This is a genomic window from Geopseudomonas sagittaria (assembly GCF_900115715.1).
Classification (GTDB): Bacteria; Pseudomonadota; Gammaproteobacteria; order Pseudomonadales; family Pseudomonadaceae; genus Geopseudomonas; species Geopseudomonas sagittaria.
This window is the reverse complement of sequence record NZ_FOXM01000007.1, coordinates 1-208,187: the sequence shown is the minus strand read 5'-3', so window position 1 is coordinate 208,187 and position 208,187 is coordinate 1. Positions and strand designations below refer to the sequence as shown.

Genomic DNA, 208,187 nt, shown 5'->3' with positions numbered 1-208,187 from the left:
GCCCAGCACTACGGCATCGGCATCAAGGAGCTGTGGGAAATCGATCCGGCCAAGCACGAGCAGGGCCTGGTGGTGCACACCGCCGGCTGGCCGCTGGATAACGACAACCCGGGCGGCTCGTTCCTCTATCACCTGGAGAACAACCAGGTGTCGGTCGGCCTGATCGTCGACCTGTCCTACAGCAACCCGCACCTGTCGCCGTTCGACGAATTCCAGCGCTACAAGCACCATCCGGTGGTCAAGCAGTACCTGGAGGGCGGCAAGCGCATCGCCTACGGCGCGCGCGCCATCTGCAAGGGCGGCCTCAACTCGCTGCCGAAGATGGTCTTCCCCGGCGGCGCGCTGATCGGCTGCGATCTGGGCACCCTCAACTTCGCCAAGATCAAGGGCAGCCACACCGCGATGAAGTCCGGCATGCTGGCTGCCGAGGCGATCGTCGAGGCGCTGGGCGCCGGCCGCGAGGGCGGCGACGAGCTGAACAACTACGTGAAGGCCTTCGAGGACAGCTGGCTGTACGACGAGCTGTTCCGCAGCCGCAACTTCGGTCCGGCCATCCACAAGTTCGGCGCCATCCTTGGCGGCGCGTTCAACTTCGTCGACCAGAACCTGTTCGGCGGCAAGATCCCGCTGACCCTGCACGACAACACGCCGGACCATGCCACGCTGAAGCCGGCCGCCGCGTGCGCGAAGATCGACTACCCGAAACCGGACGGCAAGCTGAGCTTCGACAAGCTGTCCTCGGTATTCCTCTCCAACACCAACCACGAGGAAGACCAGCCCTGCCACCTGCAGCTGGCCGATGCGAGCATTCCGCTGGCGAAGAACCTGCCGCTGTACGACGAGCCGGCGCAGCGCTACTGCCCGGCCGGGGTGTACGAGGTGGTCAGCCTGGAAAGCGGCGAGAAGAAGTTCCAGATCAACGCGCAGAACTGCGTGCACTGCAAGACCTGCGACATCAAGGACCCGGCGCAGAACATCAACTGGGTGGCCCCGGAAGGCACCGGTGGACCGAACTACCCCAACATGTAAGCACTGACGAAAAGGCCCTGCGGGGCCTTTTCCGTTTCTGCCGCCCTACTCCGGCTGCGGGGCGATGGGGAAGAACTCGCCGCCGCTCCACACCCCGAGCCATGCCTGCCCGTCGATCTCGCGCGGCACGGCCAGTTCGACCAGCTGATAGAACACGTTGCGATGGATCAGTGCCTCGAGATTGGCCCGCACGTGCACGTAGGGCGCAGGCTCGCCCGTCTGTGCGTCCAGCTCGACACGCAGGGGATGCTCCGCCCCGGCCATCAGCTGATCCTCGACATTGGTGCGAAAGCGCAACTGCTGCGCCTCACCCGCGCCTTCCACCTCCAGCTCCACCGCCACGAAGGGCGCATCGTCGACGCGAATGCCCACCTTCTCCACCGGGGTCACCAGGAAGTAGGCGTCGCCGTCGCGACGCAGGATGGTTGAGAACAGCCGCACCATCGGCTTGCGCCCGATCGGCGTGCCCATGTAGAACCAGCTGCCATCGCGAGCAATGCGCATGTCGATATCGCCACAGAAGGGCGGATTCCACAGATGCACCGGGGGCAGGCCTTTGCCGGCCGCCTGCGGAATCTGTTGCAACAGGTCGCCCGCCTTGTCCGAATCGCTCATAGTCATCTCCTGTAAGTCTGTGCTGGCGCACTTGCGCTTATTATTGGCCCGACAATCGCACCCGACATCGTGGCTGCGCCAACGGCCATGCCGCCTGACCGCCACCTGCATGCCGCCCCGCCATCTTGCCCTACACGGAGCCCGACATGACTGCATGGCACGACGAATTCCCCCAGGAGCCCGGCCTGCGCTACCTCAATCACGCCGCCGTAGCGCCGTGGCCACGCCGCGCCAGCCAGGCGGTGAGCGCCTTCGCCGAGCAGAACCTGCGTGTCGGCGCCCGCGACTACCCGCAATGGCTGCAGGTTGAGCAGCGTCTGCGCGCGCGCCTGACCCGCCTGCTCAACGCGCCGTCCACCGCCGACGTGGCGCTGGTCAAGAATACCTCGGAAGCACTGTCCTTCGTGGCCTTCGGCCTCGACTGGCGGGCCGGCGACCAGGTGGTGATCAGCGACCAGGAATTCCCCTCCAATCGAGTGGTGTGGGAGGCCCTGTGCCCGCAGGGGGTCGAGGTGATCGAGGTGAACCTCGCCGGCGACGATCCGGAGGCCGCTCTCCTCGCCGCGTGCACGCCACGCACCCGCCTGCTGGCGATCAGCGCCGTGCAGTACGCCAGCGGCCTGCGCCTGGACCTGGTGCGCCTCGGCGCCGGCTGCATGCAGCGTGGCGTGCTGCTATGCGTCGACGCCATCCAGCAGCTCGGCGCCCAGCCGTTCGACGTGCAGGCCAGCCAGTGCGCCTTCGCCATGGCCGACGGCCACAAGTGGATGCTCGGCCCGGAAGGCCTCGGGGTGTTCTATTGTCGCCGCGACCTGCGCGAACAGCTCAGGCTGCACGAATACGGCTGGCACATGCTGGAAGACGCCGGCAACTACGACCGCCGCGACTGGCAGCCGGCGAAGACCGCGCGCCGTTTCGAGTGCGGCAGTCCGAACATGCTCGGCGCCATGGCCCTGGAGGCCAGCCTGGCGCTGCTCGAGGAAGTCGGTCTGCCCCAGGTGGAAACACTGATCGAGCAACGCATCGCGCAGCTGCACACGGGCATCGCCGCCCTGCCCGGCGCCCGCCTGCTCAGCCCGCAGGAGTCGGCGCGCCGCGCCGGAATCCTCACCTTCAGCCTGGCCGGACGGGACAACGGCCAACTGTTCGAGAGCCTGAAGCAGCAGCAGGTGATCTGCGCCCAGCGCGGCGGCGGCATTCGCCTGTCACCGCACTTCTATACGCCGGAAGGTGTGATCGAGGAGACGCTGGGACTGTTGCGGCAACTGGCCTGAGGAGGATTTGGCCGCCTGCCGCGGGGCCGCAGTGGGGAGAATCGGCCCAATCTGGCATCCGTGATGCATGGACGCGCTCAGCAACGGCCGATCTATTTCAAATCTGTTTTAAAACCGGGGGATTCCTGCCGGCAAAACGCAGGATGCTGGTCAATACTCGTTATTACTGATTGTGGCACCTCCCCCCAAGTGCCCGTCAGTCGGAGTGGCGTGGGAACGCTTCCTCCGGTTTCACTCCTAATGGTCTTGGCCCGGATTCCCCCCCAGAACCCGGGTTTTTTTTGCCTGTCAGCTGCCGAGCGCCGAGGTCAGGGGAAACAGACGATGGAAGTTGGCCGTGGTCTGCGCCGCCAGTGTTTCGAAGCTCACGCCGCGCACCTCGGCGAGAAACTCCGCCACATCGCGCACGTACTCCGGCAAATTGGGCTTGCCGCGATGAGGCACCGGCGCCAGATAGGGCGCATCGGTTTCCACCAGCAGACGATCGGCCGGCACGCGGCGCGCCACCTCGCGCAACGCCTCGGCATTGCGGAAGGTGACGATGCCGGACAGGGAAATGTAGTAGCCCATGTCCAGCGCCGCCCTGGCCATGTCCCAGTCCTCGGTGAAGCAGTGCAGCACGCCGGCCTGGGGCAGATCGGCCTCGCCGAGCATGGCCAGGGTATCGGCGCGCGCCTCGCGGGTATGCACGATCACCGGCTTGCCGGTCTGTCGTGCCGCCTCGAGATGCAGGCGGAAACCGGCCTGCTGCACGGCGGCGGCTTCGGGCTGGTAGTGGTAGTCCAGCCCGGTCTCGCCGATGGCCACCACCCGCGGGTGATCCAGCTCGCGCAGCAGCCAGTCGAGCGCCGGCTCGCTGCCCGGTTCGAGATCCAGCGGGTGCACGCCGATCGAGCAGTACACGTCGTCGTAGGTCTCCGCCAGACGGCGCACCGCCGCGGCGTTGTCGGCACTCACGCCGATGCACAGGAAGCGGCCGACGCCGCGCGAACGCGCCGCCGCCAGGGCGGCGTCCAGGGAGCCGCCGTGGGCCGCGAGGTCGAGGCGATCGAGATGGCAGTGGGAGTCTACGAGAGTCATCACATCGTCAGGGTCGGGCGCTCGGACTTGAGCGCACCGGCCAGGTAGGTTTCGATCTTGTTGCGGGTGTTGCGGTCGCTGTCGTTGAGCTGTATTCCAACGCCGGCGGTACGATTGCCCTGGGCGCCCTTGGGGGTAACCCACACCACCTTGCCGGCGACCGGGATCTTTTCCGGCTCATCCATCAGGCTGAGCAGCATGAACACCTCGTCGCCCAGACGGTAGGTCTTGTTGGTGGAGATGAACAGGCCACCATTGCGCACGAAGGGCATGTAGGCCGCGTACAGCTGGGCCTTGTCCTTGAGGGTAAGAGTCAGGATGGCGTTTCGTCCACCCAGGTTCGGGGGCATGCTCATGGGGATGTTCCGAGACTGATCCGGGAGGCGATTCTAGCTTGCCCGCGGCAGGCTTGCCCACCGCACCAGCAGTGCTTCGAGAAGCAGTGCGCGATTGAGGTTGGCCTTGCCGAGCACCTTCTGCCGCTGCGCCAGCAGCCAGTCCTGCAGCTCCAGCACCGCCGGCAGGGGTGTGCGTCCGGCGAGATAGCCGATCACCTTGCCCATCTGCGGCGCGCCAAGCCCGGCCTCGTCGCCGCTCATCTGGAAGCGCAGTACCAGCAACAGCCATTCGCAGAACCAGTCCAGCAACAACGGCAGGGGGACATTCTTCCAGCTTTCCGCCAGTTCGGAGGGCGTGACCTGCTGCTTGAGCAGCTTCTTCACCCCCTCCTCCACCAGGGTGCGCTGCTCGAGCACGCCGTCGCGAAAGAGCTGCAGCGCGCGCAGCGGCGAACCGGCCGCCAGCTCGAGCAGGCGCTGATGCACAGCCGCGTCCAGCTCCGGCAACTGGCCGGCCAGCCAGGTCTGCGCCGCTGCCGGCCCCGGGAGCGGGCAGGCCTGCTGCTGACAACGGCTCCTGATGGTTGGCAGCAGACGACTGGGCTGGTGGCTGACCAGCAGCAGCACGGTATCCCCGGAGGGCTCCTCCAGGCTTTTCAGCAGGGCGTTGGCGGCATTCAGATTCATCGCCTCGGCAGGCTCCAGCAAGACCAGCTTGCGCCCACCGAGCTGCGCGGTCTGACCGACGAAATCGACCAGCTCGCGGACCTGGTCCACCTTGATCGGCTTGTCGGCCTCCTCTGGCTGCAACTCGAAGAGGTCGGGGTGGCTGCCGGCGCGCAGCAGCAGGCAGGCCTTGCACTGACCGCAGGCATCATTGGCGGCGGGAGCACGACACAGCAGCAGACCAGCCAAGCGCTCGGCGAGCGCCCGCTTGCCGATCCCCGCCGGCCCGTGCAGCAGATAGGCATGGGCATGCCGCTCGCGCCGACTGAGCTGCTGCCACAACGCCGCCTGCCACGGATAGGCTTCAGCCACGGGCGCGTTCCAACAACTCGGGCAACAGCTCGTCGAGCTGCGCCTGCACCGCGGGCAGCGGCTGCGCGGCATCCAGCAGCCGATAGCGTTCGGGGGCCTGGCGGGCGCGGACCAGGTAGGCCTGGCGCACCGCCTCGAAGAAGCCCTGCGCTTCCTGCTCGAAGCGATCCAGGCGGCCGCGGGCGGCGGCGCGCGCCAGACCGATTTCCACCGGCAGGTCGAACACCAGGGTCAGGTCCGGACGCAGGCTGCCCTGCACGAAGTTCTCGAGCAGCGCGATGCGCTCCAGCGACAGACCACGACCACCGCCCTGGTAGGCGTAGGTGGCGTCGGTGAAGCGGTCGCAGAGCACCACCTTGCCGGCCGCCAAGGCCGGGCGGATGACCTGGGCCAGGTGCTGGGCGCGCGCCGCGAACACCAGCAGCAGCTCGGTATCGGCGGCCATCGGTTCGGCGCTGGGTTCGAGCAGCAACTCGCGGATGCGCTCGGCCAGCGGCGTGCCGCCCGGCTCGCGGGTCAGCAGCACCTCGCAGCCGGCGCTCACGAGGCGCTCGGCCAGATAGTCGCGATTGGTACTCTTGCCGGCGCCTTCGGGGCCTTCGAGGGTGATGAACAGACCACTCACGGGGTATTTCCTTGTGGCGCCGCGGCCGGGCTGGATCGATAGTCGGCACGCCGCTTGAGCTGGTATTCGCGCACCGCGCGGTTGTGCTCGTCGAGCGAGCGCGAGAAGACGTGGGTACCGTCGCCGCGGGCGACGAAGTACAGGCTGTCGCCGTCGGCCGGATTGAGCGCGGCGCGGATCGCCTCGCGACCGACCATGGCGATCGGCGTCGGTGGCAGGCCGGAATTGGTGTAGGTGTTGTAGGGCGTCGGCTCGCGCAAATGGGCACGGGTCAGGTTGCCGGTGTAGCGCTCGCCCAGACCATAGATCACCGTCGGATCGGTCTGCAGCAGCATGCCCAGGCGCAGACGGCGGATGAACACGCCGGCGATCTCCTCGCGCTCGTGGGCCGCACCCGTCTCCTTCTCCACCAGCGAGGCCATGACCAGCGCCTGGTAGGGCTCGCGATACGGCAAGCCCTCGGCACGTCGCTGCCACTCCTCGTCGAGCACGCGGGTCAGCTTTTCATGGGCCTGACGCAACAGGTCGATATCGCTCATGCCGCGCACGTAGCGATAGGTATCGGGGAAGAAGCGCCCTTCCGGGTGCTGACCGTCAAGACCGAGCCGCTGCATCACCGCCGCATCGTCCAGAGCGGCGAGGGTCTGCCCCAGACGCTCCTGGGCGGCCAGCGCGGCGCGCAACTGGCGGAAGGTCCAGCCCTCGACCAGCGTCAGGCTGTACTGCACCACGTCGCCGCGCTGCCACTGGGCCAGCAGGTCACCGGCGGTCTGTCCCGGGGTCAGGCGGTATTCGCCGCTGTGCAGGCCCTTGCCGTCGAGATTGAAGCGCCAGTACAGACGCAGCCACAGCGAGCCCTCCAGCACCCCCTCGTCCTCGAGACGACTCAGCAGGCCAGTGGGCGTGGCTCCGGCAGGCACCTCGAGCAGGCGCTCCTCGGCGAGCACCAGGGGCTGCTTGAGCGCCACATGCTGCTGCCAGCCGGCGAAGACCAGCAGCAGGCCGGCCAGCATCAGGCCGCCCTCCAGCAGGTAGAGCAGAAAACGTTTCACGATCAGGCATCCACCAGGTCGACAAGCAGACCTTGCAGTTTACGGGTCAGCTCACCTACCGGCCAGCGGTGGCAATCGAGCGCGACCACCGGCCAGATGCCGTACTGACTGTTGCACAGGAAGACTTCATCGGCCGCAAGCAGTTCGGCGCAGTCGAGATCGCCGATCCGCGTCGCCACGCCGGCAGCGGCTGCACGGACGAGGATCTCAGCGCGCATCACCCCGGCCACGCCGCAGCGCGCCAGCGAAGGGGTCAGCAGTTCACCGCCACGCACCATGAACAGGTTGCTGAACACGCCTTCGATCACCCGCCCGCTGCTGTCGCACATCAGGCCTTCGGCACAGGCCGGATCCTGCCATTCGGCGCGGGCCAGAACCTGTTCGAGGCGATTGAGGTGCTTGAGCCCGGCCAACAGCGGCTGCTCGGCCAGCCGGGTGGCGCAGGGATGCAGGCGAATGCCGTCCAGGCGATGGCCGACGGGATAGGCCGGCGGCGGGTTGCCGCTGAGGATGCGCCGACAGTGCGCGTCGGCCGGCGGCGCGTAGCCGCGCTGGCCATCGCCGCGGGTGACGATCAGCTTGGCCACGCCATGGCCGAGTTCGCCGGCGAAAGCAAGCAGCTCGCTGCGCACCAGGGCGAGATCAAGCGGCAGGGCCAGGCGCCGGGCGCCCTCGCCCAGGCGCTGCAGATGGCGCTCGAGCAGGGCGATATGCCCCTGCCGTACGGCGATGGTCTCGAACAGACCATCGCCGTAGGCCAGACCGCGGTCGGTCACCGGCAGCAGCGCTGCCGGGCGACCGTCGATCCACACTGGCATCAGTCCGCCAGACGGCGGAACACCAGCGTACCGTTGGTGCCGCCAAAGCCGAAGGAGTTGGACACCGCCACATCGATCGGCATGGCCTGCGCCTCATGGGCGACGAAGTTGAGGTCGCAGCCCTCGTCCGGTTCGTCGAGGTTGATGGTCGGCGGTGCCACCTGGTCGCGCAGGGCGAGGATGCTGAAAATCGCCTCGACCGCGCCGGCGGCGCCGAGCAGGTGGCCGGTCATCGATTTGGTCGAGCTGACGGCCAGACGGTAGGCATGCTCGCCGAACACCCGCTTGACCGCGGCGACTTCGGCGAGATCGCCGGCCGGGGTGGAGGTGCCATGGGCGTTGATGTACTGCACCTGCTCCGGCTTCAGCCCGGCATCGCGCAGGGCATTCTCCATGCAACGTGCGGCGCCTTCACCGGTCTCCGGCGGCGCGGTCATGTGGTAGGCATCGCCACTCATACCGAAGCCGACCAGCTCGGCATAGATGCGCGCGCCACGGGCGCGGGCATGCTCGAGCTCTTCCAGCACCAGGGCGCCGGCACCGTCGGCCAGCACGAAACCATCGCGATTACGGTCCCACGGACGGCTGGCCCGCGCGGGATCGTCGTTGCGGGTGGACAGCGCACGCGCCGCACCGAAACCACCGAGACCGAGGCCGCAGCTGGCCATCTCCGCACCACCGGCGATCATCACGTCGGCGTCGCCATAGGCGATGTTGCGTGCCGCCATGCCGATGCAGTGGGTACCCGTGGTACAGGCGGTGGTGATCGCGTAGTTGGGACCCTGTGTGCCCAGATGGATCGACAGGAATCCGGAAATCATGTTGATGATCGAGCCCGGCACGAAGAACGGCGAGATCCGCCGCGGCCCCTGCTCGTGCAACGACTTGGCGTTGTTCTCGATATTGGTCAGGCCGCCAATGCCCGAACCCATGGCCACACCGATGCGCTGGCGATTGGCATCGGTGACTTCCAGACCGGCATCACGCACCGCCTGGAAACTGGCTGCCAGGCCGTACTGGATGAAGAGGTCCATCTTGCGAGCTTCTTTGGCCGGCAGGTAGTCCTCGACATTGAAGCCTTTGACCGCACCACCAAAGCGGGTGGCGAAAGCCGAGACGTCCATATGCCCAATGGGACCGATACCACTCTGACCCGCCAACACACCCTGCCAACTGCTGGCCACATCCGGGCCGAGGGGTGACAGCATGCCGAGACCGGTGACCACGACGCGTCTACGCGACACAGCGCTCTCCTCTTGTTGATCCACTACAGCGGTGAAGCGTAGCCAGTTTGCCGCTACGTCTTCCTTTTACACAAAGAAAAACCGCACGCCTTTGTAGGGACGTGCGGCTTTTTCCGGTCGGAACCGACGATTACTTACTGCTGACCATGAGCATTGATGTAATCGATGGCTTCCTGAACGGTGGTGATCTTCTCGGCCTGATCGTCCGGGATTTCGGTCTCGAATTCTTCCTCGAGAGCCATTACCAGCTCGACGGTGTCCAGGGAGTCAGCACCCAGGTCTTCAACGAAGGAAGCGCTGTTGGTCACTTCGTCTTCTTTTACGCCAAGCTGCTCGGCAACGATTTTCTTGACGCGTTCTTCAATAGTGCTCATATCTAGTTCTCACTCCTATGGAGAGTTCCATGTAGCTGGTGGCGGCTAGTGTATAGAAAGGGTTTTCAGCTTTTCAAGCAAAACCCTTGCCGACCTGTCGAACTGATTCACACGGCGACCGCCGCAAGCACCAGTAAAAACAGCCACCTACCGCTACAGAGGTGGGACAGCAGCGGTGGCAGACCCATGCCGGCCACCGTTTTCTTACATGTACATGCCGCCGTTGACCGGAATGGTCGCGCCGGTCACATAGGCTCCAGCATCGCCGGCCAGGAAGGCAACCACGCTGGCGATTTCCTCGGCCTGACCCAGGCGCCCCAGCGGAATCTGGGTCAGCAGGGCCTGGCGCTGGGCCTCCGGCAGCTCGCGGGTCATGTCGGTATCGATGAAGCCCGGCGCCACCGCGTTGACGGTGATGCCGCGCGAACCCACCTCACGCGCCAATGCGCGCGAGAAGCCCTCGACGCCGGCCTTGGCTGCAGCGTAGTTGGCCTGCCCGGCGTTGCCCATGGAGCCGACCACCGAACTGATGTTGATGATGCGACCCCAGCGCGCCTTGGTCATGCCGCGCAACACGGCCTTGGACAGGCGGTAGATGCTGGTGAGGTTGGTGTTGATGACGTCGTGCCACTCGTCATCCTTCATGCGCAGCATCAGGTTGTCGCGGGTGATGCCGGCATTGTTGACCAGGATGGCCGGCTGACCGAGATGCTGCTGGATGTGCTCCAAGGTCTGGGCCACCGACTCGTCGCTGGACACATCGAGGACCAGGCCGGCGCCCTCGATGCCGTTGGCCTTGAGGAATTCGGCGATGCGCTCGGCACCGGCCGCACTGGTGGCGGTACCGATGACGATGGCGCCCTGACGCCCCAGCTCCAGGGCGATGGCCTGACCGATGCCGCGGGTGGCGCCGGTGACCAGAGCCACCTTACCTTGCAGACTCATGGGTGATTCTCCTGATGTTCAGACCAGCGCCGCACGGGCAGCGGCAAAGGCCTCGGGGGTATCCAGATTGTAGGTATTCACGCCCTTGGCGCAGCGCTTGTTGAGACCGGACAGCACCTTGCCCGGACCGCACTCGACCAACTCGGTCACGCCGCGCTCGGCCAGCAGCACCACCGACTCGACCCAGCGTACCGGGCTGTACAGCTGCGCCAGCAGGTCGCGCTTGAGCACCTCGAGATCGACGGGGACCTGGGCGCTGGTGTTCTGCACGATGGCGATCTGCGGCAGCTTCCAGTCGATGGCCTCCACCGCGGCGGCGAACTTTTCCGCCGCCGGACGCATCAGCGCGCAGTGCGACGGCACGCTCACCGGCAGCGCCATGGCGCGCTTGGCACCACGCGCCTTGCACGCCTCGATGGCCCGCTCGACGGCGGCGGCCGAACCGGCAATCACCACCTGACCCGGCGCATTGAAGTTGACCGCACTGACCACCTCACCCTGCGCTGCCTCGGCGCAGGCGGCCCGCACGGCATCGTCGTCCAGACCGAGGATCGCCGCCATGCCGCCCTGCCCGGCCGGCACCGCCTGCTGCATCAGTTGGCCACGCAGCTCGACCAGCTTGACCGCATCGGCGAACGCCAGGCTGCCGGCCGCCACCAGCGCCGAGTACTCACCCAGGCTGTGACCGGCAACGAAGGCCGGCTGCGCACCACCCTCGGCTAGCCACAGCCGCCACAGGGCCACGGAGGCCGCCAGGATGGCCGGCTGGGTCTTGTCGGTCTGGTTGAGCAGCTCGACCGGACCTTCCTGGGTCAGCGCCCAGAGGTCGTAGCCCAAGGCCGCCGAGGCTTCGGCAAAGGTCTCGCGGATCACGGCATGTTGCGCACCCAGCTCGGCGAGCATGCCGACCGCCTGGGAGCCCTGACCGGGGAAAACGAAAGCGAGGGAAGAAGACATGGAGCAAGTCCCTTGTGTACTTGTTCGTCAGGAGGGCTGCGTCACCCACGGCAACACAGCAAACTGACCATTGGATGACAGGCATTGGCCACGGGTCACACCCGGGCAATTAAAGCAGCAGATGCTCAAGGCGTCCGTGCAGACGCTGCGGCAGGTTCTCACCGACTTCCGCCAGCGCCCGCCGGATGGCCATGCGGAAACCTTCCGGCCCCGCGCTGCCGTGACTTTTTACCACGATCCCCTGCAGACCGAGAAAGCTTGCGCCATTGTGCCGGGCAGGACGCAGCTCGTTCTGCAGGCGGCGCAGCAGCGGCAACGCCAGCCAGCCAACCAGCCGGGCAGCCGGACCGGAGCGGAACAGCGTCTCGACGCGCGCCACGATCATCGCCGCCAGACCCTCACTGGCCTTGAGCACGATGTTGCCGACAAAGCCGTCGCACACCACCACATCCGCCTCACCGCGATACAGGCCATCGCCCTCGACGAAGCCGATGTAGTTCAGCACACGCGCCTGACGCAGCAGACTGGCCGCTAGCTTGACCTGCTGATTGCCCTTGATCTCCTCGGTACCGACGTTAAGCAACGCCACGCGCGGATTCGGCGTACCCAGCGCCTCGGCGGCGACCGCACCCATCACCGCAAACTGGTAGAGATGCTCGGCACTGCAATCGATGTTGGCACCCAGATCGAGCAGGTGACAGCTGCCACCCAGGGTCGGAATGGCCGTGACCATCGCCGGCCGATCGACACCCGGCAGGGTCTTCAGCACATGACGCGACAGCGCCATCAGCGCACCGGTATTGCCGGCACTCACGCAGGCCTGAGCCGTGCCGCAGCGCACCAGTTCCAGAGCCTGGCGCATGGAGGAATCGAGTTTGCCACGCAGCACCTGCGCCGGACGGTCGTCCATCGCAATCACTTCGCTGGCGGGATGCACAAGCAGACGCGACCGATCCACAGAGGGATGCTCTGCAATCAGCGGTTCGATAACGGAGGGCAGGCCGACGAGGATCAGCCGCAGGGAGGGATGTTCGGCCAGACTGGCAATGCAGGCCGGAACAATGCAGTGGGGACCGAAGTCCCCACCCATTGCATCAATCGCGATGACCGGAGCGGACAAGGATTACTCGTCAGCGCCCTTGTCGATCACCTTGCGACCACGGTAAACGCCTTCCGGGCTTACGTGGTGGCGCAGGTGAACTTCACCGGTGCTCTTCTCGACGGACAGCGCGCTAGCCACGAGGCCATCGTGCGAACGGCGCATGTCGCGGGCGGAACGAGACTTTTTGTTCTGCTGAACAGCCATACTGATTAACTCCTAAACGTTTGGGTCACGTTTCAACTGCGCCAGTACATCGAACGGGTTGGACCGCGAAACCTCGTTGACGCTCGGTTCTGGTGCTGCCGCAAACCCTGCCGGGTGTTGGCATTTATCGGGGTCGTGGGCCGGGACGATGGGTAACGCAAGCAGCAGCTCATCCTCGACCACAGCAATCAGGTCGAGCGGCTCCTCACCCACTTCCAGCGCATCGTAGCCTTTCGGCAAACCGTCCAGCGAAGCGCCCTCCTTGAGCACGGCGTAGATGAACTCGCTGTGCACAGGAAGAGTCGCCGGCTCCAGACAACGCTGGCAAACCATCTGCACCTCGACATCGAGTTCACCGCGCATGACGATCATCCGCTGCTCGTCACGCCCAAACTCGAAACGAGCATGGACATTTCCGGCATCGCTGACCAACTGCTCGCAGAGCCGTTCAAACTGCTTGAGCGGCCAATCACCCTCGAGGGTGTTGCCGCGATCGGCGAGTTTGCGCGGATCGATGTGAGATGGAATCGGCCCTTTCAACATAAGCGCGCCATTCTAGGGATACCCCTTTTAACTGTCAAAGAAATTTCCGCACGTGCAGCAGGCCAGCGGGACACCTAAAATCGCCGACAAATTCCAAGGAGATCAACATGCTGCCCCTGATTCTCGCCTCCAGCTCACCCTACCGTCGCGCCCTGCTCGAGCGCTTGCGCCTGCCGTTCGACTGCCAGGCGCCGGAGATCGACGAAAGCCCGCTGCCGGGGGAAAGCGCCGAACAGCTGGTCTGCCGCCTGGCCGAACAGAAAAGCCGCGCCCTCGCCAGCCGTCACCAGCAACACCTGATCATCGGCTCCGACCAGGTCGCCGCCCTCGACAGGCAGATTCTCGGCAAGCCGCACACCTTCGAGCGCGCCCGCGAGCAGCTGCGTGCGGCCAGCGGCGCCAGCGTGACCTTCTATACCGGCCTGTGCTTGCACAACTCGCAGAGCGGCCACACACAAACCGCCTGCGTACCCTTTACCGTACATTTCCGCCCGCTCGACGACGCAAGCATCGAGCGCTACCTGCGCCTGGAGCAGCCCTACGACTGCGCCGGCAGCTTTAAATCTGAAGGCCTCGGTATCAGCCTGTTTCGTAGCACCAGCGGCGAGGACGCCACCAGCCTGATCGGCCTACCGCTGATCCGCCTGGTCGACATGCTGCTCGCCGAAGGCGTGCAGATCCCCTGACCGCTCAGCGCAGCACCGGGCCGCGCAACTCCGTCCACAGCGAAATCTGCTCGGCCACGCCAGCCCCCAGCTTCTTGGCAAAGCGATCGATCGGCGACTCCTTGCGGGTGAAGTCGACCAGATTCTTTTCGCCGACCACCTCGCGCGCCACGTAGCTGGCGCTGCCCAGCCCGTCGATCAGCCCCAGCCCGAGCGCCTGCTCGCCGGACCAGACCAACCCGGAGAACAACTCGGGATGCTCCTTGTCCTTGAGGCGCTCGCCACGCCCCTGCTTGACACTGGCAATGAACTGCTTGTGGGTGGTGTCGAGCACCTCACCCCAGAAGCGAGTTTCCTCGGCCTTCTGCGGCATGAACGGATCGAGGAAGGTCTTGTGCTCGCCGGAGGTATACACGCGGCGCTCGACCCCGACCTTCTGCATGACATCGACAAAACCAAAACCCGACGCGGTCACGCCGATGGAGCCCACCAGACTGGCCTTGTCGGCGTAGATGGCATCGGCCGCACTGGCGATGTAGTAGGCACCCGAAGCGCCCAGATCGGTGATCACCGCGTACAGCTTGATATCCGGATACTCGCCACGCAGGCGGCGGATCTCGTCATAGATGTAGCCCGACTGCACCGGACTCCCGCCCGGACTGTTGATCCGCAGCACAACCGCACGGGTATTCTTGTCCTCGAAGGCCGCCCGCAGGCTGCCGACGATATTGTCGGCACTGGCCCGCTCCTCGTCGGCGATCACCCCTTTCACCTCGATCAACGCGGTATGCGACTTCAGCGCAGCCGCCTTCTCCAGGCTCGACCAGGGCGAAAACAGGAACAGCACCACGAACACATAGAGAAAGCCGAGACTCTTGAAGAAGATCCCCCAGCGCCGCGAACGACGTTGCTCGACCACACCGGCCAGCACTGCCTTTTCCAGCAGTTTCCAGGTCTTGTCATCCGACGGCGCCGACGCCGCCTTCCATTCATCCGACTGCATGCCCAGCCCCCTCATCCATAGAGCGATTACCTTGCGTCAGCCAGCACCCGAGCTCAGCAAAGCGCTGAATGGCCAGGTGCGGACGATACCCCTGTAGCACTTCGAGCGACTGCGCACCGTACCCCACCGCCACCGCCATCATGCCGGCGTTGTGCGCCATCTGCAGATCGAAGGGCGAGTCACCCACCATCAGCGCCTGCTCGGGCGCCAGCCCACAATGCGCAAGGATCTCGTGCAGCATGCGCGGGTCCGGCTTGCTGGCCGTTTCATCGGCGCAGCGCGTGACATCGAAGAAGTCCTGCCAGCCATGCCCGGCCAGCACCCGCTCCAGACCGCGGCGACTCTTGCCGGTGGCCACCGCCAGCCGGTAGCCCTGCTCGCGAAAGTCCAGCAGCGACTCGCGCACCCCCTCGAACAATGGCGAGGGCGTGCTTTCCAGCTGGAGGTAATGATCACTGTAGACCTGGCGGAAGCGCGCCACCCGCTGCGGATCCTCCAGATCGGGATAGAGACTGCGGATCGCCTCGGGCAGACCGAGACCGATGATCCCGCGAATGGTCATCTCGCCCAACTGCGGCAACGCGCACTCGTCCGCCGCCACGCACATCGACTCGACGATCCGGGAGATCGAGTCGACCAGGGTGCCATCCCAGTCGAACACCAGCAGTTGACGATCAAGCACCCAGACGCTCCAGGGTTTTCGCCCACATCTCGTCCACCGGCGCCTGCAGCTCGAGCACGCCGCCATCGGGCAGCGTCACGCGCAAGGCATGCGCATGCAGGAACAGGCGCTTGCCGCCCAGCTCGCGGATCTCGCGGGTGAACTCTTCGTCGCCGTACTTGCTGTCGCCGGCAATCGAGTGCCCGGCATGCTTGGCGTGGACGCGGATCTGGTGGGTCCGCCCGGTGATCGGACTGGCCTCGACCAGCGTGGCGAAGTCGCCGAAGCGGCGCACCACGCGAAACTCGGTCAGCGCATCCTTGCCTTCCGGATTGACCTCGACCATGCGCTCGCCGGAACGCAGATTGTTCTTCAGCAGGGGAGCACTGATGCGCTTCTTCGCGGTCGGCCAGCTGCCGCGTACCAGCGCCAGGTAACGCTTGTCCACCCCGTCGCCACGCAGCGCCTCATGAAGATGACGCAGCATGCTGCGCTTCTTGGCGATCATCAGCAGGCCCGAAGTGTCGCGATCGAGACGATGCACCAGCTCGATATCCTTGGCATCCGGGCGCAACTGCCGGAAGGCCTCGATCACCCCGTAGCTCAGGCCACTGCCGCCATGCACGGCGATGCCGGCCGGCTTGTTGAGCACGATCAGCGCCTTGTCCTCGTAGACGATGGCCGCCTCGAGGCGCTGCAGCAGGCCCTGAGCCAGCGGTTCGGGCTCGTCGCGCTCGGCCACGCGCAGCGGCGGCACACGCACCACATCGCCCGCCTGCAGCTTGTACTCGGGTTTGATGCGCCCCTTGTTCACACGCACTTCGCCCTTGCGAAGAATGCGATATATCAATGTCTTGGGAACACCTTTCAACTGGGTACGGAGAAAGTTGTCGATGCGCTGCCCGGCGATCTCCGGCTGCACTTCGAGCAGCTGGACGCCAGTGGAGATTTGAGAGGGAGTTGTCATGCGCGAATCATAGCAATTTTTCCCCGAATTGAAGCACTTAATGATTGCTGCTATAGTCCCGACGCCGCCAAAAGCGGCATTCATCCCGTGCCAGACAAGACAATCCGGCACCGGAGATACGATTACTGGACGTCAGGCCGTCCGACGGGACATCCGCCAGTGCTAGTGGATGACCCGGAAACCCAGCCTCGAGACATGACGTACGGATCGCCAGGCGCTCCGTGCAAATGCTAACCCGCTGCGGATTCTGCGCGCGGCACCCGATTCTCACGGATATGTGCAGGGTGGAGACGCACAAACGACCGACTGCGTAGCACTCGACTTCCCAGACGCCAAGAGCGTCCGCAGTGTCGTTTGATTCCTCCTCCTGAATGAGTGCTTCTGTGCCTGACAGTTAGCAGGAGACGCCAGTCGCGCCAGGCCAGTGCCTGCGGCGCTTGACAAGGGCAACGGCCAGACCGTTCCCGGCGCACCTGACACCGCCCACGAGAGTCGTGTGTGCCAACCGCCGTTTCCGGCAGCCCGGAAACCATTGGTACTACATGAAAAGAATGCTGATCAACGCGACTCAACCCGAAGAGTTGCGTGTTGCCCTGGTCGACGGCCAACGTCTGTTCGACCTCGACATCGAATCGGGCGCTCGCCAGCAGAAGAAGGCCAACATCTACAAGGGCCGCATCACCCGCGTCGAGCCCAGCCTCGAGGCTGCCTTCGTCGACTTCGGCGCCGATCGTCACGGCTTCCTGCCGCTCAAGGAAATCTCCCGCGAATACTTCAGCAAGGCCCCCGAGGGTCGCGTCAACATCAAGGACGTGCTCCGCGAAGGCCAGGAAGTCATCGTTCAGGTCGAGAAGGAGGAGCGTGGCAACAAGGGTGCCGCGCTGACCACCTTCATCAGCCTGGCTGGCCGCTACCTGGTGCTGATGCCCAACAACCCGCGCGCCGGCGGCATCTCGCGGCGCATCGAGGGCGAGGAGCGCAACGAACTGCGCGAAGCCCTCAACGGCCTCAACGCCCCGGGCGACATGGGCCTGATCGTGCGCACCGCCGGCCTCGGCCGCTCCAGCGAAGAACTGCAGTGGGACCTCGACTACCTGGTGCAGCTGTGGACCGCGATCAAGGAAGCCTCCCTGGACCGCGCCGCGCCCTTCCTGATCTACCAGGAAAGCAACGTCATCATCCGCGCCATCCGCGACTACCTGCGCCAGGACATCGGCGAGGTGCTGGTCGACAGCGTCGAAGCCCAGGAGGAAGCCCTGAGCTTCATCCAGCAGGTGATGCCGCAGTACGCCAGCAAGATCAAGCTGTACCAGGACAGCGTGCCGCTGTTCAACCGCTTCCAGATCGAGAGCCAGATCGAGACCGCCTTCCAGCGCGAAGTGAAGCTGCCCTCCGGCGGCTCCATCGTCATCGACCCGACCGAGGCTCTGGTTTCCATCGACATCAACTCGGCGCGCGCCACCAAGGGCAGCGACATCGAGGAAACCGCGCTGCAGACCAACCTGGAAGCGGCCGAGGAAATCGCCCGCCAGCTGCGCCTGCGCGACATCGGCGGCCTGATCGTCATCGACTTCATCGACATGACCCCGGCGAAGAACCAGCGCGCCGTGGAAGACAAGGTCCGCGAATGCCTGGAGGCCGATCGCGCCCGCGTCCAGGTCGGCCGCATCTCGCGCTTCGGCCTGCTGGAAATGTCCCGCCAGCGCCTGCGTCCGTCGCTCGGCGAAACCAGTGGCATCGTCTGCCCGCGCTGCAACGGCCAGGGCATCATCCGTGACGTCGAATCGCTGTCGCTGGCGATCCTGCGCCTGATCGAGGAAGAGGCCCTCAAGGACCGCACCGCCGAAGTGCGCGCCCAGGTGCCAATCCCGGTAGCCGCCTTCCTGCTCAACGAGAAGCGCAACGCCATCACCAAGATCGAGCTGCGCACCCGTGCGCGCATCGTCATCCTGCCGAACGATCATCTGGAGACGCCGAACTTCGAAGTGCAGCGTCTGCGCGACGACAGCACCGACGCCCTGGTCGGCCAGTCCAGCTACGAGATGACCCCGACCGAGGTCGAGGAAGTCCAGCCGGTAGCGGCCACCCGCACCCTGGTGCGTCAGGAAGCGGTCGTCAAGACCGTGACCCACGAGCGCCCGGCGCCGCAGGTCGTCGAAGCACCGGCTGCGGCGGCCGCACCCGCCCCGCTGGCCCACCCGACACCCGAGCCGAGCCTGTTCAAGGGCCTGATCCGCTCGCTGGTTGGCCTGTTTGCCGGCAAGGAAGAGGCCAAGCCGACCGCCGCCAGCGAGCAGCCGAGCACCGGCGAGCGCCCGCAACGCAGCGAAGAGCGCCGCAACGGCCGCCAGCAGAACCGTCGTCGCGACGGCGAGCGCAGCGAGCGTGGTGAACGCGGCGAGCGCAAATCGCGCGAGGAACGCAAACCGCGCGAAGAGCGCAAGCCCCGCGAAGAGCGCCCGGTGAGCGAGGAGCGCAAGCCGCGTGAGGAACGCCAACCGCGTGAAGAGCGTCAACCGCGCGAGGAGCGTCAGCCGCGCGAGGAACGCCAACCACGCGAGGAGCGTCAGCCCCGCGAAGAGCGTCAACCGCGTGAGGAGCGTCAGCCCCGCGAAGAGCGTCAACCGCGTGAGGAGCGTCAGCCCCGCGAAGAACGCCAACCGCGCGAGGAGCGACAGCCCCGTGAGGAACGCCAGCCCCGCGAAGAGCGTCAACCGCGCGAGGAACGCCAGCCCCGTGAGGAGCGTCAGCCCCGCGAAGAGCTTCCGGTGACCGAAGAGACCGCCAGCACCGAGGAATCTCGTCCGGTAGAAGCCGCCGAGCAGACCGAAGGTCGCCGCGAGGAGCGCGCCGAGCGCAAGCCGCGCAGCGAGCGAGCGCCGCGTGTCGCGCGCAGCGAAGAGACTGCCGAGCAGGCCAGCGCCGAAGAAGAGACCCTCGAGGAAGAGCTGAACCAGGAAGAGCAGGCAGAAGGTGCCGAAGGCGAGCGTCCGCGCCGTCGTTCGCGTGGCCAGCGCCGCCGCAGCAACCGCCGCGAGCGCCAGCGCGAAGCCGGTCCGGATGAACTGCCGAGCGAGGAAGACAGCCTGGCGCGTCAGGCTACCGCCGACGCCATCGCACTCGCTGCCGCCGGCACCGCCGTTGCAGCCGTAACCGCGACTGAAATCGCCAGCGCCGCCGCCCCCGAGGAAGCAGCAGCCAGCGCCGAACCGGCAGCCGCTGCAGTCGAAACCGAAGTCGTTGTCAGCCGTGAAAGCGGCGAGCCGACCGAGGTGCCGGCAGTGAGCGTCGCAGCTCCGGAAGTGACCGCCGTCGCCCAAGAGGCAGTGGTCGAGACCGAGGCCACTGGCGTAACCACCAGCAGCGAAGCCAGCGAAGAAGCCGCCGCAGCGGCCGGCTCCCGCGCGCCGAACGATCCGCGTGAGCGTCGTCGTCGCCGCGAGGCCGAGCGCCTGGCCCGCGAAGCCGCGGCTGCCGAGCAAGCCGCACGCCAGGCCAGCGAAGCAGCTGCAGCAAGCGAAACCAGCGCTCCCGCCGTTGCCGAGGAAGCCCCCGCGGCAGCCGAGGTCAGCGCAACTGCGGCCGAGGCGAGCAGCGCAACTGCGGCAACCGAGCAGACGCAGGGCGAAGCCGAACAACCTGCCAGCACCAGCGAGCAGGCTGCCGCAGCCGAGGCGGAAGCTGTGCCCCAGGAGCAGGCCCAGCCTGAAGAGGAGCGCAAGCCTCAGGCCTGACAGCCCGGCTAGCGCCCAACAAAAAGGGGGAATGCTTCGGCATTCCCCCTTTTTGTTTGTGGCGACCAACACGCCAGCGGCGCTGCCAAGCGACCTGTCACACCCTCAGCAGACCACCGGCTCGATCTCCAGTTCGACAGCGAAGCGTCTGCGGATATCCACCTGGATCCGCTCAGCCAGCGCCAGCAGCTGTGCGCCAGTGGCCGCGCCGTAATTGACCAGCACCAGTGCCTGCAGCGCATGCACGCCGGCATCGCCGTCGCGATAGCCCTTCCAGCCGGCCTGCTCGATCAGCCAGCCGGCCGCCAGCTTGACCTGCCCGGCGCCGGCCGGATAGCCGACCAGCCCCGGCCACTGGGCGCGCAGCTGGGCGGCCTGAGCCTCGCTGACCAGCGGATTCTTGAAGAAGCTACCGGCATTGCCCAGCACCTGCGGATCGGGCAGCTTTTCCGCGCGAATCGCACAGATCGCCCGACTGACGTCCAGCGCCGTCGGCGTGGTGATGCCCTGCTCCTGCAGGCGCTGACGCACCGGACCGTAATCCAGATGCAGCGCGCCGTCGCGACTCAGGGCGAAGCGCACCCTGAGGATCAACCAGCGCCCGCTCTCGCGCTTGAAGCGACTGTAGCGATAGGCAAACTCGCACTCGTCGACCCCGAACTCGCGCAGCTCGCCGGTCGAGCGATCCAGCGCCACCAGACTGTGCAGCACGTCCTTGAGTTCGACGCCGTAGGCACCGATGTTCTGCATCGGCGCCGCACCGACTGTGCCGGGAATCAGGCTGAGGTTCTCCAGCCCGGCCAGCCCCTGCTCCAGGGTCCACTGCACGAAAGGATGCCAGGGCTCGCCGGCCTCGGCCTCGACCAGCACCTGAACGCCCTGCTCGCCCAGCAGGCTCCGGCCGCGGCTGACCATGCGCAGGACAAAGGCGTCCAGGTCGGCGGTCAGCAGCAGGTTGCTGCCGCCACCGAGCACCAACAGCTCGCTACCGCGCTGCCGGGCCGCCTCCAGGGCCTCGCGCACCTCTCCATCGCTGGCTGCCTCGGCATACCAGCGCGCCGCCACCGCCACGCCGAAGGTGTTGTAACGTTGCAGCGACTGCCGCTCATGCACACTCAGGCTCACAGGACCTCCCGGATCGCTTCGATCGCGGCTGCGCGACAGAGACTGCCGGGACCAATCAACGACAGGCGCATGCTCAGGCTCCCAACAGCTGACGCACACGCTGCAGGTCTTCCGGCGTGTCGACCCCGGCCGGCGGCGCCTCGAGAGCGTCGGCGACATGGATGCGCACGCCATGCCAGAGCGCGCGCAGCTGCTCGAGGCACTCGGTGTCTTCCAGCCAGCACGGGCCCCAGGCGACGAAGTCGTGGAGGAAACCGGCGCGGTAGGCGTAGATGCCGATATGGCGGCGAAACGGCACGCCTTGCGGCAGCTGCTCGCGGCCGGCGGCGAAGGCGTCGCGCGCCCAGGGCAGCGGCGCACGACTGAAGGTCAGCGCCAGACCGCGGGCATCGGCGACCAGCTTGACCACGTTGGGATTGAACAGCTGGGCCGCGTCATGCAACGGCTCGCCCAGGGTGGCGATGCCCGCCTCGGGATGGGCCGCCAGGTTGGCGGCCACCTGGTCGATGATCGCCGGCGGAATCAGCGGCTCATCGCCCTGGACGTTAACCACGATGGCGTCGCTGGCCAGGCCCAGCTGGCTGGCCACCTCGGCCAGCCGGTCGGTGCCGGAATTGTGGTCGGCGCGGGTCAGCAGCACCTCGGCACCGAAAGCCTGGCAGGCCTCGACGATGCGCGCATCGTCGGTGGCCACCACCACGCGACTGGCCGCACTCTTGCTGGCCTGCTCCCAGACGTGCTGGATCATCGGCTTGCCGGCGATGTCCTGCAGCGGCTTGCCGGGCAGACGGGTGGAGGCGTAACGGGCGGGAATGACGACGACGAAGTCCATGCTCATTTGTCGAGACGCTCGTCGACGGTGAGGGTGCGCGCCTCGCCTTCCAGCATCACCGGGATGCCGTCGCGCACCGGAAAGGCCAGGGCGTCGGCCTTGCAGATCAGCTCAGACTTGTCGTCGCTGAGCTTGAGGGGGCCCTTGCACAGCGGGCAGGCGAGAATATCGAGAAGTTTCGGGTCCATGGTCCAGTCCTGGGGTGACACATCAGGGGGACCGCCGGCGTCAGCGTGGCAGCAGGCGCTCGAGCTGGGCGTCGAACCAGGCCACGAAGGCCGGTGACGGCAGACCATCGACCGCCAGATACCACCAGTCATCGGCGGCAAATGCCCGGCATTTCACCGCATCCTTCTCGGTCATCAGCAACGGCAGGGCCGGACTGAAGCGCAGATCCTCGCGGCTGTAGCTCGCGTGGTCGGCAAAGGCATGCGGAACCGGGCGCCAGTGTAGCGCCTCGAGGGTCGTGAAGAAACGCTGCGGATTGCCGATACCGGCCACCGCGTGCACCGCCTGGCCCGCAGGCAGACTGTCGAGCGGGCGGCGCTCGCCGCTGGCCAGGTTGACCAGGGCGCTGGGGCGCAGGTTGAAGGCAAAGCCGGCCTCGCCGTCGCCGGCAGCCCCATTGAGCAGGCAGGCGTCCACTTCGCCCAGGCGCTCCAGCGGCTCGCGCAGCGGACCGGCCGGCAGGCAGCGGCGATTGCCGAGGCCGCGGGCGGCATCGATCAGCACCAGCTCGAGATCGCGGGCCAGCCGATAGTGCTGCAGGCCGTCGTCGCTGAGGATCAGGTCCAGCGGCTCCTGCTCGAGCAGCGCCTGCACCGCGCGTGGGCGATCGGGGTCGATCATCAGCGCCACCCCGCTGCGCTCGACGATCATCAGCGGCTCGTCGCCGGCCTCGCCGGCCGCCTGCCCGGCGCGCACCCGCCAGGGCAGACAGGGCGGCGTGGCGCCGTAGCCGCGACTGACCACGCCGACGCGCAGCCCGCGGGCGCGGCAGTGTTCGATCAGCCAGAGAATCATCGGCGTCTTGCCGGTACCGCCGACGGTGATGTTGCCGACCACGATCACCGGCACCGGCGCACGCCAGGCCGGCTTGCGGCCACTGAGGAAGTCGGCGCGCCGGCGGCGCTGCACCCGCCGGTACAGCGCCTCCAGCGGACGCAGCAGGACCAGGGCCGGATGGCCTTGATACCAGGCCACCGTCAGACGCTCGGCGATACTCATCAGGGCTGGGCCGGCTGCGCTTCGACCGTGGTGATGCGCAGACGGGAAAAGCCCAACTTGCCGGCCGCGTCCATCGCCGTGATCACCGCCTGGTGCGGAGTACGCGCATCGGCGCTGATCACCAGAGGTAGGCTGCTGTCGCCCGCCGACTCCTTCTGCAGCGCACTGCTCAGGGTCGCCAGGTCGCTCTTGACCAGGCTCTGGCCGTTGAGCGAATAGCTGCCGTCGGCAGCGATCATGACTTCCAGCTGCTTGAGCTGGGCTTCCTCCACCGGCGTCGCGCTGTCGGCTTCCGGCAGGTCGATCTTCAGCTGGGTCTCGCGGGTGAAGGTGGTGGTCACCACGAAGAACAGCAGCAGGATGAACACCACGTCGATCAGCGGCGCCAGGCCGATCTCGACGTTCTCCCGTGGTTTGCGCCGCAATTTCACCGCTTGCCGCCCTCGCCCAGATCGACGTCACGGTCGCCCTGCACCACTTCCACCAGGCGGATGGCCTCCTGTTCCATGCCCACCACCAGCTCGTCGACGCGACGCTGCAGGTAGCGATGGAAGAACAGGGCCGGAATGCCGACGAACAGGCCGGCCGCGGTGGTGATCAGGGCCTTGGAAATGCCGCCGGCGAGCACCGGCGCATTGGCCATGCCGCTGCCCATGAAGCCGCTGAAGATCTCGATCATGCCCAGCACGGTACCGAGCAGGCCGAGCAGCGGTGCGATGGCGGCGATAGTGCCCAGGGCGTTGAGGTAGCGTTCCAGCTCATGGATGACCCGGGCGGCCGCCTCCTCGATGCATTCCTTCATCACCTCGCGACCATGCTTGGAGTTGGCCAGGCCGGCGGCCAGCACCTCGCCCAGCGGCGATGAGGCGCGCAGCTCCTTGAGCTTCTGGCCGTCCAGCTGCTTGTCCTGAATCCAGCGCCAGACCTGGCCGAGCAGATTGGCCGGCGTGATCCGTGCCGGACGCAGAGTCCACAGGCGCTCGGCACTGATGCCGATAGCGGCGATAGAACAGAGAATGATCGGCAGCATCATCCAGCCGCCGGCTTTGACCAGTTCCCACACAGTTGCCAACCCCCTCGAAAAAGTGGCGCCACTCTAGCACAGCGTCGCCACCCTGCCGCCCGCCGCCGTTCTCATTTTTCCCGCCAGAAGCGCGATTCACCGCGCTCGCCGGCAAGCGCTCCATGACGTCCGAGCCGAATGCGCAGCGCGCCCTCGCCAGCGGTGTCGTGCAGACGGGCACCCGCCGCCCGATAACGCGCTACCACCGACGGATGGGGGTGGCCGAACGAATTGAGCCAACCACGGGAAAACAGCACGGCCCTTGGCGCCACCGCGGCAACGAAGGCGGCCGAGGAGGAGCTGCGACTGCCGTGATGAGCCGCCAGCAGCCAGTCGGCGTGCAGATCCCGCCCACTGTCCAGCAGATGTCGCTCACCGGCGACGCCGATGTCGCCGGTCAGCAGCAGGCGCTCGCCCTGTGCCTCGACCAACAGCACGCAGGAGGCATCGTTGGCATTGGTCGCCGTACTCCAGACCCAGGTGGTGAATTGCACGCCATCCCATTGCCAGCGCTCGCCATCGCGGCAGGCCTCGGCGGGCCGGGACAGCTGCAGAGCCGGCGCCTCGCCACTGAGCAAGCGTGTCACCGGCAATCCGGCCAGCAGCGCCGCCGCTCCGCCGGCGTGATCCTGATCGGCGTGGCTGAGCAGCAGCAGATCCAGCTGTCGCACGCCGAGACCGCGCAGGGTCGGCAGCACCACCTTTTCGCCACTGTCGAAACTGCGACTGGCCGGCCCCGCGTCGTACAACGCCTCATGCCTGCGCGTGCGCACCAGCACCGCCAGACCCTGGCCGACATCCAGCAGGTGCACCTCGGCCTGCCCGTCAGGCACCGCCACCACTGGCGGCCACAGCAGCGGCAGTAGCATCAGTGCGCCGAACAGGCGCACCGGCACGCCCACCGGCGACAGCGCCAGCAACACCCCCAGCATGCCGAGCAATACCGCCCACCCCGGGGCTGCCGTCAACTGCAGGGCCGGCGCCAGCTCGGCCAGCCAGGCCAGCAGGGCAAACAGCAGCTCCAGCTGTATGCCGGCGAGCCACAACAGACTGCCGCCCACCCCGGGCAGCGACAGCAGCAGGGTGCCGAGCAACGCCAGCGGCACCACCGCAATACCGACCCAGGGCACGGCCAGCAGGTTGGCCAGCGGGCCACTGGTGCTGACCGGCAATCCCAATGCCAACAACAGCGGCAACAACCCCAGCGCCATCGCCCACTGCGCGCGCAGCAACACCTGCCAGGCGGCCGGAGGTCCCAGCCTTCCGCTGAAACACCAGGCCAGCAGCGCCACCGCGGCGAACGACAGCCAGAAGCCCGGCTGCAGGCTGGCCAGCGGCTCGGCCAGCAGCAGCAGAGTCAACGCCACCAGCAGCGGCAACCACACGCCCAGATGGCGAAAGCGCCAGCGCCACAACAGCAACACGGCGAGCATGGCGCAGGCCCGCTGCACCGGCACCTCGAAACCGGCCAGCAGCCCGTAGCCCAGCGCGCCGAGCATGGCCAGCCCGCAGGCGAACGACAGCCAGGGCCACTGGCGCGGCCACCAGCCGAGACGGAACAGTCCGAGCACCAGCGCATAGAGCAGTCCGCCGAGCAGCGCCACATGCTGCCCGGAGATCACCAGCAGATGGACGGTGCCGGTGGCCTGCAGGATCTGCCAGTCGGCGTCGCTCAGCCCCGAGCCGTCACCCAGCACCAGCGCCGCCAGGGTGCCCTCGCGGCCGCGCGCCTCCACCGCCAGCAGGCGGCGGCGCAGACTGTCGCGCCAGCCCGACGGTCCGTCGACGGCGTGCAGCCGCTCGCCGGCCTTGACCGTACCGGTGGCGCCGATACGCCGCGCGGTGAGCCAGGCCTCGTAATCGAAGGCATGCGGATTGACCAGGCCACGCGGACGCTTGAGGCGCACGGCCAGGCGCCAGACCTCGCCGGCGGCCAGTGGTGGCGCGCCGTACCAGGACAGCCGCAGGCGCTGCGGCAACGCCGTGCGACGCGACTCGGCCGCCTCCAGATAGAAGCGCACGACCCCCGCATCCGCCTCCGGCAGGCCCGTGACCCGGCCCTGGAGCCATAGGGTCTGGCCGTCCAGCTCGCTCGGCAGCCGGTCGTCCAGCGCCCACTGCGCCGAGGTGCAGGCCCAGGCCAGACCGAGCAGGAACAATCCGAACGGATGGAAGCGCGACACCAGCAGGGCCGCGCCCAACACCGTCAGCATGAGCAGAGCGCCACTGCCCGGCAACACCGGCAGGAAACGCAGGCACAGCAGCCCGCTACAGAGAGCGATCATTCCCAATCGCATGATGTTCATCCTTGAACAGGCCGGCAGGCGGCGCTGGTGAAACCCTGTTACAGAATGACCGACAAGCCGTCCGGAAATTTGTTCCGGCAGATCCATCGGCAACCGATTCTGTGCATAATACGGGCGCTTAATCTCCGCCGAGTACCCCAATGCCGCGCCGTATTTTCAAGCGATACATGCCTGACCCGGAGCGCATCAGGGGCAACAAGTCCCTGCGCTTTCTCGGCCACCTGATCCATGACGCCAACCTCTGGCACCTCAATCGCCACTCGGTGGCCCGGGCCATGGCCATCGGCCTGTTCTGGGCGATGATCCCGATGCCGATGCAGATGCTCGCCGCCGCTTCTCTGGCGATCCCCCTGCGCGCCAATCTGCCGATCTCCATCGGCCTGGTCTGGCTGACCAATCCGATCACCATGCCTCCGGTGTTCTACTGCACCTACAAGCTGGGCGCGTGGCTGATGCAGCTGCCGCCGATCACCCTGCCCGAGCACCTGAGCATGGAGTGGATCACCGCCGAACTCGGTGCACTCTGGCAACCGCTGCTGCTCGGCTCGTTCGTGTGCGCCGTGGTCTTCGCCATCCTCGGCTACAGCCTGACCATGCTCTACTGGCGCTGGTGGGTGCGGCGCAGCTGGCAGAAGCGCCAGCTTCTGCGCCGCCAGCAATAGCCCCTGGAGCCGCCCCGCGCCCGGCGAACAGGGTGCGCCGCACGAAGGCGGCGCATCCTTTACTCTTCCGCGACCACCAGCCGTCCGCCTTCCAGGCGCAGGATGCGATCCATCTGCCGCGCCAGGGCAATGTCGTGGGTCACCACCAGGAAGGCGGTGTGCAGCGAGGTGCTCAGCTCCTGCATCAGCTCCTGGATGCCCTTCGCGGTGTGCTGATCGAGGTTGCCGGTCGGCTCGTCGAGCAGCACCAGCGCCGGTCGATTGACCAGCGCACGGGCAATCGCCACCCGCTGGCGTTCACCGCCGGACAGCTCCGCCGGCTTGTGGCCCAGGCGATGACCGAGGCCGACCCGCTCCAGCAACGCACGCGCCTTCTCGCGCGCCTCACCGATCGGCATCCGCCCGATCAGCAGCGGCATGCACACGTTTTCCAGGGCACTGAACTCCGGCAGCAGGTGGTGGAACTGGTAGACGAAGCCCATCGCACGGTTGCGCAACAGGCCGCGGGCCTTCTCGTTGAGCGCCGACAGTTCTTCGCCGGCCAGCCAGACGCTGCCCTCGCTGGGCGTATCCAGGCCGCCGAGCAGGTTGAGCAGCGTGGTCTTGCCCGAGCCCGAGCTGCCGACGATGGCCACCCGCTCGCCGGGCTGCAGGACCAGCTCGACTCCGGCGAGCACCTCCACCGACTGCGGGCCCTCCTCGTAACGCTTGCCGAGGTTGCGGCACTGCAGTACCGCCTTGTCATTACTCATAACGCAGAGCCTCCGCAGGCTGGGTACGCGCCGCGCGCCAGGCCGGGTACAGGGTGGCGAAGAAGCTCATCAGCAGCGCCGCCGAGCAGATCAGCACCACATCCTCGACGCGCAGCTGCGAGGGCAGGTAGTTGATGAAGTACACGTCCGAACTGAGGAACTTCTGCCCGAGCAGATTCTCCAGCGCGGCGACCCAGGCGGTGACGTTGAGTGCGGAAATCACCCCGAGCACGCCACCGATCAGGGTGCCGACCACGCCGATCACCGTGCCCTGGACCATGAACACCAGCATGATCTGCCGAGGCGTCATGCCCAGGGTGCGCAGGATGGCGATATCGGCCTTCTTGTCGGTCACCACCATGACCAGGGTGGAGATGATGTTGAACGCGGCCACCGCGACGATCAGCAGCAGCAACAGGCCGATCATGGTCTTCTCCATCTGGATCGCCTGGAACAGGCTGCCGTGGCTGCGCGTCCAGTCGCGGGCGACGTAATCCTCGCTGCCGAAGCTGCCGGCAATCTCCCAGGCCACCTGCGGCGCCTTGAACAGGTCCTTGAGCTTGAGACGCACGCCCTCCACCTGGTTCTCCTGCCAGCGCGACAGGCGCGCGGCATCGCCGATGTGGATCAGCGCCAGCGAGCTGTCCAGTTCGGCGCCGACCTTGAACACGCCGACCACGGTGAAGCGCTTGAGGCGCGGGAACACTCCTGCCGGGGTCACCGAGGCCTCGGGGAGGATGAAGGTCAGCTTGTCGCCGACATTGACCCGGAAGCGCCGCGCGGTGATCTCGCCGACGACGATGCCGAACTCGCCGCTCTGCAGGTCATCCAGGCGACCCTGAACCATGTGCTGATCGATGATCGAGACGCTCTTCTCCGCCTCCGGCAGCACCGCGTTGACCAGCACCGGCTGCACGCCGCCGCTGTGGGTGAGCATGCCCTGCAGCTGGCTGAACGGCGCCACCGCCACCACCTCGGGATGCTTGGCCACCTGACCGGCCAGCGCCCGCCAGTCGTCGAGCGGCTGGTAGCTGCTGATGGTCGCGTGCGGCACCATGCCGAGGATGCGCGTGCGCAGCTCGCGGTCGAAACCGTTCATCACCGACAGCACCAGGATCATCACCAGCACGCCGAGGGCGAGACCGACCATCGAAGTCAGGGAAATGAACGAAATGAAATGATTGCGACGCTTGGCACGCGTGTAGCGCATGCCGATAAAGACGGATAAGGGTCTGAACATGCTTGGGCTGCTTTGCAGGCGAAAGGAAGACGTCCGTTTGTCACTGCGTGGGCTGCGACTGCTTACAGACCACTGCACTGGCCGGCAGTTCGCCGGACCGGCGGCAGTCTACCGCAACACCGGGCGGCGCGCACCGCCAGCCAGGGCCAGGGCCACGCGGCGGGCTCTCCCCAAAGCCCCTGCGCCGTGATAGAAGACAACCTCAACCCCACGTTCAAGGAGCCGTCGTGCCCCTCATCTACGGCCATCGCGGCGCCCGGGGCGAGTGCCCGGAAAATACCCTCGCCAGCTTCCAGCGCTGTCTCGAGCAGGGCGTGACGCGCTGCGAGCTGGATCTGCACCTGTCCGCCGACGACGAGCTGATGGTGATCCACGACCCCACCCTCAAGCGCACCACCGGCCAGCGCGGCAAGGTCGCCCGCTACAGTGCCGCCGAGCTCGAGCAGCTCGATGCCCGCGCCGCCGGCCCGGCCTGGCCGCAGCCCTGCCCGATTCCGCGCCTGCGCACGCTGTTCGCCCACTGCCCCTTCGAGCACTGGCAACTCGAAGTGAAAAGCGCCTCGCCGTTCCGTGCCGAGCGCATCGTCCAGGCGATTGCCGCGCTGACCGGCGAGTTCGGGCTGGATGGCAAGGTGACCGTCACCAGCAGCTCGCGCAGCGTGCTACGCGCCCTGCAGGAGCTGGCGCCGCAGCTGGCGCGCGGCCTGGTGGCCGAGTACGCCTGGCTCGATCCGCTGAAGGTGGCGCAGCGCTATGAATGCAGCCTGCTGGCGCTGAACTGGACGCTGTGCAGCCCGGAGCGCCTGCGCCGGGCGCAGCAGCAGGGACTGCACGTGTCGGTATGGACGGTCAACGAACCGGCGCTGATGCGCCGGCTCGCCGACCTGGGCGTGGACAGCCTGATCACAGACTTTCCCGGTTTGGCCATCGCCACCCTCGGGAATCGCTGAGCGGCCAGTCTCCGACCGGTTCAGGCCACCGGTCGGAGCCGCTCAAAAAAGCCGGTTGAGGCCGTCGAACGCCGCCACCCGATAGGCTTCGGCCATGGTCGGGTAGTTGAAGGTGGTGTTGATGAAATACTTGATGGTATTCGCCTCACCCTTCTGGTTCATGATCGCCTGGCCGATGTGGACGATCTCCGAAGCCTGGTAGCCGAAGCAGTGCACGCCGAGGATCTGCAGGGTCTCGCGATGGAAGAGGATCTTCAGCATGCCGACCCGCTCGTTGGAGATCTGCGCCCGGGCCATCGATTTGAAGAACGCCTTGCCGACCTCGTAGGGGATCTTCTCCTTGGTCAGCTCCTGCTCGTTCTTGCCGATCGAGCTGATCTCCGGAATGGTGTAGATGCCGGTCGGCACGTCATTGATGAAGTGCCAGCTGTCGTCTTCAACGATGCTGCCGGCGGCCGAGCGGCCCTGGTCGTAGGCGGCGCTGGCCAGGCTCGGCCAGCCGATCACGTCACCGGCGGCGTAGATGTTCGCCACGCTGGTGCGGTAGTGCTGGTCGACGGCGATCTGCCCGCGGCCGTTGGCCTCGATGCCGACGTTCTCCAGGGCCAGCTTGTCGGTGTTGCCGGTGCGGCCGTTGCACCACAGCAGGGCGTCGGCCTTGATCTTCTTGCCCGACTTCAGGTGCAGGACCACGCCGTGATCCTGACCCTCGATGCGCTCGTACTCCTCGTTGTGACGGATCAGCACGTTGTTGTTGCGCAGGTGGTAGCTCAACGCATCGGAAATTTCGTCGTCGAGAAAGCTGAGCAGCTGGTCGCGGTTGTCGATCAGGTCGACCAGCACACCCAGACCACTGAAGATCGACGCATACTCGCAACCGATCACCCCGGCTCCGTAGATGATCATCCGCCGCGGGGTGTGGCTGAGATTGAGGATGGTGTCGCTGTCGTAGATGCGCGGATGGCTGAAGTCCACATCGGCCGGACGGTAGGGGCGCGAGCCGGTGGCCACCACCACCTGCTTGGTCACCAGCTTTTCCACCACGCCGTTGTGGGTCACCACCTCGATGGTGTGCTCGTCGGCGAAACTGGCGGTACCGAAGAACACGTCGACGCGGTTGCGCGCGTAGTAGCCGGTGCGCGAGGCGACCTGCTTGTCGATCACCAGTTCGGCGCTCTTCAGCACATCGGGAAAGGAGAACCAGCGCGGCTCGCCGATCTGGCGGAACATCGGATTGGTGTTGAACTGCAGAATCTGGCGGACCGAATGACGCAGGGCCTTCGAGGGGATGGTGCCCAGGTGCGTGCAGTTGCCACCGACCAGCTTGCGGCTATCCACCACCGCCACCTTGCGCCCGCTCTTGGCGGCGCTCATCGCCGCCCCCTCACCTGCCGGGCCCGAGCCCAGCACCACCACGTCATAGTTGTAGACGGCCATCTGTCACTCCTTAGGGACAAACTGCAACCCGCATCAGGCGGGCCTCACATCCGGCGCCGCATTCATGCCGCGAGCCCCATGGCTCGCGGTCGGCGACCGTAAATAAAAACGGGGCAGTGATGCTCACTGCCCCGTCGGGGTTCAGCTGCGACGGGTCGCGTCGTAGGCCTGCACCGGGGACGGCTTGCCGTCACCCTCGCTGTTGGCTTCCTCGCACTTCTGGGTGTCACCGCCACAGATCGGACACTCGTCCTTCTCGATGCCCAGATTGGCGATGCCACCACAGGAGCCGGCGATCGGCTTGCGCCCCATGATCACCCCGATAGCCATGCCGAATACCACCAGCAACATGAGCGCAAAAGCCAGTAACCAGGTCATGGTCGTTCTCCTTGCGCTGCCATCAGCGCGTCAAAAGCCTTGGTTGCGTGGGTGACGTAGCCTTCACCCGCGCGGGTGACGAAGAACGCCGCGATCCCCTGTCGCTCCGCCCAGATTACGCCCTCCTCCGGCCCCAGCACCATCAGCAGGGTGGACAGGCCGTCGGCCAGCAAGGCCTTGGGATGCAGCACGGTCACCGCTGCCAGGCGGTGGGTAATCGGTGCGCCGCTGCGCGGATCGAGGGTATGCGAGTAGCGCCGACCATTTTCCTCGAAGTAGTTGCGGTAGTCACCCGAGGTCGATACGCCGTAGCCGTCCAGTTCAAGCACCTTCTGTGCCACGCGCTGATCGGTGCGCGGCTCCTCGACGGCGATGCGCCAGGGCGAGCCGTCCGGCTTGCGTCCGCGCCCCTTGAGCTCGCCGGTGGCCTCCACTAGGTAGCTGGCCACGCCCTGCTGCTCCAGCCAGGCGGCGATGCGATCGACCGCGTGGCCGGCGGCGATGCTGTTGAAGTCCACCTGCAGCTTGACGTCCTTGCACAGCTGCTCGCCGTCGATGCGCAGGTGGCGATGACCGACGCGCTCGCGGGCGGCGGCAATCGCCTCGGCACTCGGTACCTGCTCGCCGCGCGACTTGGGTCCGAAGCCCCACAGGTTGAGCAGCGGCTCGATGGTCAGGTCGAAGGCGCCATCGCTCTGCAGCGACAAGCCCTCGCCCAGGCGCACCAGCTCCAGCACATCGCGCGGCATCGCCATGCAGGTACCGGCCGGCGCGCGATTGAACCGCTCGATCAGCGAGTCGTCGCGGTAGGTGGACATCTGGCTGTCGACCTCGGCGAGGATCGCCTCGACGCCGGCCTGCAGGGTGGCGACATCCGCCACCCCGTCGGCACGCACGTACTTCACCGCGTAGGTGCTGCCCATGGTCGGACCGCCGAAGGACTCCAGCGGATCGGAAAACAAACAGCCCGTCAGGGCTGTCGCACAGGCGACAGCGATGACGGGCCGCAGCAGTGCTGCCAGGGACATCGGGGCTAGCCGCCGAAGTCGTCGAGCAGGATGTTTTCGCGCTCCACACCGAGATCCAGCAGCATCTTGATCACCGCAGCGTTCATCATCGGCGGGCCGCACATGTAGAACTCGCAGTCCTCCGGCGCCGGATGGTCCTTCAGGTAGTTCTCGAACAGCACGTTGTGGATGAAGCCCTTGAGGCCGGTCCAGTTGTCCTCGGGCTGCGGATCGGACAGCGCCAGGTGCCACTTGAAGTTCGGGTTCTCCGCCTGCAACTGGTCGTATTCCTCGACGTAGAACGCCTCGCGCATGGAGCGCGCACCGTACCAGAAGCTGATCTTGCGGGTAGACTTCAGGCGCTTGAGCTGGTCGAAGATGTGCGAGCGCATCGGCGCCATGCCGGCACCGCCGCCGATGAACACCATCTCGTTGTCGGTGTCCTTGGCGAAGAACTCGCCGAAGGGTCCGTATACGGTGATCTTGTCGCCCGGCTTGAGGTTGAACACGAACGAGGACATCTTGCCCGGCGGGATCTCGTCCTTGCCCGGCGGCGGCGAGGCGATGCGGATGTTGAACTTCACCAGCCCGCGCTCTTCCGGGTAGTTGGCCATGGAATAGGCGCGAATGGTCGGCTCGTCCACCTTGGACACGTAGCGCCACATGTTGAACTTGTCCCAGTCGCCGCGGTACTCGGGCTGGATGTCGAAGTCCTTGTAGTTGACCACGTGCGGCGGGCACTCCAGCTGCACGTAACCGCCAGCGCGGAAGTCGACGTTCTCGCCTTCCGGCAGCTTGAGGGTCAGCTCCTTGATGAAGGTGGCGACGTTGGGGTTGGACTGCACAGTGCATTCCCACTTCTTCACGCCGAACACTTCTTCGGGGACTTCGATCTTCATGTCCTGCTTGACCGGAGTCTGGCAGGACAGGCGCCAGCCGGCCTTGGCCTCGCGCTTGGTGAAGTGCGACTCCTCGGTCGGCAGCATCTCGCCGCCACCCGACTCGACGACGCACTTGCACTGCGCGCAGGTGCCGCCGCCGCCACAGGCGGAGGACAGGAAGATGTTGTTGTTGGCCAGGGTCTGCAGCAGCTTGCCGCCGGCCGGCACGGTAATGGTCTTCTCGCCGTTGATCTCGATGGTCACGTCGCCGCTGGACACCAGCTTGGCGCGTGCCGCGAGGATGATCACCACCAGTGCGAGCACGATGGCGGTGAACATCCCGATGGCGAGGAAAATCTCGAAATTGATCATCTGTTCATCCCTTCCTTAGAGCTGCACACCGGAGAAGGACATGAAGCCCAGCGACATCAGTCCGATGGTGATGAAGGTGATACCCAGCCCCTGCAGACCGGCGGGAACGTCGCTGTACTTGAGCTTCTCGCGCACACCGGCGAGCACGGCAATCGCCAGCGCCCAGGAGAAGCCCGAGCCCAGACCGTAGACCACGCTCTCGGAGAGGTTGTAGTCGCGCTCGACCATGAACAGGGTGCCGCCCATGATGGCGCAGTTCACCGTGATCAGCGGCAGGAACACGCCCAGCGCGTTGTAGAGCGAGGGCACGTACTTGTCGAGGAGCATCTCGAGGATCTGCACGATGGCGGCGATCACACCGATGTAGCTGAGCAGGCCGAGGAAGCTGAGGTCCACCTCCGGCAGGCCGGCCCAGGCCAGCGCGCCGTCCTTGAGCAGGTAGGTGTAGATCAGGTTGTTGGCCGGCACGGTGATGGCCTGCACCACGGTAACCGCGATACCCAGACCGATCGCCGTTTCCACTTTCTTGGAAATGGCGATGAAGGTGCACATGCCGAGGAAGAAGGCCAGCGCCATGTTCTCCACGAACACGGCCTTCACGAACAGGCTGATGTAGTGTTCCATCAGTAGGCCTCCTTGCTCTGGACTTGCGAAGCCATCTTGAAGCTCGGCGCCTCGACCTGGACGGTCTTCCAGGTACGCAGCCCCCAGATGATCAGGCCGATCAGGAAGAACGCCGAGGGCGGCAGCAGCAGCATGCCGTTGGGCAGGTACCAGCCACCGTCATTGACCACCGGGAGGATCTCGAAGCCCAGCAGCTTGCCGGCGCCGAACAGCTCGCGAACGATGCCGAGCACGATCAGCATGGCGCTGTAGCCCAGACCGTTGCCAATGCCGTCGAAGAACGACAGCACCGGCGGGTTCTGCATGGCGAAGGCCTCGGCGCGGCCCATCACGATGCAGTTGGTGATGATCAGGCCGACGAATACCGACAGCTGCTTGGACAGACTGTAGGCGAACGCCTTGAGCACCTGGTCAACCAGGATCACCAGGGACGCGATGATCACCATCTGCACGATCATGCGGATCGAGCTGGGGATCTGGCTGCGGATCAGCGAGATGAACAGGTTGGAGAAGCCGGTCACCAGGGTCAGGGCGATCGACATCACCAGCGCGGTCTTCAGGTTAGAGGTCACCGCCAGCGCCGAGCAGATGCCGAGGATCTGCAGGCCGATGGGGTTGTTGTTGAAGACCGGATTAAGCAGGACTTCCTTGATTGTCGGTTGGGACATGATCAAGCCTCCCCAGCGCGCAGATTAGCAATGAAGGAGCCGAAGCCGCCCTGGCCCAGCCAGAACTTCAGCAGGTTGTCGACGCCCTTGCTGGTCAGGGTCGCACCGGCCAGGCCGTCGACCTGATGAGTTGCCTGCGCACTCTGCGGATCGACACTGCCCTTGATGATCGCGATGACCGGCTCGCCCTGCTCGTTGAACAGGGTCTTGCCCGGCCACAGCGCCTTCCACTTCGGGTTGTCCACCTCGCCGCCCAGACCGGGAGTCTCGGCGTGCTGGTAGAAGCCGAAGCCGGCCACGGTATTGAGGTCGCCCTTGACCGCCATGAAGCCGTGCAGGGTCGACCACAGGCCGTAGCCGCGCACCGGCAGGATCAGGGTTTCCATCTGGCCGTCGGCGCTTTCCACCAGATAGACGGTGGTGAAGCGCTCGCGACGCTTGATCGAGGCGATGTCGTCGGCGCCCGGCAGGGCGTCGGACAGCTTGGGATCCTTGGACGCCTTGAGCGGATCGAAGGTCGCGGCATTCAGCTCGTCGGTGAACTTGCCGGTCTGCAGATCGACCACGCGCGCACGGATGCGGCTGGCGAACAGCTCCTTGATCTGCTTGGCGGACATCTCGGCCTCACCGAGGCCGGCGATGGCCAGGATGCTGCGCTGCTTGTCCAGCTGACGATTCTCGACCTGGGTCGGCTTCAGCGCCACGGCGGCGCCGGCGACGAACACCGAGCACACCAGGCAGACCACCAGCGCCACCATCAGGGTGCGGGCAGTCGACTCTTTTTGACTAGACATTGCGTGCCAGCCTCCGCTTGATATTGGCCTGAACGACGAAGTGGTCGATCAGCGGTGCAAACAGGTTGGCGAACAGGATCGCCAGCATCATGCCTTCCGGGAATGCCGGGTTGACCACACGGATCAGCACCACCATCAGGCCGATGAGGGCGCCGAACAGCCACTTGCCGGTATTGGTCATCGACGCCGAAACCGGGTCGGTGGCCATGAACAGCATGGCGAAGGCGAAACCGCCGACCACCAGATGCCAGTGCCAGGGCATGGCGAACATCGGATTGGTATCCGAGCCGATGACGTTGAACAGCGTGCTGGTGGCCACCATGCCGATCATCACGCCGGCGACGATGCGCCAGGAGGCGATCTTGGTCAGCAGCAGCACGGCGCCACCGATGAAGATGGCCAGGGTGCTGGTTTCGCCGACCGAGCCGTGAATGGTGCCGATGAAGGCGTCCATCCAGGTGATGCCCTGGCCGACGATGGCTTCCACCCCGCCGGCGGCGCCCAGGCTCAGGCTGGTGGCGCCGACATAGCCGTCCACCGCGGTCCACACGCCGTCACCCGACAGTTGCGCCGGGTAGGCGAAGAACAGAAAGGCCCGACCGGCCAGCGCCGGGTTGAGGAAGTTCTTGCCGGTACCGCCGAACACTTCCTTGGCGATCACCACGCCGAAGCTGATGCCCAGGGCGACCTGCCACAGCGGGATGCTCGGCGGCAGGATCAGGGCGAACAGCACGGAGGTGACGAAGAAGCCTTCGTTGACCTCGTGACGACGGATGGAAGCGAACAGCACCTCCCAGAAACCGCCGACGATGAAGGTCACCAGGTAGATCGGCAGGAAGTACGCCGCGCCCTGGATGAAGCAGTCCCACAGGCTGTTCGGATCGAAACCGGCCAGCGCGCCGATCAGGCTGAAGCGCCAGCCATCCTGCGCCGCCAGCAGCTCGGGGCTCTGGGCGAAGATCAGGTTGGCCTGGTAGCCGACGTTCCACATGCCGAAGAACATCGCCGGGAAGGTGCACAGCCACACGGTGATCATCATGCGCTTGAGGTCGATGCCGTCACGCACGTGGGCCGTGGTCTTGGTCACGCTGCCGGGGCGATAGAAGAAGGTGTCCACTGCTTCATACAGGGCGTACCACTTCTCGTATTTGCCGCCTTTTTCGAAGTTGTGCTCGATCTTGTCGAGATATTCGCGCACGCCCATGTTCAGCCCTCCTTTTCGATGCGGGTGAGGTTGTCCCGCAGGATCGGGCCGTACTCATACTTGCCGGCGCAGACATAGCTGCACAGCGCCAGGTCTTCCTCGTCCAGCTCGAGACAGCCAAGCTTCTGCGCCATCTCGGTATCGCCGACGATCAGCGAACGCAGCAGCTGGGTGGCCAGGATATCCAGCGGCATCACCTCTTCGTAGTTGCCCACCGGCACCATGGCGCGCGGACTGCCGTTGGTGGTGGTGGTGAAGGGGAACAGCTTGCCGCCCATCAGCTTGGAGACGAACACGTTGAGCACCGAGTGCTTGTTCACCCCGGCACGCAGGTAGTGCAGCATCTCGCGGTCGTTGCCTTCGCGCAGGCAGGACACCTGCAGGTGGTAGCGACCGAGATAGGCACAGGCACCGCGCGCGCTACGCCCGCCGAACACCGAGCCAGAAATCAGGCGGTTGTGACCGGTCGCGAGCTCGCCGGCGGTCAGTTCCTGCAGGCTGGCGCCCAGACGGGTACGCAGCAGGCGCGGCTTGTCGACCACCGGACCGGCCAGGGCGACCACACGCTCGGTCCACAGCTGACCGCTGGTGAACAGCTTGCCGACGGCGATGACGTCCTGATAGTTGATGGTCCACACGCTCTTGGTCGCGCTGACCGGATCGAGGTGATGGATGTGGGTGCCGACCAGACCTGCCGGATGCGGGCCGGCGAAGGCTTCGCTGGTCACTCCGGCCAGGTTCTCGCCGGGCAGGCTGACGCCCTCGGCCTTGCACAGGAACACCTTGGCCAGACGACCGAGCACCTTGAGGCCGTTCTCGAAGTCAGCCGCATGTTCGGCGATGATCACCGCCGGATCGGCGGCCAGCGGATGGGTGTCGATGGCGCTGACGAAGATCGAGCTGGGCGTGGCGTCGACCGCGGGCACCTTGCTGAACGGCCGGGTGCGCAATGCCGTCCACAGACCGGAGTTCAGCAGGTTCTCGCGCACCTGAGCGCTTTCCAGCGCGGCCAGCTGGCCAGCCGAATAGCTCGCGAAGGTGAACTGCTCGTCGCCTTCGAGGTCAATGACCACGGACTGCAGGACACGCTGCTCGCCACGATGAATGGCGCTCACCACGCCGGCAGCCGGCGCCGTGTAGTTCACCCCTGGGGTCTTCTTGTCGGAAAACAGGACCTGGCCGAGCTTCACTCGATCACCGACCTGCACCTGCATCGTGGGCTTCATCCCGTGATAATCGAAGCCAACGAGCGCTACGCTGCGCACGGGCCGGGCGGCCTCGATGCGCTGCGCGGGTGCGCCGGTGATAGGCAGATCCAGACCACGTTTGACTTTAATCATACGTATCGCCTAATCACTGTTACGAAAAGGTTCAGGCTCGCCTCACCTGCCTGGCCGGAAAGTGCGGCAATATGCCCCATCCTTTGGCAACTCCAGACGATTGCGAACCCGCGAAAAATTATCCGGACGATTATAAGGAGCTGCTTTCACACTGGCCACCTAACCGTTTGATTATTTCGGCCTTTGCAACACTTGGCGACACTTGCGCCCTTGACCCGCCCTGCTCTGGAAAAATCCATCACCACCACGCGCAAGCAGCGCAGACGACTGCGCAGCGCACTCCCCCGCTGCCGGGATTGACACCCCGGAAATGCAAAACGGGAGCCGAAGCTCCCGTTTTGTTCTCTCACAGCCCTGCGCGAATCAGCGCGGGAAGGCCGGCGGGTTGACCCCGGCCACGTCTTCCAGCACACGCACCACCTGGCAGCTGTAGCCGAACTCGTTGTCGTACCACACGTACAGCACGACGCGGTTGTCGTTGCAGATGGTGGCTTCGGCATCCACCACACCGGCGTGACGGGAACCGACGAAGTCGGTGGACACCACTTCCGGCGAGTTGGTGAAGTCGATCTGCTTGTGCAGCTCGGAGTGCAGCGCCATGTGGCGCAGATACTCGTTGATCTCGTCGCGGCTGGTGGCCTTTTCCAGACTCAGGTTGAGAATGGCCATGGACACGTTCGGCGTCGGTACGCGAATGGCGTTGCCGGTCAGCTTGCCCTTCAGCACCGGCAGGGCCTTGGCGGCTGCGGTGGCGGCACCGGTCTCGGTGATCACCATGTTCAGCGCAGCGCTGCGACCACGACGGTTGCCCTTGTGGAAGTTGTCGATCAGGTTCTGGTCGTTGGTGTAGGAGTGCACGGTCTCCACGTGGCCGTGGACGATGCCGAACTTGTCGTAGACCGCCTTGAGCACCGGCACGATGGCGTTGGTGGTGCAGGACGCCGCGGAGAGGATCTTGTCCTCGTCGGTGATCAGGCCGTGGTTGATGCCGTGAACGATGTTCTTGATCTCGCCCTTGCCCGGCGCGGTCAGCAGCACGCGGGCCACGCCCGGGCACTTGAGGTGCTGTCCGAGGCCTTCTGCATCGCGCCACTTGCCGGTGTTGTCAACAACGATGGCGTCCTTGATGCCGTAGGCGGTGTAGTCCACGGTGGTCGGATCGTTGGAGTAGATCACCTGAATCAGGTTGCCGTTGGCGAGGATGGTGTTGTTCTCCTCGTCAATGGTGATGGTGCCGTTGAAGGAGCCGTGCACAGAGTCGCGGCGCAGCAGGCTGGCACGCTTGACCAGATCGTTCTCGGCGCCCTTGCGCACGACGATGGCGCGCAGGCGCAGGCCGTCGCCGCCACCGGTCTTCTCGATCATGATGCGCGCCAGCAGGCGGCCGATGCGACCGAAACCGTACAGCACCACGTCGGTGCCCTGATGACCGTTGCTGCCCTGCTTGCCAACCACCGCGGCCAGCTCTTCACGGACGAACTGCTCGGCGCTGCGCCCGTTGCCTTCGTGCTTGAACTTGACGGCCATACGACCGAGATCGACGGAAGCAGCACCCAGCTCCAGCTGGCTCATCGCCTGCAGGATCGGGAAGGTGTCGTGGACCGACAGCTCGGCATCGTCGATCTGGCGGGCGAAGCGATGCGCCTTGAGGATGCCGATTACCGAACGATTGATCAGGCCGCGACCGTAGATCGAGGTCACCACTTTATTGTTGCGATAAAGCTGGCCGATCAGCGGAATCATGGCCTCAGCGAGGGCCTCGCGGTCAATCCACTCACCAAGGCACTGGTCGGTCTTCTGGTTCACGGGCGCTACCTTCCACATGTAGGAGATGACAAAAAGGGCTACATTATGACGGCCCCGGCGCTTTCGGGCAACGTGCCCCGGCGAGCGCTGACAGCTGGCGCACCCGCCCGCTACAATCGGGCCTTTGTCGCCATCCAGAGTCGCCCGTGACCGTACTGCGTCTTCCGAGCCTGCCGGCCGCTTCCGGCAAACAACACTGGGGCAATCTGTCCGGCGCCGCCCAGGGCCTGGCGATCGCCGAGGCCGCCGGCGCCGCGCAGCGCTTCACCCTGCTGTTGACCGCCGACAGCCAGAGCGCCGAGCGCCTGCAGGAGGAGCTGCGCTTCTTCGCCCCCGACCTGCCGGTGCTGCACTTCCCCGACTGGGAAACCCTGCCCTACGACGTGTTCTCGCCGCACCAGGACATCATCTCCCAGCGCATCGCCAGCCTCTACCGCTTGCCCGAACTCAAGCACGGCGTGCTGGTGGTGCCGATCGCCACCGCCCTGCACCGCCTGCCGCCGCCGACCTTCCTGCTCGGCTCCAGCCTGGTGCTGGATGTCGGCCAGCGCCTCAACGTCGATACCACCCGCGCACGCCTGGAGGCCGCCGGCTACCGCTGCGTGGACACCGTCTACGAGCACGGCGAGTTCGCCGTGCGCGGCGCGCTGCTCGACCTCTACCCGATGGGCAGCCCGCTGCCGTATCGCATCGACCTGTTCGACGACGAGATCGAGACCCTGCGCACCTTCGACCCCGAGACCCAGCGCTCGGTCGACAAGGTCGACTCGGTACGCCTGCTGCCGGCCCGCGAATTCCCGATGCAGAAGGAGGCGGTGGCCAGCTTCCGCGCGCGCTTTCGCGAGCGTTTCGACGTCGACTACCGGCGCTGCCCGCTGTACCAGGACCTGTCCAGCGGCCTGGCGCCGGCCGGCATCGAGTACTACCTGCCGCTGTTCTTCGAGCAGACCGCCACCCTGTTCGACTACCTGCCCGGCGACACCCAGGTATTCTCCCTGCCCGGCATCGAGCAGGCCGCCGAGCAGTTCTGGGGCGACGTGCGCAACCGCTACGAGGAGCGCCGCGTCGACCCCGAGCGCCCGCTGCTGCCGCCCGCCGAGCTGTTCCTGCCGGTGGAGGACTGCTTCGCCCGCCTGAAAAGCTGGCCGCGGGTGATCGCCGACCAGCAGGAGGTGTCGACCGGCGTCGGCCGCGAGCGCTTCGCCGCCCGCGTCCTGCCCGACCTGGCGATCCAGGCCAAGGCCGGCGAGCCGCTGGCCGCACTGCGCCGCTTCCTCGAGGAATACCCGGGGCGCGTGCTGTTCTGCGCCGAGTCCGCCGGCCGCCGCGAAGCGCTGCTGGAACTGCTCGCCCGCCTCAAGCTCAAGCCGCGCGAAGTCGACGGCTGGCCCGGCTTCGTCGCCGCCAGCGAGCGCCTGGCGATCACCATCGCGCCGCTCGACGAGGGCCTGCTGCTCGACGAACTGGCACTGATCCCAGAAAGCCCGCTGTTCGGCCACCGGGTCATGCAGCGCCGCCGCCGCGACAAGGGCCGCGACGCCGGCGACAACGTGATCAAGAACCTCACCGAGCTGCGCGAAGGCGCGCCGGTGGTGCACATCGACCACGGCGTCGGCCGCTACCACGGCCTGGTTACCCTGGAGGTCGAGGGCCAGGCCGCCGAATTCCTCATGCTCGAATACGCCGAGGAAGCCAAGCTCTACGTGCCGGTGGCCAGCCTGCACCTGATCGCCCGCTACACCGGTGCCGACGACGCCCAGGCGCCGCTGCACCGCCTGGGTTCGGAAACCTGGCAGAAGGCCAAGCGCAAGGCCGCCGAGCAGGTGCGCGACGTCGCCGCCGAATTGCTCGACGTCTACGCCCGCCGCGCCGCCCGCGAGGGTTACGCCTTCAGCGACCCGCAGCTCGACTACGAAACCTTCAGCGCCGGTTTCCCCTTCGAGGAGACCCCCGACCAGCAGGCGGCCATCGACGCGGTGCGCGCCGACATGCTCGCCGCCAAGCCGATGGACCGCCTAGTGTGCGGCGACGTCGGCTTCGGCAAGACCGAGGTGGCCATGCGCGCCGCCTTCATCGCCGTGCACAGCGGCAAGCAGGTGGCGGTGCTGGTGCCCACCACCCTGCTCGCCCAGCAGCACTACAACAGCTTCCGCGACCGCTTCGCCGACTGGCCGGTCAAGGTCGAGGTGATGAGCCGCTTCAAGTCGGCCAAGGAAGTGCGCGAGGCCGAGCTGCTGCTCGCCGAAGGCAAGGTCGACATCGTCATCGGCACCCACAAGCTGCTGCAGGAGGACGTGAAGTTCCGCGATCTGGGCCTGGTGATCATCGACGAGGAGCACCGCTTCGGCGTGCGCCAGAAGGAGCAGCTCAAGGCCCTGCGCAGCGAGGTGGACATCCTCACCCTGACCGCCACGCCAATCCCGCGCACCCTGAACATGGCGGTGTCGGGCATGCGCGACCTGTCGATCATCGCCACCCCGCCGGCGCGCCGGCTGTCGGTGCGCACCTTCGTCATGGAACAGCAGAACACCGTGATCAAGGAGGCCCTGCTGCGCGAGCTGCTGCGCGGCGGCCAGGTCTACTACCTGCACAACGACGTGAAGACCATCGAGAAGTGCGCCGCCGAGCTGGCCGAACTGGTGCCCGAGGCACGCATCGGCATCGGCCACGGGCAGATGCGCGAGCGCGAGCTGGAACAGGTGATGGGCGACTTCTACCACAAGCGCTTCAACGTGCTGGTGGCCTCGACCATCATCGAGACCGGCATCGACGTGCCCAGTGCCAACACCATCATCATCGAGCGCGCCGACAAGTTCGGTCTGGCCCAGCTGCACCAGCTGCGCGGCCGGGTCGGCCGCAGCCACCACCAGGCCTACGCCTACCTGCTCACCCCGGCGCGCAAGCAGATGACCGACGACGCGCAGAAGCGCCTGGAGGCCATCGCCAATGCCCAGGACCTGGGCGCCGGCTTCGTGCTGGCCACCCACGACCTGGAGATCCGCGGCGCCGGCGAGCTGCTCGGCGAAGGCCAGAGCGGGCAGATCCAGGCGGTCGGCTTCACCCTCTACATGGAAATGCTCGAGCGCGCGGTCAAGGCGATCCGCAAGGGCGAACAGCCCAACCTCGAGCAGCCGCTGGGCGGCGGCCCGGAGATCAACCTGCGCCTACCGGCGCTGATCCCCGAGGACTACCTGCCGGATGTGCATGCCCGCCTGATCCTCTACAAGCGCATCGCCTCAGCCGAGGACGAGCGCGCGCTCAACGAGCTGCAGGTGGAGATGATCGACCGCTTCGGCCTGCTGCCGGAGCCGGCGAAGAACCTGATGCGCCTGACCCTGCTCAAGCTGCAGGCCGAGCAGCTGGGGATCAAGAAGGTCGACGCCGGCCCGCAGGGTGGGCGCATCGAATTCACCGCGCACACCCCGGTCGAGCCGCTGACCCTGATCAAGCTGATCCAGAGCCAGCCCAGTCGCTACAAGTTCGAAGGCGCCACCGTGTTCAAGTTCCAGGTACCGATGGAACGCCCGGAACAGCGCTTCAATACCCTGGAGGCGCTGTTCGAGCGCCTGACCCCGCCCTCCGCCTGAAGGAAAACCCCATGCTCCGACTGCTTCGCCCCCTGCTGGTCTCGCTGCTGCTGATCGCCCCCGCGGCCTTCGCCGAAGCGCTGTACCAGGTCGAACTGATCGTCTTCCGCCAGGCGGAAAAGGCCGTGCACGCCAGCCAGCCGGCGCCGGAAGACTGGGCCGGCCAAGCCGGCGCGATCCCTGCGCAAAGCGAGCGCACCCCGGTGCTGACCGACACCGTGGCCAAGCTGGAAGGCGGCCAGGGTTATCAGGTGCTGCTGCACAAGTCCTGGCTGCAGGGTGCCGGCAGCAGCCCGGCGCCGCTGCGCTTCGTCACCGGCAAGGAAAGCGACGGCCATTTCCCGGTCGAAGGCGTACTCGACCTGACCCAGGGCCGCCAGCTCGAACTGAGCCTGCAGGCCTGGGTCAACCAGTTCAACGGCGACGGCTTCCTGGCCTCCAGCGAACGCCTGCAGATCAAGCGCCGCCTGATCCCCGGCCAGCTGACCTACCTCGACCACCCGAGTCTGGGCGCCCTGATCCGCGTCAATCCGCTCTAAGCGCAGGCGCAACAACAAAAAGGGGCGGCAGATGCAGATCTGCCGCCCCTTTTGCGTTGCCCAGGCGGTGATCAGGCCTGCGCGAGGACCCGCTGCAGCACGGCCTTGACCTTGCCCATGCCGTCGGCCAGGGCCTGCTCGATCTCGGCCATGGTGATCACCCCGGTGGACTTGCCGGCCGCCGGATTCACCACCAGCGCCAGGCAGGCGTAGGGCAGCGCCAGCTCGCGGGCCAGCACGGTTTCCGGCATGCCGGTCATGCCGACGATATCGGCGCCGTCACGCTCCATGCGGGCGATTTCCGCCACGGTTTCCAGACGCGGCCCCTGGCTGCAGGCATACACGCCATGCCCGCTGTACGGATAGCCTTCAGCCTGCAGCGCACCGATCAGCTTGGCGCGCAGGTTTTCGGCGTAGGGATGGGTGAAGTCGACGTGGGTGACATGGTCCAGCTCGCCCTCATAGAAGGTGTGCTCGCGCCCCCAGGTGTAGTCGATCAGCTGGTGCGGCACGCAGAAGTGCCCGGTGCCCATGGCGGCATGGATGCCGCCCACCGCATTGACCGCGATGATCGCCTCGGCACCGGCCTGCTTCAGCGCCCACAGGTTGGCGCGATAGTTGACCTGGTGCGGCGGGATGCGGTGCGGGTGACCGTGGCGGGCAAGGAACAACACCTCGCGACCGCCGAACTCGCCGCGCAGGATGTCCGCCGAAGGCGCGCCATAGGGGGTCTCCAGCGAAACGGCTTCGCGGATGCTGAGTCCTTCGAGCTGGGTCAGCCCGGTTCCGCCAATAATTGCTACCACTGCCATTGTGTTCTCCTTATTCAACCAGTTCGGCCGAGCGCAATGCGCCCAGCGCTTCGAGCCAGCGCGGCTGGGCCCGATAATCCTGTCCCGGCCAGCGGCGCGCGCGCATGCCCGCCAACTGCGGCGCGGGGCTGACGCCACGGCGCTGCAGGTAGTCCAGGGCCAGCTCGGCGGCGCCACGGTCGTTGCACACCAGCGCCATGTCGCAGCCGGCATCCAGCGCCGCGGCCACCCGCGCATCGGCGGTGCCGGCCACATGGGCGCCGGCCATGCTCAGATCATCGCTGAAAATCACCCCGCGGTAACCCAGTTCGCCGCGCAGGATGTCCTGCAGCCAGCGCCGCGAGAAGCCGGCCGGCTGCGCGTCGACCTGCGGGTAGATCACGTGCGCCGGCATGATGCCGTCGAGCAGCGGCGCCAGGCGCGCGAAGGGTTGCATGTCGCAGGCGCGGATCTCATCCAGCGAGCGCTCGTCGCGCGGGATCGCCACATGCGAATCCGCCTCGGGCCAGCCGTGGCCGGGGAAGTGCTTGCCGGTGGCGGCCATGCCGGCTTCGCGCATGCCGGCGATGAAGGCCGTCGCCAGCTCGCCGACCCGCGCCGGATCGGCACCGAACGAGCGCGAGCCGATCACCGTGCTGCGCCCGTGGTCCAGATCGAGCACCGGCGCGAAGCTGAAGTCGACTCCGACCGCCAGCACTTCGCTGGCCATCAGCCAGCCGCAATGTCCAGCCAGTTGCCGCGCATTGGCTGCCGTCGCCAGCGCCTGCATCGACGGCAGGCGCACGAAGCCCTGGCGCAGGCGCTGCACCCGGCCACCCTCCTGGTCGACCGCCAGCAGCAGATCGGGGCGCTCGGCGCGGATCGCCGCACACAGTTCGCGCACCTGCTGCGGGTGCTCGATGTTGCGGGCGAACAGGATCAGCCCGCCCACCTCGGGCTGGCGCAGCAGCTGGCGATCCTCGGCCGTCAGCCAGGTGCCGGCGATATCCAGCATCAGCGAACCAGACATTCGAACTCCTCAGTCAAGCGCCGCCAGCCGCCACTGCGGCTGCGGTGCTTCGTCAATGATCACGGAACAGTGCAGCGGCACCTGCTCGAACAGCGCGAGCAGGTCGGCATTGCGCAGGCGGATGCAGCCGTGCGAGCGCGCCTCGCCCATCGGCTCGCTGTCCGGGGTTCCGTGCAGGTAGATGTAGCGGCGGAAGGTATCGACCGCGCCGAGACGGTTGCGCCCCGGCTCGCAGCCGCTCAGCCAGAGAATCCGCGAGAGGATCCAGTCGCGCTGCGGATGCTGCGCGGCCAGCGCGGGCGACCAGATCTCGCCGGTCCAGCGCCGCCCCACCAGCACCGCCGCCTCGGGCAGGCCGCCACCGATCTTCGCCCGTACCTGATGGCGGCCCCGCGGCGTGCAGCCCGACCCCTGCTGCTCCCCCGGCCCGTTGAGGGCGGTGGAGACCGGCAGGCGCAGGCGCAGTTCGCCGGCGGCGAAGCCGTACAGGCACTGGTCGGCGATGGAAATATGCAGCAGATCGAGCATGGGCATGGCTTTTGGCAGGAATGCGCTAGCTTAGCCGATCCGCACGGCCGGACGCACCCGTCAGCAGCGCGCCCTACTCTGCAGCACCGACCCTGTCCTGCAAACGCCGGCGTGCGGACAGCATCTCCTCGCTCAACGCACTGTCGGCACGCATGCCCGCCGCCATGAACGGCACCATCAGACGCATCACCTGCTCGACGGAAGTCTGCACGCCGAAATCGGCTTCGGCCATGCCACGCAGCGCCCTGATCCCGGACATGCTGAAAGCCACGGCGCCGAGCATGAAGTGCATGCGCCAGAACAGCTCCAGCGGTGGAAGCCGCGGCACCGCCTGATCCAGCAGGGCCGTGTAGCGGCGGAACACCTTGCCGTACATGTCCTCCAGATAGCTGCGCAGATGCCCCTGGCCCTGACTGAAGGCCAGGCCCAGCAGGCGCATGAAGATCGACAGGTCGTTGCCGATCCGCGGCTTGAGGCTGAGCATCTGCTCCACCAGCAGTTCCAGCAGCTCCTCGAGCGTGGCCGCCGCCGCATCGACCGTGCGCTGCCGACGCTCCAGCTCGCGCTCGAGGCCCTGACAGAACGGACCGAGGAAACGGGCGAACACCGCCTGGATCAGCGCCTCCTTGGAGCCGAAGTGATAGTTCACCGCGGCCAGGTTCACCCCGGCCTTGCTGGTAATCAGCCGCAGCGACGTTTCGGCAAAGCCTTTCTCGGCAAACAGCTGCTCCGCAGCATCGAGAATCCGCTCGACGGTTTCCGACTGGACCATGATCCCCCCACCTGACGAACATGCATTTGAAACCAGAGTTTCAATTGCTTGACTCAGTGAGTATGTACGCCCCGTCGCCACCTAGCCAGCCAGCCGCTCGCGGGCCCGACAGGCAAAGTGGTTGCCAGAGCCACCACCCTGTATATACTTCCAGCAACTGGATAAAAAGACAGAGCCCGGTCCATGCAGAAACTGACACCACGCCAAGGCGAGATCCTGGCCTTCATCAAGAGCTGGCTGGACGTGCACGGCTACCCGCCCACCCGCGCCGAAATCGCCCAACAACTGGGCTTCCGCTCCCCCAACGCGGCCGAGGAGCATCTGCGCGCGCTGGCCCGCAAGGGCGCCATCGAGATGATTCCCGGTGCCTCCCGCGGCATCCGCATCCCCGACAGCGAGTCGGCGCTGCGCGAGGGCGAACTGCCGATCATCGGTCGGGTCGCCGCCGGCGCGCCCATCCTGGCCGAGCAGCACATCGAGGACAGCTGCCGGATCAGCCCGGAATTCTTCCATCCGCGCGCCGACTTCCTGCTGCGCGTGCACGGCATGAGCATGAAGGACGTAGGCATTCTGGATGGCGATCTGCTCGCCGTGCATGCCTGCCGCGAGGCCAGCAACGGGCAGATCGTGGTCGCGCGAATCGGCGAAGAAGTGACGGTCAAACGCTTCCAGCGCCGCGGCAAGCGTGTGCAGCTGCTGGCGGAAAATCCGGAGTTCGCGCCGATCGTGATCGACCTGGACAAGCCCGATCAGGAATTCGTCATCGAAGGCCTGAGCGTCGGCGTGATCCGCCGCTGAGCCCGGCCGGGGGGCACCCGCAGCGCAGGCTGCGGGTGTCAGAAGAGTCCACGAAGCGCCGCGCGCGTCAGTGCAGTACGCGCGACTCTTCGTTGTAATCCTGCTCGTAATCGCCATCGGCCATGCTGCCGGCCATCTGTACGCCCAGATTGAACATGGCCTTGGCCACCTCGATGTGCTGGCCCTGCAGGAAAGCCTTGGCATCCGCGGAAAACTCGAGAGTCACCAGCGCCTCCTCGTCGTCGCCGCGACGCAGGACGATACGGCCATCGGGCAATTCCACGATTTCCAGGAAGGATGTCGGCATGGGGAGGGTGCTCCGCGGAAAAAGGCCGGCATTGTAACAGCGCCGTGCGTCACACCCTAGCGCAGCGATAGCATCGTACCGCCATGCGTCGGACAGGCCGCCCTGCTCCGCGGCGACGATGGCCCGCAGCGATCAGCCCAGCAGCGCGTGGACAGGGCCACCCGCGCGAGCCTTCACCACTCGCTCATGCCTTCGCGAAAGCGTGCCGCCAGCTGCCTGATCTGCTGCTGCCAGTCGGCAAGCGCCTGCAGCCCCAGCTCGACCGGCTCCGGCTCGCCCACGCTGACCGCGGCAATCAACGCCAGGGACGGATCGACCTTGGCCTGCTTCGCCTCGCGCGGCGGCTCGAACAGCCCGCGATAGGCACTCAGCAGCTGCCCCAGCCAGCTCTGCCGGTCCTGCGCCAGCTCGACCAGTTCGGCCAGCTCCGGACTGGGCGCAGCCTCCAGCACCTCGGCCGTCAGCAGCTGCTCGACCTGCGGCGCAGCGGCCTGGGGCAGGCGGTAGTAACCGGCGATCTCGTGGCACAGACCCAGCGCGGCGCCGTACAGATGGAACAGCGCGCCTTCGCGGGCCGCCTGGATCTGCGTCTGCGCATTCAGCGCCTGCGCCGCCTCGGCGGCGCGCCAGGCCTCCAGCGCCAGACCGGCAAAGTAGAGTTTCTGGTTGGTACGGGTGTACAGCTCGTTGGCCATGGCGGACTCCTCGACAGAGCCCCGAGTATACGCCGCCGGGCGCCTCCTTCGCAGCGCACCGCCAAAGCACAACCGGCCGGGCGTCTGCACGCACCGGCCGGTTCCGTTCGCGCTTGTCGAGACCGCGTTAGCGCTTGTCTTCCACCGTCCACTTGCCGTCGGCGTAGAAGGCGCGCCAGCCGCTGGGCTTGCCGTCCACCTCGCTCTGCACGTACTGCTCCTTGGTCTTGCGACTGAAGCGGATCACCGCCGGACGGCCGTCCGGATCCTGCTGCGGCGCCTCCAGCAGGAAGTGGTACTTCGGATCGATCTCGTCGCGATGCGGCAGCAGTTCGAGCACCAGCGGCGCGCGGGTTTCGCGGTTCTTGGGGAACTGGCTGGCGGCGAGGAACAGGCCCGAGGCGCCATCGCGCAGCACGTAGACGTCGTCGACCTTGGCGCAGCGCAGCTCGGGCATCTTCACCGCGTCCATCTTCGGCGGTGCCGGCTCGCCGCTCTTCAGCAGCTTGCGGGTGTTCTTGCACTCGCTGTTGGTACAACCGAAGAACTTGCCGAAGCGGCCGGTCTTCAGTTGCATCTCGCTGCCGCACTTGTCGCATTCGAGGCTCGGGCCTTCGTAGCCCTTGATGCGGTACTGGCCTTCCTCGATCTCGTAACCCGAGCAGTCCGGGTTGTTGCCGCAGATGTGCAGCTTGTGCTTCTCGTCGAGCAGATAGGCATCCATCGCCGTGCCGCACTTGGCACAGCGATGCTTGCCGCGCAGCACGCGCGACTCGGACTCGCCCTCGTCGTCGGCGGCGATCTCGTCGCCGGGGATCAGGTTGACGGTGGCCTTGCAGCGCTCCTTGGGCGGCAGCGCGTAGCCCGAGCAGCCGAGGAACACGCCGGTGGAGGCGGTGCGGATCATCATCGGCCGGCCGCAGTCCTTGCACGGAATGTCGGTCAGGGTCGGCAGGTTGGCACGCATGCCGCCGTCGCTGACCTCGGCGGCTTCGAGCTTCTGCTTGAAGTCGGCGTAGAACTCGTCGAGCAGGTGCTTCCACTCGCGCTCGCCCTGGGCCACGTCATCCAGACGCTCCTCCATGCGCGCGGTGAAGCCGTAGTCCATCAGGTTGGCGAAGCTTTCCGACAGACGATCGGTGACGATATCGCCCATCTTCTCGGCGTAGAAGCGGCGGTTGTGCAGGGTCACGTAGCCGCGATCCTGGATGGTCGAGATGATCGCCGCATAGGTCGACGGGCGGCCGATGCCGCGCTTTTCCATCTCCTTGACCAGGCTGGCTTCCGAGTAGCGCGCCGGCGGCTTGGTGAAGTGCTGGGCCGGATCGAGCTTGAGCAGCTTGAGCTGGTCGCCCTGGGCCATGTCCGGCAGCACGTCGTCCTCGCCGGGCTTGCTCTGCGGCGGCAGCACGCGGGTGAAACCGTCGAACTTGAGGATGCGGCCCTTGGCCCGCAGATCGAACTCGCCGGCCTTGACCGTGACACTGGTCGACAGGTATTCGGCCGGCAGCATCTGGCAGGCCACGAACTGGCGCCAGATCAGCTCGTACAGGCGTTCGGCGTCGCGCTCCATGCCGCTCAGCTGGGTCGGCTTGAGGTTGACGTCGGACGGACGGATCGCCTCGTGCGCCTCCTGGGCGCCTTCCTTGCTGCTGTAGACGTTCGCCTGGGCCGGCAGGTACTGCTTGCCGAACTCGCCTTCGATGAAGCCGCGCGCCATGTCGATGGCGTCGGCGGAGAGGTTGGTCGAGTCGGTACGCATGTAGGTGATGTAGCCGGCCTCGTAGAGGCGCTGGGCCATCATCATGGTCTTCTTCACCCCGAAGCCCAGGCGGTTGCTCGCCGCCTGCTGCAGGGTGGAAGTAATGAACGGTGCGGACGGCTTGCTCGAGGTCGGCTTGTCCTCGCGCTTGGCCACCTGGTAGGCGGCAGCCTTCAGCGCGTCGACCGCGGCCATGGCCTGCGCTTCGGTGACCGGCTTGAAGGCTTCACCAGCCTGGCGGGTGACCTCGAAACGCACCTGGGCACCGCTGTCGGTGGCCAGATCGGCATGCACGTCCCAGTACTCTTCCGGGATAAAGGCACGGATCTCGCGTTCGCGATCCACCACCAGCTTCGCTGCCACCGACTGCACGCGACCGGCGGACAGGCCGCGGGCGATCTTGGCCCACAGCAGCGGCGAAACCATGTAGCCGACCACGCGATCGAGGAAGCGGCGCGCCTGCTGGGCGTTGACCCGATCGATGTCCAGCTCGCCGGGCTGGGAGAAGGCCTCCTGGATGGCCTTCTTGGTGATCTCGTTGAACACCACGCGTTTGTAGCGGCTGTCGTCGCCGCCAATGGCTTCGCGCAGGTGCCAGGCGATCGCCTCCCCCTCTCTATCCAAGTCGGTTGCCAGATAGATGGTGTCGGCATCCTTGGCCAGACGGCGCAGCTCCTCGATCACCTTTTCCTTGCCGGGCAGGATCTCGTACTTGGCCTTCCAGCCGTGCTCGGGGTCGATGCCCATGCGCGCGAACAGCTGACGCTTGGCCTTCTCCTTCGGCGACAGTGCCGGCGCTTCGGCCGCGGCGGCCTTGCCGCGCTTGACCGGCTCCTTGCTGGCCGAGCCACTGGTGGGCAGGTCGCGGATGTGGCCGATGCTCGACTTCACCACGTACTGGTTGCCCAGATACTTGTTGATCGTCTTGGCCTTGGCCGGGGATTCCACGATGACCAGAGATTTGCCCATGAATCGGAAAGTTCCTGAAAAGATGTCGAGATGAACGGTTGGCACCGTCGGCGCAGAATATGCAATTAAATGTAACTGCGCCCTGATAAGGCCACGCTATATATAGTGGCCGGCGTAACCAGGTCAAGCACGCGGCTGCGACGGATTGCCCTCAGCGTAGCGAAATTCCACGCTTTCGCTGCGCACCAGGGCAAAGCGCGGCAGGGTTTCGCCATCCACCTCCACGGTTTCGAGAAACATGGCCAGCGGTCGCACCCACAGGCCGTAGTCGCCATACAGGGCCTGATAGACCACCATCTGTTCTTCGGTCTCGGAATGCCGAGCCAGCCCGAACACGCGGTACTCGCGCCCCTTGTAGTGCCGGTAGAGTCCGGTTTGCAGCGTCATGTTCATCTCCCAGCCGTTACCCCGCCGAAACGAAAACCGGGGCGCTGAGTCCCCGGCTTGCGTCGTGCAAAAAGGTCAGACGCGCTCAAACACCGTGGAGATACCCTGACCGAGGCCGATGCACATGGTCGCCAGGCCGAGGGTGCCACCGCGCTGCTTCATCACGTTGAGCAGGGTGCCGGAAATTCGCGCCCCGGAGCAGCCGAACGGGTGGCCGAGGGCGATGGCACCGCCATGCAGGTTGACCTTGTCGTCCATCCGCTCCAGCAGCTTGAGGTCCTTGAGCACCGCCAGGGCCTGGGCGGCGAAGGCCTCGTTGAGTTCGACATGATCGATGTCGTCCAGACTCAACCCGGCACGCTTGAGTGCCTTGCGGGTCGCCGGCACCGGTCCGTAGCCCATGATCGACGGATCCACCCCGGCCACAGCCATGGCGCGCACCACCGCCAGCGGCTGGATGCCCAGATCCATGGCGCGCTGCCCGCTCATCACGATCATGCACGAGGCGCCATCGGTGATCTGCGAGGAGCTGCCGGCGGTCACCGTGCCGCCCTTGGGATTGAACACCGGCTTGAGTTCGGCCAGCCCGGCCAGGGTGGTTTCCGGGCGGATGGTCTCGTCGTGGGCGAAGACCTTGAGGAAGCCGTGCTCGTCATGCCCCTGCAGCGGGATCAGCTCGTCCCTGAAGCCGCCGCCCAGCGTGGCCTGCTGCGCCAGCTGGTGCGAGCGGTAGGCGAACGCGTCCTGCGCCTCGCGGCTGATGCCGTGCATCTTGCCGAGCATCTCGGCGGTCAACCCCATCATGCCGGCCGCCTTGGCCACATGCAGCGACAGCTGCGGGTTGGCATCGACGCCGTGGGTCATCGGCAGGTGGCCCATGTGCTCGACGCCGCCGACCACGAACACGTCGCCGTTGCCGCTCTGGATCGCCTGGGCGGCGCTGTGCAGTGCGCTCATCGACGAGCCACACAGGCGGCTGACGGTCTGCGCGCCGCTGGTATGCGGGATCGGCGTCATCAGCGCGGCCATCCGCGCGATGTTCCAGCCCTGCTCGAGGGTCTGGTTGACGCAACCCCAGATCACGTCCTCCACCTCGGCCGGGTCGACCTTGGGGTTGCGCGCCAGCAGGCGGGTAATCAGTTCGGCCGACAGGTTTTCGGCACGGGTGTGGCGGTGCATGCCGCCCTTGGAACGGCCCATGGGGGTGCGACCGAAGTCGACGATCACCACGTCTCGCGGATTCAGGCTCATAACTTTCTCTCGCTCCAGTCGTTGCGCGCTCAGGCGAAGAACTTGCGGCCGGCTTTCGCCATCTCGCGCAGCTGTTCGGTCGGCTGGTACAGCGGACCGAACCCGGCGTGCCGATCGGCCAGGGCGACGAACTCGGCCACGCCGAGGCTGTCGATGTAGCGCAGCGCACCGCCGCGGAACGGCGGGAAGCCGATGCCGTAGATCAGGCCCATGTCCGCCTCGGCCGCACTGGAAACGATGCCGTCCTCCAGGCAGCGCACGGCTTCCAGGCACAGCGGCAGCATCATCACGGCAACGATCTCCTCATCGGAGAACTCGCGCGGCTCGCCGAGCACCGGCGCCAGCACCCCGAGCACGTCCGGATCGGCCAGCTTCTTCGGCTTGCCGCTCTTGTCGGAGTGGTAGGCGTAGAAGCCCTTGCCGTTCTTCTGCCCCAGCCGCCCCGCCTCGTACAGCGCGTCGATGGCGCTGCGCCCATCATCCTTCATGCGCTCGGGGAAACCGGCCGCCATCACCTCACGGGCATGGTGCGCGGTGTCGATGCCGACCACGTCGAGCAGGTAGGCCGGCCCCATCGGCCAGCCGAACGCCTCCATCACCCTGTCGATGCGCTGGAAGTCGACCCCCGCGGCGACCAGGCGGGCAAAGCCGCCGAAGTACGGGAACAGCACGCGATTGACCAGGAAGCCCGGACAGTCGTTGACCACGATGGGCGTCTTGCCCATCGCGCGCGCATAGGCCACGGTGGTGGCGATGGCGGCTTCGCTGCTCTTCGCGCCGCGAATCACCTCGACCAGCGGCATCATGTGCACCGGATTGAAGAAGTGCATGCCGCAGAAGTTTTCCGGGCGTTGCAGCCCTGCCGCCAGCAGATCGATCGAGATGGTCGAGGTGTTGGTGGCCAGGATGGTGTCCGCGCCGACCTGCCCCTCCACCTCGGCCAACACGGCCTGCTTGACCCTGGGGTTCTCGACGACCGCCTCGACCACCATGTCGACCTGGGCGAAATCGCCGTAGGACAGGGTCGGACGGATCGCGTTGAGCGCCTCGGCCATCTGCGCCGGGGTCAGACGGCCCTTCTCGACCCGATTACCGAGCAGCTTGGCGGCCTCGTCGAGACCGAGCTGGATGGCTTCCTCACGGATGTCCTTGAGCAGGATCGGCGTGCCCTTGACCGCCGACTGGTAGGCGATGCCGCCGCCCATGATGCCGGCGCCGAGCACCGCGGCCAGCTTCACCGGGCGGGCGGCCTTGTCGTAGGCGCGGGCCTGACGCTTGAGCGCCTGGTCGTTGAGGAACAAGCCGACCAGGCTGCGCGCCACTTCGGTCTTGGCCAGCTTGACCAGCCCCAGCGCCTCGATCTCCAAGGCCTTGTCGCGGCCGTGGCTGGCCGCCTTCTGGATGGTCTTGACCGCCTCCAACGGCGCCGGATAGTGCGGCCCGGCCTGGCCGGCCACATAGCCCTTGGCACTCTCGAAGGCCATCATCTGCTCCAGCTGGTTGAGCTTGAGCTTCTCCAGCTTGGCCTGCCGGCGCGCGCGGTGATCGAGCTCGCCGGCCATCGCCCGGCGACAAAGGTCCAGCGCCGCCTCGCGCAGCCGGGCGGGCGCGACCACCGCGTCGACCACGCCGACCTTCAGCGCGGTCTGCGCATCGTTTTCCTTGCCGCTGGCGATCCACTCGATGGCGTTGTCGGCGCCGATCAGCCGCGGCAGGCGCACGGTGCCGCCCCAGCCGGGATTGATGCCCAGCTTCACCTCCGGCAGGCCGATCCTGGCACTGTCGGCCATGACGCGATAATCCGCCGCCAGGCACAGCTCCAGACCGCCGCCCAGGGCCAGGCCGTTGATCGCTACCACGCTGGGCAGCGGTAGGTCCTCGAAGGCATTGAAGATGCGATTGGTGGCGAGGTTGCCGGCCAGCAGCTCGTCCTCCGGCAGGCCGAACAGCGCGAGGAACTCGCCGATGTCGGCACCGACGATGAAGGCCTCCTTGCCGCTGGTGACGATCACTCCCCGGGCCGCAGCATCGGCCACGATCGCGGCGATCGCCTCGCGCAGCTCGCTCAGGGTCAGACGGTCGAACTTGTTGACGGACTCGCCCTCGCGATCGAACTTCAATTCGACGATGCCGTCCTCGAGCGCCGCAACGGTGATGGCTTTACCCTGGTAAATCATCGACTGATCTCCATCTATGGAAGCGTGAACCTGCACATCCGCCCCGGCTTGCGCAGCCGACACGCCATCTTGCAAGGATAGCCGCCGGCCGCCGGGACCGTTCTGGACAGGTGGCGCGTATGCACCCGGCACGACCAGCAGCGGTTCATACGGGTGTTTGATCCGATTGGCACACCCTCGGGGAATTCCATAGGCTTGTCAATCGAACGTCCCGGACAGCGGCGCGGCCGAGACACGTCGACAGCTGACCAATGTCATGACGTTCGCGCACCGCTGCTGCATCATGAAACGAACAGGCCGGCCACAAGCTGGGCCATACTGGATTCCATTCCCTGCCACGGAGAAGCACAATGAACTACCAACACCTGCTGGTCGCGGTCGACATGACCGACGACTGCCACACCGTGATCCAGCGCGCGGTCGAGCTGGCCCATAGCTGCCAGGCGCGCCTGTCACTGGTGCACGTGGTCGAACCGATGTCCATGGCCTTTGGCGGCGACGTACCGATGGATCTGTCGGCGCTGCAGCAGCAACAGATCGATCAGGCACGCGCGCAGCTGGATGGCTTCACCGCCGACCACGCGGAACTGACCAAGGACAACACCCACCTGGCCTTCGGCCAGCCACGCCAGGAGATCCACCGCCTGGCCAGCGAACAGGGCTGCGACCTGATCGTGGTCGGCAGCCACGGCCGTCACGGCCTGGCCCTGCTGCTCGGCTCGACCTCCAACGACGTGCTGCACGGCGCCCCCTGCGACGTGCTGGCGGTGCATCTGAAGAAAGCGTAATCGGTAGACACCCTGTGCGTCGCGCCGGGCCTTGCGCCCGGCGCGACGCAAAGAGTCAGAAAACGCCCAGTTCGGTGCCGCTGCTCATCACCAGCGGACGGATCTTGCTGAGCTGGGCTTCCAGCGAATAGGACACGCTGGAGGCCATGGAGAAGAAGCTGAGGAAGGCCTTGAGGTTGGAGTCGTTCTCGCAGGTGTCGTGGATGCGCTGCCAGAAGGCCTGGTTCACCAGCTGCAGCTGCTGGTAGTTGCGGACCAGCCCCTTGAGTTCCCAGTCGGCATGCCGGCCTTCGCGCATGTTGTAGTACTGGCGCATCAGGTACAGCGAGACGGTGCGCAGGATGAACTCCTGGTTGCTGGCGAACGGCAGGTGCTGCTGGGCCATCGGCTTGAGCCGGCACAGCATCGGGCAGGCGCTGGTGGCCATCAGCACGCCGAGCAGGGCACGCAGTCCGGCCTCCAGACTGACCTCCTTGTAGTACTCGCGCTCGGCGGTGATCACCCGCACCTTGGCCTTCTTGAAGGCCGGCAGGCCACGGAAGTCCTCGATCACCCGGTGCAGGTCGACCGCCGCCGGGCAATGCGTGTTGATGTCCTTGTTCAGCGGGCAGTTGCTGCACTGCTCGTGGTCCAGGCGGGTCCAGCGCGGCGCATCGGCGGCTGCGACCGGATCGTAGCTGCGATCCAGCTCGACCCGATAGTTGAACTCATGGTTATCATCCAGCGTGATCCTGTACTCGATGGTCATTCCCTACTCCGTGTCCATATCCGTGTCAGTGCATCAACCTTCCAATTCGGCCCAGCGCTCCAGCAACCGGTCCAGTTCCTGCTGAAGGAACTCCAGGCGCGCCAGTGCGGCATGGGTCTGTTCCTGAGGCTGCAGATAGAAATCGGGATTGGCGATCTCTTCCTGCAGAGCAGCCTGCTCGCTTTCCAGCGCCTCCATCCGTGCCGGCAACCCATCCAGCTCGCGCTGCTCCTTGTAACTCAGCTTCTTGCGCGCGACTGCGACAGGGGCAGCAACCGCCGCCACGGCCGCCACCGGCTTGCTGTCCTGGGCCGGTTTCTCGCCCGGCTCCTTGCCCACCCCCAGCAGGCGCGGCGAGCCCCCCTGGCGCAGCCAGTCCTGGTAGCCGCCGACGTATTCGCGCACCACGCCATTGCCCTCGAACACCAGGGTGCTGGTCACCACGTTGTCGAGGAAAGCGCGGTCGTGGCTGACCATCAGCACGGTGCCGGGGAAGCCGAGCAGAACTTCCTCGAGCAGCTCGAGGGTTTCCACGTCCAGGTCGTTGGTCGGTTCGTCCAGCACCAGCAGGTTGGCCGGCTTGCTGAACAGCTTGGCGAGCAAAAGGCGTGCCCGCTCGCCACCGGACAGCGCCTTGACCGGCGAGCGGGCGCGCTGCGGGCTGAACAGGAAGTCGCCGAGGTAGCTGAGAATGTGCCGATTCTGGCCATCGATGGTGATGAATTCGCGCCCTTCGGAGATGTTGTCGATCACCGTCTTTTCGGTATCGAGCTGCAGGCGCAACTGGTCGAAATAGGCCACTTCCAGCTTGGTGCCGATCTTGATGCTGCCGCTGGTCGGCTGCAGCTCGCCGAGCAGCAGCTTGAGCAGGGTGGACTTGCCGGTGCCGTTGGCGCCGAGCAGGCCGATGCGGTCGCCGCGCTGCAGGACCATGGAGAAATCGCGGATCAGCGGCTCGCCACCGGGATGAGCGAAGCCGACGTGCTCGGCGACGATCACCTGCTTGCCGGACTTGTCCGCCACATCCAGCTGGATACTGGCGTTGCCCTGGCGCTCGCGACGCTCGCGACGCTCGCTGCGCATCTCCTTGAGCGCGCGCACGCGGCCCTCGTTGCGGGTGCGACGGGCCTTGATGCCCTGGCGGATCCACACCTCCTCCTGGGCCAGGCGCTTGTCGAACAGCGCATTGGCCGCCTCTTCCGCCGCCAGCTGCTGCTCCTTGTGCACCAGGAAGCTGGCGTAGTCGCCGTTCCAGTCGATCAGGTTGCCACGGTCCAGTTCGAGGATGCGCGTGGCCAGGCTCTGCAGGAAGGCCCGGTCGTGGGTGATGAACAGCACCGCGCCGTTGAAGCCGAGCAGCGCCTCCTCCAGCCAGGCGATGGCGCCGATGTCGAGATGGTTGGTCGGCTCGTCGAGCAGCAGCAGATCCGGCTCGGCCACCAGCGCCTGAGCCAGCAGCACGCGGCGGCGCCAGCCACCGGACAGCTCGGCCAGGGTCTTCTCCGCCGGCAGCTGCAGGCGGCTCAGGGTGTTCTCCACCAGTTGCTGCAGGCGCCAGCCGTCGCGCGCTTCCAGCGCCTGCTGGACGCGGGACAGCTCGTTGAGATCCTCGTCACTGTGGATGTGCTGGGACAGGTGGTGGTACTGGGCGATCAGCAGGCCGACCTCGGCCAGGCCCTCGGCCACCACGTCGTACACCGTGCGCTCGTCGGCCGGCGGCAGCTCCTGGGGCAACTCGCCGATCTTCAGCGACGGCGCGCGCCAGACCTGACCGTCGTCCGGGCGCTGATCACCCTTGACCAGCTTGAGCAGGCTGGACTTGCCGGTGCCGTTGCGGCCGATGATGCACACCCGCTCGCCCCTGGCGATCTGCCACGACACCTTGTCCAGCAACGGCGTGGCGCCGTAGGCGAGGGACACATCGGTGAACTTGAGCAGGGTCATGGGCAAAGCCTCCACAGGAATGGCCGCGCATTCTACTCGCTGTTAGCCCACACGGGGCATAGTGCTTTTCCTACAGACAGGGCTAATTTCGGTCAACCGCCACTTTTCCCTCTGGCTGGCGCTATGAGCGCCGCCGGGGGCGCGCTAAGCTTTCGCCCATAGCCGTCCCTCCCCACGCCAGAAGTTCCGGATTCCCATGCGCGCCCGCCCGTTTGTCCTGCTTGCCCTCCTGCTGACCAGCCTCGGCCTCTTCCAGTCCGCCAGCGCCGCCTCGCTGGCGCAACAGCGGATCCTCTACGACGAGGCCAAGCGCGCCCTGGGCAAGAACGATCCCGCGCCCTACCTGCGCAACCGCCAGGCCCTGCAGGGCTACCCGCTGGAGCCGCACCTGGCCTACGACGAGCTGACCCTGCGTCTGAAGAGTGCCAGCAACCGCGAGATCGAGACCTTCCTCGCCGAGCACGGCGACCTGCCGCAGATCGGCTGGATGAAGCTGCGCTGGCTGCGCTGGCTGGCCGAGCGCGGCGACTGGCAGACCTTCATCAAGCACTATTCGCCGGCGCTGGAATTCACCGAACTGGACTGCCTGCTCGGCGAGTACCAGTTCCGTCACGGCAAGGCCGCCGACGGCGCCATCACCGCCCAGCGCCTGTGGCTGACTGGCAAGTCGCAACCCAACACCTGCGACCGCCTGTTCGACCTGTGGCGCGCCCGGGGTGGGCTGACCGAGGACATGCGCTGGCAGCGCCTCAAGCTCGCTGCCCAGGAACGCAACTATGGCCTGGCCAGCTACCTGCAGAAGACCCTGGGCAGCCTCGCCGGCCAGGGCCAGCTGCTGATCGAGGTGGCGCAGAAGCCCGAGCTGCTACTGCAGCGCCAGCGCTTCGCCGCCACTGACCGCCACACCGCCGACGCCGTCGGCCTCGGCCTGCGCCGCCTGGCGCGGCAGAACCCCGAGCAGGCCCTCGGTTTGCTCGAGGAATACAGCCGCCACCTGCCGTTCTCCAGCGAGGAGAAGGTGGCCATCGCCCGCGAGATCGGCCTGACCCTGGCGCGCCGCTTCGACGCCCGCGCGCTCAAGGTGATGAGCCAGTACGACCCCGAACTGCGCGACAACACCGTCAGCGAGTGGCGCGCCCGCCTGCTGCTGCGCCTCGGTCGCTGGGCCGACGCCCACCAGCTGACCCGGCAGATGCCCGGCGACCTGGCGGCCAGCAGCCGCTGGCGCTACTGGCAGGCGCGCAGCCTGCAACTGGCCCAGCCCGGCAGCAAGGACCCGATCCGCCTGTACATGCCGGTGGCCGGCGAGCGCGACTTCTACGGCTTCCTCTCCGCCGACCGGATCAACGCGCCCTACCAGCTCAACCACAAGCCGATGGCCATCGACCCCAAGGTGATGCAGAAGGTGCGCAACACCGCCGGCATCCGCCGCGCCCTGGAGTTCCATGCCCGCGGGCAGGTCGGCGACGGCCGCCGCGAGTGGTACCACGTCAGCCGCCTGTTCAGCCGCGAGGAACTGGTCGCCCAGGCGCGCCTGGGCTACGAGATGGAGTGGTACTTCCCGGCCATCCGCGCCATCAGCCAGGCCCAGTACTGGGACGACCTCGACGTGCGCTTCCCGATGGCCCACCAGCACACCCTGACCCGCGAGGCGCGCAGCCGCGGCCTGCACTCGAGCTGGGTGTTCGCCATTACCCGCCAGGAGAGCGGTTTCATGGCCGACGCCCGCTCCCACGTCGGCGCCATGGGCCTGATGCAGCTGATGCCGGCCACCGCCAAGGAAACCGCGCGGCGCTACGGCATCCCGCTGCGCTCGCCGCAGCAGGCCTACTCGCCCGAGGTCAACATCCAGCTCGGCGCCGCCTACCTGAGCCAGGTCTACGGCCAGTTCGGCGGCAACCGCATCCTCGCTTCCGCCGCCTACAACGCGGGTCCCGGCCGCGTGCGCCAGTGGCTGCGCGGCAACGAGCAGATGCCCTTCGACATCTGGATCGAGACCATTCCCTTCGACGAAACCCGCCAGTACGTGCAGAACGTGCTGTCCTACTCGGTGATCTATGGGGAAAAACTCGGTGCGCCGCAGAAGCTGGTGGAGTGGCACGAGCGCGAACTGGGGCAGCAGTAGGGCGAACTCGACGCAAATGTAGGGTGGGTTAGGCCGCAGGCCGTAACCCACCGAGCGGTCGCCAGGCTGCGCTGGGATGCCTGTCGGCATCCTTGGCGGGTTACGCCGCGACGCGGCTAACCCACCCTACGGATCGCTTCAGTCAAGCAGGGTCACCGGCATGCCCACCTCCAGCACACCCTGGCCGCGCTGGATCAGGTTCTGGCCGAAGTACACGCCGTCGGCATCGCGCCGGTAGGTCGCCAGCGTCTTCAGCGGCTCGCCGTCGTTCGAGCGCTCGCCGCTGTGCGGGTCGAGGGTCGGAATCGCGCAGCGCGAACAGGGCTTGACCCGTTCGAACTCGATCGCGCCGATGCGCAGGCGCCCCCAGCCATCCTCGGCGTAGGGATCGGCGCCCTCGATCACCAGGTTGGGGCGAAAGCGCAGCATCTCCAGCGGCCGGCCGACCCGCGCCGCCAGGTCGTCGAGCGAGGCCTGGCCGATCAGCAGCAACGGAAAGCCGTCGGCGAAACCCACCTGGTCGCCGACCTGCGCATAGCCGGTGTCCACCTGGCGGGCGCGGCTCGGCGGCACGTGCACCAGCCGGCAGTCGCGACCGAGAAACGCACTCAGCCACTGTGCCGCCGCCTCGCCGGCATCCGGAACCTGCAGGCTGTCGCCCCACACCGTCACCCCGCGCAGCGCCTCGTCGGCCGGCGGCACCGCCACCGCCAGCGGCACCCGACCGGAAACGCTCAGCTCGAGGGTCTCGTCGTCCCGCCAGCGCGCAGCGATCTGCGCCATCTGGCCGAGCTGGCGCTGGGTGAGGAAGCGCCCGCTGGCCGCATCGACCACCATCCAGCGCCGATCGCCGGCCAGCCCGAGGGCGTCGACCTCCGCACGTTGCAGCGACTCGCCGCCGAGGGACTTGACCGGAAAACGGTAGAGCGCGGAGAGACGCAGCATGGGGTCGCCATCCATTCGGGGAAAAGCGCTTTATAAAGCCCCGCTGCCGGGCCCACAAGGCGCCGCCTGGCTGTGCCGGTAGTGGATCAGGTTGTGGAACAGCACCGGCGCGCTGCCGCCGTTGCGATAGGCATGCGGCCGGTCGGCGGCGAAACGCAGGCCCTCGCCGCGGGCGACCGCCTGCCAGCGCCCGTCGACGCACACCTCGAGACTGCCGCTGACCGGGATCACATGCTCGGTGACACCGGCCGCGTGCGGCACCGACTGGTGACAGGCTCCGGGCTGCAGCTCGATGACGAAGAACTCGATACCCAGCGCCGGATCGTAGGGAAACAGCGAGCGCACCTGGATGCTGCCATCGTCGGTCGGCCAGTCGCCGCCGGCACTGCTGCGCAGCAGCATTCCTTCGCCCTGCGGTGCATCCTCCAGCAGCGCGGAAAACGAGGTCTCGAAGCCCGCGGCGATCTTCCACAGGGTCGCCACCGTCGGGCTCGATTCGCCACGCTCGATCTGGCCGAGCATGGCCTTGCTCACCCCGGTCGCCTGCGCCGCGCGATCCAGGCTCCAGCCTCGACCCTGGCGCAGGGCGCGCAACCGCCCGGCAATCCGCCCGCTGATATCCGTCATCACCCGCCCTCTTTCCGCCCTTGTGCGCTATAGCGCACAAGGGTAACGTGACCACCACGTGCGCAATAACGCACAAGGTACTCGACCACTCAAGCCCGAGGAATACCCATGCGCCACTTCCCGGCAGCCAGCCATCTCAGCGCCGGCCTGATCGCCGTGCTGGTCGGTTTCACCAGCTCGGCGGTGATCATCTTCCAGGCCGCCGCCGCGGCCGGCGCCAGCCCGGCCCAGGTCAGTTCCTGGCTGTGGGCGCTGTGCCTGGGCTGCGGGCTGACCAGCATCGGCCTGTCGCTGTATTACCGGGCGCCGCTGCTCACCGCCTGGTCGACCCCCGGCGCCGCCCTGCTCGCCGGCAGCCTGGGCGGCCTGGGCATGGCCGAGGCGGTCGGCGCCTTCCTGTTCAGCGCCGCGCTGATCACCTTCAGCGGCGTCAGCGGCCTGTTCGCCCGCCTCATGCAGCGCATCCCCCAGGCGCTGGCCGCCGCCATGCTCGCCGGCGTGCTGCTGCGCTTCGGCCTCGAGCTGTTCGGCGCCTTCGAGCAGCAGGCGCTGCTGGTCGGCAGCCTGTTCCTCGCCTACCTGCTGGGCAAGCGCCTGCTGCCGCGCTACGCGATCCTCCTCGTGCTGCTGCTCGGCATCGGCCTGGCCTGGCAGCTCGATCTGCTGCACGGGCAACGGGTGGAGCTGGCGCTGGCCACGCCGCAGTTCACCGCCCCGGTATTCTCCTGGCAGGCGCTGATCGGCGTCGGCATTCCGCTGTTCGTGGTCACCATGGCCTCGCAGAACCTGCCCGGCGTGGCGGTGCTGCGCACCTCCGGCTACCAGCAGGTGCCGGTGTCGCCGCTGATCGCCTGGACCGGCCTGGCCAGCCTGCTGCTCGCCCCGTTCGGCGGCTTCGCGATCAACCTGGCGGCGATCACCGCGGCGATCTGCGCCGGCCCGGAAGCCGGCCACGAGCCGCAGCGCCGCTACTGGGCGGCGGTGTGCGCCGGGGTCTGCTACCTGCTGATCGGCCTGTTCGGCGCCAGCGTGACCAGCCTGTTCGCCGCCTTGCCGCAGGCGCTGATCCTCGCCATCGCCGGGCTGGCGCTGCTGGTCACCCTGAGCAACAGCCTGGCCGGCGCCCTGCAGGACGTGCGCCAGCGCGAGCCGGCGCTGATCACCTTCCTGGTCACCGCCTCCGGCCTCAGCCTGCTCGGCGTCGGCGCGGCGTTCTGGGGGCTGGTGGCCGGCGGACTGGCCAGCGCGGTGCTGAATGGCAACCTGAGCCGTAGGGTGGGTTAGCCGCGCAGCGGCGTAACCCGCCAAGGATGCCGACGGGCATCCCCCGTTACCGGCCGCCCTGCCCTCACAGCGCCAGCAACCGCTCGCGCAGCTTCTGGATCTCGTCGCGCAGCTGCGCCGCAGCCTCGAACTCCAGGTCGCGGGCCAGCTGGTACATCTTTTCCTCCATCTGGCGGATGCGCTTGGTGATCTCGCTCGGCGAGCGCAGCTCGGCCTCGTATCGGGCGCTCTCCTCGGCCGCCTTGGCCGCCGCGCCGCGCTTGCGGCTGCGCGAGCCGGGCACGCTGGCGCCCTCGAGGATGTCCTGGACGTCCTTCTTGACGCCCTTGGGCACGATGCCGTGCTTGTCGTTGAAGGCAATCTGCTTGGCGCGGCGCCGTTCGGTCTCGTCGATGGCGCGCTGCATCGAGCCGGTCATGCGGTCGGCGTAGAGGATCGCCCGGCCGTCGAGGTTGCGCGCGGCGCGGCCGATGGTCTGGATCAGCGAACGCTCGCTGCGCAGGAAGCCTTCCTTGTCGGCATCGAGGATCGCCACCAGCGCCACCTCGGGCATGTCCAGGCCTTCGCGCAGCAGGTTGATGCCGACCAGCACGTCGAAGGCGCCGATGCGCAGGTCGCGGATGATCTCCACCCGCTCCACGGTGTCGATGTCCGAGTGCAGGTAGCGCACCCGCACGTCGTGGTCGGAGAGGTAGTCGGTGAGGTCCTCGGCCATGCGCTTGGTCAGGGTGGTGACCAGCACGCGCTCCTCGGCGACCACGCACTTGCGGATCTCCGAGAGCAGGTCGTCGACCTGGGTGGTCGCCGGACGCACCTCGATCTGCGGGTCGACCAGGCCGGTCGGGCGCACCAGTTGCTCGATCACCCGCCCGGCGTGCTCGGCCTCGTAGGGGCCGGGGGTGGCGGAGACGAAGATGGTCTGCGGACTGGCCGCCTCCCATTCCTCGAACTTCATCGGCCGGTTGTCCAGCGCCGAGGGCAGGCGGAAGCCGTACTCCACCAGGGTTTCCTTGCGCGAGCGGTCGCCCTTGTACATGGCGCCGACCTGCGGCACGGTGACGTGCGACTCGTCGATCACCAGCAGGGCATCGTCCGGCAGGTAGTCGTAGAGGGTCGGCGGCGGCGCGCCGGGCTCGCGGCCGGACAGGTAGCGCGAGTAGTTTTCGATGCCGTTGCAGTAGCCCAGCTCGAGGATCATCTCCAGGTCGAAGCGGGTGCGCTGCTCCAGGCGCTGCGCCTCCACCAGCTTGTCGTGGGCGCGCAGGTACTCCAGGCGCTGCTTGAGTTCGACCTTGATCTGCTCCACCGCCTCCAGCAGCGTCTCGCGCGGGGTGACGTAGTGGCTCTTGGGGTAGAAGGTGAAACGCGGCAGCTTGCGGATCACCTCGCCGGTCAGCGGGTCGAAGGCGGCCAGGCTCTCCACCTCGTCGTCGAACAGCTCGATGCGGATCGCCTCCAGCTCGGATTCGGCCGGATAGATGTCGATCACGTCGCCGCGCACGCGAAAGGTGGCGCGCGCGAAGTCCATGTCGTTGCGGGTGTACTGCAACTCGGCCAGCCGGCGCAGCAGCTCGCGCTGGTCAAGTTTGTCGCCGCGGTCGACGTGCAGGACCATCTTCAGGTACGACTCGGGATCGCCCAGGCCGTAGATCGACGACACCGTGGCGACGATGATCACGTCCGGCCGCTCCAGCAGCGCCTTGGTCGCCGACAGGCGCATCTGCTCGATGTGGTCGTTGATCGAGGCGTCCTTCTCGATGTAGGTATCCGACGACGGCACGTAGGCTTCCGGCTGGTAGTAGTCGTAGTAGGAGACGAAGTACTCCACCGCGTTGTCCGGGAAGAAGCTCCTGAACTCGCCGTACAGCTGCGCCGCCAGGGTCTTGTTCGGCGCCAGCACCAGGGTCGGCCGCTGCACCTTGGCGATCACGTTGGCGACGCTGAAGGTCTTGCCCGAGCCGGTCACGCCGAGCAGGGTCTGGTGCGACAGCCCCGCCTCGAGGCCCTCGACCATCTGGCGGATCGCCTGTGGCTGGTCGCCGGCCGGCTTGAAGCGGGTGACGAGATGAAACTTGGACATATGCGTACCCTGAGAAGACAAACTCCTGCGCCAACGAGTACGCCGGGCAGGCGCCCGACCCCGCGCGCGACATTATGTCGCACCAATGGCCGTTTTCGCCGCACCTGCGTATCGCCGCACCGGGATGGTGCTGTCTATAATATCGCCCCGTTTGCGCAACCCCCTAGCCGCAATGACGGCAGGTGTTGCATCGCCTCCCACCCTCATTCTCCGAGCTGCCGCACATGAGTCTGTTCTCCGCCGTCGAAATGGCTCCCCGCGACCCCATCCTGGGCCTCAACGAAGCCTTCAATGCCGACACCCGTCCGGGCAAGGTCAATCTGGGCGTGGGCGTCTACTACAACGAAGAAGGCCGCATTCCGCTGCTGCGCGCCGTGATCGAAGCCGAGAAGGCCCGCCTGGCCGCCCAGTCGCCGCGCGGCTATCTGCCGATCGAAGGCATCGCCGCCTACGACAGCGCCGTGCAGAAGCTGCTGTTCGGTGCCGACTCCGCCCTGCTGGCCGAAGGCCGCGTGGTCACCACCCAGTCCCTCGGCGGCACCGGCGCGCTGAAGACCGGCGCCGACTTCCTCAAGCGCCTGCTGCCCGACGCCGTGGTGGCGATCAGCAACCCGAGCTGGGAAAACCACCGCGCGCTGTTCGAGTCCGCCGGCTTCCCGGTGCAGAACTACAGCTACTACGACGCCGCCAGCCAGGGCGTCAACCTGACCGGCATGCTCGCCGACCTGCGCGCCCTGCCGGCCCGCTCGATCATCGTGCTGCACGCCTGCTGCCACAACCCGACCGGCGTCGACCTGTCCTCCAGCGACTGGCAGCAGGTGCTGGAAGTGGTGCGCGAGCGCAACCACGTGCCGTTCCTCGACATCGCCTACCAGGGCTTCGGCGACGGCATCGCCGAAGACGCCGAGGCGGTGCGCCTGTTCGCCGATTCCGGCCTGCAGTTCTTCGTCTCCAGCTCCTTCTCCAAGTCGTTCTCGCTGTACGGCGAGCGCGTCGGTGCACTGTCGATCGTCACCGCCTCCAAGGAAGAAGCCGGCCGCGTGCTGTCGCAGGTCAAGCGGGTGATCCGCACCAACTACTCCAACCCGCCGACCCACGGCGCCAGCGTGGTCGCCGCGGTGCTCAACAGCCCCGAGCTGCGCGCCCTGTGGGAAGAGGAACTGGGCGAGATGCGCCAGCGCATCCGCGCCCTGCGCAACGGCATGGTCGAGCAACTGGCCGCCCACGGCGCCAAGCGCGACTTCGGCTTCGTCGCCCGCCAGCGCGGCATGTTCTCCTACTCGGGCCTGACCAGCGAGCAGGTCGAGCGCCTGAAGAACGAGTTCGGCATCTACGCCGTCGGCACCGGGCGCATCTGCGTTGCCGCGCTGAACAGCAAGAACCTCGAGGTGGTCACCCGCGCCATCGTCGAAGTGCTCTGACAGCGGATCGGGAAGTCAGCCCCAAGGGGTTGACTTCTCCTTCCTAATCAGTAACATACGCATCGTTGTTCCGCGATAGCTCAGTCGGTAGAGCAAATGACTGTTAATCATTGGGTCCCTGGTTCGAGTCCAGGTCGCGGAGCCAGATTTCAAAGCCTCGGGTGAAAGCCCGGGGCTTTTTTATTGCCTGAGAATCGTCCCCTTCCGAGCCTCGAGCCTGCGCCGCCGAGAATCTCACCTATGGTTGTAGCTACCGACCGCCATGCGGCGAGCCGTCATCCGGAGGGGGAACCATGACCATTCGCACACTGAAGAAATCCCAGGGCTACACCGGCGAAGCACAGGACGAGTGGGAACAGATCACCGATGGCTACATCGTGGTCAGCTACAACACCGTCCGCGCCAACGCCGATGTCAGCTGGCGCCGCCATGATCAGGAGGACGACTGGCACGACCTGCCCTACGTGTCCGCCGACCTGCCCGGCAGCGACGAGAAGATCCTCGAATTCGTGCGCGACTACCTCGACCTGAACGAGGAGGACTAGCCTCACCCCTTCAGCGCCAGAATCCTGCGTGCGCCATTGAGCACCAGCAGGCCGACCACGCCGCCGATCAACAGATCCGGATACGGCGAGCCGCTCCAGGCCACCAGCGCACCGGCGACGATCACCCCGAGGTTGGCGAGCACGTCGTTGGCCGAGAAGATCCAGCTGGCGCGCATGTGCGCGCCGCCGTCGCGATGCCCGGAAATCAGCCACAGGCAGGCGACATTGGCGACCAGCGCCAGCAGGCCGACGCCCATCATCGGCAGCGACTGCGGCTCGCTGCCGTAGACGAAGCGGCGACCGACCTCGACCAGCGCCGCCAGGGCGAGGATCAGCTGCAGCACGCCGGCAAAATGCGCCGCCCGCACCTGCCAGTCCAGCGCACGCCCCACCGCGAACAGTGCCACACCGTACACTGCGGCGTCGGCGAACATGTCCAGCGAGTCGGCGATCAGTCCGGTGGACTGGGCGAGCAGGCCACTGCCCAGTTCGACCAGGAACATCACGGCGTTGATCGCCAGCAACCACTTGAGCACGCCGGCCTGTTGCCGGCTCTGCTCCGCGTCGCTGCGCTGCTGGCGAGCGGCCGTCTCGCGAGCCACCGCCTCGGTGGACTCCAGGCGGGCGCCCAGCCCCAGACTGACCAGCCGGTCGGCAATCGGCTCGCAGGCACCGTCGTGAAACACCCGCAAGCGCCGCCCGGGCAGGTCGAAGGCCAGCGCCACCACGCCCGGCAGGGGCTCGAGGGCCAGGCGGATCATCCGCTCCTCGGCGGCGCAGTCCATCTTGGGGATCACGAAATGGCTGACCCGACTGGCCTCGCCCTGCGCGCCAGTCACGCGCTCCGTGTTGTCCGCCGCGGCGCATCCGCAGCCACTCTTGCATCCCGTCATTGCTCTTGCTCTCCCTCGATTGCCGTTGCGCCCATCCCCACCACGTCACCGGCGAAGGCCTGGGCGAGCAATTGTGGCAGCACCAGCCCTGCCGCACCGCCCAGCCAGTATTCGCGCGCCCCCTCGGCGGCGGCCGCCTGCGGATTGACATGCACCAGCAGCGCGCCGCTTTCCAGGGCGAGCTGCGGTATCCGCGCCGCCGGATAGACCACGCCCGAGGTGCCCACCGAGAGCAGCAGGTCGCACTCGCCGGCGGCGGCGAAGGCCTGCTGCAGCGCCTGCGCCGGCAGCTCCTCGCCGAACCACACCACACCGGGACGCACCCGGCCGCCGCAGTGCGGACAGCGCGGCGGCTCCAGGCGGCGGCCCGCGGCCGGTTCCTGCGGATCGGCCGCGAGTCCGGCGAACGGCCGCGCGCAGGCGAAGCAGCGCGGCGCATGCAGGCTGCCGTGCAGGTGGATGACCTCAGAGCTGCCGGCGCGCTCGTGCAGGTCGTCGACGTTCTGGGTGACCAGGGTCAGCTTCGGTACCTGCCGGGCTAGAGCGGCGATGGCTTGGTGCGCCGGATTGGGCCGGGCCTTGAGCACCTGGGCGCGGCGCCATTCGTACCAGCCCCAGACCAGTGCCGGATCGCGGCGGAAGGCCTCCGCCGTGGCCAGATCGCCCGGATCGAAGCGCTGCCACAGGCCGCTCAGCGCATCGCGAAAGGTCGGGATGCCGCTTTCCGCCGACACCCCGGCGCCGGTGAACACCACCACGTGCCGGGCGCGGCGCAGGGCGGCGGCTACTACCTGCAAGTCACTCATCGATACCCTCTCCTTCCGACCATGCGCACGCAACTCACCCTGTGGGAGGCGCGACCTCGCGGCGATGCGGGCCGCAGGCCCGCCCAAAGCGCCAGAGCATCGCCCCGAGGTCGGGCCTCCCACAACCACAGTGCGATCAGGCAAGGCTGCCAGCGTCCCCTCAGCGCTCGCCCTGCAAGTCCTCCAGCAACCCGCTGCGCCGCTCCACCTTGCGCCGCACCGCCTCGTCGAACACCCCGCTGTGGCTCTCGATCAGGCTGAACCAGTGCCGCGCACGGGTGATGCCGGTATAGACCAGCTCCTTGGTCAGCACCGGGTTGAGGCTGTCGGGCAGGATCAGCGCGGTGTGGGCGAACTCCGAGCCCTGCGACTTGTGCACGGTCATGGCGAACACCGTCTCCACCGCACTCAGCCGGCTGGGCAGGATGAAGCGCAGAGCGCCCGAGCCATCGTTGCGCGGGAAAACCACGCGCAGCACCTGCCGCGGCGGCTGACCCGGCTCGTCGGCCGGCTCGGGCAGGCGCAGGGCGATGCCGATGTCGCCGTTCATCAGGCCCAGGCTGTAGTCGTTGCGGGTCACCAGCACCGGGCGACCTTCGTACCAGCCTTGGTCGCCTTCCAGCAAGCCGCGCCGGTGCAGGGCGGCGGCGATGCGCGGGTTGAGGCCTTCCACGCCCCACGGCCCCTTGCGCACGGCGCAGAGCAGCTGGAAGGCGTCGAAGGCCTTGAGCACACCGCCGGCCCAGTCCTGCCACTGCTCGGAATCAGGCGAGCACTCGGCGGCCGGACGCACCGAGCGCAGCACGTTCAGGTAATGGGCATAGCCCTGCGGCTGGCCGGCTTCCGTGGCGGGCAGGCCGTCGAGCAGCAGGCGCTCCAGCGCGGCATCCTGCTCGCCGCGCAGGCGCAGCACCTGCAGGTCCGCGCTGCCGGCGGCGAGAATCGCCCGCGCCTCGGCGGCAGCGCCGGCGTTCACCGCGCGGGCCAGACGGCCGATGCCCGAGCCGCTGCCGAAGCGCCGCGAGTGGCGCAGCATCACCGTCTGCTGGGCCAGCGGCTGGCGCCCCGCCTCGCCGGCGCGCAAGGCCGGGTCGGCGAGAGCCTCGCCGCTGACCTGCTCCAGCCAGGCGCGGGTCTCGGCGCTGTAGAAACCACCCTCGGCGTCGCGGCACAGGTCGCCGAGCAGCGCGCCGGCCTCCACCGAGGCCAGCTGGTCCTTGTCGCCGAGCAGGATCAGCCGGGCATGGCGCGGCAGGGCGCCGAGCAGGCAGGCCATCATTTCCAGGTCGATCATCGACGCCTCGTCGACCACCAGCACGTCGAGCGGCAGCAGGTTGCCGGCGTGATGGCGGAAGTGGCGGCTGTCCGGCAGGCTGCCGAGCAGGCGGTGCAGGGTGGTTACCTCGCTGGGAATCGCCTGCTTCACCCCGTCGGCCACGTCCAGCGAGGCCACCTGGGCGCCGATCGACTCGGTCAGCCGCGCGGCGGCCTTGCCGGTCGGCGCGGCCAGACGGATGCGCAACGGCTGGCCAGCAGCCAGCGCCGGCTCCTGCAGCAGCGCCAGCAGGCGCACCACGGTGGTGGTCTTGCCGGTGCCGGGGCCGCCGGTGATCAGGCTGAAGCTGCCGCGCGCGGCCAGCGCGCAGGCGACCTTCTGCCAGTCGGTCTGGCGCGCACCGTCCACCGTCAGTGCCTCGGGGAACAGCTTGGCCAACCGCTCGGTCAGCTGCGCCGGCACCGCCGACGGGTCGCTAAGGCGCGCGGCGATGGCCGCGGCCACCGCCCGCTCGTAGCTCCAGTAGCGGCGCAGGTACAGGCGCCCGCCGCACAGCACCAGCGGCGCCTCGCCCTGGCCGTCCTCGCCGGCCACCAGGCGACTGGCCTGCAGCGCTGCCAGCCACGCCGCCAGTTCCAGGCCGACCAGCACCTCGGAGGGCAGCAGGGTGGCGCGCGCCGCGTCCTCGCCTTCCGGCGGCAGCGACAGGGCGAAGTCCGGGTTGGCCAGGGTCGCCGCCAGATCGAGGCAGACATGGCCGTGGCCGAGCTGGTGGCTGGCCAGCGCGGCGGCCAGCAGGGTCAGCGGCGGGCTGGCCTCGTCCAGTTCGAGCAGGAAGCCGGCCAGTGCGCGGTCCAGCGCGCGCAGCCAGCCGCGCTCGACCCAGGCATCCAGCAGCGCCAGCAGGCGGCTGCAGTCGTGCAGTTCGGCCGACGGCGCCGGAGCCGCCGTCAGCAGGGACAGTTGTTCGCTCATGCCACGACCTCCGCAGTGTTTTCATCCAGGGAACGCCCACCCGGGGACGGTTCGCCCCTGAACAGCGCATCCAGCGCCTCGATCAGCTCGCGCGGCGGACGGGCATGGTGGATGCCCTGCCCCGCCGCGCGGCTGCCGCGCAGGAACAGGTAGAGCGCGCCGCCGACGTGGCGGTCGTAGTCGTAGTCCGCCAGGCGCAGCTTGAGCTGGCGGTGCAGCGCCAGCAGGTAGAGCACGTACTGCAGGTCGTAGCGGTGGCTGGCGACGGTCGCCTCCATCGCCTCCGCGGTGTAGGCGCTGTCGTCGGCGCCCAGCCAGTTGGACTTGTAGTCGACCACGTAGTAGCGCCCACCATGCTCGAACACCAGGTCGATGAAGCCCTTGAACATGCCGTTGAGCGTGTCCTTGAGCAACGCCGGACGCGCAAGGCCGGGCAGCACCTGGCGCTGCACCAGGGCGTCGATGCGCCGCACGTCGACGTCGCGCGCCTCGAACCAGAACTCCAGCTCCGGCTGGTAGCTGGCAAGCTCGGCCAGCGCGACACTGGCGCCCTCGCCCAGCGCCAGTGGCGTGCTCAGCAGCTCCAGCAGCCAGTCGCCCAGGGTTGCGATCCACTCGGTCATGCCGCGCAGCTGGCAGCGCCGGGCGATCTGGTCGCGCAGCCGCGCGGGCTGGCCGGCCAGCGCGGCGAAGCCTTCGCGGCCGGCCAGCTCGAGCAGGCCGTGGAGGAAGGTGCCGGGATTAGGCCCGCGCGGGAAGCGGTGCAGGCTCGGCACATCGCCGGGGCGCAGCGGCACGAACACGCTCTCGCGCTCGTCGTCGGCCGCCTTCTGCGCCGCCGGGCTGTCCGGCGCGGCGTCGTCGAAGCGGCTCGGCGCCGCCACCTCGCCCGTCTCGCCGCTGCGCAGGGCGCTGTAGGAGGCGATCCACCAATGCTCGGCGGCCTTGCGCTTCGGGGTGCGCCAGTGCAGCTCGGCCTGCTCGGGCGGCGGCGCCTGGAACTGCCGCTCGCTCGGCTCGGGCGCGGCCAGTACCGCGCTCTGCCCGGCCACCGCCAGCGGCGCCAGCCACTCGGCCAGCGCGGGACTGGCCTCCAGCGCCGCGCCGCCGCCGAGCAGATAGCCCAGCGCCGACTCGTGCAGGCGCGACTTCTTGCCGTTGCCGATCTTCAGGTCGGCGATGCCCAGCCAGCAGGCATGCCGCGCGCGGGTCAGCGCCACGTAGAGCAGGCGCAGCTCCTCGCCGAGGCGCTCGCGGTCGGCACGCTGCAGGGTGTCGGCGTCGGCAGCCAGCACCAGCCGGCGCCGCTCGCCGTCGTGCACATGCACCGGCTTGCCGCCGTCCACCGGGCGGAAGGCGCAGATGAACGGCAAGAACACCAGTGGATACTCGAGGCCCTTGGACTTGTGGATGGTCACCACCCGCACCAGCGCCTCGTCGCTCTCCAGGCGCAGCACCTGCTCCTCGGCGGCCTGGATCTCGCCGGCCAGCAGCTCGGCCAGGTGGCGCAGCAGCGCCTGCTCGCCGTCCAGCTCGGCGGCGGCCTGCTGCAGCAGTTCGGCCAGGTGCAGCAGGTTGGTCAGCGCCCGCTCGCCGTCGGGGCGGCTCATCAGCGTCTGCGGCAGCTGGAAGTCGTGGAGCAGCTGGCGCAGCATCGGCAGCACGCCCTGGCGCTGCCAGCGCTGCCGATAGCCGCGGAACTGCATGACCCGCCGCTCCCAGATGCGCTCGTCCTGGTTGAGCTGCTCCAGCTCGGCCAGCGCGAGGCCGAGGGTGCGGCTGGCCAGCGCGGCGCGCAGCGGGCGGTCGACGTCCGGCTCGGCGCAGGCGCGCAGCCACAGCAGCAGGTCGCGCGCCTCCTGGCTGGCGAACACCGAATCCTTGTCCGACAGGTAGACGCTGCGCACCCCGCGCGCGGCCAGCTGGCTGCGGATCGCCTCGGCTTCCTTGAAGTCGCGCACCAGCACGGCGATGTCGCCGGGGCGCAGCGCCAGGAATTGCTCTGGCCCGGCAAAGCCGGCGCGGCCCTGCTGGCCGAGATCGAGCAGGCGGGCGATCTCGCCGGCCGCGCGTTCGGCCAGCTGCTGGCGGTAGCTGCCGCCGGCCAGCGGCTCCTCGCTGGCCAGGTGCCAGAGATTGAGCGCCGGCTGGGCGCTGCCCTCGACCTGCCAGACCTCCCGGCGCCCCTGCGCCTCGACCGCGTGGAACGGCAACGGGTTGTCGGCGCCCTCGCGGAACAGGAAGGCGCCGCGCCCGGCCGGACGCTGCTCGGCCAGCTGGAACACCCGGTTGACCGCCGCGACCATCGCCGTGCTGGAGCGGAAGTTGGTGTCCAGGTCGTAGTGCCGGCCGTCGGTGGCGCGCCGCGCGCGCAGGTAGGTATGGATGTCGGCGCCGCGGAAGGCGTAGATCGCCTGCTTGGGGTCGCCGATCATGAACAGCCCGCAGTCGGCGCGATTGGCCGCCACGTCGTAGATGCGGTCGAAGATGCGGTACTGCTGCGGGTCGGTGTCCTGGAACTCGTCGATCAGCGCCACCGGGAACTGCTGGCGGATCACCTCGGCCAGGCGCTCGCCGTTGTCGCCCTGCAGGGCGGCATCCAGGCGGCTGAGCATGTCGTCGAAGCCCATCTCGGCGCGCCGGCGCTTCTCCGCCTCGAAGCGCTCGCGCACCCAGGCGGCGGCATGGCGCTGGGCCGGCTCGTCGGGACCGGCCAGCCGCTGGAGGGCGGCCTGCAGACTGCCCATGGCCTCCAGCGCCGGGTGCCATGGCGGCTCGCCCTTCTTCCAGGCCTCGCACAGGCCGTCCGGGGTCAGGCGGGTGAAGCCAGTGCCGAGGTCCAGCGCCGCCTCGTCGCCGCTCGCCCATTCGCGAAGCTTGGCGAACCACGGCTGGTAGTAGCGCGCCTGGATCTTGCGCCCGTCCACCTGTTTGGCGGCCACCGCGGCGTCGAGCAGCAGCTCCAGCTCGTCGGCCCAGGCCGCCCACGGCGTCTTCAGCTCGGCCAGTCCGCGCGCCTGCTCGGCCAGCGCCTGCTCGAGCAGCGCACCCAGCGCCTCGCTCGGCGCCGCGCCCGGCTCGCCGAGCAGCGGGCGCACCTTGTGCTTGAGCAACTGGTCCGGGTGCTGCCAGTTGTCGATGACCCATTGCAGCGCCGCACCACTCAGCGGGTAGCACTGCTGGCGCCAGTAGTCGCGCACCACCTCGGCCATCAGCTCGCCGTGGTCGGTTTCCAGGCTCTGGGTGAACAGGCTGCCGCTGTCGAAGGCGTGCTCGCGCAGCATGCGCTGGCACCAGCCGTGGATGGTGGAGACCGCCGCCTCGTCCATCCACTGCGCGGCGATGTCCAGGCGCCGCGCGCAGGCCGGCCACTGCTCGGGAACAAAGTCGTCGCGCAGCTGCCGGAGCAGATCGTCACCCGGCTCCTCCTCGCGGAACACCCTGGCCGCCTGCACCAGCCGCCCACGGATGCGGTCGCGCAGCTCGCGGGTGGCGGCGTCGGTGAAGGTCACCACGAGGATTTCCGGCGGCAGCAATTCGCGCGCGAAGCCGTCCGCGCCGCCGTGGCCGAGCACCAGGCGCAGGTACAGGGCGGAGATGGTGAAGGTCTTGCCGGTGCCGGCGCTGGCCTCGATCAGCCGGCTGCCGTGCAGCGGGAAGCGCAGCGCCAGCGGGCGCCCGTTGCTGGTCGACTGGCTCATGCGGCGTCCTCCTGGTGATCCTTCAATACTTCGATACCGCTGGCCAGCAGCGACTGGTAGAGGTCGTGGCTCCAGGCGTAGAACTCGCCGTCGGCGACCAGCGCGGCGAAGTCCGGGTACTGGCGCGCCAGGCTGGCGCTGCCCTGCACTTCGCCGCGATGGTTGTAGTCGCCCTCGTAGGTCTTGCGCGCGGCCTCCTCGGCCTTCGCTTCGTCCTCCGCGCCATCGCCGCCCGAACTCAGCCAGGCGACGGCGGTCTTCAGCGCCACCGGCAGCGGCGCCTCCAGCCCGGCCTGCCAGCCTTCCAGCCACTGGCGCAGGGTCCGTTGCGCGGCCTCTCGCTCGAGCGGGTCGAAGCGCAGGCTGACGTCCTCGCCGACCAGCAGGGTGGTCAGCGGCAGACCGCAGGCGCCGGCCGCCACATGGCTGACCCAGGGCCGTAGCAGGCGATGCCACTTCCAGCTCTTGCCCTGCTCCAGCGCGCCGGGCAGCAGCTCGATGCGCGCCAGCGCCTGGCCATCGCGGCTGCGCAGGCCGCCGAGCCAGCCCTGCAGCTCGATGCCGGCATGCGCGAACTGCAAAGGCTTCGGCGATTCCAGCCGCTCGGGCCACAGTTCGCAGAGCGCCTGGTAGCGCTGCAGCTGCGCCGGCAGCTTGTCGACGACCTGCGCGCGCAGCCGCTCGCCGAAGCCGGCCAGCGGCAGGCGGCCACTGCGTTGCAGACGCAGCGCGGCGGCCTGCAGGGCCGGCTCGACCTGCGCCGGATCGACGTCGAGAGCGCGACTGCCGGCGGCCAGCAGCTCGTGCTGCAGCTGGAAGCGCTGCAGGCCGTCGAGGCCGAAGGGCTCCTCGTCGAGCTGGGCCTGGACGTCCTCGTCGAGGTGGACCTTGAGGCGCTGGGTGAAGAAGTGCTTGACCGGGTCGCGCAGAAAACTCTGCAGGCTCTCCGGGGTCAGCTCGGCGTCCGCCTGGAAGGGCGGCAAGGCCACCACTGCCGCCCTGGCCGGCGTCTGCCGGTGCAGCGCCGCCCACTCGCGGGCGTAGCTGAACAGCCCAGCCTCGCCGGCGAAGTAGCGGCGGCTGAACGGCTGCAGCGGATGTTCGGTGGTCAGCGTCGCGAGCAGGTCGCCGCCGCTGGCCAGCCGCCAGCCGCTGGCGACATGGTCGCGCAGCTGGCCGAGCAGCACCGACGGCGGGCGCTCGCTGTTGTCGCGGATGCTGCGCCCCACCCAGCTGACGTACAGCTGTTCGCGCGCGGCGAGCAGCGCTTCGAGCAGCAGGTAGCGGTCGTCCTCGCGGCGCGAGCGGTCGCCGGGGCGGTAGTCGCCGGCCATCAGGTCGAAGTCCAGCGGCGTGGTGCTGCGCGGGTAGTCGCCGTCGTTCATGCCGAGCAGGCAGACCACGCGGAACGGGATGGCGCGCATCGGCATCAGGGTGCAGAAGTTCACCGCGCCGGCGAGGAAGCGCTGGCTGAGGCGACCCTGATCCAGGGTGCCGAGCCAGGCCTCGCGGACCACGGTGAGCGGCAGCGGCTCGACGAGCGCGACGCCGGCGCACAGCTCCAGCCAGTCCTCCAGCGCCTCGACCAGCTGACCGAGCAGGGTTTCGTCGCGCTCGTTCTGCGCCACGAAGAAGTCGCCGAGCAGGGCGTGCAGGGTCGCGCCCCACGCGGCCGGCGTCGCCGGCTGCGCCAGGCGCCGATGCAGGACGTCCAGCGCATCCAGCAGCTGCACCAGCGGGCCGATCAGCGCGGCGTCCAGGCCGCCGATCTCGTCGTAGGGCTCGATGCCGGCGCAGGCCGCGCCGCTGCCCACCGCGTAGCCGAGCAGCATGCGGCGCAGGCCGAAGCGCCAGGTGTTCTGCTCCAGGCCGTCCGGCAGGCCGAGCGCGGCGCGGCGCTCGGCGTCCAGACCCCAGCGGATGCCGGCGCCCTCGATCCAGCGGTGCAGGGTCGGCAGCTCGCTCTCGTCGATCCGGAAGCGCGCGCGCAGCGCCGGCACGTCGAGCAGGTCGAGCACCTCGCTGACGGTCAGGCGGCCTTCCGGCAGCTTCAGCAGGTGTTCGACGGCGATCAGCAGCGGCTCGCAGCCGCGCTGGCCCTGGTCGGCCAGGGTGAAGGGAATCCAGCGGGCGTCGTCCTGGCCGTACTGGCCGAACACCGCCTGGATATGCGGGGCGTAGGCGTTGACGTCCGGCACCATGACGATCACGTCGCGCGGGCGCAGGCTCGGGTCGGCGGAAAAGCGCGCCAGCAGTTGATCGTGGAGGATCTCCACCTCGCGCTGGGCGCTGTGGGCGATGTGGAAGCGCAGCGACTGGTCGGCGCCCGGATCGAGCGGCGGCCACTGCTCGCGGGTTTCCGCCAGCGGGCGCAGGTCGAGGATGTCGTCCTGCAGCTGGCCGAGCAGGTGCGTGGTGTCGCCCGCATCGAACAGGTCGATGCGCTGGCCGAAGGCGGCGAAGCGCTCGCGGTACACGGCGGGGTCGTCGTGCATGTCGAGCAGGTTGATGTAGTCGCGGCCCTGCTTGCCCCAGGCGGCCAGCAGCGGATGGGCGTGCTGGTGCAGCTCGTCGTCGTGGATGCCGGCCGGCAGGCCGTGCTTGCGCTGCTGGCGGCGGTATTCGTGGCGCAGCAGGTCCTTGTCGGCGACGATGTCGCCCCAGTGGTGCTGGCAGGGGTTGTGCACGCAAAGCAGCACCTGGCTGAAGCGCGCCAGGGCGGCCAGCGCCTCGAGGGTCTGCGCCGGCAGCGAGGAGATGCCGAAGACGATCACCCGCCGCGGCAGGCCATGGGGCTTTTCCTCCACGCCGCGCAGGTGCTCGACGAAGCGCGGATGCACGCCGGCACGGCTCTCGGCCAGCTGCTCACGGCCGACGTCCTCGAGCAGCGCGCGCCACAGCGCCGGCTGCCAGAGCTCCGCGGCGTCCAGCGGCTGCACCGCGCCGCGCGCGTTGCGCAGCTGGTCCAGCCCGGCGGCCCAGTCGGCCAGCCAGTCGGCGCGGTAAACCTGGTACTGGTCGAACAGGTCGGCGAGGCGCTCGGCCAGCTGGTGGCGCTTGCGCAAGTCGGCGTCGCCTTCGAGGAAACGGCGCAGCGGCGCGAACGCCTCGCCGACCAGCAGATTCGGCAGCAGACGCATCAGCCGCCAGGTCAGCGGCGCCTTGTCCAGCGGCGATTCGAGGGGAATGCTGTCGCTGCCGAGCACCGCACGGTAGGTCTGCCAGAGGAAGCGCGCCGGCAGCTCGACCTGGATCGCCGCAGCGATGCCGCAGCTGTCCTGTCCGGCCAGCGCCAGCTTCAGCCACTGGGCGATGCCGTTGCTCTGCACCAGCACCAGCTCGTTCTCCAGCGGCGCCAGCGGATGGCTGTGCATCCACGCCACCGCCAGCTCGCGCAGCTCCTCCAGGCGGTTGCCGTGCACCACCATGAATCCAGGCGTCAGCTCGTTGTCCTGCATGTCACGCTCCATTCACCGACAGAGCGCGCATTGTGCCAGCTGGGTGCGACATTGGGTGTCGCGACGGACCGGCTCCCTCGGGAAGCCCGCCCGCCAACCGCTCAGCTCTCCGAATCCTTGCGCGCGGCGAGGATCGACGCCACCCGCTGCGGCTTGCAGTTGAGGTAGGCGGAGGAGCGCACCCACTGCTGGTCGGGGTACCAGGAGAACATGAACTGGCCGCCCTTGAGGCTGTCTACCACCATACGAGCGACTTCCGGGCGCACCGCCGGGCAACCGTGGCTGCGGCCGATGCGGCCGTGGCGCTTGATCCAGGCCGGATTCACGTAATCGGCCGGATGGATGACGATGGCGCGCTCGCGGGCGCGGTCGTTGATGCCGGGCTCCAGGCCATCCATGCGCAGCGAGTAGCCGTGCTGGCCGAAGTAGCTTTCCGAGGTGCGGAACAGACCGATGCTCGACTGGTGGCTGCCCTCGGTGTTGGAGAAGCTGGTGGCGAAGTTCTCGCCGGAGCCTTGGCCGTGGGCAACCAGCTCCTGCAGCAGCAGCGTCTGGCTGCTCAGGTCGAAGATCCACAGGCGGCGCTGGGTCGAAGGCAGTGAGAAGTCGATGACCGCCAGGCGCTCGGCCGGCTCGGCGCCGTTGTTGAGGGCGCACTGCATGGCCGCCAGGGCGTGACGCAGGACCTTCTGGTTGAGGGTCGGCGCCGCCTTAGCCAGGCTTTGCGCCAGCGTGGGGTGGCTGGCGGTGTTGGCCATGAGTGGAGAAGAGACAGCCGCAAGAGCTGCGGCCAGCCAGAGCGAACGAATCAGCCTGGTCATGAAGTAGGTGCCCTCAGTTGTACCGACGGATCGCAAAAACGCTGCACGCACCATGACGCGCACCCTGTTCTCACGCTCTGCCTGTCCGCGACACCCTGTCGTTGATTCTGCCATCCTGCATACGATCGGGCACGCACAACCAGCTTTCTGCCATGCCTGTGCCCACAAAGTCGGGCATTCTAGCAAGCAAACGGTGTACTGGAGTTGAGCGCTTGTCTAAAAAACATACACCCTGGTTGGCGATTCTGCTGTTGGCCAGCCCATTTTCTTTTTCTTTCGCGGCGGATCAGCCGGCAGGAGAGCCCGTGCGCCTGCAACTGGAGCAGCCGCAGCTGACCTGCGCCACACCGCCGCTGCAGCTTGCCACGGCCGCGCAGGAAGCCCTGCGAAGCTTCTACCAGCAACAGGATTTCGCCCTGGTATGGAACCGGCACGGGCGCCTGGAACGGCTGCTGGAACAGCTCGAGCAGCTGGCCGACGATGGCCTGAACCCCGCCAGCTACCAGTTGGACAACCTGCGCCGGATCGGTGGCAAGCGTGCGGCCGATCCGGCGCAGGCCGCCTGCGACGACGTCCTCGCCAGCCATGTCTATCTGCAGGCACTGCAGCACCTGAGCTGGGGACGCCTCGAGCGCGCGGCGATCGAGCCGCTCTGGCACGCGCCGAACACCTCCGCCCCTGCTCGCCCGGTCGAGGCGCCGAGCTTCACCGTCAAGGGGCTGGACGATCTGGCCGCGACCTTCGAGCAGGCCCGCCCGCAACTCAAGGCCTACCGCGAGCTGCGGCGCGCCTGGGCCGAGCTGCGCCGACAGCCGCTGCCGAGCTGGCCGCGCATTCCCGCCGGTCCCCTGCTGCGCCCGGGCAAGAGCGACTCCCGTGTGCTGCTGCTCGAACAGCGTCTGGCCAGCGAAGGCTACCTGAGCGAGGCCGCCGTCGCGGCCCGGGCAAGGATCGCGGATATCAACCTGTACGACCCGCTGCTGGTCGATGCCGTCGAAGCCTTCCAGCGTAGCCACCAGTTGCAACCGGATGGCATCGTCGGCCCGGCCACCCTGGCCGAGCTGAACATCAGCCCGACGGCGCGCCGCGATCAGGTACGGGTCAATCTCGAGCGCCTGCGCTGGCAGGCCCGCGAGCTCGAGCCGCGCATGGTGGTGGTCGATGTGGCCGGCGCGGAGATTGTCTATTACCGCAACCAGGAGCCGGTGTGGCAGGCCCGCACCCAGGTGGGGCGGCCGGAGCGGACGACCCCGCTGCTCAAGTCGCGGATCAGCCACCTGACCCTCAACCCGACCTGGACGGTACCGCCGACCATCCTGCGCGAGGACAAGCTGCCGGAAATCCAGCGCGACATCGGCTTCCTGGAAAAGAATCGGCTGCGCGTACTGGACTACTCCGGCAACCTGCTGGACCCGTACCAGATCGACTGGAGCAATCCGCGCGGCATCCTGCTGCGCCAGGATGCCGGCCCGACAAACCCGCTGGGCCAGGTGGCCATCCGCTTCGCCAACCCCTTTTCGGTCTACCTGCACGACACGCCCAGCCAGCATCTGTTCGACAAGTTGCCGCGGGTGTTCAGCTCGGGCTGCGTGAGGGTCGAACAGGTCATGCAGCTGCTCGACCACCTGCTCGCCGACGCCACTCCCGCCGAGCGCCAGCGCATCGACGACATCCTGGCCAGCGGGCGCACCCGCGACGTCAGCCTGCCCAGGCCGGTGCCCATCCTGCTCGGCTACTGGACCGCCGAGGTCGACGCCGAGGGCCGACTGCGCTTCCGCCCGGACATGTACCAGCTCGACACCCGTCTCCTCGCTGCCCTGGACAGTGCGCGCCTGTGATTGGCAGGCCGGGCGCGGGCGCACTATCGTCGATACAACGACCATCCACAGGGAGTTTCCATGGATCTTGAACAGTACCTGCGCGCCCTGCCCAAGACCGAGCTGCACCTGCACATCGAGGGCACCCTGGAGCCGGAGCTGATGTTCGCCCTGGCCGCACGCAACCGGGTTGCCCTGCCCTGGCGCAGCGTCGAGGAAACCCGTGCGGCCTACGCCTTCGACGACCTGCAGAGCTTTCTCGACCTGTACTACGCCGGTGCCGCCGCGCTGCTCCACGAGCAGGACTTCTTCGACCTGGCGATGGCCTACTTCGTCCGCGCCCACGCCGACGGCGTGGTGCATGCCGAGCTGTTCTTCGACCCGCAGACCCACACCGCGCGCGGCGTGGCCTTCGCCACCGTGCTCGACGGCCTGGAGCGCGCCTGCCGCGAGGCGCACGCACGCTACGGCATCAGCTCGCGGCTGATCCTCTGCTTCCTGCGCCACCTCAGCGAGGAGGATGGCTTCGCCACCCTGGAGCAGGCCCTGCCGCACCTCGCGCGTATCCACGGCGTCGGCCTGGACTCCTCGGAGCGTGGCCATCCGCCGAGCAAGTTCGTTCGCCTGTTCGCCCGCTGCCGCGAGCTGGGTCTGCACTGCGTCGCCCATGCCGGCGAGGAAGGCCCGCCGGCGTACATCGTCGAGGCGCTGGACCTGCTCAAGGTCGAGCGCATCGACCACGGCGTGCGCGCCGCCGAGGATCCGGCGCTGCTCGAGCGCCTGGCCCGCGAGCAGGTGCCGCTGACCGTCTGCCCGCTGTCCAACGTCAAGCTGCGCGTGTTCCCGGCGCTGCAGCAGCACAACCTCAAGATCCTGCTGGACGCCGGACTCAAGGTGACGATCAACTCCGACGATCCGGCGTATTTCGGCGGCTATGTGCTGGAGAACTACCGGCAGACCGCCGAGGCGCTGCAGCTCAGCCGCGCCGAGCTCAGACGCCTCGCCCGCAACAGCCTGGAGGCCGCCTTTGTCGGCGACGCCGAGCGGGCGCCCTGGCTGCAGCGGCTGGATGCGCTGAGAGACTGAGGCAGGAACGTCCGTGCGGATCTAGGCTGTAAGGCGTCATCCGTTTTGCGAGCGAGAGAGACCATGAACAGCCAACCGGCCGGCGAACGCTTCCGCCTGTACTCGGCACGCCAGCTCGAGGTGGTGATCGAGCAGATGGCGCGCCAGGCAGCGGCGCTGTTCGACGGCCGCCGCGAGGTCGCGCTGGTCGGCATCCTGCGACGTGGCGAGCCGCTGGCGCAGCGCCTGCAGAGTGCCCTGGTGGAGCACTGCGGGCTGCCGCGCTGGCCACTGTATCCGCTGCATCTCAAACGCTATGCCGACGACCTCAGCCTGCTGCACGCCGACACGGCGCTGATCGAGAACCCCGAACTGGCCGCACTGGACCTGGCGCGCACCAGCCTGCTGGTGGTCGATGACGTGCTCTACGAGGGCCATTCGCTGTTGCGCGCCAGCGCCTGGCTGGCGCAGCTGGGCGCGATGGAGACGCGCACCGCGGTGCTGGTGGACCGCTGCGTGAACCGCCAGCCGGTGCGTGCCGACATCACCGGGCTGCGTCTACAGGTGGCGCCCACCGACGTCATCGAGTGCAACGTGCCGCCCTACGAGGAGGAGTTCTGCATCGAGGTGCTGCGCCGGGCCCTGAACTGAGGCGGCGGCCCGAGCCATGCCCCACTTCCGACCATCGGCCGGGCTGGCAAGTTGCCGGCTCGACCGTATAATGCAGCGATTCGCAGGAGAGTGAGCGTTACGGCCACCCCGAACGCTCCGCCGAAGGCGCAACCTCCCATAATCGCTCAGGCTCAGGAACTGCGGACACCCATTTACGCCATCTGGAGAGCGGTTGCTGCGGGCAACCCACCGAAGGGGCAAGCAGCCGACGGCTGCGTAAACTCTCAGGTACACAGGACAGAGGGAGAGGCGACCGGACCAAGGAGTCCTCTCTTGCTGCTCTACATCTACCTCATCGCCATCACCGCCGAGGCCATGTCCGGCGCGCTGGCGGCTGGTCGGCGCAACATGGACATGTTCGGCGTCAGCCTGATCGCCTTCATCACCGCCCTCGGTGGCGGCACCGTGCGCGACATGCTGCTGGGCAACTATCCGGTCGGCTGGACCCAGCACCCGCCCTACATCTACCTGACCATCGGCGCCGGCCTGTTCACCATGCTGGTCGCCCGCTTCATGCATCACCTGCACAAGATCTTCCTGGTGCTCGACGCCATGGGCCTGATCGCCTTCACCGTGATCGGCTGCAACGTGGCGCTGGAGCTCAAGTACTCGACCCCGGTGGTGATCATGGCCGGCATGATCACCGGCATCTTCGGCGGCATCCTGCGCGACATCCTCTGCCAGCGCGTGCCGGTGGTGCTGCGCCATGAACTGTACGCCAGCGTGTCGATGCTGGTGGCCATGCTCTACCTGCTGCTGGAGCGCCTGGGCGTCAACCACGACCTCACCCTGCTGGCCTCCTTCAGCTTCGGCCTGGCCCTGCGCCTGGCGGCGATCCGCTGGTCGTGGTCGCTGCCGGTGTTCTCCTACCAGCCGGGGCGCTGGGAGTAGCCCCCGGTCTGCGGTGCGCAGGCCTAGCGGCTCCAGGCCTCGCGCAGCAGCTCCTGCACCTCCTCGTCGCTGGTCTGACCGAAGTGGCGATACCACTCGCCGATGGACGACAGCCAGTCCGGCACCAACGGGCAGACCACCTCGTCGACCAGCGGGCGCAGGCTGGCGATGGCCTCGGTGGAGGCGACCGGGGCGATCAGCACGATGCGCGCCGGCGCCTGCTGGCGCACCGCCTGTACCGCCGCGCGCATGGTCGAGCCGGTGGCCAGGCCGTCGTCGACCAGCAGCACCTGACGATCGCGCAGCTCCGGCTGCGGACGCTCGCCGCGATAGAGACGGTCGCGACGCTCGAGCTCGCGCCTTTCCCGCGCCGTCACGGCCTCGAGGGTGCTCTCGCTGACGCGCCCGAAACCCAGCGCTTCCTGGTTGAGCACCCGCACGCCGCCGCTGGCAATCGCGCCCATGGCGTATTCCTCGTGCCCGGGCATGCCGAGCTTGCGCACCAGCATCAGATCCAGCGGCAGCCCCAGCTCGCGGGCAATCTCCCAGGCCACCGGCACCCCGCCACGCGGCAAGGCCAGCACAATGGCGTCCGGCTGATTGCGGTAGGCCTCGAGCAACCCGGCCAGCGTCTTGCCCGCCGCCACCCGGTCGGGAATCGGTACCTCGATCTGCGCCTTGCGCATCATGGCAACCTCCTGCCGGCGGCATGCCGGGCAACCCCATCCTGCAAGCCTATACCGCAGCGCCCAAGCTGCAAGACAGGCTCGTCTGATGACCAGTCGCGATCTGAAATCCCCCGCAAACAGCAAAAGCGACTAAGGCTGCCCAACCCAGCTTGACCATAATCAATCTGTCCCCCCGGTGCACATTACGAAACTGGCAAGGACATGTGACCGCCACAGGCAGACTGTGGCCGGCAGACGAATTCTTTCAGCGGGAGTCGGTTATGGACAAACATCAACAGGGCCACAAAGACACGCTGCTCCAGCCCCAACACCACGATCGGGACATGGAGACCCGCCACTTCGCCGGAGCCGCCCACTGCCCCGACTGCGGCGCCAACTTCCATGCCGGACGCTGGTCGTGGCAGGCGCTGGATGCCGGTACCAAGGCGGAGGAAGCCACCTGCCCGGCCTGCAAGCGCATCGCCGAAAAAGCCGCGGCCGGCACCGTCACCCTGTCGGGCGCCTTCGTCCAGGCGCACCGCGAGGAGATCCTCAATCTGATCCGCCATACCGAGGCGATGGAAAACAAGGAGCATGCGCTGGAGCGGCTGATCGGCATCGCCGACGAGGGGGATGCCGTGGTGGTGACCACCACCGGCATGCATCTGGCCAATCGTATCGGCCATGCGCTGGACTCCGCCTACGACGGCAGCACCCGCTACACCTACAGCGACGACAAGACCCATCTGGATGTCGACTGGGAGCGCGATTGAGCCAGCCGGCACGGCAGGCGGCTCTGGGAACGCAACTCAGGGATTGTGCGCCAGGCGCGCCTCGCCGAGTACGCGGCGACCGTCGAGGTAGCGCGTCTGCCAGTAGCCGCTGCTCAGGCTATCGAGACGCACGGTGCCGCCGCTGCTCGGCGCGTGGACAAAACGGCCCTCGCCGACATAGATGCCGGCATGACTGACCTGGCCGTCACCGTTGGTGGCGAAGAACACCAGATCGCCGGAGCGCAGCTGCTGGCGCGGTACCTGCGGTGCGCGCAGGGTGCTCATTTCGCGGGTGGTGCGCGGCAGTTGCAGGCCGGCGGCATCGCGGTAGACGTAACCGATCAGGCCGCTGCAGTCGAAACCACTGTCCGGCGTGTTGCCACCCCAGCGATAAGGAGTGCCGACCAGGCCGATGGCGCGCAACAGTACCTCGTCGGCGTGCGGGGACGACGCTGGCAGGGATGCGGCAGGAGGAAGCGGCGCCTGCGAGGAGCAGGCCGCCAAGAGAAGGGCAAAGGCAATACAGGCGAGACGGGCCGGCATGGTCATCGGGAGCAAATCCTTGCTGAAACACTCTGACCCTAGCCGTGCCCGTCCTGACTAAGCAAGTCGGGGGCCGATTTATTCGTCGATAACGCGCTTGGCCATCAGATAGCGGCTGTTCCAGTAACCGCTGGACAGCTTGTCTACTCGTACCCCGCCGCTGCGACGGCTGGCGGAGTGGATGAACTCGTCGTCGCCGATATAGATGCCGGCGTGATCGACGCGACCGCGCCCGCTGGTGGCGAAGAAGATCAGATCGCCGGGCTGCAGGTCGTGACGAGCCACTTTCGGCGCCGGCAAGTTGATCATCTCGCGGGTCGAGCGCGGCAGCTTGATGCCCGCCTCTTCGCGGAACAGGTAGCCGATGAAACCGCTGCAGTCGAAGCCGGTCTTGGTCGAGGAGCCGCCGTAACGATACGGCGTGCCGATCAGCGAGAAGCCACGCACCAGCAGGGAGTCGAGGCTCGGCAGTTCGTAGGGTTTGCCATCGAGCAGCTGCTGCTCGACGCTGCTCTCTTCCGCCTTGGCGGCGCTGGCGGCATCCAGTTCGAAGGACAGGCTCTGATGGGGACTGCTGTAGCTTTGCTGCTGCTGCGAGGTGCTGGCGCAGGCAGTCAGCAGGAGGGCCAGGGTAATTGGCACGAGGGGTGCTAAGCGCTTGAGCATGGGCACAACCGTGTCTGAGAAAATTGATGAGGCGCGACTATGCCGCCTATCAAGCCCATATGCAAATTTTATCGAGCAGAATGTGACTTCATCTGCTATTGCCGCCGTCTCCCCGCCACCGACTCCAGGCAACCAGAAAAAACACAATATATTTCAATGATTTACAGTGCAGGCCAGCATCGTCGACAGCTGACACAGCGGCCGCCCGCTTTGCTCCTGCCACTGGTTGAAGGCCGCCTGCACCGCCGCGAGGTCACGCTGGCTGGTCGGCGCCTTGTCGACGATGCCCTGGGCCTTGAGCGCGGCGACCACGTCGTCGGTGGGGATGAAGGTGTCCTTGCCGGCCATGCGCAGGAAGCGCGGCGCGGACAGGCCACCGAGCTGGCAGCCGTGCTTGGCCAAGTAGCGCCACAGGCCGGTGATGTCGCTCGCCGGCCAGTCAGCCAGCCACGCGCCGAAGCTGCCGTGTTCGCGTGCCACGTCGAGGACGAACTGGGCGTTGCGCGGCACGCTCTTGAGCTTGGCGAGGTGGCGGATCAGGCGCTCGTCCTGCATCAGCCGCTCGAGATGCTCGGCGCCCATCAGCACCACCTTGTGCGGATCGAAGGCGAAGAACGCCTCCTCGAATGCCGGCCACTTGGCGTCCACCAGACTGTGCTTGAGGCCGGCACGGAACACCCGCAGGCTGAGCAGCGACAGGTAGCGGTCGTCGCCGACCGCGCGCAGCTCGGCTGGCGACTTCGCCTGCGGCAAGCGGGCGTCGAGCGCCGCCGCCGAGCCGAAGCGGTTCAGGCAGTATTCGTGCAGCCAGCGGTAGTCATGCATGTCGGCGTCCCTGGACGGGCCGGAGCGGAGATCCGCGCCGGCCTCATGGGCGAATCAGAGGCTCATCACGTCGATGAAGCGCGGGGTGGCGGCGTCGTCGATCTTCAGGCTCTGGAAATCGAACAGGTTGCGGTCGGCCAGCTGCGAGGGCACCACGTTCTGCAGCGCGCGGAACATGATCTCGGTGCGCCCCGGCGACTTGCGCTCCCACTCGTGGAGCATCTCCTTGACCACCTGGCGCTGCAGGTTCTCCTGCGAGCCGCACAGGTTACACGGGATGATCGGGAATTCCTTGAGCTGGGCGTAGGCCTCGATGTCCTTCTCGCTGCAGTAAGCCAGCGGACGGATCACCACGTTGCGGCCGTCGTCGGAGAGCAGCTTGGGCGGCATGGCCTTGAGGGTGCCGCCGTAGAACATGTTGAGGAAGAAGGTCTCGAGGATGTCGTCGCGATGGTGGCCGAGGGCCATCTTGGTCGCACCGATCTCGTCGGCATAGGTGTACAAGGTGCCGCGGCGCAGGCGTGAGCACAGCGAGCAGGTGGTCTTGCCTTCCGGGATCTTCTCCTTGACCACCGAGTAGGTGTCCTTCTCGATGATGTGGTAGTCAACGCCGATGGACTTCAGGTACTCGGGCAGCACGTGCTCGGGGAAGCCCGGCTGCTTCTGGTCCATGTTCACCGCCACGATCTCGAACTTGATCGGCGCGACCTTCTGCAGATAGAGCAGCACGTCGAGCATGGTGTAGCTGTCCTTGCCGCCGGACAGGCAGACCATGACCTTGTCGCCGTCCTCGATCATGTTGAAGTCGGTGACGGCTTCGCCGGCCTGGCGACGCAGGCGTTTCTGCAGCTTGTTCTGGTTGACCGAAAGGGTGCCCATGGTGGTGTGGAATCCGGGGATCTGCGAAAAGGGAGTTGCGAAAAAGGCGCTCATTTTACGCGCAAACGGGCGATCACCCCAGCCCAATCGAATGGGCGGCCCGACGCCCCGTCCTGCGAGGCGGATCACGTTGCGCGGGTACGCAGAAAGTCGCCGCCCAGCGGCATGCTAGGCTGCCCGGTATGGACACCTCCTTCGATCCCGCCCTCGACCTGGCCGAGCACCTGCTGGTGCTGCTGCGCCAGACGCCGGCCGGCCTCAGCGAGCACCAGATCATCCGTCAGCTCAAGGATGGGCACTGCTCGCATATTCCCCAGCTGCCGCTGAGCGACAAGCTGGTGCTGTTTCGCACCCACTTCATGCTGTTCAACGCCCTCTACCGCCTGCGCGACCGCCTGTGGGCCGAGCGTAGCGCGCACCTGGACATCAGCCCGCTGCGGGTACGCCTGCTACCCTACCAGGACGGCCAGCAGGGCCTGACCGGGCATGACCCGCTGCGCGCCTACTACCTCGACGAGACCCACCTGCGCGACACCCGCGAAGAGGATGTCGCGCACCTGCTGCGGAGCTTCTGGACCCGCATGCACGGCGGCGAGGAGCAGCAGGCGGCGCTGGAACTGTTCGGCCTGGAGGCGCGGACCGACTACCCGGCCATCCGCCTGCGCTATCGCCAGCTGGTCAGCCAGCACCACCCGGATCGCGGTGGCAGCACCTCACGCCTGCAGTCGATCAACAAGGCGATGGAAATTCTCGAACGCTATTACAAGCGTGGCTGAGAGGCTAAATCGCTCTATCCGCTGGTACGGCAGCCCACCGGGAGACGCCTATACTGCGACATAAGGTCGCAGAGGACGACCCGGCACCGGATGGCACTGGTCACGTGCCTCCGGCGCCTTGTCAGCGGCGATCCGCCTATAACGAAGAGGTGTCTGATCATGATCCACCACGTCTGGGGGCTCTTCACCCATCCTGATCAAGAATGGCAAGAGATTCGTGGCGACAAAGAAACCATCAGCCATATGTATTTGAGTCACGTCCTGATCCTGGCCGCCATCCCGGCGGTCTCCGCCTATATCGGTACGACCCAGGTCGGCTGGTCGTTCGGCAGCGGCGACGCGGTACGCCTGACCGAGTCCAGCGCACTGCAGATGACCGTACTGTCCTACCTGGCCATGCTGGCCGGAGTGGCCGCCATGGGGGCGTTCATCCACTGGATGGCGCGCACCTACGACGCCAGACCCAGCCTGACCGACGCGGTGGTGTTTGCCGCCTACTGCGCCACGCCCCTGTTCATCGGCGGCCTGGCTGCGCTGTACCCGAACCTGTGGCTGGCCATGGGCGTCGGAACCCTGGCGGTGTGCTACACGGCCTACCTGCTGTACGTCGGCATCCCGGCCTTCATGAACATCCCCAAGGACGAGGGCTTCATGTTCTCCAGCTCGGTGCTGGCGGTGGGACTGGTAGTGCTGGTGGCGATGATGGCCATCTCGGTGGTGCTGTGGGGCTTCGGGGTGGGCCCGGTGTACACCAGCTGAAACAAGACAACTTGGCGTAGGTCCGGTCGATACCCCAACAACAATCACGGACCATCACCTCTGAGGCCGCCTGCGGGCGGCCTTGCTGTTTGTAGCGCACGCGGCTGGCATAATCGGCACACGCCCCCTGCCCCGGCTCGCCCATGCCCGAACAGTTGCTTGCCCGCGTCGAAGCCTGCTACCAGCAGGCCGAGGCCTTCTTCGCCTGCCGCTTTCCCCGCCCGCAGATCAGCCTGCGCCTGCGCGGCCTCAAGGCCGGGGTCGCCCACCTCACGGAGAACCGTCTGCGCTTCAACGCCCAGCTGTACCGGGAGAATCGCGAGCACTTCCTGCGCCAGACCGTGGCCCACGAGGTGGCCCACCTGGTCGCCCACCAGCGCTTCGGCGCCGGCATCCGTCCGCACGGCAGCGAATGGCAGCAGATCATGCTCAAGGTCTACGGCCTGCCCGCCGAGCGCTGCCATAGCTACGAAGTGAAGCGCCGGCAGCGGCCCTACCTGTACCGCTGCCAGTGTCCGGACGGCGAATTTCCCTTCACCGCGCAGCGCCATGCCCTGGTGCTGCGCGGACGCAGCTACCTGTGTCGGCGCTGCCGGGCGACCCTGGTATTCAGCGGCGAACAGCGCCCGTGAGCGCAACTCCACAGGTGCAGGCTCCCTCTTGCGTGCGCAGCGGCTGACGCCCCGCCGGCCGGCGCCGCTCAGCCCTGCGACGGCGTGCCATCCAGGCGCGGCTGGAGCTGCAGAAACTCCTGGGCGGAAACCTGCCACGACTGCCGCTGTGCCTCGGCGGCACAGGCGCGCCGATCCAGATTCAGCGCCTGCAGGCAGGCGCGCTGCAGATCCTCGTCCATCACCCCGCTGACGCCCTGGCGCAGCACGTCCAGTGGCCCGGCCACCGGAAAAGCCGCCACCGGCGTGCCACAGGCCAGCGCTTCGAGCATCACCAGGCCGAGGGTGTCGGTGCGCGAGGGGAACACCAGCACGCTGGCGCCGCGATAGGCCTCGGCCAGTTCATCCGGACTCAGGTAGCCGCAGAAGTGCGCCTGCGGATAGCGCCGCTCGAGTTCGGCACGCAGCGGGCCATCGCCGACCACCCGCTTCTCGCCCGGCAGATCGAGGTCGAGGAACGCCTCGAGGTTCTTTTCCGGTGCCAGGCGCCCGGCATACAGAAACCGCGGTGCGCTCTCCCCCGCGTCCAGACGCGGCTGGAACTGGCGCAGATCCACGCCCTTGCGCCACAGCGCCAGGCGCTTGAAGCCATGCCCGGCGAACTCGTCCTGCAGGCGTTCGGTGCTGACCAGCACCGCGCTGCTCGGCCGGTGGAAGACGCGCAGCCAGGCATAGCCCCAGTCCAGCGGTATCCATGGCCAGCGCCCGTTCACATACTCGGGAAAGCGCGTGTGGATCGCCGTGGAAAACGCCTGCTTCTGGCGCTTCAGCCAGTGTCGCGCGGCCCAGCCCAGCGGCCCCTCGGTGGCCAGGTGCACGGCGTCCGGAGCGAAGGCGCGGATCTTCGCCGCCAGCGTCCACACATCCCAGGCCAGCGGGATAGACGCATAGCCCGGACAGGGCAACGTGCGAAAGTCCTGCGGCGACAGCACGCCGACCTCGTGCCCCAGCTGCTCCAACTCGGCCACCAGCGCGCGCAGGCTGGTAACCACGCCGTTGACCTGCGGCGCCCAGGCGTCGCTGACGATCAGCAGCCTCATGACAGTGGCTCCGCCAGGGGCTCGGCGACGTCGTCCTCCACCACCACGCCGGCCTGCGCATCGGCCGCCAGGCGGTAGAGTTCGATCCGACCATCGGCATGCTCGATCAACGCGCTGCAGGACTCCACCCAGTCGCCGCAGTTGAGGTACTCGATGGCGCCCACGCGACGGATCTCGGCGTGGTGGATATGCCCGCAGACCACGCCGTGGAAACCGCGCTTGGTGCACTCGTGGGCCAGCGCCTCCTCGAACTCGCTGATGTAGCTGACCGCGCCCTTGACCTTGTGCTTGAGCCAGGCCGACAGCGACCAGTAGCCGTAGCCCCAGCGCTGGCGCCAGTGGTTGAGCCAGCGGTTGAGCGTGAGGGTGAACTCGTAGGCCGAGTCGCCGAGAAAGGCCAGCCACTTGTGATAGCGGGTGATCACGTCGAACTGGTCGCCGTGCAGCACCAGCAGGCGGCGACCGTCGGCGGTGAAGTGCTCGGCCTCGTCGACCAGGCGGATGTTGCCCAGCACCAGATCCGCGTAGCGGCGCAGGCACTCGTCGTGGTTGCCGGTGACGTAGATCACCTCGGTGCCGCGCCGGCTCATGTTGATCAGCCGGCGGATGACGTTGGTGTGGCTCTGCGGCCAGTACACGCCGCTGCGCAGCTTCCAGCCGTCGATGATGTCGCCGACCAGATAGACCCGCTCGGGCGCGTAGCGCTTGAGGAAGGCATCCAGGCGTTCGGCCTGGCAGTCGCGGGTCCCCAGATGCACGTCGGAGATCCACAGGGTGCGCACGGACTGCTTGCGCTTGGACGGGAGCGGCTGGGCTAGGGTCATCGACGGCCTCCGGCGGATTTCCCCGAGGGTGCGGCAGCGTCGTGTAAGCGGGATGACAGGCCGACTGCAGGGTGATGACAGGCGATGGCCGTGCACCGATCGATCCGGCCGGATCGATCGGTGCACGGCTGGGGCATCAGGGGGCTGGACCCTGCCGAGCCTCAGCCCCGCTCGGCGGCGGCGCTCCAGCCGCCGCCGAGGGCCTTGTACAGCGCCACCTCGCTGCTCAGCTGGCGCAGGCGGTCGCTGAGCAGCTGCTGCTGGGCGGCGAACAGCTCGCGCTGGGCGTCGAGCACCGCCAGGTAGTTGTCGACGCCCTCGTCGTAGCGCTGGCGGGCCAACTGGTAGTACTCGCGGTTGTTGTCGACCAGATCGCGCTGCGCCTGCAGCTGTTCGCCGTAGGTACCGCGCGCGGCCAGACCGTCGGCGACTTCGCGGAAGGCGCCCTGGATGCTCCGCTCGTACTGCGCGACATTGATGTCCTTCTGCACCTTCGCGTAGTCGAGGTTGGCCTTGAGCCGGCCAGCGGTGAAGATCGGCACGTTGATCTGCGGGACGAAGCTCCAGATCCCCGAGCCACCGTCGAACAAGCCGTCCAGCTCGCGGCTGGCGGTGCCCGCCGCGGCGGTCAGGCGAACGCTCGGGAAGAACGCCGCGCGTGCCGCGCCGATATCGGCGTTGGCCGCGCGCAGGCGATGCTCGGCGGCGCGGATATCCGGACGCTGCAGCAGCAGATCCGCCGGCACGCCGGCGGGCAGCTCGGCCAGCAGCTGATCGTCAAGCCCGCTGCCCTGCGCCAGGTCGCCCGGGACGGCGCTGCCAAGCAGCAGCTGCAGGGCATTGACGTCCTGCGCCACCTGGCGGGTATACAGCGCCTGCTGCACCCGCGCCTGCTCCACCAGGCTGCGCGCCTGGCGCACGTCGAGCGCCGAGGCGGTGCCGACTTCCTGGCTGGCCTCGATCAGGCGCAGGCTCTTGGTGTAGCTGTCCAGGGTCGAGCGAGTCAGCGCCAGCTGGGCCTGGTCGGTACGCCAGGTCAGGTAGGCGGTGGCCACGTCGCCGACCAGGGCGATCTGCACGCTGCGCTGCGCCTCCGCGGTGGCCAGGTACTCCTCCAGGGCCGAGCGTTCGAGGCTGCGCAGGCGGCCGAACAGATCCAGCTCGTAGGCGACGCCCAGCGACACGTCGTACTGGCTGTGGATGCCCGACTCGCCGCTCGGCGACAGTTCGTCAGGCAGGCGCTGGCGTGTGCCGGCGGCGCCGGCGTCGACCGAGGGGAACAGCTCGGCGCGCTGGATGCGATGCAGGGCGCGATAGGCCTCGACGTTCAGCGCCGCCTGGCGCAGGTCGCGGTTGTTGTCGAGCGCCACGCCGATCAACCGCTGCAGCGCCGGATCGCGGAAGAACGCCTGCCAGCCCGGTGCGGCAGCGCTCACCCCGCCCTCCGCCGCCGGCGGGTAGGCCTCGCCCTGCGGCCAGTCGACCTGGACTGGCGCGGCCGGGCGTTGATAGTCGGGGATCAGGCTGCAACCGCCGAGCGCCACGGCCAGCGCCAGGGTCAGATACTTGAACTTCATGCCGACTCTCCTTCCGCCTGGGGCGCTTTCTTGTTGCGCTCGAACAGCTTGACCACCACCACGTAGAACAGCGGCACGAAGAACACCGCGAGCACGGTGGCGGTGATCATCCCGCCCACCACGCCGGTGGCGAGCGAGTGCTGGCTGCCGGCGCCGGCGCCGGAGGCGATGGCCATCGGCAGCACGCCGAAGGTGAAGGCCAGCGAGGTCATGATGATCGGCCGCAGGCGCAGCTTGGCGGCCTCAGTGGCGGCCTTGACCAGCGGCATGCCTTCCTTCTCGTAGAGCTCCTTGGCGAACTCGACGATCAGGATGGCGTTCTTCGCCGACAGGCCGACGGTGGTCATCAGGCCGATCTGGAAGTACACGTCGGCACTCAGGTCACGCCACAGGGTGGCGAGCACCGCGCCGAGGATGCCCAGCGGCACCACCAGCATCACCGATACCGGCACCGACCAGCTCTCGTAGAGGGCGGCCAGACAGAGGAACACGATCAGCACGGTCAGCGCGTAGAGCATGGGCGCCTGGTCGCCGGTCTGGATTTCCTCGTAGGACAGGCCGGTGTAGCTCAGGCCGATGCCCGGTGGCAGCTGCTGCATGATCTCGGCGATGGCGAGCATGGCGTCGCCGGTGCTGTAACCCGGTGCCGGCTCGCCGAGGATCTCCACCGAGGAGATGCCGCCGTAGCGCTCCAGCTTGGGCGAGCCGTAGACCCACTCGCCGGTGGCGAAGGCCGAGAACGGCACCATCTCGCCCAGCGCGTTGCGCACGTACCACTTGTCGAAGTCCTCGGGCGAGATCCGCGAGCTGTCCTCGCCCTGCAGGTAGACGCGCTTGACCCGACCGCGGTCGATGAAGTCGTTGACGTACATCGAGCCCCAGGCCGCCGACATGGTGTCGTTGATCGAGGCGATGCTGACCTGCAGGGCGCGGGCCTTCTCGTCGTCGATGTTGACCTTGAACTGCGGCTCGTCGTCCTTGCCGTTGGGGCGCACCATGCGCAGTACCGGGTTCTGGTTGGCCAGCTGCAGGAACTGGTTGCGCGCCTCCATCAGCGCCTCGTGGCCCATCCCCGAGTTGTCCTGCAGGTACAGGTTGAAGCCCATGGCGTTGCCCATCTCGAGGATCGCCGGCGGCACGAAGGCCATCACCGTGGCGTCCTTGATCTGCGCGAAACGGGCGTTGGCGCGCTGGGCCAGGCTGAACACGTCCTGGCCTTCCTCCGCGCGCACGCTCCAGTCCTTGAGCACGACCAGCGACAGGCCCGAGTTCTGCCCGCGGCCGGCGAAGTTGAAGCCGTTGACGGTCAGCGCCGAGCTCACCACCTCGCCCTCTTCTTCCAGCAGGTAAGCCCTGACCTCCTCGAGCACCGCTTCGGTGCGCTCGGCCGTGGCGTTCAACGGCATGCGCACTTCGACCGCCATCAACCCCTGGTCCTCGTTGGGCAGGAAGGCCTTGGGGATCTGGGTGAACAGCCAGCCGGTGCCGCCGACAATCAGCACGAAGGCCAGCAGGTAACGGCCGCGGTGCTTGAGCATGCCGCCGACGCCGCGCTCGAAGCGCGTCGCGCCGCGGTCGAAGGTGCGGTTGAACCAGCCGAAAAAGCCCTTCTTCTCGTGGTGGGCATCGCCCTTGGGCACCTTGAGGAGGGTGGCGCACAGCGCCGGGGTGAAGATCAGCGCGACCAGCACCGACAGCCCCATGCACACCACAATGGTCACGGCGAACTGCTTGTAGATGATCCCGGCGGAGCCGCCGAAGAAGGCCATCGGCACGAACACCGCCGAGAGCACCATGCCGATGCCGATCAGCGCGCCGGAGATCTGCCCCATGGACTTGCGCGTGGCTTCCAGCGGCGACAGGCCTTCCTCGTGCATCAGGCGCTCGACGTTCTCCACCACCACGATGGCGTCGTCCACCAGCAGGCCGATGGCCAGCACCATGGCGTACATGGTCAGCACGTTGATGCTGATGCCGAAGAACGGCAGCACGGCGAAGGCGCCGAGCAGGACGATGGGCACCGCCAGGGTGGGAATCAGCGTGGCGCGCAGGCTCTGCAGGAACAGGAACATCACCAGGAAGACCAGCACCACGGCCTCGATGATGGTGTGGATCACCGAGCTGATCGAGGCTTCGACGACCGGGGTGGTGTCATAGGGATAGATCACCTCGACGCCGTCCGGCAGGTAGGCCTTCTGCTTCTCCATGACGGCTTTCACCGCCGTCACCGTTTCCAGCAGGTTGCCGCCACTGGCCAGACGCAGGGCCAGACCCGCCGAAGGCCGGCCGTCGTGCTTGCTGGAGATGGAGAAGTTGTCGGCGCCCAGCTCGACCCTGGCCAGATCCTTGACGCGGATCTGCGCGCCATCGGCCTTGACCTTGACGAGGATTTCCTCGAACTCGGCCGCGCTGGTCATGCGGGTCTTGCCGAGCACGGTGGCGTTGAGCTGCACGCCCGAACGGGTCGGCAGACCTCCTAGTTGGCCGGAGGATACCTGCACGTTCTGCTGGCGGATGGCGTCGGCCACGTCGGCCGGGGTCAGCTGGTAGCTGTTGAGCTTGGCCGGATCGAGCCAGATGCGCATGGCGTTCGGCGAGCCGAACAGCTGGAAGTCACCGACGCCGTTGATCCGCGAGATCGGGTCCTGCAGCTGCGAGGCGATCAGGTTGCCGAGATCGAAGTTGCTCAGCTTGCCGGTGCTGTCCACCAGGCCGACGATCAGGAAGAAGTTCTTCTGATACTTGACCACGCGCAGGCCCTGGCGCTGCACCTCCTCCGGCAGCCTGGGGGTGGCCAGCTGCAGCTTGTTCTGCACCTGGACCTGAGCGATGTCCGGGTCGGTGCCCTGCTCGAAGGTCACGATGATGGTCATGCTGCCGTCGGAGCTGCTTTCGGCGGACATGTAGCGGAAACCGTCGAGGCCGCTGAGCTGCTGCTCGATGACCTGCACCACGGTGTCCTGCACCGTCCGCGCCGAGGCACCCGGGTAGACGACCTGGACCGCTACCGCCGGGGCAGCGATGTTGGGGTACTGGCTGATCGGCATCTTCAGCAGCGACAGCGTGCCGGCGAGCATGGCGACGATCGCCAGTACCCAGGCGAAGATCGGCCGGTCAATGAAGAAACGTGACATCGGGGGCGAGCTCCTCAGTTGGCCGCTTGGTCGGTCGGCTTGCCGAATTCGGCGACCAGTTCGACGTTGCCGGCCGCGACCGGCTTGACCGTGATGCCGCTGCGCACCCGCTGGATGCCTTCGGTCACCACCTGCTCACCGCTCTGGATACCCTTGCCGATCAGCCAGGCGTTGCCCACGGTACGCAGGGTCTCGACCTCGCGCAGTTCGACGCTGGCGTCGGCCTTGACCACCCAGACACCGGCCTGGCCGCGGCTGTCGCGGATCACCGCCTGCTGCGGCACCAGCAGGGCGTCCTGCTGGGTGCCCTCCTTGAGCAGCGCGTGGACGAACATGCCGGGCAGCAGCTTGCGCTCCGGGTTGGGGAACTCGGCGCGCAGGGTCACCGAGCCGGTGGTCTCGTCGACGCTGACCTCGGAGAACTTCAGGGTGCCGGGCAGCGGATAGGCGCTGCCGTCGTCGAGGGTCAGGCTGACCTCGGCCTGGTCGTTGCCGGAGCGCTGCAGACGCCCGGACTCCAGCGCGCGGCGCAGGCCGAGCAGCTTGGTGATCGGCTGGTTGACGTCGACGTAGATCGGATCGAGCTGGGTCACGGTGGCCAGTTCCTGGGCCTGGCTGTTGGTCACCAGCGCCCCCTCGGTCACCGCCGAGCGGCCGATACGTCCGGAGATCGGCGCCAGCACCTTGGTGTACTGCACATCGATGCGCGCCACCTGCACCTCGGCCTGCGCCTGCTTCCAGGCGGCCTGGGCGTCGTCGTACTGCTGCCGGCTGACCGCGTTGGTCTTGAGCAGGCGCTCATAGCGGCGGGCCAGGTTCTCGGCGGTGGTCAGGTTGGCCTCGGCGCGGGACAGGCGCGCCTCGTAGGTGCGCGGGTCGATCTGGTACAGCGGCTGACCCTTCTTGACCTCGCTGCCCTCGGTGAACAAACGCTGCTGGAGGATGCCGCTGACCTGTGGGCGGACCTCGGCGACCCGGTAGGCGGAGGTGCGCCCAGGCAGGTCGGTGGTCAGCGTCAGCGGCTGGGCCTGCACGGTGTAGACGCCGACCTCCGGCGCCGGCGGTGCGCTGGCCGCCTGTTCCTGTTCGCCGCAACCGACCAGCAGCACCAGGGCCGCCAGAGGGAATATCCGCATCGCACGCAAGGGCCGTTTGTGCTTCACCGGCTCGTCTCCTTTGAATCGCATGGAAGTTGAGGCTTTCGCCCGCATGTACCACATAGCGATTCAGTGTATCATTATGTGGTTTTGGCGAGGCAAGCCCGAATGTAACGGAATCCGTGTCGGGTCCGCTGGCGGCCGAGCGCGCAGGGCCGGCCGGGCGCAAGGAGGCGCTGGTCTGGGCAGCGGCTGGCCACTACAGTAGCCACCTGTCTGACATGGGGCGTGCGGCGACTGAGCGCCGATGCGAAGAGAAGTCGATGAGTCAACACGAAGAAATCAGCGAAGGCGGCAAGCATTCGGGCATCCAGGTGATCGCCCGGGCCGCCGCCATCATGCGCGCCCTGGGCAGCAATCCGCAGGGACTGAGCCTGGCGGCCATCGCCCAGGTCGTCGAGCTGCCGCGCTCGACGGTGCAGCGCATCATCAATGCGCTCGAGGAGGAGTTCCTGGTCGAAGCCCGCGGCCCCAGCGGCGGCTTTCGCCTCGGGCCGGCCCTGGGCCAGCTGATCAACCAGACGCAGACCGACATCATCACGCTGGTCAAGCCCCATCTGACCGCACTCGCCGAGCAACTCCAGGAGTCGGTCTGCCTGTCCTCGCTGGTCGGCGACAAGACCTACGTCGTCGATCGCATCGTCGCCGAGCGTGAATTGCGCGTGGTGTTCCCCATCGGCATCAACGCCCCGGCCTACGCCACCGCCAGCGGCAAGGCGCTGCTGGCCGAGCTGCCGACGGAAACGCTGAGCAATCTGCTACCCGAGCCCTTGCCGGCGTTCACGCCGAAGACCCTCGCCCGCGGGACGCTGCTGGCGCAATTGACGCAGATCGACAGCCGCGGCGTGGCCAGCGAGCACGACGAATACATCGAGGGGCTGAGCTCCTATGCGGTCGTGCTGGATACCTACCTGGGCCGCTACTCCATCGCCATAGTCGCGCCCAGCTCGCGCGCCATGCCACGAGCCGACGCATTCCGCCAGGCGCTGCTGGCCTGCAAGCAGGACATCGAGCGGGCGATCGGTCGCGCCCCGCGCAAATCCTGAGGACGCCACTCATGGCCAGAAAGACCCCCGAGGAGGCCGCGCTGACGCGCCAGCGCATTCTCGACGCGGCTGTGGAAGTGTTCGTCCACGACGGCATCGCCAGCGCCACGCTCGAACAGGTCGCCCGGCAGGCCGGTGTCAGCCGCGGTGCCATCTACTGGCACTTCAAGGGCAAGCAGGATCTGCTGCAGAGCATCCTCGACGAGCAGGCGCACCCGCTCGAATGCGCCGTGCCAGCCGACATCGGTTTCCAGGCCGGCTGGCAGCGCTTGCGCGAGGATCTGGGCGAAAGCGTCAGCGCAGATGCGCCGCGCAGACTGACCGAGATCATCCTGCACAAGAGCGAACGCAGGGCCGCCAGCGAGCCCATTCCCTTGCGCCTGGAACAGCTCCGGGAGTGCTTCATGCGCCGTCTGCAACGCCTGCTGACCGATGCCGTCGCCAACGGCGAGTTGGCGGCAGAGCTGGATATTCCAGCCATCGGCGAGGTTTTCCAGGGCTGCGTCGGCGGCCTGCTGTTCGAGTGCCTGCAACGCCCCGGCGCTGCGGCCCGCAAGATAGCCGCGACCCTGGACACCCTGCTCTACCTGCTGGAAAACCCGCCGGCCCATTTGCTGCTGGCCGGGCGGGGGCAATAGCTGCCTGCAGGGACAGACGCCGGCGCGCAAGCCGTCTAGACTGCGCCGACTTTTTCCGGAAGCCTGCGCAATGCCCTTCGCCCTCCCGACTGCACGCCGCCCCGTACGACCGCACTCCGCCAGCCACCGCGGCTGGATGCGCCAGCCATGACTCCGCGCAACGCCCTGCTCGCCGTGCATCTCGGCGCGCTGCTGTTCGGCCTGACCGGGGTGTTCGGCAAGCTGTCCGAGGCTGCGCCGCTGGCGATCACCGCCGGCCGCGCGCTGTTCGCGGTGCTGGCCCTCGGCCTGTTCCTCGTCCTCACCCGCAACGCCAGCGGCGGGCGGCCCGGCCTGCGCCAGCTGGGCCTGCTGGCCCTCGGCGGGCTGCTGCTGGGCAGCCACTGGCTGACCTTCTTCCATGCGGTGAAGGTGTCCGGCGTGGCCATCGCCACCCTCGGCTTCGCCAGCTTCCCGGCCTTCACCCTGCTGCTCGAGGGCCTGCTGTTCCGCGAACGACTACGGGCGGCGGAGTTCGCCGTGGTCGGCCTGGTGTGCCTCGGTCTGCTGCTGGTGACGCCGCAGTTCGAGCTGGCCAGCCAGGTCAGTCAGGGGCTGCTGTGGGCGGTGCTGTCCGGGCTGCTGTTCGCCCTGCTGTCGCTGGTCAACCGGGTCTGCGCCAGCGGCATCAGCTCGGTACAGGCGGCGCTGTGGCAGAACCTGACCATCGCCCTGTGCCTGCTGCCGCTGGCTGCGCCGCAACTGCCCGACCTGGCGGTGCTGGACTGGCTGTGGCTGGCCCTGCTCGGCGTGTTCTGCACCGGCCTGGCCCACAGCCTGTTCGTCGCCAGCCTGCGCGTGCTCAAGGCGCGCACGGCGGCGGTGGTGTTCGCCATGGAGCCGGTCTACGGGATCTTCTTCGCCTGGCTGCTGTTCAGCGAAATACCCAGCCTGAGCATCCTCGGCGGCGGCGCGCTGATCGTGCTGGCCACCCTCGTCAGCGCGCGCCTGCGGCGCTGAACACTCATGGCGCGGCGCGCTCGGCCCTCAGCTGTTCGGCCGACACGCAGGGCCGGCCGTCCAGGCGCGGCTGGCGGGCCAGGAACTCCAGCGCCGAAGCCTGCCATGACTGGCGCTGCGCCTCGGCCACGCACTGGCTGCGGTCCAGGCTCAAGGCCTGCAGGCAGGCACGCTGCAGATCCTCGTCCATTACGCCGCTGACGCCCTGGCGCAGCACATCCAGCGGCCCGCTCACCGGAAACGCCGCCACCGGCGTGCCGCAGGCCAGCGCCTCGAGCATGACCATCCCCAGGGTGTCGGTGCGCGAGGGAAACACCAGCACGCTGGCGCTGCGATAGGCCTGCGCCAGCGCCTCGCCACGCAGGTAACCGAGAAACTGCACGTGGGGGTAACGTCGCTCGAGCTCGGCCCGCAGCGGGCCGTCGCCCACCACCCGCAGCTCCCCGGGCAGGTCAAGCTCGAAGAACGCCTCGAGATTCTTCTCCGGCGCCAGGCGCCCGACATAGAGAAACACCCGACCGTGCTCTGCCTGCGGCTCGATGCGCGGCTTGAACTGGCCGATGTCCACGCCCTTGCGCCACAGCACCAGCCGGGAGAAGCCCAGCTGGGCGAACTCGACCTGCAGCCGCACGGTGCTGACCAGCACCGCACCGCTGGGCCGATGAAAGGCACGCAGCCAGGCATAACCCCAGCTCAGGGGGATCACCGGCCAGCGCGCATGCACGAACTCGGGAAACCGTGTGTGCATGGCGGTCGAAAACGCCAGCCCGTGGCGCTGCAGCCAGCGCCGCGCCGCCCAGCCGAGCGGACCTTCGGTGGCCAGATGCACGGCATCCGGGGCGAACTCGCGGATCTTCTCGGCCACGCGCCAGAGATCCCAGACCAGCAGAATTTCCGGGTAGCCCGGACAGGGCACGGCGCGAAAGTCCAGCGGCGACAGCACGCGCACCTCATGCCCGAGCGCCTCCAGTTGGTCTGCCAGCGCCCGCAGGCAGGTGGTTACCCCGCTCACCCGCGGCTCCCAGGTATCGCTGACGATCAACAGCCGCATAGGGACAATCCGTCAGCCCCATCGATTGGCGCGCAAGGCACTGCAGCCATCCGCGGGCGGATCGGGCGCGGCCCGCTCGTCGACGGGCAAAGCTGGGCACAGTCCATCTGCCACCTCCGGCTGGGATTGAGCGATCTGCACGGGCATTGCGCGGCCGCACGCTCGCGTAATGCGAATGACGCAAAACCTCGTTACCGCAGCATAGTCCAGTCGCGCGCCACTGCCGGTCGTCGCCGCGCGTGGAGGATTTGACGCCCGCTCAGCTGCTGCGCGAGCGGTCGCTGTGACCCAGATCGCGCTGCGGGTCGATGCGATCGCGCACCCGCTGCTTGAGCACCTTGGCCTCGGGAAAGCCACCGTCGGCCTTGCGCTCCCAGATCTCGACGCCGTCGCAAGTGATGCGGAACACCCCGCCGGTCCCAGGCTCCAGCGCCACCCGGGCAAGGTCGTCGCTGAAGGTGGAGAGCAGCTCCTGGGCCAGCCAGGCCGCGCGCAGCAGCCATTGGCACTGGGTGCAGTAGGTGATCACGACTTCGGGTTTGCCAGTGCTCATGGCGCAGTTCCTGCGAGAAAGACGGACGGGGCGCCATCATAGCGCCCCGCCCTTGCTGTCGTTCAGCGCTTGCTGCGCAGCAGCCAGGCCGGCCAGAGGGCCAGGGCAAACAGCGCGGTCAGCAGCCAGAAGCTCTGCACAAAGGCCTGGGCATCACCCGCGGCACTCGCCCCTTCGGCCACATGGCGCCACTCGATGAAGAAGGTCAGCAGGTTGATGCCCAGCGCCCCGCCGAGCTGACGCATGAAGCTGATTGTGCCGGTGGCCGGCGCCAGCTCCTCGGCGGGCAGGTCCTGCACCGCGGCGGTACTCACCCCAGGCATGATGCCGCCGATGCCCAGGCGCCCCAGCGAGGCCCAGGCGCAGATCGCCCAGAAGCTCGCGCCGGTGCCCATCAGCGCCTGACCGGCGGTGGACAGCGTGAGCAGGCCGAGGCCGCCGACCAGCAGCCAGCGCGCGGCCAGCTTGTCGCTCAGCCAGCCGCCGGCGAACACCGCGACGCCCAGCACCAGGCCGGTGGGCAGCAGCAGCAGACCGGCGTCGCTGGCGCTGTAGCCCTCCACCGTCTGCACGTACAGCGGCACCAGATAGGTCACGCCGAACAGACTGACGCCGAGCACCATGGATACCCAGCTGGTATGGCGGAAGCTGGCGTTGCGCCACAGGCGCAGCGGCAGCAACGGCGCGGAGTGGTGGGTGCAGCGCCAGAGGAAGGCGGCCAGGCCCAGCAGGCCGACCGCGCCGGTCAGCAGGGTCGCGTCGTGCAGCCAGCCGAAGCGCTGCGCCTCGGCCAGCGCGGCGAGGATGCCGAACAGCGCCAGGTTGAGCAGGATGAAGCCGGGCACGTCGAGGCGCGGCGGCGTCAGCGAGCGCAGGGTCGGCAGCAGCAGCGCGCCGCCGACCAGGCTGAGAATGCACACCGGCGCCGGCAGCCAGAACACCGCGCGCCAGCCGAAATGGTCGACCAGGAAGCCGGCCAGGGTCGGCCCCAGCGCCGGCGCCATCATCGCCCCCAGGCCGAACAGGCCCAGGGCCATGCCGCGCCCCTCGCCCGGATAGGTGCGGAAGATCAGCACCATGGACAGCGGCTGGGCGATGCCGGCGCACAGGCCCTGGACGATGCGGATGGCGATCAGCGCCCAGATCGAGGTGACGAAGGGCGCCACCAGCGAGGTGACCAGGAACAGGCCGAAGCTGGTCAGCAGGGTCGCCCGCGGACCGAAGCGCGCCTGCGCCCAGGACGACAGCAGCAGGCCGGAGGTCATCGCGGCGAGCACGCCGGTGACCAGCCACTGGGCCAGCGGCCGGCCGATGGCGAAGTCCTGCATGATCGCCGGCAGGGCCACGTTGATGCTGGTCGACGACAGCACCATGGTCATGGTGGAAATGATCAGCAGCGCCAGCAGCCAGCGTGGGTAATGCCTGCCGAAACGCGCGGCAAGGACGTCGAGATCGTGGCCCATGTCAGCGCCGCTCCAGGTTGGCCTGCATCTGGCCCAACACGCGCTGGCACACCTCCAGATCCTGCTGGTCGATATTGGCGAGGATCTCGCCGCGCAGCTCGCTGGCGATGGCCTCGATCTGTGCGATCAGCGTCTCGGTGCCCGGCAACAGCTCGATGCGCTTGGCCCGGCGGTCCTCGGCCACCGTCACCCGCCGCACCAGCTGCTGCGCCTCGAGGCCATCGAGCAGACGCGCCAGGGTTGCGCACTCGACGCCGACCTTGGCCGCCAGCTCGCTCTGCGTCGGCGCCTGCGCATAGCGCGCCAGATGCAGCAGCACCAGCCAGCGGGCCTGCGACAGGCCGAGATGGCTGAGGCGGCGATCCAGTTCGGCGCGCCAGGTACGCGCCAGCAGGGCGATGTCGGCACCGAAACGATGATCGGAATGGGCCATGGTTTAGCTCCAGATACTCAATGAGCTAATTATTAGCTTACTAAGTATTCATCTGCAACCACCGCCTGCCGCGCACGACGCAAGGCTGGGCGGCGCCGGAGACGGCGCCCGCAACTCAGGGGAATGGCGAACTCAGGCGTCCAGCTCGGACTCCAGCGCCGCCCGCACGCAGTACAGCACGCCGGGCGGCACGCGGCCGTCGAACAGCTCGGCAATCGCCGCCACCGGCGGCAGCTCGGCGTCGCCGTCGAGGAAGGCGTCGTGGATCTCGCCGAGCAGTTCCTCGGGCAGATCCAGCGCCTCCTCGAGGCTCAGCTGCTGGCGGCCGATGGCCTCGGCCAGCAGGCTGTAGACGTTCTTCTCCGTGCAGTCGAGCTGGCGGGCGATCTGCGCCGGGGTCATCCCGGAGCGCGCCAGGCTGACCAGCTCATGGCGCAGGTCGGTGACCTTCGGCGGCTCAGCGGGCGCGGCCGGACTGTCGGTGAGCACGTCGAGGAAGGCCTGGCCGTAGCGCTCCAGCTTGCGCGCGCCGACGCCGCTGACCCCGGCCATATCGCTCAGCGACTGCGGCTGGCTGCGCAGCATCTCCAGCAGGGTGGCGTCGGGGAAGATCACGTAGGGCGGCACGCTGTGCTCCTCGGCCAGCTTGCGGCGCAGGGTGCGCAAGGCCTCCCACAGCGGCCGCTCGTCGCCGCGCACCAGCTGGCTGGCCTGGCTCGGCCCGCTCGAACCGCGCGCGGCGCGCTGCGGCTTGAGGTCGCGGCGCAGCTGCAGATTGACCTCGCCGCGCAGCAGCGGCCGGCAGCTGTCGGTCAGGCGCAGGCCGCCGTAGCCGTCGAGGTCGACGTCGGCCAGACCGCGCGCCACCAGCTGGCGGAACAGGGTGCGCCAGTCGGCCTCGGCCAGCTCCTTGCCCTTGCCGAACACCGACAGGTGCTGGTGGCCGAGGGTGCGGATCTTGTCGGTCTCGCGGCCGAGCAGCAGGTCGATCAGGTGACCGACCCCGTAGCGCTGGCCGCTGCGGTAGATCGCCGACAGCGCCAGGCGCGCCGGCTCGGTGGCGTCCCAGGTTTCCACGCCGTCGACGCAGTTGTCGCAGTGCCCGCACGGCTTGGGCAGCTCCTCGTCGAAGTAGGCCAGCAGCGCCTGGCGGCGACAGCGGGTCTCCTCGCAGAGGGCGAGCATGGCTTCCAGCTTGTGGCGTTCGACGCGTTTGTGGCGCTCGTCGCCTTCGGAGTTCTGCAGCATCTGGCGCAGGAACAGCACGTCCTGCAGGCCGTAGGCCATCCACACTTCCGAGGGCAGGCCATCACGGCCGGCGCGGCCGGTTTCCTGGTAGTAGGCTTCCAGCGACTTGGGCAGGTCGAGGTGGGCGACGAAGCGCACGTTGGGCTTGTCGATGCCCATGCCGAAGGCGATGGTCGCCACCATGATCAGCCCTTCTTCATTGATGAAGCGCTTCTGGTTGTGCGCACGCAGCTCGCTGGGCAGGCCGGCGTGGTACGGCAGCGCCGGGTAGCCCTGCTCGCTGAGGAAGGTGGCGACCTCCTCGACCTTCTTGCGCGACATGCAGTAGACGATGCCGGCGTCGCCCTTGCGGTCGGCCAGGAAGCCGAGCAGCTGCTTGCGCGGCTGATCCTTGGGCACGATGCGGTAGAAGATGTTCGGGCGGTCGAAGCTGGAGAGGAACAGCTCGGCCTTCTCCAGATGCAGGCGCTGGGCGATCTCCTCGCGGGTGCGCATGTCCGCGGTGGCGGTCAGGGCGATGCGCGGCACCTGCGGGAACAGCTCGGCGAGCTGGCCGAGCTGCAGGTATTCGGGACGGAAGTCGTGGCCCCACTGCGACACGCAGTGCGCCTCGTCGATGGCGAACAGGGCGATCGGCAGGCTCTGCAGGAAGGCCAGCATGCGCGGCTGCACCAGGCGCTCGGGGGCCAGATAGAGCAGCTTGATCTCGCCGCGGCGCAGGCGCTCGGCGATCTCGCGCTGCTCCTCCGCCGTCTGCGTCGAGTTCAGCGCCACCGCTGCCACGCCCAGCTCGTCGAGGGTGGCGACCTGGTCGTCCATCAGTGCGATCAACGGCGACACCACCACCGCCACACCGTCGCGCAGCAGCGCCGGCACCTGGAAGCACAGCGACTTGCCGCCGCCGGTAGGCATCAGCACCAGGGCGTCACCGCCCTCGCTCAAGCGCTGGATGATGCGCGCCTGATTGCCGCGGAAAGCGTCGTAACCGAATACGTCTTTGAGGGTGCGCAGGGCTGAGTCGAGCATGGTGCCTCCAGGTGAAGCCGCGCATTATACGTCAGCCACGCGGCTCTACCGTGCGCCACTTGCCTAGCCGCCGCAGTGCGGCTCGTCTACAATCGACGCGCATCCGTCTTGAGGTAGTGTCCCGATGTCCTTCGCCGAGCAACTCTCCCGCCTGCAAGCCTTTCTCGATGCCGATGATCTGCATGAGGAAGCGCTGGACTACGTGGCCGCCCACGGTTACCTGACCGCCCTGTCCATCTGCCCCGAGCAGGTGCCCGAGCGCGAGTGGATCGACGCCCTGTTCGCCGAGCCACCGCACTACCGCAGCGATGCCGAGAAGGCCGAGATCGAAGAGACCCTGATCCAGCTGAAGACCCACATCGGTCGCCAGCTGGCCAGCGACGAGGACATGGAGCTGCCCTGCGACCTCGATCTGGGCGACGAGCCGGACGAGTCCGACCTGCGTGGCTGGTGCATCGGCTTCATGGAAGGCGTGTTCCTGCGCGAAGGCGTGTGGTTCGAGGATGCCGAGGACGAGGTCAGCGAGCTGCTGCTGCCGATCATGGTCGGTTCCGGCCTGTTCGATGAGCAACCGGAGTTCGACGAGATCGCCCGCGACCGCGACCTGGTCGACGACATGATCGACCAGATCCCCGAACTGCTGACCGCGCTGTTCCTGCTCTGCCAGGCCCCCGACGAGAAGCCCGCGCTGCTCAAGCCGCGCCAGCACTGAGTCGCGCCGCATGGCGCCACGCGAATATCCTGAGGTTCGTCATGCCTGGCTGCGCTGGTTGCTGCTGGGCATCGGCTGGATCAGCGTGGTGCTCGGCGTCATCGGCATCTTCCTGCCGGTCCTGCCCACCACCCCCTTCCTGCTGCTGGCCGCCGCCTGCTTCGTGCGCAGCTCGCGCCGCGTGTACATCTGGCTGGTCACCCACCCGCGCCTCGGCCCGTGGATCCGCGACTATCTCGACGGCGAGGGCATTCCGCTCAAGGCCAAGGCCTGGGCCATCGGCCTGATGTGGGCGAGCATCCTGCTGTCCTGCTATCTGGTCCCGCTGCTGCCGGCGCGCCTGTTCATGCTGACCAGCGCCGTGCTGGTCACCGTCTACATCCTGCGCCAGAAAACCCTCGGCCGCCCCTGAAAGCCTCGCCCGCTGACCAGCAGGCAGCGCCGATTGCGCCTATTCTCACTTGGGAACGGCAAGACAAGGGCAGTCGATGGAGCCGCAAGGGATGATCCCGCTACAGCTGGAGGGCAGGCGCGTACTGACGACCCTGTGCCTGCTCGCCGGCCTGCTGCTAGGCTTCCGAGCACACGCCTGGGGGGATTTTGCGCGGATCATCCAGCTGGCCGAACAACAGCATGGCGCCCTCGGCCCCGGCCGGGAGCGTCTGCAGGAGTGGGCCGACCTGCTCAGCACCGGCACCAAGCTGGACGAACAGGCACAGCTGCACGCGGTGAACGCCTTCTTCAACCGCAGCCTGCTGTTCATCGACGACGCGCGCACCTGGCAGCAGATCGACTACTGGGCAACCCCGGTCGAGGCGTTGGTCAAGGGCGCCGGCGACTGCGAGGACTATGCGATCGCCAAGTACCTGACACTGCGCCGCCTTGGCGTGCCCAGCGACAAGCTGCGCATCACCTACGTCAAGGCGCTGGAACTGAACCAGGCGCACATGGTGCTGACCTGGTACGCCACACCGACCAGCGACCCATTGGTGCTGGACAACCTGACCAGCGAGATCCGCCCTGCTTCGCAACGCCGCGACCTGCTGCCCGTGTATGCCTTCAACGCCGAAGGCCTCTGGCTGCCCGGCCCCGGCGGTGGCAGGCAGGGTGGCGACAGCAAGAATCTGTCGCGCTGGCAGGACCTGCTGAAGAAGATGCACGCCGAAGGCTTTGCCTCGAACTGAGGCTAGGAGGCTCCATGTCCCTGTTGAAGCAACTGTTCATCGCCATCTGCCTGTTCCTGCTGGTGGCCTTCACCGGCAGTTTCGTTACCAGCCTGGAAAGCTCGCGTGAACAGATGATCAGCCAGCTGCGCTCGCACGCCCAGGACGCGGCCACGGCGCTGGGCCTGTCGCTGACCCCGCACATCGACGATCCGGCGATGGTCGAGCTGATGGTCAACTCGATCTTCGACAGCGGCTACTACGCCAGCATCCGCGTGCAGCGTGCCGACGACGACAGCCTCATCGTCGAGCGACAGATGACTCCCGGTAGCGACGCCGTGCCGAACTGGTTCGGCAGCCTGGTCGATCTGCAGCCGGCAAGCGGCGAAGCCCTGATCATGCGCGGCTGGGAGCAGGCGGCCCGGGTCGAGGTGGTCAGCCATCCGCAGTTCGCCGTCGCCCGCCTGTGGGACAGCGCCATGGGCAGCCTGTCCTGGCTGCTGCTCTGCGGCCTGCTCAGCGCCGCCCTCGGCGGCTGGCTGCTGCGCCAGCAGTTGCGCCCGCTCGACGGCATGGTGCAGCAGGCCCAGGCCATCAGCCGGCGCGAATTCATCAGTCTGCCGCAGCTGCCGCGCACGCCCGAACTGCGCCGCGTGGTGCTGGCGATGAACCAGATGGTGGAAAAGCTGCGCAGCCTGTTCGCCGAGGCCGCGCAGCACAGCGAGGACCTGGCCCGCGAAGCCTATCAGGACAGCCTCACCGGCCTGGCCAACCGGCGCCGCTTCGACATGCGTCTGAGCAGCCAGCTGGTCGCCGGCGAACAGACCGCGGCCGGCTATCTGCTGCTCCTGCGGGTCAATGATCTGGCCGGCCTCAACCAGCGCCTGGGAGGCGCACGCAGCGATGCGCTGCTGTGCGCCATCGGCGAACTGCTGCAGCGCCTGAGCACCCAGCACGGCCATCCCGACTGGCTTGCCGCACGCACCCGCGGCGGCGAGTTCGCCTTGCTCATGCCCGGCCAGAGCAGCAGCGAAGCCGATCAACTGGCCAGCGAGCTCGACGCCGCCCTGGACAGCCTGCGCAGCACCGAGGCCAGCGACGGCGCGCCGCTGGCCCATGTCGGCCTGTGCGTGTTCCATCCCGGCGAAACCGAGCAACGGGTCCTCGCGCGTGCCGACCAGGCACTGGCCCAGGCCCAGAACAGCCCGGACAAACCCTGGGAGCGCCTGGACAACTACGAAGGCGGCGCAGGCCTCGACCAGCACGAATGGCGCGCCTGGCTGGATGATGCCCTCGGCCAGGGCAAGTTGCAGCTGTTCTTCCAGCCCGTCGTGCGCTGCGACGACCATGCGGCGATCCTGCACCACAAGGTGCTGGCCCGTCTGCTCGATGCCCAGGGTCAGGCCATTCCCGCCGGCATCTTCCTGCCCTGGGTCGCCCGCCTCGGCTGGATGCCGCGGCTCGATCAGCTGATGCTCGAACACGCCCTGGCGCATCTCGACCAGCACCCGCGACCACTGGCGCTGAGCCTGTCCAGCGCCACCCTGCACGACCAGATCAGCATGGCGCTGATTCTCCACACCCTGCGCGAGCACCCCCAGGCGGCCCATCTGCTGACCCTGGAACTGGACGAGCGCAGCCTGCCGATCGCGGAGCAGCTGCTACCGCTCTGCCAGTCGCTCCGTGAAACCGGCTACCAGATCGGCCTGCAGCATTTCGGCGGACGCTTCAGCTTGATCGGCAACCTGACCCATCTCGCCCTGGCCTACCTGAAGATCGACGGCAGCTTCATCCACGGACTGGACCGGGAGGCGGACAAGCGGGTGTTCATCGACGCCATCCGCCGCGCCACCCACAACATCGACCTGCCGCTGATCGCGGAAATGGTCGAGCGCGAGGGCGAAGCACGCGCCCTGCAGGAACTCGGCATCCACGGGGTGATGGGCCGCCTGATCGGCGCGCCGGCGCCCTGGCCGGGGCACCGTGCAGCCTCACCACACCAAGGCTGCCTGCCGTCCGATGCGCCGGAAGAGCTCGGATGAGACGCGGATGAGAAGAGTTCGGCGATAAGCACTCAGATGAGATGCTGCTCGTCCTCGTCGCCGAGCAGACCGCTCAGGCCACCAAGCCCGGCGCGCACCTCGGCACGCGCCTGCAGCTTGCGCTGCGCCGCCTCGGGCAGGTCGGTGTAGCGGATCACCCCACGCTCGACCAGTACCGCCACCAGATCCTCCAGCACGCGAATCAGCTCGAGGTCGGAGTCCTTGAGGCGGCTCAGGCGCGTGCGCAGCTCCTCGCGGGTGAGCCAGGCCTGCACCTGCTCATCCATCACCGGCAGGGCTCTGGTCATGCCGGCAAAGGGCTCCATCTCGACCCGCAGCAACTGCCCCTGCTCATCATGTTGCACGTAGATCATCCCTTCCCCTCCCCTGATCCGGATCTGACCGGAGCGCCCGCGGCCAATTCTGGCGTCGAGCTTATCCCCGGAGCGTTCGCCACCACCACTGCCTGTCGCGCGCATTGCCGAAACTGCCACACAAGAAACCGCCCCTTCCACACAGGCAAGGGGCGGCAGCGGTCGCAAGACTCACACGACTTTCAGCGAGCCGTCGTCGAGCATGCCCTGGATGATGGTGGCCTCATCGCTGGAGCCGTAGACCTGGGACAGGTCGATGCCTTCCAGCACGATCGACTGGTTCGCCGGCAGCGGCCCGGCCGCATCCGGGTTGACGGTGATGGTGGTGCTGGCACCGAAGGCCATGTTGAGATAACCGGTCAGCGAGCTGGCCAGTTCCGGTGAATCGAGCGCGCCGTCGACTCCCACCAGCAGGTCGGACAGGTCCAGGTGATCCTCGCCTGGAGTGAAGTCGGTGATGCGGTCGATCCCGGTGTCGCCGGAGCTCCAGACAAAGGTATCCGCGCCGGCACCACCCGACAGCAGGTCATTGCCCTGCCCGCCATTGAGGATGTCGTCACCGGCACCGCCGGACAGCGCATCGTCGCCGAGCAGCCCGCTCAGGCTATCGTTGCCGTCATGACCGAAAATCCAGTCCGCACCGGCGGTGCCCGACAGGCTGTTGCTGCCGGCATCGCCCTCCAGGGTATCGGTCCGAGGGTAGAGCGTAGCCTGCAGACTGCTGAAGACCGCATCGCCATCGCCATCGCTGGCATGGATCTGGTAGGACAGCTCGATGGGCTGATCGGGAATCACCTGCGAGTAGCTGAACGGACCGAGGGCAAAGGACGAACCGCCAGCAGCCCCCGTCACCTGCAGTGCGCTGAACTGGGTAGCCGAACTGACTTCGTAGCTCCAGTCGTCGTACATCCCCCGGATGGTGATCGAGTCGCCGTTGTCGACCAGCGTGACCGAACCGGTCACGTCATTGCCCAGCGCATCGTAGACGCGGATATCGCTGACCGAGAGCGGCACGTAGCTCTCGCCGGGATCCCCCGAGCCGAACACGTTGTCGTTGTCGGCGATGATCGCCAGGATCGTCAGGTTGACGATGCCATTGCTGCTCTGCACCTGGGCGATGCTCTGGCGGAAGCTGGAGATCAGGTTGTGGCTGCTGTAGCTGAAGCCGGTGCTGCTCTGCGCGTTGACCGCCAGGTCGTTGAGGAAGTCGAAGCGGATGTTTTCTGCAGTGCTGATCCACTGGTTGCCGACGGCAACATCGGTCGGTGTGCTGTTGATGCTGCCGGAGGTGGACGACATCAGCACATCCTGCAGGGTGCCGCCGATATCGATCAGTCCCTTGAAGTTGACGTTCCCCGCGCTGCCCACCCCCGAAAGGTTGCTGAGGATGGTACTGGTGTCGTTGGACAGCACGCCGAAGGTGGTGAGGGTGTAACTGTCGGTGGCCGCATCGATGTCGATGGTGAAACCCACGTCCCCATTCGGCCCGGTCTTGGCCACCAGCTGGGTGTTGTCGGCGCCGTAGTACAGGTACAGCTGCTGATCGTCCAGGGTGATCCGGTTGCCGTTGGCATCCAGCGCCAAGGCCCCTTCGGTGAAGGTAAACGCCACATCCCCCACACCATCGGCACCGGCCGCCTCGGCGAAGCGCAGGTCGCCGCTGATGCTGCGGGTCTCGCTCACCTGGTCGACCTGCATCACGTGCTCGGGGAGGAAGGCCCTGGGCACGTCATCGACGATGTCGATATGGATGGTTCCGGTCTGGGTGTTGCCGTAGCCGTCAGTCACCTGGTAGGTGAAGCTGTCGGCACCGGCCTCGACGTTGGCGCCATCGTTGGCATCCGGGCTGCTGGTATACGGTTTGGTCAGGGTGTAGGTATAGCTGCCGTCGGCATTGATCTTGATGGTGCCGTAGGCGCCTGCGGCTTCGCCCACCAGGGCATAAGTCAGGGTGCCCATGCCGATCGCGTTCAACTGGTTGTTCGCATCCGTCTCGCCGTTGCTGCCCGGCAGGCTGCCGGTCACGGTGCCGGGCGCCAGGTCCTGTCCATCCTTGACCAGGTCCAGGGCATGCTCGTAAACCCGCACATCGTGATCATCCGGTGCGTACAGACCACTGTCTATCAGGTAGATGGTCAGGGTGGTGGTCGACAGGTCGCCGTCGCCATCCTTGATGGTGTAGACGAACACGTCGCTGGCGCCCGCCAGCGGCACCGCGTTGGGCGTGCTGGTGTAGGTGTAGGAGCCATCCGCCGCCAGGGTCAGGGTGCCGTACAGGCCGCTGATGGTCGTGCCGACGCCGCTGGTCACCGCCGTGGTGGTATCGCTGCCGGCGGCGCGCACGCCAACCACGCCGCCACCGGCCGCCGGGCCGTCGGCACCAAACACGTCACCCACGCCGTCGGTCAGCACGTTGCCACTTACCACGTCTCCCTCGATCACTGCATCGATATTGGCATGGGCTGTGGGAACGTCATCGACGATGTCGATATGGATGGTTCCGGTCTGGGTGTTGCCGTAGCCGTCAGTCACCTGGTAGGTGAAGCTGTCGGCACCGGCCTCGACGTTGGCGCCATCGTTGGCATCCGGGCTGCTGGTATACGGTTTGGTCAGGGTGTAGGTATAGCTGCCGTCAGCATCGATCTGGATGGTGCCGTAGGCGCCTGCGGCTTCGCCCACCAGGGCGTAAGTCAGGGTGCCCACGCCGGTCGCGTTCAACTGGTTGTCGGCATCCGTCTCGCCGCTGCTGCCCGGCAGACTGCCGGTCACGGTGCCGGGCGCCAGGTCGAGGCCATCCTTCACTAGATCCAGGGCATTCTCGTAGACCCGCACGTCCTGGTCAGCCGGCGCCGTCAGGCCGCCGTCGCTCAGGTTGATGGTCAGGGTGGTGGTCGACAGGTCACCGTCGCCATCCTTGATGGTGTAGACGAACACGTCGCTGGCACCCGCCGGCGGCACCGCGTTGGGCGTGCTGGTATAGGTGTAGGAGCCGTTGGCCGCCAGGGTCAGGGTGCCGTACAGGCCGCTGATGGTCGTGCCCACGCCGCCGGTCACCGCCGTGGAGGTGTCGCTGCCGGCAGCGCGTACGCCGACCACGCCACCGCCGGCCGCCGGGCCGTCGGCGCCGAACACGTCAGCGCTGCCGTCGCTGAGCACGTTGCCGCTCACCGCGGCGCCTTCCACCACGCTGTTGAGGTCGGCATGGGCGGTCGGCACGTCGTCGACGATGTCGATGCGGATGGTGCCGGTCAGGGTGTTGCCGTTGCCATCGGTCACCTGGTAGGTGAAGGTGTCGACGCCAGCCTCGACGTTGGCACCGTCGTTGGCATCGCCTGCGCTGGTGTACGGGCTGGTCAGGGTGTAGGTGTAGCTGCCGTTCGGGTTGATCTCGATGGTGCCGTAGGTGCCTGCGGCCTCGCCCACCAGCACGTAGCTCAGCGGAACCACGCCAACAGCGTCCAGCTGGTTGTCCGCATCCGTCTCGCCGGTGCTGCCTGACAAGCTGCCGGTCACGGTGCCGGGCGCCAGGTCGGCGCCATCCTGCAGCAGGTCCAGGGCGTTCTCGTAGACCAACACGTCCTGGTCGACCGGCGCGCTCAGGCCGCTGTCGCTCAGGCTGATGGTCAGGGTGGTGGTCGCCAGGTCGCCGTCGCCGTCCTTGATGGTGTAGACGAACACGTCGCTGGCGCCGGCCAGTGGCACCTTGTCCGGCGTGCTGGTGTAGGTGTAGCTACCATCCGCCGCCAGGGTCAGGGTGCCGTACAGGCCGCTGATGGTCGTGCCCACGCCACTGGTCACCGCCGTGGCGGTATCGCTGCCGGCAGCGCGGACGCCGACCACGCCACCGCCCGCCGCCGGGCCGTCGGCGCCGAACACGTCAGCGGTGCCGTCAGTCAGCACGTTACCACTCACCGCAGCGCCTTCCACCACGCTGTTGAGGTCGGCCTGGGCCGTCGGCACATCGTCGACGATGTCGATGCGGATCGTGCCGGTCAGGATGTTGCCGTGGCCGTCGGTCACCTGGTAGGTGAAGCTGTCGACGCCGAGTTCGATGTTGGCGCCGTCATTGGCCCCGCCACTGATGTACGGGCTGGTCAGGGTGTAGGTGTAGCTGCCGTCCAGATTGATCTGAATGGTGCCGTAGGTGCCTGCTGCGTCGCTCACCAGCACATAGCTCAGCGGAACCACGCCAACAGCGTCCAGCTGGTTGTCCGCATCCGTCTCGCCGGTGCTACCCGGCAGACTGCCGGTCACGGTGCCGGGCGCCAGGTCGAGGCCATCCTTCACTAGATCCAGGGCGTTCTCGTAGACCCGCACGTCCTGATCGGCCGGCGCGCTCAGGCCGCCGTCGCTCAGGTTGATGGTCAGGGTCGTGGTCGACAGGTCGCCGTCGCCATCCTTGATGGTGTAGACGAACACGTCACTGGCGCCCGCCGGCGGCACCGCGTTGGGCGTGCTGGAATAGGTGTAGGAGCCGTTGGCCGCCAAGGTCAGGGTGCCGTACAGGCCGCTGATGGTCGTGCCCACGCCGCTGGTCACCGCCGTGCTGGTATCGCTGCCGGCAGCGCGTACGCCGACCACGCCACCGCCGGCCGCCGGACCATCGGCACCGAACACGTCAGCGGTGCCATCGCTGAGCACGTTGCCGCTCACCGCAGCGCCTTCCACCACGCTGTTGAGGTCGGCCTGGGCCGTCGGCACATCGTCGACGATGTCGATGGTGATGGTGCCGGTCTGGGTGTTGCCGTTGGCGTCGGTCACCACGAAAGTGAAGGTTTCGGCGTTGTTCTCCGTGTGAGCGCTGTTGTTAGCGTCCGGCGATGTGTCGTACGGCTGGGTCAGCGTGTAGCTGTAGCTGCCATCGGCGTTGAAGGTCAGCGTGCCGTAGCTGCCCGTCCCGCTGCCCTGTAGCGCGTAGGTATACGGGCCGGTGCCGCCCTGGACGTTGTCGGCCACGGTGCCCGCAATCGTCTCGGCAGTGCTGAGCGGGTTGCTGCCGCTGGCCAACGCGGCCTCATTGACGCTCAGGTCGCCCTCGTCATTAACCCGCAGACCGCCGTCGCTCAGGTTGATGGTCAGGGTCGTGGTCGACAGGTCACCGTCGCCATCCTTGATGGTGTAGACGAACACGTCGCTGGCGCCCGCCAGCGGCACCGTGTTGGGCGTGCTGGTGTAGGTGTAGGAGCCATCCGCCGCCAGGGTCAGGGTGCCGTACAGGCCGCCGATGCTCATGCCCACGCCGCCGGTCACCGCCGTGCTGGTGTCAGCACCGGCAGCGCGCACGCCGACCACGCCGCCGCCGGCCGCCGGGCCGTCGGCGCCGAACTTGTCAGCGGCGCCATCGCTCAGCACGTTGCCGCTCACCGCGTCGCCTTCCACCACACTGTTGAGGTCGGCCTGGGCCGTCGGCACATCGTCGACGATGTCGATGGTGATGGTGCCGGTCTGGGTGTTGCCGTTGGCGTCGGTCACCACGAAAGTGAAGGTTTCGGCGTTGTTCTCCGTGTGAGCGCTGTTGTTGGCGTCCGGCGATGTGTCGTACGGCTGGGTCAGCGTGTAGCTGTAGCTGCCATCGGCGTTGAAGGTCAGCGTGCCGTAGCTGCCCGTCCCGCTGCCCTGTAGCGCGTAGGTATACGGGCCGGTGCCGCCCTGGACGTTGTCGGCCACGGTGCCCGCAATCGTCTCGGCAGTGCTGAGCGGGTTGCTGCCGCTGGCCAACGCGGCCTCATTCACGCTCAGGTCGTCCTCGCCATTAACCCGCAAAGCGCTGTCGCTCAGGCTGATGGTCAGGGTGGTGGTCGACAGATCGCCGTCGCCGTCCCGAATCGTGTACACGAATACCTCGGTAGCCCCAGTCTCGGGCACCACGTTCGGGTTGCCGTCGTAGCTGTAGGAGCCGTTGGCCTGCAGGGTCAGGGTGCCGTACAGACCGCTGATGCTCATGCCCACGCCCACGCCGCCGGTCACCGCCGTGGTGGTGTCAGCACCGGCAACGCGCACGCCGACCACGCCGCCACCTGCGCTCGGGCCGTCGGCGCCGAACTCATCGTCCGCGCCGTCGGTCAGCACGTTGCCGGTCACCACGTCACCCTCGAGCACCGCATTGCTATCGGCAAACGCCGTCGGGCCATCATCGGCGATATCGATCACCAGGGTCGCCGGCGGAGACACGTCACCATCGTTGTCGATGACTCGCACCTGAAAACTCTGCTGGAACTGGTCGTCCGTTCCGGTGAGCGTCGCGCCGGGATGCGGCGCACTGCTGTCGAGGGTGAACACCCAGCTACCATTCGGCGCGACCACCAGTGTGCCGTACTGCCCCTGGACGGTGCCGCCGTCCATGACATCCACCCAGTTGCCGTTCTTGTCCAGAACCTGCACCGCGGCAATCCCGTCCGGCGAGCTGATGCTTATCCGGCCGTAACTCGTTTCGGCGTTGCTCTGCGCCTGGCTGCCGCCTGGCAGCGCCGCTTCGTCGACGAAACCACGCTGTACCAGCACTTGGCCGGTCGCGTCGGCGAAGTATTCGATGATCAGGGCTGGGAATGACTCAGGCGATTCATCCGCGCCGGCTGGAAACACTTCCGGAAACAGCGGTGCAAAAGCTAGCGGCCCGGTCGGGTAACCGATGTTCGGATCCACGCGCTCGGCCGTCTCGTCCAGCAGCACAAAGGAGATACCGCCTCCGCCACTACCGGCGCCGCCGCCACCGGGTCCCGCTGCCGTGGCAGGCAGGCTGAGGGTCGGGTCGACACCCGCGGCGATGGCCTGCTGGGCCTCCGCGACCTCGGCCAGCTCGAGGGCGCTGGGCGCATGTTCGGGAGTGGCGGATTGAATCGCGGCGCGAGCGTCCTCGCCAGCCAGCAACTGGTTATCCAGCCGCAGAGAGCTATCGCGTCCCACGGTGAGTTCGCCGCCGTTCACCAGGCGGATGGCTACGGCGCCTCCGCCACCGGTGAGCAGTTGCTCGCCGACATAGACTCGATCGCCCTCACCCAGTTGGCGCTTGCCCCCATCCGCGGCGACGGCAAAAACCTCTCCGACCACCAGCCTGACAATACCGATCAACGTAGCCATCACCCCACCCTCCATACAGTCGCAACTGGCGACTGTCATGCGTCGCTGAATGCCCGATCAGGGCCGAACAGCTGCTACAGGGTGACTACTGCAGAAGTGGTGTAGAGATACAGTTCTTGGTCGTGCGTCCCGACTAGCGCAGCAAAAATGACGTAAAACCGTCATTCCCGTGACCGTTTTCTCCACGCTGCAGCTTTCCCCCTGATTGCGCTCTCCCTGCATCCGACCGCTCTTCTGAAATCGGCACAATCGATGCTGACTGCGCTTAACCGGATTTCCATTGATTGTTCCCTTAAACAATGTGGTGCTTTTTTCAGGACTCATCAGATCGTTTGGAGATATCTCTTATGAGAAATCACTCTAAGCAAATCGTGACGGATGTTCTTACATACTTAACTAGGAACAAAAAATAGCGCCGGCCCGCAGTGGAAGTCATTTTTTTGGCGCACGACCATTACGCAAGTGGACACCAATGGAAAAGGAGATACCCATGCGCCTCTCATCTATTTGGGTGGGACTGCTGCTGGCAGCAGGTTTCAACCAAGCCTCGGCCATGACCCTCACGGAAGCGATCCAGAGCACCATCGACAACCACCCAGAGGTCCATGCCGGCAGCAACAGCCGCCTGGTGGCCGACGAAGAACTGCAGATCGCCAAGGGCGGTTATCTGCCCACGGTCGACATGCTGGCCAGCTACGGCCGGGAACACACCGACAGCCCCAGCACCCGCATCTTCGGCGATCACAACACGGAAACCCTGAATGCCCGCACTGCAGAGCTGCGCTTGCGGCAGATGCTCTTCGACGGGTTCAACACTCCCAATGAAGTGGCGCGCAACGAAGCGGTGGTCAACTCACGGGCCTACCGTCTGCTGGGCGCCACGGAAAGCCTGGCATTGCGCACCGTCGAGGTGTACCTGGATGTGCTCAAGCGCCGCGAGATGGTGGCCCTGGCGGAAAACAACCTGCAGGCGCACCGGCGCATTCACGACCAGATCAGCCTGCGTGCCGAGCGGGGCGTGGGCAGCAGTGCCGACCGCGACCAGTCGCAAGCCCGCCTGGCCCTGGCCGAGAACAACCTCTACACCGAGCAGGTCAACCTGGCCGATGCCGAGGCCAACTTCTTCAGTGCCGTCGGCCGCATGCCCGACCAACTGGATACCCCGCTTTCGATCCGCAGCCGGATGCCGGAAAGCGTGGCGAGCGCTCGCGATCAGGTCATGGCCAACAACCCACTGCTCAAGTCGGCCCAGGCCGATGTGCATGCCGCCGAAAAACAGTACGAGGCGGCCAAGTCCAGGTTCTATCCGCGCTTCGATATCGAACTCTCGGGTAACGCCGACGACAACATCAGCGGCGACGAAGGGCACTACAACCGCTGGTATGCCGGCGTGGTGATGAACTACAACCTGTTCAACGGCATGCGCGACAAGGCTCTGCTGCAGTCCGGCGCCCACCAGATCAACGAATCGATGGACATTCGCAACAATGCCCTGCGCGTGCTCAACGAAAACCTGATGCTGTCGTGGAACGCGATGGAAAACGCCCGCCTGCAAACACCGAAGGCGCGGGACTATGCCGACTACTCGGCCAGGGTGCGCGAGGCCTATCAACAACAATTTTCCCTGGGACAACGCACCCTGCTCGACTTGCTCGACAGCGAGAACGAACTGTTCACCGCCAATCGTCGCTACACCGAGGTGCGCTATACCGAGGAGTTCTCGATGTACCGGGTAGAGGCCGCCATCGGCAGCCTGCTGCGTCAACATAATGTCGTACCGCCGAGCGAGGCGCTGGCCCTGACCGAGGTGAGAAGCGAAGCACGCCTGCCGAACATGAAATAGACAATAAGAACCATGCCTCACTTGCTGGACGGGGGAAGTTGCCGTGACGACCATGGAACAGGTGGGCCTGGCCAATGAGCAGCGACACAGCTGCGATGACCCGTTGCTCGATGGGCTGCTGATACTCAGCAAACTGCATGGTCGAACGGTCAACCGGGCCAGCCTCAGCGCTGGCCTGCCCTTGTCGGACCAACGCCTCTGCGCCGACCTTCTGCCACGAGCGGCCGCCCGCGCGGGGCTGCAGGCCCGCCTGCTGCGCCGGCCGCTGGCGGCCATCTCGGCGCTGAACCTGCCGGTTCTGTTGCTGCTCAAGGACGGGCGCAGTGCGGTGCTGTGCCGGCGGGACGAACTGGGCCGGGCGCTGATCCTGCCCTGCGAGAACGCTGGTGGCGAACAATGGGTCACGGGCGAGCAACTGGCCGACGAATACGCCGGACTGGCCCTGTTCGCCAGCCCGCGCCATGAGCTGGAGGACCTGCGCTCGCCTCTGGTGCCACGGGTCAAGTCGTGGTTTCGCGACACCCTCAAGCTGTCGCGCTGGCTGTACACCGACGCCCTGCTCGCCAGCCTGCTGATCAACCTGCTGGGCCTGATGGTGCCGCTGTTCGTCATGCAGACCTACGACCGCGTGGTGCCCAACCAGGCGCTCTCCACCCTGTGGGTGCTGACCATCGGCCTGCTGGTCGGCACCCTGTTCGAGCTGCTGCTGCGCGTGCTGCGCTTTCGCCTGCTCGACACCGCCGGCAAGAAGACCGACGTGGTGCTCTCCGCCACCCTGTTCGAGCGCATCACCGGGATGATGATGAAGGCCCGCCCAGCCAGTATCGGCGGCTTCGCGCAGAGCATCCACGACTTCCAGGGCCTGCGCGAGTTCCTCACCGCGGTGACCCTGACCAGCCTGATCGACCTGCCCTTCGCCCTGCTGATGACCGTGGTGATCGGCCTGCTCGGCGGCTGGCTGGTGGTCATTCCGCTGCTGGCCTTCCCGCTCACCGCGTTGTTCGCCTTCGTCATCCAGCGGCGCCTGCGCGACACCGTGCAGCGCAGCCTGGCGCTGGGCGCCGCGCGCCAGGCCCTGCTGATCGAGACCCTCGGCGGCCTGGAAACCCTGAAGAGTTGCGGTGCCGAGAGCGAGCGTCAGCACCAGTGGGAAAGCACCCACGGCGCCCTGACCCGGCTCGATGCCCACGCCCGCCTGCTCTCCGCCATCGCCCTCAATGGCACCCTGTTCCTGCAGCAGATGGCCGGGGTGGCCCTGATCGTCGGCGGCGTGTACAGCATCATCGCCGGCTACCTCAGCGTCGGCGCGCTGATCGCCTGCTACATGCTCAACGGCCGGATCATGGCGCCGCTGGGGCAGATCGCCAGCCTGATCACCCGCCATCAGCAGGCCCAGCTGACCATGAAGAGCACCGATGCGCTGATGTCCCTGCCGCAGGAGCGTGACAGCCAGCAGCGCCCGCTGGAGCACACGCGCCTGAAGGGCGCGCTGGAACTGCGCCAGGTCAGCTTCAGCTACGCGGAACAGACCACCCCGGCGCTGCAGGGCGTCAATCTGCGCATCGCCCCCGGCGAGAAGGTCGGCATCATCGGCCGCAGCGGCTCGGGCAAGAGCACCCTGGCCCGCCTGTTGATGGGTTTCTACAGTCCGAGCGAGGGACAGATCCTGTTCGACGGCCTCGACCAGCGGCAAATCGACATCGCCGACCTGCGCCACCAGACCGGCTACGTCGCCCACGACCTGCCGCTGCTTGCCGGCACCTTGCGCAGCAACATGACCTTGGGCGCACGCTACATCAGCGACGAGCGCCTGCTCGAGGTCGCCGAACTGACCGGCGTCAGCGAGCTGGCCCGCCAGCACCCTCAGGGTTTCGAGCGCCCGGTCGGCGAGCGCGGCCAGCTGCTCTCCGGCGGCCAGCGTCAGGCCGTACTGCTGGCCCGCGCCCTGCTCCTCGACCCGCCACTGCTGCTGCTCGACGAGCCGACCAGCTCGATGGACAACAGCAGCGAGGAGGTGCTGCGCAGCCGCCTGCGCGACTGGAGTCGCAACAAGACCCTGCTGCTGATCACCCACCGCACCGCCATGCTCAGTCTGGTCGACCGCCTGATCGTGCTGGATGGCGGCAAGATCGTCGCCGACGGACCGAAGGAAACGGTCATCGAAGCCCTGCGCAAGGGCCGCGTCGGCCCGGTATCGGTCTAGGAGACGGTCATGGGAAACCTCAATGCACTCAGCGACTACCTGAAGCCGCTGCGCCAGGTACGCGACACCGAGTTCATGCCGGAAGTCCAGGGTGTACTGGCGGAAGACTCCAGCGCACTGCCCCGGATCACCGTCTGGCTGATCGCCCTGTTCCTGTTCGCTGCGCTGCTGTGGGCCTACTTCGCCGTGCTCGATGAAGTCACCACCGGCGAAGGCAAGGCGATTCCCTCCAGCAAGGTGCAGACCATCCAGAACCTGGAGGGCGGCATCGTCGCGGAGATCTTCGTCCGCGAAGGACAGATCGTCGACAAGGGCGACCGCCTGCTGCGCCTCGACGACACGCGCTTCGTCTCCAACATGGGCGAAAGCGAAGCCGACCGCCTCGCCCTGCTGGCCCGGGTCGAGCGCCTGAGCGCCGAAGGCGAAGGCCGCCCGCTGCAGTTGCCGGAGGAGATAGCCCAGGCCGCTCCGGGCCTGGCCGCCGACGAGGAGGCCCTGTACCGCTCGCGCCAGCAGGGGCTGGCCAGCGAGGTCGGCATCCTCCAGCAGCAGCTGCAGCAGAAGATCCAGGAGCTGGCGGAGTTTCGCTCCAAGGTGCAGCAATACCGCTCCAGCCTCGGCCTGATCCAGAGCGAGCTGAACATGTCCGAGCCGCTGGTGGCCAGCGGGGCCATCTCCCAGGTCGAGGTGCTGCGCCTGCGGCGCAGCGCGGTGGAGACCCGCGGTTCGCTGAATGCCACCACCCTGGCCATCCCGCGGGCGGAGGCCGGAGTCAAGGAGGTCGAGCGCAAGATCGAGGAAGCCCAGCTGCGCTTTCGCACCGAAGCCCTGAGGGAACTCAACGAGGTGCGTACCGAGTTGAGCAAGATCACCGCCTCCAGTCGCGCCATCGAGGACCGGGTCAGCCGCACCGGGGTGGTTTCCCCGGTGCGCGGCATCGTCAAGCAGCTCAAGGTCAACACCATCGGCGGTGTGGTGCAGCCAGGCAGCGACCTGCTGGAGATCGTGCCGCTGGAAGACAACCTGCTGATCGAGGCACGCATCCGTCCGCAGGATGTCGCCTTCCTGCACCCCGGCCAGGAAGCGATGGTCAAGTTCACCGCCTACGACTACACCATCTACGGCGGCCTCAAGGCCAAGCTGGAGATGATCGGCGCCGACACCATCACCGACGAGGACGGCAACAGCTTCTACCTGATCCAGCTGCGCACCGACAAGAGCCACCTGGGCAGCACGGACAAGCCGCTGCTGATCATCCCCGGCATGGTCGCCAACGTCGACATCATCACCGGCCAGAAGAGCGTGCTCGACTACCTGCTCAAGCCGGTGCTCAAGGCCCGCGCCGAGGCGCTGCGCGAGCGCTGAGGCTCAGTCCGCGGGCGTCTCGCCCAGATGGTTGCGCCGGTAGGTTGCCTCGCCCATAGCGGCGATCTGCGCGTCGATCAGCGCCTCGAACGAGAGCAGCAGCGCATCGAAACGCCCGGCGCCCTCCAGCGTGTTCAGGCAGTGCACGATGGCCTCGACGGTCGACAGCGCCCCCGGTCCGGGCGCCTTGCGCAGCCGGTAGCGGCTGACCAGCCCTTCGCCCAGACTCAGGCGCGGCAGACTGGCCAGCCACGGATTGCAGTGCAGGATGCGCCGCGCCTTGCGCCAGGTGCCGTCCGGCACGATCAGCAGCCGCTCGGCCGGCGCGCCACTCCCCCCTGCAGCCAGCGCCTCGACCGTCAGCGCCTGCTCGCCGGGAAACAGCAGCCAGGCCTCGCGGCCGGCCAGCTCGCTCTCCAGCTCGGGGAAATGTTCGCCGACGCGCAGCTCGGCATTGGCCAAGCCGAGCGCCGCCAGGCGCGCGGTATTCAGCGCATGGGCGGTCTCGTCCGGGTGCTGCAGGATCAGCACCCGGGTATGGCTGGATAGATGAGGGATCAGCGGACACAGGCAGTGTGTCAGCGGGCGCGCGCAGCGCGGGCATCGGGCTCGGGACATGCGCGCATTTTCGCATGCCCGCCGCACGGCCGCCCAGCGCGCCGCTCAGCCGAGCTGCCGGCGCCACCAGCCATCGGCACTGACCAGGCTGATGCCCAGTAGCACCAGCAGCCCGCCGCCGATGAAGAAGGCGTCGATGCGCTCGTCCAGCAACAGCACGCCAAACAGCACGCCGAACAGCGGGGTCATGAAGGAGAACACCCCCAGCCCCGAAGCCAGATAACGGCGCAGCAGCCAGAACCAGATCAGATAGCTGGCGAAGGCCACCCCCACGCTCTGGAACAGCAAGTTGCCCCATACCAGCGGGGTGAAGCGGATCTCGGCCGTCTGCCCAGCGAGCCAGGCGGCCAGCAGCAGCCACACGCAGCCACAGACCAGCTGGTACAGCAGGGTCTTGGCCGCCGGTGCCTCGGACAGCCGGCTGCAGCGCACCGTCACGGTCAGCGCGCCCCAGGCCATCCCCGCCAGCAGACCGAACAGGTCGCCCAGCAGCATGGCCGACGAAACCTGCGGCCCCAGCAGCCCGCCGGCGAAGGCGATCACGATGCCGACAAACGCCAGCACGATGCCCAGCCACTGCAGCGGGCGCAGGCGCTCGCTGGGCAGACGCAGGTGCAGCCCCAGGGCGGCAAAGATCGGCGCGGTATACAGCAGCACCACAATGTGCGCGGCACTGCTGTGGCGCAGGCCTTCGGCGACGAAGAAGAACTCCAGGGCGAACAGCGTGCCGACCAGCAGGCCGGCGCGCAGGGTGCCGTCGCCCAGCGTCAGCGGCTGCCGCCGCCAGAGCATGAACAGCGCCACCAGCACGGCGGCGATACCCGAGCGCAGGCCCACCTGCACCAGCGGCGCCATGTCCGGCGCGGCCAGCTTGATGGCCACCTGCTGCAGCCCCCAGATCACGCACAGCAGCAGCATCCATTGCAGCGCGTGCGCATCCACGCCCTGGCGTGTCGCAGACATCGAAGACTCCTCAAAAAAACGGCGGCCCGCAGGCAAGCTGCTGCGGGCGTGAAAAGGATGAGTGGGGATAGCGAGCGTTCGCTCAGTTGGCGGCCAGAAAGCGCATGCCCTCCTCCAGCCCCGCCGGCGTCAGCGGATACATGCGCTCGTGCACCAGCTCGCGCACCAGATTGGTGGACGTGCTGTATTTCCACGCGTCCTGCGGATAGGGGTTGATCCAGATGAGCTTCTTGTAGGTATCCATGAAGCGCTGCATCCAGACGTAGCCCGGCTCCTCGTTCCAGTGCTCGACGCTGCCGCCGGCATGGGTGATCTCGTAGGGCCCCATGGCGGCGTCGCCGACGAACACCACCTTGTAGTCCGAGCCGTACTTGTGCAGCAGGTCGACGGTGGCGAGGCGCTCGCTCATGCGCCGCTGGTTGTCCCGCCACACCCCCTCGTAGATGAAGTTGTGGAAGTAGAAGTACTCGAGATGCTTGAACTCGGTCCGGCAGGCGGAGAACAGCTCCTCGCAGACCTTGACGTGGCTGTCCATCGAGCCGCCGATGTCGAACAGCAACAGCAGCTTCACCGCATTGCGCCGCTCCGGGCGCATGCGGATGTTGAGCAGGCCGGCGTCGCGCGCGGTGTGCTCGATGGTGCCGTCGAGGTCGAACTCCTCGGCCGCGCCTTCGCGGGCGAACTTGCGCAGGCGGCGCAGGGCCAGCTGGATGTTGCGCGAGCCAAGCTCCATCTGGTCGTCGAGGTTGCGGTATTCGCGCTGCTCCCAGACCTTGGCCGCCCGCCCCTGGCGCTGGCCGGCATCGCCGACGCGGATGCCCTCGGGATGGTAGCCACCGGAGCCGAACGGGCTGGTGCCGCCGGTACCGATCCACTTGTTGCCGCCGGCGTGGCGCTCCTTCTGCTCGGCCAGGCGTTGCTTGAAAGCTTCGAGCAGCTGGTCCAGGCCGCCGAGGCTGTTCAGCTGGGCCTTGTCCTCCGCGCTGAGCAGGCGCTCGAACTCCTTGCGCAGCCAGTCCTCGGGGATCAGCGCCTCGAGGGCCGCATCGAGGCTCTGCAGGCCGTTGAAGTAGCTGGCGAAGGCGCGGTCGAACTTGTCGAAATGCCGCTCGTCCTTCACCAGCACGGTGCGCGCCAGGTAATAGAAGGCATCCATGTCAGCGAACACCACCTGGCGCTCGAGCGCCTCGAGCAGATCGAGCAGCTCGCGCAGCGACACCGGCACCTTGGCCGCGCGCAATTCGTTGAACAGATTGAGCAGCATCGACGGACTCCGCTCTGTCTCAGGCCGGCTGAGACTGTTTGCTGGCGGCGGCCAGGCCAGACGGCTCGGGGGAGCGGCCGAGCGGAGCCGCCGGGCTATCCTCGAGTGCACCGTGATGATCGGCGAACTGTTCACGAATATTCAGCATCTGCGGCAGCGCGCGTCGGAATGGTCCGATCAGGCCCGGATCGAAATGAATGCCGACCTGAGCCTCGATATGGCCCAGTGTTTCTTCCAGCGGCCAGGCCTTCTTGTAGGGCCTGGCGCTGGTCAGGGCATCGAAGACATCGGCCAGCGCGACGATACGCGCCATCAAGGGAATCTCCTTGCCTTTCAGGCCCTGGGGATAGCCACTGCCATCCCACTTCTCGTGGTGGCACAGCGCGATGGTGCGCGCGGCCTGCAGCAGTTCGTCACTGTGCTGGCCAATGATTTCCGCACCGATCTCCGGGTGGCGCTTGATCTGTGCCCACTCGGAGGCATCCAGCGACCCCGGCTTGAGCAGGATGTGGTCGGGAATGCCGATCTTGCCGACATCGTGCATGGGCGCGGCGTTGTAGAGAATATCCAGACTCTTCTCGCCGAGACCGAACTCCTCGCCGATCAGGCGGCAGAAGTGGCTCATGCGGATGATGTGATTGCCCGTCTCGTTGTCGCGAAATTCCGCCGCGCGCCCCAGACGCCGAATGATCTGCTGACGGGTATTGAGCAGCTCGGCGGTGCGCTCGCTGACCTGGCGCGCCAGCTCGCGGTTCTGGTCGTACAGCGCGAGGTGGGTGCGCACCCGGGCCAGCACGATGGCCGGGCTGATCGGCTTGGTGATGTAGTCCACCGCGCCGAGTTCCAGACCACGGCGCTCATCGTCCACTTCACTCATGGCGCTGACGAAGATCACCGGGATGTCGCGGGTGTCCGGGTTGTTCTTGAGCTGCTCGCACACCTGATAGCCATCCAGGCCGGGCATCATGATGTCGAGCAGGATCAGGTCCGGCGGGGTGGCGGAAAAGGCGATCTTCAGCGCCTTCTCGCCATTGAGGGCGACCCGGGTGCGGTAGTGCGGCGACAGCACCTCGTTGAGGATGTCGATATTCTCGGCAACGTCATCCACCAGCAGGATGGTGCTCTGGGTCTGTTCCTGGTTCATCTCGCTTCCTTAAGAGTTCGTCCTGCTGACAGAGACTACGCGCCTGCTCCGGCACCAGCCAGCGCCGGCTCGTTCTGCAGCAACTCCAGCGCCTCGTCGAACTCGTAGCGCCCGATCAGCCGCTGCAGCTGTGCCGCCAGATCCTGCAGCCCCAGGCTGGCCAGGGGCTCGAGCAGCCCGGCCAGACAGGCGCCGGCCTCGCCATCGTCGTCGCGCAGCAGTTCGGCCAGGCGCTGCAAGCCGTCGTCAAGGGCGGCCCGATCGATCGCCCCGGCCACCGCCTCCCTGGCAGCCGCAGCGGGCTTGGCCAGCAACGGGGCGATGCGCCCGAGCAGTGCCTGCAACTCCAGCTCGAGGTTCGCCAGCAGCGGCTCGGCTGGCGCCTCGCGTTGCTGGCGCAACTGCGCTTCCAGCTCGCCGGCACTGCGCTGCACGGCCTGGGCACCGATATTGCCCGCCAGCCCCTTGAGGGTATGCGCGATGCGTACCGCGTTTTCCTGTTCGCCGGCCTGCAACGCCTGGCCGATCCGCGCCACGGCGTCAGCCTGGGTTTCGCAGAAGCGCGCGAGCAGCTTGCGCAACAGCGAGGTATTACCGCCCAGGCGCTGCAAGGCAGCGTCCAGCTGCAGACCGGCAATCGCCGGCAGGGCAGCCTCTTCGTCGACCACCCGCGGTACAGCGTCCGCCGCCGCATGTTCGACCTTGACCCAGCGGTGCAGGGTGATGAACAGCTGGGTCACGTCGATGGGCTTGGCGATGTGGTCGTTCATGCCGGCAGCCAGGCATTTCTCCTTGTCTCCGGCCATCGCGTTGGCGGTCATCGCCAGCACCGGCAGCGCGGCATGGGCCGCCTGCCGGCGAATCCGCCGGGTCGCCTCGAAGCCGTCCATCACCGGCATCTGGCAATCCATCAGCACGCCGTCGTAGGTGTGCTCGGCGAGCCTCGCCAGGGCTTCGAGCCCATTGTTGGCGACCTGCACGCGAATGCCGGCACGGCCGAGAATCTCCATGGCCATTTCCTGGTTGACCAGGTTGTCCTCGACCAGCAGCAGGCTGGCTCCGCGCAGCGCCTTCTGCGCCTCGAGGTACTCGGTCTGCAGCTCCACCTTGCGCGGCCGGGTGACCACGGCCTTGCCAAAGGTATTGAGGATGCTGTCGAGCAGGGTCGAGGGGGTGACCGGCTTGACCAGCACCGCCTCGACGCGGGTATTGCCGAGGCGCTCCAGCAGTTCGTCGCGACTGTAGGCGGTGACCATGGCGAAGAATGGCGTTTCGCCGATCCGCCGGTCACTGCGGATGAGGCGAATGGCCTCGACACCATCCATGCCCGGCATCATCCAGTCCATGATCACCAGGCGGTACGGCCGCCCGGCGAGATAGGCCTGCTCCAGCTGGCCAATGGCATCGGCCGCGTCGCGGGCGGTGGCCACCTCGAACTTCAGCGAGCTGAGCATGCTGTGGAAGATTTCCCGGGCACTGGCATTGTCATCGACCACCAGGATCGGCATGCCGAGGATGTCGTCGCCGTCGATCAGCAGTTCACGCTGCTCCGCCTGCAGGCGAAACGGCATGCGGAAATAGAAGGTGCTGCCGCTACCCGGCCGGGAATCCACGCCGATCTCGCCACCGCACAGATCGACCAGACGCTTGCAGATGGTCAGGCCCAGCCCGGTACCGCCGTAGCGGCGCGAGGTGGAGGAGTCGGCCTGCATGAAGGCCTGGAACAGCTTGCCGCGCTGTTCCTCGCTGAGGCCGATCCCCGTGTCCCTGACTTCGAAACGCAGCCAGCTGCCGGCCTCGCTCTCCTGCTCCTTGCGCACGACGATGGTGATCTCGCCCCGCTCGGTGAACTTGATCGCATTGCTCAGCAGATTGCTCAGCACCTGCCCGAGGCGCAGCGGATCGCCGAGCAATCCGGTGGGCACATCGGTCTCGATGTCGAACAGCAACTCCAGGCCCTTTTCCTGGACCTTGACCATGGCCTGGTCGGCCAGGCTGCCGAGCACGTCCTCGAGGAAGAACTCGATCTCCTCGAAATGCATCTTGCCGGCCTCGATCTTGGAGAAGTCGAGGATGTCGTTGATGATGCCGAGCAGATTCTGCGCGGCCGCGTGGATCTTCTCCAGGTAATTGCGCTGACGCTTGTCCGGGTCATGTTCCAGGGCCAGGTGCGCCATGCCCATGATCACGTTCATCGGCGTGCGGATTTCGTGGCTCATGTTGGCCAGGAAGTCCGACTTGAGGCGCGTCGCCTCCTCGGCCAGGGCCTTGGCCTCGGCCTGCGCCTGCTCGGCCGCCTTCTGCGCCGAGATGTCGATCAGAGAGCCAACCAGCCCCGCCACCCGACCATCGCTGCTGTTGTAGCTGGACAGGTTGTAGATGACCGGGTGCATGCCGCCAGTGGCGAGGGGGATGCACATTTCCGCAGAGAAGCTCCCGCCCTCGCGGAGGATGCGCTCGTTGGCCTGCTGGTAGCGGGGGCGATCCTCGGCCGGCAGCTGGATGAACTGCTGCACGGTCTTGCCGATCAGTTCCTCGTTGCTGACCTGGAAGGCATCCCGGAAGGCCTGATTGAAGCCCAGGTAGTGCCCCTCGGCATCCTTGAAGAACACCGGGTACGGCAGGGTATCGAGCAGCACGCGCTGGAACTCCAGCTGATCGGCGATGGCCTGCTCGAACTGCTTGCGTTCACTGAGATCGCGCAGCGTCGCGCAGGCACAGGGGGTACGTCCGGCCAGCGGTGGCAGACGGGTCAGGCCGAGTTCGACCGGGAACACGCGCCCGTGGCGGTCCACCCCGCGGAAGTCACCACGCATGCTGCCCATGGGCCTGCTGCCGTCCTCGCCCATGAAGCGGGCGCGCATCTGCGCATGACGCGGGCGGATATCCGGCGGCACCAGCTCGTCGACGCTAGTGCCGATCAGCTCGCCCGGCGCATAACCAAACAGCTCGTGGGCCTTGGGGTTGGCGATCAGGATCCGACCGGCCGGGTCGACGATCAGCATGCCGTCCGGCGAGAACTCGATGATCTGCCGGTACCAGGCCTCGGCCTGGAGGCTCTGTTCGCGCTGGGCATCCAGCTCGCACAGGGTGTCCTGGTAGCTGCGCAGGGTGCGGCTGAGATCGCCGATTTCCGACTGCTCCTCGGCATGCGGATAATGCAGATCACGCCGGCCGGCCAGCAGCTTGCGGGTCTTGTCGGTCAGCGCGATCAGGGGCAGCAGGACGCGGCGATGGTAGAACCGGCGCAGCACTACCACCACCAGCAGCAGGCTGACCAGCATCAATACCTGCGCGGAAATCATGGCCTGGTTGACCTGGCGATCGAGCACCTCGATGCGCGCCTGGTAGTGCTGGTGAACCCGCGCATCCAGCTGCTGCAGGGGCTCGCTGACCGCCGCCCTGACCGGCTCGTACTCGGCGCCGAACAGCAACTCGATGGCCTGCTGGCGATCGCCAGTGTTGGCAAAGGCGAGTGCTCCCAGCTGCAGGGCGAGCAGGTCATCGGCACGCCGCATGGCCTCCCGCATCAGCGCGTTGTACCGCTCGCCCAGCCCCAGGGCGAGGAATTGTTCGACGGCCATCTCCCGCGAACGGACCTGGTCCCGCTCGGCAATGAACTCGCGCTGGAAGCGCGGATCCCCGCCGACCACGAAGTTGCCCGCGGCCAGGGTCAGCACCTGGGCACCCAGCTGCAGGTGATGGAGCGCGTCGCTGGCTTGATGCCGGGCTCTCACCGTGTCGCGGCGCTCGATGGCCAGCTGAGCGGTCAGCAGTACGCTGATGCAGGCCAGACAGAGCAGCCCCACCACCAGGTAGGTGATCCTGTTGCTGAAATTGCCAAGTTTCACGAATGTAGACTCCCGATCCTGGGAAAATGGCTGGCAGACTCGCCAGTCAAGCGGGCTCGGCTGACGTTCAGCGCCCGGCGCGCCGGCTCATGAACGCCAGACGCTCGAGCAACTGCACGTCCTGCTCGTTCTTCACCAGCGCGCCGGCCAGCGGCGGAATGGCCTTGGTCGGATCGCGTTCGCGCAGCAGCGCCTCGCCGATCTGGTCGGCCATCAGCAGCTTGAGCCAGTCGACCAGCTCGGAGGTGGACGGCTTCTTCTTCAGCCCCGGCAGCTTGCGGATGTCGAAGAAGATCTCCAGCGCCTCCTGCACCAGCTCCTGGCGGATGCTCGGGAAGTGCACGTCGACGATCCGCTGCAGGGTGGCGCGGTCGGGGAAGGCGATGTAGTGGAAGAAGCAGCGGCGCAGGAAAGCGTCCGGCAGCTCCTTCTCGTTGTTGGAGGTGATCAGGATGATCGGGCGCTGCACCGCCTTGATGGTCTCGCCGGTCTCGTAGACGAAGAACTCCATGCGGTCGAGTTCCTGCAGCAGGTCGTTGGGGAACTCGATGTCGGCCTTGTCGATCTCGTCGATCAGCAGCACCACCCGCTCGCCGGCCTCGAAGGCCTCCCACAGCTTGCCCTTGCGGATGTAGTTGCGCACGTCGTGGACCTTGTCGACGCCCAGCTGCGAGTCGCGCAGGCGGCTCACCGCGTCGTACTCGTAGAGCCCCTGATGGGCCTTGGTGGTCGACTTGATGTGCCAGGTGATCAGCCGGGTACCCAGCGCCTCGGCCAGTTGCTCGGCGAGCAGGGTCTTGCCGGTGCCCGGCTCGCCCTTGACCAGCAGCGGACGCTGCAGGCTGATGGCGGCGTTGACCGCCAGCTTGAGGTCGTCGGTGGCGACGTAGGAGGCGGTGCCTTCGAACTTCATCGGAGTCAATCCTTGCGCAGACATGCATGGCCGGCCGTTCCGGCGGCGAATGGCCGACTATAGCGTGCCGGCCCGCGGGCTGGGAACGCCGGCGCTGGACGCTCCGGCGCCGACGGCATAGGCTGATGCGGTTTCGCTTTTCATCGGAGGAGAAAGCCCGACATGAGCCGCATCTACGCAGACAACGCGCAAGCCATCGGCAATACGCCGCTGATCCGTATCAACCGCCTGGGCCCGCCGGGCGTGACCATCCTGGCCAAGAACGAGGGGCGCAACCCGGCCTACTCGGTCAAGTGCCGGATCGGCGCCAGCATGATCTGGGACGCCGAGGAAAGCGGCCGCCTCAAGCCGGGCATGACCATCGTCGAGCCGACCTCCGGCAACACCGGCATCGGCCTGGCCTTCGTCGCCGCCGCCAAGGGCTACAAGCTGATCCTGACCATGCCCGCCTCGATGAGCCTGGAGCGCCGCAAGGTGCTCAAGGCGCTCGGCGCCGAACTGGTGCTGACCGAGCCGGCCAAGGGCATGAAGGGCGCCATCGACAAGGCCAGCGAACTGGCCGCCGCCAATCCGGACCAGTACCTGCTGCTGCAGCAGTTCGAGAACCCGGCCAACCCGGCGATCCACGAGCAGACCACTGGCCCTGAGATCTGGACCGACACCGACGGCGCCATCGACGTGCTGGTCGCCGGCGTCGGCACCGGCGGCACCATCACCGGCGTGTCGCGCTACATCAAGAAGACCATGGGCAAGCCGATCCTCTCGGTGGCGGTGGAGCCGGTCGGCTCGCCGGTGATCAGCCAGACCCTGGCCGGCGCCGAGGTCAAGCCCAGCCCGCACAAGATCCAGGGCATCGGCGCCGGCTTCGTGCCGAAGAACCTCGACCTGTCGATCGTCGATCGCGTCGAGACGGTCAGCGACGACGAGGCGAAAGAGATGGCCCTGCGCCTGATGCGCGAGGAAGGCATCCTCTGCGGCATCTCCTGCGGCGCCGCCATGGCCGCCGCGGTGCGCATCGCCAACGAGCCGGCGATGCAGGGCAAGACCATCGTGGTGATCCTCCCCGACTCCGGCGAGCGCTACCTGTCCTCCATGCTGTTCGACGGCCTGTTCGGCGAGCAGGAGCTGCAGCAGTAAGCCCCCGTCGAGCTGCCGGCCAACGCCGGCGGCTCGACGCCCGCCAGGCACGCCCGCTACTCCGACGTTTTGCCTGCCGAGCAGTACCATTGCAGGCTGTTCCTCCCCCCGGCCGCTGGCTAAGCTCGCAGACCTGACCGTCCGCCGAGAGACTCCGCCATGCCCCAGCAATGGCTTGCTGCCGAAATCGCCCAGAGCATCCTGCAAGGCTTCGACGACTACCGCGACGGCTTTCGCCGCATCACCGATGGCGCCCGTGCGCGCTTCGAACAGGCGCAGTGGCAGGAGGCCCAGCAGGCCTCGGCACAGCGGATCAATCTCTACGAGGAAAAGGTCAACGAGGTGGTCGAGCGCCTGCGCCTGCGCTTTGCCGGCGAGCAGCTGCTCGACGTGCAGAACTGGCCGCTGATCAAGAGCGCCTACATCAGCCTGATCGACCCGCGCTTCGACGACGAGCTGGCGGAGACCTGGTACAACTCGATCTTCTGCAGCCTGTTCAGCCACGACTGCATCAACGACGGCAACATGTTCGTCCACACCACCCGACCGGCACTGCGCTCGCAGCCGCTGCTGCCGCAGGTGCGCAGCTACGCGCCGCAGGGCAAGCTGCGCGGCACGCTGGAGCAGATCTTCCGCGACTACTCCTTCGACGTTGCCTACGACGATCTCGAACGCGACCTCGACAAGCTCGCGCAGGTGCTGCGCAACAGCCTGCCCGACTGGGTGTGCAAGGACCCGCAACTGACTCTCGAACTCGTCAACCCGGTGCTGTATCGCAACAAGGGCGCTTACCTGGTCGGCCGCCTGCATACCCGCGACGAGCGCTGGCCGCTGGTGATCCCGCTGATCAACGTGGAGGGCAAGGGCATCCAGATCGACACCATCATCACCGACGAGGCCGAGGTGTCGATCATCTTCTCCTTCACCCGCTCGTACTTCATGGCCGACATCGCGATTCCGGCCGAGTTCGTCGCCTTCCTGCGGCGCATCATGCCGGGCAAGCACATCGCCGAGCTGTACACCTCGATCGGCTTCTACAAGCACGGCAAGTCGGAGTTCTTCCGCGCCCTGCTCAACCACCTGGCCGGCAGCGACGACCGCTTCGTCATGGCCCCCGGGGTGCGCGGCATGGTGATGAGCGTATTCACCCTGCCCGGCTTCAACACCGTGTTCAAAATCATCAAGGACCGCTTCTCGCCATCGAAGACCGTCGACCGCAACACGGTGATCGACCGCTACCGGCTGGTGAAGAGTGTCGACCGCGTCGGACGCATGGCCGACACCCAAGAGTTCGCCGACTTCCGCTTCCCGCGCAGCAAGTTCGACCCCGAATGCCTGGCGGAGCTGCTGGAAGTGGCCCCCTCCACCGTGGTGGTGGAAGGTGACATGGTACGCATCCGCCACTGCTGGACCGAGCGGCGCATGATCCCGCTGAACATCTACCTGGAAACCGCCAGCGAGGCGCAGACCCGCGAGGTGCTGTACGACTACGGCATGGCAATCAAGCAGCTGGCCGCCGCCAACATCTTCCCCGGCGACATGCTGTTGAAGAACTTCGGCGTCACCCGTCATGGGCGCGTGGTGTTCTACGACTATGACGAGATCAGCTATCTGACTGAGGTGAACTTCCGGCGTATTCCGCCGCCACGTTATCCCGAAGACGAGATGTCGCTGGAGCCCTGGTATTCGGTGGCACCCAACGACGTGTTTCCCGAGGAATTCCCCACCTTCCTGTTTGCCGACAAGGCGCAGCGCCGACTGTTCGCCGAGTTGCACGGCGACCTCTACCAGGCCGCCTACTGGCAGGGACTGCAGGCGGCAATCCGCGCCGGCAAGGTGATCGATGTATTCCCCTATCGCCGCCCGGAGAGCCCGCCAAACAGCCCCTGAACCGCGCCCCGTCTGGGCTGGAAGGGATTTTTCATGGCACGGCAAAAAATTGTTTGCCATGCCGGAGCGGAACGGGCAAAGTGAGGGCGTTGGTCAAGGCGGAATACGTTAGCTGTGAACGCACTGATTCAGTACGTCAGTTCGTCATTCTCGATATCTTGATTCCACACCCATGAACTCCGGTTCAGCTCCAAATCAACACCTAGGAATTACACGAAATGGCAACTGGCACTGTTAAGTGGTTCAACGACACCAAAGGCTTCGGTTTCATCAAGCCGGACGACGGTGGTGACGACCTGTTCGCCCACTTCTCTGAAATTCGCGCTCAGGGCTTCAAGACCCTGGCCGAAAACCAGAAAGTGTCCTTCGAAGTGACCACCGGTCCGAAGGGCAAGCAAGCTTCCAACATTCAGATCATCGGCTAATCGCTGCTGACCTGACTGTTAGAAAAAACCCGGCTCTCGAGCCGGGTTTTTTTATGCCTGCAATTTGCCGAATCGTCACGACCACCCTGCCGCGACCGCGGCCGACTCAGTCGTCGACCCGCCCCTCGGCGACCCTCTCGCCACGCCGCCACAGCACCCACTGCCCCGGCTGATACAGCGCCCAGGCCTCGTTGGCGGTCAGCGGATCGGTGGCGATCACCGTCACCACGTCGTTCGGCGTGGTTTCGGCGTGGAAGTCCACCGCCAGATCGGCATCCTTAAGCTGCGCCGGCCCGAAGGGGGCACGACGGGTGATATGCGCCAGCCTGGTCGAGCAGAAGCTGAACAGCCAGTCGCCGTCGCTGAGCAGGGCATTGAACACGCCGAGACGACGATAGCCGGCGCAGGCCTCCACCAGGGTCGGCAGCAGTTGCTCGACCGCCACCGGCTCGGGGAAGGCGCGGCGCACACGGTTGAGCAGATCGCAGAAGGCCGCCTCGCTATCGGTATCGCCCACCGGCCGATAGAAGTTCGCCAGCGGCTGCAGACCCGCCAGCTGGCCGTTGTGGGCGAAGCACCAGTTGCGCCCCCACAATTCGCGCACGAAGGGATGGGTATTGGCCAGGCCGACCCGGCCGACGTTGGCCTGACGGATATGGCCGATCACCACTTCGCTCTTGATCGGATAGCGCTGCACCAGACGCGCCACCTCCGACTCGCTGCTCGCCTGCGGGTCCTGGAACAGGCGCAGTCCGCGCCCCTCGTAGAAGCCGATGCCCCAGCCGTCGCGGTGCGGCCCGGTACGCCCGCCGCGCTGCATCAGCCCGGTGAAGCTGAAGACGATGTCGGTCGGCACGTTGGCGCTCATGCCCAGCAATTCGCACATACGACAGCTCCTTGCGACGCCCACCTGCGCGGCGGCGCAGGCATGGGAATTACAGACGCGGCTCGGCGCGCCCGCCGGCAGGCTGCTCGAGCAGCTCGCTCATGGTCGGCTCGCGCGCGGCTTCGGCCGCTGCGCGACGCGCCCGGCTGCGCCGCTGCAGCGGCCAGCGGATGGCGACGAAGAGGAAATACAGGGCAAAGGCCGCCATGCCGAAGGTGGCCAGGTCGGTGACCGCCCGCCACAGGTTGCCGCCGGTCTTGAACAGCAGATCGAGCGCGGTGATGGCGATCGCCGGCGCATGCAGGTCGCGCACCGGGTCGACCAGGGTCGGGGTGAACAGCAGCACGGCCATCACCACCCGCAGGGGTTCGCGCAGGCCGCGCCACATCCAGCCGGTGATCCGGAAACCGACCAGCAGGCAGGCCAGCGCAGCAACGGCATAGACGACCCAGGCGAGGAGATAATCTTGTTCAGTCATCGGTGCATGGCAGCAGCGGAATAAGGGCGCTTATGATAGCGGCTTTTCCCTGGAGCCGCGCGTCAGCTGCGGCTGGAGTCAGTCGATGCCCCTCACCCCGCCCCTCGCCCGCCGCCAGGCTGGCGCCGATCCCTATGCCTGGCTGGAGCAGCGCGACAGCGCCGAGGTCCTCGAGTACCTGCAGGCCGAGAACGCCTGGTTGGAACAGCAACTCGCCGACCAGGGGGAACTGCGCGAGCAGCTGTTCAAGGAAATCCGCGCGCGCATCCGCGAAACCGACCTGTCGCTGCCGAGCCCCTGGGGTCCATGGCTGTACTACCAGCGCACCACGGCGGGCGAGGAATACCCACGCCATTACCGCTGCCCGCGTCCGGCCGACGGTTCGCTAGGCATCGACCCGGCCGGCGAGGAGTTGCTGCTCGACCCCAACGTGCTGGCCGGCGACGGCTATCTGGACCTCGGCGCCTTCAGCATCAGCCCCGACCACAGCCGCCTGGCCTACAGCCTGGATAGCGAAGGCGACGAGATCTACACCCTGTACGTCAAGGAGCTGGGCAGCGGCGCCGTCACCGCCCTGCCCTTCGCCGACTGCGACGGCAGCATGACCTGGGCCAACGACAGCCGCACGCTGTTCTTCGGCGAGCTGGACGATACCCATCGCCCGCACAAGCTGTATCGCCATCGCCTGGGCGAGGCGGATGCCGAACTGGTGTTCGAGGAACAGGACGGCCGCTTCTTCCTCAACTGCCACCGCTCCAGCTCCGAGCGCCAGCTGATCCTGCTGCTGGCCAGCAAGACCACCAGCGAGGCCTGGGTGCTGGACGCCGAGCAGCCGCAGGGCGAGTTCCGCTGCCTGGCGCCCCGCGAGGAAGGCCACGAGTACTACCCCGACCACGGCCAGGTCGACGGCCAGTGGGGCTGGCTGATCCGCAGCAACCAGGTCGGTATCAACTTCGCCCTCTACCAGACCGACGAGGCCACGCCGACCCGCAGCCACTGGCGGGAACGGGTGGCACACCGCGCCGAGCTGATGCTCGAGGGCGTCACCCTCAACAGCGGCGCCATCACCCTCGAACTGCGCGACAACGGGCTGCCGGTGATCGAGGTGCTACCCCTGGGCGCAGCGCCCTACCGCGTCCAGCTGCCGGATGCCACCTACAGCCTGGACGTCTACGACGACCTGGAATTCGACAGCCCGGTGATCCGCCTGCGCTACGAGGCGCTCAACCGCCCGGCGCAGATCCGCCAGCTGGAACTGGCCAGCGGCGCGCAGACCATCCTCAAGCAGACCCCGGTGGAAGGTCCGTTCGACGCGGACGCCTACGAGAGCCGCCGCGTCTGGGCCAGCGCGGCGGACGGCACCCAGGTGCCGATCAGCCTGGTCGGCCGCCGCGATAGCTTCGCCCAACCCGCCCCGCTGTATCTGTACGGCTACGGCGCCTACGGCGAAAGCCTCGACCCCTGGTTCTCCCACGCGCGCCTGAGCCTGTTGGAGCGCGGCTTCCTGTTCGCCATCGCCCATGTGCGCGGCGGCGGCGAGCTGGGCGAAGCCTGGTACCGGGCCGGCAAGCTGGAGCACAAGCCGAACACCTTCGGCGACTTCATCGCCTGCGCGGAAAAGCTGATCGCCGACGGCTACACCACGCCGGCACAGCTGGCGATCAGCGGCGGCAGCGCCGGCGGCCTGCTGATCGGTGCGGTGCTCAACCAGCGCCCCGAACTGTTCGCCGCGGCGATCGCCGAGGTGCCCTTCGTCGACATCCTCAACACCATGCAGAACCCCGAGCTGCCGCTGACGGTGACCGAGTACGATGAGTGGGGCGACCCGAACGAGCCTGAAGCGTACGAGCGGATCAAGGCCTATGCGCCCTACGAGAACGTCGCCGCCCAGGCCTATCCGGCGATCCTCGCCGTGGCCGGCTACAACGACAGCCGCGTGCAGTACTGGGAGGCGGCCAAGTGGGTGGCCAAGCTGCGCGCCAGCAAGACCGACGACCACCTGCTGCTGCTCAAGACCGAGCTGGGCGCCGGCCACGGTGGGATGAGCGGGCGCTACCAGGCGCTCAAGGATGCGGCGCTGGAATACGCCTTCCTGCTCAAGGTGCTGGGCCTGGTCTGAAAACCCAAAAGGGGCGCCCGCGGGCGCCCCTTCTCGATCGACACGCGCCCGCTCAGGACAGCTCGCGCGCCATCACCTGCTGGCTGTGCGCCACGCCGTAGCGGCGCCGCGAGTAGGCATACAGGCCCAGGCCGATGACCATCCAGGCGACGAACAGCGCCCATTCCACCGGCACCAGCGCCGACGGACTGAACGGCATGTACATGGCCGCCATGGCCAGACTCAACAGCACCGACACCACGCCGACCAGCATGCCGGCACGTACCTTGAACGGACGCGGCATGCCCGGCTCGCGCACACGCAGCACCACGAACGACAGGGCGACGAACAGGTAGGCGATGACGATGGCCAGGCTGCCGGCATCGACGAACCACACCAGCGCCTTGCGCCCCAGCAGCGGTGCGGCGGTGCTGAGCATGCCGATCAGCAGGATGGCGTTGGTCGGGGTCTTGTAGCGCGGGTGCAGCTTGGCCAGGAAGGCCGGCAGCATGCCGGCGTGCGCGAGCGCATAGATCGCCCGGCTGCCACCGATGTAGAAGGCGTTCCAGCTGGTGACGATACCGGCGACACCGGCCATGATCATCAGCTTGGCGGCCCAGGGCGCACCATAAATGGTCCCCATCGCCTGCGGCACGGTCAGCACGTCGGCGCTGATGGCACCGGCCGGGATCGCCAGGCTGACGCCGAGGATGATCAGCGCGTAGAAGGCCACGGCCATCAGCACGGAGAAGATCAGCATCTTGCCGATCTCGCGCGGCGGCAGGTTGACCTCCTCGGCCGCCTGGGGGATCACGTCGAAGCCGACGAACATGAACGGCACCATCATCAGCACCGTGAGCACCCCGGCGCTGCCGCCGACCAGCAGCGGGTCCATGTTGCCGGTCTCGCCCTCGAACAGCGCGCCGGTGATGAACATCACGCCGACCGCGAGGATCAGCACCGTCACCACCTTCTGGATCAGCGAGGCGGTCTGCACGCCGAAGTAGTTGACCGCCGTCATCATGATCGAGCCGAGCATGCCGACCGCCACCCAGGAGGCCATCACGTCCCAGCCGGCTACCGTCCACAGGTAGCCGACCTGATAGCCCGGAATCAGGTTGTCGATCACGGTAGGCAGGGCCACCGCCTCGAAGGCCACCACCGATACGTAACCCAGCACGATGGCCCAGGTACACACGAAGGAGGCGAAGTGGCCGAGAGCCCGGTAGCTGTAGACGTGCTCCCCCCCGGACTGCGGCATGGCGGCCGCCAGTTCGGCGTAGGTCAGGCCGATCAGCACGATGGCGAGACCGCCAACGAGGAAGGCGAGGATCGAGCCCAGACTGCCGGCGGACTGGATCCAGCTGCCGGTCAGGACGATCCAGCCCCAGCCGATCATCGCGCCGAACGACAGGGCCAGGACCTCCTTGCGCCCGAGGACACGGGCAAAACTGGTAGCGGAAGATTGATTGCTCATCGGGTTAACGATCTCCATCGGAAGGCGTTGTTTTTTTTGATCATCCAACCAAAAGCACAAAGCGTTCCACATTCAGCACAGAGCCGTTAAATAAAACGATACAGCACCTCAACCCCGTCAAGACCGGCGCGCCCGCAGGAGCCCAGCCAGAAAACCTGTAAAAACAGCCACTTCAAGAAGCCAGCGACGTCAAATCGACTGTTACCGACAGTGACGCCCTGTGCAATATCCGAGTGCACTTGGAGAATATTTTGCACAACAACGGATCACCCAACTGCAACCCTGTGCGACAAAACAGACAGCAGGCCCCGCAAAAGCCAAAAGGCCCCGCGCTTTCGCGCGGAGCCTGTTTGGAATCGGCAACAGATACAGTGAAAGGCGACGCGACTCAGCGCAGCAGACGGGTATCCAGCACCTGCGACTTGCCGCCGAGCACGTTCTCGCTGATCTGCACGAAGTCCCCGGTGCTGGCCTTGCTCAGGCGCATCAGGCCGCGGGTCACGTCATCCAGCGAGCGTTGGCCCGCGCTGGCCTTGCGGATTTCGGCATCGAGATCCTGCAGCAGCAGCACCGCCCGTGCGGTGATCGGCCCGGTGGACTGCTCGCCACGCAGCGAGGTGACCTTGCGGCTCCAGCGGGTCAACTGCGCGCGGACCTTCTGGTAACGGTCGTCGCTCATGCCACCGGCGCGGCGCATCAGCTCGATGGCGTAGAACTCGGCCAGGCCCTCGGTGATCCAGTCGCTGCGGTCGGTGTCGCTGATCCGGCTGAACACATGGACCAGCTCATGCACCAGCGAGCTGGTGCCATTCTCGCTGACCAGCGGACGGTCGCGATGCATGTACAGCGAGTTGGGCGCAGACAGACCGCCGCGCCACATCGGATCGCCGGCGCCGACGATCAGCAGCTTGCCCGGCTCGCGAGGGAATACCGCCTGGGCGTGCGGCCAGACGAAGGTCAGCAGGGTAAGGATATCCATGCGTCGCACGCCCTCGCCCACCGGCGCAGCCACGGTCACCTCGGTCTTGCCCAGGGTGGCGCGGCGCGTGCCGAGCTTGCCGGCCAGGATCCAGCCGGTCGGACGGTCGAAGTGGCGCTCGGGATTGTCGATGCGGAAGCGGTGCTTGCCGATCCGTGGCCAGCCCGTCTCGACCCCCTGCCAGCCCTCCGGCAGCTCGAACTGCAGACGGCTGACCAGCTCGACGCCCGACTCCATGTTGATCTTCGCCGCCGGCACCAGATCATCGCCGCGCAGCAACGCCCAGTCCGGCGTCATGCGCGCATCGAAGCGGCCGTTGGCGCGCGGATGACTGATCTTCACCCGGTAGCTCAGCTGCGCCTTGCCATCCTGCGGGCGCCAGACGCCACGCTCCGGGCTGGTCTGCTGCCACTCGCCCTGGGCCTGGAAATCGCTGTAGTAGCCCTTGTCGCCAAGACTGAAGTCCAGAGACTTCAGCACCTGGCCGCGCTCCAGGGTGAGGGTGACTTCGGCCTGATCGCTTTCGGGCAGGAAGCGCACCTGATAGTCGAGATCGACCCGCTGCGCCGCCGCGAGCGGCGCAGACAATCCCAGCAACAACACGGCCAACGGCCGCCTGAAGCGTTCAAACATGGCAAGTTCTCCTTTGCTGCGGGGTTGGATCCATCCAGCCCCGACAGGTTCAGCCGGCGCGGAAAATCAGATGGTCTTCCCAATTTTCCTCGGCGACGCTGGCTTCGGCCAGCATGCGCCCGGCTTGGGAGATGCGCGCGTGGTGGACCGCCTGCGTGTCGCCGCAGACCAGGTGATGCCAGGGCAGCAGGTCCTTGCCCTCGGCCACCAGGCGATAGGCGCAGGTCGGCGGCAGCCAGCGGAACTCGCCGGCATCGGCCGGGGTGAGCTGGATGCAGTCGGGCACATGCTGCTTGCGTTCGGCGTAGTCGCTGCAGCGGCAGGTCTGCAGGTCGAGCAACTTGCAAGCGATGCGCGTGTAGTAGACGCCGCCATCATCCTCATCCTCGAGCTTCTGCAGGCAGCACAGCCCGCAGCCGTCGCACAGCGACTCCCATTCGTCCGGGTCGAGTTGCTCGAGGGGCTTGCGCTTCCAGAAGGGTTCGGTCTTGGCGGCCATGGCGGGTCTCGGTACAGGGGTGCGGCAGTCTAGCGATCCGCCCCCGCACGGCCAAGTGCAGGAGCGACCGGTGACCGCTCTGCCCAGCTGTCCGGGAGGCAGCTCAACAGTTCACACCGGATCGTTGCGGCGCAGCAGCTCGTCCGGCAGGTGCTCGATGTAGTCGTCCTCCGGCGGCGGCATCTGCAGGTGGTAGCCCTGCCTGTCGATGTTCTCGAGCACCTTGACCGCGTCTTCGCGGGCCAGCTTGCGCTCGGGGGTGAGCAGCATGTCGAACACGTGCTGCGGCGCACCGAAGGCACCGAGCAGGCCTTCCGGCACACGCTTGAGGGCCTCGCGCTTGTCGACATACAGGTACATCTCGCGCTTGCGCGGGCTTCTGTAGACGGAGCAGATCAGTTTCATCATCAACCTCAAGCCAGGGTGTCGAGCAGTGCCTGGCCCATCAGCGCGCGGCGCCAGCCGCGCAGGGAGTCCGGCAGGGTGTAGGGACCGGAGGGATAGCCGGTTTTCAGCAGGGCTTCGAGCACCTTCTTGCGCAGCATCAGCTCGGGCACGATCTGCAGTCGCTCGCCCTCGCGCTGACCGACGACACGCAGCTTCTTCAACAGCGCCGAGGCCTCCAGCGGCAGCGGCTCGGGCAACGGCTGCGGCCACTGCTCGGCCGGCAGGGCCGCGGCCTCGGCGATCAGCCGCAGCAGCGTCTCGCCATCCTGGCGCACGGTGCGCGGATGCATGTCCTCGATGCGCGCCAGGCTGACGCTATCACGCGGCTGGGTGCGCGCCAGCGGCCACAGAGAGCGCTCGCGCAGGATGCGGTTGCGTGGCTGATCGCGCTGGCGGGCCTGCTCCTCGCGCCAGGTACAGAGTGCGCGCAGCACGGCCAGCTGCTGACCATTGAGGCGCCAGGCCTGCTTGACCTCGCGCCAGGCGTCCTGCGGGTCGTGCACCTCGTACTGGGCGGCAACCAGCTCGGCACCATCCTCCAGCAGCCAGGCGCGCTTGTCGGCGGACAGACGCCGATCCAGCTCGTGATAGACCTCGCACAGGTGCTGCACATCCTCGGCGGCGTAGCGCACCTGCATCTCGCTCAGCGGGCGCTGCAGCCAGTCGGAACGGGTTTCGTCCTTCGGCAACTCGATGCCCAGCAACTCCTTGACCAATCGCGAGTAGCCCATGGAGAAGCCGATGTTCAGGTAACCGGCGGCGATCTGGGTGTCGAACAGCGGTTGCGGCAGGCTGCCGGTCAGGCGCCGGAACACTTCCAGATCCTCGCTGCAGGAGTGCAGCACCTTGACCACGGCCGGATCGTCCAGCAGTGCGGCGAAGGGAGACCAGTCGCCAATCTGCAACGGATCGATCAGCCACACCGCCTCGCCGTCGCCGACCTGCAGCAGCGCCGCGATCGGATAGAAGGTGTCGACCCGCATGAACTCGGTATCCAGGGCAACGAAAGGCCGCTCGCGCCAGGCGCTGCAGCAGGCGGCAAGGGTCGCGTCGTCCAGGATCCAGCGGATATCGATAGCGGGCACGGGGCTCTCCTGCAAAAAGTCGCAGTATAGCCTGAACACCCTGCCAACCGGGTCTGCGCAGCGCTCTCGGCGCGCGTTAAGCTGTGTCATCCGCGGGCCTTGCCGCGCCCGCCAGTTCCCGCACGGAGGTACTCCGGATGTCGCTCGCCCGCCTGATCAGCCCGCAAGACCTGGCACAGCGCCTGGGTCAGCCCGGCCTGACGATTCTCGATTGTCGCTTTGCCCTGGAAGACCCGCGCTATGGCCAGCGTGCCCATGCCGCCGGCCATCTGCCCGGCGCCTGCTTTGCCGACCTGGAGCGCGATCTGTCCGCCCCGGTGCAGCCGGGCAGAACCGGCCGCCACCCGTTGCCGGACCCGCAGCAGCTGTGCCAGCGCCTGCGCGACTGGGGCGTGAGCAACGACAGCGAAATCGTGCTGTATGACGACGGTGCGGGCGCCTTTGCCGCCCGTGCCTGGTGGCTGCTGCTGTGGCTGGGCAAGCGCGAAGGCATCTACCTGCTGGATGGCGGCCTGACGGCCTGGCAGGCGGCCGGACTGCCGCTGGATGTGCAGACGCCGCAACCGGCCCCGGGCAGTTTCGCGGGGACGCCGGACAGCAGCCTGGTGCTCGAGGCCGGCGCCCTGCTGCAGCGTCTGGCCGAACCGGACCTGACCCTGCTGGATGCCCGCGGGTTGCCGCGCTTTCGTGGCGAAGTCGAGCCGATCGACCCGGTGGCCGGACACATTCCCGGCGCGCAGTGCGCGGCCTTCATCGACAACCTGGGCAACGACGGCCGTTTCCTGCCCGCCGCGGTCTTGCGCCAGCGCTTTGCCGAACTGCTCGGCGCACGCCCGCAGGAGCAGCTGGTCGCCTACTGCGGTTCAGGGGTGACGGCCTGCCACAACCTGTTCGCCCTGTGCCTGGCGGGCTACCCGCTGGGCCGCCTGTACGCCGGCTCGTGGAGCGAATGGATTACCGATCCGCAGCGCCCGGTGGTGTGCGAGAAAAGCTGAGGCGCAAGTCAATCGGAGCGCCCCGGCGAGATACCGCCCCGTCACGCCGGGCGGTACAAAAAACGCAGACAAAAAAAAGGGCGGGTTGCCCCGCCGCTCTTTTTTTCCCTATCCACCATCCTGGTGTGCCGCCTCCGGCGACGTCCTGACCGGCTTCCTGCCGGCTGCGTTATTCCCTGAACGCATTGAGATAATAGCCTCCACAGCAGCTTGCGCAAACCGCGGCTCCAGCTCCGCCCGCGCCGGGAAACATCCACCCGTTAAAAATAAACACATTAAAAACAATCACTTAAAAAGCCCTTCAAGCTGAAAGGATATAAACCGGCAACCCCTGCAGCCACTCTCCTACACGCCTTGTAAGCAATGACTTACACATCCTTGCGCCAATCGCCCGGAACTTACGGCAACAGCCAGGCGGAAGAACCGCGGCGACCGCCCAGAAGCACGAAACCCGGCGGGCGCCGGGTTCACGTGCAAGACAAGAAGCTTGTTATTGGCTGGAGCCGGGATGTCCTACTGGAACAGCGACTCGCTGGACAGGCCGTTGCTTTCCAGGATCTCGCGCAGGCGCTTGAGCGCCTCGACCTGGATCTGCCGCACCCGCTCACGGGTCAGACCGATCTCCCGGCCGACCTCTTCCAGCGTACTGCTCTCGTGCCCGCGCAAGCCAAAGCGGCGAATCACCACTTCGCGCTGCTTCTCGGTCAACTCGGACAGCCACTGATCAATGCTCTGCCCCAGGTCCTCGTCCTGCAGCAGCTCGCACGGATCGGTCGGATGATCGTCGGTCAGGGTATCCAGCAGGGTCTTGTCGGAGTCGGGACCGAGAGCGACATCCACCGAACTCACCCGCTCGTTCAGGCCGAGCATGCGCTTGACCTCCGCCACCGGCTTGTCCAGCAGCGTGGCGATTTCCTCGGCGGTGGGTTCGTGATCGAGCTTCTGGGTCAGCTCGCGCGCGGCGCGCAGGTAGACATTCAACTCCTTGACCACATGAATCGGCAGACGGATGGTGCGCGTCTGGTTCATGATCGCCCGCTCGATGGTCTGGCGGATCCACCAGGTGGCGTAGGTGGAGAAGCGGAAGCCGCGCTCGGGGTCGAACTTCTCGACGGCGCGAATCAGGCCGAGATTGCCTTCCTCGATCAGATCGAGCAGGGTCAGCCCGCGATTGACGTAGCGCCGGGCGATCTTCACCACCAGACGCAGGTTGCTTTCGATCATGCGCTTGCGTCCGGCCGCTTCGCCGCGGCGGGCCATGCGCGCGAAATGGACTTCTTCTTCCGGGCTCAGCAAGGGAGAGAAGCCGATTTCATTGAGATAGAGCTGGGTCGCATCCAGCGCCCGGGTGTAGTCGACGAACTTGTGCTGCCTGGTCCCCACCACCTTGGCCGAACTGACTACCGCCTCGCCGCAGTCCTCTTCGCCGTCGGGCGAAAGCATTTCCGGGACGATACCTGCTTCCAGCAGGAGTACTTCATCGTCACTGTCAAACTCCGGCGTTTTTGGCGTTTTTCTTGTAATTGCCATCGTGCTGCTCCCTTTGCTGAGTTCAACAACAGGCCCGCTGCGCCTCGAGGCCTGTTTACCTCACGCTATCGGCAAAGGATGACAGTTCAGCGACGCGGCAGATATTGCAATGGATCGACTGGCTGTCCCTGGCGACGAATCTCGAAATGCAACTTCACCCGATCCGCCCCGCTCGACCCCATCTCGGCAATTTTCTGTCCCGCCTTGACCTGCTGCCCCTCCCGAACCAGCAACCTGCGGTTGTGGCCGTAGGCACTGACGTAAGTGTCACTATGCTTGATGATGACTAGCTCACCATATCCCCTGAGCCCACTGCCGGCATATACCACACTCCCTGTAGATGCCGCCAGAACAGGCTGGCCTAATTCGCCGGCTATATCAATGCCTTTGTTCAAACTGCTGTTTGAAGAGAATAGACCGATCAACTGGCCGCTGGCCGGCCAGGCCCATCCCTTGGCGGAGATGGCCGGCGCGCCCGCCTGCCCCGCCGCTGCCGGGGCTGCCGCTGCCTGGGTTGCCTGTGGCGCAGGAGCCGTCACACCTTTCGCAGAGGACAATGGCGCGCGGCCAGGACTGACCGGCGCGGGCGACGGGGCCCCACTGGCGACCTGCGCCCTGCCGTCGCCGAAGCGGATCAGCTGCCCGACGCGAATGGTGTAGGGCGGGGCGATGCCGTTGCGCACCGCCAGGGCCTTCCACTCCCAGCCATACCGGCTGGCGATCGAGTAGAGGGTATCGCCACGCTGCACCCGATATTGCCCCTGGGTCACCGGCTGGCGCGTCGGCACACTCGCCGGCCGGCTGCCGATCGACTCACTGGTGCCGCTCGATGTCGCGCAGCCGCCCAGCAGCCCCAACAGCAAACTCGCTCCCAGGCACACCGCAAGCCGCAAACTGCCTCTCAACATAACCGCCCCACATCGCCGTCCTTCCTGCTCGCGCAGATTACCTTGTTCATCGCCTCGACTCAGGCCTCTTGCCCGGGCAGGCGCTGCTGCCGCTTGGCCACCCACTCCAGCCCCAGCACCAGCGCCACGCCACCCAGCGCCAGCAATACCGCCAGCAGCAACTGCGGATCCTGGCCGCTGATGTCGGCATAACTGCCCGGCAGCAGGTTGCTTTGCAGTAGCGGCTGCAGCTGGCCATGGCTATCGGTCCGCCAGCTCAGGGTTTCCTTCCATGGCCAGACCTTGTTCAGCGAGCCGAGCATCAGACCGGCCAGGAAGGTCAGGGTCAGGTTACGCAGATGGTTGAGCATCCAGCTCAGCAGGCGAGCGAAGCTGAGCAGCCCGCAGACACAACCGGCGGCGAATACCAGCAGCACCGCCAGATCCAGGCTTTTCACGGCATCGAGGACGAAGCTGTACAGCCCCATCAGCACCAGCAGGAAACTGCCGGAAATGCCCGGCAGGATCATCGCGCAGATGGCGATGGCACCGGCGAAGAACAGGCTCAGCGGGTCGTGCCCCCACTGCATCGGCGCGGCGACGGTGATCCACCAGGCAAACAGGGCGCCGAGGGCGAAACTCAGCCAGCTCGGCCAGTTCCAGCGGCTGATCTCACGACCGACCAGCCAGGTCGACACCACGATCAGGCCGAAGAAGAACGACCAGATGGCGATCGGCTGATGCTCCAGCAGCCAGGTGATGCCTCGCGCCAGGCTGAACACGCTGCCGAGGATGCCGGCGAACAGCACCAGCAGGAAATTGGCGTTGGCGGTCTGCCAGGCCTGGCGCAGGTTGCCGCGCACGAGCTCGCGCAAGGCGCCGGGCACCGCGGCAATCGAGCGCAGCAGCTCATCGTAGATGCCGCTGATGAAGGCGATGGTGCCTCCGGACACGCCCGGCACCACGTCGGCTGCGCCCATGGCTACGCCCTTGGCAAACAGCAGGAAATAATTTCGCATCAGTCTTTTCCGTAAAACAGACGAGGGACTCAGAATACCGAGCCATTCAGCAAGGGAACGAAACGCACCGGGTCCAGCACCTGGCGGGAAAACCCGCCGCCCTCGCGCACGATGAGCATCAGCTGCTGCTCGTCGCCACTGCCGACCGGAATCACCATCCGCCCCCCCGGGGCCAGCTGGTCGAGCAGCGCCTGCGGCACCTGGGCCGCGGCGGCGGTGACGATGATGCCGTTGTAGGGTGCCAGGGCCGGCCAACCCTCCCAGCCGTCGCCCCAACGAAAGACCACATTGCGCAGGTTCAGTTCGAGCAGACGCTCCTTGGCGCGATCCTGCAGCGACTGGATGCGCTCGACCGAGAACACCCGTTCGACCAGTTGGGCCAGCACCGCGGTCTGGTAGCCGGAGCCGGTACCGATCTCCATCACCTTGTCCAGCGGACCGCCGGCCAGCAGCAGCTCGGTCATCCGCGCGACCATGAACGGCTGGGAGATGGTCTGGTTGTGACCGATCGGCAGCGCGGTATCCTCGTAGGCCCGGTGCGCCAGCGCCTCGTCGACGAACAGGTGGCGCGGCGTGCGGCGGATCACCTCGAGGACCTGGACGTTGCTCAGCCCCTCGTCGTGCAGGCGCTGGATCAGCCGCTCGCGGGTGCGCTGCGAGGTCATGCCGATCCCGCGGCGCTGCAGATCGTCCCTTGTCACAGCAGATTCTCCAGAATGCTCAGACCACGGAAGGCCTCGTGGAAGGTCCGGTCCAGCTGCAGCGGGGTGATCGACACATAACCCTGCATCACCGCATGGAAGTCGGTACCCGGACCGCCGTCCTCGGCATCCCCGGCCACCGCAATCCAGTAGCCCTCCTTGCCGCGCGGGTTGACCGACTTGACCGGCGCCGCCGCCCGCGCCCGGTGGCCGAGGCGGGTCAGCTGCACACCACGGATGCGCTCCAGCGGCAGGTTGGGGATGTTGACGTTGAGCACGGTGCGCGGCGGCAGCTCGAGCTGGTCGTGCATCTCCACCAGACGCCGGGCGATGTGCGCGGCCGCCGGCAGGTTGTCGGTCAATCGCGACAGCAGCGAGAAGGCGAACGCCGGCTTGTCGAGGAAACGGCCTTCTAGGGCGGCCGCCACGGTGCCGGAATACAGCACGTCGTCACCCAGATTGGCGCCCAGGTTGATGCCCGACACCACCATGTCCGGGGTATGCTCGAGCAGGCCGTTGAGGCCCAGGTGCACGCAGTCGGTGGGCGTGCCGTTGATGCTGATGAAGCCGTTGTCCAGCCGCTGCGGATGCAGCGGACGGTCGAGGGTCAGTGAACTGCTGGCCCCGCTGCGGTCGGCATCGGGAGCGATCACCACGCACTCGGCGTAATCCGCCAGCACCTGGTGCAGCGCAACTATCCCTGGCGCGTACACGCCGTCATCGTTGGCGATCAATATTCGCATGGGGTGTCCACAGGTCCTGTCGGCAGCAGGCGCACGAGTTCGCGCACCACCACAGTGGCGAAGCAGCCGGCCGGCAGGACGAATTCCAGTTGCAGGATGTCAGTGGCGGGATAATGCCACGTCAGCCCGCCGATGGGGAGGCGCAGGATACGCCGCGCCTGCTCCAGTCCGGCCTGCTCCAGCCAGCCCACCAGGGCGGCCTCGTCGGCCTGCAGCTGCTGCTCGAGCGCGCGCACCGCAGCGCCGGTTTCCAGTTCGCCGCCGCCGAACAGCGGCCCGGTGGGATGTAGATCCAGCGCGGCCAGACGCGGATCGCTGCATTCGGCCTCGCCGGCGGGGAAAAAGCTGCGACTGTCGGTGAAGGCCAGCAGGTCGCCGGGCTGCGCGCGGTTCCAGCTGCCGTCGGCCACGCGTGCGGCCAGCACACGGTTGAACAGGTAGCTGCGCGCCGCCGAGAGCACCCGAGAGCGACGGTTGCGCTGTTCCGGCAGGGTCTTGCGCTCGGCCCAGTGACGCGCCTCGTGCAGGTTGCCGCCATCGAAGCCGAAGCGCTGCAGGCCGAAGTAGTTGGGCACGCCGCCCGCGGCGATCCGCTGCAGACGCTGCTCCAGCGCCTCGCGCTCGGCCTGCAGGGCAGTCAGACGGATGATGAAGCCGTTGGCCGCATGGGCGCCGCGCTGCAGCTTGCGCGAGTGGCGCGCGCGCTCGAGGATGCGCAGGTCGTCACCCTCGGCGGCAGCCAGATCCGGATCGGCCTTGCCCGCCAGGTGCAGGCTGAACCACTGACGGGTCAGCGCCTGGCGATCCTTGAGGCCCGCGTAGCTGATTGCCTTGAGCGGCACCCCGGCCGCACGGGCGATGCGCTTCGCCGCATCCTCGGTGTTCAGGCCACGCTTTTCCACCCACAGCCACAGGTGCTCGCCGGCACCGGACAGCGGAATGTCCAGCACCTCGTTGACCTGGAAATCCTCGGCTGTGTGCTTGAGCACGGCATGGCCGCAGGGCTCGCCCCAGGCGGTGGGGCCGAGCAGGTCGAGTTCGCCGAGCACGCCACTCATGCCGCGACCAACAGGGCAACCGCATGCACGGCGATGCCCTCCTCGCGACCGGTGAAACCGAGTTTCTCGGTAGTGGTGGCCTTGACGTTGACCTGATCCAGCGCGATGCCGAGATCGGCGGCGATATGGGCGCGCATCGCCTCGACATGGGGGGCCATCTTCGGCGCCTGGGCGACGATGGTGGCGTCGACGTTGCCGACCCGCCAGCCCTTGGCCTGCACCAGGGCAAGGACGCGACGCAGCAGGGCACGGCTGTCGGCGCCCTTGAACTGCGCATCGGTGTCCGGGAAGTGCCGGCCGATATCACCCAGTGCCGCCGCACCGAGCAGCGCGTCGCTCAGCGCATGCAGCAGCACGTCGCCATCGGAATGGGCGATGAGCCCGAACGTGTGGGGAATGCGCACGCCGCCGAGGGTGATGAAGTCACCCTCGCCGAAGCGGTGCACGTCGTAGCCGTGGCCGATACGCATAAGGAAAACGCCCTGGAAAAGTCAGGGCGCGATTCTACAGGACTCGCGCCCGGTAGGAGTCCCATCAGCGGCGCCGGGATGGAAAACCGTACGGCGCTTGCCATGTCAGGCGTTCAGCGCCAGGGCGTGATGGCGCAGATGGTCGTCGATGAAGCTGGCGATGAAGTAGTAGCTGTGGTCGTAGCCAGGCTGCAGACGCAGCGTCAACGGGTGACCGGCAGCGGCGGCGGTAGCGCGCAGCATTTCCGGCTTCAGCTGGATGGCCAGAAAGCTGTCGGCATCGCCTTGGTCGACCAGGATCGGCAAGCGCTTGCTGGCGGTGGCCAGCAGCGCACAGGCATCCCATTGCCGCCAGCTGTCGCGATCCGCGCCGAGATAGCGGGAAAACGCCTTCTCGCCCCACGGGCAGTTGCTCGGATTGGCGATCGGTGCGAAGGCCGACAGCGAGCGGTAGCGCCCGGGATTGCGCAACGCACAGACCAGCGCGCCGTGACCACCCATCGAGTGACCACTGATGCCGCGCCTGTCGCTGACCGGGAAGCTGGCCTCGACCAGCGCCGGCAGCTCGTGCACCACGTAGTCGTGCATGCGGTAGTGCTGCGCCCACGGCTCCTCGGTGGCATTCAGGTAGAAGCCGGCACCGTGACCGAAATCCCAGGCGCCGTCCGGATCGCCCGGCACCCCGGCGCCGCGCGGGCTGGTATCCGGCGCCACCAGCACCAGCCCCAGCTCCGCGGCGAGGCGCTGCGCACCGGCCTTCTGCATGAAGTTCTCGTCGGTACAGGTCAGGCCGGACAGCCAGTACAGCACCGGCAGCTTCTTGCCCTGCTCCGCCTGCGGCGGCAGGTAGACGGCGAACACCATGTCGCATTGCAGGGTATCGGAGTGGTGGCGGTAGCGGTGGTGCCAGCCGCCGAAGCTTTTCTGGCTGGAGAGCAGTTCGAGGGTCATGGCTGGGCTCCTGGCGGATGCGTGTGGCGCGGGTAATGGCTCGTTCATGTGGAAGGCACGACCTCGGGGCGATGCTCTGGATACCCCGGGCGGGCCTGCTGCCCGCATCGCCGCGAGGGCGCGCCTCCTACAGGAGCGCAGCACGCCCGCCCCGCTCACTCAGAAGTGGATGACGGTACGGATGCTCTTGCCCTCGTGCATCAGGTCGAAGGCCTTGTTGATGTCTTCCAGGCCCATGGTGTGGGTGATGAAGGTATCCAGCGGGATTTCGCCCTTCTGCGCCTTCTCCACATAGCTGGGCAGCTCGCTGCGGCCCTTGACGCCGCCGAAGGCGCTGCCGCGCCAGACGCGACCGGTGACCAGCTGGAACGGCCGGGTGCTGATCTCCGCGCCGGCCGGCGCCACGCCGATGATGGTCGACTCGCCCCAGCCCTTGTGGCAGCACTCCAGCGCCGCGCGCATCAGCTGCACGTTGCCGATGCACTCGAAGGAGTAGTCCACGCCGCCGTCGGTCATCTCGACGATCACTTCCTGGATCGGCTTGGCGTGGTCCTGCGGGTTGACGAAGTCGGTGAGGCCCAGCTCGCGGGCCACGGGCTCCTTGGCCGGATTGATGTCGATGCCGATGATCCGGCTGGCACCGGCCATCTTGGCGCCGATGATCGCCGCCAGGCCGATGCCGCCCAGGCCGAAGATGGCCACGGTGGAACCCGCAGTGACCTTGGCGGTGTTGAGCACCGCGCCGATGCCGGTGGTCACCCCGCAGCCGAGCAGGCAGACCTTCTCCAGCGGCGCTTCCTTGGGGATCTTGGCCAGGGAGATCTCCGGCAGCACGGTGTACTCGGAGAAGGTCGAGCAGCCCATGTAGTGGTAGATCGGCTGGCCGTTGTAGGAGAAGCGGCTGGTGCCGTCCGGCATCAGGCCCTTGCCCTGGGTGGCGCGCACCGCGCCGCACAGGTTGGTCTTGCCGGAGGTGCAGAACTTGCACTGGCCGCACTCGGCGGTATACAGCGGGATCACGTGGTCGCCGACCTGCAGGGAGGTGACGCCCTCGCCCACTGCCTCGACGATACCGCCACCCTCGTGGCCGAGGATGCACGGGAACACGCCTTCGGAATCCTGCCCCGACAGGGTGTAGGCGTCGGTGTGGCACACGCCGGTGGCGACGATGCGCACCAGCACTTCACCGGCCTGGGGCGGCTGCACATCCACTTCGACGATCTGCAGCGGTTGGTTGGGAGCGAAGGCTACGGCGGCTCGCGACTTGATCATGCGCAACTCCTGGGAACGATGGATCCGACGCCGCAGCCACCGGCTGCGGGTTTCGAAGAATGGCATAGAGTTTAGATCAGCGCCGGATGGCGAGTAATCGGCGTTCAGGCAAAATATTATTGCCGTACAGGGATAATCCCCTTCGCCAACCGCTCCACCAAAGGAAAGACCATGAACCGCTGGGAAGGACTCGACGAGTTCGTCGCCGTAGCCGAATGTGGCCAGTTCACCGCCGCCGCCGAGCGCCTCGGCGTCTCCTCCTCGCACGTCAGCCGGCAGGTCGCCCGCCTCGAGGAATGCCTGCAGGCCCGCCTGCTGTATCGCAGCACCCGCAAGGTCAGCCTGACCGAAGCCGGGCAGACCTTCCTGCAGCACTGTCGCAACCTGCTCGACGCCCGCGACGAGGCCTGGCGCGCGGTCAGCGACCTGTCCGCCGAACCCAAGGGCCTGCTGCGCATGACCTGCGCGGTGGCCTACGGCGAGCGCTTCGTGGTGCCGCTGGTCAACGAGTTCATGGCCCTGCACCCGCAGCTCGGCGTGGAGATCCAGCTGACCAACCGCCCCCTCGACCTGCTGCACGAGGGCCTCGATCTGGCCGTGCGCCTCGGCCGCCTGGGCGACGAGCGCCTGGTGGCCACCCGCCTGGCCCCGCGGGAGATGTACCTGTGCGCCACACCGGACTACCTCGAGCGCGCCGGCACGCCGCAGAGCCTGGGCGATCTGGCGCGACACAACTGCCTGGTCGGCAGCAGCGACCTGTGGACGTTCGCCGAGGACGACCGGGAAACCCAGCTGCGCGTGCAGGGCAACTGGCGCTGCAACAGCGGCGCCGCGGTGCTCGACGCCGCCCTGCGCGGCTTCGGCCTGTGCCAGCTGCCCGACTACTACGTGCGGGAGCACCTGCACAGCGGCGCACTGGTTGCCCTGCTGGACCAACACCGTCCGCCGAACACCGCGGTCTGGGCACTGCATCCGCCGCAGCGCAACCTGTCGCCCAAGGTGCGCCAGCTGGTGGATTTTCTCAGGCAGCGCCTCGGCGAGTTGGCGGAGTACCGCCAGGCCGGCTGCTCCGACTGAGCGAGGCTACGGGACCTGCTGCACCTGGCGATCCAGCTCGCTGCGCAGCCCCGGATCGAGGCGCAGCTGGCGGGACAGCTCGTCCAGATAGGCGCGCTCCATGAAGTTCTGCTCGTCGACCAGCAGCAGGCTGGCCAGGTACATCTCGGCGGCCATCTCCGGCGTCTGCGCGGCACGCGCCACCGCAGCTGGATCGAGTGGCTGGTGCAGCTCGCGGTCGATCCACGCCAGCAGTTGCGGGTCGTGGCTGAGCTTGGCCACCTCGGCGTCGATCAGCTGACGCTCGCGCTCGTCGATATGACCGTCGGCCTTGGCCGCCGCAATCACCGCCTGCAGGATGGCGTGGCTGTGCTGTTCGACCTGCGCCGGCGGCAGACGGTCGACGGTCTGCGGGGCGCCGGGAGCCGCACCGGTAGCGGCGACCTGCTGTTGCTGCTGCCAGTTGCCGTAGGCCTTATAGGCCATCACCCCGAGCGCGGCCAGACCGCCGTAGGTCAGCGCCTTGCCGCCCAGCTTGCGGGCCTTCTTGCTGCCCAGCAGCAGGCCGATGGCGCCGGCCGCCAGTCCTCCGCCCGCCGCGCCGGAGAGCAGGCTGCCCAGCCCGCTGTCCCTGTCAGCCGAGCGTTCTCCGTTGCGCGGTTGCGAGCTGTTGCCAGCATTGCCCAACAGGCCGGGAACGGCCTTGAGCAGTTGGTCGAGCAGACTGCGGGTATCCATGAGCACTCTCCTGGGGGGAATCGTCCGATGACACGGATGCGGGCCGCCGGGGGCACCCGGCGGTCGCGAAAAAAGTCGGCGCAAGCAAGCAATCAGTCCAACTGCTCGCTGATGTCGCGGATCGGCGTGTCGCGCTGGGCGGCGCGCACGTACTGCGGCGGCCAGGGCAGGCGATGGCCAAGCGCCTCGGCGGCACGCAGCGGCCAGTAGGGATCGCGCAGCAGCTCGCGGGCGAGAAACACCAGGTCGGCCTGCTCGCTGCGCAGCACGTGCTCGGCCTGCGCCGGCTCGGTGATCAGGCCCACCGCCCCGGTGGCGATGCCCGCCTCGCGGCGCACCCGCTCGGCGAAACGCGCCTGGTAGCCCGGGCCGATCGGGATCTGCGCGTTGGCCGCCAGCCCGCCGGAGGACACGTCGACTAGGTCGACGCCATGCTCCTTGAGCAGGCGGCAGACCTCGACCGTTTCCAGCTCGCTCCAGCCGCCGTCCAGCCAGTCGGTGGCGGACAGGCGCACCAGCAGCGGCAATTCGGCCGGCCACACCGCACGCACCGCATCGACCACTTCCAGCAGCAGCCGCGTGCGATTGGCGAAGCTGCCGCCGTACTCGTCGTCGCGCTGGTTGCTCAGCGGCGAGAGGAACTGGTGCAGCAGGTAGCCGTGGGCGGCATGCACCTCGGCCACCTTGAAGCCGGCCTGGAGGGCGCGCTCGGCGGCGCGGGCGAAGTCCTGTACCAGCGCGGCGATCTGCTCGCGGCTCATGGCCTGCGGGGTGTGATGGTTTTCGTCGAAAGGGATCGCCGAGGGTGCCAGCGGTATCCAGCCGCCCTCCTCCAGCGGCACCGAGCCCGCCTTGCCCGACCACGGCCGCCAGGTGCCGGCCTTGCGCCCGGCATGGGCCAGCTGGATGCCGGCGACCGAGCCTTGGCTATCGATGAAACGGGTGATGCGCCGCAGCGGCTCGATCTGCTCGTCGGACCACAGGCCCAGACACTGCGGGCTGATCCGCCCTTCGGGAGTGACGCCAGTGGCCTCGACGACGACCAGCCCGGCGCCACCGGTGGCGCGACTGCCCAGATGGACCAGATGCCAGTCGTTGGCCAGGCCGTCGCGGGCACTGTACTGGCACATCGGCGAGACCGCGATGCGGTTGGGCAGGGTCAGTTGCCGCAGGGTCAGCGGCTGGAACAGCTGGATCATGGTGTTGCTCCGCAGGTCGTCCGTTATCCTGCGGATATTGCGCCGACGGCGGGGAGAATCAAGGGGGCATGCTGGCGCGGGAGCGTGGGAACCCTCGGTCTTATTCAGCGCGGCTCCAGATGGGCCACCAGCAGCTGCACGCTCTCCTGGCCGCGGAATTCGTTGACGTCCAGCTTGTAGGCCACCTCGGCCCAGCGGATGGTCGGGTTGGGCCAGACCTCGCGGTCGACGTTGAAGGCGATGGCGTCCAGCTGGGCGCCACCGCACTCGGTCTTCAGCACCAGCTTGAGGTGGCGCTCACCGACGATGCGCTGCTGGACGATCTCGAACACGCCATGGAATAGCGGCTCGGCGAAGTGCTGGCCCCACGGCCCGGCCTGGCGCAGCTGTTGCGCCAGGTCGAGGCGGAACTCGTCGGCAGCCAGCTGGCCGTCGGTGAGCAGGCGACCGGTCAGATCGTCCTCGACCAACTGGCGACGCACCTCGGCATCGAAGGCGGCGGCGAAGGCGCCGAAGTTGGCCTGCGGCAGCGACAGGCCGGCGGCCATAGCGTGGCCGCCGAACTTGCTGATCAGCCCCGGATGGCAGGCGGCCACCGCGTCCAGCGCATCGCGGATGTGGAAGCCGGGCACCGAGCGCGCCGAGCCCTTGAGCACGCCGTCGCCGGCATCGGCGAAGGCGATGGTCGGGCGGTGGTAGCGCTCCTTGAGGCGCGAGGCGAGGATGCCGATCACCCCCTGGTGCCAGTCGGCGTCGAACAGGCACAGGCCGAACGGTAGCTCCTCGACCTTCAGTTCCTTGAGCTGGGCCAGCGCCTCGCGCTGCATGCCCTGCTCGATGGCCTTGCGGTCGTGGTTGAGCTGGTCGAGCTGCTGGGCCATGTCGCGGGCCAGCGCCTCGTCCTCGCAGAGCAGGCACTCGATGCCCAGACTCATGTCGTCGAGCCGGCCGGCGGCGTTGAGGCGCGGGCCAAGGATGAAGCCCAGATCGGTGGAGGTGATGCGCCGGTGGTCGCGGCCGGCCACCTCGAGCACTGCGCGCAGCCCCGGGCGCGCCCGGCCGGCGCGGATGCGCGCCAGGCCCTGGTGGACCAGGATGCGATTGTTGGCGTCCAGCGGCACCACGTCGGCGACGCTGCCCAGCGCCACCAGGTCGAGCAGCTCGGCCAGGTTCGGCTCGGCCAGGCCGCGGCGGGCGAACCAGTCCAGCTCGCGCAGCCGCGCGCGCAGGGCGAGCATCACGTAGAAGATCACCCCGACCCCGGCCAGCGCCTTGCTCGGAAAGCTGCAACCCGGCTGGTTGGGATTGACGATGGCATCGGCCGCCGGCAGCTCGGGACCGGGCAAATGGTGGTCGGTGACCAGCACCGCGAGGCCGGCCGCCTTGGCCGCCGCCACGCCGTCGATGCTGGAGATGCCGTTGTCCACGGTGACCAGCAGTTGCGGCTGCTTGTCCAGCGCCACCGCGACGATCTCCGGGGTCAGACCGTAGCCGTACTCGAAGCGGTTGGGCACCAGGTAGTCGACATGCGCGGCACCCAGCAGGCGCAGCGCCAGCACGCCGACGCTGCTGGCGGTGGCGCCGTCGGCATCGAAGTCGCCGACGATGACGATGCGCTGGCCCTGCTCCAGCGCGGTCACCAGCAGCTCGACCGCCGCATCGATGCCCTTCAGCTGGCGATACGGGATCAGCCGCGCCAGCGCCTTGTCCAGCTCGGCGGCGGACTGCACGCCGCGGGCGGCATACAGGCGGGTCAGCAGCGGCGGCAGATCGCCGAGGTCGGGCAGGACGTCAGGCAGCGGGCGGGGTTCGATGCGCATGGGGCGGTCGGTACTCGGTTGTGTTGCGGGAAAAGCGTGCCGGCAGGCACCGAGTCATCGGCGGCAGCAACAGCGCCAGCGCCAATGCATCGGCTCGTTCAGGACAAGGGGGCGATCAGCGCTCGCCGACCAGCCATTCGAGCGGCACCTCGTGCTGGCCGCGCTCGTCGGTGATGAACAGCGAACCGTCGCTGATCATCACGCTCCAGCTGATCGCGCGCGGCATATCCTTGGCCAGGTTCTCCAGTGCGGCCTGGTCGACGGCCACCACGTTGATGTTCTTCAGGCTGCGCACGCCATCGAGCACCTTGGTCTGCCAGACGCGCAGGTTGCCGTAGGCGACCAGGCTGAAACACTCGCAGCGCCGCGAGCACCAGGTGATGCGCTCGGCGTCCGGCTGGCCGACCTCGATCCAGTGCAGCACGCGGCCGTCCAGGCTCTTCTCCCACAGCGCCGGCTCGTCGACATCCGACAGACCACGGCCGAACGACAGTTGCTCGTGGTACCACAGCACATAGGCAATCAGGCGCGCCGCCATGCGCTCCTCGGTTTCCGAAGGATGCTTGGCAACGGTGAAGCGCAGGTTCTCGTAGACGCTGCGGTCCAGATCGGTGAGGTTGATGTCGACTTTGTAGGGCGTTGACTGCAGGGCCATGGGCGGGTTCTTGGCTGATCGGGAAAGGTCGCCAGTGTAACCCGAATCAGCGCTCAGGCTGGCAGCGGCTGTGCGGCGTAATGCTCGACCCGGTTGCGCCCGTTGGCTTTGGCCCGGTACAGCGCCTGGTCGGCCAGCGCCAGCAAGCGCGGCAGCTCGTAGCCGGCCTGGGCCACCTCGGCGACGCCGATGCTGACGCTGAAGCACAGCGCCGGATCGGGCATCAGCTCGCTGCACTCCAGGCGGATGCGCTCGGCCACCAGCTCGGCCTGCGCGGCATTGGCATCGGGCAGCAGGCAGGCAAACTCCTCGCCGCCGATCCGGCCGCAGACATCGGACTGGCGGATGCTCTGGCTCAGCACGCGGCCGAAGCCGATCAGCGCCGCATCGCCCATGGCATGGCCATGGCGATCGTTGACCAGCTTGAAGTGATCGAGATCGCACAGCAGGAGAGCCGCCGGGCGCTCCGTGCGCCGGCAGTCCGCCAGCAGGGCCTCGGCGCTGGCCATGAAGGCGCGCCGGTTACCGATGCCGGTCAGCGGATCGCAGTTGGCCACCGCGCGCAAACGCACTTCAGCCCGCTCGCGCACCATGGCCAGGGTGACAAAGGCGATGCCGATCGCGAACAGGAAGGCCTCCAGCAAGCGCCAGGTCACGAAGCTGTCGTCCAGCCCGCTCCACACCCGCTCGATGGCCTGGCCGCTATCCACCAGCAGCAGGCTTGCGCAGAACAGCGCATGCATCAGCGACAACGCCACCGCCGGCAGGATGGCCGCCTGCAGCTGGCGACGCGCGCGCCACAGCTCCCAGGCCGCCATGACGCTGTAGAGGACGGTGAGCAGGGTGACGATCGTCACCCGCCACGGCAGCGAACTCATGAAATGCGGCCACAGACACAGCAGAGCCCACAGCAGAGCACCGCCGACGATGGCCGGCCAGCAGGGTCGCCGGCCAGCGAACACGCGCATCGCCGTCCAGCCAAACCCCGCCGCCAGGCGCAGCAGCGCCTGACCGAGCACGATGGACAGGCTGTCCATCCCGATGCCGCGCAGGCTCACCACCAGGGTGCCCAGCGAGGCCAGCAGCAACATGCCGGCCATCCAGCCAAGGGTCGCCTCGTTCTCGCTGCGTCGCCAGGCATGCAGCATCAACGCGCCGAGCAGGGCAAGCACGCAGATGTCGAGCAGCAGCAGGGTCGGCAGATGCAGGGTCATGCGCAGACTCGCGTGATGAGTTGGCCAGGGACGGCTTGGAATGGCGTCTGCCCGCGGGAAACGGTGAGCCAGCTCACACTCTACGGGCGGAACGCCCCGCGACGCCAGAGGCTCCCCTCCGCATGTCCTGATCGCCTCTGCAAATCGGCCCTTCAGCCAGGCATGTCCTCCGTCTCGTCGCGGACCTCGCGGCCGTGGCGCAGGCGCAGTTCGCGCATGTCCCGGGACAGATCGTGCAGGTGCTTGTGGATGCGCAGGCCGATGTCACCCTTCTTTTCGATGGTGCGCAGCAGCGGCAGGAAGCTGCCCTGCAGCGACTGCGCCAACCCCTCGAGCAGACCCTGGATGTCCGCCTGCGGCGGCGCCGCCACGGCCACCTCGACCTGCGGGCGCTGTTCGGCCAGCGCCTGCAGGCGGGCGAGCAGCTCGGCCCAGGGAATCGGCGCGGGCGGCTGCGCCAGGCTCGCGCCGAGGCCCTGCACGCCGTCGGCCAGGTCGCGCAGCTGGGCCACCACGCGCACGCCGACGTCGGCCTCGCCGCCGCCCATGGCCTTGGCGCGGCGGAAGTCGGCGCGGATCTGCCCCCAGCGCGCCGCCTGCTCGGCCGTCAGGTTGCCGCGCAGCTCGGCGAGCTTGAGCAGGTTCTCCTCGGCGCCGCTGGTGAGCAGCTGGGCCTCGCCCTGGTAGTGGTCGGCGATCAGCTGCAGCAGCTCGGTGTCGTTCATCACCGCGCTGATCTTCTCGGCCATCTTGTTCATGTTGCGGTAGCTGCCCTGCAGCCGGAACGGCGGCTCCGTGCGGTACTGGTCGGCCTGGGCGGCGCTGGCGATGTACTGCTGGTTGACCCGTAGCACCACGTCGCGCACCTGCATCAGGCGCTGCAGGGTGGCGGTGATCTCGTCCAGCTCGGCGCCGCTGTAGGCGTGCGACAGTTCGTTGGCGGAGAACTCGCGGCCCTCGGCCCTGGCCACCAGGCGATAGAGGTCGGCCATGTCGCGGGTGGCCAGCGGCGCCAGCACCGGGTTGGAGGTCAGCGCGTTCTCGATGTAGCTGAGGGCGAAGGCCTCCTGCATACCACCGAGGGTGTCGCCGAGGTTGTAGATGTCGGCGCGGTTGGCCAGCATGTCGGGAATCCTGAACACCTCGCCGGACTCGGTGTAGGGGTTGCCGGACATCACCACGCAGAACTTCTTGCCGCGCATGTCGTAGGTGCGCGTGCGGCCCTTCCACACCCCCTCGATGCGCCGGGTGCCGTCGCACAGCGAGATGAACTTCTGCAGGAACTCGGGGTGGGTGTGCTGGATGTCGTCGACGTAGAGCATCACGTTGTTGCCCATCTCCAGCGCCAGGTTGAGCTTCTCCAGCTCCTGGCGGGCGGTGGCGTCGGGCGCCTGCGCCGGGTCGAGCGAGCGCACCTCGTGGCCGAGCGCCGGGCCGTTGATCTTCATGAAGATCAGCCCTAGGCGGTGGGCGACGTACTCCATCAGGGTGGTCTTGCCGTAGCCGGGCGGCGAGATGAGCATCAGCAGGCCCATCAGGTCGCTGCGCTTGTTCTCCCCGGCGCTGCCCATCTGCTTGGCCAGGTTGTCGCCGATGAAGCCCAGGTAGACGTCGTTGATCAGCTTGTTGCGCACGAAGGAGCTGAGCGGACGGGCCTTGAACTCGGCCAGGCGCAGCGCCGTGCGCTCGCGGGCGATCACCGCCTGGCGCAGCGCCTGGTAGCGGGTGAGGCCCGGCAGGTAGTGCTCGCGGTGGGCGCGCAGGCGGGCGAACAGCTCGTCCAGCGCCAGCTCCAGGCGCTGCTCGCGGATGCGCGGGTGCTCGCCGAGCAGACCCTCCACCGTGAAGCGCAGGTCGACCTCGGTGACCCGGCGCGGCAGGTCCTCGCCGAGCAGCTCGAGCGCCGCCGCCTCGGGTGCGTAGGCGGCCAGCGCGGCGAACTCGGCCTGGCCGCACAGGCCGTGCAGCCAGTCGAGCGCCAGCGTCCACTGCGCCGCCGGACGCTCGCCCAGGCGCGCCAGCGCCTGGCGGTAGTCGTCCCACATGCGCGCCTCGACCAGCCGCGCGCGCAGGGCGTCCTGCAGTTGGCGGGCGTACTTGCTGAAGGTGAACTCGACGCGCTCGGCGGCCAGTTCCTGCACCAGGTACTCGGCGGCCTCGGCCACCACGGTCGCGTCCAGGCCCAGCGGCTGTTCGGCGAGGAAGGCCTGCATCGCGGCGGCGATCTCGCCCTGCAGGCTGCGCAGGCCGTCGTCGCGGCCGAACAGCTGGCGGATGTGCCGGCTGGTGCGCGCCCGCTCCGGCCACTGCGCCGGCTGCTCCTGGCCGCGCAGACGCTCCCAGCACAGGCAGGCGAAGGCGCGCGGCAGCGGCGCGTGGCGCAGCAGCCCGGCGCTGCCGGTCAGCGGCAGCAGGCAGGCGAGGATCGCGGCGGCGTCCTGGTCGTGGATGCCCTTCTCGTAGCCTTCCTTGTAGCGCGGCGCGGCGAACTCGCGCACCGCGCGCACCAGCGCCTCGGGCTGGGCGAGCAGCAGTTTGAGGCGATCCAGATCGAGTCCGCCCTCGCCACGCTCGGCGGCGGCCAGCACTTCGCCGGCCAGGTATTCGCCGCGGTACAGCTCGGCCGACTCCGACTCCAGGCTGGCCTGCCAGAACGCGCGCAGCCCCTCCAGCTCGGCATCGACCAGCGGCTCGATGAAGTCGGTGCCGGTCAGGTGCAGGCACAGCTGCTCGCCGCGCGGCAGCAGGGTCAGGTCCAGCTCCTGGGCGTTGACGCTGAAGCGATGGCGGCCGAGGCGGATCAGGTTGCCGCCTTCCTCGAACAGCTCGCTCTTGTCGCGCAGGGCGCGCACCGCCTGGTCGCGGGCGCCCTTGAGACGCGCCTCCAGGTCGTCGGCCTTGACGCTGTCCTTCAGCTCGCGCAGGCGCACGGCCAGGTCGCGCAGCTTGAGGATCAGCGGGTCGGCGGCGAAGAAGGCGTTGAGTTCCTCCATGCTCGCCAGGCGCGCGGTGCGCCGACTGAGGCTGTCGAGGATGCGCCGCGCCGCCTCCTGCAGGCCCTGAGCGCGGCGCTGGCGTTCGTCGAGCAGCGCCTGCTTGTGCGTCTCGAAGGTCTCCAGCAGCTCCTCGCGCTTGGCGAGGATGTCGGCGAGGAACTGCTCCTGCTCGCCGAAGCGGCTTTCCAGCTCCTCCAGCTGCAGCAGCAGGCGCGCCAGCTGCTCGTCGCAGCGCTCGGGGTCGATGGCCTGGCCAAGGGCGCTGGTGATGCCCTGGCCGAACAGCTTGAACTGGGCGCCGAACTGGGCGACCGTCTCCGCCGAGCCGAGGCCCTTGCGGCGCTGCTCGGCACGGGCGCGCGCCTGGTTGAGACGGGCGTACAGCTCGGAGATCGCCTCGACGATGCGCGTGCGCTCGGTGGCGTCGTCGATCGCCAGGCTGGCCATCAGGTTGGACAGCATGTCCAGATCAGCGGCCATCGTCTGCAGGCCGGCCAGCGGCTCGGCCAGCAGCGCCACGCTCGGCGCCTGCTGCGCCGCCGCGTCGAGCTGCGTCAGGCGCTCGACGTAGGGCTGCAGCGCCCGCTCACCGGCGAGAAAGCGCGCGGTGGCCGCGGCGACCTGCGCCTGGGCCTCGAGCAGCGCGCTCTCCATGGCGTCGATGCGCGCCACATCGATGTAGCGGTAGTCGCGGATGGTCAGCAGCAGGCCGCGCTGGGCGGTCAGCGCGTTCAGCGCCTCGACGAAGGCCGCCACCACGTCCCAGCTGTCGACGTGCAGGCCGGCGAGCAGCGCCTGCTGGCGGGTCTCGGCCTCGGCCATCGCGCGCGCCGACTGCTGGCGGATGCTCTCGACCTTCTCGAACTCGTCGAGCACCCGCTCGGCGGTGGCGGCGATCTCGCGCAGCAGCGGCGCCAGTTCGCCGACCTCGGCGGCGCCCAGCCAGTGGTGGGCGTCGAACAGCCGGCGCACGGCCTGGCATAGCTGGCTGTAGCGCTGCACCGACACCGCCTGGGCGTCGATCTCGCGGCACAGGTTGCGCAGCTCGGAAACCCCGCGCACCAGCTCGGCGTTGCCGATGCGGCCGAGGAAGCCGCTGCGCGCCGGTTGGCGGGCGGCGAACTCGACGCTGGCGAACGGCGTCTGCCAGATCTGCATCGGGTGGATGCGCGTCGGCTCCGCGCCCTCGGCGGCGAAGATCACCATGCGCCCGTCCTCCAGGCGCGCGTAGCCGTGGCCGAAGATCGGGCTGTGCAGCTGGCGCTCGATCAGGTTGTAGGTGAACAGCGCCGCACGGCCCTCCTCCGGCTGGTAGAAGATGTACAGCACGTCCTCGCCGTTGGGCGAGCGCACCGCGCGCTTGAAGCGCATGCCGGCCATCGGCTGTTCGAAGGTCCTCGACTCGCCGTTCTGCAGGTAGTAGCCGCCGGGGAAGACGATGCCGTGGTCCTCGGGCAGCTGCACGCAGGATTGACCGATGGCGTCGATGCGCTCGACCTGGCGGGTCAGGCCGTTGAACACCAGGTAGCGCCACTGCTCCTCGCGGTACGGCAGCACCTTGAGGAGGATCAGGCTGCCCAGGCGGGCGAACTCGATCTGTGCGTCGTCCAGCGACTGGGTCTGGTCGACCACCGCCTCGCGGTAGATGCCCAGGCCGTCCTCGGTGTTGTTCTCGATCTTGATGGTCAGGTCGCCGCCGATGGTCTCGACGAACACCGTATCGAGGATGTTCAGATGCGGATGGCGGCCGTTGACCACCATCTCGCGCGTGGCCTTCTGCCACTCGAAGTCGTAGGGCGCCGGCAGGGCGATGTCGCGTTCGCCGCGGTTGTCGATGTAGCGCACCTCGCCGCCGTCCACCGCGATCGACCAGCGGAACACGCGGATGTCGGTCAGCCGCTCGCCGATCTGGAAGCTGGCCAGCAGCTTGCCGTCGCGCACCACCAGCTGCAGCAGGCGGGTGTTCTTGTAGTAGGTGTACAGCTCGCGGAAGTCCTGCACGAAGCTGGCCTGGCCGAGAAAACTGCCCTCCAGCGGCAGCGGCTCGGCCTCGTAGCCCTCGGCCTCTGCCGTCAGGCGGTACAGGGAGAACACGTCCTCGATGCGGGTTTCCGGCTTGAGGCCGAGGAACACGTTGTAGCCGAACAGCAGGCAGTCGCCGACCTGGACGATATCGCGGGCGATGCAGTTGTTCTCGGTGCGGATGCGCACCCGGCCGAGCACCGCCATCTCGCTGGCGCCGAACTCGGCGAGGCGCTGGGCATTCAGCGCATCGCTGCCCTGGCGCAGGCGCTGGCCCTGCTCGGCGAGGCGCCGCTGCAGCACCTCGTAGGCGCCGCCCTGGGCGACGGCCTGATCCACCATGTCCTGTTCGCGGCTTGCGTCCTGGGCATCCGACATCGTTGTTCTTCCTGAAGGTTACGTGACGGGGCGCGGCCAAGGCCGCGCCGGATGAGGAGTTCGTGTCGCAGGAGCAGATTCATCGGCGACCTGCGCTACAGGTCGCGAATGAATTCGCTCCTACGGAGCGGCGTGCGGCCCCTGCACGGGGCGGCGGTCAGGCCGGGGTCTTGTCGACCAGCGGCTCGGCGGGTTTGGCTTCGACGGTCTTCGGCTCGACAGGCTTGGGCGCGGCGCCCTTGCCGGACATCAGCCGCGCCAGCACTTCCTGGACCACCGGGCTCTTGCCGACCACGCCCTCGATGGCCTTGCCCACCGACAGCGACTTGGCGAAGGAGTTGAAGAAGTCGCCCTCGCCGCCGACGATCTCGATCTTGGCCTTGGACAGCGCGGCGGACAGCACCTCGGCCTGCTCCTTGGCGATCTCCTGGTTGGCGGCGATGCTGGCCATCGACTCCTCGAAGTTCTTCTCCAGCTGCATGCGGAACTCCTCGTGCTGGCGGGCGCTGTCGCTGAGCTCGTCGAGGGCGCCGAACTTCTTGCCCAGGCCTTCGGCCTCGGCGCTGAAGCGCTGCAGCAGCACCTCGGCCTCGGCCAGACCAAGGTCCTTGGTGGCCTTGGCCTTGGCGCTGCCCAGCTGCTCCTCGCCGCGCGCCTGGGCGCCGAGCTTCTCCTCCAGCACCTTGGCCTCGGCCAGGCCGTCCTTCTCCTTGGCCTGCGCCTGGGCTTCGATGATGCGGGCCTCGGCCAGGCCCTTTTCCTGCGCGCCGCGCGCTTCGGCAATCAGCTGCTCGGCCTTCACGCGCGCGTCGGCCAGACCTTCCTTCTCCATGGCCGCCGCGGTCACCTCGCGCACCCGCGCATCGGCCAGCCCCGGCGCGGCGCGCTCGGCCTCGATGCCCTCGGCCAGCTTCTTCTTCGCCTCGGCCTGCTTGGCCGCCGCCTCCAGCTCGGCCTGGGCCAGGGTGTTGATTTCCACCGCCTTGTGCCGCGAGCGGGTCTCGTCGGCCTCGGCCTGCTTGACCTGGCGCACCAGCTCCTGCTCGGCCTCGGCCTGGGCGTTGAGCACGGTGACCTGCTTGAGGCGCTCGGCCTCGGAGACTTCGCGCACCTCCTTGATGCGTTCCTCCTCCTGGGCCACGGTCTTCTCCACCGCCACCCGCTCGCGGACCACGCTGGCGATGTTCTTGCGCTGTTCCTCCAGCGCCTTTTCCTTCTCGATGCGCTGCAGCTCCACCTCGCGCTCGCGGGCGACGATTTCCAGATCCTTGGCGCGGGTGACCTTTTCCACCTCGATCACCACCGCGCGCTGGCGGTTCTGCTGCGCCACTTCCACCTCGCGCTGATGGTTCTCGGCACGAATGTCCAGCTCCTGCTGGGTCTGGATGCGCGCCTGCTCAGCCTTGAGGCGCTCCTCCTCCTGCACCTTGAGGGTCTCGGCCTGCTCGCGGGCGCGCAGAGTGGCGATCTCGCGCTGCTGGCGCGCCTCGGCGTCGGCCTGCTGGCGTTCCAGGGCCAGGGTCGCCTCGCGGGTCTCGACGTTCTTCTTCTTGATCGCCAGCTCCTCGTTGCGCTCCAGGTCGTTGGTGATGACGTTCTGCGCCGCGGTCAGCTCGGTGATCTTGCGGATACCCTGGGCGTCGAGGATGTTGGTCGGGTCCAGCGAGCTCTTCGGCGTCTGCTCTAGGTAGTCGATGGCCACGTCCTCCAGGACGTAGCCGTTGAGGTCGTTGCCGATCAACTCGACGATGCGGTCGCGGAAGCTCTGCCGCTCCTCGAACAGCTGGACGAAGTCGAAGCGCTTGCCGACGGTCTTCAGCGCCTCGGAGAACTTGGCGTTGAACAGGTCGTTGACCGCGCCGCGGTCGGAGGCGCGCTCGGCGCAGATGGCCTTGGCCACCTTGAGTACGTCCTGCTGGGTCTCGTTGACCCGCAGGTAGAAGGCCACGGTGATGTCGGCGCGCAGGTTGTCCTGGCAGATCAGGCCGTCCTTGCCGCGGCGGTCGATCTCCAGGGTGATCAGGGAGATCTGCATGAACTCCTTCTTGTAGATCACCGGGTAGACCAGCGCGCCGGTGAAGTGCACCTTGGGCTGCGCCGACATGTCGTTGACGATCAGCGCGGTGCCCTGCGGCACCTTGATGTAGAAGGCCTTGAACAGCACGAAGAAGCCGAGGATCAGCAGGAAGACCATGCCAACCCCGATCGCGAAGGGCATCAGAATCTCGAACATTTTTTCATCATCTCCTTATGGATGTACGGCTCACAGGCCCTTGAATTCGTCTTCGCTGACCACCCGGTAGGCGTGCTCGCCCTCCAGGTACTGCAGCAACACCACGCGGTCGCCACGCTTGAAGCCCTGCACCGCGTCGGCGCGGACGCGCAGGATCAGTCCGGCACCCAGGTCGTCGAGGTCCGCCTCGCCGAACTGCGCGGTGACCGTGCCGCTGCGCACCCGCGCCACCTGGCCGAGCAGCGAGCGGGCGGTAGGCGCCTCGACCTTGCGGAACAACCGGCGCAGCGGCCGGCACAGCACGGCGGTCAGCGGTACCGCCGGCAACAGGGCCCCCGCCGCCACCGCCAGGCCCAGCGGATAGCGCAGCCAGCCCAGCGGCAGGTGGCGCAGCAGTAGCAGTTCGATGAAGTAGCTGGCGAACCAGGCGAAGAACACCAGCAGGGTCAGCACCAAGGTCACCGGCACGCCGCCGAGACCGAGCTTGAGCAGCAGGCCGGCGAGCCCCTCCAGTTCGAGGCCTTCGCCATCGGGGCCGAAGTCGCCGTCGAGTACGTCCACGTCGAGGATGCCGAGGGCAGCGACCAGCCAGTAGAGGATCGCCACGCTCAGCAGGAAGCTGAACAGCGCGGTGGGAAACGCCAGGGCGCTTTGCAAGAAGATTTCCATCGTGTTCCTGTCCCTGAAACAAGGGGCGGAGCCGGACGGCTCCGCCGTATCCAGTCAGCCGCTCAGGACTGCTGATTGGCTGCCTTGCCCTTCAGCCGCGCCAGCACGCTGGCGGCACTGGCGTTGTCCGGCACGATGCCGGCGGCGCGCAGCTTGCCTTCCAGGCTGTCCTGCGGCTGCTCGGCGGCCAGCTCGGCCTCGGCCTCCAGGCGCGCCGCACGCTCGGCCTGGCGCTGCTTGATGCGTTCCAGCGACTCCACCGCGGTGTGCAGTTTCGCCTGCGAGCCGCCGTGGCGCTGGGCCACGGCCAGCTGGGCGCGCTGCACGCTCTCGGTGGCCTTGACGGTGTCGACCTGCTGCTTGAGGCGGCGGATGTGTCCCTCGGCCTGGCCCACCGCCTGGCGCAGGCGTGCCACGCTGGCGGCGAAACCTGCGGCCTGCTCGCGATCGCTGGCCAGCTCGGCTTCTAGAGTGGCGATCTTCTCCGCCACCTCGGTGGCCAGCGCCTCGTTGTCGGCGGCCAGCGCCTTGAGCGCGTACTGCTCGTACTCGGCGACCTGGGCCTCGCTGCGGCTGACCCGCTCGCTGGCCAGCTTCTGCCGGGCCATGATCTCCGCCAGCGCCTCGCGCGACTGGCGCAGCTCGAGGTCGGCGTCGCGAATTTCCTGGTCGAGGATGCGCAGCGCCTGGCTGTCCACCAGAGCCTCGCCCGCTTCGTTGGCGCCGCCGCGCAGGGCGGTCAGCAACTTGATCCAGACGTTCATGCGCGGCTCTCCTCGGCGCTGGGTATCAGGAAACCTTCGTAGGCTTCGGTGGCCTTGATCACGTTGTCGGCGAGCATCTCGATCTCGCACACCACGCTGGCCAGCTCCGAGGCAGCGCTCAGGGCTCCGAACATCTGGTAGCAGCTGCGGCCGTCGGGCAGGGTTTCCAGACCGATGCTGGAAAGCGGGAACAGCTTGTGGGTGCGCAGCACTTCCTCGTTGAAGGCGGCCGCATCGCGCACGTCCGCCTGCGGCCAGAGCAGGGCCTCGACCACGATCTGCTCGCCGAACACGGCGAGGAACAGTGGCAGATCGCCGTACTCGTGCAGGGTCACATGCAGGCTGGGCTCGGCGCCCTGCAGCAGTTCCATGCTCGCTCGTCCGTCCCTGAACAGATCGACCTGCGCCAGCGCAGCGTGCAGCTCGCCGGTGGTCCACAACCTGGGCATGCTCATACCTCCCTCCTCCCTTGAGGCCAGACCCTCGCCGGGCTGGCGCAGTTTCCGTTCCATGGCCGCGAGCACTGGAGCATGCTCGGGCCGTATCCATACTTCCTTCTTCAGCAGGCCCTGCTCGCGCAGGCGCTGGCGGTATAGGCGTTGGTAGTAGGCCGACGATTTGCTGTCCATGCCTTGAGGCTAGAACATCACATGTGTGAAAACCATGTCTTACATGTGGGATTTTTGCCAAGCCTTGCACAGAACCGACATGCCACTCCGCCACGCTCGCCGCGCCGCGCGCAATCGCCTAGGCTTGGCCATCCCCACTGCCACGGAGCCGCCATGTCCCTGCCCAGCAAACCCCTCGCCGGCCTCAAGGTCATCGAACTCGGCACCCTGATCGCCGGGCCTTTCGCCTCGCGCATCTGCGCGGAGTTCGGCGCCGAGGTAATCAAGGTCGAGTCGCCCGACGGCGGCGATCCGCTGCGCAAGTGGCGCAAGCTGTACGAGGGCACCTCGCTGTGGTGGTTCGTGCAGGCACGCAACAAGCAGTCGCTGACCCTCAACCTCAAGCACCCCGAGGCGCAGGCCATCCTCAAGCGACTGGTGCAGGAGGCCGACATCCTGATCGAGAACTTCCGCCCCGGCGTGCTGGAGAAGCTCGGCCTCGGCTGGGAGGTGCTGCACGCGCTCAACCCCAAGCTGGTGATGGTGCGCCTGTCCGGCTTCGGCCAGACAGGGCCGATGAAGGACCAGCCGGGCTTCGGCGCGGTGGGCGAGTCGATGGGCGGGCTGCGCTATATCACCGGCTTCGAGGACCGTCCGCCGGTGCGCACCGGCATCTCCATCGGCGACTCGATCGCCGCGCTGTGGGGGGTGATAGGCGCGCTGATGGCGCTGCGCCACCGCGAGGTCAACGGCGGCCAGGGCCAGGTGGTCGACGTGGCGCTGTACGAGGCGGTGTTCGCCATGATGGAGAGCCTGGTGCCGGAGTTCGATGTCTACGGCTTCATCCGCGAGCGCACCGGCAACATCATGCCCGGCATCACCCCCTCCTCGATCCACACCACGGCCGACGGCAAGCACGTGCAGGTCGGCGCCAACGGCGATGCCATCTTCAAGCGTTTCATGCTGGCCATCGGCCGCGACGATCTGGCCGAGGACCCGAGCCTGGCCGACAACGCCGGGCGCGATGCGCGGCGCGACGAGCTGTACGGGGTGATCGACCGCTGGGTGCAGTCGCTGCCGCTGGGCGAGGTGCTGGCGGTGCTCAAGCAGGCCGAAGTCCCCGCCAGCCGCATCTACAGCGCCGAGGACATGTTCAGCGACCCACAGTTCCTCGCCCGTGACATGCTGCAGAGCGCGCGCCTGCCCGATGGCAAGGAGTTCAGGATGCCCGGCATCGTGCCCAAGCTCTCCGAGACGCCCGGCAGCACCGAGTGGATCGGCCCGCAGCTGGGCGAGCATACCGCAGCCATCCTGCAGCAGCTGGGCTACGACGCCGCGCGCATCGCCGCCCTGAAGGCGCAAGGCGCCATCTAGCCGTCCATCCCGGTCGGTTCCGCAGACTGGTATTACCAGTTCCGGGGGCGGTATCGTGGTGACGCCCCACGGCATGAGGACCACGGCCATGCACTCCACCAGCTCCGACGAACTGGGCCAGCGCTGCCTGCAGGCGTTCACCCAACTGGTCCCCGCCGCCGTGGGCGCCTTCTACCGCATCGACGAACAACTGGAAGCCTGCGACTTCCAGCTGCACCGCATGCGCGCGGACATGCACGACAGCTACCTCGCCCACTATCGCCATCTCGATCCGCTACAACCGCGCCGCTGCGTGGCCACCGGATTGCCGGTGGTGCCCCTGCAACTGGGCATGGCTCGCCAGGATCGGCGGGAGAACCGGCAGTACCAGGGCTTCCTGCAGCAGCACGGGATGATCGACGTGGTGGAAATCATCGCCAGCGCCAACGGGCGCCCGCTGGCCGGGCTGTCGCTGCTGCGCGACGCCGAACAGGGTCGCTTCGCTGCGCGCGAGCTCGTCGATCTGCAGGCCCTGCAGGGGTTGCTGGAAATAGCCGCGCGCGCCCTCCCGCAGCCCGCCGCCAACCCGGCACTGGCGCTGCTGACGCCGCGGGAAAGGGAGATCGCCCTGCTACTGCGCGAGGGCATCAGCAACAAGCTGCTGGCCCGCGAGCTCGGCGTCGGCCTGCCGACGGTGAAGACCCACCTGATCAACCTGTTCCGCAAGCTCGGGGTGAGCAGCCGCACCGAGCTGGTCAGCACGCTGTTTCTCTGAACCCCTTGGGCGCTCTGCAGCGCACCCTCGATTGCACTCAACCTTCCGGTTGATAGGCGCGCCGCGCCCTGCCCGCCACCATTACTCGGCCACTCATCAACAGCCTAGGATTCCCCCATGAGCACATCGTCCGACTGGATCACCGTTGGCGCCCTCGCCGAAGGCTTCGCCCCCGAGGCCTTCATCCTGCCGCAACTGGCCGAGCTCGCCGGCCAGCGCTTCACCCTGCATTTCGCCAACGGCTGGGTGATCGACCACCGCTTCGAGACCGAGCGCCTGAGCTGGGCCGCCCGCGACGGCCAGTCCAGCGGCAGCGCCGCCTACCGCGCCACCTCGGTGCGCCCGGGCATCTACCTGGTCGACTTCCTCAAGCACGAACGCGACCAGGCTTGGTCGATCAGCCTGGTGCTGGACACCCTGAGCCAGTCGTTCACCGCGGTGATCGGCCGTCTGCCCGACGAAGCCGAGTCCCGCGAAGGCCTCTACGGCCGCGCCCTGACCGGCAGGGAGCTGACCGGCGTGCAGGTAGAGTTCCTCCACGGCCGCCTCGACCAGCCCTGGCAGGACGGCGCCTGCCCGCACGCGCCCACCCGCGAGCTGGTCGGCCTGCGCAACCTGTATCGCTACAGCCCCACCGAGGTCTACGAGCACATCTACCTCAACGACAACTTCTACACCTGGCAGTGCCTCAAGGGCGTCGAGCAAGGACTGTGCGACACCGATCGCTGTCACTACTACAAGATCGCCGACGAGCTGTACCTGTTCGTCTGGCGCGAGAAGATCGTGCCCACCCTCGGCCTGGTGATGATCGACCTCAAGGCCCACCGTAGCGACGGCAAGATCTTCGGCTACGCCGGCGGCAGCTTCGACGAACTGGCCAACTTCCCGGTGGCCTCCCACTGCAGCATCCTCAACCTCACCGAGATCCCCGCATGACTGGGCGCTAGACCATCGTCATCACCGGCGCCGTGAGCCGCTGGAGCGGGTTGCCGCCGAGGTGCCGCTGCGCCGTCCGGCCACGGCGGAGGAGATCGCCAGCGTGTGCCGTTTTCTGATCAGCGCGGAGGCGTCGATCATCACCGGCGCGAGCACGTCGCCGACGGCGGTTCGAGCATCGTCGACGTGCCGACGCTGCCTATGCCCGCATGGGGTGGCCTTATCTCGGTACAGTTCGATTTCAGCGGACAGACCGTGCTGGTCACCGACGTCGCCCGCATCACCCCGGCGATCCTCGAGCGCACTCTGGCGGCCAACCTCAGCGCCCTGTTCTGGCTGACCCAGGCCGCCCTGCCGCTGTTCGAGCGGCAGGAGCAGGGCTGCGTACTGGTCACTTCGTCGGTCATCGGCCAGCGCGTGGCCTACCCGGGCCTGAGCCACTACGCGGCCTCCAAGGCCGGGGTCAACGGCTTCATCCGCAATGCCGCCCTGGAACTGGCGCCCAAGGGCATCCGGGTGAACGGCGTGGAGCCGGGGGTGATCCGCACCCCCGCCATGGCCAACCTCGGCGATGCCGAGCTCAGTAGCCGGATCGCCGGCCGCGGGGCACTGGGGCAGCAGGGCGAACCCGCCGATATCGCCGGGGCCATGCTGTTCCTGGCCTCGGACGCGGCCAGCTACATCACCGGCCAGGCGATCGTCGTGGATGGCGGAGTGACCTTGCGCGATACCACGGTTTCACAACACGGGGCAGCCTGAAAACCAGCCGTGGGAGAGGCGAAAAAAGGACAGGGGACCAGTTGCGGGACCAGCCACGTCAGCGGTCCGCTGCGCGCGGGCTGATAACCCTTGGCCAGGCTACTGGCTCTTGGCGGAAAGCTGCTCGCGCAGGCGGTCGAGTTCCTTGCGGCAACGGCCGAGTTCGCTGCGGTTGCGCGCCAGGGCGAACTTGAGCCGGGCGCGCAGGTAGAGGCTGAGCAGCACGCCAGCCAGTCCGCCGGCGATGAAGCCCATGGCCACGAAGAAGGCCACCGGCAGTTCCGGGCTCTGCAGGGTCATGAACTGCAATCGCGCCTGGCTCTGGTTCTCGAGGATGAATACCAGGGTAACCGCCGCTACCAGCAGAGCGGCGGCTACAACCAGGATACGTTTGATCCAGAGCATGTCGATTCCTCAAGCAGGGATAGCCGACGCTAGCGGAGCCCGGGTCACTGCAGCTCGTTGACGCGGTCGCGCAGTTCCTTGCCAGGCTTGAAGTGGGGGACGAATTTGCCATCCAGGCGTACCGACTCACCGGTTTTCGGGTTGCGCCCGACACGCGGTGCGCGGTAGTGCAGCGAGAAGCTGCCGAAACCGCGAATCTCGATGCGGTCGCCCGCGGCGAGGGCATGCGCCATCTGTTCGAGCATGGTCTTGATGGCCTGCTCGACATCGCGCGACGACAGTTGCCCCTGATGGGTAACGATGCGTTCGATCAACTCCGACTTGGTCATGGTTTTCCCTTGTGTTTCAAGCGGCTAGATCATTTCTTAAATGGTTTTAGCATGCTCCGCAGGGTTTGGCCAGCCCATTACCCTTGACAGCGCAAGACTGATGTGAAGATGCGTGATTCACGCCCGCAGCCGCTTGTGGCCGGGGATGCCGACGATTACCGTGACACCCATTCTGCCAAGGAGAGTTGTCATGCGTATTGCACCCGTGCTGGCCCTCGGCCTGCTCCCCCTGCTCGGCGGCTGCCAGTGGCTGCCGTGGAATGAGGAACCACGGTCGCCTGCCCCGGTACGCCTGCAAGGCGAGCTAAGTCGCGCTGGAGAGATGCTGATGCTACTCACGTGTGGCCAGCAGCATCGCCTGCTGCTGCTCGACGCCGGCCAGCTGGGGTTGGAGGAGGCCGCGGCGCAGCTGCAGGCCGGCACGACGCCGCTGTTCGCCGACCTCGGCGGCCAGCTCGACGCCGCGCCGCAGAGTGGCGACGGCCTGTATGCCGTCGAGCGGCTGTATCGTCTGCAGGCCGAGGGGCCTGGCTGCGACGACGCCAACTTCAAGCGCTTGATCGTGCACGCCAGCGGCAACGAACCGGGCTGGTCGGTGCGGGTGAGTGGCGGCGGCATGGTGCTCGAGCGGCCGAACACTGCACCGCTCGCCCTGCCCTACCTCGAGGAAAGCCTGCCGGACGGCAGGCTGAGCTTTTCCAGCGAGGCCGACGGCCAGCGCATCGAGCTGTGGCTGACGCCGGAGCGCTGCGAGGACAGCATGAGCGGCACCGTCAGCCATCTGCAGGCCCGCCTGCGCGTCAACCGCGAAGCACCGCTGAGCGGTTGCGCGGCACTGGGCGGGGCGCGCAACTGATCCCACATCGAGACGCCTGACACGGGCATCGCTGGCCGCTGGCGCGACTCAGCGGTGAAGCGCGCCGCCTACTGCTGCCAAGGCTTGCCGCGAGTGCTGTCGTGCAGGCGCAGCTTCTGCTGCATCGCCGCCTTGGCCAGCACATGGGCACTGACCGGGGCGGTGATGAACAGGAACAGGGTGATCAGCAGCTCGTGCAGGCTCAGACTGCCATTGCGCGCGCTGAAGTAGATCATCGAGGCGATCACCATGCCGCCGACGCCGAGGGTGGTCGCCTTGGTCGGTGCGTGCAGGCGGGTGAAGAAGTCCGGCAGGCGGTACAGACCGATGGCGCCGATCAGGGCGAACAGGCTGCCGGCGACAAGGAACAGCGCCACCAGTGCCTCGATCCAGGGATTGAGCGGCATGGTCTACCTCACTCGATGATGTCGCCGCGCAGCAGGTACTTGGCCACCGCGACGGTACTGACGAAACCCATGACCGCGATCAGCAGCGCGGCCTCGAAGAACAACCCGGAGCCGAGCCAGATGCCGAACAGAACGATCAGCGCCAAGGCGTTGATGTACAGGGTATCCAGCGCCAGCACCCGGTCCGGCAGGTCCGGCCCCTTGATCAGCCGTATCACGGTCAGCAGCACGGACAGGCTCATGAGCGCGAGGCACAGCGGTATCACGTAGTCGAGCATGCGAAGATCTCCTTCAGCGGCGCTTCGTAGCGGCTCTTGATCGACGCGACCAGTTCGGCCTCGTCGCCGACGTCGAGACTATGCACCAGCAGGGTGCTGCGGTCGTCGGAAAGGTCGGCCGACACCGTGCCGGGCGTCAGGGTAACCACGCTGGCGAGAATGGTCAGGGCCAGCTCGTCGTCCAGCTCCATCGGCACCTCGACGAAGGCCGGGTGCAGCCGACGGGTCGGGCTGAGGATCAGCCGCGCCACCTCCAGGTTGGCGACGACGATGTCGCCCACCACCCGCAGCACAAACCCGGCCAGCTTCAGCGGCCGGCGAACCCGTGGCGCACGCACCCAGAACGCCTGGGTCAGTTGCGGAATGCCCCAGCCAAGAAAGCCGCCGAGCAGCCAGTGGCCGAAGCTGAAGTCGTTGACCAGCAGCAGCCAGCCCGCCAGCAGGCACAGGCTGAGCAGTGGATGGGGCCAGCAACGTGACATCATTGGCCACCTCCATGCAGGATCAGTGTCTGGTAGACCTCGACGCCCTTGAGCTGGATCACTGTGGCCTCCAGATAACCGGTCACCGGCGCGGCGAACAGCACCAGCAGTGGACTCAGCGCCAGCAGGCCGAGCGTGGCGAACAGGCGGCCGCCGTCACGCTCGGCACTGCCCAGAGTGATCCGTCCGGCGCGCCAGAACAGCACGCTGCCGGCCCGACTCAGCGCCACCAGGCTGCCCAGGCTGCCCAGCAGCACCAGCGACCATAGCCAGGCGCCGTCCACCCCCGGCGGTACCGCGCGCAGCAGCATGAGCTTGCCGAGGAAACCGGAGAACGGTGGCAGACCGACGATGCCGATGGCGCCAAGGAAGAACAACCCACCCAGCAGCTGCGGCTGCAGCAGGGCCGGCCCCGCCTCCAGACGCCCACCCTTGCCGCCGCGCTGGCGGGCGATCAGATCGCTGAGCAGGAACATGCCGCCGGCGATCCAGGTACTGTGCAGCAGGTAGTACAGGGTGGCGCTGAGCGCCTGCGGCGTATCCAGCGCCACGCCGGCCAGCAGGGTGCCGACCGACACCACCACCAGGTAGGCAAGCAGGCGCGACAGGCTGCAGGCAGCCAGCGCCCCCAGCACGCCGAGGGCCAGGGTCAGCAGGGCCAGCGGCCACAGCCATTCCTGGGCCAGCTGGGTGAGCAAACCGGCGCGCTCGCCGTAAATCAGGATGAACACCCGCAGGATGGCGTAGACGCCCACCTTGGTCATGATGGCAAACAGCGCGGCCACCGGCGCGCAGGCGCTGGCATAGGCGCGCGGCAACCAGAAGTACAGTGGCAGCATCGCCGCCTTGAGGCCGAAGACCACCAGCAGCAGCAGACCGGCGGCACCGAGCAGGGAAGCCTGTTCCGGACCGGCCTCGGCCACGCGACGCGCCAGATCGGCCATGTTCAGCGTGCCGGCGATGCCATACAGCAGGCCGAGGGCGATCAGGAACAGCGAGGAGCCGACCAGGTTGAGCACCACATAGTGCAGACCCGCCCTCACCCGCTCTGCCCCGCCGCCGTGTGCCAGCAGCGCGTAGGAGGCAATCAGCAGGATTTCGAAGAACACGAACAGGTTGAACAGGTCGCCGGTGAGGAAGGCGCCGTTGATGCCCATCAGCTGGAACTGGAACAGCGCGTGGAAGCTGGCGCCACGCTGGTCGTCGCCACGCACGGCATAGAGCAGCGCAAACAGCGCCAGCAGCGCAGTCACCAGCAGCAGCAACGCACTCAGGCGGTCGAGCACGAGGACGATGCCGAAGGGCGCCACCCAGTTGCCCAGGGCATAGACCTGCAGCGCTCCGGTCGCCGCCTGCGCCACCAGCACTCCGGCCAGCGGCAGCAGCGCGAGGGTGGCGAGCAGCGACAAGATCCGCTGGCCGTTGATGGCGAGCAGGCGGCCACCAAGCAGCAGCAGGCAGCCGCTGAACATCGGCAGGAGGATCGGCAGGATTAGCGCGTGATTCATGACCTGCGCTCCTGGCCATCGACGTGGTCGGTTCTGGTCTCACCGACGCTGCGCAGCGCCAGGACCACGACGAAGGCGGTCATGGCGAAACCGATGACGATGGCAGTCAGCACCAGCGCCTGCGGCAATGGATCGGTATAGCTCGCGCTCTGGCCGATGATCGCCGGAATGCCGGTACTCAGGCGGCCCATGGCCAGCAGGAACAGGTTGACCGCGTAGGAGATCAGGGTCAGGCCCATGACCACCGGAAAGGTCCGCGCACGCAACAGCAGGTACACGCCGCTGGCGGTCAGGATGCCCAGGGTGAGGGCGAACAGCGCCTCCATCAGACCACCTCCTTGCCGGGGTCAGGCTGGGCCAGCTGGCCCAGGTTGGCGAGAATCAGCAGGGTCGCGCCGACCACGGTCAGGTACACCCCCAGATCGAACAGCATCGCCGTGGCCAGCTCGAACTCGCCGACCAGCGGCAGGTGGAAATGACCGAACGAGGTGGTCAGGAACGGATAGCCGAACAACCAGCTGCCCAGCCCGGTGAGACCGGCGACGAACACGCCGAGACCGGCCAGGCGGTGGTAGTCCAGCGGCAGCCGCGACTGCGTCCAGCGCACGCCACTGGCGATGTACTGCACGATCAGCGCCACCGCGGTCACCAGGCCGGCGATGAAGCCGCCGCCCGGCAGGTTGTGACCGCGCAGGAAGATGAACACCGAAACCAGCAGGGCCAGCGGCAACAGCACCCTGGAAAGGGTGGCGAGGATCGGCTGATGCCGTTCGCGGCCCCAGTCGCGGCCCTCGGCATCGACCGCCGGCGGCGGCAGGCGCAGCCCCTGCAACAGGGCATGGATGCCGATGCCGGCGATCGCCAGGACGCTGATTTCGCCGAGGGTATCGAAGCCACGGAAGTCGACCAGGATCACGTTGACCACGTTGGCGCCACCACCGCCAGGCACGCTGTTGTCGAGGAAGAAGCCGGCGATGCTCTCGTAGGGGCGGGTCAGTACGGCGAAGGTCAGCAGACCCACCACGCCGCCGCTGGCGCCCGCGAGGATGAAGTCGCGGAAACCGCGCAGGCTGCTCGACTCGCCGGGAGTCTGTGCCGGCAGGTAGAACAGGGCCAGCATCAGCAGGATGATCGTGACCACCTCCACCGCCAGCTGGGTCAGCGCCAGATCGGGCGCAGAGAAGCGCGCGAAGGCCAGCGACACCAGCAGACCGACCACACTGAGCATCATCAGCGCGACCATGCGCCGGCGGTGGAAGATCACCGTCAGCAGCGCACTCAGGCACAGCAGGAGCAGGCCCAGGGCAGTCACCGGATCCGGCCAGGTCAACGGCAGCGGTCCGGCCAGCTCCGGCAACCCCCACAGACCGACGACCACCGCCAGCAGCGCCGCCAGCAGCATCAGCACCAGATAGCGCTGCAGCGAGCCACTCTCGAGGATGCCGGTGATGCGCTCGGCCACCGCCACCAGTTGCCGTACGCCCAGTTCGAAGATGGCCTTGGCGTCGAGATCCGGCAGCCCGGCATACCAGCGGAACAGCGGCTGACGGCTGGCGTAGACGGTGATGCCGCCGATCAGGGCGATCACGCTCATCAGCAACGGCAGGTTGAAGCCGTGCCAGATCGCCAGGCTGTAGGCCGGCAGCACCCCGCCGACAGTCGCCGAGGCCGCGGTCGCCAGCAGCGGGGCCACGGTGTAGCCCGGCAGCATGCCGACCAGCAGGCAGAGGAACACCAGCACTTCCACCGGTACCTTCATGTAGCGCGGCGGCTCGTGCGGCGGGAACTTGGGCAGGTTGATCGGCTCGCCGTTGAAGAACACGTCATGGATGAAGCGCAGCGAATAGGCGACCGAGAAGATCCCCGCCAGGGTCGCCCCAACCGGGATCACCCAGTAGAAACTGCCGAACAGGTGGTGCTCGAAGGCCAGCGTCTCGCCGAAGAACATCTCCTTGCTGAGAAAGCCGTTGAGCAGCGGCACGCCGGCCATCGCCAGCGACGCCACCATGGCCAGCGCCGCGGTGTGCGGCATGTACTTGAACATGCCGTTGATCCGCCGCATGTCGCGACTGCCGGTCTCGTGATCGATGATCCCCGCGGCCATGAACAGCGAGGCCTTGAAGGTGGCATGGTTGATGATGTGGAAGATCGCCGCCACCGCCGCCAGCGGCGTGTCGAGGCCGAACAGCAGGGTGATCAGGCCCAGGTGGCTGATGGTCGAGAACGCCAGCAGGCCCTTGAGGTCGTGCTGGAACAGCGCCATCACCGCACCGACCAGCAGGGTCGCCAGGCCGGTCAGGGTGACGATGTAGAACCACCAGTCGGAGCCCGCCAGCGCCGGGTACAGGCGTGCCAGCAGGAACACCCCGGCCTTGACCATGGTCGCCGAGTGCAGGTAGGCCGACACCGGGGTCGGTGCCGCCATGGCGTGCGGCAGCCAGAAATGGAAGGGAAACTGCGCCGACTTGGTGAACACCCCGAGCAGGATCAGACACAGCGTCAGCGGGTACAGGGCGTGGTTGCGGATGAAGTGGCCAGACGCGAGCACCTCGCTCAGCTCGAAACTGCCGACGATGTTGCCCAGCAGCAGGATACCGGCCAGCAGGGCCAGACCGCCGGCACCGGTCACCGTCAGGGCCATGCGCGCACCCCGGCGGGCGTCTGAGCGGTGCCCCCAGAAGCCGATGAGCAGGAACGACGACAGGCTGGTCATCTCCCAGAACACCATCATCAGCAGCAGATTTTCCGACAGCACCACGCCGAGCATGGAGCCCATGAACAGCAGCAGGAAGGCATAGAAACGCCCGCTGCGCTCGTTCTTGCCCAGGTAGTAGCGGGCATAGAGGATCACCAGCAGACCGATGCCGAGGATCAGCAGGGCAAACAGGAAGCTCAGGCCATCCAGGCGCAGGCTGAGGTTGAGCCCCAGATCCGGCAGCCAGGGCTGCTTCAGATAAAGTGTCTCGCCGGCGAATACCGCCGAACGTTGCCCAAGCAGCAGGACAAGACCCAGCAGCGGAGCCAGGGCTGTAGCAGCTGCACACAGCGAGCGACCGTAGCGCTCGGTCAGCAGGGGCACCACGGCGCCCAGCAGTGGCAGCGCAATCAGTAGCGCCAGCGTCATCTGTTCCTCTCTATTCCATTCCCATACCGCCAGCCTTGCCGTTGCCGCCCGGCCTGCACAGGGCTGGCGGCAACGGTCGTGCTCCACGGAAAAAGCGCGGGGTTCAGGCCAGGAGCTCCTGGATCCCAGTGCAGAAGCCACACAGCATAATGCCCAAAGCGACTATCGCCCCGGAAAAATGATTGCAAAGGTTTTAAGAAAGCAAATACCCGCCTCTCGGCGCAGACCGCAGAGCCGGGCATTTGCAGGCCGGACGCAGCAACAGCGGGCTTCAGTGAGCCACGCGGCTGGTGCCGTTGACGGTCAGGACGCGGACCCGGTCGCCGACCCGGAAGATTTCGCCTTCGGAGACTTCCTGCACGTAGGCGCGCATGGCGCCGTCGTCTTCACGGACGGTGATCTCCACCCCCTGGGTGCGGGTGAAGCCCTCTTCGGTCGCCGCGCCCAGCAGGCCGCCGGCTACCGCACCGATCACCGCCGCCACCGCACTGCCGCGGCCGCTGCCAACCGAGCTGCCGCCGATGCCGCCGACCACGGCACCCGCACCGGCACCGATCGGCGTCTTGGTACCCTCGATGCGCACTGGCCGCAGCGCGGCGATGGTCCCCATGCGCACGGTTTGCACAGCACGCGCCTCATCGCGACTATAGGTATCGCCAGTGAGCTTGGAAGCGCAGCCCCCTGCCGCGAGGGCTGCAATGGCCAGACTCAGGAACACTGCTGATTTGCGCATGACTGCTCTCCAATTTGCTTGTCGCCTACCGGCCTCTGCGGCGCTTTTCCGCTGCACCGCGATCGGCTAGGGTGGGCACGCCTTCCAAGGAGCCCTGTATGGACTACTTCATCATCTTCATTACCACTGTAACCGGTTTGTACTTCCACTGGTGGCTGTACAAGCGTATCCAGCGCTGGACCGACCGCGATCTGGCGCTGTCCCTGGCTGGTGACGATCCCGCCAAGCGCGACTACATGCTCGCCCGCCTGCAGGAGGCGAAGAGCCAGGGCATCAAGCGCAAGGCCCTCACCGCATGGCTGGAGCAGGCTGCCGCGGCATACCGCCCGGCCGCCTGACACGGGCGCATCGGCGCCCGCTGTCGTCAGGGCGCCAGACGCTCGCGCAGCCAGGCGCCCGCCTCCAGGCGATAGTTGAGGCGGTCGTGCAGCCGGCTCGGGCGCCCCTGCCAGAACTCGATGCGCTGCGGCAGCAGACGATAGCCGCCCCAGTGCTCGGGACAGTGCGGCGCGGTCTCCATGAAACGCTGCTCGGTTTCGGTCAACAGGCGCTCCAGCTCGCCACGCCCATCGATCACCCGACTCTGCGGCGAAGCCCAGGCACCCAGGCGACTGCCCAGCGGACGCACCTTGAAGTAGGCATCGGACTCTTCCGCCGTCACCTTCTCCACCACCCCCTCGATGCGCACCTGGCGCTCCAGGCTCGGCCAGAAGAAGGTCATCGCGGCACGCGGATTGCGCAGCAGTTGCTCGCCCTTGGCACTGTCGTAGTTGGTGAAGAAGGTAAAGCCGCGGGCGTCCAGAGCCTTGAGCAACAACACGCGACAATGCGGCTGCCCCTCGGCATCGACCGTGGCCAAGGTCATCGCATTGGCCTCCACCGGCGGCTGCTCGGTCTGCACCGCCTCGTCGAACCAGCGGTGGAACAACGCGAACGGCTCCAGCGGCGCCAGCTCCTCGGACAAGCCGTCCCGGGCATAATCGCGGCGCATGTCGGCAAGCGACTGGGTCATTGCAGAACTCCTTGAGCGATGATTGCCTCTAGCTTAACCCTTGCCCGGCCCCGCCGCACGCGAGCGGCGGGGCTGGCGTCGCCACTCAGCGATCGTTCTGCGCGACCAGCGCCGGCAGGCTGTCGCGCACGGTCACCAGCACCTCGACACGTCGATTGCTGGCGCGGCCGGCGACGCTGTCGTTGGTTGCCCGCGGCTTGTCAGAACCGACGCCACGCAGCATCAGGCGGTCCCCTTTCAGCCCGCTCATGCGGAAAATCGAGCCCAGCGCCTGCGCCCGCTCCAGGCTCAGCTTGCGGTTGAGCACGGCGTCACCGCGGCTGTCGGCATGGCCGACCACCAGCACGGCCATCTGGCCCTCCGCCGCGACCAGCTTGGCCAGCCGGCTCAGCGGGCCGAGGGTGACCGGCAGCAGCATGTGCGGGCGATCCGGATTGAACGACGGGTCGACCGGGGCGACCACCACCAGCACGTCGCCACGTCGCTCCACCTCGAACTTGCTGCCGGCCACCGCGGCCTTCAGACGCGCTTCATGCTCATCCAGCCAGGCGGCGGTGACCTTGGTGGCCTCGGCCTTTGCCTGCTTGGCCTGGGCGGGCTTGTCGCTCTCCTTGCCCTTGGCGCCGAACGACCACCAGCTGCTTTTCTTCTCTTCCTTCTCTACCTTCTTGGCACCCTGCTCTGCCGGTGCCTTCGCAGCCCGGGCCAGCCGGGCCGGCTCGGCCTTCTTCGATTCCGACGCCTTCAGCTTGTCGGTCTGGGCCGCCTGTTCCGCCACAGGCGACTTGCCCGGCTCCTTCTGCGAAGTGTCGGCCGAACCGGACTTGCCGGCGCAGCCGGCCAGAGCAACACACAGAAACAAAGCTGCAGGTTTGACGAGAGACATGATCAATTCCAGTTAAACGAAACGAAATACCGCAAACACGCGGCACCCTTCAAAGCGGGCAAAACTACCAGCGACCTTCGCTTCCAACCAGTCCGGATGTCACAAACCAGGCCAGCCCGATGGATAAAGCATAGGCGCCGAAGAAAAGTCGGGGAGAAATACCGGCGCAACAGGTCGGAAAAACTATCCGCCTGCGCGAGCCGCCCAGCGCTGGCGCAGCCACTCCAGATCCTCCGGGCGGGTGATCTTCAGGTTGTCGGCGCGCCCCTCGACCAGGCGCGGCGCATGCCCGGCCCACTCGAGGGCGGAGGCTTCGTCGGTGATACTGGCATGCGACACCAGCGCATCGGCCAGACTGCGGTGCAGCTGGCCGAGACGAAACATCTGCGGGGTGTAGGCCTGCCAGATCACGCTGCGGTCGATGGTTTCGCGCACCCGGCCATCCTTGCCGACCCGCTTGAGGGTATCGCGCGCCGGCACCGCCAGCAGGCCCCCGACCGGATCCTCGGCCAGCTCGCCGAGCAGCAGATTGAGATCGTCGCGCGCCAGGTTGGGCCGGGCGGCGTCGTGCACCAGCACCCAGTCGTTCTCGTGGGCACCCAGGGTCAGCAGGTGCAGCAGACCGTTGAGCACCGAGTCGGCACGCTCGCAGCCACCGGCAGCCCGCTCGATGCGCGGATCGCTGGCACAGGCCAGGCCCGGCCAGTAGGGATCGTCCTCCGCCAGGCAGAGCACCAGCCCCTTGAGGGTCGGATGGCCGAGAAAACAGTCGAGGGTGTGTTCCAGCACCGTGCGCTCGCCGAGGCGCAGGTACTGTTTAGGGCGGTCGGCGCGCATGCGCGCCCCCACGCCGGCAGCCGGGATGACTGCCCAGAATTCGGGGAGGGGGGTCAGGCTCATTGGCTCAGCAGATACAGGGTTTCGCCTTCCTTGACCATGCCGAGCTCGTGCCGGGCACGCTCCTCGACGGTCTCCATACCGCGCTTGAGCTCCACCACTTCGGCCTCGAGAATGCGATTGCGCTCGAGCAACTGCTTGTTCTCGCTGTTCTGCTCGGCAATCTGCGCCAGCAGCAGACGGTTCTGGGTGATGCTGCCATCCCCATACCACAGGCGATACTGCAGACCGCCCAGCAACAGCAGGAGCACGACAAGCAGCCAGTGGGCTTTTCGCATTCGAGTCAGGCTCCCTATGAACAACCGCCGTTGCCGGCCGGGCACCCGAGGGCGACCCGGCCGACTATCAACAGCTTAGCCGCGGAACTCGGCACGGCCCTTGTACGGAGCCTTGGCGCCCAGCTGCTCCTCGATGCGCAGCAGCTGGTTGTACTTGGACACGCGATCGGAGCGGCACAGCGAACCGGTCTTGATCTGGCCGGCAGCGGTACCCACGGCCAGGTCGGCGATGGTGCTGTCCTCGGTCTCGCCCGAACGGTGCGAGATCACCGCGGTGTAGCCGGCGGCCTTGGCCATCTGGATGGCTTCCAGGGTCTCGGTCAGCGAGCCGATCTGGTTGAACTTGATCAGGATCGAGTTGGCGATGCTCTTGTCGATGCCTTCCTTGAGGATCTTGGTGTTGGTCACGAACAGGTCGTCGCCGACCAGCTGGACCTTCTCGCCGATCTTGTCGGTCAGCACCTTCCAGCCAGCCCAGTCGGACTCGTCCATGCCGTCCTCGATGGAGATGATCGGGTAGCGCTGGGTCAGGCCGGCCAGATAGTCGGCGAAACCTTCGGCGCTGAACACCTTGCCTTCGCCAGCCAGGTCGTACTGGCCATCCTTGAAGAACTCGCTGGAGGCGCAGTCCAGGGCCAGGGTGACGTCGTCGCCCAGCTTGTAGCCGGCATTGGCCACGGCTTCGGCGATGGCGGCCAGGGCGTCCTCGTTGGAAGCCAGGTTCGGCGCGAAGCCGCCTTCATCGCCCACGGAGGTGCTCAGACCACGGGCCTTGAGCACCGCCTTCAGGTGATGGAAGATCTCGGCACCCATGCGCAGGGCATCGGCGAAGGTCTTGGCGCCGACCGGCTGGACCATGAACTCCTGGATGTCGACGTTGTTGTCGGCATGCTCGCCGCCGTTGATGATGTTCATCATCGGCACCGGCATGGAGTAGACGCCCGGGGTGCCGTTGAGGTCGGCGATGTGCGCGTACAGCGGCACGCCCTTGGCCTGGGCGGCGGCCTTGGCGGCGGCCAGGGACACGGCGAGGATCGCGTTGGCGCCCAGAATGGCCTTGTTCTCGGTACCGTCCAGCTCGATCATCGCCTGGTCCAGCACCTTCTGTTCGGCCGGGTCCTTGCCCAGCAGCAGCTCGCGGATCGGTCCGTTGACGTTGGCCACGGCCTGCAGCACGCCCTTGCCCAGATAACGGCTCTTGTCGCCATCACGCAGTTCCAGCGCTTCGCGCGAACCGGTGGAAGCACCGGACGGCGCGCAGGCGCTGCCGATGATGCCGTTGTCGAGGATCACGTCGGCTTCTACGGTCGGGTTACCGCGGGAATCCAGGACCTCACGGCCTTTGATGTCGACGATTTTTGCCATTGCTGGTAGTACTCCAGAGGGTTTGACGAACACGGTTGTCACCTCTGCGGGCAGATGCCGCAACGACGACAACCGGAAAGAAACGGATCGGGCGCCCGCTGTGGGCGCCCGCTACTTTACCGCAAGCCGCTGCCCTCAGGCAGTCTCGAGCGGCGGGAAACGCTTGACCAGCTCGTCCAGCGCCTTGAGCTGGGCGAGGAACGGCTCGAGGCGGTCCAGGCGCAGGGCGCAGGGACCGTCGCACTTGGCATTGTCCGGATCCGGATGGGCCTCGAGGAACAGGCCGGCCAGCCCCTGGCTCATGCCGGCACGCGCCAGCTCGGTGACCTGGGCACGGCGACCGCCGGCGGAGTCGGCACGCCCGCCCGGCATCTGCAGGGCATGGGTCACGTCGAAGAACACCGGGTACTCGAACTGCTTCATGATGCCGAAGCCGAGCATGTCCACCACGAGGTTGTTGTAGCCGAAGGACGAGCCGCGCTCGCAGAGGATCAGCTGGTCGTTGCCCGCCTCCTCGCACTTGCGCAGGATGTGCTTCATCTCCTGCGGGGCGAGGAACTGGGCCTTCTTGATGTTGATCACCGCGCCGGTCTTGGCCATCGCCACCACCAGATCGGTCTGCCGCGACAGGAAGGCCGGCAGCTGGATGATGTCGCAGACTTCCGCCACCGGCACCGCCTGGTAGGGCTCGTGCACGTCGGTGATCACCGGCACGCCGAAGGTCTTCTTCACTTCCTCGAAGATCCGCATGCCCTCCTCCAGGCCGGGGCCGCGGTAGGAGGTGATCGAGGAGCGGTTGGCCTTGTCGAAGCTGGCCTTGAACACGTAGGGGATGCCGAGCTTCTCGGTGACCCGCACGTATTCCTCACAAACCTTCAGGGCCAGGTCGCGCGACTCCAGTACGTTCATGCCACCGAACAGCACGAACGGCAGTTCGTTACCGATCTCGATGTTGCCGACGCGGATGATCTTCTGCGCCATGGTCAGGCCTTCTTCGCTGCGTGCTGCTTGAGCGCGGCGTTGACGAAGCCGCTGAACAGCGGGTGGCCGTCGCGGGGGGTGGAGGTGAACTCCGGGTGGAACTGGCAGGCGACGAACCACGGATGGTTCGGAGCTTCGACCACTTCCACCAGCGCGCCGTCGCCGGAGCGGCCGCTGATGCGCAGGCCGGCTTCCTGCAGTTGCGGCAGCAGGTTGTTGTTGACCTCGTAGCGGTGACGGTGACGCTCGACGATCACGTCCTTGCCGTAGCAGGCATGCACGGTGGAATCACGCTCCAGCTGACACTCCTGGGCGCCGAGACGCATGGTGCCGCCCAGGTCGGAGCCTTCGCTGCGCTGCTCGACCGCCCCGGTGGCGTCCTGCCATTCGGTGATCAGGCCGACCACCGGATGGGTGCTGGCGTGGTCGAACTCGGTGGAGTTGGCGTCCGCCCAGCCCAGCACGTTGCGCGCGAACTCGATCACCGCCACCTGCATGCCGAGGCAGATGCCGAGGTAGGGGATCTTGTTCTCGCGGGCGTACTGCACGGCGGTGATCTTGCCTTCCACGCCGCGCAGACCGAAGCCCCCCGGCACCAGGATGGCGTCGACGCCCTCGAGCAGGCCGGTGCCCTGGTTCTCGATGTCTTCCGAGTCGATGTAGCGCAGGTTGACCTTGGTGCGGCTCTGGATGCCGGCGTGGCTCATCGCCTCGATCAGCGACTTGTAGGCGTCCAGCAGCTCCATGTACTTGCCGACCATGGCGATGGTGACTTCGTGCTCGGGATGCAGCTTGGCGTCGACCACGCGGTCCCACTCGGACAGGTCGGCCGGCTCGCACTCCAGGGCGAAGCGCTCGACGACGATGTCGTCGAGGCCCTGGGCATGCAGGATGCCCGGAATCTTGTAGATGGTGTCGGCGTCCGGCAGGCTGATCACCGCACGCTCCTCGACGTTGGTGAACAGGGCGATCTTGCGCCGCGAGGACACGTCGATGGCGACTTCCGAACGGCACACCAGCACGTCCGGCTGCAGGCCGATGGAGCGCAGTTCCTTGACCGAGTGCTGGGTCGGCTTGGTCTTGGTCTCGCCGGCGGTGGCGATGTACGGCACCAGGGTCAGGTGCATCAGCATCGCGCGCTTGGCGCCGACTTCGATGCGCAGCTGGCGGATCGCCTCGAGGAACGGCTGCGATTCGATGTCGCCGACGGTACCGCCGACTTCCACCAGAGCCACGTCGGCATTGCCGGCGCCCTTGATGATGCGCCGCTTGATCTCGTCGGTGATGTGCGGAATCACCTGCACTGTGGCGCCCAGGTAGTCGCCGCGGCGCTCCTTGCGCAGCACGTTCTCGTAGACCCGGCCGGTGGTGAAGTTGTTGTCCTGGGTCATGCGCGTACGGATGAAGCGCTCGTAGTGGCCCAGGTCGAGGTCGGTTTCCGCGCCGTCATGGGTAACGAATACTTCACCATGCTGGAACGGACTCATGGTCCCCGGATCGACGTTGATGTAGGGGTCGAGTTTCAGCATGGTGACCTTCAGCCCCCGCGCCTCCAGGATAGCCGCCAAGGAAGCCGAGGCGATGCCTTTCCCCAATGAAGAAACAACACCACCCGTGACGAAGATGTAGCGCGTCATGAAAAACCCTAGAAGTTTGCGTTTAGGCGGTAAGCCGCCGGGGAATGCGAAGGGAGGCCGAAAGCCTCTTGAAGACGGGAGAATAGTTTACGGCAAAGCCCTTTTCAGCTCAAACCCGGACCGCCGGTCGGCGGCAACCAGTGCAGCTGCAGCGGCGCAGCGCCGGCCACCTGCAGCTGCGGCAGATTGGCCACGGCGACCAGCGCTTCACCCGCATACAGCAGCGGCAGACGCCCCCGCACGAAGGCCGGCAGCGCGCATTCCTGCAGCAGGCGCTTGAGGTCGCGATGGCCGCGACCTGCCAGATCGAGCACCTCGCCACCCTGGCGGTAGCGGATCTGCAGCCGCCCACCGGGAAGCGCACCCGCCAGGCGCACCCGCCCGTTGCCCGGCAGCGCCAGCGGCTGCAGCGGCTCCGGCCAATCGACCACCGTCTCCGTCGGCGCCTGCAGCCAATCGCCGCTCAGCCACCACAGCCGCCCGCCGGCACGGCGCAGCTCACCGCCGCCCAGACGCCAGCGCGGCGCGGCATCGACCGCGGCGTCGCGCAGGTCACGCCAGCCGGCCCAGTGCTCGCGCTCGGGCGGCAGGGTCAGCGGCCGCAGCCACTCGCGCAGGGCATTGCGCTGACGCGCCTCGGACAGCGCCAGCAGCGGCGCCAAGCGCAGCGACGGCAACTCCAGCCACTTCGGCAGCGCATGCGCAGCGGCCGCCTGCAGATCGAGCGCGGCCAACTCGCCGAGCAACCCATCGGCCTCGGCCATCTGCTCGGCATCGCGCGCCAGCACGGCGCTGGCCGCTGGCCAGCACTGGGTCAGCCGCGGCAGGATCTCGTGGCGCAGGAAGTTGCGCGCCAGCGTCATATCGTCGTTGCTCGGATCCTCGATCCACTGCAGGCCCTGCGCCCGCGCCCAGCGCTCCAGCTCGGCGCGTGACATGCCGAGCAGCGGGCGCAGCAGCCAGCCCGCCGCCAGCGGCCGACTTGCCGGCATCGCCGCCAGTCCGCGCGCCCCGGCGCCGCGCAGCAGGCGCAGCAGCAGGGTTTCCGCCTGGTCATCCTGGTGCTGGGCGGCGAGCAACACCTCGCCCTCCCCCAGCAACTCAGCAAACACCGCATAGCGCGCCTCGCGCGCCGCCCGCTCGACACTGGCGCCAGCGGCCACCTGCACATGGCGCACCAAGAGCGGGACATTCAGTACGGCGCACTGGGCACGACAGTGCTCGACCCAGGCGTCGGCGGCGGCCTGCAGGCCGTGATGGACATGGATGACGGAGATCGGCGGCAGCGCCTGCCGTTGGCGCAGGCGCGCCAGCAGGTGCAGGAGGACGGTGGAGTCGAGACCGCCGGAGAAGGCGACTTTCCAGGCCGGCGCCTGGCGCCAGGGTTCGAGAGCGTGCAGCAGGCGGGATTCGAGAGACATCAGGACAGCTTGCTCGTGCAGGAGGCCCGACCTCGGGCGACTTTCCGTTGGCGGGCCTGTGGCCCGCATCGCCGCGAGGGCGCGCCTCCTGCAGGCAATTGCAGCGGATCAGGCCACGCCGTAGCTCATCAGGCGCTGGTAGCGGCGATCCAGCAGTTCCTTCATGTCGAACTTGCCGAGCATCTCCAGCTGCTGGTTCAGCGACTGGCGCAGGGTCTCGGCCATCGCGGCCGGATTGCTGTGCGCGCCGCCCAGCGGCTCGGGGATGATCTGGTCGACGATGCCCAGGTTCTTCAGGCGCTCGGCGGTCACGCCCATGGCCTCGGCGGCTTCCGGCGCCTTTTCGGCGGTACGCCAGAGGATCGAGGCGCAGCCTTCCGGCGAGATCACCGCGTAGGTGGAGTACTGCAGCATGTTCAGCTGGTCGCAGACGCCGATGGCCAGCGCACCACCGGAACCACCCTCACCGATCACGGTGGCGATGATCGGGGTCTTCAGCCGCGCCATCACGCGCAGGTTCCAGGCGATGGCCTCGCTCTGGCCACGTTCTTCGGCGTCGATGCCCGGGTAGGCGCCGGGGGTGTCGATGAAGGTCAGGATCGGCAGCTTGAAGCGCTCGGCCATTTCCATCAGGCGGCAGGCCTTGCGGTAGCCTTCCGGACGCGGCATGCCGAAGTTGCGGCGCACCTTCTCGCGCACGTCGCGGCCCTTCTGATGACCGATGATCATCACTGGCTTGTCGTCCAGACGGGCGACGCCGCCGACGATGGCGGCATCGTCGGAGAAGTGGCGATCGCCATGCAGCTCGTCGAACTCGCCGAAGATGTGCTGGATGTAGTCCAGGGTGTAGGGACGACGCGGATGCCGAGCCAGGCGCGCGATCTGCCAGCTGGTCAGATTGCTGAAGATGCTCTGGGTCAGCGACTGGCTCTTGTCCTGGAGACGGGCAATCTCGTCGCTGATGTTCAACTCGTTGTCGTTGCCCACCATGCGCAGGCCTTCGATCTTGGCTTGCAGGTCGGCGATCGGCTGTTCGAAATCCAGATAATTCGGGTTCATGCAGGCATCCGTGGAGAGCTGGTTGCGGGTCGGCTCATGGAACAAACGCCCGACTTTACGGGATCGGGCGTCGCGGGTCGAGCCACACGAGGTTCCAGGCAAAGCCCTGGAGCACTCGCTTAACGATATTGCAGGAAGACGTTGTCGCGGCCGAACTGGTCACGCAAAGTCTGAATCAGCGCATCGGTCGGGTCGATTCGCCATTGGTCGCCGAACTGCAGCAGGGCGCGCGCCTGGCTGCCGCTGTAGTCGAGGGTGAGTGGGCAGGCGCCGCGGTGCTGGCCGCACAGCTCGGCCAGCCAGCGTAAGCGCTCGCCCCTGAGCTGCTCGCCGTCGAGGCGCATGCGCAGGCTCTCGGCCAGACCGGTGCGCGCCTCCTCCAGGCTCATCACTCGCTTGGCGCGCAGGCGCAGACCGCCGGAGAAGTCGTCCATGCTCACCTCGCCTTCCACCACCACCAGCGCGTCGGTCTGCAGCAGCGATTGCGCCGCGGCGAACGCCTCGGCGAACAGCGAGGCCTCGATGCGTCCGGAACGATCGTCGAGGGTGACGAAGCCCATCTTGTCGCCGCGCTTGTTCTTCATCACCCGCAGGTTGACGATCAGCCCGGCCACGGTCTGGGTGTCGCGTGCCGGACGCAGGTCATTGATGCGCTGGCGGGCGAAGCGACGCACCTCGCCTTCGTACTCGTCGATGGGGTGGCCGGTGAGGTACAGACCGAGGGTTTCCTTCTCGCCGCGCAGACGCTCCTTGAGGGTCAGCTCGCGCACCTTGCGGTAGTTGGCGTAGACGTCCGCCTCGGGTTCGGCGAACACGCCGCCGAACAGATCCATGTGGCCGCTGTCGGCGCTGCGCGCGGTCTGCTCGGCCGCCTGCACCGCCTCCTCCATGGCCGCCATCAGCACCGCGCGATTGAGGTCCAGACTGGCCTGGTAGGCCTTGGGCTCGTCGTGATAATGCGGACCGAGGCGATCCAACGCGCCACAGCGGATCAGCGCCTCCAGGGTGCGCTTGTTGATGCGCTTGAGGTCGGCGCGCGCGCAGAAGTCGAAGAGGTCCTTGAACGGACCTGCAGCGCGCGCCTCGACGATGGCCTCCACCGGCCCCTCGCCGACGCCCTTGACCGCGCCCAGGCCGTAGACGATGCGCCCGTCGTCGTTGACGGTGAACTTGAACTCGGAGGTGTTGACGTCGGGGGCGTCGATGCGCAGCTTCATGCTGCGGCACTCCTCGATGAGGATCACCACCTTGTCGGTGTTGTGCATGTCCGCCGACAGCACCGCGGCCATGAACGGCGACGGATAGTGGGCCTTCAGCCAGGCGGTCTGGTAGGAGACCAGGCCGTAGGCGGCCGAGTGCGACTTGTTGAAGCCGTAGCCGGCGAACTTTTCCACCAGGTCGAAGATGTTGCCCGCCAGATCGGCGTCGATGCCGTTGCTGGCACAGCCCTCGATGAAGCCGCCGCGCTGCTTGGCCATTTCCTCGGGCTTCTTCTTGCCCATGGCCCGGCGCAGCATGTCGGCGCCGCCGAGGGTGTAGCCGGCCATCACCTGGGCGATCTGCATCACCTGTTCCTGGTACAGGATGATGCCGTAGGTCGGCGCCAATACCGGCTTGAGGCCCTCGTACTGGTAGTCGGAGTGCGGGTAGGAAATTTCCGCACGGCCGTGCTTGCGGTTGATAAAGTCGTCGACCATGCCCGACTGCAGCGGGCCAGGACGGAACAGCGCCACCAGGGCGATGAGGTCTTCCAGGCAGTCCGGCTTGAGCTTCTTGATCAGCTCCTTCATGCCGCGCGATTCGAGCTGGAACACCGCGGTGGTCTCGGCCTTCTGCAGCAGCGTGTAGGTCGGCTTGTCGTCCAGCGGAATAAAGTCGATGTTCAGCGGTTCCAGGCCCTTCTTCGCCTGTTCGCGGTTGATCGTCTCCAGTGCCCACTTGATGATGGTCAGGGTGCGCAGGCCGAGGAAGTCGAACTTGACCAGGCCGGCCGCCTCGACGTCGTCCTTGTCGAACTGGGTCACCAGGCCGCCGCCCTCGTCGTCGCAGGCGATCGGCGCAAAGTCGGTGAGCTTGGTCGGCGCGATCACCACGCCGCCGGCGTGCTTGCCGGTGCCGCGGGTGATGCCCTCGAGCTTGAGGGCCATGTCCCAGATTTCCTTGGCATCCTCGTCGACGGACAGGAAGTCGCGCAGCGGCTCCTCCATCTCGTAGGCTTTTTCCAGGGTCATGCCGACTTCGAAGGGGATCATCTTCGACAGGCGGTCGGCCAGCCCGTAGGACTTGCCCTGCACCCGCGCCACGTCGCGCACCACCGCCTTGGCCGCCATGGTGCCGAAGGTGATGATCTGGCTCACCGCGTTGCGCCCGTAGGCCTCGGCCACGTAGTCGATCACCCGGTCGCGACCGTCCATGCAGAAGTCGACGTCGAAGTCGGGCATGGACACCCGCTCGGGGTTGAGGAAGCGTTCGAACAGTAGGTCGTAGGCCAGCGGATCGAGGTCGGTGATCTTCAGCACGTAGGCCACCAGCGAACCGGCACCCGAGCCCCGGCCGGGGCCGACCGGCACGCCGTTGTTCTTCGCCCACTTGATGAAGTCCATCACGATCAGGAAGTAGCCGGGAAAGCCCATCTGGATGATGGTGCCCAGCTCGAACTCCAGACGGTCGATGTACACCTGCTTCTTCGCCGCATAGTCCGGCGTGTCCTTGGGCAGCAGGACTTCCAGGCGCTCCTCGAGGCCCTCGAACGACACCTGGCGCAGGTAGTCGTCGATGGTCATGCCCTCGGGCACCGGGAAGTTGGGCAGGAAGTGGGTGCCCAGGCGCACCTCGATATTGCAGCGCCGGGCGATCTCCACGCTGTTTTCCAGCGCCTCGGGCAGGTCGCTGAACAACTCGGCCATCTCTGCCGGGGTCTTCAGGTACTGCTGGTCCGAGTAGGTGCGCGGTCGGCGCGGATCGTCGAGGGTGCGCCCCTCGCCGATGCACACGCGGGTCTCGTGGGCCTCGAAGTCGTCCTGCTTGAGGAAGCGCACGTCGTTGGTGGCCACCAGCGGCGCGCCACAGCGCGTGGCCAGCTCGACGGCGGCGTGCAGGTACTCCTCGTCGTTGACCCGACTGGTGCGCTGCACCTCGAGATAGAAGCGCCCGGGAAATACGCCCTGCCATTCGTGCAGCAGCGCCTCGGCCTCGTCGGGATGACCGTTGAGCAAGGCCAGGCCGACCTCGCCTTCCTTGGCGCCGGACAGCGCGATCAGGCCCTCGGCGGCCGCCTTCACCCAGTCGCGCTGGATGATCACCAGGCCGTTGTGCTGGCCCTCGGTCCAGCCGCGCGAGATCAGCTCGGTGAGGTTGCGGTAGCCACCGCCATCCATCGCCAGCAGGGTCAGCCGCGACAGCGGGCCATCGTCCTCGCGACTGGCCAGCCAGATGTCCGCGCCGCAGATCGGCTTGACCCCGCCGCCCATGGCCGCTTTGTAGAACTTGACCAGCGAGCACATGTTGCTCATGTCGGTGACGGCCACCGCCGGCATCCCCGCCCCCGCCACCGCCTTGATCAGCGGCTTGACCCGCACCAGGCCATCGACCAGGGAGTATTCGGTGTGCACGCGCAGGTGGACGAAGGAGGCAGTCATGGCAATTCCGTGGGGCAGATACGACAAGGCCCGGAATTGTACCGGGCCTTGGCGCCGAGGACAGGTGGGATTCAGCGTTTTCCGTCGCCATCCCAGATCCCCGGCGCGATCTTGCTGCGGATCTCCGGGTAGCGACTGGCGTCGAAGGTCGGCAACCGGCCGGCCTGGCGCTGCTCGTTGTAATCGCGCGCCAGCTTCAGCGCCAGGCCGGAGAGCAGCAGGATAGCCACCAGGTTGGTGATGGCCATCAGCCCCATGGACACGTCGGCGAGGTTCCACACGAACGGCAGCGAGGCCAGCGAGCCGAACATCACCATGGCCAGCACCAGCAGGCGGAAGATCAGCAGGCCGGCCGGGTGGTTGTGCTCGAGGAACACCAGGCAGTTTTCCGCGTAGAAGTAGTTGGCGACGATGGAGGTGAAGGCGAAGAACAGGATCACCACGGCGAGGAAGTAGCGCGTCCAGTCGCCCATCTCCGCGGCCAGCGCGTTCTGCACCAGCATCGAGCCCTGGGCCTCGCCGACCGGCACGCCGGAAAGCAGGATGATCGCCGCCGAGGCGGTGCAGATCAGCAGGGTGTCGATGAACACCCCGGCCATCTGCACGTAGCCCTGGGACGCCGGGTGCGGTGGATGCGGCGTGGCCGAGGCCGCGGCGTTGGGCGCCGAGCCCATGCCCGCCTCGTTGGAGAACAGGCCGCGCTTGAAGCCGTTGAGGATGGCCGCGCCCAGCCCGCCGGCCGCCGCCTCCTCGAGGCCGAAGGCGCTCCTGACGATGGTCGCCAGCACGCCAGGCAGCTCGCCGAGGTTCATCGCGATGATCACCAGCGCCATCAACAGGTAGGCCACCGCCATGAAGGGCACCGCCAGCTCGGAGAAGCGTGCGATGGAGCGCAGGCCGCCGAAGATGATCAGCCCGGTGAGCAGCACCACCGCCACGCCGGTGATCCAGGTGTCGATACCGAAGGCGCCCTGCATGGCGCCGCTGATGGTGTTGGCCTGCACCGAGTTGAACACGAAGCCGAAGGCGATGATCAGGAAGATCGAGAACAGCACGCCCATCCAGCGCGCGCCCAGCCCCCGTTCCATGTAGTAGGCCGGCCCGCCGCGGAACTGGCCGTTGTCGTCGCGGATCTTGAACAACTGGGCCAGGGTCGCCTCGACGAAGCCGGTGGCCATGCCGACCAAGGCGATCACCCACATCCAGAAGATCGCCCCCGGGCCGCCGAGGGTGATGGCCACCGCCACGCCGGCGATGTTGCCGGTGCCGACCCGGGCGGCCAGCGAGGTGCAGAGAGCCTGGAACGAGGAGATCCCCGCGGCGTCGCTGTGACGACTGCCACGCAGCACGCTGAACACATGGCCGAAATGGCGAATCTGGATCAGCCCCAGGCGCAGGGTGAAGTACACGCCGGCCCCCGCCAGCAGCCAGATCAGGATCCTCCCCCAGATCAAGCCGTTGAGCAGGTCGACGACCTGATTGGCAATCTCTTGCATACGCACCCCCACCGCGGCTGGCGGCCAGCCAGCATTGGGCCTGGCCATGGAAGCGGCATCGCCAACGGCAACCACGCTGCCGACGACAACCATCGCCAGTCAGTGTAGCCAGTCGCGCGAAGAGGCTCTGCTCAGTCTTCGAGCAGCGCGCGCACCGGCGCGAAGGAGCGGCGATGGATCGGCGTGGGGCCGAGGCGGCGCAGGGCCTCGAGGTGCGCGGGGGTCGGATAGCCCTTGTGCCCGGCCAGGCCATAGCCGGGGTAGACCAGCTCCAGCGCGGCCATCTCGCGGTCGCGGCTGACCTTGGCGAGGATCGAGGCGGCGGCGATCGCCGGCACCTTGGCGTCGCCCTGGATCACTGGCGCGCTGGGCACCGCCAGCTTCGGGCAGCGATTGCCGTCGATCAGCGCCAGGCGCGGCTGGATGTGCAGCCCCTCGACGGCGCGCTGCATGGCCAGGAAGGTGGCCTGGAGGATGTTCAGGCGGTCGATTTCCTCCACCTCGGCACGGCCGATGCACCAGGCCAGCGCCTTGTCGCGGATCTCGTCGAACAACCTCTCGCGACGCGCCTCGGTCAGCTTCTTCGAGTCGTTGAGCCCCTGGATCGGCCGCAGCGGATCGAGGATCACCGCCGCGGTGACCACCGGTCCGCACAGCGGGCCGCGACCGACCTCGTCAACCCCGACGACCAGCTCCTCGACCAGGGCGAAATCCAGACCGAGCTGCATCAGGCGCGCTCCACCAGCTGCAGCACCGCTTCGGCGGCACGCTCGGAGGCGCCACGGCGCAGGGCGCGGTGGATGGCATCGAAGCCTGCGGTCTGCACCTGACCGTCGTCGAGCAGCGGCGACAGGGTCGCGGCCAGCGCCTCGGGGGTCGCCGCATCCTGGATCAGTTCGGGCACCAGCAGGCGCCCGGCGAGCAGGTTGGGCAGGGAAATGTACGGGCTCTTCACCAGACGCTTGAGGATGCGGTAGGTCAGCGGCGCCACGCGGTAGGCCACCACCATCGGCCGCTTGAACAGCAGCGCCTCGAGGGTCGCGGTACCGGAGGCGATCAGCACCGCATCGCAGGCGGCCAGCGCCTCATGGGAGCGACCGTCGAGCAGGGTCACCGGCAAGTCGCGGCCGACCAGCATGGCCTCGACCTGCGCGCGGCGCTCGGCGCTGGCGCAGGGCAGCACGAAGCGCAGCCCCGGACGCAGGGCGCACAGACGCTCGGCCGCGTCGAGGAACAGGCTGCCCAGGCGCTCGACCTCGCCGCCGCGACTGCCGGGCAACAGTGCCACCACACCACCCGCCTCCGCCAGGCCGAGCGCGTTGCGCGCGGCAGCGCGGTCGGCATGCAGCTCGATGGTATCGGCCAGCGGATGGCCGACGAAGCACACCGGCACCTGCTGCGCCTCGTAGAACTGCGCCTCGAAGGGGAACAGGGTCAGCATCAGGTCGCAGGCCTGGCGGATCTTCAGCACGCGCTTCTGCCGCCAGGCCCACACCGAGGGACTGACATAGTGCACGGTACGGATGCCGGCCTGGCGCAGCTTGAGTTCGACGCCGAGGGTGAAGTCGGGGGCGTCGATGCCGATGAACACGTCCGGGCGCTCGTCGACCAGGGTGCGGATCAACCGGCGCCGGCGGCCGAGCAGCTCGGGCAGGCGACCGAGCACCTCGACCAGGCCCATCACCGCCAGGCGTTCCATCGGGAAGTACGAGTCGAGTCCCTCCGCCTGCATGCGCGGGCCGCCAACGCCGATGAACTGCGCATCCGGATGACGGGTCTTGATGGCCTGCATCAGCCCGGCGCCGAGGATGTCGCCGGACGCTTCGCCGGCGACCAGGGCGATCTTCAATGGGCGCGCCATCGGATCAGCGGGTGATGCCGCGGGTCGAGCCGCGCACCGAGTCGCAGAACAGCGCCACTTCCGGGTATTGCGCGGCGTCGGCAGCCAGCTCGGCCAGCGCTTCCTCCACGGTCATGCCCTTGCGATAGATCACCTTGTAGGCGCGACGCAGGGCGTGCATCACCTCGTCGCTGAAGCCGCGACGGCGCATGCCCTCGAAGTTCATGCTGCGCGCCTCGGCCGGACTGCCGAACACGGTGACGAAGGCCGGCACATCCTTGCCGATCGCCGTGCCCATGCCGGAGAAGCTGTGCGCGCCGATGTGGCAGAACTGGTGGACCAGGGTGAAGCCGGAGAGGATCGCCCAGTCGCCGACGTGCACATGCCCGGCCAGCGCGGTGTTGTTGACCAGGATGCAGTGGTCGCCGATCACGCTGTCGTGACCGATGTGCACGTAGGCCATCAGCAGGTTGTGGTTGCCGATGGTGGTCTCGTTACGATCCTGCACGGTACCGCGATGGATGGTGACCCCCTCGCGGATCACGTTGTGATCGCCGATCACCAGCCGGGTCGGCTCGCCCTTGTACTTCAGATCGGGGGTGTCTTCGCCTACCGAGGAAAACTGGTAGATGCGGTTGTGCCGGCCGATCACCGTGGGGCCTTTCACGATCACGTGCGGGCCGATCACGGTACCCTCGCCAATCTCCACGTTCGGCCCGATGATCGACCAGGGGCCGACTTCGACAGTGTCGGCCAGCCTGGCACTCGGATCGATGATGGCGCGAGGGTCGATCAAACTCATTTTTTCTGTTCCGCGCAGATGATTTCGCCCGAGCATACCGCCCTGCCGTCGACACTGGCCTGGCACTCGAACTTCCACAGGCCGCGCTTGGCGCTGAGGACGCGAGCCTCGAGAGTCAGCTGATCGCCCGGGGTCACCGGCGAGCGGAAGCGCAGGTTGTCGGAACCGACGAACAGGTACAGGGTATCGGCGGCCGCCTTGGCCCCCATCAGGCTGAAACCGAGCAGACCGGCCGCCTGGGCCATGGCCTCGATGATCAGCACGCCCGGCATGATCGGGTGGCCGGGAAAGTGGCCGTTGAAGAACGGCTCGTTGATGGTGACGTTCTTGTAGGCGCGGACGCGCTTTTCCTCGAGATCCATCTCCACCACCCGATCCACCAGCAGGAACGGGTAGCGGTGCGGCAGGAGTTCGCGAATCTCGTTGATATCCATCATGTTCTGGGGGGCCTTGATCAAAATAGGGAACGCGGGGAAGCACGCATCAGTCATCTGATGCCGCATCACCGCTGGAGGTCACCGCAGCCAGGCGTTTTTCCAGCTGCTGCAGGCGCTTGGCCATGTCGTCCAGATGACGCAGGCGCGCAGCGCTCTTCTTCCACTCGGCGGCCGGCTGCATCGCGGTGCCCGAGGAATAGGCACCCGGCTCGGTGATCGAGCGGGTGACCATGGTCATCCCGGTGACGAACACGTTGTCGCACACCTCGATGTGACCCACCATGCCGACGCCACCGGCGATCATGCAGTGCTTGCCGATCCTGGTGCTGCCGGAAATGCCACAGCAGCCGGCCATGGCGGTGTGATCGCCGATCTGCACGTTGTGCGCGATCATGATCTGGTTGTCGAGCTTGACGCCGTTGCCGATCACGGTGTCGGCCAGGGCACCGCGATCGATGGTGGTGTTGGCACCAATCTCGACGTCGTCGCCGATGCTGACCCCGCCGATCTGGGCGATCTTGACCCACACCCCCTTGTCGTTGGCGAAGCCGAAGCCCTCGCCGCCGAGTACCGCACCGGACTGGATGACCACCCGCTGACCGATACGCACATCGTGATAGAGGGTCACCCGCGGCGCCAGCCAGCCGTCGTCGCCGATCACGCTGCGCGCACCGACCACGCAGTAGGCGCCGAGACTCACCCGCGCGCCGATCCGCGCGCCGGACTCGACCACCACCCCAGGGCCGAGCGAAGCGCTCGGATCGATGCAGGCATCCTCGGCGACCACTGCACTCGGGTGGATGCCGGGCGCGGCCAGCGGCTTGCGGTCGAACAGATGCGAAAGCTGGGCAAACGCCAGATACGGATTGGCCAGCACCAGGGCATTGCCGGCATAGCCCTGCGCGTCCGCCGGAGTCAGCAGCACCGCGCCGGCCCGGCAATCGGGCAGGTGCTTGCGGTACTGCGCGTTGGCCAGAAAGGTCAGCTGCTGGGGACCGGCGTCCTGCAGCGCGGCCAGCCCACTGATCGGCAGGTCGGCCGGACCACGCAGTTCTGCGCCGGCACGCTGGGCCAGTTCGCCCAAGGTAAATACGCGAGCACTCATGGGATCAGCGCAGCTGGTTCATGCGCTCGATCACCTGCTTGGTGATATCGAACTGCGGCTTGACCTCGACCACGGCACCACGCTCGAGCACCAGATCGTAGTTGCCCTTCTTGATCACTTCCTCGACCGCCTTGTCCAGCTTCGGCTTGAGCTGCTTGAGCATGTCGCGGTCGGCGATGGCCTTGGCCTCGTTGAGCTCCTTGGACTGGAACTGGAAGTCGCGGGCCTTCTGCTTGAACTCCAGCTCGAGACGCTCGCGCTCGCTGGTGGCCAGCTTCTCGCCGTCCTTCATCAGGCGATCCTGGATGCGCTTGGCATCGCTTTCCAGGGTCTTCAGGCGGGTGAGCTGCGGACCGAACTTCTTCTCCGCATCCACCGCGTACTTCTTGGCTGCGTCGGACTCGAGCAGGGCCATTTGATAGTTGAGTACCGCCACCTTCATTTCGGCGAAGGCGGGCATGCTCGCCAGGGCGGCAACAAACAGGACAACTTGGGTCAACTTGCGCACGATGAACTCCTGCTACGAATCGCTTGGTTAATCAGCCCGACGGGCTTAGAAAGTTTGTCCCAGGGAGAACTGGAAGACCTGGGTATCGGAGTTCTCGGGTTCCTTGACCGGCATGCCGAGACTGAAGCTCAGCGGACCGAGAGCGGTCAGCCAGGTCAGGCCGACGCCCACCGAGCTGGCCATGTCACTCAGACTCAGGTCGCAACCCACCTCGCCGCGCGCTTCCTGAGCCGCGCTGCAGTTGGTGTCGAAGGCGTTGCCCACGTCCCAGAACAGCACGGTGCGCAGCGAACGCTGATCCTTGACGAACGGCATGGGGAACAGCAGCTCGACGCCACCCTGCACCAGGATGTTGCCGCCGAAAGGTTGCGGATCCTGATCCGGATCGGCCGCGTTGGGCGTGCTGCGCGGGCCGAGGCTGTTGTCTTCGAAACCGCGTACCGAACCGAAGCCGCCGGCGTAGTAGTGCTCGTAGAACGGCAGGCTGCTGGTCGAACCGTAGCTGTCGGCATAGCCCAGGCGGGTATGCAAGCGCAGCGCATAGTCCTTCACCCACAGCGGCGCGAAGATCTGCCCGCTGTAGTCGACGCGATAGAAGGACAGGTCGCTGCCCGGCAGGGTGATCTCGCCGACCAGGCTCTGCGAGTGACCGCGGTTGGCGAACACGCCGCGGTTGAGGGTCGACTCGGACCAGCCCATCGAAGCCTTGAAGTTGGTGTAGCTGTCGCCTTCCTCGGCGATGAATTCGTTGATCTCGTTGACCGTGAAGCTGCCGGGGCTGATCTCGTCCTGCTGGGCCGACAGACCGTAGGTCAGGCGCGAGGTCTCGCTGATCGGATAGCCGAGGTTGATGCCGGCGCCCAGGCTGTCCACCGAGTAGCTCGACACGTCGACATCGAGATCGTCGTAGTCGGTGGTGCGGTAGAACATGTTGTAGCCAAGGCTGACGCCGTCCTCGGTCCAGTACGGATCGGTGAAGGCGAAGTTGTAGCGGGTCTGGTACTCGCTGCGGGTCAGGCCGATGTTGACCTTGTTGCCGGTGCCGAGGAAGTTGTTCTGGCTGATCGAACCGCCGAGGATCAGGCCGGCGCTCTGGGCGAAACCGACGCTGGCGGTGATCGAGCCGGAAGGCTGCTCCTCGACGCTGTAGTTGACGTCGATCTGGTCGTCGGTACCCGGCACCTGCGGGGTCTCGACGTTGACCTCCTTGAAGTAGCCGAGGCGCTCCAGGCGGGTCTTCGACTGGTCGATCAGGTAGGTCGACGCCCAGCCACCCTCCATCTGGCGCATCTCGCGGCGCAGCACCTCGTCCTCGGTCTTGGTGTTGCCGCGGAAGTTGATGCGGTTGACGTAGGCACGCTTGCCCGGATCGACGGCGAAGGTCAGCGAAACGGTGTTGTCTTCGTCATGCGGCTCGGGAATGCCGTTGACGTTGGCGAAGGTGTAGCCCTCGTTGCCCAGGCGACGGGTGATCAGCTCGGAGGTGCTGGTCATCACCTTGCGCGAGAACACCTGGCCTTCCTGGACCAGCAGCAGCTTGCGCACTTCCTCTTCGGGCACGCGCAGGTCGCCAGCCAGCTTCACCTCACGGATGGTGTACTTCTCGCCCTCGTCGATGTTGACGGTGACGTAGACGTGCTTCTTGTCCGGGGTGATGGACACCTGGGTCGAGGCGATGTCCATGTTGATGTAGCCGCGGTCCAGATAGTAGGAGCGCAGGCGCTCGAGGTCACCGGACAGCTTCTCCCGCGAGTACTTGTCGTCGTTGCGGAAGAACGACAGCCAGTTGGTGGTGCGCAGCTCGAACAGGCCGGTCAGTTCCTCGCTGGAGAACACCTTGTTGCCGACGATGTTGATGTGCTGGATCGCGGCGACCGAGCCTTCGTTGATCTCGATCTTCAGTGCCACGCGGTTGCGCGGCTGGGTCTCGACCTTGGTCTCGATGGTCGCGGTGTAGCGGCCCTGGGCCACGTACTGACGCTGCAGTTCGTTGCGCACCCCTTCCAGGGTGGCCTGCTGGAAGATCTCGCCTTCGGCCAGGCCGGACTGCTTCAGCCCCTTGAGCAGGTCTTCGGTGGCGATGGCCTTGTTGCCCTCGATCTCGATCGCTGAAATCGACGGGCGCTCGACCAGATCGACCACCAGCACATCGCCGTCGCGGCCGAGGCGGATGTCCTGGAAAAAGCCGGTCTTGAACAGGGAGCGAGTGGCGTCCACCAGACGGCGGTCGTCGACCGCGTCGCCGACGTTGAGCGGCAGCGCACCGAATACGCTGCCGGCAGATACCCGTTGCAGGCCGTTGACTCGAATATCGGTGATGGTGAAGGACTCGGCGTGAACTTCGGCGGTGATCAGCGCGGCAATTACCGCCGGTAGCAGCAAGCGTTTCATGAAGTCCTTTCTATCTTTTTCAGACTGACTAAAAAGGAACTGCCGCCACTGGCGGCAGTTCCGCAATACGTAGCAAATTACAAACGGCTGATGTCATTGAACAGCGCGAGGAGCATCAGGCCGACCACCAGGCTGATGCCGATCTGCACACCGATTGCCTGCACCCGCTCGGAAAGGGGCCGACCACGCACCCACTCGACCAGGTAGAACAGCAGATGCCCGCCATCGAGGACCGGGATCGGCAACAGGTTGAGCACCCCCAGGCTAATGCTCAGATAGGCGAGGAAATTCAGGAAATCCCCCCCCCCAGACTCGGCCGAAGCGCCGGCCACTTTAGCAATCGTTATCGGGCCGCTCAAGTTTTTTACCGACAGCTCGCCGAACAGCATCTTGCCGATCGAATCGAGGGTCATCAGGCTCATCGACCAGGTGCGCTTGATACTCTCGCCCACCGCACCCAGCGGGCCGTAACTGACCTCACGGAGCATCTCGGCCGGCCACTCGCCACCGGCGACGCCCGCACCGAGATAGCCCGTGCGCGCCTCACCCTCGCCACGCGCCGCCAGGGTGAGGCTCAACTCGAAGGGGCGCCCCTCGCGTTCGACCCGGAAGCCGACCCGCTGCCCTGGGCGCTCGCGCACCGCGTCGACCACCTGCTGCCAGTCGTCCAGCGGCCGCCCCTCGAGACTCAGCAGACGGTCGCCCAACTGCAACCCGGCGGCCTGCGCCGGCCCCTCGGGATCCAGATGGGCGAGTACCGGCTCGATCTGCGGGCGCCACGGGCGAATGCCCAGCGAACCCAGCGGATCGGGATCCTCGGCGCCCTTGAGCCAGCCACTCAGCACCAGGCTGCGCTCGCTTTCCACCGTCGAGCCCGGCTCCAGCAGGCGCAGACGCAGGCTGCCGGTCTCGCCAAGACGACGGATCAGCTGCAGGTTGACCTCGCTCCAGCCGCTGACGGCCCTGCCATCCACCGCCAGCACTTCCGCCCCGGCGACCACGCCGGCCTGCTCGGCCAGGCTGCCCGGCGCGATGCTGCCGACGATCGGCCGCACCTGCTGGCTGCCGAGCATGGCGAGAATCCAGAAGAACAACAGCGCCAGCAGAAAGTTGGCGACCGGGCCGGCGGCGACGATGGCGAAGCGCTGCTTGACGCTCTTGCGGTTGAACGCCTGCTCCAGCAGGGCCGGCGGCACGTCGCCTTCGCGCTCGTCGAGCATCTTCACGTAGCCGCCCAGCGGCACCGCAGCGATGACGAACTCGGTGCCATGGCGGTCGTGCCAGCGCAGCAGCGGCGCACCAAAGCCCACCGAGAAGCGCAGGACCTTGACCCCGCAGCGCCGCGCCACCCAGAAGTGGCCGAACTCGTGAAAGGTGACCAGCACGCCCAGTGCAACCAGGGTGCCGACAATCATGTACAGCGCGCTCATCGGGAAACCTCCGGGCTCAATGCCCGTAGCGGACCAGCCAGTCCTGGGCAACGATGCGCGCCTGCGCATCGGCGTGCAGCACATCGTCCAGCTGTTGGACCGCGATAGCGGAAATGCGGTTCAGCACCGCCTCGATCATGCGGGCAATCTCGTCGAAGCGGATGCGCCCGTCAAGGAAGGCCGCCACCGCCACTTCGTTGGCGGCATTGAGCAGGGCCGGCGCCGTGCCGCCTGCCTCGGCCGCCTGACGGGCCAGCTTCAGGCAGGGGAAGCGCCGCTCGTCGGGCGCCTCGAAATCCAGCCGGGCGATGGCGAACAGGTCCAGCGGCGCCACCCCCGAATCGATGCGCCGCGGCCAGGCCAGGGCATGGGCGATTGGCGTGCGCATGTCGGGATTGCCGAGCTGGGCCAGCACCGAGCCGTCGACGTAGTCGACCAGCGAATGGATCACGCTCTGCGGATGGATCACCACCTCGACCTGGGCCGGCCGCGCATCGAACAGCCAGCAGGCCTCGATCAGCTCCAGCCCCTTGTTCATCATGCTCGCCGAGTCGACCGAGATCTTGCGCCCCATCGCCCAGTTGGGGTGGGCGCAGGCCTGTTGCGGCGTCGCTTCGGCCAGGCGCTCCAGCGGCCAGCTGCGAAACGGCCCGCCGGAGGCGGTGAGCAGGATGCGCCGCACGCCGACCTGGCCCAGACCGCGGGCATAGTCGCCCGGCATGCACTGGAAGATCGCGTTGTGCTCGCTGTCGATCGGCAGCAGCACGGCGCCATGGGCCTGCACCGCCTGCATGAACAGCGCGCCGGACATCACCAGCGCTTCCTTGTTGGCCAGCAGCACGCGCTTGCCGGCCTGCACCGCGGCGAGGGTCGGCTTGAGGCCGGCGGCACCGACGATGGCGGCCATCACCGCATCCACCTGCGGATGCGCGGCCACCTCGCACAGCCCCTGCTCGCCGACCAGCACCCGGGTATCCAGACCGCTCGCCTCCAGCGCCGCCTGCAGCGGCCGCGCCGCCTCGGACGTCGGCACCACCGCGAACTGCGGACGATGCAGCAGGCACAGGCGTTCGAGCTCCGCCAGCCGGCTGAAGCCGCTCAGGGCGAACACCTGGTAGTCATGGGGATGACGGGCAATCACATCGAGGGTGGACAGGCCGATCGAGCCGGTCGCCCCCAGTACGCTTATCTGCTGTTTCACAAACTACCCCAGCCGTGCAGCCAGAGCAGCACGGCGAACATCGGCACCGCCGCCGTCAGGCTGTCGATGCGATCGAGCACACCGCCATGCCCCGGCAGCAGGTTGCTGCTGTCCTTGATGCCGGCCTGGCGCTTGAACATGCTCTCGGTCAGGT

179 protein-coding genes, 1 tRNA gene, 1 pseudogene and 2 riboswitches are annotated in these 208,187 nt (G+C 67.2%); of the genes and pseudogenes, 45 read left to right on the top strand and 136 right to left on the bottom strand.

The annotated features are described in order from the left end of the window. Positions 1 to 1,029, top strand: a 1,029-nt coding sequence (locus BM297_RS11070; RefSeq protein WP_139231051.1) for an electron transfer flavoprotein-ubiquinone oxidoreductase, incomplete at its 5' end; no start/stop codon positions are given. Between the two features lie 45 nt (positions 1,030 to 1,074). Here BM297_RS11070 and BM297_RS11065 read toward each other — a convergent pair. Beyond that, positions 1,075 to 1,644, bottom strand: a complete 570-nt coding sequence (locus BM297_RS11065) for a DUF1285 domain-containing protein (protein WP_092431347.1) — start codon at positions 1,642 to 1,644, stop codon at positions 1,075 to 1,077. Between the two features lie 146 nt (positions 1,645 to 1,790). Between BM297_RS11065 and BM297_RS11060 the strand changes: the two genes are divergently transcribed. Further along, positions 1,791 to 2,918: an aminotransferase class V-fold PLP-dependent enzyme gene (locus BM297_RS11060; RefSeq protein ID WP_092431342.1), complete on the top strand. Its 1,128-nt coding sequence runs from the start codon at positions 1,791 to 1,793 to the stop codon at positions 2,916 to 2,918. A gap of 288 nt (positions 2,919 to 3,206) precedes the next feature. Here the strand turns inward: BM297_RS11060 and BM297_RS11055 are convergent, their stop codons facing one another. The 13 genes from BM297_RS11055 to BM297_RS10995 form a co-directional block, all read right to left on the bottom strand. Further along, a complete protein-coding gene (locus tag BM297_RS11055) occupies positions 3,207 to 3,998 on the bottom strand; it encodes a TatD family hydrolase (RefSeq protein ID WP_092431338.1) in 792 nt (263 codons plus the stop codon). Beyond that, a complete protein-coding gene (locus BM297_RS11050) occupies positions 3,998 to 4,354 on the bottom strand; it encodes a PilZ domain-containing protein (RefSeq protein WP_092431333.1) in 357 nt (118 codons plus the stop codon). The genes BM297_RS11055 and BM297_RS11050 overlap by 1 nt, the downstream gene beginning before the upstream one ends. A gap of 33 nt (positions 4,355 to 4,387) precedes the next feature. After that, the gene (locus BM297_RS11045; RefSeq protein WP_092431331.1) at positions 4,388 to 5,374 is read right to left on the bottom strand and encodes a DNA polymerase III subunit delta'; all 987 of its coding nucleotides are present in this window, start codon (positions 5,372 to 5,374) and stop codon (positions 4,388 to 4,390) included. Then, positions 5,367 to 5,999 carry a dTMP kinase gene (gene tmk, locus BM297_RS11040; RefSeq protein ID WP_092431328.1) on the bottom strand — a complete coding sequence of 211 codons (633 nt, stop codon included), beginning with the start codon at positions 5,997 to 5,999 and terminating at the stop codon, positions 5,367 to 5,369. The genes BM297_RS11045 and tmk overlap by 8 nt, the downstream gene beginning before the upstream one ends. Beyond that, positions 5,996 to 7,051, bottom strand: coding sequence for an endolytic transglycosylase MltG (gene mltG / locus BM297_RS11035; RefSeq protein ID WP_092431324.1), 1,056 nt, complete (start codon positions 7,049 to 7,051; stop codon positions 5,996 to 5,998). The genes tmk and mltG overlap by 4 nt, the downstream gene beginning before the upstream one ends. A gap of 2 nt (positions 7,052 to 7,053) precedes the next feature. Beyond that, entirely contained in the window at positions 7,054 to 7,869 is an 816-nt protein-coding gene (gene pabC / locus BM297_RS11030; RefSeq protein WP_092431320.1) for an aminodeoxychorismate lyase, read from the bottom strand. Continuing rightward, complete coding sequence (gene fabF / locus BM297_RS11025; RefSeq protein ID WP_092431315.1) at positions 7,869 to 9,113, bottom strand: beta-ketoacyl-ACP synthase II; 1,245 nt, start codon at positions 9,111 to 9,113, stop codon at positions 7,869 to 7,871. The genes pabC and fabF overlap by 1 nt, the downstream gene beginning before the upstream one ends. Positions 9,114 to 9,247: 134 nt before the next feature. Beyond that, positions 9,248 to 9,487, bottom strand: a complete 240-nt coding sequence (gene acpP, locus BM297_RS11020; protein ID WP_090307873.1) for an acyl carrier protein — start codon at positions 9,485 to 9,487, stop codon at positions 9,248 to 9,250. A gap of 204 nt (positions 9,488 to 9,691) precedes the next feature. Further along, positions 9,692 to 10,432, bottom strand: coding sequence for a 3-oxoacyl-ACP reductase FabG (gene fabG, locus BM297_RS11015; protein ID WP_092431311.1), 741 nt, complete (start codon positions 10,430 to 10,432; stop codon positions 9,692 to 9,694). Positions 10,433 to 10,450: 18 nt separating this feature from the next. Next, complete coding sequence (gene fabD, locus BM297_RS11010; RefSeq protein ID WP_092431310.1) at positions 10,451 to 11,389, bottom strand: ACP S-malonyltransferase; 939 nt, start codon at positions 11,387 to 11,389, stop codon at positions 10,451 to 10,453. A gap of 109 nt (positions 11,390 to 11,498) precedes the next feature. Next, a complete protein-coding gene (gene plsX, locus BM297_RS11005) occupies positions 11,499 to 12,509 on the bottom strand; it encodes a phosphate acyltransferase PlsX (protein ID WP_092431306.1) in 1,011 nt (336 codons plus the stop codon). A 3-nt stretch (positions 12,510 to 12,512) separates the two neighbouring features. Beyond that, positions 12,513 to 12,695 carry a 50S ribosomal protein L32 gene (gene rpmF / locus BM297_RS11000; protein ID WP_090307860.1) on the bottom strand — a complete coding sequence of 61 codons (183 nt, stop codon included), beginning with the start codon at positions 12,693 to 12,695 and terminating at the stop codon, positions 12,513 to 12,515. Positions 12,696 to 12,707: 12 nt separating this feature from the next. Further along, positions 12,708 to 13,238, bottom strand: a complete 531-nt coding sequence (locus BM297_RS10995) for a YceD family protein (RefSeq protein ID WP_092431301.1) — start codon at positions 13,236 to 13,238, stop codon at positions 12,708 to 12,710. A gap of 107 nt (positions 13,239 to 13,345) precedes the next feature. Here BM297_RS10995 and BM297_RS10990 point away from each other — a divergent pair, with 107 nt between their 5' ends. Further along, on the top strand, positions 13,346 to 13,924 hold the full coding sequence (locus BM297_RS10990) for a Maf family protein (RefSeq protein ID WP_092431296.1): 579 nt from the start codon (positions 13,346 to 13,348) through the stop codon (positions 13,922 to 13,924). A 4-nt stretch (positions 13,925 to 13,928) separates the two neighbouring features. On the opposite strand, the gene BM297_RS10985 is transcribed toward BM297_RS10990, so the two are convergent. From BM297_RS10985 to rluC, 3 genes are read right to left on the bottom strand one after another with little or no spacing between them, the layout of a single operon-like run. Next, positions 13,929 to 14,906: a S49 family peptidase gene (locus BM297_RS10985; protein ID WP_092431291.1), complete on the bottom strand. Its 978-nt coding sequence runs from the start codon at positions 14,904 to 14,906 to the stop codon at positions 13,929 to 13,931. Continuing rightward, on the bottom strand, positions 14,893 to 15,588 hold the full coding sequence (locus BM297_RS10980) for an HAD-IA family hydrolase (RefSeq protein WP_092431287.1): 696 nt from the start codon (positions 15,586 to 15,588) through the stop codon (positions 14,893 to 14,895). The genes BM297_RS10985 and BM297_RS10980 overlap by 14 nt, the downstream gene beginning before the upstream one ends. After that, a complete protein-coding gene (rluC, locus tag BM297_RS10975; protein WP_092431285.1) occupies positions 15,581 to 16,534 on the bottom strand; it encodes a 23S rRNA pseudouridine(955/2504/2580) synthase RluC in 954 nt (317 codons plus the stop codon). The genes BM297_RS10980 and rluC overlap by 8 nt, the downstream gene beginning before the upstream one ends. A 542-nt stretch (positions 16,535 to 17,076) precedes the next feature. Between rluC and rne the strand changes: the two genes are divergently transcribed. After that, positions 17,077 to 20,268, top strand: coding sequence for a ribonuclease E (gene rne, locus BM297_RS10970; RefSeq protein ID WP_092431281.1), 3,192 nt, complete (start codon positions 17,077 to 17,079; stop codon positions 20,266 to 20,268). Between the two features lie 105 nt (positions 20,269 to 20,373). On the opposite strand, the gene murB is transcribed toward rne, so the two are convergent. From murB to BM297_RS10935, 7 genes are all read right to left on the bottom strand, one after another. Further along, complete coding sequence (murB, locus tag BM297_RS10965; RefSeq protein WP_092431279.1) at positions 20,374 to 21,393, bottom strand: UDP-N-acetylmuramate dehydrogenase; 1,020 nt, start codon at positions 21,391 to 21,393, stop codon at positions 20,374 to 20,376. Between the two features lie 73 nt (positions 21,394 to 21,466). Beyond that, on the bottom strand, positions 21,467 to 22,231 hold the full coding sequence (kdsB, locus tag BM297_RS10960; protein ID WP_092431277.1) for a 3-deoxy-manno-octulosonate cytidylyltransferase: 765 nt from the start codon (positions 22,229 to 22,231) through the stop codon (positions 21,467 to 21,469). Further along, positions 22,228 to 22,413 (bottom strand): Trm112 family protein, encoded by a 186-nt coding sequence (locus tag BM297_RS10955; protein WP_090307829.1) that lies wholly within the window; start codon positions 22,411 to 22,413, stop codon positions 22,228 to 22,230. Before BM297_RS10955 ends, kdsB begins: the two co-directional genes overlap by 4 nt. Positions 22,414 to 22,453: 40 nt before the next feature. Next, positions 22,454 to 23,452, bottom strand: a complete 999-nt coding sequence (gene lpxK / locus BM297_RS10950) for a tetraacyldisaccharide 4'-kinase (RefSeq protein WP_092431276.1) — start codon at positions 23,450 to 23,452, stop codon at positions 22,454 to 22,456. Continuing rightward, positions 23,452 to 23,883, bottom strand: coding sequence for an ExbD/TolR family protein (locus BM297_RS10945; RefSeq protein WP_092431274.1), 432 nt, complete (start codon positions 23,881 to 23,883; stop codon positions 23,452 to 23,454). Before BM297_RS10945 ends, lpxK begins: the two co-directional genes overlap by 1 nt. Then, the gene (locus BM297_RS10940; protein WP_090307822.1) at positions 23,880 to 24,515 is read right to left on the bottom strand and encodes a MotA/TolQ/ExbB proton channel family protein; all 636 of its coding nucleotides are present in this window, start codon (positions 24,513 to 24,515) and stop codon (positions 23,880 to 23,882) included. The genes BM297_RS10945 and BM297_RS10940 overlap by 4 nt, the downstream gene beginning before the upstream one ends. A gap of 71 nt (positions 24,516 to 24,586) precedes the next feature. Further along, positions 24,587 to 26,812, bottom strand: a complete 2,226-nt coding sequence (locus tag BM297_RS10935; RefSeq protein WP_175526638.1) for a DNA internalization-related competence protein ComEC/Rec2 — start codon at positions 26,810 to 26,812, stop codon at positions 24,587 to 24,589. A gap of 149 nt (positions 26,813 to 26,961) precedes the next feature. Between BM297_RS10935 and BM297_RS10930 the strand changes: the two genes are divergently transcribed. Beyond that, entirely contained in the window at positions 26,962 to 27,483 is a 522-nt protein-coding gene (locus BM297_RS10930; protein ID WP_092431269.1) for a DUF2062 domain-containing protein, read from the top strand. A gap of 59 nt (positions 27,484 to 27,542) precedes the next feature. On the opposite strand, the gene lolD is transcribed toward BM297_RS10930, so the two are convergent. Both lolD and BM297_RS10920 read right to left on the bottom strand, forming a co-directional pair. Continuing rightward, entirely contained in the window at positions 27,543 to 28,235 is a 693-nt protein-coding gene (gene lolD, locus BM297_RS10925) for a lipoprotein-releasing ABC transporter ATP-binding protein LolD (RefSeq protein WP_092431265.1), read from the bottom strand. Beyond that, positions 28,228 to 29,475, bottom strand: a complete 1,248-nt coding sequence (locus tag BM297_RS10920) for a lipoprotein-releasing ABC transporter permease subunit (protein ID WP_092431263.1) — start codon at positions 29,473 to 29,475, stop codon at positions 28,228 to 28,230. The genes lolD and BM297_RS10920 overlap by 8 nt, the downstream gene beginning before the upstream one ends. Positions 29,476 to 29,702: 227 nt before the next feature. Between BM297_RS10920 and BM297_RS10915 the strand changes: the two genes are divergently transcribed. Further along, complete coding sequence (locus BM297_RS10915; protein WP_092431258.1) at positions 29,703 to 30,425, top strand: glycerophosphodiester phosphodiesterase; 723 nt, start codon at positions 29,703 to 29,705, stop codon at positions 30,423 to 30,425. Between the two features lie 42 nt (positions 30,426 to 30,467). Here the strand turns inward: BM297_RS10915 and sthA are convergent, their stop codons facing one another. From sthA to BM297_RS10865, 10 genes are all read right to left on the bottom strand, one after another. Then, complete coding sequence (gene sthA, locus BM297_RS10910; protein WP_092431253.1) at positions 30,468 to 31,862, bottom strand: Si-specific NAD(P)(+) transhydrogenase; 1,395 nt, start codon at positions 31,860 to 31,862, stop codon at positions 30,468 to 30,470. A gap of 141 nt (positions 31,863 to 32,003) precedes the next feature. Further along, complete coding sequence (nqrM, locus tag BM297_RS10905) at positions 32,004 to 32,240, bottom strand: (Na+)-NQR maturation NqrM (RefSeq protein ID WP_092431248.1); 237 nt, start codon at positions 32,238 to 32,240, stop codon at positions 32,004 to 32,006. Then, the gene (locus BM297_RS10900; protein ID WP_092431246.1) at positions 32,237 to 33,268 is read right to left on the bottom strand and encodes an FAD:protein FMN transferase; all 1,032 of its coding nucleotides are present in this window, start codon (positions 33,266 to 33,268) and stop codon (positions 32,237 to 32,239) included. The genes nqrM and BM297_RS10900 overlap by 4 nt, the downstream gene beginning before the upstream one ends. A 5-nt stretch (positions 33,269 to 33,273) precedes the next feature. Continuing rightward, positions 33,274 to 34,500 carry an NADH:ubiquinone reductase (Na(+)-transporting) subunit F gene (nqrF, locus tag BM297_RS10895; RefSeq protein ID WP_092431244.1) on the bottom strand — a complete coding sequence of 409 codons (1,227 nt, stop codon included), beginning with the start codon at positions 34,498 to 34,500 and terminating at the stop codon, positions 33,274 to 33,276. A gap of 15 nt (positions 34,501 to 34,515) precedes the next feature. Continuing rightward, positions 34,516 to 35,124 carry an NADH:ubiquinone reductase (Na(+)-transporting) subunit E gene (nqrE, locus tag BM297_RS10890; RefSeq protein ID WP_092431239.1) on the bottom strand — a complete coding sequence of 203 codons (609 nt, stop codon included), beginning with the start codon at positions 35,122 to 35,124 and terminating at the stop codon, positions 34,516 to 34,518. Then, a complete protein-coding gene (locus BM297_RS10885) occupies positions 35,124 to 35,798 on the bottom strand; it encodes an NADH:ubiquinone reductase (Na(+)-transporting) subunit D (protein ID WP_175526637.1) in 675 nt (224 codons plus the stop codon). Before BM297_RS10885 ends, nqrE begins: the two co-directional genes overlap by 1 nt. Then, a complete protein-coding gene (locus BM297_RS10880) occupies positions 35,795 to 36,586 on the bottom strand; it encodes a Na(+)-translocating NADH-quinone reductase subunit C (RefSeq protein WP_092431229.1) in 792 nt (263 codons plus the stop codon). Before BM297_RS10880 ends, BM297_RS10885 begins: the two co-directional genes overlap by 4 nt. Next, on the bottom strand, positions 36,579 to 37,790 hold the full coding sequence (locus BM297_RS10875; RefSeq protein ID WP_092431224.1) for an NADH:ubiquinone reductase (Na(+)-transporting) subunit B: 1,212 nt from the start codon (positions 37,788 to 37,790) through the stop codon (positions 36,579 to 36,581). Before BM297_RS10875 ends, BM297_RS10880 begins: the two co-directional genes overlap by 8 nt. 2 nt (positions 37,791 to 37,792) lie before the next feature. Beyond that, on the bottom strand, positions 37,793 to 39,130 hold the full coding sequence (locus BM297_RS10870; RefSeq protein WP_092431219.1) for a Na(+)-translocating NADH-quinone reductase subunit A: 1,338 nt from the start codon (positions 39,128 to 39,130) through the stop codon (positions 37,793 to 37,795). A 363-nt stretch (positions 39,131 to 39,493) separates the two neighbouring features. Next, a complete protein-coding gene (locus tag BM297_RS10865; RefSeq protein ID WP_092431215.1) occupies positions 39,494 to 40,954 on the bottom strand; it encodes a glyceraldehyde-3-phosphate dehydrogenase in 1,461 nt (486 codons plus the stop codon). A gap of 128 nt (positions 40,955 to 41,082) precedes the next feature. Here BM297_RS10865 and mfd point away from each other — a divergent pair, with 128 nt between their 5' ends. Together mfd and BM297_RS10855 are read left to right on the top strand one after the other, a co-directional pair. Further along, positions 41,083 to 44,523: a transcription-repair coupling factor gene (mfd, locus tag BM297_RS10860; protein ID WP_092431213.1), complete on the top strand. Its 3,441-nt coding sequence runs from the start codon at positions 41,083 to 41,085 to the stop codon at positions 44,521 to 44,523. A gap of 11 nt (positions 44,524 to 44,534) precedes the next feature. After that, positions 44,535 to 45,062, top strand: coding sequence for a CsiV family protein (locus BM297_RS10855; protein WP_092431211.1), 528 nt, complete (start codon positions 44,535 to 44,537; stop codon positions 45,060 to 45,062). A gap of 71 nt (positions 45,063 to 45,133) precedes the next feature. Here the strand turns inward: BM297_RS10855 and BM297_RS10850 are convergent, their stop codons facing one another. The 4 genes from BM297_RS10850 to BM297_RS10835 all read right to left on the bottom strand — a co-directional run bounded on the left by BM297_RS10850 (position 45,134) and on the right by BM297_RS10835 (position 48,183). Then, a complete protein-coding gene (locus BM297_RS10850; RefSeq protein WP_092431209.1) occupies positions 45,134 to 45,874 on the bottom strand; it encodes an S-methyl-5'-thioinosine phosphorylase in 741 nt (246 codons plus the stop codon). Positions 45,875 to 45,884: 10 nt separating this feature from the next. Beyond that, positions 45,885 to 46,883 (bottom strand): beta-N-acetylhexosaminidase, encoded by a 999-nt coding sequence (nagZ, locus tag BM297_RS10845; RefSeq protein ID WP_175526636.1) that lies wholly within the window; start codon positions 46,881 to 46,883, stop codon positions 45,885 to 45,887. A gap of 9 nt (positions 46,884 to 46,892) precedes the next feature. Further along, positions 46,893 to 47,417 (bottom strand): L,D-transpeptidase, encoded by a 525-nt coding sequence (locus BM297_RS10840; RefSeq protein ID WP_092431206.1) that lies wholly within the window; start codon positions 47,415 to 47,417, stop codon positions 46,893 to 46,895. Between the two features lie 67 nt (positions 47,418 to 47,484). Further along, positions 47,485 to 48,183, bottom strand: a complete 699-nt coding sequence (locus BM297_RS10835; RefSeq protein WP_092431204.1) for a TetR/AcrR family transcriptional regulator — start codon at positions 48,181 to 48,183, stop codon at positions 47,485 to 47,487. A gap of 183 nt (positions 48,184 to 48,366) precedes the next feature. On the opposite strand from BM297_RS10835, the gene lexA reads away from it, so the two are divergent. Then, on the top strand, positions 48,367 to 48,981 hold the full coding sequence (lexA, locus tag BM297_RS10830) for a transcriptional repressor LexA (RefSeq protein ID WP_092431202.1): 615 nt from the start codon (positions 48,367 to 48,369) through the stop codon (positions 48,979 to 48,981). Between the two features lie 67 nt (positions 48,982 to 49,048). Here the strand turns inward: lexA and BM297_RS10825 are convergent, their stop codons facing one another. From BM297_RS10825 to fadB, 6 genes are all read right to left on the bottom strand, one after another. Beyond that, the gene (locus BM297_RS10825) at positions 49,049 to 49,288 is read right to left on the bottom strand and encodes a hypothetical protein (RefSeq protein WP_092431200.1); all 240 of its coding nucleotides are present in this window, start codon (positions 49,286 to 49,288) and stop codon (positions 49,049 to 49,051) included. Positions 49,289 to 49,461: 173 nt separating this feature from the next. Next, entirely contained in the window at positions 49,462 to 49,983 is a 522-nt protein-coding gene (locus BM297_RS10820; protein ID WP_092431198.1) for a DUF6586 family protein, read from the bottom strand. Positions 49,984 to 50,110: 127 nt separating this feature from the next. Continuing rightward, positions 50,111 to 52,714, bottom strand: coding sequence for a type I DNA topoisomerase (gene topA, locus BM297_RS10815; protein WP_092431196.1), 2,604 nt, complete (start codon positions 52,712 to 52,714; stop codon positions 50,111 to 50,113). A 123-nt stretch (positions 52,715 to 52,837) separates the two neighbouring features. Further along, positions 52,838 to 53,101, bottom strand: coding sequence for a DUF1653 domain-containing protein (locus tag BM297_RS10810; protein ID WP_092431363.1), 264 nt, complete (start codon positions 53,099 to 53,101; stop codon positions 52,838 to 52,840). A 75-nt stretch (positions 53,102 to 53,176) separates the two neighbouring features. Continuing rightward, entirely contained in the window at positions 53,177 to 54,352 is a 1,176-nt protein-coding gene (gene fadA / locus BM297_RS10805; RefSeq protein ID WP_092431194.1) for an acetyl-CoA C-acyltransferase FadA, read from the bottom strand. Positions 54,353 to 54,381: 29 nt separating this feature from the next. Further along, positions 54,382 to 56,529, bottom strand: a complete 2,148-nt coding sequence (gene fadB / locus BM297_RS10800) for a fatty acid oxidation complex subunit alpha FadB (protein WP_092431192.1) — start codon at positions 56,527 to 56,529, stop codon at positions 54,382 to 54,384. A gap of 350 nt (positions 56,530 to 56,879) precedes the next feature. Between fadB and BM297_RS10795 the strand changes: the two genes are divergently transcribed. Continuing rightward, entirely contained in the window at positions 56,880 to 57,317 is a 438-nt protein-coding gene (locus tag BM297_RS10795; protein WP_092431190.1) for a universal stress protein, read from the top strand. 55 nt (positions 57,318 to 57,372) lie between these two features. Here the strand turns inward: BM297_RS10795 and BM297_RS10790 are convergent, their stop codons facing one another. Further along, positions 57,373 to 58,065 carry a DUF6901 family protein gene (locus BM297_RS10790; protein ID WP_092431188.1) on the bottom strand — a complete coding sequence of 231 codons (693 nt, stop codon included), beginning with the start codon at positions 58,063 to 58,065 and terminating at the stop codon, positions 57,373 to 57,375. A 33-nt stretch (positions 58,066 to 58,098) separates the two neighbouring features. Then, positions 58,099 to 60,009: an ATP-binding cassette domain-containing protein gene (locus BM297_RS10785; RefSeq protein ID WP_092431186.1), complete on the bottom strand. Its 1,911-nt coding sequence runs from the start codon at positions 60,007 to 60,009 to the stop codon at positions 58,099 to 58,101. 196 nt (positions 60,010 to 60,205) lie between these two features. On the opposite strand from BM297_RS10785, the gene BM297_RS10780 reads away from it, so the two are divergent. Beyond that, a complete protein-coding gene (locus tag BM297_RS10780) occupies positions 60,206 to 62,134 on the top strand; it encodes a transglycosylase SLT domain-containing protein (RefSeq protein ID WP_092431184.1) in 1,929 nt (642 codons plus the stop codon). Between the two features lie 138 nt (positions 62,135 to 62,272). On the opposite strand, the gene BM297_RS10775 is transcribed toward BM297_RS10780, so the two are convergent. Continuing rightward, on the bottom strand, positions 62,273 to 63,079 hold the full coding sequence (locus BM297_RS10775) for an MOSC domain-containing protein (protein ID WP_092431182.1): 807 nt from the start codon (positions 63,077 to 63,079) through the stop codon (positions 62,273 to 62,275). Positions 63,080 to 63,109: 30 nt separating this feature from the next. Then, positions 63,110 to 63,706: a helix-turn-helix domain-containing protein gene (locus BM297_RS10770; RefSeq protein ID WP_092431180.1), complete on the bottom strand. Its 597-nt coding sequence runs from the start codon at positions 63,704 to 63,706 to the stop codon at positions 63,110 to 63,112. Positions 63,707 to 63,814: 108 nt separating this feature from the next. Here BM297_RS10770 and BM297_RS10765 point away from each other — a divergent pair, with 108 nt between their 5' ends. Next, on the top strand, positions 63,815 to 64,990 hold the full coding sequence (locus BM297_RS10765) for a benzoate/H(+) symporter BenE family transporter (protein WP_092431178.1): 1,176 nt from the start codon (positions 63,815 to 63,817) through the stop codon (positions 64,988 to 64,990). 64 nt (positions 64,991 to 65,054) lie between these two features. Here the strand turns inward: BM297_RS10765 and uvrB are convergent, their stop codons facing one another. Beyond that, positions 65,055 to 67,070 (bottom strand): excinuclease ABC subunit UvrB, encoded by a 2,016-nt coding sequence (gene uvrB / locus BM297_RS10760; RefSeq protein ID WP_092431177.1) that lies wholly within the window; start codon positions 67,068 to 67,070, stop codon positions 65,055 to 65,057. A gap of 224 nt (positions 67,071 to 67,294) precedes the next feature. On the opposite strand from uvrB, the gene BM297_RS10755 reads away from it, so the two are divergent. The 3 genes from BM297_RS10755 (at position 67,295) to BM297_RS10745 (ending at position 69,036) form a co-directional block, all read left to right on the top strand. Next, positions 67,295 to 68,491, top strand: a complete 1,197-nt coding sequence (locus BM297_RS10755; protein ID WP_092431175.1) for an amino acid aminotransferase — start codon at positions 67,295 to 67,297, stop codon at positions 68,489 to 68,491. A 69-nt stretch (positions 68,492 to 68,560) separates the two neighbouring features. Continuing rightward, positions 68,561 to 68,636: transfer RNA gene (locus tag BM297_RS10750), tRNA-Asn, on the top strand. 148 nt (positions 68,637 to 68,784) lie between these two features. After that, on the top strand, positions 68,785 to 69,036 hold the full coding sequence (locus BM297_RS10745; protein ID WP_092431173.1) for a hypothetical protein: 252 nt from the start codon (positions 68,785 to 68,787) through the stop codon (positions 69,034 to 69,036). Between the two features lie 2 nt (positions 69,037 to 69,038). On the opposite strand, the gene BM297_RS10740 is transcribed toward BM297_RS10745, so the two are convergent. The 6 genes from BM297_RS10740 to BM297_RS10715 all read right to left on the bottom strand — a co-directional run bounded on the left by BM297_RS10740 (position 69,039) and on the right by BM297_RS10715 (position 80,966). Next, positions 69,039 to 69,929, bottom strand: a complete 891-nt coding sequence (locus BM297_RS10740; protein WP_092431168.1) for a cation efflux transmembrane domain-containing protein — start codon at positions 69,927 to 69,929, stop codon at positions 69,039 to 69,041. After that, positions 69,926 to 70,735 (bottom strand): SIR2 family NAD-dependent protein deacylase, encoded by an 810-nt coding sequence (locus tag BM297_RS10735; protein WP_092431162.1) that lies wholly within the window; start codon positions 70,733 to 70,735, stop codon positions 69,926 to 69,928. The genes BM297_RS10740 and BM297_RS10735 overlap by 4 nt, the downstream gene beginning before the upstream one ends. A gap of 160 nt (positions 70,736 to 70,895) precedes the next feature. Next, on the bottom strand, positions 70,896 to 72,986 hold the full coding sequence (gene recD / locus BM297_RS10730) for an exodeoxyribonuclease V subunit alpha (protein ID WP_092431160.1): 2,091 nt from the start codon (positions 72,984 to 72,986) through the stop codon (positions 70,896 to 70,898). After that, positions 72,983 to 76,687, bottom strand: a complete 3,705-nt coding sequence (recB, locus tag BM297_RS10725; protein ID WP_092431158.1) for an exodeoxyribonuclease V subunit beta — start codon at positions 76,685 to 76,687, stop codon at positions 72,983 to 72,985. The genes recD and recB overlap by 4 nt, the downstream gene beginning before the upstream one ends. After that, positions 76,684 to 80,145 carry an exodeoxyribonuclease V subunit gamma gene (gene recC, locus BM297_RS10720; protein ID WP_092431156.1) on the bottom strand — a complete coding sequence of 1,154 codons (3,462 nt, stop codon included), beginning with the start codon at positions 80,143 to 80,145 and terminating at the stop codon, positions 76,684 to 76,686. The genes recB and recC overlap by 4 nt, the downstream gene beginning before the upstream one ends. Before the next feature lie 101 nt (positions 80,146 to 80,246). Continuing rightward, the gene (locus BM297_RS10715) at positions 80,247 to 80,966 is read right to left on the bottom strand and encodes a murein L,D-transpeptidase catalytic domain family protein (protein ID WP_092431151.1); all 720 of its coding nucleotides are present in this window, start codon (positions 80,964 to 80,966) and stop codon (positions 80,247 to 80,249) included. A gap of 305 nt (positions 80,967 to 81,271) precedes the next feature. On the opposite strand from BM297_RS10715, the gene BM297_RS10710 reads away from it, so the two are divergent. From BM297_RS10710 to BM297_RS10695, 4 genes are all read left to right on the top strand, one after another. Next, positions 81,272 to 82,804, top strand: a complete 1,533-nt coding sequence (locus tag BM297_RS10710) for a L,D-transpeptidase family protein (protein WP_342742281.1) — start codon at positions 81,272 to 81,274, stop codon at positions 82,802 to 82,804. 60 nt (positions 82,805 to 82,864) lie between these two features. After that, complete coding sequence (locus tag BM297_RS10705; RefSeq protein ID WP_092431142.1) at positions 82,865 to 83,869, top strand: adenosine deaminase; 1,005 nt, start codon at positions 82,865 to 82,867, stop codon at positions 83,867 to 83,869. A gap of 63 nt (positions 83,870 to 83,932) precedes the next feature. After that, positions 83,933 to 84,499, top strand: a complete 567-nt coding sequence (locus tag BM297_RS10700; protein WP_092431138.1) for a phosphoribosyltransferase — start codon at positions 83,933 to 83,935, stop codon at positions 84,497 to 84,499. A gap of 73 nt (positions 84,500 to 84,572) precedes the next feature. After that, positions 84,573 to 84,671, top strand: a riboswitch (glycine riboswitch). After that, positions 84,672 to 84,771, top strand: a riboswitch (glycine riboswitch). Between the two features lie 22 nt (positions 84,772 to 84,793). Beyond that, on the top strand, positions 84,794 to 85,411 hold the full coding sequence (locus BM297_RS10695) for a trimeric intracellular cation channel family protein (RefSeq protein ID WP_092431135.1): 618 nt from the start codon (positions 84,794 to 84,796) through the stop codon (positions 85,409 to 85,411). Positions 85,412 to 85,434: 23 nt separating this feature from the next. Here the strand turns inward: BM297_RS10695 and BM297_RS10690 are convergent, their stop codons facing one another. Beyond that, a complete protein-coding gene (locus BM297_RS10690; protein ID WP_092431131.1) occupies positions 85,435 to 86,100 on the bottom strand; it encodes a phosphoribosyltransferase in 666 nt (221 codons plus the stop codon). Between the two features lie 260 nt (positions 86,101 to 86,360). On the opposite strand from BM297_RS10690, the gene BM297_RS10685 reads away from it, so the two are divergent. Further along, positions 86,361 to 86,852: a BCAM0308 family protein gene (locus BM297_RS10685; protein ID WP_092431128.1), complete on the top strand. Its 492-nt coding sequence runs from the start codon at positions 86,361 to 86,363 to the stop codon at positions 86,850 to 86,852. 36 nt (positions 86,853 to 86,888) lie between these two features. Here the strand turns inward: BM297_RS10685 and BM297_RS10680 are convergent, their stop codons facing one another. The 4 genes from BM297_RS10680 to ttcA form a co-directional block, all read right to left on the bottom strand. Next, positions 86,889 to 87,401, bottom strand: coding sequence for a C40 family peptidase (locus BM297_RS10680; RefSeq protein ID WP_092431125.1), 513 nt, complete (start codon positions 87,399 to 87,401; stop codon positions 86,889 to 86,891). A gap of 72 nt (positions 87,402 to 87,473) precedes the next feature. Next, positions 87,474 to 88,061, bottom strand: coding sequence for a C40 family peptidase (locus BM297_RS10675; protein ID WP_092431122.1), 588 nt, complete (start codon positions 88,059 to 88,061; stop codon positions 87,474 to 87,476). Between the two features lie 153 nt (positions 88,062 to 88,214). Then, positions 88,215 to 88,886, bottom strand: a complete 672-nt coding sequence (locus BM297_RS10670; RefSeq protein ID WP_092431120.1) for a DNA-3-methyladenine glycosylase I — start codon at positions 88,884 to 88,886, stop codon at positions 88,215 to 88,217. Between the two features lie 54 nt (positions 88,887 to 88,940). Next, entirely contained in the window at positions 88,941 to 89,765 is an 825-nt protein-coding gene (ttcA, locus tag BM297_RS10665) for a tRNA 2-thiocytidine(32) synthetase TtcA (protein ID WP_092431118.1), read from the bottom strand. Between the two features lie 182 nt (positions 89,766 to 89,947). Between ttcA and BM297_RS10660 the strand changes: the two genes are divergently transcribed. The 3 genes from BM297_RS10660 (at position 89,948) to BM297_RS10650 (ending at position 91,932) form a co-directional block, all read left to right on the top strand. Next, positions 89,948 to 90,541: a DNA-J related domain-containing protein gene (locus BM297_RS10660; protein ID WP_092431117.1), complete on the top strand. Its 594-nt coding sequence runs from the start codon at positions 89,948 to 89,950 to the stop codon at positions 90,539 to 90,541. Positions 90,542 to 90,700: 159 nt separating this feature from the next. Beyond that, positions 90,701 to 91,300: a Yip1 family protein gene (locus BM297_RS10655; protein ID WP_092431115.1), complete on the top strand. Its 600-nt coding sequence runs from the start codon at positions 90,701 to 90,703 to the stop codon at positions 91,298 to 91,300. Between the two features lie 143 nt (positions 91,301 to 91,443). After that, positions 91,444 to 91,932 (top strand): SprT family zinc-dependent metalloprotease, encoded by a 489-nt coding sequence (locus BM297_RS10650; protein WP_092431113.1) that lies wholly within the window; start codon positions 91,444 to 91,446, stop codon positions 91,930 to 91,932. A 68-nt stretch (positions 91,933 to 92,000) separates the two neighbouring features. Here the strand turns inward: BM297_RS10650 and BM297_RS10645 are convergent, their stop codons facing one another. The 5 genes from BM297_RS10645 to BM297_RS10625 all read right to left on the bottom strand — a co-directional run bounded on the left by BM297_RS10645 (position 92,001) and on the right by BM297_RS10625 (position 99,682). Beyond that, entirely contained in the window at positions 92,001 to 93,011 is a 1,011-nt protein-coding gene (locus BM297_RS10645) for a glycosyltransferase family 4 protein (protein WP_092431107.1), read from the bottom strand. Beyond that, the gene (locus BM297_RS10640; RefSeq protein WP_092431104.1) at positions 93,008 to 93,835 is read right to left on the bottom strand and encodes a UDP-2,3-diacylglucosamine diphosphatase; all 828 of its coding nucleotides are present in this window, start codon (positions 93,833 to 93,835) and stop codon (positions 93,008 to 93,010) included. Before BM297_RS10640 ends, BM297_RS10645 begins: the two co-directional genes overlap by 4 nt. Before the next feature lie 161 nt (positions 93,836 to 93,996). Continuing rightward, positions 93,997 to 95,412: an efflux transporter outer membrane subunit gene (locus tag BM297_RS10635; RefSeq protein ID WP_092431102.1), complete on the bottom strand. Its 1,416-nt coding sequence runs from the start codon at positions 95,410 to 95,412 to the stop codon at positions 93,997 to 93,999. Then, positions 95,409 to 98,546 carry an efflux RND transporter permease subunit gene (locus tag BM297_RS10630; RefSeq protein ID WP_092431099.1) on the bottom strand — a complete coding sequence of 1,046 codons (3,138 nt, stop codon included), beginning with the start codon at positions 98,544 to 98,546 and terminating at the stop codon, positions 95,409 to 95,411. The genes BM297_RS10635 and BM297_RS10630 overlap by 4 nt, the downstream gene beginning before the upstream one ends. A 14-nt stretch (positions 98,547 to 98,560) precedes the next feature. Then, positions 98,561 to 99,682: an efflux RND transporter periplasmic adaptor subunit gene (locus BM297_RS10625; protein WP_245768251.1), complete on the bottom strand. Its 1,122-nt coding sequence runs from the start codon at positions 99,680 to 99,682 to the stop codon at positions 98,561 to 98,563. A gap of 284 nt (positions 99,683 to 99,966) precedes the next feature. Between BM297_RS10625 and BM297_RS10620 the strand changes: the two genes are divergently transcribed. From BM297_RS10620 to BM297_RS10610, 3 genes are all read left to right on the top strand, one after another. Then, the gene (locus BM297_RS10620; protein ID WP_092431097.1) at positions 99,967 to 100,749 is read left to right on the top strand and encodes an IclR family transcriptional regulator; all 783 of its coding nucleotides are present in this window, start codon (positions 99,967 to 99,969) and stop codon (positions 100,747 to 100,749) included. Between the two features lie 11 nt (positions 100,750 to 100,760). Continuing rightward, complete coding sequence (locus tag BM297_RS10615) at positions 100,761 to 101,387, top strand: TetR family transcriptional regulator (RefSeq protein WP_092431095.1); 627 nt, start codon at positions 100,761 to 100,763, stop codon at positions 101,385 to 101,387. 147 nt (positions 101,388 to 101,534) lie between these two features. Next, positions 101,535 to 102,386 carry a DMT family transporter gene (locus BM297_RS10610; RefSeq protein ID WP_092431093.1) on the top strand — a complete coding sequence of 284 codons (852 nt, stop codon included), beginning with the start codon at positions 101,535 to 101,537 and terminating at the stop codon, positions 102,384 to 102,386. A 4-nt stretch (positions 102,387 to 102,390) separates the two neighbouring features. Here the strand turns inward: BM297_RS10610 and BM297_RS10605 are convergent, their stop codons facing one another. The 5 genes from BM297_RS10605 to recQ all read right to left on the bottom strand — a co-directional run bounded on the left by BM297_RS10605 (position 102,391) and on the right by recQ (position 108,160). Further along, on the bottom strand, positions 102,391 to 103,437 hold the full coding sequence (locus tag BM297_RS10605; RefSeq protein WP_092431092.1) for a glycosyltransferase family 4 protein: 1,047 nt from the start codon (positions 103,435 to 103,437) through the stop codon (positions 102,391 to 102,393). A 259-nt stretch (positions 103,438 to 103,696) separates the two neighbouring features. Then, positions 103,697 to 103,990 carry an Rdx family protein gene (locus BM297_RS10600; RefSeq protein ID WP_092431091.1) on the bottom strand — a complete coding sequence of 98 codons (294 nt, stop codon included), beginning with the start codon at positions 103,988 to 103,990 and terminating at the stop codon, positions 103,697 to 103,699. Between the two features lie 62 nt (positions 103,991 to 104,052). Continuing rightward, entirely contained in the window at positions 104,053 to 105,453 is a 1,401-nt protein-coding gene (locus BM297_RS10595) for a DHA2 family efflux MFS transporter permease subunit (RefSeq protein WP_092431088.1), read from the bottom strand. Between the two features lies 1 nt (position 105,454). Continuing rightward, positions 105,455 to 105,886, bottom strand: a complete 432-nt coding sequence (locus BM297_RS10590) for a MarR family transcriptional regulator (RefSeq protein WP_092431086.1) — start codon at positions 105,884 to 105,886, stop codon at positions 105,455 to 105,457. A gap of 132 nt (positions 105,887 to 106,018) precedes the next feature. Further along, positions 106,019 to 108,160, bottom strand: a complete 2,142-nt coding sequence (gene recQ / locus BM297_RS10585) for a DNA helicase RecQ (RefSeq protein WP_092431083.1) — start codon at positions 108,158 to 108,160, stop codon at positions 106,019 to 106,021. Positions 108,161 to 108,284: 124 nt separating this feature from the next. Between recQ and BM297_RS10580 the strand changes: the two genes are divergently transcribed. The 4 genes from BM297_RS10580 (at position 108,285) to lapD (ending at position 112,077) form a co-directional block, all read left to right on the top strand. Continuing rightward, positions 108,285 to 108,872, top strand: a complete 588-nt coding sequence (locus BM297_RS10580) for a UPF0149 family protein (protein WP_092431080.1) — start codon at positions 108,285 to 108,287, stop codon at positions 108,870 to 108,872. A gap of 10 nt (positions 108,873 to 108,882) precedes the next feature. After that, positions 108,883 to 109,284, top strand: coding sequence for a YbaN family protein (locus BM297_RS10575; RefSeq protein WP_092431078.1), 402 nt, complete (start codon positions 108,883 to 108,885; stop codon positions 109,282 to 109,284). Positions 109,285 to 109,375: 91 nt separating this feature from the next. Further along, positions 109,376 to 110,056: a cysteine protease LapG gene (lapG, locus tag BM297_RS10570; protein WP_245768250.1), complete on the top strand. Its 681-nt coding sequence runs from the start codon at positions 109,376 to 109,378 to the stop codon at positions 110,054 to 110,056. 14 nt (positions 110,057 to 110,070) lie between these two features. After that, positions 110,071 to 112,077, top strand: coding sequence for a cyclic di-GMP receptor LapD (gene lapD, locus BM297_RS10565; protein WP_092431074.1), 2,007 nt, complete (start codon positions 110,071 to 110,073; stop codon positions 112,075 to 112,077). A gap of 32 nt (positions 112,078 to 112,109) precedes the next feature. Here lapD and BM297_RS10560 read toward each other — a convergent pair whose 3' ends face one another. Beyond that, a complete protein-coding gene (locus BM297_RS10560) occupies positions 112,110 to 112,451 on the bottom strand; it encodes a tryptophan synthase subunit beta (protein WP_092431072.1) in 342 nt (113 codons plus the stop codon). Positions 112,452 to 112,622: 171 nt separating this feature from the next. After that, positions 112,623 to 119,528: a retention module-containing protein gene (locus BM297_RS10555; protein ID WP_175526635.1), complete on the bottom strand. Its 6,906-nt coding sequence runs from the start codon at positions 119,526 to 119,528 to the stop codon at positions 112,623 to 112,625. 490 nt (positions 119,529 to 120,018) lie between these two features. Here BM297_RS10555 and BM297_RS10550 point away from each other — a divergent pair, with 490 nt between their 5' ends. The 3 genes from BM297_RS10550 to BM297_RS10540 are packed head-to-tail and all read left to right on the top strand — an operon-like array spanning position 120,019 to position 124,939. Next, entirely contained in the window at positions 120,019 to 121,371 is a 1,353-nt protein-coding gene (locus BM297_RS10550; protein WP_092431068.1) for a TolC family outer membrane protein, read from the top strand. Between the two features lie 52 nt (positions 121,372 to 121,423). Then, a complete protein-coding gene (locus BM297_RS10545) occupies positions 121,424 to 123,574 on the top strand; it encodes a type I secretion system permease/ATPase (protein ID WP_092431066.1) in 2,151 nt (716 codons plus the stop codon). A gap of 9 nt (positions 123,575 to 123,583) precedes the next feature. Further along, entirely contained in the window at positions 123,584 to 124,939 is a 1,356-nt protein-coding gene (locus BM297_RS10540; protein ID WP_092431065.1) for an HlyD family type I secretion periplasmic adaptor subunit, read from the top strand. Positions 124,940 to 124,942: 3 nt separating this feature from the next. On the opposite strand, the gene BM297_RS10535 is transcribed toward BM297_RS10540, so the two are convergent. The 6 genes from BM297_RS10535 to BM297_RS10510 all read right to left on the bottom strand — a co-directional run bounded on the left by BM297_RS10535 (position 124,943) and on the right by BM297_RS10510 (position 133,692). After that, positions 124,943 to 125,557, bottom strand: coding sequence for a tRNA-uridine aminocarboxypropyltransferase (locus BM297_RS10535; protein WP_092431063.1), 615 nt, complete (start codon positions 125,555 to 125,557; stop codon positions 124,943 to 124,945). 45 nt (positions 125,558 to 125,602) lie between these two features. Further along, positions 125,603 to 126,520, bottom strand: a complete 918-nt coding sequence (locus tag BM297_RS10530) for a DMT family transporter (protein WP_092431062.1) — start codon at positions 126,518 to 126,520, stop codon at positions 125,603 to 125,605. 82 nt (positions 126,521 to 126,602) lie between these two features. Then, the gene (locus BM297_RS10525; protein WP_092431060.1) at positions 126,603 to 127,784 is read right to left on the bottom strand and encodes a vWA domain-containing protein; all 1,182 of its coding nucleotides are present in this window, start codon (positions 127,782 to 127,784) and stop codon (positions 126,603 to 126,605) included. Positions 127,785 to 127,803: 19 nt separating this feature from the next. Continuing rightward, complete coding sequence (locus BM297_RS10520; RefSeq protein ID WP_092431058.1) at positions 127,804 to 128,928, bottom strand: HD-GYP domain-containing protein; 1,125 nt, start codon at positions 128,926 to 128,928, stop codon at positions 127,804 to 127,806. 35 nt (positions 128,929 to 128,963) lie between these two features. After that, complete coding sequence (locus tag BM297_RS10515) at positions 128,964 to 132,779, bottom strand: response regulator (RefSeq protein ID WP_139231049.1); 3,816 nt, start codon at positions 132,777 to 132,779, stop codon at positions 128,964 to 128,966. Positions 132,780 to 132,846: 67 nt separating this feature from the next. Continuing rightward, positions 132,847 to 133,692 carry an AAA family ATPase gene (locus BM297_RS10510; protein ID WP_092431057.1) on the bottom strand — a complete coding sequence of 282 codons (846 nt, stop codon included), beginning with the start codon at positions 133,690 to 133,692 and terminating at the stop codon, positions 132,847 to 132,849. A gap of 162 nt (positions 133,693 to 133,854) precedes the next feature. On the opposite strand from BM297_RS10510, the gene cysK reads away from it, so the two are divergent. The 3 genes from cysK to BM297_RS10495 all read left to right on the top strand — a co-directional run bounded on the left by cysK (position 133,855) and on the right by BM297_RS10495 (position 137,144). Continuing rightward, positions 133,855 to 134,829 carry a cysteine synthase A gene (gene cysK, locus BM297_RS10505; protein WP_092431055.1) on the top strand — a complete coding sequence of 325 codons (975 nt, stop codon included), beginning with the start codon at positions 133,855 to 133,857 and terminating at the stop codon, positions 134,827 to 134,829. A 159-nt stretch (positions 134,830 to 134,988) separates the two neighbouring features. After that, positions 134,989 to 136,719, top strand: coding sequence for a bifunctional isocitrate dehydrogenase kinase/phosphatase (aceK, locus tag BM297_RS10500; protein ID WP_092431053.1), 1,731 nt, complete (start codon positions 134,989 to 134,991; stop codon positions 136,717 to 136,719). Between the two features lie 218 nt (positions 136,720 to 136,937). Beyond that, positions 136,938 to 137,144 (top strand): cold-shock protein, encoded by a 207-nt coding sequence (locus BM297_RS10495; protein ID WP_090214396.1) that lies wholly within the window; start codon positions 136,938 to 136,940, stop codon positions 137,142 to 137,144. Positions 137,145 to 137,250: 106 nt separating this feature from the next. Here BM297_RS10495 and BM297_RS10490 read toward each other — a convergent pair whose 3' ends face one another. Beyond that, positions 137,251 to 138,030 (bottom strand): class II glutamine amidotransferase, encoded by a 780-nt coding sequence (locus BM297_RS10490; RefSeq protein ID WP_092431051.1) that lies wholly within the window; start codon positions 138,028 to 138,030, stop codon positions 137,251 to 137,253. A gap of 49 nt (positions 138,031 to 138,079) precedes the next feature. Then, positions 138,080 to 138,508 (bottom strand): MFS transporter, encoded by a 429-nt coding sequence (locus BM297_RS10485; RefSeq protein ID WP_092431048.1) that lies wholly within the window; start codon positions 138,506 to 138,508, stop codon positions 138,080 to 138,082. Between the two features lie 85 nt (positions 138,509 to 138,593). Here BM297_RS10485 and BM297_RS10480 point away from each other — a divergent pair, with 85 nt between their 5' ends. Next, a complete protein-coding gene (locus BM297_RS10480) occupies positions 138,594 to 140,627 on the top strand; it encodes a S9 family peptidase (RefSeq protein ID WP_092431047.1) in 2,034 nt (677 codons plus the stop codon). A gap of 52 nt (positions 140,628 to 140,679) precedes the next feature. Here the strand turns inward: BM297_RS10480 and BM297_RS10475 are convergent, their stop codons facing one another. The 5 genes from BM297_RS10475 to rnd all read right to left on the bottom strand — a co-directional run bounded on the left by BM297_RS10475 (position 140,680) and on the right by rnd (position 145,726). Beyond that, complete coding sequence (locus tag BM297_RS10475; protein ID WP_092431045.1) at positions 140,680 to 142,083, bottom strand: APC family permease; 1,404 nt, start codon at positions 142,081 to 142,083, stop codon at positions 140,680 to 140,682. Between the two features lie 388 nt (positions 142,084 to 142,471). Further along, positions 142,472 to 143,695 carry a M61 metallopeptidase family protein gene (locus tag BM297_RS10470; protein WP_092431044.1) on the bottom strand — a complete coding sequence of 408 codons (1,224 nt, stop codon included), beginning with the start codon at positions 143,693 to 143,695 and terminating at the stop codon, positions 142,472 to 142,474. A 49-nt stretch (positions 143,696 to 143,744) separates the two neighbouring features. Continuing rightward, complete coding sequence (locus BM297_RS10465) at positions 143,745 to 144,194, bottom strand: YcgN family cysteine cluster protein (RefSeq protein ID WP_092431042.1); 450 nt, start codon at positions 144,192 to 144,194, stop codon at positions 143,745 to 143,747. A gap of 111 nt (positions 144,195 to 144,305) precedes the next feature. Further along, positions 144,306 to 144,599, bottom strand: coding sequence for a YcgL domain-containing protein (locus tag BM297_RS10460; RefSeq protein ID WP_092431040.1), 294 nt, complete (start codon positions 144,597 to 144,599; stop codon positions 144,306 to 144,308). 8 nt (positions 144,600 to 144,607) lie between these two features. Continuing rightward, positions 144,608 to 145,726: a ribonuclease D gene (gene rnd / locus BM297_RS10455; RefSeq protein WP_245768249.1), complete on the bottom strand. Its 1,119-nt coding sequence runs from the start codon at positions 145,724 to 145,726 to the stop codon at positions 144,608 to 144,610. A 137-nt stretch (positions 145,727 to 145,863) separates the two neighbouring features. Between rnd and BM297_RS10450 the strand changes: the two genes are divergently transcribed. Continuing rightward, positions 145,864 to 146,721, top strand: a complete 858-nt coding sequence (locus BM297_RS10450; protein WP_092431032.1) for a sulfurtransferase — start codon at positions 145,864 to 145,866, stop codon at positions 146,719 to 146,721. 513 nt (positions 146,722 to 147,234) lie between these two features. Here BM297_RS10450 and rpoS read toward each other — a convergent pair. From rpoS to BM297_RS10405, 9 genes and pseudogenes are all read right to left on the bottom strand, one after another. Further along, positions 147,235 to 148,095: pseudogene (gene rpoS, locus BM297_RS10445) on the bottom strand (RNA polymerase sigma factor RpoS); the annotation flags it as partial. Between the two features lie 242 nt (positions 148,096 to 148,337). After that, positions 148,338 to 149,159 carry a peptidoglycan DD-metalloendopeptidase family protein gene (locus BM297_RS10440; protein WP_092431023.1) on the bottom strand — a complete coding sequence of 274 codons (822 nt, stop codon included), beginning with the start codon at positions 149,157 to 149,159 and terminating at the stop codon, positions 148,338 to 148,340. A 59-nt stretch (positions 149,160 to 149,218) separates the two neighbouring features. Further along, positions 149,219 to 150,157 carry a polyprenyl-phosphate transporter gene (locus BM297_RS10435; RefSeq protein ID WP_092431018.1) on the bottom strand — a complete coding sequence of 313 codons (939 nt, stop codon included), beginning with the start codon at positions 150,155 to 150,157 and terminating at the stop codon, positions 149,219 to 149,221. A gap of 29 nt (positions 150,158 to 150,186) precedes the next feature. Continuing rightward, positions 150,187 to 150,822, bottom strand: a complete 636-nt coding sequence (locus tag BM297_RS10430) for a protein-L-isoaspartate(D-aspartate) O-methyltransferase (protein ID WP_092431354.1) — start codon at positions 150,820 to 150,822, stop codon at positions 150,187 to 150,189. 32 nt (positions 150,823 to 150,854) lie between these two features. Beyond that, complete coding sequence (gene surE, locus BM297_RS10425; protein ID WP_092431013.1) at positions 150,855 to 151,601, bottom strand: 5'/3'-nucleotidase SurE; 747 nt, start codon at positions 151,599 to 151,601, stop codon at positions 150,855 to 150,857. Then, a complete protein-coding gene (gene truD, locus BM297_RS10420) occupies positions 151,589 to 152,659 on the bottom strand; it encodes a tRNA pseudouridine(13) synthase TruD (RefSeq protein WP_092431007.1) in 1,071 nt (356 codons plus the stop codon). Before truD ends, surE begins: the two co-directional genes overlap by 13 nt. Continuing rightward, positions 152,656 to 153,129, bottom strand: coding sequence for a 2-C-methyl-D-erythritol 2,4-cyclodiphosphate synthase (gene ispF / locus BM297_RS10415; RefSeq protein ID WP_092431002.1), 474 nt, complete (start codon positions 153,127 to 153,129; stop codon positions 152,656 to 152,658). The genes truD and ispF overlap by 4 nt, the downstream gene beginning before the upstream one ends. Positions 153,130 to 153,234: 105 nt before the next feature. Then, on the bottom strand, positions 153,235 to 154,080 hold the full coding sequence (gene fghA / locus BM297_RS10410) for an S-formylglutathione hydrolase (protein ID WP_092430999.1): 846 nt from the start codon (positions 154,078 to 154,080) through the stop codon (positions 153,235 to 153,237). 159 nt (positions 154,081 to 154,239) lie between these two features. After that, complete coding sequence (locus tag BM297_RS10405; protein WP_092430997.1) at positions 154,240 to 155,352, bottom strand: S-(hydroxymethyl)glutathione dehydrogenase/class III alcohol dehydrogenase; 1,113 nt, start codon at positions 155,350 to 155,352, stop codon at positions 154,240 to 154,242. Positions 155,353 to 155,523: 171 nt separating this feature from the next. Here BM297_RS10405 and BM297_RS10400 point away from each other — a divergent pair, with 171 nt between their 5' ends. Beyond that, a complete protein-coding gene (locus BM297_RS10400) occupies positions 155,524 to 156,429 on the top strand; it encodes a LysR family transcriptional regulator (RefSeq protein ID WP_092430995.1) in 906 nt (301 codons plus the stop codon). Between the two features lie 6 nt (positions 156,430 to 156,435). Here the strand turns inward: BM297_RS10400 and BM297_RS10395 are convergent, their stop codons facing one another. The 10 genes from BM297_RS10395 to bacA form a co-directional block, all read right to left on the bottom strand. After that, entirely contained in the window at positions 156,436 to 157,146 is a 711-nt protein-coding gene (locus BM297_RS10395) for a tellurite resistance TerB family protein (protein ID WP_092430993.1), read from the bottom strand. A gap of 92 nt (positions 157,147 to 157,238) precedes the next feature. Further along, a complete protein-coding gene (locus tag BM297_RS10390; protein ID WP_092430991.1) occupies positions 157,239 to 158,345 on the bottom strand; it encodes an NADH:flavin oxidoreductase/NADH oxidase in 1,107 nt (368 codons plus the stop codon). A 104-nt stretch (positions 158,346 to 158,449) separates the two neighbouring features. Next, entirely contained in the window at positions 158,450 to 160,165 is a 1,716-nt protein-coding gene (recJ, locus tag BM297_RS10385) for a single-stranded-DNA-specific exonuclease RecJ (protein WP_092430990.1), read from the bottom strand. A 115-nt stretch (positions 160,166 to 160,280) separates the two neighbouring features. Then, positions 160,281 to 160,820, bottom strand: a complete 540-nt coding sequence (locus tag BM297_RS10380; protein WP_092430987.1) for a YaeQ family protein — start codon at positions 160,818 to 160,820, stop codon at positions 160,281 to 160,283. Between the two features lie 53 nt (positions 160,821 to 160,873). Then, entirely contained in the window at positions 160,874 to 162,034 is a 1,161-nt protein-coding gene (locus tag BM297_RS10375) for a GGDEF domain-containing protein (RefSeq protein WP_092430985.1), read from the bottom strand. 152 nt (positions 162,035 to 162,186) lie between these two features. Beyond that, a complete protein-coding gene (locus tag BM297_RS10370) occupies positions 162,187 to 167,430 on the bottom strand; it encodes a DNA repair ATPase (RefSeq protein ID WP_092430983.1) in 5,244 nt (1,747 codons plus the stop codon). 157 nt (positions 167,431 to 167,587) lie between these two features. Further along, on the bottom strand, positions 167,588 to 169,663 hold the full coding sequence (locus BM297_RS10365) for a flotillin family protein (protein WP_092430982.1): 2,076 nt from the start codon (positions 169,661 to 169,663) through the stop codon (positions 167,588 to 167,590). A gap of 30 nt (positions 169,664 to 169,693) precedes the next feature. Next, positions 169,694 to 170,332, bottom strand: a complete 639-nt coding sequence (locus BM297_RS10360) for an OB-fold-containig protein (protein ID WP_092430980.1) — start codon at positions 170,330 to 170,332, stop codon at positions 169,694 to 169,696. Between the two features lie 62 nt (positions 170,333 to 170,394). After that, complete coding sequence (locus tag BM297_RS10355; protein WP_092430978.1) at positions 170,395 to 171,096, bottom strand: PspA/IM30 family protein; 702 nt, start codon at positions 171,094 to 171,096, stop codon at positions 170,395 to 170,397. Beyond that, positions 171,093 to 171,725: a biofilm formation regulator BacA gene (gene bacA, locus BM297_RS10350; protein WP_092430974.1), complete on the bottom strand. Its 633-nt coding sequence runs from the start codon at positions 171,723 to 171,725 to the stop codon at positions 171,093 to 171,095. Before bacA ends, BM297_RS10355 begins: the two co-directional genes overlap by 4 nt. 153 nt (positions 171,726 to 171,878) lie before the next feature. Between bacA and BM297_RS10345 the strand changes: the two genes are divergently transcribed. The 4 genes from BM297_RS10345 (at position 171,879) to BM297_RS10325 (ending at position 175,527) form a co-directional block, all read left to right on the top strand. Beyond that, a complete protein-coding gene (locus BM297_RS10345) occupies positions 171,879 to 173,078 on the top strand; it encodes a CaiB/BaiF CoA transferase family protein (protein WP_092430970.1) in 1,200 nt (399 codons plus the stop codon). A gap of 88 nt (positions 173,079 to 173,166) precedes the next feature. Next, on the top strand, positions 173,167 to 173,832 hold the full coding sequence (locus tag BM297_RS10340) for a helix-turn-helix transcriptional regulator (protein WP_092430968.1): 666 nt from the start codon (positions 173,167 to 173,169) through the stop codon (positions 173,830 to 173,832). A gap of 117 nt (positions 173,833 to 173,949) precedes the next feature. Further along, positions 173,950 to 174,768, top strand: a complete 819-nt coding sequence (locus tag BM297_RS10335) for a molybdenum cofactor biosynthesis F family protein (RefSeq protein ID WP_092430966.1) — start codon at positions 173,950 to 173,952, stop codon at positions 174,766 to 174,768. Between the two features lie 105 nt (positions 174,769 to 174,873). Then, positions 174,874 to 175,527 (top strand): SDR family oxidoreductase, encoded by a 654-nt coding sequence (locus tag BM297_RS10325; protein WP_245768248.1) that lies wholly within the window; start codon positions 174,874 to 174,876, stop codon positions 175,525 to 175,527. Positions 175,528 to 175,626: 99 nt separating this feature from the next. Here the strand turns inward: BM297_RS10325 and BM297_RS10320 are convergent, their stop codons facing one another. Both BM297_RS10320 and ihfB read right to left on the bottom strand, forming a co-directional pair. After that, positions 175,627 to 175,932: a lipopolysaccharide assembly protein LapA domain-containing protein gene (locus BM297_RS10320; RefSeq protein WP_092430963.1), complete on the bottom strand. Its 306-nt coding sequence runs from the start codon at positions 175,930 to 175,932 to the stop codon at positions 175,627 to 175,629. A gap of 44 nt (positions 175,933 to 175,976) precedes the next feature. Next, positions 175,977 to 176,261, bottom strand: a complete 285-nt coding sequence (ihfB, locus tag BM297_RS10315; RefSeq protein WP_092430958.1) for an integration host factor subunit beta — start codon at positions 176,259 to 176,261, stop codon at positions 175,977 to 175,979. A 190-nt stretch (positions 176,262 to 176,451) separates the two neighbouring features. On the opposite strand from ihfB, the gene BM297_RS10310 reads away from it, so the two are divergent. Continuing rightward, on the top strand, positions 176,452 to 177,117 hold the full coding sequence (locus tag BM297_RS10310; RefSeq protein WP_092430953.1) for a COG3650 family protein: 666 nt from the start codon (positions 176,452 to 176,454) through the stop codon (positions 177,115 to 177,117). Between the two features lie 68 nt (positions 177,118 to 177,185). On the opposite strand, the gene BM297_RS10305 is transcribed toward BM297_RS10310, so the two are convergent. The 7 genes from BM297_RS10305 to BM297_RS10275 all read right to left on the bottom strand — a co-directional run bounded on the left by BM297_RS10305 (position 177,186) and on the right by BM297_RS10275 (position 183,649). Further along, the gene (locus BM297_RS10305; RefSeq protein WP_090307463.1) at positions 177,186 to 177,524 is read right to left on the bottom strand and encodes a Na+/H+ antiporter subunit G; all 339 of its coding nucleotides are present in this window, start codon (positions 177,522 to 177,524) and stop codon (positions 177,186 to 177,188) included. Between the two features lie 8 nt (positions 177,525 to 177,532). Beyond that, complete coding sequence (locus tag BM297_RS10300) at positions 177,533 to 177,802, bottom strand: K+/H+ antiporter subunit F (RefSeq protein WP_092430949.1); 270 nt, start codon at positions 177,800 to 177,802, stop codon at positions 177,533 to 177,535. Continuing rightward, positions 177,787 to 178,287: a Na+/H+ antiporter subunit E gene (locus BM297_RS10295; RefSeq protein ID WP_092430946.1), complete on the bottom strand. Its 501-nt coding sequence runs from the start codon at positions 178,285 to 178,287 to the stop codon at positions 177,787 to 177,789. Before BM297_RS10295 ends, BM297_RS10300 begins: the two co-directional genes overlap by 16 nt. Next, positions 178,284 to 179,792: a monovalent cation/H+ antiporter subunit D gene (locus BM297_RS10290; protein WP_092430941.1), complete on the bottom strand. Its 1,509-nt coding sequence runs from the start codon at positions 179,790 to 179,792 to the stop codon at positions 178,284 to 178,286. The genes BM297_RS10295 and BM297_RS10290 overlap by 4 nt, the downstream gene beginning before the upstream one ends. Beyond that, complete coding sequence (locus BM297_RS10285; protein ID WP_092430938.1) at positions 179,789 to 180,118, bottom strand: Na+/H+ antiporter subunit C; 330 nt, start codon at positions 180,116 to 180,118, stop codon at positions 179,789 to 179,791. The genes BM297_RS10290 and BM297_RS10285 overlap by 4 nt, the downstream gene beginning before the upstream one ends. Then, on the bottom strand, positions 180,118 to 182,916 hold the full coding sequence (locus tag BM297_RS10280) for a monovalent cation/H+ antiporter subunit A (protein ID WP_092430936.1): 2,799 nt from the start codon (positions 182,914 to 182,916) through the stop codon (positions 180,118 to 180,120). The genes BM297_RS10285 and BM297_RS10280 overlap by 1 nt, the downstream gene beginning before the upstream one ends. A gap of 271 nt (positions 182,917 to 183,187) precedes the next feature. Further along, positions 183,188 to 183,649: an outer membrane lipoprotein gene (locus BM297_RS10275; RefSeq protein ID WP_092430932.1), complete on the bottom strand. Its 462-nt coding sequence runs from the start codon at positions 183,647 to 183,649 to the stop codon at positions 183,188 to 183,190. Between the two features lie 98 nt (positions 183,650 to 183,747). Between BM297_RS10275 and BM297_RS10270 the strand changes: the two genes are divergently transcribed. Continuing rightward, positions 183,748 to 183,987, top strand: a complete 240-nt coding sequence (locus BM297_RS10270) for a hypothetical protein (protein ID WP_092430927.1) — start codon at positions 183,748 to 183,750, stop codon at positions 183,985 to 183,987. A gap of 26 nt (positions 183,988 to 184,013) precedes the next feature. Here BM297_RS10270 and pdxH read toward each other — a convergent pair whose 3' ends face one another. From pdxH to BM297_RS10165, 21 genes are all read right to left on the bottom strand, one after another. Continuing rightward, positions 184,014 to 184,661: a pyridoxamine 5'-phosphate oxidase gene (gene pdxH / locus BM297_RS10265; RefSeq protein WP_092430923.1), complete on the bottom strand. Its 648-nt coding sequence runs from the start codon at positions 184,659 to 184,661 to the stop codon at positions 184,014 to 184,016. An 85-nt stretch (positions 184,662 to 184,746) separates the two neighbouring features. Next, on the bottom strand, positions 184,747 to 185,547 hold the full coding sequence (locus BM297_RS10260; protein ID WP_092430919.1) for an OmpA family protein: 801 nt from the start codon (positions 185,545 to 185,547) through the stop codon (positions 184,747 to 184,749). A 183-nt stretch (positions 185,548 to 185,730) separates the two neighbouring features. Then, complete coding sequence (gene ispD, locus BM297_RS10255) at positions 185,731 to 186,447, bottom strand: 2-C-methyl-D-erythritol 4-phosphate cytidylyltransferase (protein WP_092430915.1); 717 nt, start codon at positions 186,445 to 186,447, stop codon at positions 185,731 to 185,733. Next, entirely contained in the window at positions 186,444 to 186,722 is a 279-nt protein-coding gene (locus tag BM297_RS10250; protein ID WP_092430911.1) for a septum formation initiator family protein, read from the bottom strand. The genes ispD and BM297_RS10250 overlap by 4 nt, the downstream gene beginning before the upstream one ends. Positions 186,723 to 186,797: 75 nt before the next feature. Beyond that, complete coding sequence (eno, locus tag BM297_RS10245; protein WP_092430908.1) at positions 186,798 to 188,087, bottom strand: phosphopyruvate hydratase; 1,290 nt, start codon at positions 188,085 to 188,087, stop codon at positions 186,798 to 186,800. A gap of 135 nt (positions 188,088 to 188,222) precedes the next feature. Continuing rightward, entirely contained in the window at positions 188,223 to 189,068 is an 846-nt protein-coding gene (kdsA, locus tag BM297_RS10240) for a 3-deoxy-8-phosphooctulonate synthase (protein WP_092430904.1), read from the bottom strand. 2 nt (positions 189,069 to 189,070) lie between these two features. Then, a complete protein-coding gene (locus BM297_RS10235; RefSeq protein ID WP_092430900.1) occupies positions 189,071 to 190,705 on the bottom strand; it encodes a CTP synthase in 1,635 nt (544 codons plus the stop codon). A gap of 104 nt (positions 190,706 to 190,809) precedes the next feature. Beyond that, entirely contained in the window at positions 190,810 to 192,126 is a 1,317-nt protein-coding gene (gene tilS, locus BM297_RS10230; RefSeq protein WP_092430897.1) for a tRNA lysidine(34) synthetase TilS, read from the bottom strand. Between the two features lie 108 nt (positions 192,127 to 192,234). After that, entirely contained in the window at positions 192,235 to 193,185 is a 951-nt protein-coding gene (gene accA, locus BM297_RS10225) for an acetyl-CoA carboxylase carboxyl transferase subunit alpha (protein WP_092430892.1), read from the bottom strand. A 119-nt stretch (positions 193,186 to 193,304) separates the two neighbouring features. Further along, positions 193,305 to 196,823 (bottom strand): DNA polymerase III subunit alpha, encoded by a 3,519-nt coding sequence (dnaE, locus tag BM297_RS10220; RefSeq protein ID WP_092430890.1) that lies wholly within the window; start codon positions 196,821 to 196,823, stop codon positions 193,305 to 193,307. A gap of 71 nt (positions 196,824 to 196,894) precedes the next feature. After that, a complete protein-coding gene (locus BM297_RS10215) occupies positions 196,895 to 198,319 on the bottom strand; it encodes an alanine/glycine:cation symporter family protein (RefSeq protein WP_092430888.1) in 1,425 nt (474 codons plus the stop codon). Between the two features lie 131 nt (positions 198,320 to 198,450). Further along, positions 198,451 to 199,047, bottom strand: a complete 597-nt coding sequence (gene rnhB / locus BM297_RS10210) for a ribonuclease HII (protein WP_092430887.1) — start codon at positions 199,045 to 199,047, stop codon at positions 198,451 to 198,453. After that, positions 199,047 to 200,180: a lipid-A-disaccharide synthase gene (gene lpxB, locus BM297_RS10205; RefSeq protein ID WP_092430886.1), complete on the bottom strand. Its 1,134-nt coding sequence runs from the start codon at positions 200,178 to 200,180 to the stop codon at positions 199,047 to 199,049. The genes rnhB and lpxB overlap by 1 nt, the downstream gene beginning before the upstream one ends. Positions 200,181 to 200,184: 4 nt before the next feature. Next, positions 200,185 to 200,961 (bottom strand): acyl-ACP--UDP-N-acetylglucosamine O-acyltransferase, encoded by a 777-nt coding sequence (gene lpxA, locus BM297_RS10200; RefSeq protein WP_092430884.1) that lies wholly within the window; start codon positions 200,959 to 200,961, stop codon positions 200,185 to 200,187. Further along, positions 200,958 to 201,398, bottom strand: a complete 441-nt coding sequence (gene fabZ / locus BM297_RS10195; RefSeq protein ID WP_090307400.1) for a 3-hydroxyacyl-ACP dehydratase FabZ — start codon at positions 201,396 to 201,398, stop codon at positions 200,958 to 200,960. The genes lpxA and fabZ overlap by 4 nt, the downstream gene beginning before the upstream one ends. Before the next feature lie 46 nt (positions 201,399 to 201,444). Beyond that, positions 201,445 to 202,503, bottom strand: coding sequence for a UDP-3-O-(3-hydroxymyristoyl)glucosamine N-acyltransferase (gene lpxD / locus BM297_RS10190; RefSeq protein WP_092430882.1), 1,059 nt, complete (start codon positions 202,501 to 202,503; stop codon positions 201,445 to 201,447). A gap of 4 nt (positions 202,504 to 202,507) precedes the next feature. Then, the gene (locus BM297_RS10185; protein ID WP_090307394.1) at positions 202,508 to 203,011 is read right to left on the bottom strand and encodes an OmpH/Skp family outer membrane protein; all 504 of its coding nucleotides are present in this window, start codon (positions 203,009 to 203,011) and stop codon (positions 202,508 to 202,510) included. Positions 203,012 to 203,056: 45 nt separating this feature from the next. Continuing rightward, complete coding sequence (gene bamA, locus BM297_RS10180; protein ID WP_092430880.1) at positions 203,057 to 205,402, bottom strand: outer membrane protein assembly factor BamA; 2,346 nt, start codon at positions 205,400 to 205,402, stop codon at positions 203,057 to 203,059. A 77-nt stretch (positions 205,403 to 205,479) separates the two neighbouring features. Further along, positions 205,480 to 206,832, bottom strand: coding sequence for a sigma E protease regulator RseP (gene rseP / locus BM297_RS10175; RefSeq protein ID WP_092430879.1), 1,353 nt, complete (start codon positions 206,830 to 206,832; stop codon positions 205,480 to 205,482). Positions 206,833 to 206,848: 16 nt separating this feature from the next. Next, positions 206,849 to 208,033 (bottom strand): 1-deoxy-D-xylulose-5-phosphate reductoisomerase, encoded by a 1,185-nt coding sequence (gene ispC, locus BM297_RS10170; protein WP_092430877.1) that lies wholly within the window; start codon positions 208,031 to 208,033, stop codon positions 206,849 to 206,851. Further along, positions 208,030 to 208,187: phosphatidate cytidylyltransferase (locus BM297_RS10165; protein ID WP_175526634.1), on the bottom strand; the 158-nt coding region annotated here is incomplete at its 5' end. The genes BM297_RS10165 and ispC, both read right to left, overlap by 4 nt.

Coding starts and splice junctions, on each gene's coding strand:
- BM297_RS11065 (WP_092431347.1), bottom strand. CDS start 1,644: ATGAGCGATTCGGACAAGGCGGGCGACCTGTTGCAACAGATTCCGCAG.
- BM297_RS11060 (WP_092431342.1), top strand. CDS start 1,791: ATGACTGCATGGCACGACGAATTCCCCCAGGAGCCCGGCCTGCGCTAC.
- BM297_RS11055 (WP_092431338.1), bottom strand. CDS start 3,998: ATGACTCTCGTAGACTCCCACTGCCATCTCGATCGCCTCGACCTCGCG.
- BM297_RS11050 (WP_092431333.1), bottom strand. CDS start 4,354: ATGAGCATGCCCCCGAACCTGGGTGGACGAAACGCCATCCTGACTCTT.
- pabC (WP_092431320.1), bottom strand. CDS start 7,869: ATGCCAGTGTGGATCGACGGTCGCCCGGCAGCGCTGCTGCCGGTGACC.
- acpP (WP_090307873.1), bottom strand. CDS start 9,487: ATGAGCACTATTGAAGAACGCGTCAAGAAAATCGTTGCCGAGCAGCTT.
- fabG (WP_092431311.1), bottom strand. CDS start 10,432: ATGAGTCTGCAAGGTAAGGTGGCTCTGGTCACCGGCGCCACCCGCGGC.
- fabD (WP_092431310.1), bottom strand. CDS start 11,389: ATGTCTTCTTCCCTCGCTTTCGTTTTCCCCGGTCAGGGCTCCCAGGCG.
- rpmF (WP_090307860.1), bottom strand. CDS start 12,695: ATGGCTGTTCAGCAGAACAAAAAGTCTCGTTCCGCCCGCGACATGCGC.
- BM297_RS10995 (WP_092431301.1), bottom strand. CDS start 13,238: ATGTTGAAAGGGCCGATTCCATCTCACATCGATCCGCGCAAACTCGCC.
- BM297_RS10990 (WP_092431296.1), top strand. CDS start 13,346: ATGCTGCCCCTGATTCTCGCCTCCAGCTCACCCTACCGTCGCGCCCTG.
- BM297_RS10985 (WP_092431291.1), bottom strand. CDS start 14,906: ATGCAGTCGGATGAATGGAAGGCGGCGTCGGCGCCGTCGGATGACAAG.
- rluC (WP_092431285.1), bottom strand. CDS start 16,534: ATGACAACTCCCTCTCAAATCTCCACTGGCGTCCAGCTGCTCGAAGTG.
- rne (WP_092431281.1), top strand. CDS start 17,077: ATGAAAAGAATGCTGATCAACGCGACTCAACCCGAAGAGTTGCGTGTT.
- kdsB (WP_092431277.1), bottom strand. CDS start 22,231: ATGAGCATGGACTTCGTCGTCGTCATTCCCGCCCGTTACGCCTCCACC.
- BM297_RS10955 (WP_090307829.1), bottom strand. CDS start 22,413: ATGGACCCGAAACTTCTCGATATTCTCGCCTGCCCGCTGTGCAAGGGC.
- lpxK (WP_092431276.1), bottom strand. CDS start 23,452: ATGAGTATCGCCGAGCGTCTGACGGTGGCCTGGTATCAAGGCCATCCG.
- BM297_RS10935 (WP_175526638.1), bottom strand. CDS start 26,812: ATGCGATTGGGAATGATCGCTCTCTGTAGCGGGCTGCTGTGCCTGCGT.
- BM297_RS10930 (WP_092431269.1), top strand. CDS start 26,962: ATGCCGCGCCGTATTTTCAAGCGATACATGCCTGACCCGGAGCGCATC.
- lolD (WP_092431265.1), bottom strand. CDS start 28,235: ATGAGTAATGACAAGGCGGTACTGCAGTGCCGCAACCTCGGCAAGCGT.
- BM297_RS10920 (WP_092431263.1), bottom strand. CDS start 29,475: ATGTTCAGACCCTTATCCGTCTTTATCGGCATGCGCTACACGCGTGCC.
- sthA (WP_092431253.1), bottom strand. CDS start 31,862: ATGGCCGTCTACAACTATGACGTGGTGGTGCTGGGCTCGGGCCCGGCA.
- nqrM (WP_092431248.1), bottom strand. CDS start 32,240: ATGACCTGGTTACTGGCTTTTGCGCTCATGTTGCTGGTGGTATTCGGC.
- BM297_RS10900 (WP_092431246.1), bottom strand. CDS start 33,268: ATGTCCCTGGCAGCACTGCTGCGGCCCGTCATCGCTGTCGCCTGTGCG.
- nqrF (WP_092431244.1), bottom strand. CDS start 34,500: ATGATCAATTTCGAGATTTTCCTCGCCATCGGGATGTTCACCGCCATC.
- nqrE (WP_092431239.1), bottom strand. CDS start 35,124: ATGGAACACTACATCAGCCTGTTCGTGAAGGCCGTGTTCGTGGAGAAC.
- BM297_RS10880 (WP_092431229.1), bottom strand. CDS start 36,586: ATGTCTAGTCAAAAAGAGTCGACTGCCCGCACCCTGATGGTGGCGCTG.
- BM297_RS10875 (WP_092431224.1), bottom strand. CDS start 37,790: ATGGGCGTGCGCGAATATCTCGACAAGATCGAGCACAACTTCGAAAAA.
- BM297_RS10870 (WP_092431219.1), bottom strand. CDS start 39,130: ATGATTAAAGTCAAACGTGGTCTGGATCTGCCTATCACCGGCGCACCC.
- BM297_RS10865 (WP_092431215.1), bottom strand. CDS start 40,954: ATGTGGAAGGTAGCGCCCGTGAACCAGAAGACCGACCAGTGCCTTGGT.
- BM297_RS10855 (WP_092431211.1), top strand. CDS start 44,535: ATGCTCCGACTGCTTCGCCCCCTGCTGGTCTCGCTGCTGCTGATCGCC.
- BM297_RS10850 (WP_092431209.1), bottom strand. CDS start 45,874: ATGGCAGTGGTAGCAATTATTGGCGGAACCGGGCTGACCCAGCTCGAA.
- nagZ (WP_175526636.1), bottom strand. CDS start 46,883: ATGTCTGGTTCGCTGATGCTGGATATCGCCGGCACCTGGCTGACGGCC.
- BM297_RS10840 (WP_092431206.1), bottom strand. CDS start 47,417: ATGCCCATGCTCGATCTGCTGCATATTTCCATCGCCGACCAGTGCCTG.
- BM297_RS10835 (WP_092431204.1), bottom strand. CDS start 48,183: ATGGTCCAGTCGGAAACCGTCGAGCGGATTCTCGATGCTGCGGAGCAG.
- lexA (WP_092431202.1), top strand. CDS start 48,367: ATGCAGAAACTGACACCACGCCAAGGCGAGATCCTGGCCTTCATCAAG.
- BM297_RS10825 (WP_092431200.1), bottom strand. CDS start 49,288: ATGCCGACATCCTTCCTGGAAATCGTGGAATTGCCCGATGGCCGTATC.
- BM297_RS10820 (WP_092431198.1), bottom strand. CDS start 49,983: ATGGCCAACGAGCTGTACACCCGTACCAACCAGAAACTCTACTTTGCC.
- topA (WP_092431196.1), bottom strand. CDS start 52,714: ATGGGCAAATCTCTGGTCATCGTGGAATCCCCGGCCAAGGCCAAGACG.
- BM297_RS10810 (WP_092431363.1), bottom strand. CDS start 53,101: ATGACGCTGCAAACCGGACTCTACCGGCACTACAAGGGGCGCGAGTAC.
- fadA (WP_092431194.1), bottom strand. CDS start 54,352: ATGAGCCTGAATCCGCGAGACGTGGTGATCGTCGACTTCGGTCGCACC.
- fadB (WP_092431192.1), bottom strand. CDS start 56,529: ATGATTTACCAGGGTAAAGCCATCACCGTTGCGGCGCTCGAGGACGGC.
- BM297_RS10795 (WP_092431190.1), top strand. CDS start 56,880: ATGAACTACCAACACCTGCTGGTCGCGGTCGACATGACCGACGACTGC.
- BM297_RS10790 (WP_092431188.1), bottom strand. CDS start 58,065: ATGACCATCGAGTACAGGATCACGCTGGATGATAACCATGAGTTCAAC.
- BM297_RS10785 (WP_092431186.1), bottom strand. CDS start 60,009: ATGACCCTGCTCAAGTTCACCGATGTGTCCCTCGCCTACGGCGCCACG.
- BM297_RS10780 (WP_092431184.1), top strand. CDS start 60,206: ATGCGCGCCCGCCCGTTTGTCCTGCTTGCCCTCCTGCTGACCAGCCTC.
- BM297_RS10775 (WP_092431182.1), bottom strand. CDS start 63,079: ATGCTGCGTCTCTCCGCGCTCTACCGTTTTCCGGTCAAGTCCCTCGGC.
- BM297_RS10770 (WP_092431180.1), bottom strand. CDS start 63,706: ATGACGGATATCAGCGGGCGGATTGCCGGGCGGTTGCGCGCCCTGCGC.
- BM297_RS10765 (WP_092431178.1), top strand. CDS start 63,815: ATGCGCCACTTCCCGGCAGCCAGCCATCTCAGCGCCGGCCTGATCGCC.
- uvrB (WP_092431177.1), bottom strand. CDS start 67,070: ATGTCCAAGTTTCATCTCGTCACCCGCTTCAAGCCGGCCGGCGACCAG.
- BM297_RS10755 (WP_092431175.1), top strand. CDS start 67,295: ATGAGTCTGTTCTCCGCCGTCGAAATGGCTCCCCGCGACCCCATCCTG.
- BM297_RS10745 (WP_092431173.1), top strand. CDS start 68,785: ATGACCATTCGCACACTGAAGAAATCCCAGGGCTACACCGGCGAAGCA.
- BM297_RS10740 (WP_092431168.1), bottom strand. CDS start 69,929: ATGACGGGATGCAAGAGTGGCTGCGGATGCGCCGCGGCGGACAACACG.
- BM297_RS10735 (WP_092431162.1), bottom strand. CDS start 70,735: ATGAGTGACTTGCAGGTAGTAGCCGCCGCCCTGCGCCGCGCCCGGCAC.
- recD (WP_092431160.1), bottom strand. CDS start 72,986: ATGAGCGAACAACTGTCCCTGCTGACGGCGGCTCCGGCGCCGTCGGCC.
- recB (WP_092431158.1), bottom strand. CDS start 76,687: ATGAGCCAGTCGACCAGCAACGGGCGCCCGCTGGCGCTGCGCTTCCCG.
- recC (WP_092431156.1), bottom strand. CDS start 80,145: ATGCAGGACAACGAGCTGACGCCTGGATTCATGGTGGTGCACGGCAAC.
- BM297_RS10715 (WP_092431151.1), bottom strand. CDS start 80,966: ATGACCAGGCTGATTCGTTCGCTCTGGCTGGCCGCAGCTCTTGCGGCT.
- BM297_RS10705 (WP_092431142.1), top strand. CDS start 82,865: ATGGATCTTGAACAGTACCTGCGCGCCCTGCCCAAGACCGAGCTGCAC.
- BM297_RS10700 (WP_092431138.1), top strand. CDS start 83,933: ATGAACAGCCAACCGGCCGGCGAACGCTTCCGCCTGTACTCGGCACGC.
- BM297_RS10690 (WP_092431131.1), bottom strand. CDS start 86,100: ATGATGCGCAAGGCGCAGATCGAGGTACCGATTCCCGACCGGGTGGCG.
- BM297_RS10685 (WP_092431128.1), top strand. CDS start 86,361: ATGGACAAACATCAACAGGGCCACAAAGACACGCTGCTCCAGCCCCAA.
- BM297_RS10680 (WP_092431125.1), bottom strand. CDS start 87,401: ATGACCATGCCGGCCCGTCTCGCCTGTATTGCCTTTGCCCTTCTCTTG.
- BM297_RS10675 (WP_092431122.1), bottom strand. CDS start 88,061: ATGCTCAAGCGCTTAGCACCCCTCGTGCCAATTACCCTGGCCCTCCTG.
- BM297_RS10670 (WP_092431120.1), bottom strand. CDS start 88,886: ATGCATGACTACCGCTGGCTGCACGAATACTGCCTGAACCGCTTCGGC.
- ttcA (WP_092431118.1), bottom strand. CDS start 89,765: ATGGGCACCCTTTCGGTCAACCAGAACAAGCTGCAGAAACGCCTGCGT.
- BM297_RS10660 (WP_092431117.1), top strand. CDS start 89,948: ATGGACACCTCCTTCGATCCCGCCCTCGACCTGGCCGAGCACCTGCTG.
- BM297_RS10655 (WP_092431115.1), top strand. CDS start 90,701: ATGATCCACCACGTCTGGGGGCTCTTCACCCATCCTGATCAAGAATGG.
- BM297_RS10650 (WP_092431113.1), top strand. CDS start 91,444: ATGCCCGAACAGTTGCTTGCCCGCGTCGAAGCCTGCTACCAGCAGGCC.
- BM297_RS10645 (WP_092431107.1), bottom strand. CDS start 93,011: ATGAGGCTGCTGATCGTCAGCGACGCCTGGGCGCCGCAGGTCAACGGC.
- BM297_RS10640 (WP_092431104.1), bottom strand. CDS start 93,835: ATGACCCTAGCCCAGCCGCTCCCGTCCAAGCGCAAGCAGTCCGTGCGC.
- BM297_RS10635 (WP_092431102.1), bottom strand. CDS start 95,412: ATGAAGTTCAAGTATCTGACCCTGGCGCTGGCCGTGGCGCTCGGCGGT.
- BM297_RS10630 (WP_092431099.1), bottom strand. CDS start 98,546: ATGTCACGTTTCTTCATTGACCGGCCGATCTTCGCCTGGGTACTGGCG.
- BM297_RS10625 (WP_245768251.1), bottom strand. CDS start 99,682: ATGCGGATATTCCCTCTGGCGGCCCTGGTGCTGCTGGTCGGTTGCGGC.
- BM297_RS10620 (WP_092431097.1), top strand. CDS start 99,967: ATGAGTCAACACGAAGAAATCAGCGAAGGCGGCAAGCATTCGGGCATC.
- BM297_RS10615 (WP_092431095.1), top strand. CDS start 100,761: ATGGCCAGAAAGACCCCCGAGGAGGCCGCGCTGACGCGCCAGCGCATT.
- BM297_RS10610 (WP_092431093.1), top strand. CDS start 101,535: ATGACTCCGCGCAACGCCCTGCTCGCCGTGCATCTCGGCGCGCTGCTG.
- BM297_RS10605 (WP_092431092.1), bottom strand. CDS start 103,437: ATGCGGCTGTTGATCGTCAGCGATACCTGGGAGCCGCGGGTGAGCGGG.
- BM297_RS10600 (WP_092431091.1), bottom strand. CDS start 103,990: ATGAGCACTGGCAAACCCGAAGTCGTGATCACCTACTGCACCCAGTGC.
- BM297_RS10595 (WP_092431088.1), bottom strand. CDS start 105,453: ATGGGCCACGATCTCGACGTCCTTGCCGCGCGTTTCGGCAGGCATTAC.
- BM297_RS10590 (WP_092431086.1), bottom strand. CDS start 105,886: ATGGCCCATTCCGATCATCGTTTCGGTGCCGACATCGCCCTGCTGGCG.
- recQ (WP_092431083.1), bottom strand. CDS start 108,160: ATGCTCGACTCAGCCCTGCGCACCCTCAAAGACGTATTCGGTTACGAC.
- BM297_RS10580 (WP_092431080.1), top strand. CDS start 108,285: ATGTCCTTCGCCGAGCAACTCTCCCGCCTGCAAGCCTTTCTCGATGCC.
- BM297_RS10575 (WP_092431078.1), top strand. CDS start 108,883: ATGGCGCCACGCGAATATCCTGAGGTTCGTCATGCCTGGCTGCGCTGG.
- lapG (WP_245768250.1), top strand. CDS start 109,376: ATGATCCCGCTACAGCTGGAGGGCAGGCGCGTACTGACGACCCTGTGC.
- lapD (WP_092431074.1), top strand. CDS start 110,071: ATGTCCCTGTTGAAGCAACTGTTCATCGCCATCTGCCTGTTCCTGCTG.
- BM297_RS10560 (WP_092431072.1), bottom strand. CDS start 112,451: ATGATCTACGTGCAACATGATGAGCAGGGGCAGTTGCTGCGGGTCGAG.
- BM297_RS10555 (WP_175526635.1), bottom strand. CDS start 119,528: ATGGCTACGTTGATCGGTATTGTCAGGCTGGTGGTCGGAGAGGTTTTT.
- BM297_RS10550 (WP_092431068.1), top strand. CDS start 120,019: ATGCGCCTCTCATCTATTTGGGTGGGACTGCTGCTGGCAGCAGGTTTC.
- BM297_RS10545 (WP_092431066.1), top strand. CDS start 121,424: ATGGAACAGGTGGGCCTGGCCAATGAGCAGCGACACAGCTGCGATGAC.
- BM297_RS10540 (WP_092431065.1), top strand. CDS start 123,584: ATGGGAAACCTCAATGCACTCAGCGACTACCTGAAGCCGCTGCGCCAG.
- BM297_RS10535 (WP_092431063.1), bottom strand. CDS start 125,557: ATGTCCCGAGCCCGATGCCCGCGCTGCGCGCGCCCGCTGACACACTGC.
- BM297_RS10530 (WP_092431062.1), bottom strand. CDS start 126,520: ATGTCTGCGACACGCCAGGGCGTGGATGCGCACGCGCTGCAATGGATG.
- BM297_RS10525 (WP_092431060.1), bottom strand. CDS start 127,784: ATGCTGCTCAATCTGTTCAACGAATTGCGCGCGGCCAAGGTGCCGGTG.
- BM297_RS10520 (WP_092431058.1), bottom strand. CDS start 128,928: ATGAACCAGGAACAGACCCAGAGCACCATCCTGCTGGTGGATGACGTT.
- BM297_RS10510 (WP_092431057.1), bottom strand. CDS start 133,692: ATGAAGTTCGAAGGCACCGCCTCCTACGTCGCCACCGACGACCTCAAG.
- cysK (WP_092431055.1), top strand. CDS start 133,855: ATGAGCCGCATCTACGCAGACAACGCGCAAGCCATCGGCAATACGCCG.
- aceK (WP_092431053.1), top strand. CDS start 134,989: ATGCCCCAGCAATGGCTTGCTGCCGAAATCGCCCAGAGCATCCTGCAA.
- BM297_RS10495 (WP_090214396.1), top strand. CDS start 136,938: ATGGCAACTGGCACTGTTAAGTGGTTCAACGACACCAAAGGCTTCGGT.
- BM297_RS10490 (WP_092431051.1), bottom strand. CDS start 138,030: ATGTGCGAATTGCTGGGCATGAGCGCCAACGTGCCGACCGACATCGTC.
- BM297_RS10485 (WP_092431048.1), bottom strand. CDS start 138,508: ATGACTGAACAAGATTATCTCCTCGCCTGGGTCGTCTATGCCGTTGCT.
- BM297_RS10480 (WP_092431047.1), top strand. CDS start 138,594: ATGCCCCTCACCCCGCCCCTCGCCCGCCGCCAGGCTGGCGCCGATCCC.
- BM297_RS10475 (WP_092431045.1), bottom strand. CDS start 142,083: ATGAGCAATCAATCTTCCGCTACCAGTTTTGCCCGTGTCCTCGGGCGC.
- BM297_RS10470 (WP_092431044.1), bottom strand. CDS start 143,695: ATGTTTGAACGCTTCAGGCGGCCGTTGGCCGTGTTGTTGCTGGGATTG.
- BM297_RS10465 (WP_092431042.1), bottom strand. CDS start 144,194: ATGGCCGCCAAGACCGAACCCTTCTGGAAGCGCAAGCCCCTCGAGCAA.
- BM297_RS10460 (WP_092431040.1), bottom strand. CDS start 144,599: ATGAAACTGATCTGCTCCGTCTACAGAAGCCCGCGCAAGCGCGAGATG.
- BM297_RS10450 (WP_092431032.1), top strand. CDS start 145,864: ATGTCGCTCGCCCGCCTGATCAGCCCGCAAGACCTGGCACAGCGCCTG.
- BM297_RS10440 (WP_092431023.1), bottom strand. CDS start 149,159: ATGTTGAGAGGCAGTTTGCGGCTTGCGGTGTGCCTGGGAGCGAGTTTG.
- BM297_RS10435 (WP_092431018.1), bottom strand. CDS start 150,157: ATGCGAAATTATTTCCTGCTGTTTGCCAAGGGCGTAGCCATGGGCGCA.
- BM297_RS10430 (WP_092431354.1), bottom strand. CDS start 150,822: ATGACCTCGCAGCGCACCCGCGAGCGGCTGATCCAGCGCCTGCACGAC.
- surE (WP_092431013.1), bottom strand. CDS start 151,601: ATGCGAATATTGATCGCCAACGATGACGGCGTGTACGCGCCAGGGATA.
- truD (WP_092431007.1), bottom strand. CDS start 152,659: ATGAGTGGCGTGCTCGGCGAACTCGACCTGCTCGGCCCCACCGCCTGG.
- ispF (WP_092431002.1), bottom strand. CDS start 153,129: ATGCGTATCGGCCACGGCTACGACGTGCACCGCTTCGGCGAGGGTGAC.
- fghA (WP_092430999.1), bottom strand. CDS start 154,080: ATGACCCTCGAACTGCTCTCCAGCCAGAAAAGCTTCGGCGGCTGGCAC.
- BM297_RS10405 (WP_092430997.1), bottom strand. CDS start 155,352: ATGATCAAGTCGCGAGCCGCCGTAGCCTTCGCTCCCAACCAACCGCTG.
- BM297_RS10400 (WP_092430995.1), top strand. CDS start 155,524: ATGAACCGCTGGGAAGGACTCGACGAGTTCGTCGCCGTAGCCGAATGT.
- BM297_RS10395 (WP_092430993.1), bottom strand. CDS start 157,146: ATGGATACCCGCAGTCTGCTCGACCAACTGCTCAAGGCCGTTCCCGGC.
- BM297_RS10390 (WP_092430991.1), bottom strand. CDS start 158,345: ATGATCCAGCTGTTCCAGCCGCTGACCCTGCGGCAACTGACCCTGCCC.
- recJ (WP_092430990.1), bottom strand. CDS start 160,165: ATGCGCATCGAACCCCGCCCGCTGCCTGACGTCCTGCCCGACCTCGGC.
- BM297_RS10380 (WP_092430987.1), bottom strand. CDS start 160,820: ATGGCCCTGCAGTCAACGCCCTACAAAGTCGACATCAACCTCACCGAT.
- BM297_RS10375 (WP_092430985.1), bottom strand. CDS start 162,034: ATGACCCTGCATCTGCCGACCCTGCTGCTGCTCGACATCTGCGTGCTT.
- BM297_RS10370 (WP_092430983.1), bottom strand. CDS start 167,430: ATGTCGGATGCCCAGGACGCAAGCCGCGAACAGGACATGGTGGATCAG.
- BM297_RS10365 (WP_092430982.1), bottom strand. CDS start 169,663: ATGTTCGAGATTCTGATGCCCTTCGCGATCGGGGTTGGCATGGTCTTC.
- BM297_RS10360 (WP_092430980.1), bottom strand. CDS start 170,332: ATGGAAATCTTCTTGCAAAGCGCCCTGGCGTTTCCCACCGCGCTGTTC.
- BM297_RS10355 (WP_092430978.1), bottom strand. CDS start 171,096: ATGAACGTCTGGATCAAGTTGCTGACCGCCCTGCGCGGCGGCGCCAAC.
- bacA (WP_092430974.1), bottom strand. CDS start 171,725: ATGGACAGCAAATCGTCGGCCTACTACCAACGCCTATACCGCCAGCGC.
- BM297_RS10345 (WP_092430970.1), top strand. CDS start 171,879: ATGTCCCTGCCCAGCAAACCCCTCGCCGGCCTCAAGGTCATCGAACTC.
- BM297_RS10340 (WP_092430968.1), top strand. CDS start 173,167: ATGCACTCCACCAGCTCCGACGAACTGGGCCAGCGCTGCCTGCAGGCG.
- BM297_RS10335 (WP_092430966.1), top strand. CDS start 173,950: ATGAGCACATCGTCCGACTGGATCACCGTTGGCGCCCTCGCCGAAGGC.
- BM297_RS10320 (WP_092430963.1), bottom strand. CDS start 175,932: ATGCTCTGGATCAAACGTATCCTGGTTGTAGCCGCCGCTCTGCTGGTA.
- ihfB (WP_092430958.1), bottom strand. CDS start 176,261: ATGACCAAGTCGGAGTTGATCGAACGCATCGTTACCCATCAGGGGCAA.
- BM297_RS10310 (WP_092430953.1), top strand. CDS start 176,452: ATGCGTATTGCACCCGTGCTGGCCCTCGGCCTGCTCCCCCTGCTCGGC.
- BM297_RS10305 (WP_090307463.1), bottom strand. CDS start 177,524: ATGCCGCTCAATCCCTGGATCGAGGCACTGGTGGCGCTGTTCCTTGTC.
- BM297_RS10300 (WP_092430949.1), bottom strand. CDS start 177,802: ATGCTCGACTACGTGATACCGCTGTGCCTCGCGCTCATGAGCCTGTCC.
- BM297_RS10295 (WP_092430946.1), bottom strand. CDS start 178,287: ATGATGTCACGTTGCTGGCCCCATCCACTGCTCAGCCTGTGCCTGCTG.
- BM297_RS10290 (WP_092430941.1), bottom strand. CDS start 179,792: ATGAATCACGCGCTAATCCTGCCGATCCTCCTGCCGATGTTCAGCGGC.
- BM297_RS10285 (WP_092430938.1), bottom strand. CDS start 180,118: ATGGAGGCGCTGTTCGCCCTCACCCTGGGCATCCTGACCGCCAGCGGC.
- BM297_RS10280 (WP_092430936.1), bottom strand. CDS start 182,916: ATGACGCTGGCGCTACTGATTGCGCTGCCACTGCTGGGCGCCGTGGTG.
- BM297_RS10275 (WP_092430932.1), bottom strand. CDS start 183,649: ATGCGCAAATCAGCAGTGTTCCTGAGTCTGGCCATTGCAGCCCTCGCG.
- BM297_RS10270 (WP_092430927.1), top strand. CDS start 183,748: ATGGACTACTTCATCATCTTCATTACCACTGTAACCGGTTTGTACTTC.
- pdxH (WP_092430923.1), bottom strand. CDS start 184,661: ATGACCCAGTCGCTTGCCGACATGCGCCGCGATTATGCCCGGGACGGC.
- BM297_RS10260 (WP_092430919.1), bottom strand. CDS start 185,547: ATGTCTCTCGTCAAACCTGCAGCTTTGTTTCTGTGTGTTGCTCTGGCC.
- ispD (WP_092430915.1), bottom strand. CDS start 186,447: ATGAGCCTGACCCCCCTCCCCGAATTCTGGGCAGTCATCCCGGCTGCC.
- BM297_RS10250 (WP_092430911.1), bottom strand. CDS start 186,722: ATGCGAAAAGCCCACTGGCTGCTTGTCGTGCTCCTGCTGTTGCTGGGC.
- eno (WP_092430908.1), bottom strand. CDS start 188,087: ATGGCAAAAATCGTCGACATCAAAGGCCGTGAGGTCCTGGATTCCCGC.
- kdsA (WP_092430904.1), bottom strand. CDS start 189,068: ATGGCGCAGAAGATCATCCGCGTCGGCAACATCGAGATCGGTAACGAA.
- BM297_RS10235 (WP_092430900.1), bottom strand. CDS start 190,705: ATGACGCGCTACATCTTCGTCACGGGTGGTGTTGTTTCTTCATTGGGG.
- tilS (WP_092430897.1), bottom strand. CDS start 192,126: ATGTCTCTCGAATCCCGCCTGCTGCACGCTCTCGAACCCTGGCGCCAG.
- accA (WP_092430892.1), bottom strand. CDS start 193,185: ATGAACCCGAATTATCTGGATTTCGAACAGCCGATCGCCGACCTGCAA.
- dnaE (WP_092430890.1), bottom strand. CDS start 196,823: ATGACTGCCTCCTTCGTCCACCTGCGCGTGCACACCGAATACTCCCTG.
- BM297_RS10215 (WP_092430888.1), bottom strand. CDS start 198,319: ATGCAAGAGATTGCCAATCAGGTCGTCGACCTGCTCAACGGCTTGATC.
- rnhB (WP_092430887.1), bottom strand. CDS start 199,047: ATGCAGCTCGGTCTGGATTTCGCCCTGGTCGAGGAGCTGGTCGTCGGG.
- lpxB (WP_092430886.1), bottom strand. CDS start 200,180: ATGGCGCGCCCATTGAAGATCGCCCTGGTCGCCGGCGAAGCGTCCGGC.
- lpxA (WP_092430884.1), bottom strand. CDS start 200,961: ATGAGTTTGATCGACCCTCGCGCCATCATCGATCCGAGTGCCAGGCTG.
- fabZ (WP_090307400.1), bottom strand. CDS start 201,398: ATGATGGATATCAACGAGATTCGCGAACTCCTGCCGCACCGCTACCCG.
- lpxD (WP_092430882.1), bottom strand. CDS start 202,503: ATGAGTGCTCGCGTATTTACCTTGGGCGAACTGGCCCAGCGTGCCGGC.
- bamA (WP_092430880.1), bottom strand. CDS start 205,402: ATGAAACGCTTGCTGCTACCGGCGGTAATTGCCGCGCTGATCACCGCC.
- rseP (WP_092430879.1), bottom strand. CDS start 206,832: ATGAGCGCGCTGTACATGATTGTCGGCACCCTGGTTGCACTGGGCGTG.